The following is a 217,036-nucleotide window of genomic DNA, read 5'->3' on the forward strand; positions in this document are numbered from 1 at the left end:
TGAGGTGCTGCTCCACGGAGCGGTGGAAACGGTGACTCGCCATTACAGGGATGCAGGCATTCCCATGACGGCCAGCCGTCCTCTGAGCGATCTTCCCCGAAATGCAAACCTGGAAGGTCGCCTCATCCTCGCTCCCCCTTCCGCCCATCGATCCGCTTGGATGCGCCGCTTCAAAACCCCGCAGACAGCCTTCGCATCTGGTTGGATGGCGGTGCGCGGAGCACGCCGCCGCAGGGGCTATGAACGAGGCTTCGTCCTCAGTGACCACGCTGACTGGCCTGGTCTCGTTCAAACCGTGAAGGAAAGCGGTGCCCGTCGTGTCTATGTGACCCATGGACAAAGCGATGTGCTGGCGCGTTACCTACGAGACGTCGAGGGACTGGACGCTGAACCGATCGAAGCGCTGCCTGCAGGAAGGGTGAGTAGCGCCGACGAGGGCAACTGACCTAGCGTCGTCCGGTTGCAGACTCCTGCCATGTCGCGTCTCTTCGTGGTCTGTCTGGCCACCAGCCTCGCCATCGCTCCCGCCCTGGCGGCTGACATTGAGGAGATCTCGATCGAGCGCATCCAAACGGTGATCTTCCCTGCCGATGGAGCTGAGGCCGCCGCCGCGATTTGCAACGGCCTGGCCGATGGAGTGTTGACCCGTGACGGAATCGGCGTGGATCTCGCCCGCCTTCAGAACGCTCTCGCCACCAGCGGCAACCCGGATCAAGTGAACCGCTACGTCAACGGTTTCAACCAAACGGCGCAGGCACGCCAGGGCTGCAACATCAGAATCAGCGATCCGCAAAACACTGACCTCTATCAGTGGCAGTACTGATCGGTGCAGGCGTTCGCGGACCTCATCGATGACCTGGACGCCACCAATGGCTCAGGACAGAAGGTCCAACGCATCGCCGCTTATCTCCAGGAACAACCTCCTGAAGATTCCGCCTGGACACTGCTTCTTCTGATCGGTCAACGCCGCAGGCGTTTGATCACAGGCCGCCGACTGCGGGATGTGCTTCAGAAGGAGAGCGGCATGCCGTCCTGGCTCTTTGCTGCCTGCCACAGCCAAGTTGGCGATTCAGCTGAAACCATCAGCCTTCTCTGGCCACAACTTGCAACGGAGCTGCCACGGGACTCACGACCCCTGGGGGCAGAGCTGGAGCCACTCATCCTCCAGATGAAACACGAGCCCCACCTTCACTGGTGGATGGAGACTCTGCTCCCAACCATCGCAGCCCTTGACGAGACGCTTCAGGCGCAGGCTCTCATCAAGGTGTGGCACCAACTCGCGCCCGAGCGACACCTGCTGTTGAACAAACTGCTCACCGGCGGCTTCCGGATCGGCGTGGCCAGGGGATTGGTGGTCAAGGCGATCGCTCGGGGTTTTGACCTCGAGGAAACGGTGGTCCTCGAACGATTAATGGGTCCCATGGAAGCCACGGTGCCATGGTTTCAACAACTGACGGCTCCGGTGGTCGACGCTCCCAGCGATCGTGGTGCCGTCCCCTATCCGTTTTTCCTGGCCAGCCCTGCGAAGGTCGACACCCTGCAAAACACCCCTCCCCGGGACTGGTGGGTGGAACACAAGTGGGATGGCATCCGCGGACAGCTGATTCGGCGACCGTCTGGGGTCTACCTATGGAGCCGAGGGGAGGAACTGATCAACGATCAGTTCCCGGAGCTGGTGACCATGGCCGAATCCCTCCCAGCCGGAACGGTGCTGGATGGAGAAGTGATCTGCTGGCGAATGAAGGCCAACACACCGATGCCCTTTAGTGCCCTTCAACGCCGACTTGGACGCCAACAGGTCGGACGGACCCTGCAGGACGAATGTCCAGCCAGCTTTATCGCCTATGACTTGATCGAATCTCAGGGGGAAGACCTGCGGGCGCGGCCACTCCACGAACGACTGACCCAACTCTGGGCACTTCGTGGCCTGAGCGGGGAAGACGCATGGCGCCTGCGCTGGAGTGAAGGAGAAGCTTTGCGTGACTGGGAAGATCTCCATGATCTTCGCCAGAACGCCGTTGCAGCTGGGGCGGAAGGCGTAATGCTGAAGCATCGAGAATCGCCTTACCTCAGCGGGCGCAAACGGGGGCATTGGTGGAAATTCAAGCGTGACCCCATGACGCTCGATGCGGTGCTGATCTACGCCCAGGCGGGGAGCGGCAGGCGCGCCAATATCTTCACCGACTACACCTTTGCGCTTTGGCAACGCAATGCTGAGGGGGAGGAATCCCATCAACTCGTGACCTTCGCCAAGGCCTACTCAGGCTTGGATGATCAAGAGATCCTTGAATTGGACCGCTGGATCCGACGCCATACCCGCGAACGGTTTGGGCCCGCAAGAGCGGTTGAACCTGAACTGGTTTTTGAAATTGGCTTTGAAGGAATTCAACGATCCAAACGTCACAAATGCGGTCTTGCCGTTCGTTTCCCGCGCATCCTGCGTTGGCGAAAGGATCGCCCCGCAAACAGCGCCGACACGATCAACCGGGCCGAGGAGCTATTGGCTCTTCAACCGCAAGCTGAAGCACAAGCGTGAACGGGCGGTCGCACGATCGAGAGCTACTCGCCCCCGTTGAGGAGTGGTTTGAACGCCAGGGATGGACACCACTTCCTTTTCAACGCCAGACCTGGCAAGCCCATCTGAGGGGCCGCAGTGGGTTAATTCAGGTTCCCACTGGCTCTGGCAAGACCTATGCCGCCGTGATGGCACCCATTGCCAAGGCGCTTGCTCAATCTGTCCCGAGACGTGGGGTGCGTCTGCTCTACATCACACCTCTGAGGGCCCTGAGCCGAGACCTCGCCCAGGCGCTGCTGGAACCGATCGAGGCGATGGGATGGCCCTTGAGGGTTGGTATCCGCAATGGCGATACCCCCAGTGCCGAACGCAGTCGACAACTCAAGTCGCCACCAGACATTTTGATCACCACGCCGGAATCCCTGTGCGTTCTCATGGCTGGGCGTCATGCAACGGAGCTCTTCCAGCCACTTGAGACGGTGATCCTGGATGAATGGCATGAACTGATCGGAAGCAAACGGGGGACGCAGGCAGAGCTCGCCCTCAGCTGGCTCCGCCTGCAGAAGCCCCAACTGCAGACCTGGGCCATCAGCGCCACGATCGGCAATCTCGAGGAAGCGGCACGCCATGCCCTTGGTGAAGGATCCGATCCATGCCTGATCACTGGAGCCCCAGAGCGGCCCCTTGAGATCCGAAGCATCGTTCCCGACAGCCTGGATGGGTTTCCATGGGGCGGCCATCTTGGACTGCGCCGCTACGAGGACCTGGTGGCCACCTTGAGCCCGACCACCAGCACCCTGCTATTCACCAACACACGCAACCAGGCGGAGCGCTGGTTTCAGTGCCTGCGCTTCGCCTGCCCCGAGATGGAAGGACTGCTGGCCCTGCATCACAGCGCAGTGGACCGTCAGGAACGGGAGGCGATCGAGGCCGGTGTGAAAGCCGGATCGCTGCGCTGGGTGGTGTGCACAAGCTCGCTCGATCTGGGGGTGGATTTCCAGCCGGTGGAGCGGGTGGTGCAGATCGGTTCCCCGAAGAACCTGGCCCGTCTCCTGCAACGGGCTGGCCGCTCCGCCCATTGCCCCGGAGGCACGTCACAGATGTGGTTCATGCCCACCAATGCTTTGGAACTGCTGGAACTGAGCGCCGTGCGACGAGGCCTGACCCAGGGCCTCGTGGAAGAGCGCCATCCACCGAATGAAGCCCTGGATGTGCTTCTGCAACACCTCACCACGCTGGCCTGCGGACCAGGGTTCACACCTGAGGCAACCCTGGAGTCGATCCGCAGGACCTCTAGTTACCGCAACCTGAGCGATGCAACGTGGCAATGGTGCCTGCGCTTTCTCGAACTGGGTGGCGATTGCCTTGGTGCCTACCCCCGCTACAGGAAGCTGGAGCGCGCGGACGACGGCCGGTTCGTCATTCGCGACAACACCATCGCCCGACTCCACCGTCTCAACATCGGCACGATCACCTCAGCACCAGCAATCCGCGTGCGCTTTGTTCGAGGAGCGGTGCTGGGGCATGTGGAGGAGACCTTTATCAGCCAGCTGAGGCCAAAGGATGTGTTCTTTTTCGCGGGCCGTCAGCTGGAGTTTGTGCGGCTTCGTGAGATGACGGCTTACGTCAAAGCCAGCACACGCAAAAGCACAGCCGTACCCGCATGGGCCGGAGGGCAAATGGCCCTTTCCGATCTGTTGACCCATCATCTGCGCGAGGAGGTGGCTCGTGCGGGCCGCGGCGATCTCGATACCCCGGAACTGCAAGCCCTGGCCCCCGTGTTCGAGCGTCAGAAGGATCTCTCCACACTGCCGGCGAACAACCAGTTCTTGATCGAGACCTGCCGCACCAGAGAGGGGACCCATCTCTACGCGTACCCCTTTGAGGGTCGTTTCGTGCATGAGGGGCTCGGGTTTCTCTGGTCCACTCGACTGACACGTCTCCATCGCGGAACGATCACGGTGTCGGTGAACGACTACGGGTTTGAACTGCTGGCACCTCGCAGCTATCCAATGGCCGATCTGCTGGAGGAACACCTCGACGCGTTACTCGCCGATGATCACCTGGAGAAGGATCTTGAACAGGCGCTCAACCTGTCCGAACTATGCCGCCGCCGCTTCCGAAGCATTGCGCAGGTGGCAGGGCTGCTGGTGCAGGGATACCCGGGTCAAAGCAAAAGTGCCGGCCAACTGCAGATCAGCGGCTCGCTCCTCTGGGAGGTGTTCTCAAAACATGAACCAGGCAATCTTCTCCTGAAGCAGGCGCAACAGGAGGTTCTGCAGGAGCAGCTTGAATTACAACGTCTACGCAGCGCCCTGAAACGGCTCCAGGAGGGAGAGGTTCTCCTTAGCGCCACCGCAAGACCAGGTCCTCTCGCCTTTCCACTGCTAGTGGAGCGTTTGAACAATCGGATGACCAATGAGTCAGTGATGGAACGGGTGCAGCGCATGGTCGCCGAAGCACAGCGCCTTGAAGGCGATTAGCGTCCGAGCGACCGCAGAAGCCCAACAGCGATGTTGTCCGCCTGGAGAGTGTTTGCGGAATTCCTGCTTTTGGGCTGCACCTCCTTCGGCGGGCCCGTGGCCCATCTCGGTTATTTCAGAGAACGCTTTGTGATGCGGCGGCACTGGCTATCCGATGAGGCCTATGCCGAATTAGTTGCCATCTGTCAGTTTCTGCCAGGCCCTGCCAGCTCTCAGGTGGGCATTGGCCTTGGCCTGATGCGAGCAGGATGGCTCGGTGGCATCGCAGCGTGGATCGGATTCACGCTGCCCTCGGCGGTCATTTTGCTGATCGCTTCTGCAGTGCTCAGCATCAATCCCGCCTGGCTCAATGGTGGCTGGGTTCAGGGCTTGAAGGTTGCTGCCGTCGCAGTGGTGACCCAGGCGGTATTGGGGATGCAAAAGCGGCTGGCACCTGACCGCCCGCGCCTCACTCTGATGGCGGTCAGCGCCATTCTGGTGCTGGTGGTGCCGTTGGCCTCTGTGCAGGTTCTGGCCCTGCTACTCGGCGCCGTGGTGGGAGTGTTGTGCTTTCGAACTCCTGATCAGAACGCCCAAGTGCTCAATGGCCTCCAGGTTCCTGTGCGGCGATCGGTTGCCATCGGCCTGCTCGGCCTGTTAGCGCTCCTCCTGGCCTTTCTCCCATGGCTCTCTGCCAGCACCAGACCGGTGGCTGTTCAACAATTGAGCGCCATGCTTCAAGCCGGTTCCCTGGTCTTTGGTGGGGGCCATGTTGTGTTGCCACTCCTTGAGCAATCCCTGGTCCCCCCAGGCTGGATCAGCCTTGATCGGTTTCTTGCTGGCTATGGAGCCGCCCAGGCAGTCCCCGGACCAATGTTCAGCCTTGCAGCCTTTTTAGGCTTTGACCTCCGGGGAGGTCTGCAAGGAATCACAGGTTCGATCCTGGCCTTAATCGCCCTGTTTCTCCCTGCTTTTCTGTTGATCGGCGGAGTGCTGCCTTTCTGGTCTGATCTCGGTCAATGTCGAGCGATGCGCCGCGCCTTGATGGGGGTGAACGCAGCTGTGGTGGGCATCCTTCTCGCCGCTCTTTATCAGCCCGTCTGGAGAGTTGGCATCCGCAACAGTGCTGACTTCAGCCTGGCTCTCTTGGCTGTACTCCTCCTGATGGCTTGGCGTCAGCCGGCCTGGAGGGTGGTGTTGTTTTGCGGGTTGATCGGCGGACTGGTGTTGCCGTGATGAGCCCATCAGCCGTCAGCTTGTTTCTGGTGGTGCTAGGGGGACGCACCCCCAATTGCCACGTTGAACTCCACGATGTGCGCTGGGTGGTGGGCCCCAACATTGAAACCACAATCCCCGAGCTCAGACGGCAATGGTGGGGAAGCCTGAAGGGGCTACACATCGACAGTTACACCTCCATTGACTCTGTCGATGGCTATGCCGTTTCGCTCGAATCAAACGCGGCTCCTGCGCTCGAGGGCAACACCACAAACCAACGGCTCTGGTTTATCAATCTGGGTGGCTATCAGCGCCATTCCCTTCAGGAATGGCACCACTTCGGTCTTGTGGTGGCGACAACCGCCCAGGCAGCCAAGGCGCGAGCCAGGACTCGCTGGCTTCAAGACCATGTGCAGGTGCACAAGGATGACCTCCATAGCCTTGACACAGTCGGTGGCATCGATGACTGCCTGCCAATTGAAACGATTTCAGGTTGGCGACTTGTTCTGACTCCCGAGCCCCACCGGCAAAACCATGACCTGCGACCCGAGTGGTTTGGGTATTGGCGCATCGACGGTCGCCAGCCCCAACCGAGGCCTCCAGCTTCCTGAAGTCATCGGCAAGCGGCCGACCACCAGGACGTGATGCGATCAGGAGAGCCATACCAGGATGATCCAAACAAGCCACCATGGGCCGTGGCTTCTAACAACACTGGCCTTGCATTGAGCAACAGAGCCGATTGCACAGGCACAAGGCCATCACCCCGCACCTGAGGGTCACCGCTGATGCTCCGATAGCTGCCGCGGGCACTGCGACGACTGAAAGCCGAGGCCAACGGCCCATTCAGATCCAGCTCACCGGCAACGGCCACGTAGTCAACCTCAGGGGCATGGCAACCCGGGAAGCGTCGATCAACCATGGCTCTCAAGGGTGTAGCCCTCTCGGCCTGGTGGGGGCTGCCGAGGGTGATCAGGCGATTGCAACGCTCGGCACCGGCATAGACACGACCAGCAAAGGGCTCATGACTGAGATAAAGGCGAAGCATCACCCCTCCGGAGCTATGCCCCACGAGGGTGACCTTTCCAGAGGGTGAACGGCTCTGCAACTCCTTCACAAGACCATCCACCCGATCGAGCAAACGACGCCAACCAAGAGACCAGCTCGTGAGCAACCAGTCGAGTCGGCTAGCGGGAGTGATCGCCACGGCCAAACCTTGCTCGTTCATGAGCCAGTCGGCCATCGGTTGATAAGCCGTGTCACTGATGAGAAACCCACCGAGAATCACGACGGGTTGTCGGGGATCCACCACGCTCATCACCACGAGAAACAACGGGCCCAGCCATCATCAAAGGAGATCACCCCGAAGCCCATGGTTCAGGAACGGGTCGCGGACTACCCAAGACCACCACGGCTGGAACCAAGCAGTGATCTGGTGCTTGTGAAGGTGGCTGGTGAAGTGCTGTACGAGGGCACGGGGGCCTGGCGGGTTCTCGAAACCTTCCACCCGCCCACCTATTACCTGCCACCTGAGGGAATCAAGCAGTCGCTGTTGCACCCTGCTGTTGGGCGCAGCTTCTGTGAATGGAAAGGTGTGGCGGAGTACTTCGACATTGTTGCCGGAGGACGCAGGATCCATCGCGCCGTCTGGCGTTACCCAACGCCCACGGCGGACTTCAAGGCCATCCAAGGGTGGTTCGCGTTGTATCCAGCACTGATGGATGGCTGTTGGCTGAATGGGGAGCCTGTCATTCCCCAGCCAGGAGGTTTCTACGGCGGTTGGATCAGTTCTGCCGTGGTAGGCCCTTTCAAGGGGGATCCAGCCCATCCTGAATTGATCTGAGCCTGCGGTGCCAAGCTGATGCCCTCTTCCACTGATTCAGCCCGCGAGCGGCTCGTGGAGTTGTTGATGAATCAGCCGCAGGATCCGGTCATCAGCGAGCTTCTGGATCAGGTCGAAGCGAAAAGCACCGTGGATCTCTTCAAGGCAGCGCAACACAGCCGTGGCTGAAACAGGCCCCATGGCTGGAGAACCTGCAGGTGATCGATCCGAAGCGAGGGAGAGGGATGAATCTGCTGCGTCTCGGTGGCCCCATGGCTGATCTGGCCGCCGTTGCCGTCAAAGCTGACCTGACGATCGAAAACAAGACACGGGTCTCCGTTCGCTTCCGCAGGGGGGCTGGCTCGGCCCCTCCCTCATCAGCGGTTGGCGGCCAACACTGATGGCGGCAATCCAACAAAGCTTTCCGGCCTGGCTTGAGATCACCTGGCTCGACGAGCGATTGCGGGTCTGTCGCGGTAACGCAGGCACCCGCTTCGCCCTCCTGCGTCGTGACGACCTAAGCGTCGATGCACTGATGGGAGAACGGCCATGACCGTGGTGGCCCTGGCCATGCTCCAGCAGCAAGGTTCCTGGCTCTTGCAGCTCCGCGATGACATCAGCGGAATCGTGGCCCCCGGATGCTGGGGATTGTTCGGTGGTCACCTGGAGCCGGGGGAATCGCCCGAGCAGGGACTACGCAGGGAATTAATCGAGGAGATCGGCTGGTGTCCGCTAACCCTGAACCCTTGGTTTCAGCACCAGACACCCCAGCGCCTCCTGCATGCCTTCCATGGCGATCTGGATGTGCCTCTCTCGGAACTCACGCTCCTGGAAGGGCAGGATCTGACCTTGGCGCAACCAGAAGAGATCCACCAAGGCGCGGTTTGGAGCCCGCGACTCCGTGAATGCAGACCTTTAGCACCATCGCTTCAGCTGATCAGCCTCAGGCTGAAAGAACTCTCTGGCGAATGATTCAGACGCCATTGAGAAACAGAACCATCCCGATCACAACCAGGATCAAGACAAGCCACCACCCCCAACGCCTCACCCAACGGCTGGATGAGAAGCGTTCCTGACGAAAAGCTGCCCGTCCCTGACCGACAGGGCATCCACAGCGAGCGCAAACCAGGCGACCGGCCAGGGAACGGTCCGCACGGAAGGAACTGCACCCGCATTGCCTGCAGCGGCGGCTGATCCCCATCACGACACAGCAGAAACCTGGAGAATGGCGACATGGGCCCTCATTCGACAAGTCCCGACCACCATCCCTGGCTGTCTCTCAACTCCGTGGAGGCATGGATCCAAGACAAGCGCGTGTTCAAGGATCTGAGCCTGGATCTCTGGAGTGGTGAGCCCACGGTCGTTCTGGGCCCGAATGGTTCTGGAAAAAGTTCGCTGGTGAGGCTGATCAGTCGGGCGCTGTATCCGGTCGTCCGCCCGGGTTCTCATCTGAGGATCTTCGGGGAGGAGACGATCAAACTCTGGGAGCTTCGCCGCCAACTCGGGATCGTGAACAGCGATCTGGACAGTCGCATCCACCCTTCGACCCAGGGCAGGGAGCTGCTGTTATCGGCATTCTTCGGCGCAGTCAGACTCGGAAGGGAGCCGATCCCTACGCCCCTGCAGAACCAACGGGTTGAGCTGTTGCTGAAGGAGATGGATCTCGATGCACAGGGGCGACAGCCCTACGGCTCACTCTCTGATGGCCAGAAACGGCGGTTGCAGATCGCGCGAGCGCTCGTCCATGAGCCGGAGGTTCTGGTTCTCGATGAACCCATGAACACCCTCGACCTCAAAGCGCGACACAGCCTTCAGAAGACTCTGCGCAAGCTCTGCAGGCAGGGAATCACCCTGGTGATGGTCACCCACAGCATTGAAAGCATCATTCCCGAGATCGAGAGGGTGATCGGTCTTCGCGATGGTCAGGTGGTGATGGACGACACACCGAAACGTGCACTCACTGATCAGGCATTGTCTGAGCTATTCGACACACCGCTGCAGGTGGTTGAAGCCAATGGTTACCGACAAGTGTTACCAGGCTGAGCATGCTTGGCAGCAGTCGTGATCGTGCGGTGCTCGTTCAGATCATTCCGGCCCTGGCCTTGATCGGTGGCGGTGTTCTCGGAAGCCGCTTTCACCCCCAACAGCGGCTGCGCGGGATTATCGCTCACCTGGTGGGCGGACTGGTGCTAGGCACCGCTGCAGCCGATCTGATGCCCGCAGCAAGCCGCAGCGGCCATCTCCTCGCTCTCGCTGTTGGCTTTTGCCTTGGCTTTTCTCTGTTGCTGGTGATCAATGCGGTGCTCACCGAACCGAAAGCAGCTGAGGCAGCCCAGCAACTCAGGCCTCTATTGATCCTGCTGCTCCCCTTTCTGGTGGACAGCCTTATCGATGGATTGGTTGTGGGAATCAGCAGCGATGCCACAGATCACGGATGGATCATCCCGCTAGCGGTGGCCCTGGAGATGGGTTGCACGGCAGTGGGAGTTGGAACCCTGCTTGGACGCGGAGCTGGGCGTTGGCGCAGCACGCTCGGGGGGGCTCTGATGGCTGCGCTGTATCTGGTGGGGTTGGGAATTAGCGGATCACTTGCCAACTGGCTCAAGGGCCCAGCGCTCACGGGGCTCCTCGCCTTCGGAACCGCCGCCCTGATCTACCTGGTGATTGAGGAGGTGATGAAGGAAGCCCACGCCGATGGAGAGGACGATTCTGGGGTCGTCAACCTGGCCTTCTTCGTCGGTCTGCTGGTGGTCTGGCTGCTCGACGCTGCACAGCTGTCATAACCTCGCTGCGTGACGCAGCTCCCGCCATGAACAGCAACGCCAGGATTGATGCGCTGGAACTGATGCTCACTGATTTGCGCACCCGCAACGAACCGATCCGGCACAAAGCGGCCTTCCGAGGCTGTCAGCCGGAGTTCCAAGCCCTCGTGAGCCAGTTAATCGAGCAACTGGAAAACGAATTGCTCGAGCAGAAGCGTCGGGCACGGGGCGAGAAACTGGCCTAAGGGCTCTCAGCCCGCTTGTAGGCCGCAGGCACAAGCACCAGGAAGAGGAACCACCAGATGGTGATGCCCATCACGGCAAGGGCCGTCAGCCAGATGCGCTCGACGAGAAACCAGCTGGCGGCAATCACGACAACTCCCGTCAGCAAGATCGACCAGGGCTGACACCACCATGGCTTGGCAAGCCAAAGCGAAGGACTGGTGGACTCCGAGTGATCGGAATTGCTCACCGCAGCCCGTGGAGCTCAGATCGCTCATGCATGGCGGCAAGAGCGTCGTATCCGCCAACCAGTGCACCGTCCACAAAGACCTGAGGGAAGGTGTTCATGCCGCTGCGCCCATGCCAGTGGGCAAAAGCCTGATCATCGTCAACACGAAAGACCTGATGGGGAACGTCGGCACTGCTCAACAAGCGGAGCGCACGCGTGCACCAAGGACAGCCAGGTAACACCGCGATCTCGACACGAGCGTCATTGGCCTGCGGCGACATCGCAGGAATAGCCGGCTGGAGAGATGACGGCTCAAGGACGCCAAGAAGCAACTGGGCACCTTTAAGGATCAACGTGCCGTGCTCAAGATGCCCCCCCCAAACCTGGCAGGCCCCATCGGAAAGGCTCAGATGCAGGTGCACACCATCAGCCCCGAAGGTTCCGTTGAGCGTGATGATCTCCAGATCTCCCTCAAGCACGGTCGGGGAGGCCTGACCAGGGCATTGAAAGGCTGCTCTGGAGAGGTTGCCCACCACCCCGAGAACAAAACCTGAGAGATTCTGCGCTCGCGCTAACTCCTCGAGAGCTCCCCTGAGATCCTGACCAGGAGCTAACGACAGGGGCAGCGCGCGCATCACCTCAACCTGAAAACGGCCCCACAGTAACGCGGGCTGCATCGCAGGAAAAAACGGCAAGGATGAGGCATAATTGTTACGAGAACGTGTCAAAACCGTGTCAATCCTTCAATCCCTTCTGCATGAGCTGCAACACAAGCTGCAAACCGAGCAACCATCCATGAGTGCCGGTGACGTCGCTGACGCCGCGGAATCAGAACGACTGAACGTCACCCTTCCCGGAGGCGTGATGGCGCGCCTCAAGCAGCATGCTCTCAGCGAAGGACGCAGCTGCAGCAGCCTGGCCTCCTATCTGATCGAAGATGGCCTGCGGCGGCATCTCCCCCTGGACTGACAGGCCCAGCGGATGCCTCGTCCTCAGACTCAGGACTGAGGCGCAGGCTGGAGAATCCGATCTTCAATCGCCTTAATCCTGCCGCTGCGCACCATGTCGACAATCTCGACATCCAGCGGAACACGCAAGGCACTGTCATCAGGGAAGGCGAAGCCATAGGTCTGGGCCGCGAGGGCGAAGGGTGCCAATTTGAAATCGCTATGACCTTGCTTTTGCAGGAAATACTGCAAGGCCGGGCGATCGAACATCACAGCGTTGACCCGGCCCGCCTTCAACAGGCCGATTGCCGCATTCAGATCGCTAGTCGACGTTGCCTTGGCCCCGTAGATCTGAGCCCAAATCGAGCTGGTCGTTCCCCGAACGACTGCCACGGACTGACCGGTTAGATCATCGGGCTGCTGGATTCGTCCTGGCGACTGCTGGGACAGCGAGAGGGTGAAGGCTGAAGCCAGCCCCGCGGTCACAGACGAAAGAGCCAACAAAGACAGAAGCATCCAAACCCCAGCGACCGTGCGTCCCGTACGGCTCAAAGGGGCCCGATCGCCATAACCCACGGTTGTCAAAGTCACGAGAGCAAACCACATCCCATTACCAACGCCGTGAAGGTAATGACGAGGGAACTGCTCGTAGTTGCGACGCCGCTCCGCCAGCCAGATCAGATTCCCCACAAGAAACAGCAGAAGCATCAACACCCCGAGAGAGGACAGAGCTGCCCAGCCGAAGAAGGGCGCAAGCCTCTTGATCCAAGGTGCCGAACCCGTTGGCACCAGCAATCCGAGATGACCGTGGAAATAGGGCTGACTGAAATCAAGCCCCTCCCTCGCGAGGCGATCAGGAGTGATGCTGATCGGACCGATAGAGAGATCGACCTCCCGGCCGAGCAGCGCCTGCAGATTGGCGTCTGTATTAGGTAGTGGGACCAGCACATAGGGCTGGTTGAGACGGGTGGCCACCTCTTGCCACACCTCCACGCTGATCCCTGTCTGTACGGTTTGCCCGCCTATCACGAAGGGAGGGCTCCCACTCACACCAACCCGGATGGGCTTTTTCGCCTCCTCAACGGCGCCGACTGGCTCGAGCCAAAGGATTGATCCGACCAACGCCAGAACGATTGGCCGGATTGGGAACCATCGCTTCACCACAGCTGCTGCGCGCAACAGCCCATGGGTACCACGCCAACAACGGCCACGGCGACAATACACTTGCACTACTCGCGGGTGATAGTGAATGGAGCGCAGAGCAGAGCCGATCTTTCTGCGGATCCGCCCAGGCGACCATGTGGCCGTCAGGGGGTTGCACCCTTCAAGCCCCGCGTCGGACTGGTGGATCGGTGCCGTGCTGCATTGCGATGGCGGAGCCCGTGGACCACAACCGTCCCTTTGTCAGGTTGCCTGCATCGACACGGGCATCATTCACACCGTGAATGCTGATCAAATCGTCGATCGCCTCAGGCCTGGTCCAGGCGACGCACAATCCAGGCCATCGCCGCCAGGGAACCTGCGAGAGCAAGCAAAAGCGCGAGGGTCATGATCGATCAGAGCGGAGAAGGCAGGTTAAGAGTGGCAGGCTCACCCGCGCCTGCGTTCCCTAGGAAAAGCCAATCCGCCACTTCCATCCGCAGGGCATAGGCGCATTCAAAACGCTGTTGCTGTTCCAGAAGGTTGAGACGGTGCTCCAGAAAGCGCAGGATTTCAGGCTCTGGCTGGTGCAGACGATCTGGGAACGCCACAATGCAACCGCTCAGGTGGCGTCAGCCTGATGCATGGACACGACACTTGAATGCAGTCGAGATCACACCGACGGATGAGCCCTTGACCCGTGCTCCAGTAACCAACGGAGCAGGACAACCCTGGCATTGGGGATCCGAAGAACTGGTGCTGATGCCCCAGAGGGCCCTCTGGCGCCCCAAAAGCCGCCAGCTGATGGTGGCCGATCTTCACCTCGGCAAAGCCGAGGTGTTTCAGGCTCACGGGATTCCGATCCCGAGCGACGGAGATCGGTGCAACCTCGATAGGCTCAAACAGCTATGCCAAGTGCTGCAGCCCGAAGAACTGCTGATCCTCGGAGATCTCATCCACGGACGACAGGGGCTGACCGACAAGCTCATGAAGAGCCTGCAGTTACTACCCCGAGAGTGCAGCTGCAAACTGACGCTGATCGGTGGCAATCATGACCGTGACGCCCCCTGCCCTGGAGTTCCCAGGCAGCCCAGCCAAAGGGTCGGGCAGCTTTGGCTGAGCCATGAGCCCGAGTCGCCTCCGGAGCCACGCCACACGCCTCTTCTCAATGTCTGCGGCCACGTGCATCCAGTGGCATCGCTTCGCTCCGGCAATGATCGACTCCGCCTTCCCTGCTTTGCCTATGACCCTGTGAGCGAGCGATTGCTGATTCCTGCTTTCGGGGAGTTGACGGGAGGGCATGATTGCGGCCAGCGTTACCGCAAATGGCTGGTGGCTGAGAACGCCATCGTTCCTTGGCTCGATCCGTCTCCCCACCACCAAACCAGAAGACTGGCCCCGTGACACACGGATCCTCGGTCACCAAGAGGCCTGCCGGCGCCGCAAAACGGCAGCGTCGCTCGGCGCCGAAGCGACGATCGCGCCGCGGGCTGCGAAAACGCTGGATCGTGCTGGGACTGCCGATCTTGGGGTTCGCAGCGCTACTTTCTCTGGCACCTCCGAGTCCGGAGAGTGATCAACAGCAGTCCGGGACAAAGGAACGCCTGGGAGGAGCCGAGGCCGGCAGTTTTCGTTACCTGCCCGATGACGAGGTGTATGCCCTCGATTTTGATCCCAGAAAAGTGCGGGTCGGACTGCTTGAGGGGTGGGACCGGGAGCAAGATGCCTATCAAGACACTGCAGCACTCGCTTATGTGTCAGGTCCCATGTACGAACGACATGTGGACAACGGGGGGCAGGAGATCACTGTTCCCCTGGGAGACCTCAAGCTGGGTCAAAGGATCTGGAAGGGAAGGAACCGTACGGCGTCGCAGCAAAGAGCCTTCATCGGCATCGGTCATGACGGCAGTGTCGACTTCGGCTACGGCGAACTGACCAATGAACGGGAACGGCGCTACGACACCTTCGTCGGTGGTCTCCATAGTGTTTACAACGATCTGAAAGCCCCGCCCGCCAGCTACAAAGGGGCTTACAGCATCAGCATGGGGCAGCGCATCCGCTACTACCTGCCCAGGATCCGAATGGTCTTCGGACTTCGCGAAGACGGGCGGATGGAAATGCTGATGAGCAAGGACGGCCTCACCCTCGAACAAACGAGAGAGCTGGCCCGTCGGCGGGGCCTGGTGGCCGCCTACATGCCTGACCATGCCTCCAAAAGTCGCCTCATCATTCCAGGGGTCAAGGGTTTTACAGAGGAGGACGCCAACTGGATCAGCGGAGGGGCCACAAGCTTTGTGCATGTTCCCTATTTGCTCCGGTTGAGTGAACGACGCTTTGCCCTGGAAGGGAACTTGATGGCCAACCTCAGCAGCCGCGTGGGGATGGCCGCCCAATGCGACGGCCCCGTGGACTGCGCCCAGTGGATCGGAAACCGTCTGATCGATCGTGCATTGGCAGGCCTGAACCGGGTCATGGAACAGGGGGTGGAGCCAGTGGCCAGGATGATCTGGAGTCCAAAACAACCAACGAAACCAGGACGAAGCGGAGACTCCGGCAGTCAAACTGCAATCCGCGAGCGCTCACCGCTGCCGGAACCTCCGATTACTGCCGATCCGCTGGTGCTCCAAGAGCTTGATCCGGGCTCCAGATCCTCTGAACCGATTGATCCTGTCTTGCCAGGGCCCAATCAGGACGGACTCGACCGTCTGACCCTGCCACCGGATCTCCCCCCCCCGATCGTCGTGCAGGAAAAGTCTCAGCCGTCCAGTGCGATGCAAGAGAAGCAAAGTGGAGCCGTCAATCAGGATGCACTGGTCGGTGCACCGCCACCGCCGGTGTTGCCACCACCGCTGCCCTGAGTTAAGGCAGCAGCAAGGCCTGACTCAAATCTGGCTCGAGGCCAGGGCGCGGACCACATCACCGCGGGTGATCACACCGATGGGTTGTTGATCAACATCCACCACATAGAGCCGCTGGGTGCTGCGTTCATGCAGAAGCGATGCAGCCCGAGGCAACGCAAGCTCAGCGTTGCAGGAATGATGATCCCGCCGCATCAGATCTTTGACCGTTGTGCCAAGCACCTGATGGACCTGCTTATCCCAGTTGAGGGGGTTCCGAAGGTAGATGACGCTGTCAAGGAGCATCACGTAAGGACCGGCATCCACGCCGCTTTCACGCACCATCAGGTCCTGTTCGGTCAGTTCACCGATCAGCTGACCCTGGTCATTCACCACCGGCAGACCACTGATGTGGTGATCACTCAGCAAAGCCACGGCCTCTTGAAGAGGGGTCTCCGGAGTGACCTTCAGCACCGGCGTGGTCATCACATCACGAACCGACTGCTGGAGCACCATGGAACACATGCGAGTGAAGGCATTCTGAGCCTTGAAGAACCCATGGCGCACCTGGGCTGACCGCCTCACCCTGCTTCGGGCGATGGCAGGCCTGCCGCTGATCATGTCTCTGGCGGCCGGATGGTCGGCCGTGGCATGGATCCTGCTTCTTCTGGGAGGGCTCAGCGATGCACTGGATGGCTGGTTGGCTCGCCGAGGTGGAGGGGGAAACAGTTGGGGCGCCCGCCTGGACCCCTTAGCCGACAAGCTCCTGATTTGTGCCCCTTTGGTCTGGCTCGCCAGTGAGCAGCGCCTTCCCCTCTGGGCGCTGTGGCTTCTCTTATCCCGGGAGCTGCTGATCTCCGGATGGCGACGGGATGCCATGGACGGTGCTCCCGCCTCGAGTGCAGGGAAAGCCAAAACGATCTTGCAGTTCCTCAGCCTGCTGCTGCTGCTCTGGCCTAGATCCTGGGGATCGGACGCGGCTGTCGATGGGCTCCATCAACTGGGCTGGTGGCTCTTCTGGCCGTCGTTGTTCATGGCCCTGCAATCCGCCGCCAGCTACCTCAGGCCGCTCCAATCAACTGAAGGTCAGCGCTGAGATCTGGAGCATCCACCGGGTCGAGGCTGAACTCCCGGTTGAAACTGTCCTGAAAAGCCTTCAGGGCATCAAAACGAGGGCTCCAGGCGAGTTCACGCTCCACTCGGCTGATATCGGTCAGAAAATGGCCGATCCTGAGCGGAAAGGCCTTCCGCGCCTTGGGATCAAGTCCGCTCGGGTCGAAGCGACGCACATCAACGGACTGAGGATCACGTCCCGCTGCGATCGCAGCAGCTGCCACAAGCCCATTGAACGTGATGCCACGGCGGCAGGAGCAGTTGTAAATGCGGTTGGCGGAGGCATCCACCGCGAGCGAACGGGCCATGGCCTCAGCCAAGTCCTCCACATGACCCACCTGGGTAATCGTGGTGCCATCCCCCGGGATGGGGACGGGCAGGTCATGACAAATCCGGGCGAAAAACCAACGCTCAATCGGGTTGTAATTGCCAGGACCGACGATGTACGTGGGACGGAAACTCGTGAACGGAATTCCCTCCTTGAGCAGCCAAGCTTCGGTGTCAGCTTTACCGGCGTGGCGGCTTGCCGGATCCACTGGGCAGTCTTCATCAAGGGGCCACTGTTCGCTGGATGCATAAACACCAGCTGAACTCACATAAAGGAATCGGTGGCTCGGAGCACCCGTCACAGACAGGACAGAACGGCTGTCGTCCAGGGTGCGGCCGGAACTATCAATGATTACGTCGAAGCTTCGGCCCTGAAGTTGCTCTAAATCCTCCAGCTGGCTGCGATCCCCACGCACGTGCTCAATCCCAGCTGGCAGGGACTGCTTGCCTCGCGTAAACAGCGTGAGTTCATGCCCCTGAGCCTGGAGCGACGCCACCAGCGGTTTACCCACAAATCGGGTTCCACCCATGACAAGGATCTTCATCCGAACAGCTCAGTTGGCTGCCATTGAAGCGCGGTTGGGGGTCGCTGATCAGCCACGCTGCAGGATGGGGCTCTGCGATCCATCCCTCAACCCATGGAGATCATTCCCGCCATCGATCTGCTGGGTGGAGCTTGCGTACGCCTGCATCAAGGTGACTACGGACAGGTCACCCAGTTCAACGACGATCCGGTGGCCCAGGCACTGAGCTGGCAGACACAGGGGGCCAGCCGGCTGCACCTCGTCGATCTTGACGGCGCCAAAAGTGGGAAACCCGTCAATGACGAAAGCGTGCAGGCGATCACGCAGGCCCTCTCGATTCCCGTCCAACTCGGTGGAGGCGTTCGTTCGGTTGATCGGGCTGAACAGTTGCTGGCCTGCGGACTTGATCGCGTGATCCTTGGCACCGCAGCGCTCGAAAATCCTGGGCTGGTTACTGAGCTGGCATCGCGTCACCCTGGCCGGATCGTGGTCGGCATCGATGCGCGGGAAGGGAAGGTAGCCACTCGAGGCTGGATTGAAAACAGCAATGTTGAGGCCACGACCCTGGCCTCAGAACTCAGTGTTGAAGGCATTGCCGCGATCATCAGCACCGACATCGCGACGGACGGCACCCTTGAAGGGCCGAATCTTGACGCCTTACGTGCCATGGCCCAGGCCAGCCAGGTGCCGGTGATCGCGTCGGGAGGCGTCGGATGCATGGCCGACCTTCTGGCTCTACTGGCACTGGAACCCCTTGGAGTGCAGGGGGTGATTGTTGGACGCGCCCTCTACGACGGTCGCGTGGATTTGAGAGAAGCGATCGCTGCCCTGGGAGAGAACCGTCTTCAGGACCCTCCAAACCTCGACATCCTCAACGGCTGAGCCACCTCGGGTTGCCTGGGACCTTAAGGTGAAGTCATTCCCGATACGCCTGTGAGCGGAGTCAATCCCTCCACAGACCCAGTCCCCCAGACCGGGGTGCAGCAAGCCTTTGAACGCTGCCGTCAGCTCGGCATGCGTCTCAGCAGGCAGAGACGCATGGTGCTCGATCTGCTCTGGAGTGAAGCCAACCATCTCAGTGCAAGAGACATCTTCGAGAAGCTCAATGCCCGTGGTCGAAACATCGGCCACACCTCCGTTTACCAAAACCTCGAGGCCCTCCAAAGCGCGGGAGTGATCGAGTGCCTCGACAGGGCCAATGGGCGGCTCTACGGATATCGCAGTGATCCCCACAGTCACCTCACCTGTCTGGAGACGGGGCGAATTGAAGATCTCGACATCGAGCTGCCCGACGCACTACTCAGCGCGATCGAATCCAGCACTGGCTACAGGATCGAGTCGTACACCCTGCAACTCAACGGTCGTCCGACGGGCTCCGCATCCTGAACAATCCCCTCCCAGCCACTGGAGCCAAGGCTCCGCACTCGTTACCTTGACGGAACAGTGACGGTCCAGGTCCCCAGCCTTGAGCAGCAAGAACGTCGAAGTCCTCCTGCTCGCGCCGGATCTCCTCGGTGAGTCCCTGGCCCTACAGCTGTCGATGGAGGCCGACACCTGCACCGTTCGACTCCGGCCTGAGCAGCTCAATCAACACCCCTGCCTGGTGATCTGGTCGGTGGACGAACAGATCGGATTCGGGGCCCTGCGTCGGGAGCTTTTGCAGCTCAATGAACGCTGGCAACCAGCTCCTGTGCTGCTCTTGCTCCCCGCTCAACTGAACCTGAGCGAAGACGAGCTGCTTCAACTCGACTGCCCCGGATTACTGCAAGACCCGGATCTACCAAGCCTTCGCGAAGCCATCACCACCCTGCGCGAGGGGGGACGGGTGTTGCGTCTTCGCCAGAGTGCAGGCCCACAACCCAGTGCATCGACCCCTGCGGCAACGCTGGGCCTGGGGCAATGGCTCTTAGTCAGCGGTCTGCAGCAGATCAGCCATGACCTGCAGGTAATCGAAAGCCTGCTCAATCCCCCTCCAGAGCATCTTCTGCTGCGACTGCTGCTGGAAGGGCGCTGCCGCGAATTGCGCAGTGCCAGAAACCTGCTGCTCTGGCTGTGGGGGCCCCTGCAGGTCGGGCTAGTGGACGCCGTCCCCCTGGGTCAACAGAGCAGAACGATCCTCGAGGAAGGCGGGGACTCGCATCATCAGGCGAGCACAGCGATCACGCTGCGTGAACGCAATGCCACAGCGGTCTGGACAGCGATCCAGGAGCGGCTCCAGGGAGCGGTCAACGCAGGGTTGGGCAACGGCACCGGCAGCCTGTTGGCGATGGAGGGGCTGAACCCAGAACGTCGCCGCGATCTTCTCTTGGCACTCCTGCAGCAACTCGACCAGGTCATGGCACGGCTCCGGCGCGAGGAGATGGAGCCAGAGGATCTTCACGCAGCGGCACTGACCGACAGCTGGCACGCTCTCCAGCCTCAGCTGCGCAGACAGGCCCTGCAATCCATGACCGGTAGCTATGTGCGTCTACCGCAGGGCGACTCCCTCCAGCCCGTGACGGAGTCATTGCTGACGCAGGCGGATTTGCAGCAGGCCGATGAAGAACTACCCGATCCACGACGGATGCTGGATCCACTCGTTCTTGACCAGCCGGTGCTCGTGGATGGTCAACTCCTGCCAGCCCACCACCCCCGCGCCTTGCTCCAACTCGAGACTCTTGTCAGCAACTGGTTGGTGCGAACGGCTGAGTTGATCAGTGGAGAGTTGATAAGCGCCTGCGGTGACTGGCCTGAACTGCGGCGTTATCTCCTGAACCAGCATCTGATCTCCACCCGTGAACTGGAGCGACTCCGCAACCAGCTCAACCATCAGAACCGCTGGCAACTCTGGATTCAGCGGCCGATCCGCCTTTATGAGAGCCGTCGTCTGCTTTACCGACTACGGGCCGGTCGAATCGAACCGCTGATCCTTGTGGAACCCCGCGACAGCGAACTGAAACAGTTGGGCTGGTGGCAGCAACAGGTCGCACTGCTTCTCGAAGCAAGGGATGCCATTGCTCCTCAGATGCAGGCTTTGGTGCGCACCATTGGAGACCTCATGGTGGTGCTGCTCACCCAGGTGGTCGGTCGAGCCATCGGCTTGATCGGTCGAGGGATTGCTCAGGGGATGGGACGGAGCCTGAACCAGCGGCCTGCGGGCCGCGGCTGAGATCAACAGTCAGAATGCCCAGCTATCACGGCTGGGCGATGGCACGAGTACTCAAGGCAATGCTGGGACTGGTGCTGTCTCTGCTCCTGTTTGTTCCAACTGCATCCGCAGCGCGCGATGACGATGCCTACGACGGCAACATCTTCGCCCTCTACGCAGGCAATGGCTCCCTGGTCCCTCCCGCCAGCACCCTGGCCGAATCCCAGGCAGCCGGGCGAACCAGCGTCCTCATCTTCTACCTGGATGACAGCCGCACGAGCAAAGCCTTCGCTCCAGCCGTCTCAGAGCTGCAACGGCTCTGGGGGCGAAGCATCGACCTGATGCCTCTGACCACTGATGCCCTGCAAGACCGCATGGATCGGGGCGTCAGCGATCCTGCCCACTACTGGCACGGTCGCATCCCCCAAGTGGTGGTGATCAACGGCGAGGGACGTCTGCTGCTGGATGAAGAGGGTCAAGTGCCCCTCGAGGCCATCAATGTCGCGATCAGTGAGGCCACTGGTCTTCCCGCTCCAGAGGGGGTGAGCACCAGCCTCAGTTTCAATGAGCTCAACACTGAAGTGCTGACCCGCTGATCCGAGCGATGAAACCGCCTACGCTGCGCGGCTGATCGTCCGGTCGATGCACCGGTGATGGCATGGCCACCCTGCTCATCGTGCTGCTCGTCCTCGGTGTGGCCGTGGCCTGGCTTGAGGCGCGGCACCGCCTGAGACCAGCCTCGCCACTGCAACTGAGTGCCAATGACTGGCACGTGGAGCCTCAAGAGCAAGGTGGGCTGAAGGTGACGGGCTCCTTCTCGATTCACAACCCCCACCAACGCATGGAGGTGATGGTTCCCGAGTTCGACGTGAAGCCCGTGCTGATTGGACAGTGTGATCTCACCTCAATGAAGGTGAGCACCAGCATTCGGCCCGAGCATCCCGACGAAGAAGCCCGGGACGATGGCTACTGGGCCGCTTACATCGTGAAGGGAAGAAAAACCACCACGGTGAAGGTGGCGATCAGCGTCGCTGACGCTGAGGGGACTGCGGTGCTCGAGAGCGTCGACACCCTGTGGGCCGACGTGCACTGGATCAACTACGGACCGTTTGGTCGTCTTCAACGACGCCAGGGTGTGGTCTTTCCCTTGCGGCGTCCTGCTGTCCCGACCCGCGATCAGGCAAACATCAGGCCTGGCGACCAGTGCGGAGTGCTGCCGATCCGCACCCACCTGCTCGGGCCACTGGATGACACCGTTGACGTGCTTCGCACCTATGCCGGGCATCTCGTTCAGCCCGGTGATGTGCTCACCATCGGTGAAACGCCCGTGGCGGTGATGCAGGGCCGCTATCAACATCCCTCCATGGTGGATCCAAGCTGGCTGAGCAGACTCCTCTGCAGAGCGTTTCATCCCACCAGCAGCCTGGCTACAGCCTGTGGTCTCCAAACCCTCATTGATCAGGTCGGTCCGACCCGGGTCCTGCTGGCCTGGGTTCTTGGCCTTGCCATGAAATTAGTCGGCAGCCCAGGTGGCTTCTATCGACTGGCTGGAGAGCAGGCTCGGCTGATTGACGACATCACCGGCACCACTCCTCCCTATGACCAGACGATTGTCTTGGGTCCGCAGGAGCCCCAGGCCCTCTGTGAGGCAGCAGCCGCAGCTCTCGGCGTCGATGTGGCCATCGTTGATGTCAACGACCTCGGTCGCGTCAAGGTGCTCGCGAGCAGCCGTGGCTGCGACCACGCCCTGCTGCACCGGGCTCTGAAACCAAATCCAGCGGGAAATGCCAACGAGCGAACCCCTCTTGTGCTGGTCCGGCCAGCCTGAAGAACTCCCCGGGCTGCCCGACGGGCAGAGACGGGCGATACATTGAGCTCATCCCAGCTGAGCATCGTGGTGGGGGGAGCCGACTGCACCCTTCAGGTAGAGCCGCTCCATGCGGCCCACCTTCCCCGGCTTCAGGCCGGCGAATCGAGTGCTTTGCTTCCCAGACTTCAGACCCTTCTCCTTCAAGGGCTGATCGCCAGAGCGGAAAGCCTTTTTCCGGTGCTGCCGTGGATACGCCAGCCCAGGGCGCTTGTCGCTCTGGAGTCCGACCAACTGCGGGCTCTTGTGGAATTGCGTCCCCACAATCGCCAGGGAACCTGTTGGCGACTGGCCCTTGAAGACATCAGCACGCCATCGCAGCACAGTCGCGCTCAGGTGCTCAGCACCCTGCTCAAGGAATCCCTCCTCGGGGCGCACCCGCGATCCCGCAGTTGGGTGATTCGCTGCCCATCCCAGGATCGCGACCAGATTGAGGTCCTACGGGAACTCGGCTTTCAACCCCTGCGACGAACGCGACTTTGGAGCCGCGCATCAACGCCATCGCCGATGCCGACTGAGCTTGGAGACGGATGTATCTGGTCTCCCCTCAACCGTCGCAGTGCTCCGCTCCTCTGGCCCCTTGAGCAGGCTTCCGCATCAAGCCATCAACGACAGATCGTGGACCGACGCTGCAACGATCTACTCGACCAGTGCGGTGCCGGCAGTGGGGTGTTGCTGGGCAAAGGCGACAACGGTCCAATCGCCCTTGCCGGACTTCTGCGAATCGATCGAGGCCCCGATGGTGCCCGGTGTGAACTGGTCCGGGACCTGGCCTGGGATGAGCGACTCAATCGGGCATTGCCAGCGGTCTTGGATCGACTGCACCGGGAACAACCTGACCTGAAACTGCTTTGCAATGAGGAGGATCGTCCCTTAAACGCCTTGCTGGAAAGAGCGGGATGGAACTCCATTGGCGAGGAGCTACTGCTCGGCAGAAGTCTCTGGCGGCGACAAATCCAACCACGTCAACGTCCAAACAGCCTCCAACTGGAAAGCGTGCTGGGACGTCTCCAGCCCCAACGTCCACCGCTGCCGACCCCGAGCCTGGGGCGTCGCTGACCATCACGTGGCAAGCCTGAAGCCTCGCCCCCGTTCCGTGCTGAGCTTGGACGTCGGTCGACGCAGAATTGGTTTGGCCGGCTGCGACCCCCTCGGGATTGCGGTCAGACCGTTGCAGGCCCTGAGGCGTCAACGCTTTGGCGACGATCTCGAGCAGATCCGCAGGCTCTGCCACGAGCGCCGGGTGGAAGGTCTGGTGGTGGGCTTGCCGCTGGATGCAGAGGGAAGACTCACCGACCAAGCGGTCCATAGCCAGCGCTACGGAATCAGGCTGGCGAGAGCGCTCATGCTGCCCCTGGCCTGGGTGAACGAACACAGCAGCAGCTGGGCTGCCGGCGAGCGCTTCGGACTCCACGGCGACCGCAGCGGTCGCCTCGACAGTGCTGCCGCCGCCTTACTACTGGAGCAATGGCTGAACGATGGTCCCGAGCCAGAACCGGTCGCAGCGGCGGACCCGGCCTCTGGCAGTGTCAGCGGCGATGAAGGATCCTGTAAGAACACATCAGCGCAGTCATGAGCAGCAGCGGAGCCGGTAACGGCAGCGAAGTGCCCACCGTCCTTGTCAGGGACAAGGGGAGCAGGGATCTGCTCTGTTTCCTGGAACAACTGATTCCCCTCGATGGGGTCGACTACGCCCTGCTCACACCTGTCGATACCCCAGTGTGTCTGTTTCGCCTCAAGGACGGCGACGAACCTGAGCTGATCGACGCCATTAGTGACAGCGAACCGATCCTTTCTGTGGCTGACGTTGATCTACAGGAACACGACCTGACGCTTGTGCGATCCGCCGTGACACTCACAGTCAGCGGTGAGCTGGACGAACCCGACCCCGATGAACTGGAGGAAGACAGTGAAGAGGAAGACGATTCGGAAACCTATGAGCTGCTGGTTAGTTTCCTGGTCGAAGAACAGGAATATGGCCTTTACATCCCCCTGGATCCCTTCTTCGTTGTGGCCCGCATGAACGACGGTGCCGCAGAACTCGTCGAGGGCGAGGAGTTTGATCGCATCCAGCCGCGCATTGAAGCGGAACTTGAGGAGCGGGAGCTCAGCAACTGATGCCGATGAGCCATCACTGGCTTCAACCCGACTGGGACCCTGGCCTGACACTGGCCCAGCTCCCCCTGCAACCGCTCCTATCGCAGGGCATTACCGCCATGCTTATGGATGTGGATCGCACACTCCTGCCTGGCCACGAGGTCGTGCTTCCTCCCGCGGTCATCAGCTGGGTCGACCAGGCGCGGCAGCATCTCACCCTGCATTTGTTCAGCAACAATCCCTCCCGCCAACGGATCGGTGCGGTGGCCGCCCAGTTGGAGCTTGGCTTCACCAGCGGTGCCGCCAAACCCAGACGGGCCGCCCTTCGCCGGGTGCTGCAGGATCTGCAAGTGAGCCCGGAACAGCTTGCCATCGTGGGTGACCGCCTGTTCACCGATGTTCTGGCCGGCAATCGTCTTGGCCTGTTCACCGTGCTGGTACGACCGCTCCGAGCCGACGGAACCCCCTGCCGCCACGACAGGGTGCAACGGGTTGAACGGCAGCTCGCCCGCTGGATGGGGGCTGGGCGTCCATGACCCTGCGGGTGGTGAAGGTGGGCACCAGCCTGCTCAGAGGTCAGGAACAGGTTTCAACGGAGACGATGATCGGACGCCTCGCCGACGCCCTGGCGGAAAGCTTGGAGAAAGGCGATCGCGCCGTTCTGGTGAGCAGTGGTGCAGTCGGGCTCGGCTGCCGCCGTCTTGGCCTCAATTCGCGACCGGAGAGCGTGGTGGCTCTTCAAGCAGCGGCAGCCGTGGGCCAGGGCCATCTGATGGGGCTCTACGAAGCCGCCATGGCTCGCCACAGCAAAACCGTGGCCCAGGTGCTGCTGACCCGCTCAGATCTCGCGGATCGGCGCAGCTATCGCAATGCCTCGGCAACGCTCCATCAATTACTCGATTGGGGCGTGCTGCCGATCGTGAACGAAAACGACACCGTCTCGTCAGCGGAACTGCGCTTCGGCGACAACGACACACTGTCTGCACTTGTGGCTGCGGCTGTGGAAGCCGATGAGCTGATCCTGCTGACGGACGTGAACCACCTCTACTCAGCCGATCCGCGGATTGACGCCAGTGCCCATCCGATCACGGATGTGCATCACCCTTCCGAACTGGCTCAACTCGAAGAAGGTGCCGGTGACGGCGGCCGTTGGGGCACCGGTGGCATGACCACGAAATTGGCAGCGGCCAGAATCGCGACGGCCAGCGGAATCACAGTGCACCTGGCGGATGGGAGGGAAGCCAGCGTGCTGCAGGACGTGCTGCAGGGAGGCCGAGGCGGAACCGTGTTCCACCCCCATCCGGAGCCCCTCGGACAGCGCAAACGTTGGCTGGCCCATGCTCTTCAACCTCAGGGTTCACTCCACCTCGATCACGGCGCCTGTGAGGCGCTTCTGCATCGGGGTGCCTCCTTACTGCTGGTGGGAATCGCAGCGATTGACGGGCGCTTCGACAGCGGAGATGCCGTCCGCCTGCTTGGCCCGGACGGGACCGAGTTGGGTCGAGGTCTGAGCTCCCTAAGCAGTGAGGCCCTCCAGAAAGCCTTGGAGGTCGGAAGCAACGACCCGGTTGAGAGCGACAACCGGCTCGATGGTGGCTCGCCCCTGGTTGTTCACCGTGACGCCCTCGTGCTCAGCACGCCTACGATCCGGCCGGCGGAGCTCTAACGGATGCATTTCAGTCAGTTGGTTGCTGCGCTGCAGCAAGGCGAAGCCGGCCTGCTTCGCCACGGCCTCGGGAGCGATCCCCGGCTCAGTTCAGCGGCGTCGCTGGAGAAAGCCAAGGCAGACCAGATGAGCTTCCTCGAAAAGGGCAATGCGCTCGAGCAAGCCCTCGAAGCAAGCCAGGCTGGCGCCCTGCTGCTTCCCGATCAAGACGAGTTAGTGCAACGAGCCGAGGCAAGGGGCACCGCCTGGGCGGTGTTCAAAGATCCCCGACTGGCCTTTGCAGAGGCCCTGGAACTTTTGCATCCACGACCACGGCCCCTCGCGGGAGTGCATCCCACAGCGGTGATCGGTGAACGGGTCAGCCTTGGTGCTGGCGTCTCCATCGGGGCAAGGGTCTGCATCAGTGACGGAAGCAGGATCGGAAACCACAGCGTCATCCACCCGGGGGTGGTGATCTACGACGACGTGGAAGTGGGAGACCATTGCGAACTCCACGCCAACGCAGTGCTGCATCCAGGCTCAAGGCTTGGGGCCCGATGCGTGGTGCACTCCAATGCTGTGGTGGGTTCGGAGGGTTTCGGTTTCGTTCCGACTGCCAACGGTTGGCGCAAGATGCCGCAGACCGGTCAGGTGGTGCTCGAGGACGGCGTTGAAGTGGGGTGTGGCAGCACGATCGATCGCCCCTCGGTGGGGGAGACCCGCATTGGTGCTGGCACCAAAATCGACAACCTGGTGCAGATCGGCCACGGCGTCGAAACGGGCCGGGGCTGTGCCCTCGCCTCCCAGGTCGGCATCGCTGGCGGAGCCCGGCTTGGGAATGGGGTCATCCTTGCCGGCCAGGTCGGTGTGGCCAACAGGGCTGTCATCGGTGACCGTGCCATTGCCAGCTCCAAGAGCGGCATCCATGGCGAGGTGGCTGCCGGTGAGGTGGTGAGCGGCTATCCGGCGATTCCCAATCGCCTTTGGCTTCGGTGCTCCGCCGCCTTCGGCAAGCTGCCGGAGATGGCCAAACAACTCAGAGAGCTGAGGAAAGAACTGGATGCTCTGATCAAGTCGGAGCGTTCGCCTCAGTAACCTCGCTGGCTTCGGCCCTCATCCCTGAAGCCCATGCGCCAGCATCGCGTCGTTCTGCTGCCGGGTGACGGCATCGGACCCGAAATCACTGCTGTGGCCCGCACGCTGCTTGACGCCGTGGCCTCTCGTCACGACTTCACCATCAGCTTTGAGGAGCAGCCAATCGGCGGTGCAGCGATCGATGCCACCGGGGAGCCACTCCCGGAAAGCACGCTCACCGCGTGCCGAGGGGCAGATGCCGTGCTTCTGGCTGCAATCGGTAGCCCCCGCTTTGACAGCCTGCCGCGTCAACAACGACCGGAAAGCGGTCTGCTCGCGCTGCGGTCCGGCATGGAACTGTTTGCCAACCTGCGTCCGGTCAAAATCGTTCCGGCTTTGATCGATGCCAGCACTCTGCGGCCGGAGGTGATCGAAGGGGTCGACCTGATGGTGGTGCGAGAACTCACCGGAGGCATTTACTTCGGCCAGCCGAAGGGGCGAGTCAGCGCTGATGGGGAGGAGCGCGGTTTCAACACCATGACCTACTCGAGCGGCGAGGTGGACAGAATCGCCAAGGTGGCCTTTGAGCTCGCTGTTCAGCGCCGTGGTCAGCTTTGTTCTGTGGACAAGGCCAATGTGCTGGACGTGAGCCAGCTCTGGCGCGATCGCGTGGAGGCGATGGCATCGAGCTACCCAGCAGTGGAGGTGAGCCACATGTATGTGGACAACGCTGCGATGCAACTGGTGCGGGCCCCACGTCAATTTGATGTGGTGCTCACCGGCAATCTCTTCGGCGACATTTTGAGTGACGAAGCCGCCATGCTCACCGGTTCCATCGGCATGCTGCCCTCCGCATCCCTTGGCAGTGAAGGCCCTGGACTGTTCGAACCTGTGCATGGCTCCGCGCCGGATATCGCAGGTCAGGACAAAGCCAACCCAACGGCGATGGTGCTATCGGCGGCCATGATGCTGCGCATCGGCCTCGGGGAGGAGTCGGCCGCCAGTGCCCTGGAACAAGCCGTGGATGGCGTCTTGGCAGGGGGCTACCGGACCGGAGATCTGATGGCAGAGGGCTGCACCATGCTTGGCTGTCGAGCCATGGGCGAGCAATTGCTCAACCATCTCTCCACCTGAGGAGAACCATGGGGGCCATTGCCGGTCCCGGCACTGCGTCGACCGGGATCGGCACTTGACCTGCCAAACTCTTCGGGCCTGCTCTGCCTGCGTCGATGTCGAAGCGTCACCCCGTTGTCGCCGTTACGGGTTCCTCCGGTGCCGGAACCAGCACCGTGAAAAGGGCCTTCGAACACATCTTTGCCAGGGAGAACATCACCCCTGCCGTTGTGGAGGGTGACAGCTACCACCGCTTCGAGCGGATGGCGATGAAGGAGGCCATGGCAGAAGCACTGGCCAAGGGTGAGAACTTCTCCCACTTCGGTCCAGAGGCCAACCTCTTCGACAAGCTTGAGGAACTCTTCCGCGTTTACGGCGAAAGCGGTGGCGGCCAGAAGCGCTACTACCTGCACAGCCCTGAAGAGGCCGCTGAGCACAACGCCCGTTTAGGCACCGATCTTGGCCCCGGCCAGTTCACCCCCTGGGAAAACATCCCCAGCGGCACTGACCTGCTCTTCTACGAGGGTCTGCATGGTGGTGTGCAGGGCGATGGCTACGACGTGGCTGCCCTTGCCGACCTGCTGGTGGGCGTGGTGCCCATCACCAACCTCGAATGGATTCAGAAAATCCACCGTGACAACGCCGAGCGTGGCTATTCCGCCGAAGCGATCGTCGATACGATCCTGCGCCGGATGCCCGACTACATTAATCACATCTGTCCCCAGTTCAGCCGCACCGACATCAACTTCCAGCGGGTGCCGACCGTTGACACCTCCAACCCTTTCATCTGCCGCAATATCCCAACGCCGGATGAGAGCTTTGTGATCATTCACTTCCGTAAAGGAGCACGTGAAAAGTGGGGAATTGACTTCGCTTACCTGCTGAGCATGATCCACGATTCATTCATGTCCAGCCCTACCAGCATCGTTGTCAATGGCGGCAAGATGGGTTTTGCCATGGAGCTGATCCTCACCCCGATCATTCATCGCATGATTGAGGAGAAGCAGAAGCTCTCCTGATCTTTTTCCAACGGAAGATCTATCGTGGGCTCATCTGAGTAATCAGGTGGGCCCATTTCCGTTTCATCCCCATCGTTCGTGATCCATGGAGCCGGCAATGGTGCCGGTGTCTCACCGCGTTGGGATCGGGTCAACAGTCAGGAGCTCATCGCCCGGGCTCGTCGGATCTATTTCCGCTATCTCAGCGAGGCGACGCGTACGCAGGAACCCAGCGGCGTTGTGGTCTGTCAGAAGAGCGGCGAGGGTCGGGTGGTTTTTGAGATGCCCACACTGCTGCCAGAGGAAGAATTCCTCTCCACAGCGCTGCTTCGCAACCGGTCCCGTCGCTCCATGGCTCGCTGATGGCTGCTGTCGTGGTGGTGCCCCTGGCCCTACTGGGGGCCTGCATCGGCAGTTTTCTCAACGTGGTGGCATGGAGGCTCCCACGACACGAATCAGTGGTCCACCCGGGGAGCCATTGCCCGAGTTGTGGTCATTCCGTGCGTTGGCATGACAACCTGCCGGTGCTGGGGTGGCTTTGGCTCGCGGGTCGTTGCCGCGACTGTGGCTGGACAATTCCGACCCGTTATCCGCTGGTTGAAGCCCTGAGCAGTGGCCTCTGGGTCAGCGCCGCGTGGGCACGAGGCTTGCCCGTCGATCAATCCCGATTGGGAGCCGAAGCCGCGGCAGGGCTTTCCCTTGTGGCCGGAGTGGTGCTGGTGAGCCTCCTGCTGGTTCTGCTGCTGATCGATTGCGACCACCTCTGGTTGCCCGAACCCCTCTGCCGTGCCGGAGTCTTGCTGGGGCTGATTGTGATGCTGAGCGCTCCATCTCAGCTGCTGCCCCATCTGCTGGCCGCCGCCGCTGCCCTGCTGGGGATGGAAGCCCTCAGCGCCCTTGGAGAGAAAATCCTTGGCCAGCCAGCTCTCGGACTTGGCGATGCGAAACTCGCGGCCATGGGAGGTGCCTGGCTGGGACCAGCCGGGATCGCAGCTGCCATGGCCCTTGCCGTTTGCAGCGGAGCGATCATTGGTTTGATGGGCCGACTCAGCGGAAGACTGGGGCCACGACAGCCCTTCCCCTTCGGTCCGTTCATCGCCCTGGGCATCTGGTTGGTGTGGCTCACAGGCCCGATCTGGTGGTGGCAGAACTGGATCAGGCTGATTGGAGTGGCCTGATGGGCTTTAAATAGTCATCAGAAGGAAGAATTGCGTGTCGCTGTTCGACTGGTTTGCCGATCGCCGAAAAGGTCAGCCCGTGGTCAAGCTGACCCAGGAGCCTGAGGAGGGAGATGGTCTCTGGAGCAAGTGCCCGGAATGTTCCCAGGTGGTCTACCGCAAGGATCTACTCGCCAATGCGAGTGTCTGCAGCAACTGCGGGCATCACAACCGAATTGACAGTGCTGAGCGGATTGCAGTCATCGCTGATCCAGGCAGTTTCGTGCCCCTGGATGGGGACCTGGAGCCAACCGACCCGCTCGGCTTCAAAGATCGCCGTGCCTATGCCGACCGTCTACGAGAGATGCAGGCAAAAACCGGATTGCGGGATGCCGTGATCACCGGCCTGTGTCGTGTGGAGAATCATCCGCTAGCCCTGGCGGTGATGGATTTCCGCTTTATGGGGGGCTCCATGGGCTCCGTGGTCGGCGAAAAAATCACCCGACTGGTGGAGAGAGCCACGGAACAGCGACTACCTCTCCTGATTGTGTGTGCCTCCGGCGGCGCGCGCATGCAGGAAGGCATGCTCAGCCTGATGCAGATGGCGAAAATCTCCGGGGCTCTGGAGCGTCACCGTGAGCAGGGTCTCCTCTACATGCCGCTGCTCACGCACCCCACAACGGGTGGAGTCACAGCCAGCTTCGCCATGCTCGGCGACCTCATCCTTGCGGAACCGAAAGCGCTGATCGGTTTCGCCGGTCGCCGGGTGATCGAACAAACCCTGCGCGAAAAGCTCCCTGACAATTTCCAGACGGCTGAATATCTGCAGGAGCACGGATTCGTCGACACGATCGTTCCGCGCACCCAGCTGAAGAGCACGCTCGTGCGGCTGCTTCGACTCCACGGAAGCCATCCCGTCGAAGCGGTCGGGTAATGGGCCGTCGACTTGTCCGCGGACTGCTTCTCGGCATCCTGATCCTGCTGACAGGGCTGGCGCAGCCCTATGCGGCCATGGCCGGCCCCGTGGACTGGCGAGAGGTCCCTCCAACCGCCGAAGGCCGGCAATGGTGGGATGCCGGAAGCGTGCGCCGCACCCGCGAAGGAACCCTGTCTGTGCTCAGTCGATTTACGCCGGAAACCGACCCTGAAGCCCGCCCCCTGGGGAGCCTCTACGTGATGCAGATTGATTGCGATCAGAAGCTCTATCGAGACCAGCAGGTCAATGGACTTCCCCGCTGGGGGGCTCAGTGGGAAGCTGCCGGGCAGGATGCATTGATCAGCAGCGTGATCGATGCGGTTTGCAGCGCTGACCTCGCCTGAACAGTCCCCATGCAAAGCAGATCCAACCGTCCCATCGGTGTCGCCATCGCCGGTCTTGGTTTCGGTGAAATCGTCCACCTGAAAGCCCTTGAGGCCGTTCAGGAACTCAAGCCCGTTGCCCTCTGGCATCCTCGAGCGGATCGGCTCAACCAAGCGACTGCAACCACTGGACTGAAGGGTTATCAAGACTGGGATGGCCTGCTGGCCGATCCCGCCGTTGAGGCGATCGTGATTGCCACCCCGCCGGAACCGAGGGTTGATCTTGCCCGACGCGCCCTCGAGGCGGGCAAGCATCTTTTGCTGGAAAAACCGGTTGGGCTCTGCGCTGAGCAGGTGGCAGATCTGCAGCGACTCGCTATGGCCCAACGCCTGAGTGTGGCCGTCGATTTCGAATACAGAGCCGTCCCTTTGTTCATGCAGGCAGCTCGTCTGCTGGCCCAGGGCACGATCGGAACCCCCTGGCTGGTGAAGCTCGACTGGCTGATGAGCAGCAGGGCGAATCCAGAGCGGCCGTGGAGTTGGTATTCCAGCCGCCGCCAGGGGGGTGGGGTGATCGGAGCCCTCGGCACCCATGCCTTCGACATGCTGGCCTGGATGGTCGGGCCGATCGAAAACCTGCATGCTCTCCATCACACCGCCATTCGCGAACGCCCCAACACCGATGGCCAGATGACCCCTGTCGATGCAGAGGATGTGGCTCTCATCCAGGCCCAGCTGCAGCGGCACGATGGCTCAGGCCTTGTTCCAGCCCAGGTGAGCTTGGCCTCCGTGGCACGGAATGGCCGTGGTTGTTGGCTGGAAATCCATGGCTCACAAGGAAGCTTGAAGCTGGGCAGCGATAACCAGAAGGACTATGTGCATGGTTTCGGTCTCTGGATTGCGCAGGGCCATGAGGAACCCCGGAGTGTCCAGGCCGATGCCGACCTGCTCTTCCCTACTACCTGGAGCGATGGACGCATCGCTCCTGTGGCGCGATTGCAGCAATGGTGGGCCCAAAGCATTCTCAGCGGACAGCCGATGGTGCCTGGACTGACCGAAGGCCTCCTAAGTCAGCTGGCCTGCGACCGCTGCCAGGAATCCCATGAAGGATGGAGCTTGCCAACACGGAATCCTGAGGGGCAGATCCGGTAGATTCGCCCCCATTCGTCACTACGACGTTTCACCACCGAGGACTTCACCATGGCGCTCGTTCCGCTTCGGCTTCTTCTTGATCACGCCGCCGAAAACGGCTACGGCATCCCTGCCTTCAACGTGAACAATTTGGAGCAGGTCCAGTCGATCATGGAAGCGGCCCACGAGACCGATTCCCCGGTGATCCTGCAGGCCTCCCGCGGCGCTCGCACCTATGCCGGTGAGAACTTCCTGCGCCACCTGATCCTGGCCGCCGTTGAAACCTATCCGGACATTCCGGTGGTGATGCACCAGGACCACGGCAACAGCCCTGCCACCTGCTACGGAGCAGCCGCCAACGGCTTCACCTCCGTGATGATGGATGGTTCCCTGGAAGCCGATGCCAAGACTCCTGCCAGCTACGACTACAACGTGGCTGTGACCAAGGAAGTGGTGGACGTGGCCCACGCCATCGGCGTGAGCGTTGAAGGTGAGCTGGGTTGCCTCGGTTCCCTGGAAACCGGCAAGGGTGAAGCCGAGGACGGCCATGGTTTCGAGGGTGAACTCTCCAAGGATCAGCTCCTCACCGATCCCGCAGAAGCCGCTGACTTTGTGGCCAAGACGAAGGTTGATGCCCTGGCGATTGCCATCGGCACTAGCCACGGCGCCTACAAGTTCACCCGCAAGCCCACCGGTGAAGTGCTGGCCATCAGCCGCATTGCTGAAATCCACAAAGCCATCCCCAACACCCACCTGGTGATGCATGGCTCCTCCTCCGTTCCCCAGGAATGGCTGGAGATGATTAACAAGTACGGCGGTCAGATCCCTGAGACCTACGGCGTTCCCGTCGAGGAGATCCAGGAAGGTATCCGCAATGGTGTGCGCAAGGTCAACATCGACACCGATAACCGCCTTGCCTTCACCGCCGCTGTTCGCGAAGCAGCTGCCGCGGATCCCGCCAACTTCGACCCCCGTCACTTCAACAAGCCGGCTCGCAAGTACATGAAGCAGGTCTGCCTTGACCGCTATCAGCAGTTCTGGGCTGCCGGTAACGCCAGCAAGATCAAGCAGCGCGACATCAACTACTACGCCGGCCTGTATGCCAAGGGCGAACTGGACCCCAAGACTGCAGTTGCAGCCTGATCATCACGATCGAAAGATCAATGAAGGGGGGGGCGAAAGGCCCCCCTTTTTTTGTGGCGTGGTTGACGTTCCTTGTTGAACCTGGCTTGCTTAGGGAATCGTGACCGTCAGATCCATCCGATTGTTCTGGCGTCGGCTCTGGGGTTCGATGACCAGCTCCTGGGGGTCGGCGACCACCGCGATCGAGTGCTGCCCGGGGGGGAGCGGCCAGGGCAGGCTGTAGCTCTCGCTGGCTCCGGCATCCATCCAGGGAATCTGGAGATAGCGGTGATCACTGAAGCGGTCGTTGACGACCACAGCCACCCCCACATCGCTCACATCAAGGGCACCCGCATTGGTGACGCTGAAGTGGATCTGGCCCTCTGCATAACTGAGTTGGTTGATGGCGAGATCACTGCAGAGCGATTCAATCGTCTGCAGCGGGTAAAGCACCAGCTGTTCGATGCTCCCGAGGCGGGTGTTGGGGTGATCGTGTAGAACATGCCCCCCATAGGCCAGATCGGTGCTGCAGCCGTGCAGATGCAGATGATCGCCGGCTTTGGGCACGGTGACGCGCCCCCGTTCCGGCTCACGATCGAAGAACCCACAGCAATCCCATTGCATCGACTTGCCGAGATAACGGATGGGACCGTCGGGTTGCTCAGGTGGGAGCGGCGCCAGACGGTAGTGCTGGAGCATGTCGTAGAGGCTCATTTCAGCTTGGCTGCCGTCGTCTGATTCACTCGAGAACCCTTGGTTGCGTCGTTGTTGCCCCATGCAGAGTTTCGAAGCGACGGTGATCACCAGCTCGTCCCAGTGGGCCAGCAGTCGGATGCCGTAAATGGGTGCCTCTTCCAGGGCCCCGCGCTGGCGTTCCTGTTCGATCGCGGTGCTGATCACCTCTTGGATCGGCCGATGCTTCATCTGTTGAAGCGGACCCAGCTCCACAGGGCGACGCAGGGCCGTCACATCTCCCGTGAAGCAGACGTAAGGGAAATGTCCGCTGCCGTCGCCCGGTTGCAGCCGGATGAGGCTCCCGTTGTGAGCGAGGCAGCGCCAGATGTCCGAGTTCCCGGAGGCGTTGCGAAGAAAGGTGAGTTCTCCGTTCTCCAGGCTGGAGGTGGTCCCCAGACCCAGCACGTCGCCCTGAAGGGGAATCCGTTCCAGGGGAAGATGCTCCCGAACATCGCCCTGGATCAGATCAGACACCGTGTTCGCGATGGTGAGGTCGGCCACGACTTAGAGCTGCTGTCACCATCGCTAGCGGCAAAGCCCGCGAAGCACCAGCGTTGCCTTCGCAGATCAGGGAATCAGGCTGAGACGGCCGCGCTGGCCATCCAGCTGTGCCTGAGCTCCCAGAGGCAAGGCTTGGTTGGGGCGACCATGGCCCAGCGGCAGATTCAGCACCAAGGGAATGCCCAGATCGCCCAGGCGTTCCTCAAGGATCTCCTCAATCGTGAAATCACCGGGAAGGATGTCGTTTTCAGCCCAGCTGAAGCGACCGCAGGCCACCCCTGCCAAGTGCTGCAGTAGGCCTGCGCTGCGCCACTGGGTCAGCATTCGGTCCACTCGGTAGGGCGCTTCGCCGACGTCTTCCAGCACCAAGATGGCCCCCTTCAGGGAAGGAAGCCAGGGAGTGCCAATCAGGTGGGTCGCCACTGTGAGATTGGTCACCACAAGCGGACCCTGCGCCAAACCGGAACGAACGGCCCGCCCAGACAAGGGAGCCACAGGACGACCACTGAGCAGTGAAACAGTGCGCTGCCACTGGTCATCAGGGCCACCGGAGGAGCCATGGATCGCCCCCAACGATCCCGACGCCCACTGCGCGAGCAACAGAGAGCTGGTATCGGAAAAACCAAGGGTCCAGAGGGACCGACGGGGAAAACGGAAACCAGCCTCAAGCACCCGGGCAGCCCCCCAGCCCCCCCCCACCACAATCAGCCCATCGAGGGTCGGGTCTGCCCAGGCCTCTTCCAATTCACCGACGCGCTGACCATCAGTCCCGGAGAACCACTGCCACTGTCGCCAGATCGTGTCGGGAATCTCCAAGATCCAGCCCTCCGCAGCACAACGTTGGCGAAGCTGCGTGAAATCCGTATCAGGGGAAATCCAGGTGCCTGGATTCACCGCCCGCAACCGAGAGCCGCGCCGCAAAGGGGGTGGGAGAGACAGGGCTGTGCCTTGAGCCCTGGGGGACGCCGCCTGGGAGACGCCAGGCAGCAGAGCCCCCAGCAAACTGAGGAGACCGCTGGTTAGAACACGGCGACGCCCAATCCCCATCACGATTCAGGCGAAGCCCATCACCCGATCAAGGCCTTCAGCAACGCGCGCCCGTCAACACCGCCAGTGACGGGATCGCAGGCCCGCTCGGGATGGGGCATCAGACCCAAAACATTGCCCTTGGCATTGGTGATACCAGCAATATTGTCCACAGACCCGTTGGGATTGGCGACGTAGCGCAGAGCGATCGCATCGTCATCCTGGAGCTGCTTCAAGGTCTCGTCGCTGCATTGATAGCGACCCTCTCCATGGGCGATCGGGAGCGTGATCTGACCACCAGCCACCTGATCAGACAACCAAGGAGTGCGGGAACTGGCCACCTGAAGAGCGGCGTCCTCGCAGATGAAGTGCAAGTTCCGATTACGAGTCAACGCACCAGGCAACAAACCGAGTTCGGTGAGGACCTGAAAGCCATTGCAAATGCCCAACACACGACCGCCGCCGGCTGCAAAATCCACCAGGGACTGCAGCACCGGAGCAAAGCGAGCAATCGCCCCGCATCGCAGGTAGTCGCCGTAGCTGAATCCACCTGGAAGCACCACAGCGTCCAGTCCGCTCAAGTCCCGTTCCTCATGCCAGAGGAAGCGTGTGGGCAAGCCTAAGCATCCCTCCGTCGCCCAGCGCACGTCCCGGTCGCAATTGGAACCGGGAAAAATCACCACACCAATGCTCATGACTCCTGCAGCTCCAGGCTCCAGTTCTCGATCACAGGGTTGGCCAGGAGGCGATCACTGAGGAGCTCCAGACGTCGACGCGCTTCCGCTTCATCAGGAGCCTCAAGCTCAAGCTCCACCGCCTTCCCAATCCTGAGACGGGTCACACCGTCGACCCCGAGACGAGCCGCGGCGGCTCGCGTGGCCTCTCCGGCCGGATCGAGGACCGAAGGTCGCAGATTCACCAAAACGCGGGCTTGATAACGCGGCACGAGCTCCGGGCGGGGATTGTTAAATCTTGACAGGCCGAGGCACCCATCCCGGAAGGCTCTGGGCACGTTGAAGAAAGGGTCGATGCCATGGTGTGCCACAGCTGCTCTCAGCCAAACGGCCCGTTGCATTGGGCCGACAGGGATTCCTGGTCGCTGGGCTGATGGCCCTGGTCACGGTCGCTGGCATTCCCAGGGGGGCCAGGGCCGCCAACCCTGCACCGCTGCGGATCGACTTGGAATGCAACCGCAATGGCGGAGGCTGGCAGACCTGTCAGATGCGGGTGGTCCGGATCGGCGAAGAATGGTGGCTAGACCTTCCCGATCGCCAGCTGCATTTTCGACATGACGGCAGCGGTCGGATGCGCCTGAGGGATTCCAGCAAGGCAGGCTGGCAGCCCGTCGAAGCCCGTTGGGTGGCAGAGCGAACCCTTTGTTGGGATGGGATCTGTGCCCGTGGGAATCTGCCCCTCGATTGATCGGAGAGCCAGCCATGGCCCAAAAGGAGCGAAACTTGAAAGGGGCTTGGAAGGGCTGGAACCTCAGCTGGGAAAGCCTGTTGAAGAACAGCCAGGGGGAATGGTGGCTCATGGCACAGCTCCTGCTGATCCTGGCCCTGCTGCTGCTTCCAAGCTGGCCTCACCAGGCTGCATGGGAGAGCAGCACGGGGGCGTGGTCTCGGGCCGTCTTGGGAGGCGGAATGCTGATGAGCGGACTGGTGATGGCGCTTCAGTCGTTGCTGAGCCTTGGAGCCAGCCTGTCGCCACTACCGGAACCGAAGCAAGGGGCAACTCTGATCACAACAGGGGCCTACCAGCGCTGTCGCCATCCGCTCTATCAAGCACTCCTCCTGAGTGCCGCGGGAGTGGTGATCTTGCGATGGAGTCCCCTACACCTGTTCCTGCTTGTGCTGCTGGCGGCTGTTCTGGCGGGGAAGGCGCGACGGGAGGAGCGGAGTCTGATCGCCCTGCATCCTGACTACGGGACCTATCGCAGACATACGGCAGCGATTCTCAACGGACTACCAGGACTCGACTGGCGAGACCCCTAAGACCCAGGGTCGGACAAGGAACTGGCTTTTCCTCTCTGGAGCGTTAAAAACAATCCGTAGTTTCGGCATCCCCTGCTGCCTCGGCGATGCTGCTGCAACGGATCCAAGCTCCGCTGATCCTGCTCATGGGCTGCGCGCTCGTCGCACCGCAAGTCAACGCTGCCGAAATGGACAGCCTTCAGGACAACCAGGTCCTGGGCATGGGACGTCTGAACAAAGAAGATCCAAGCCGACCGGACTGGACAACGAAGTCAACGACTGCTCCCAGCAGCCCAGACCAATGGCTGGCCTTCCTCCAGGAGCGAAAAGAGTCCGTCCTGGTTTTAGAGCGCACCGACCGCTCGATTCGGTCCACCGGTGACCCGATCTGGGACCTGCGTCTGGAAATCCCAGGACAACGTCCACACCACTATCCAGCCGTCAGCGGCCGTGCCAATCGCCAACAGGCGAATCGCGATCAAATGGGCAGTCGGGCTCCGCTACCGCGTGGCCACTACACCCTCGGAGCCGTGGAACCACTAGCCGCCGGGGCCTATCCGGAACTCGGACCCATCTGGATCAGCATCGAACCCAGCTTCAGCACCGGGCGAAGGGTACTGGGAATCCATCAGGATCCGAGCGCTGGCCGAAATTCCCAGAGCGGAACCCTCGGATGCATTGGCCTGATCCATCGCAAGGACATCCTTGAACTCTCCGAGCTGATTCGACGCACGGGTACCCGACAGCTGGTGGTCCGAGACTGATCGAAAGCGCCCGGTGCCCCGTGGCCATCACACCTGAAGCTCAGCACTGAGCAGCTCAGCTGCCTCGGGCTCGAAACCGATCAAGACCAGATCCACCCCGGCACCGGAGGGCGGTCTCCAAGCCTGTGAGGGGGCAGCTTCAAACCAGCTGTCGATCCTTGGGCCGACCATCTGGACCTGAAGGGGGAGGTTCTTACCCGGCAACCAGATCCTTCCCTTGAGGCGAACAACCCGATGGTTGCGAACAAAGGACGGTAACCGCTGTTCTAGATCGTCCCTCGAGACCTGACCCTCGAATCGAACCGTGCCACTGACCACCTCCACGTGGCTGTGATCGTGATGGTCGTGCTCATGCTCATGCTCATGCTCATGCTCATGCTCATGGTCATGACCGTGGGTCTGACTGTGGGCCTGACTATGGGAATCGTGCCCAAGGACATCCGAGCCCTCCAGACGTGCTCCGAGCACGAGGGCCGGGTCAACCTCCCCGCGCTGCATCGCCATCAGAGCCGTACCCGGACGTACCCGCTGGCCGAGTTCGGTTTGGAGCTCGTCAAGTCGGGAGGCCTCAAGGCGATCGGCTCGACTGATCAGCACCTGATCAGCCGCCTGGAGCTGATCGTTGAACAACTCCTCGATCGAACTCAAGTGGTCGAGGCTGGGATCCTCCTCGCGCTGACGTTCCAGAGCCTCGGGATCCCCAACGGGACTACCAGCCGCAAGAGCCTCGCCGTCGACCACCGTGACCACACCGTTCACGACCACGCGGGAACGGACTTCTGGCCAAGCCAGCGCCTGTAGCAGAGGTCTTGGCAAGGCAAGACCACTGGTTTCCACGACGATCCCATCCAGGCTCTCGGCTCGGGCCAGCAAGAGCTCCATCGTCGGCAAGAAATCGTCTTGCACCGTGCAGCACAGACAACCGTTATTGAGCTCGACCAAACGACCTGCCAGCTCATCCTCCGGACAGAAACCGCAGCTGCGAATGAGATCGCCATCGAGGCCGACGGTGCCGAACTCGTTCACCATCACCGCGAGCCGCTGACCACTGTGGGAGAGCAGATGACGCAAAAGAGTGGTCTTTCCCGCACCGAGAAAGCCTGTGATCACTGTGACCGGTAAGCGCGCCATCAGCGGCAACCCAAGCTGTCACGGGTGCTCACACCCGTGCGTTCATTCACACCGCTCGCCCTAGAGCAGAGGGCCTTGAGCTGGGGAAGGTCAATCACAGCATCTGTGAAATCGGCACCTTCAATCCGAGCATCCGTGAAGCGGCTCTGCATGAGCATGGCGTTCGTCAAGACCGCATTGGAGAGATCAGCGGCATCGAAACGGCTTGCAAAAGCGACCACATCGGACAAATCAGCCCCCTGAAGATCGGCCCCCTGAAGCAGGGAGGTGTTGATCACAGCGCCCCTGAGATCACTGTCAGAAAGATTGACTCCCTGCAGATCAGCCTTGAGGAATTCCTTCTCCTTGAGATCCAGGCCATGCATATCAGGCACGATTTCCTGGACGGCCCGCTGACCGCGGAGCTCCGGAGCCGTGATCGCCTGAACAGGACGAACCGGTACGAGCAAGAGCACTCCGAACAGCAAAACAACGAATGACAGCGCAAAGCGCTTCAGGCCCAGGCAACAGGGGCGAGCTGGAGCAGACATCGCAGAGAAGGAATCACCGACGTGGTCGCGAAGGACCTGCCGTAGTTTGAGTGGTCACGTTATGGCAGTCGTCCGCTAAACCACGCGTCATGGCCAAGACATTGCGGGTGGTGGTCCCCCCCCATCCATTGATCGCCCACTGGTTGACGGTGCTCCGTCATGCGGGCACACCGGCGGCCCTCTATGGAACCGGAATGGAGGAGCTGGGGCGATGGCTCACCTATGAAGCGGTCCGCGACTGGCTCCCCCATCGGCGTGAAACCGTGACGACCCCAGTGGCAACAACAGACGGTCACGTGATCGAAGCCGCGGTTCCCCTGTTGGCCGTCCCTGTGCTTCCTGGTGGGCTCTCGCTCTGGCAGGGGGCCAGACAGGTGCTGCCTAATGCAGAGCTGTGCCTTTCCAGTGTTCCAGATCAGATCGAAGGCCAGGCTGGTGTGGTGTTGTTCATCGACCAAATCAGCAGTGGAAGGATCCTGCTCGATCTGCTTGAACAGCTGGCCGAACGAGGCGTCAACGATGGACGCAGGTTGCGGGTGGTCACAGCCGTGGCCGCCAGCCCAGGGTTGAAGAGCATCGGTGAGCGCATGCCCGACCTCACCATTCACACCGCCTGCATCGATGAGGGACTGGAGCCAGACGGGCGCGTGAACCCAGGCATTGGAGAACCAGTGCAACGGCTTCAGATCAGAACGACTGGCAGCACCTAGTCTTTGGACACTGAGAAACAGTCATGGCCCATCAGCGGGAGACCGCCAGCGGCAGCCTGGCCACACTGATCAGCGGAGCAGTCCTCGGGGCAGCCGGACTCGCCTGGTGGCTCTTATCGGAAGCGGATCGTCGCCAGCGGCTTCAGCGGCAACGCTCGATGCTCTACGCACCCCGTCTTCAAGACGGAAGTGAAGACAGCGACCAAGACAGCCTGCAGAGCGCCGATCATCAACTCGAAAGGAAGGTGGAACAGCTCAACACCGCGATTGCAGATGTGCGACGCCAGCTTGAGGATCTCGGGGCCAGGGGCTGACCGGGCACTCGGTAGGTTGGCCAAGAACCATCACCGCCCTCCGGCTGCCATCGATGCTCCGCTCCGACGCCATCACGCAGGGGATTCAGCGTTCACCCAATCGGGCCATGCTCAGGGCCGTTGGCTTCGGGGATTCTGATTTCGGCAAACCGATCATTGGGATCGCCAACGGCTACAGCACGATCACCCCGTGCAATGTCGGTCTGAATGACCTGGCCCGAAGGGCCGAAGAGGCCGCCCGTCTCGCTGGAGGGATGCCGCAGACCTTCGGCACGATCACGGTGAGTGATGGCATTTCGATGGGCACCGAGGGGATGAAATATTCCCTTGTGAGCCGTGAGGTGATCGCGGATGCGATCGAGACCGCCTGCAATGGCCAGAGCATGGACGGCGTGCTCGCCGTCGGAGGCTGCGACAAGAACATGCCTGGCGCAATGCTGGCCATGGCCCGAATGAACATCCCCTCGATTTTTGTATACGGGGGAACGATCAAACCCGGCAAGCTGGGGGGCTGCGACCTGACCGTTGTCAGTGCGTTTGAGGCGGTGGGCCAGATCACCAGCGGCAAGATCGACGAAGAACAACTGACCGCGATTGAAAAGAACGCCTGCCCTGGAGCAGGCAGTTGCGGAGGGATGTTCACCGCCAACACCATGAGCGCGGCAATCGAAACCATGGGGTTGAGCCTTCCTTACAGCTCAACGATGGCGGCTGAAGACGAGGAAAAGGCCGAGAGCGCTGCTCGCTCCGCCGAAGTGCTTGTGGAGGCGATCAAGGCGAACATCCGCCCCCTCGATCTGATGACCCGGGAGGCCTTCGAGAACGCCATCAGCGTGATCATGGCGGTGGGCGGCTCCACCAACTCGGTCCTCCACCTGCTGGCGATTGCACGCACCGCCGGGGTGGAACTCAGCATTGATGACTTCGAGCGCATCCGTGAACGCGTTCCAGTGATCTGCGACCTCAAGCCCAGTGGCCGTTTTGTCACCGTGGACCTACACCAGGCCGGCGGTATCCCCCAGGTGATGAAACTGCTGCTCGATGCAGGATTGCTGCACGGCGACTGTCGGACCATCGAGGGAACGACGCTGAAGGAGCTGCTCGCCGATGTGCCTTCGGTACCTCCAGCGGATCAAGAGGTGATACGCCCTCTCTCCAACCCCCTCTACGCCAAAGGGCATCTGGCAATCCTCAAGGGCAACCTTGCCGAAGAGGGTGCGGTCGCCAAGATCAGCGGCGTGAAGAACCCTGTGATCACCGGACCAGCACGCGTTTTCGAAAGCGAGGAGACCTGCTTAGAAGCAATTCTCGACAAGCGGATTCAAGCCGGGGACGTGGTGGTGGTGCGCAACGAGGGCCCCGTAGGAGGACCTGGTATGCGCGAAATGCTCAGCCCCACCTCGGCAATCGTGGGCCAGGGTCTCCTCGACAAAGTGGCCCTGATCACCGATGGACGCTTCTCGGGTGGCTCCTATGGGCTTGTGATTGGCCATGTGGCCCCGGAAGCCGCTGTGGGCGGCACGATCGGGCTGATCGAAGAAGGAGACAGCATCACGGTGGATGCCAACAAGCTGCTCATCCAACTCAACGTAGACGACACGGAATTGGCACGTCGACGTAACGCCTGGGTGCCGCCTACTCCGAAATATCGGACGGGGATTCTGGGCAAATACGCGCGACTGGTCAGCTCCAGCAGTTTGGGAGCCGTCACTGATCAGCCGCCCTCCTGAGCCAGAGATCCCACCAGCAGAGCACGCAAGCGCCTCGCTAGTGCTTCGATCGGGGCACCGTCGGAGGGAGGAGTACAGCGCTGACCACTGCTCCCGTCCATCCACACTGGATGCTGTCCCTGCCAGAGCAGCGGTCGATCGGGTTGCTCCCACCAACCCAGCATCAGGTTGAGATCGGCACCACTGCGATAGATCTCCAGCTCAAGATCGTGGAGCTGCTGACGGGCCCCATCGGGATCCCTCGCTTCGAGGCGAAGCCGCAGGTCATCGAGGTGGATGGTCTGCGGCTCGGCGTCATCAGCACCCACTGGCACAACACCGTGGCGCAGGGGTTTACGGCAGACATCTGCGGCAGCTGCAATCAAAGCCAGCAAATCCATCAGCGGTAGGCCTCGATCGAGCGAACGAGCAGTTGAATCGAACCAGCCCGATACCCAGAGTTCTCACTCCCGTCGTCAGCGAACCGTGAGTGGAGAAGCTGAAGACGGGTCAAAGCAGAAGCCTGAAACTTCACAGGCAAGGTCACGGGCTGCGCTCGAACCACCGGCTTGAGGATGCTGAAAGGGATTTCAAGCGTGGTGGTGCCTTCGGCAAGGGTTGGCAACGGAGCCACCCATCGCAAACCTCCGGGAATCAGTTCCGTCAACCCCATCACTCCATCGGCACAGGCAACAGCGAGCTTCAGGGTTCGCCCGCCGCCATCCACACGCAGGCGCAATCCGCGATAGCGACTGAGATCAAGCGGCGGACGATAGACAGGAGACCGACAACTGACAAAACCTCCGCCTTCACTCACCACCTCTCCTTCGAGAACAAGCCCCTCTGAAGTGAGGCGACAGCCGGCACGACTGGAGCCGCCCATGATCGTGTCATTCAAACTGGCCCATTCCGAGAAGCTTGATCCGGCAGCGATGACGCGCACGTCAGCGGCAGGCTCGGGTGGGGTGAGGGTCACAGTGAGGCTGGATGGAATCCTCAATCCTGAATGATTCAGAGCCGGAGCTGCGCAAGGGGATCAGTGATCCCCACAGGCACCCTGATCCGCGACCACGATGATCTCCGAACCAGGTTGCACCAACTTCGCGGGGGTGCGCTCAGCAGATTCACTGGGGTCGAGAAGGCGAGATAGAGCTTGCTGCTTGCCTTCACCACTCACCAGAAACAGCACCTGCCTGGCAGCACTCAGCACCGGTGCCGTGAGGGTGATTCGGTCCAACCCCTTTCCCCGGCCAATCGTGGTCCAGCGATCGCGAACGGAAGGAGCCTCGGTACCGGGAAACAACGAGGCGGTATGACCGTCATCACCAAGGCCAAGAGACATCAGGTCAAACACGGGCGGCTCACCAGCGCAGATGCCTGAAACCAGCTGAGCAAAGGCATCGGCACTGGCCTCCGGAGATGGCAATGCAACCGTGGGCACAGGATGAAAACAGGCGCGCGATCCCGGCTGCCCCTCCTTGAGCAGGGTGCTGCGCAGCATGCGGGCATTGCTTGAGGCATCATCGGCAGCCACCCAGCGCTCATCACCAAGAAACACATCCACCCGATCCCAAGGGAGATGTTCTCGGCCTAGGAGCTCATAGGCGGCGGCCGGAGTCGAGCCCCCGGAGAGGGCAATCTGAGCCCGATCCCGCTGATCCAGGGCCAGATCAATGGCGGTGGCGATGTGCTCAGCAGCGCGACGGGCCAGATCCTGGGGATCCTTGGCCCGTTCGATGCGATAGGCGTTCATGAGCGCACCTCAGCTGAGCCACTCGGTGTGGAAGGTTCCGGGCTTGTCCATACGCTCGTAGGTATGAGAACCAAAGCAGTCGCGCATGGCCTGCACGAGATTCTGGGGCAGGCGGGCGGTGCGATAGCTGTTGATGTAATCGAGAGTGCTGCTCAGGCATGGCACAGGAATACCGGCCTCGGCGGCACCTGCCACCACCTGAGCCAGACCGGGCAGACGACGGTTCACCTGCTCAGCGAACCAGGGGTCGATCAGAAGGTTGGCAAGCTGGGGATCGGCATTGAAGGCATCCTGGATCCGCTTGAGCAAACGGGCGCGGATGATGCAGCCACCCTTCCAGATCTGCGCGATCGAAGGCATGTGCAAGTTGTAGTTGTGCTCTGCAGAAGCGATGCGCAACAACTCCATGCCCTGGGCATAACTCGCCATACTCGCCAGCACCATGGCGTCCATCAATGGCGCCATGCCATCCGCCGGAGTCCCCATCGCGAAGGGCTTGATTGCAGGTCCCTTGAGAATTGGCTCCGCCTTGATGCGCTGATCCTTCATCGAGCTCATCACCCGACCGTTCAGTGAGGCATAAATCGTTGGCACCGAAGCGCCCATCTGAAGGGCGCTGACCACGGTCCAGAGCCCCGTTCCCTTCTGGCCGGCCTTGTCTTGAATTTTTTCGACCAGGTCACTGCCGTCGTCGGGGTCCTTGGTCCGCAGGCACACCTCAGTGATCTCAACGAGATAGGAGGAGAGTTCCTCAGTGCTGTTCCAGTAAGCGAACACATCCGCCATCTGGCTGCCGCTCATGCCGCCGACCCGCTTCATGAGGTCGTACCCCTCAGCCAGGATCTGCTCAATTCCGTACTCAATACCGTTGTGGACGGTCTTGACGAAATGGCCGGAACCACCAGGACCGATGTAGGTGACGCAGGGCCCGTCCTCCACCTGGGCGGCCATCTTGCAAACCAGGCTTTCAATCGCGTCATAGGACGCCTTGGTGCCGCCGGGCATCATGCTCGGACCTTCCAGGGCACCCTTCGCTCCACCGGACACGCCCATGCCGATAAAACCAAAGCTTTTGCTCTCCAGCTCGGCCACCCGACGCTCGGTGTCGTGGTATTCGGAATTACCACCATCAATCAGAAGATCCCCTTCCTCTAGATAGGGGGAGATCTGTTGGATAACGGCATCAACAGGACCACCGGCCTTCACCATCATCAGGATCCGGCGAGGACGCTCCAGCTTGTTCACGAAGTCCTGAAGGTCCGTCGCACCCTGGATGTTCTTCCCTGCACCTCGACCAGCCAGAAATTCCTGAGTCTTGGCGTAGGTGCGGTTGTAGACGACGCTGGAGAAGCCGTTGCGCTCGGCATTGAGGACGAGGTTCTCGCCCATCACACCGAGACCGATCAGACCGAAGTGCGCCTTGGACATGGATCCGTGAAGTCTTTCACTGGCGTCAGTGTGACCACGGGATGAAGGTTCGGCTGCAACCTGGGCGACGTCTGTTAGGGAGGCGTCACCCAACCAGGGGTTAAATCACCGTCCCATCGGGGATGGAGGCATTTTTGACAACCACAACAATTCCGTTACGGATGTAGAAACCCAGCTCGGGGCGATCGGCTTCATCCACATGGTCTTTATTGACGATGGTGACATTGCTACCAATCCGAGCATTTTTATCAAGGATGGCGCGCTTCACCGTGGTCCCTTGACCCACACCCAGAGGAATGCCTCCACGCTCTCGCAAGACGGCCCGCTCGGAAGAGGATTCAAAGAAGTCGGATCCCATCAGCAGGGAATCCTGGAGCACCACATCATCCTCAACGCGGCTGCGGACGCCCAAAACACAGTGGTGGATGCTGCAGGATTTGAGAATTGTGCCCTCGCCAATGATCGATTCGGTGATCTGGGCGTCAACCAGCTTGCTTGGTGGCAGATAGCGGGGACGGGTGTAAATCGGAAAGTCTTCGTCGTAGAAGCTGAAGGGGGGGGTGGGCTGCTGAGTCAGGGCCAGGTTGGCTTCGTAGAAGGCACCGATGGTTCCAATGTCTTCCCAATAGTCATCAAAGACATAGCTCTTCAAGGTCATGCCACTGGCCAGTGCCTCTGGGATGACTTCCTTGCCGAAATCCTTGTGCTCGGGATTGTTGTTGAGCAGATCAAACAGGGCCTTTCTGCTGAACACATAGATACCCATAGAAGCCAGATAGGGCTTCTGCTCTGCCGACTCGGCTGACAGACCGAAGCGGGAGGTATCCACAGCCATCTCTTTCAGTGCATCACCCTTGGGCTTCTCACGGAACTCCTGGATCGTGCCGTGGGCATCGGTGCGCATGAGGCCAAAGGCCTCAGCCTGTTTTGCATCCACCGGAAGCGCTGCAACAGTGAGGTCGGCACCAGATTGACGATGGTGCTCGACGAACTGGCTGTAGTCCATCCGGTAGAGCTGATCACCGGAGAGGATCAGGTATTCATCAACATCCCATTCCTGAAACAGCCACTGATATTTGCGAACGGCATCAGCGGTGCCTTCGAACCAGGAGGGGCTTTCAGGCGTCTGCTGGGCGGCGAGCACTTCAACGAATCCCTGGCCAAACCCCGCGCTGAGGTCGTAGGTCTGAGAGAGGTGCCGATTCAGTGAGGCGCTGTTGAACTGCGTCAACACATACATCTTGGTGATGCTGGAGTTGATGCAGTTACTAATTGGAATATCAATCAGGCGGTACTTACCAGCCAGGGGAACAGCCGGCTTGGCCCGCATCTTGGTGAGCGGATACAGACGGGTTCCAGCTCCCCCGCCCAGAATGATGGCCAGAACGCGCTTCATGCCGCCCCCTCAGATCGGCTTTGCGCGTGCAAACCTACCGGACATTTCGCTTCTAGAACCGCCTCGCGGGCAAGATCCGTCGAGATTGCTGGGATTCAGCCCTGGACTGGCGGCGTGAGGTCGAAAATGCGCTCCACCACCCGGAGGGCCTGCTGTCGTTCCAACCGCGTCTGAGGGCTACGCAACTCCGTTACCGGGGTGTGCAGGATCTTGTTAATGATGCCCTTGGTGAGGGCTTCCACCACCTTGCGCTCACGCGCAGAAAAATCAGGTCCCATACGACTGAGGGCTTTCTGGAGCTCTTCAGTGCGGATCTCCTCAAGGGAAGCCCGTAAACGGTTGATGGTGGGAACGGCCTCGAGACTGTCCCACCATTCAAGGAACAGGCGACCCTCCTCATCAAGCAAACCCTGGGCTTCGCGAGCCACCTGTTGACGGGCCTCCTGGTTGCGGGCGACCACCTCTTGGAGATCATCCACATCATGGGCTTCCACTCCGGGAAGACCGGTGACATCGGAGGCGATATTGCGAGGCACGCCAATATCGATCAAACGCAGGGAACTGCGGCGATTAAGGCCCTGAAGACGGGCTGCGTCGATGATCGGTTCATCCGCCGCGGTGCTGGTGAACACCAGTGAACAGGTGCTCAGGCAATGGTCGAGATCCTCGAGGGAGCGACACTGCACCGGCAGGGACGGAAAATCGGCCGCCAGGGTGAGGGCTCGTTCCCGGGTGCGGTTCAGCAGCACAACGCCGGAACAGCCTTTGGCCTGCAGATGCTGAAGCAGCAGGCGACTCATGCGGCCTGCGCCGACCACAGCCACCTGCTCGGACTCAAGGCTGACAAGCTGATCGAGACCGCGGGATTGTCCAAGCTTCAGCTGAGCCAGCTCGACAGCGGCCGAACTGATCGACACCGCACCCGTCCCGAGATTGGTTTCGCTCCGCACCCGCTTTCCGGTGCTCACGGCCTGAGTCAGCAGTCGATTGAGAATCGGGCCGATCGATTTGTGCTCCTGGCCCAGGCGCATCATCTTCTTCACCTGGGAGAGGATCTGCCCCTCTCCGAGCACAAGACTGTCGAGGCCTGCAGAAACCCTGAGCAGATGGGCGACGGCTTCCTGGTGATGGAAGGTGAAGAGATGAGGGGTGAGGTCATCGGTCGGAAGACCAGAGTGACCACTCAAAAACTCCCTGACCGCTGAAATCCCCTGCTCGGGATGCTGCACCAGTGTGTAGATCTCGAGCCGATTGCAGGTGCTGAGGATGGATGCCTCTAGCACCTGCTCGTGGCCACGAAGGCTCTGGAGCGAGGACTCCATGGTGTGTTCCGGGATGCTGAGCTTCTCCCGGACTTCGACAGGTGCCGTTCGATGACTGAGGCCGACGACGGCAATATGCATGGAGTTAGGTCCTCGAATCCAGACGATGCGACGTTCAGCTCAGAGCGATGCTCTGGGCTCCGTCCTTGATGTGCACCGTGTTGGTGAAGCGGCAGGTGTTGTCGAGATTGCTGATCACCAGGCTGCTCGTGCGGGTGCAGTCCTTCTCGAACTTAACGCCGTGGAAGAGGAGACCATCGGTGATTCCGCTGCCTGCAAAAACGACGTGCTCGCCGGAAGCCAGCTCCTCGGCCTCGTAGATCTTGTCGGGATCGCTGATGCCCATCTCAGCCAGGCGCGCCAGGTTGCCTTCCTTGGTGAGGTCAGCCCACTCTTTGGTCTGAGCAACCGCGGGGTCGTAGACGAGCTGTCCCTGGAAGTGACCGCCGAGTGCGCGCATGGCTGCCGCAGAGATCACACCTTCGGGAGCCGCACCAATGCCCATCAGGCAGTGGGTGCCGGTGCCAGCAAAACCACAGGCGATCGCAGCCTGCACATCACCATCGGAGATGGGCTGCACACGAGCACCGGTGGCACGGATCTCAGCGATCAGATCCTTGTGACGGGCACGATCCATCACAACGATGGTGAGCTCGTTCACGGCAAGGCCAAGGCACTCGCTGAGGATCTTGATGTTTTCGGTGGCCGACTTACGGATGTCCACCTTGCCCTTGGCAGCCGGGGGAGCAGCCAGCTTCTTCATGTAGAAGTCGGGGGCATTGAAGAGACCGCCGCGGTCGGAAGCAGCGAGGACGGCCATGGAGCCGCGTTGGTTGTTGGCACAGAGGTTGGTGCCTTCGCAGGGGTCCACAGCGAAGTCAACACCTGGGCCGGTGCCGCTGCCCACTTCCTCACCGATGTAAAGCATGGGGGCTTCGTCCCGCTCACCTTCACCGATCACGATCCGGCCCTGCATCTGGATCTGACCCATGCGCTGGCGCATGGCCTCGACAGCAGCGGCATCGGCTTCGTCCTTTTGGCCGAGACCAGTGAGGCGTGCAGAGGCGATAGCCGCCTGCTCGACGACCTCGAGAATTTCCTGGATAAGAGTGCGATCCACGGGTGTGCGGCGTTGGGAACGGGTGCAGCGAACGGAGAGCGGAACGGACGAACCGGCATGGGAGCGAACCGACGGAATCGGCTGGCCTGGGCCACGGACCCGATGCCGCAGGGCTTTCCAGCTCTTGAGCGCGGCTCACTGTATCAGCGGCATCCGCGCTTCCTACAATCGCCGCGCATTCCTGCGGACGCCTTCATGAGCACCAAGCCCCTGGTGATCTCCCCATCGATCCTTTCGGCCGATTTCGCTCGCCTCGGGGAGGAGGTGAAAGCAGTCGATCAGGCCGGCGCCGATTGGATTCATGTGGATGTGATGGATGGACGCTTCGTCCCCAACATCACGATCGGCCCCCTGATCGTTGACGCACTCCGTCCAGTGACAACAAAGCCCCTGGATGTGCACCTGATGATCGTGGAGCCGGAAAAGTACGTTCCCGATTTCGCGAAAGCCGGCGCAGACATCATTTCTGTGCAAGTGGAAGCCTGCCCGCACCTGCATCGCAACCTGGCTCAGATCAAGGATCTCGGCAAGAAAGCCGGTGCAGTGCTGAACCCCAGCACCCCAATCGACACGCTTGAGTATTGCCTTGAGCTCTGCGATCTGGTGTTGATCATGAGTGTGAACCCAGGCTTCGGCGGCCAAAGCTTCATTGAGAGCCAGGTTCAGAAGATCCGTGATCTGCGCCGCATGTGTGATGAGAAGGGTCTTGACCCCTGGATCGAGGTCGACGGCGGCATCAAAGGAGCCAATGCCTGGAAGGTGATTGAGGCGGGAGCCAACGCGATCGTGAGTGGTTCCGGCGTGTTCAACCAGCCTGATTACGCCGCAGCGATTCAGGGCATTCGCGATAGCAAGCGACCCGAAGGCGTGCTCGTCTGAGCCCCTTTCACTGGAGAAATCTCACAAAGCCCCGCCAAGGCGGGGCTTTGTTTATCAACCAACGCGTCGGGCCTCAGCTGCCGAAGAACCAGCCATAGCTGTGCAGTCCGATTCCCAGGAGATTCACGCCGATGTAACAAACCACGATCACAACAAGACCGACCGCTGCGACAAGCGCAGGTCGACGGCCCTGCCAACCACGACTGAGACGGGTGTGAAGGTAGGCGGCATACACAAGCCAGCAGATCAGAGCCCAGGTCTCCTTCGGGTCCCAGCTCCACCAACTTCCCCAGGCTTCGTTCGCCCACACCGCTCCACTGATGATGCCGACCGTGAGCAACAAGAAGCCAACCGTGATCGTTCGATAACTGAGGCTGTCGAGCTGTTCAATCCGTGAAAAGGCAACCGAGGAGAGTTGAAGGTCGCCAACCGCAAGTGCCGCTCCATCGGGTCCCTGCAGGGCAGCCCGGCGAAAACCTCCGCTGCCAATCGAGCTGCTGCGGAGTTCGAGCGCATCGCCGCGATCCACGAACAACACGGCCAGTGACAGCAGCGAGCCGACCAACAGGGCCGCGTAGCTGACCATGATCACGCTGACATGCATCACGAGCCAGCTCGAGCGGAGCGCAGGCACCAGAGGGGATGCTTCCTGAAGCCGATCTGGCAGAGCAAAACTGGCGAATGCAACGCAGCCGAGCCCCATTGGTGTGGCCGCTGCAGCCACCAGGGGAGAAGCCCAAGCGCGCTCCACGAGCAACTGCGTAAGGGTGCAAGCCCAGGCCAGGAAACAGAGAGATTCGTAAAGGTTGCTGATCGGAAAGTGCCCTGACTGCCACCAACGCAGAACCAGTTGGGCTGTGAAGGCGAGATTGGCAAGAGCCACCAGAGTTCGCACAGCTCCTGAGCTACGCCCGGAAGACAGAGCCCAAAACGCCCAGGGAAGAGCAATGAGCAACAGAGCGAAGGCGATGAGCCCCAGCAGCAACACGGGCTCATGCAAGGCGGCATCCAGGATGGGCATCAGTGGATCAAGAACGCAATGGAATAACCGATCAGACGATTCTGACCGCCGAAATCAACGACTGGCCTGACGCAGCAACACTCCGCCTCCGGCCAGACAAATCAAAACGGGTGACCAGGCGGCGATGAGTGGCGGCAATGTGCCCTTCACACCGAGAGAACTGAAACTGAAACTGAGCACGTAATACACAAGGATGAGCACAACGCTGATGCCAAACCCCTGACTGCGACTGGTGCGGCTGTTCGGCTTGGCTCCGAGGCTGCTGCCAATCAGGCCGAAGACAAGACAGGCCATCGGCAAGGTGAATTTCTCCTGAATTCGCACCCGCAGGCGCCGCGCCTCCTTGCGATCGCCCGCGTCCAGAAGCAAGCGTTCCGCCTCAACGGCCTCGGCGACGGTCATGTTGTTGGCGTCCTTCGGCAACTGGGCGACCCGAATCGGTGCCGCACTGAGTGGATAGAGATACCGATCAAAGTCGGCGGCCGTGGTGCTACCCGATGGGTTGAGGGTCAGGATCTGGCCATCCAGAAATTCCCATTTGCTCTCGCGATCGTTCCAGTTGGCACGTTTGGCCACAAGCATCTGAGTGAAACCAACCCGAGAAAAATCAAGCACCGTGACGTCGCTCATCGTGCCGTCACGGAACTCACGGGCATAGAACAGCTGAGCCAAGCCCTTGTCGGACTGCCCATCGGCACCAGCGAGGCGGCCGAAACGGGAGTACACAATGTTGTCTCCCTTTTCTGTAGCGATCGCCTTACCAAGAGCTCGCTGCAGAGTGATTTCTGCCGAGCGGTTGGTCCGAGGAACGATCACATCGTTGAACACGAAGGTGAGTCCGGTCATCAGCAACGCCAGCACCAGCGCAGGCGCGATCATGCGACTGGCACTGACACCAACACTGCGCAGGGCCGTGAGCTCACTATTCGCCGATAGACGGCTATAGGCGAGCAGCGTGGCCATCAAGGTGGCCATCGGAAAGGAGATCACCAGAAAGCTGGGCAACCGCAGCATCAGAACCCGTACGGCGATCAACACCGGCAAGCCTGATTCGACAATTTTGCGCACGAGCTCGAACATCACCCCTACCGAAAGGGAGACCACCGTGAAGGCAGCGATGGCGAACAAAAGGGGGCCAATCAGCTCCCCCAACAGCCAGCGATCCAGGAGCGGAATGCGGCGGGCCTGACTGGTCACGCGAGAGCGCAGGGACTCGATCACAGCTGAAAGCCCTCCCCGAGATAATGACGGCGCACGAGGGGATCATGGGCCACGTCCTGGGAGGGACCCGAAGCGAGAATGGAACCGTCCGTAAGGATGTAGGCACGGTCAGTGATCGCAAGGGTTTCGCGGACGTTGTGATCGGTGATCAGGATGCCCATACCCCGATCACGAAGCACCTGGATGAGTTGCTGAAGGTCGGCCACGGCCAAGGGATCGACCCCGGCAAACGGTTCATCCAGCAGGAGATATCGAGGTCCCTCAAGACCGACGGCAAGGGCACGGGCGACTTCACAACGACGGCGTTCCCCACCCGAGAGCTGATAACCACGGCGGTCCAGGAAAGGACCGAGGTGAAAGTCATCAACCAGCTGATGCAAGCGCTCGCGACATTGCGGGCGGGGGAGACAGCTTTGTGCCAGAACCAATTCCAAGTTCTCCCGCACCGTGAGCTGACGGAAAACACTCGGTTCCTGAGGCAAATAACCAATACCGAGTCTCGCCCGCTGAGGCATCGCCAAACCGGCGATCGGGTGACCATCGAGAAGGACCTGACCACGGTCAGGACGCAGGAGTCCGATCACCAGATTGAAGGTGGTGGTCTTGCCAGCGCCATTCGGTCCAAGCAGGCCGATCACCTCGCCAGGATCAAGGGAGATGGAGAGGTCACGAACCAACGGCCTGCCACCAAGGGTGAGGGCCACCCGTTCCAGGGAGAGACTCATGGGGTGAATGGGGTTTGAGCTGGGCCTACCCCGGGGGGTTTCTTGGTTTCAGTAGCGGGTTGACGAATCACCATCTGACTAAACACCTGCGCTCCCTTGGCTGGTTCAGCGACGGCGCGCTCGTCATCGAGCAGATAGACCACACGCTCCGCCCTCAAGGTGTTGCCGCCCTCCTGAATCACGTCAACATCACCGCTGAGCACCAGGCGACCCTCTTTGCTGAAGTACTGAGCCTGTCGTGATGTGGCCACCATCTTGCGGGCTGGATAAACGATCCGCACATTGCCAAGGGCGGTCACCACACCGGTGATGTTGTCCGCGCTCTGGGTGTCCGATTCAATCGTGATCAAACCTTTGGGACCGTCTGAAGCCTGAACAGCTGGGGCAGGTCCGGCCGAAACTTGGGCTGGCTGCGGTTCGGCCTTGACACCGCCAATGAGCAGCATCTGAACCAAAAGTGGTGCCAGTGCTGTCAGCCGGGAGACGAAAGCTGGCAAAGGGGGCCATCAGCGAATCGCCAATGTACTGACAACCCGATCAGCGTGGATACAGGGTTGGGGCCTCCAGAACATCCGGGTCCTCCCCGTGCTGCAACGCCTTTAAACGTGCTGTCACCTGGTGCTGCAGCGTCAGAAGGTCGAGACCAAGATCGGGGGCTGAAGGGGAAGCGAACCGACCAAGCCCCTCGCCGAGCAGGATCGTCGCCCCTCGCTGATTGCCATTCTGAAGATGCACGTGGGCCACTGCCACCTGAATCAGGCCCTGTAAAACGCGGCGCTCAGGCCCTGATGTCTCGTGCCAGAGCTCTTCGAGAACATCGTGGGCTGCGTACCACTCCTTCCTGTTGAAGAGCGCGATGCCCTCACAGAAACGGGGATCCGACTGAATGGTCAGCGAATCCCCTGAACTCTGCTCACGATTGGAGGGCGACGAACTCAACGCTTCGCCATCTTCTTGGCTGGAAGCTTGCGAAGACGAATCGATTCCGGAGTCACCTCCAGCATTTCGTCAGGTCCGATGTATTCAAGGGCCCTTTCCAGGGTCATCTGAATGGGCGCCTGCAGGGTATCGAGTTCATCAGCACCGGCCGAGCGCATGTTGGTGAGCTGCTTGGCCTTGCAGATATTGATCTCCAAATCCTGGGGGCGGTTGTTCTCGCCGATGATCATTCCCTTGTAGACCTTCGTACCAGGTGAGATGAAGAATTGACCGCGATCTTCAGCATTCTTCAGGGCATAGAAGGTGGCAGTTCCCTCCTCGAAGGCAATCAGGACGCCGTTCCTGCGGGTATCGAAGTCACCAAGCATCGGCCTGTATTCGAAGAAGGAGTGGCTCATGATCCCTTCGCCCCTGGTGGCACGAATGAACTCACCTCGGAACCCGATCAGACCACGGGAGGGAACGATGAACTCCAGCTGGGTGCGTCCGTCCTGTCCGGTCTCCATGTTCTGCATCTCGCCTTTACGGGTTCCGAGCTTCTCGATGCAGGCCCCGACGGATTCCTCGGGGACATCCATCACCAGAGTTTCCACAGGCTCACAGGGGGTGCCATCGATCGTGCGGAAGATCACCTGAGGCTGCGACACCTGGAACTCATACCCCTCGCGACGCATGGTCTCAATAAGGATGCCGAGGTGGAGTTCACCGCGTCCGCTCACAGCAAAGCGGTCGGGGGAGTCGGTGTCTTCCACCCGCAGAGCCACGTTGGTGAGCAGCTCCCTCTGCAGACGGTCGCGAACCTGACGGCTGGTGACGAACTTTCCTTCCTTTCCGGCGAAAGGGGAATCGTTGACCACAAAGGTCATCTGCAAGGTGGGTTCATCCACCTTGATCAGAGGCAGAGCTTTCGGTTCGTCCGGGCAGGCGATGGTCTCGCCGATGTTCACATCGTCGAAACCTGCCACGGCAACGAGGTCTCCGGCGGAAGCCTCCTCAATCTCAACCCGCTGCAAACCTTCGAATCCGAGCAGTTTGCTGATCCGGCCACGCTTGACGCTGCCGTCGTCCTTAATCAGAGAGGCGCTCTGACCCTGCCGAATCACACCGTTATGGACGCGTCCGATAATGATGCGACCTAGGAAATCGGAGTAGTCAAGAGTCGTGATCTGAAGCTGAAGGGGCTTCTCAGGATCACCGACCGGCGGCGGAACATGACGCAGGATCGCGTCGAACAGCGGCCGCATGTTGTCGCTTTCGGTCTTCATATCGGGCTTGGCGAAGCCGCCAAGACCACTGCCGAACAAATAAGGGAAATCACACTGATCGTCATCGGCACCAAGCTCAATGAACAGATCGAGCACCTTGTCGACCGCCGTTTCGGGATCAACCCGAGCGCGATCGATTTTGTTCACGAACACGATCGGGCGAAGGCCCTGCTCCAGGGCCTTTTTGAGCACGAAGCGGGTCTGGGGCATGGGCCCCTCGTTGGCATCCACGATCAGCAGGCATCCATCCACCATGCCCAGCACACGCTCCACTTCACCACCAAAATCGGCGTGACCAGGGGTGTCAACGATGTTGATACGCGTGTCGTTGTAGGTGACCGCTGTGTTCTTCGACAGGATCGTGATACCGCGCTCACGCTCCAGGTCGTTGGAGTCCATCACGCAGGTCGGCACCGCCTCGTTGTCACGGAAAATCCCGGACTGACTGAGCAGGGCGTCGACCAGGGTCGTCTTGCCGTGGTCAACGTGGGCGATGATCGCGATGTTGCGAATCGCCTTGTTCGGGGCGCTCATTGGGGTCCGTGACGGTCTGAAAAGAAGGCTGGGAGTCGCCCGCAGGCGCAGCCGGCCCAGGCTATCTCAACGTGAGATCGGTCAGGATCCAAGCTGACTGGTGCGCTCCGGCCGCTCCGCCCGCAGACTGCCCCGGGTCACCCCAAGCCGGTGGTCGATGCGCTCACGTCGCCAGACAGCCTGGGAGGGAATCTCACCAGTCAGGGCCTGGGCGTAGAGCCGAACACGACGGAGCGTCGACGGCCCGTCTTCATCCAAAAGCTCCAGGCGGAGGTGACGCACACCAGCGGCGAGCAGATCAGGAAGGGCTTCCACCCCACTTTGGGCCCGACCGTTGAACAAGGTGTTGCGGCAGCCGAGATCGGCCTGGAGCGGATGCTCAACACCGCTGCGGTCACGCAGATGCACCACGTGGTGTTCGCAAGGCCTTCCGCAATCGGTGTGATCGTGCCCTTCAGAGAGGAAGGCGCAGAAGAGGCAGTGCTCCATATGAAACAGCGGCATGTGCTGATGGAGGGTCACCTCAAGCGCGCCTGGGTCCACCCCGGTGATGAGATCCAACAACTGATCAAGATTGAGGTCATAGCTCGCGGTCAGGCGCTGGAGCCCCCACTGATCGCTGTACCAGCGATGGGTGAGTGGATTCGCCGTGTTCAAGGAAAAATCGCCGATGCAGGGAGCGAGGGGAGTGAGGGTCTCCAGCTGATCGGCATTGCGCACCAGATAGCCCTCCGGATTGGCACGGATCAGTGGCTCAAGGCTCCAACGTTCATCCGGTCGAGTGATCCGTGGCCCGGCGAGACGCAAACCGTCAGGCCAAAGACCACGCCCGATGGAAACCGCCGTTTTCAGATCGGCCGGTGCTTCGAGATCGGCGACCACTCCGGCCAGCGGGAGTCCATCAGATTCAGAAGCGAGCGCGCGCAACTGCTCAAGACTGCGCACCAGCACATGCAGAGACGGGGGCCGACTCCTCGAGTCAGTCGAAACAGAATCGGTGCTGTGGCGCGGCAGACAATGCTCCAGCGCCTGGGCGATGACGCGCTGATCGGACTCTGGACTCGCTGGCGAAGAGTTTGTGAACGAAGGGGCATTGCAGGAAGCAAGACCCATATCCAACTGATCCAACAGCTCCCGACGCAAGCGGTTGAGCTCTGCGAGGGGAAGAAACAGTGCGTCAGGCAGATCGATCTCCAGGTGATCCAAGCGCCAACCACTTCCTCCCAGCCGGCCGATCTGACGTTCAAGCCGCTGGCGATCCAGGCCCTGATCTCTAGCCGCTTGGAGGGGCATGCTGCTGCGCACGCTGAGGCGAGCCCCAGAGGATGGAACAGGCTCGAGCAACTCCAGCGTCAACGGATGGCCATCCGTTCCGGTGACGCGGAGCCTGAGAGCCCGCTCTTGAATGGGCGTCTCCCTGCCAACCTGCCGCAGCCAGTAGCTCTGCCATTGGGGATCTCCCGTAAGCCAGATCGGCGCACCCGGGAGAAGTCCGCGCAAATCGAGACGCCCCGGACCGAGACGCAACCGCAAGAAAGCCGCGCCACAGGGCTCCACGCGCATAATCCGGCCACCCACCTCAAGAGGCGGCCGCAATGCTTCACCAGCACCAGCTTGCACTTCCATGACCAGCCCCTGACCGCATGTCAAGGGTTCGTCCGTCCGGACCACAAGCCAGCCCTGCGCTTCCACGCGCTCAAGCTGACCCACCACGGGGCCACGTTTCTTGCTCCAGCGGCCGTGCACCAAACGACGGTGATTGACCCCTGCCAACCAACCACTGGATAGACCACGAGAGAAGCCGAGCTCAAGCTGGCGCTGAACGGCGATGGGGTCAGGCTCCAGACCATCCAGCTGCTGGCGATAGGCCTGGGTCACCGAGGCCACGTAGGTGGGGTCTTTAAGGCGGCCTTCAATTTTGAAACTGGCGATCCCCAGATCCACGAGCTCCGGAAGCAGGGTCCAGGCCGATAAATCCTGCGGGGACAGGAGGTAGCGCTGATCCCCGAGGTCACGGGCCTCACCATCGACAATCAGCTCATAAGGAAGACGGCAGGCCTGAGCGCACTCGCCCCGATTGGCACTCCGCTGCCCAAGGGATTCACTGGTGAGGCACTGTCCCGAGTAAGCCACACACAGGGCACCGTGGACGAACACCTCCAGGGGCATGGACAGATCGCGATCCTGCAGCTGGTTCTGAAGTCGGCGAAGGTCCTTGAGCGCTAGTTCACGGGCCAACACCACCCGTTGGCAACCAGCTGCTGCCGCCTGGGCCACCCCCGCTGCACTGGTGATCGACATCTGAGTCGACGCATGCAGCGCCATGGAAGGCACAAGCTGCTGGGCTAACAAACAAAGCCCCAGGTCCTGAACGATCAAGGCATCGACACCGGCCCGGTGCGCAGCCAACAGAAGGGACGCGGCTGCCTCCAACTCATCGCTGAACACCAGCACGTTGAAGGTGAGGAAGCCCTTGACACCTCTGGCGTGCAACCACTCCATGATCTCTGGCAGGTCCGCAAGTCGGAAGTTCTCAGCACGGAGCCGGGCGTTGAAGGCCTCCACGCCGAAATAGACCGCATCAGCACCCTGGGCCACGGCAGCCTTCAGAGACGACCAATCACCGGCGGGGGCCAGCAGCTCAGGGAGCAGCGAAGCTCTCAAGATCCCTGCGCGAGACGACGGGCGGGCTCAAATTCGCGGAGCGCCTCCGACGAGCCCTCGAAACGCCAATGCCAGGGTTCGTAGCTCACACCCTGCGCATTACCGTCCGGAAAGGAAAGGGTGAAGTGATAACTGGCGGCGTGATCCTGAAGCCAGCGGAAGGCCCGAGTGCTTTCAAAAGACTGGGAGAGATTGGTGCCCGGATCATCACCATCTCCCACATCAACGGCGAAGCCGGTGCTGTGCTCCGAATAACCCGGAGGAGCACTGACCTTGGCGCGCTCGCTTGCGGTCTGATTACGAGCGGATTTCACATCGAAGAAAATCCCCTTCTGAAGCGCATGGGAGCGATAGCCGCTCAGCAAGCGCAAATCCACACCATCGGCAGCCGCCGCTTGCTGTAGAGCCCGGAAGGCCTCGGCGGCATCTTTATGCAGTTCGATGCCCGCCTCAACACCGACACGATCCACCACAGGCACCTCGGGATAAGGGAAGTGACCGAGAAGGCGTCCATCTCCTGAAGGCTGTTCGACGATGCCTTCGACAACGGAAGACGGTGCAGAAAGACGAGCCAGCAGAGAAGGTCCAAACAGGACCGCTGCCAAGGCACCACTAAAGACCAATCCACAGGACAGCACGAGGGCTGCACCTCCACCGCCACCCGCACCTGCTCCGCTGCGGCGACCAGCGCGCGTGCGTCGTGCGACGGGAATGTCGTCCCGGCTGGTGCGACGGGGCGCAACGGCGCGAGCCACAGCTTTGATGCAGTCTTGTGACGATCGTAAGGGGGGGCGCCAGACCCGTTCCACAGCGAAGGTTCCGGCGGTGGTAGCTTCGCCACAACAATCCAGCGGAGTCAGGCTGAGATGCTTCGAGTTGCCGTCGTCGGCGGTGGTCCTTCTGGGTCCTGCGCCGCTGAAGTACTCGCCAAAGCCGGTATTCAGACTTGGCTGTTCGAGCGAAAACTCGACAATGCCAAGCCTTGTGGAGGTGCGATCCCCCTCTGCATGGTGGATGAGTTCGACATCCCAGACGAGATCATTGACCGCAAGGTCCGCAACATGAAGATGATCTCCCCCTCCAACCGTGAGGTGGATATCAAGCTTGATCCTCTCGGCTACGACCGCAACGCCTACATCGGCATGTGTCGCCGCGAAGTGTTTGATGCCTTCCTGCGCAATCGCGCTGCAGATCTCGGCACCACCCTGATCAATGGACTTGTCCAGAAGATCGACACCGGCAACAACCGACAGGGTCCCTACACACTTCATTACGCGGACTACAGCTCTGGCGGCCCCACAGGCGAGCTCAAAACCCTCGAGGTCGACCTGATCATCGGAGCCGACGGAGCGAACTCCCGGGTGGCCAAAGCGATGGATGCCGGCGATTACAACGTCGCCATCGCCTTCCAGGAACGGATCAAGCTTCCTGCGGAGGAGATGGCCTATTACGAAGATCTCGCCGAGATGTATGTGGGTACCGACGTGTCCCCCGACTTCTACGCCTGGGTGTTCCCCAAATTTGACCATGTGGCTGTCGGCACCGGCACCATGCAGCAGAACCAGTCGCTGATCAAGGGTCTTCAGAAGGGCATTCGCGAACGCGCTAGCAAGCGACTGTTCAAAGGTGAAGTGATCAAGGTCGAAGCCCACCCCATTCCTGAACATCCACGGCCCCGTCGTGTGGTGGGGCGCATGGCGCTGGTGGGTGATGCAGCTGGCTACGTGACCAAGAGTTCCGGCGAGGGTATCTACTTCGCCGCCAAGAGCGGTCGCATGTGCGCCGAGGCCATCGTCGAAATCTCCAATAAGGGCTCTCGCATTCCCACAGAAAAGGAGATCAAGTCGACCTATCTGAAGCGCTGGGACCGCAAATACGGTGCCACCTACGCCGTGCTCGACATTCTGCAACGCATCTTCTATCGCAACGACGCGGCACGCGAGGCCTTCGTCGAAATGTGTGATGACCGTGATGTACAGAAGTTGACCTTCGACAGCTATTTGTACAAGCGAGTGGTGCTGATGAATCCATGGCAGCAAATCAAGCTGACGCTTCGCACACTCGGAAGCCTGCTCCGTGGTGAAGCTCTAGCGCCTTCTGATTACGGTCCCGTTCCTTCTGCTGTCGGTCGCTCCGATGGTGACTTCCTTGCAGAAGAAGCTGCGCAAGCGATCAAGGCACAGGCAAAAGAGAAAGAAACCGCGGAAGTCAGCTGAAGCTTTTCGCTTCAGCAATGAGCCCCTCATGAAAAAATCAAGCTGGAGTCACTTCAATGACTCCAGCTTTTTTGTCAGGACTGAATCAGTTCGAAACGGGCCAGTTGCGAGGCCTGGTTACGCAGTACAGCGAGAAGATTGAGGCGGTTATCGCGAAGCTGGGGGTCATCGGCCATCACCATCACGCTCTGATCACCATCAAAGAACGCCTCGAGGGCAGGCGTAGCCTCGTCTAGGGCACTGGCAAGCGCCTGGTAATCCCTCGACAACGCCAGGGGAAGCAAGCGAGTCACGACATCAAACATCGCCTGTTCACTGGGCGACTCGAACCGTGCCGGATCGACCACGCCACTGGCATCAAGCACGGAGCTCGCCAAGTCTCCTTTTTCCGCCAGACGAGCGGCACGCTGAACCACAGCCTGCACACCCCCAAGTCGCCCCTGCTGGCGCAGGCTTGCCAGCAAACGAATGCGATCAAGCACATCCATCGGATCCGACAAGAGACGTCCATCGGTCACGCCCTCGCCGGCAACCGCCTGGACGAGATCGACGCCGTGGCCATCCTCCTCCAATTGCGACTGGATCCGCTGACGCAGAAGCAGCACTAGATCTGCGACTAAACCACTGGTATTCACTTGAAACGCCGGGAACAGTGCGCTCCAGTGATCGGCTGCGGCCTGCAGAAGTTGGAGTAAATCCAGCCGCCAACCCTGATTCCAGAGGATCTGAAGGACACCATTTCCGGCACGACGCAGTGCGTAGGGATCAGACGAGCCACTGGGGCGTTCCCCCTTGGCAAAGATGCTGAGCAACAGCTCCAGCCGTTCGGCCAGGGCCACAACGGCGCCAGCATCACTGCTGGGGAGGTGATCACCAGCCCCTCGCGGCAGGTAATGCTCCACAACCGCCAGGGCCACAGAACGCGGCTCCCCCTCCTCCAGCAGATACTTACCACCCATCAACCCTTGTAACTCAGGGAATTCACCAACCATCTGGCTGACCAGATCGTGCTTGCAGAGGTGCGCGGCACGGATTGCAGCAGATTGCGCCGCGGCATCAAGACTGAGCTGATCCAGCAACTGGGCTGTGAGCCATTCGATTCGATCAACGCGATCACGCAGACTTCCCAGCCCCTCGGCAAACGTGACCCGGTCGAGGGCGTCACGGCGCTCGGCACTGGGCTGACGGCGATCAACGGTGAGGAAAAACTCGGCATCGGCCAGCCGGGCACTGAGAACACGCTCATTACCGCGGCAAATGCGCTCTGCAGCAGCATCCAATCCATTACTGACCAGCAGGAAATCAGCACAGAGCACCTCTCGGGCTGTGAGCCGCAACGGATCAGTGGCCACATCCGGACGTCGAAGAGGGACGTAGCGCTGATGGGACTGCATCACGGTGACGATCACCTCAGGTGGAAGATCGAGGAAGCGATCAGCAATCGCCCCTGCAAGCACCGTCGGTGACTCCACAAGATCGACGAGCTCCTCAAAAAGCGAGTCCGGGCAGTCGGGTTCACCCTGCAAAGCCTGAGCCTTGGCACCCAAGGCTTCCCGAATCACCTGAGCACGCTGGTCGCGATTCACCAGGACACCCGCTGCAGCCATCGCGGATGCATAGGTCCCGGCGTTGGAGAGCTCGACAACCTCAGAGCTAAGGCGGTGGGGGCGACTGCAACGTCCGCTGTTCACCACTGGATCGCTCCCCTGCAGAGCCACAGGAATGATCTGGTCGCCCTGGAGGGCCACTAACCAACGCACGGGCCGACTGAAACGCTGGTCACCTGAGCCCCAACGCATGAAGCGCCTGCCCTGGAGAGCATCGATCCAAGTCGGAATGGCGTTCTGGAGCAGCTCACGGGTCGTTTGCCCCTTCACGAGGACGGAAGCGAAGACACAATCACCCTTCGGAGTGGGGCGGACCTCCAGAGCTGAAGGGTCCACACCACAACGACGAGCAAAACCAATGGCGGCCGGTCCCGGCTCGCCGTTCACGAAGGCCTGGGCCACAGGGGGGCCCTTGCGCTCCTCCTGGAGATCATCCTGCCCATCGGCCAAGTTCTCGACCAGCACGGCCAGGCGCCTCGGGGTGCTGGTGACCTGGATGTCACCGTGATCCAGCCTCCACTCCTTCAGATCACGCTGCAGGCGCTCCCGTAGCTGGGGTAAGGCCAGACGCGCAAAATCGGCAGGCAGTTCCTCGGTACCGATCTCGAGCAGAAAGGTTGCAGCCACGCCGTTGAGCTCATCCAGTGGCTGACTGTATTGGAAGCCGTTTCGCTACCTTCAATAGGGATTGATCCGAGTGCCAGTGAGCCAGAGCGACGTCGATGCTTCAAAGGGTCTCGAAGACCAGGGCAGCGGCGCGGTCTCCCAGGCTCTGCCGAAGGCCGAACAGCGCAAGCTCGACAGCGATTATCTGCGAGAGCCCCTGCTGACGGAGCTGAAAAACGAGCTGCCGCAGTTCAGTGAAGACGCCCTGCAGATCCTTAAATTCCACGGCAGTTATCAGCAAGATGATCGCGACCGCCGCGAAAAGGGTCGTGACAAGCACTGGCAGATGATGCTGCGGCTGCGCAGCCCAGGTGGCCGCATCCCCGCTGATCTGTTCCTGGCACTGGATGATCTTTCGGATCGCCTCGGTGATGGCAGCCTTCGGGCCACGACGCGCCAGGCATTCCAGATGCATGGGGTGGCCAAATCTGACCTCAAAGAGGTCATCGGAACGATCATCCGTCAAATGGGCTCAACGCTTGCGGCCTGTGGAGACATCAACCGCAACGTGATGGCTCCGGCGGCCCCATTTGAAAAAGATGGCTACCCAGCGGCACGACAACTGGCCGACGAGATTGCTGACCTGCTCAGTCCTGAAGCTGCTGAAGGCTCCTATCTAGACCTTTGGGTGGATGGAGACCTCAGCTATCGCATCAAACCCAGTCGTGGCGTGAAAGCGGCCAGACAAAGGCAAAAGGAAGGTGGTGTGAACTCAGGGAGTGAGCAAGAGCCCCTCTACGGCGACACTTATCTGCCACGCAAATTCAAAGTGGCCGTCACCGTGCCCGGTGACAATTCCGTCGACCTGCTGACCCAGGACATTGGTCTTGTCGCCTTTGCCGATGCCACAGGAGCCCTGAAGGGTTGCAACGTGTACGTGGGCGGAGGCATGGGTCGAACCCATAACAAGGAGGAGACCTTTGCCCGCGTCGCTGACCCCCTTGGTTACGTAGCAGCCGATCAGGTGTTTGACCTGGTTCAGTCGATTCTTGCCCTCCAGAGGGACCACGGAGATCGCCGGCTGCGTCGCCATGCCCGAATGAAGTATCTGCTTCACGACCGGGGGGTGCAGTGGTTCAAGCAAGAGCTCAAGACACGCTATTTCCAAGGAGAGCTCAAATCACTCCGCAATGAGCCCAAGGCCAAGCTCGTGGATTATCTGGGCTGGCACCGCCATCGTGCCGGGATGTGGTTCGTTGGGATTCCCCTCCTTTGCGGGCGCTTGCAGGGCGAACTCAAAGCCGGCCTGCGTCGGATCGTGGAGACGTATCAGCTCGAGATTCGCCTGACCCCCAATCAAGACCTTCTCCTCTGCAATATCGGCACACCGCAACGGGCCGGAGTGCGTCAGGCCCTTGCGGCCCTTGGCATCGAGACACCTGAATCCCCTGAGGCCCTGGCACGCCACGCCATTGCCTGCCCGGCACTGCCGACCTGCGGCCTGGCGATCACTGAATCAGAGCGAATTCTTCCGGAGGTCCTCAACCGGCTCAACACCCAACTGGAACGCCTGGCGATCAGTAAACCGATCCTGGTGCGGATGACGGGATGCCCGAACGGTTGTGCACGCCCCTACATGGCGGAACTCGGACTCGTCGGCAGCGGGGTCAATCAGTATCAACTCTGGTTGGGTGGAAGCGCCAATCTGCAGCGCCTGGCTCGTCCCTTCCTGGACAAGATGCCGTTGGAATCGCTGGAAACCACCCTTGAGCCTCTGCTGATCAGTTGGCGCGAAGCCGGAGGTCGGCGCACCCTTGGTGATCACATCAGCAAGCTGGGCGATGCAGCGGTGAGCGAGCTGCTCGCCAGCACCTAATCCGAGCGTCCGTAGACCGCCTCAGCAGCCGCTGTACGCCAAGCCCACAGTTGATCTCCGTAACTGAAGTGCCACCACTCATTCGGGTGACGCACGAATCCCGCCACGCTCAGACATGACGCGAGAAGCTCACGGCGTTCATGCCAGACCGCTTCGGCTGAGTCGGGATTCCGATGCGCGAGCTCCGAGTAGAAGTGCGGCTCTGAGACAGCACCGATCGCATCAATCTCCCCCCCCATATCGAGAGGCATGCCCGCCTCGGAGACGAGCGTGAGATCCACAGCAGCTCCGGTGCTGTGGGGAGGGGGCGTTGTCGGGTCTGAAGAAGGGGGAGCCCAGAAGCGCTCAACAAGCTGTCTCACCTCCTCATGCCTCGAGGCCTGGCTTGGTTGACTGGCATCCAACTGTCGGCGCCTGCATTCCTCTAGGAACGCATGCTCCACCATGAAGGACTGAACAACCACTGGCCTCCAGGCATCGAAAATGCCGAGCCGCAGGGACGGCTGAAGCCGCTGAAGCTCATCCTGGGCCAGGAGCAATCGCTGCCGAACCCCCTGCCGCAACCGGAAGGGATCGGAGCCGGGACCGTAGGGAGCCCCCAGAGACGCATAGGGATGCGGCCGCAAACAAAGGAGAGCGGGCTCCAAGGGCAGCAGAGGCTCACCGCAGTCCCTGATTGGACAATCACGCCAGGGCCTGACCATCAGGACAAGGGTCGTTGCGGCCAGATTGCCAGACCTCAATGCATCGCCCTCAACAAGAATGCAAAAGCCGCATCATTTCCACAGAAGGACAGGCGTTTTCCCCAGATTGAGTCTCACGCGGCTCAAGCCCAGGCCAGTCGTCAACCAGACAACAGGCGGGGATCTTCCAAAAATCTTGACAAGTCCGAAGAAATTCTTTCATCTCAAAAACAACGAGAGGCCCTGCCCTGAAAACGAAGGCCAACACTGAAATCCCTTCGTTTCAACAAAACCAATGCGCGGAATCGACAATGGGCAAACATCGCTGCAACAGGCCCCAAAACGGTGTTGCAAAACACAGAAATCAGAGGGCAACAGTGGCGCAAGTCTCAGAAGAGACTCAAGCCTGTGGAGAACGCTGTCAGCTGAGCGTGGCCAGTGAGCGGTGTCAGCTGAGCGGTCTCAGTTCAGCTGGCCTGCTGCGGTCAGACGACGTTGCTGTTCCTCAAGCAATTGACGCAGAGTCGGGTACTGCTCCAAAGCGGGATCCTGGCGAATGAGGCTTGAAGCCTCCTCCCGCGCTTCCTCGAGCACACTGCCATCATCCGCAAGACTGGCCAGGGCGAGATCAGGCAGGCCCGACTGGCGTGTTCCAAGCACCTGTCCTGGTCCGCGCAAGCGCAGATCCATCTCAGCGATCTCGAAGCCGTCATGGGAGCGCACCAACACCTCAAGTCGCTGACGAGCCAGCAGATTGCGGCTGTCATTCACCAGGAGACAGTGGGACGCTGCAGCACCGCGCCCGACACGTCCGCGCAGTTGATGCAATTGGGCCAGACCGAAACGATCGGCATGATCAATCATCATCACGCTGGCTTCCGGCACATCAACACCCACCTCCACCACGGTCGTAGACACGAGCACATCACAACGCCCTTCTGCAAACGCTCGGATCACAGACTGCTTGTCAGCACTGTTCAATCGGCCATGCAATAAGCCCACGGATCGATCTGGAAAGATCTCCTCACTCAACTGGCGATGCACATCCACCGCTGATCGCAGATCAAGTTTTTCCGATTCCTCCACCAGCGGCAGAACCACGTAGGCCCGTTGTCCCTTGGCGATCTCACTGGCGATGAGGTCATAGGCCTCCTGGCGAGATGTTGACGCCAGTAGCTGCGTCTGGATCGGGGTGCGTCCTGGTGGTAGTTCGTCGATCTGACTGACATCGAGATCACCGTGGAGGGAGAGCGCCAACGTGCGGGGGATCGGAGTCGCCGTCATCGTGAGCAGGTGGGGTTGCAACCCTTTGGCAAGCAATCGGTTGCGCTGCTTCACCCCGAACCGATGTTGCTCATCCACCACGACCAGCCCAAGGCGAGAAAAATCCACAGGATCTTCAATCAACGCGTGGGTTCCAACCAGAATCTGCAGAGTTCCGTTCGCCAGATCAGTCAGCATTCGCCGCCGAGCGGGCCTTGGCGTTGAGCCTGTCAACAGTTCCACCGTGACATTGAGTGGGATCAACCAACGACAAAGACCGCGATAGTGCTGCTCTGCAAGGACCTCGGTCGGTGCCATCAGAGCCCCTTGCCAACCTGACTCAACCGCCTTGAGAAGGGCCGCGATGGCCACCACGGTTTTGCCACTGCCCACATCCCCCTGGACCAATCGCGCCATCGGTTCCGCGCGAGCCAGATCCTGCTCAATCTCCGCCAACACACGCTGCTGTGCAGCCGTGAATTGAAAGGGCAGCTGCTCGAGAAACCGACCAACCAAGCCATCCCGCTGGCCAGCAATCGACAACACCGGAGCCTGTCGCTGGCGCCAACGAGACCGACGCTGCATCAGACCGAGCTGTAGCAACAGGAATTCGTCGAACACAAGACGGCGGCGGGCTTGTTGCAGTTGCTCCCGGTCGCTGGGTTGGTGGATCACACGCAGGGCGTCCGGTCTAGGCATGAGCTGCCGGCGGCGTTGCGTCTCAATTGGCAGCGGGTCCGACCATTGGGATGAAGCCGGCAGGACCGTCTCCACGAGACTGCGCATGCGATCAGCACTCAGTCCCTCTGTGAGTGCATAAACCGGGATTAATCGACCGATCTGGCGGGAACGCAAGGGAGAACTGGCGCTCTCCATGACTTCAATCAGCGGATCCTGAAAACTCACGCCATAGGGGCCAGTTTTCACCAAACCACTGACGGCCACCGTGGCACCCGGTGGATAAAGACGCGCCTGAGCATGAAGGGCAGCAGGTGAACTGAAGCGACGACCGGCTAAGAAGCGTGTGACTTTCAAGCGGCCGGTGGGATCTTGCAGCTGCAGTTCGAGGATCGAAAGGTTGGGATTACGCGGACTCGTGAAGCCATGGCAACGACGCACTGTGGCCACAATCGTCGCCGTCTCCCCTGGCTCAAGGGCTTCGATCCGTCGCAATGCTGAGTAATCGACGTAGTCGCGGGGGAAATACAGCAAAAGGTCCCGCACCACAAGCAAACCAAGAGCGGCCAATCGTTCAGCAAGCTTTGGTCCAATCCCGCGAACCTTGGAGAGGGCTGCGTCCAAGGCCAGCGACTCACGGCCGTTCCCTGTTGAAGACGACACTGGGGCCGCCTGAACACGGAGACGCGGCGGGGCCATGGGAGTGGAGGGCTCCAAGCGTTGGCGAAGGCCGTGGAGCCACTGACGCGTGGTGGTCACCAATCGCCGTCGAGACGGTTCCTCCAGCTCCGGATAGCCGGCGAACTCCTGGGCCAACGTCGCCAAACGGTGAAGGCTGTCCTGCGGCAGGGGACAGGGGGGAGGAGCAGCGCACTGTCGACTCAGGAACGCATGAAAACGCTCCTGACGCCCTTGCAGATTGGAGAAACCCCGATCCGCTTCGAGGCCGAGGGCGGTCTGCAAAGGCTGCAGCCATGCCTTCAGAACATCCATCTCCCGCGCCGAGAGCGCAGGCTTCAGGCTCTCGTCTGGGGGTCGCTCGGAGGGCTGGGCCACCACTGCTCTTGCACCTGCCGGATCGTGGAACGCCGCTGCCAGTGGCGTTGCTTTTGCACCATTGTGAGCAGTTCCCGCCGCCGATGACGCAGACGCATGCGACAACGACGCAGCTCAGCGTGATCAAATTCCAGCTCTGAGGGACGAAGCAGCAGGCAGCTGAGTTCGACCCACTGATCCACAGAGGCTTCAGGGAGTGGAACACGAAGCCTCAGAAGGTTGGATGCGGCCGGGAGACTCTCGACCTGACCACTCAGCGCTGCATCGAGCAGGCTGATGGGCAACAGGCTGGAGGCCAATCCTGAGCGCATCAGCTCAACATTCAACGCGTGGGACAAATTGCGCAGACGCCTCAACAAAGCACGATCAAGACCGTCCAACCAACGCACAAGCTCCCTGGGCATGGCTGGCAACAGACCAGACCCCGCCTCAGTTGAGGGGAGGGAACGGGGCCATGAATCCTGCTCTGAACCCCCTGAAGACTCGGCAGCAACCATCGCCTGGCCTGCCATCACGAACAACGAGCGCAACATCGCCAAATCAGATGTGGCTCCCTGCCCAGACCACTCACTCTGCAGCGAGTCGTCGTCCTCAATCTCGTCCTCCTCTGGAAGGCTCTGCTCCGTGGGGATCTCCTCGTGGTCTGCCTGCTCGAGCTCAGCCAAATCCATCTCGCTGTCCTCCTGCCCACCGTTAGGCAGGAGACCCTGAAGCAGCGAGGGCTGCTGGATCGGAGGATCCAGGCTCAGTTGGATCGACTGCGTCGCCCTAGGGCCTGAATCAGTCGGTGACAGCTCAGGGTGAACCGCGTCAGTCGGCCGATCCTCCAGCAACGCTTTCTGGGCTTGCTGGACTCTGACCACCTGTTCGCGCGAGATCTGACGGGAGAGATCCATCAGCTGCTCAATGGTGAGAAGAGAACAGCAGCGCTGAACCAGCGCATCAATCCTTCCCTGAATCTCGGCCCGTCGCGCCACGTCGATTGCCGCCAGACGCTGACCGTCATCAGCAGTCAATAGCGTGGCCAGAGACGCACGGACAGCTGGTGGGAGCAGATCTCGAAGGATCTGCAGATAAAGCGCCTGCTCGCGATAAAGACGTGGGGCCATGGACTGCCCCCACGTCTCAAGACGGGCAAGTTGTTCGCTGGGATCGGGCAACGGGGAAGAAATGCCGTATCTCGGCAGGCTGATCAGCCAGCCGTCATGGAGGCGACTTCAGTGGCGAAGTCCACCTGCTCAATCTCGATACCCTCGCCAAGGGTGTAACGGGTGAAGCGACGCACCTTGACGTTTTCACCAATCTTGCCGGCGGCCTGCTTAACCAGCTCAGCAACAGTGATCGAGCTGTCCTTGATGAAGGGCTGCTCCATCAGAGCAAGCTCCTTGAGGCGCTTGCCGATACGGCCCTCAACGATCTTCTCCTTCATCGCTTCAGGCTTGCCATCCAGGTCGTCACGACCCATCTCAATCGCCTTTTCGCGGTCGCGAATCTCGTCAGGGATCTCGTCAGTGGTGACGTATTCGACGTTGGGGCATGCGGCCACCTGCATGGCCACATCGCGGAGCAGCTCCTGGAACATGTCGCCACGTGCCACAAAGTCGGTCTCGCAGTTCACCTCAACCAGAACACCCACGCGGGCGCCGGTGTGGATGTAGCTGCCGATCGAGCCCTCAGCGGCGGTACGGCCGGACTTCTTCTCAGCGCTGGCAATGCCCTTCTGCCGCAACCACTCAATGGCCTTATCGCAATCACCATCGGTCGCTGCAAGGGCTTTCTTGCAATCCATCATTCCCGCGCCGGTCTTATCGCGCAGGTCCTTGACAAGCTTGGCGGAAACGGCAGCCATCGTGAAGAGGTGGTGGTGGGAACTGGAAATGGAGAACCGCCGACCCGCTCAAGCGGAACGGCGGCGTGAACTTAGCGGTTCGAGGACCTCAGCCTTCGGCGTCGTCGGCACCGCGCTGATCATTGGCACCGTGACGGCCCTCATTGATCGCATCGGCAAGGCGGCTGAGCACGAGCTGAACGGAGCGGACAGCGTCGTCATTGCAAGGAATCGGCACCTCGCACAGATCAGGGTCGCAATTGGTGTCCAGCATCGACACCAGAGGAATATCAAGCTTGCGTGCCTCGAGCACAGCATTGGTCTCGCGTCGCTGATCGACAAGAACCACAACATCCGGGAGGCGGCGCATGTTCTTCAGACCACCCAGATATTTCTGGAGTCGATCGAGCTCACGACGGAGAACAGCGGCCTCTTTCTTGGGGCGCATGGCGATGGCTCCGCTGGATTCCATGCGCTCAAGATCCTTGAGGCGATCAATCCGGGCCTTCATGGTGGTCCAGTTGGTGAGCATGCCGCCCAGCCAGCGCTGGTTCACATAGGACGCTCCGCAACGGGCGGCTTCGAGAGCCACCACTTCGGACGCCTGCTTTTTAGTGCCGACAAACAGAAACCGCTTGCCGCTGCGTGCAGCGGAGCGAACCCACTTGTAGGCGTTGTTCATGCAGACAGCGGTCTGCACGAGGTCAATAATGTGCACCCCGTTGCGCGCGCAATAGATGTAGCGCGACATCTTGGGGTTCCAGCGACGGGTCTGGTGCCCAAAGTGGGCGCCAGCTTCCATCATCTCAGCGAGAGTGACAACAGCCATGGGAGTTGAGGTTTCGGGTTCGCCTCCACCTGTCAGGGATGGTCATGGGACCAGCACCCGAAACAGACAGGTGTGCGGTTTGAAAGGACCAGATGAACCTACCAAAGCAAGGTTCAAGCCATCCCTTGCTGGCGAGCTTCAAGCGCCATAGCCCGCACCCCGATCCGATTGAGGGGTAGCCGGAGCAATTCCATCGCCAGATCGGGCCGCCCGCGGCGAATGAGCCAGGCAAGCAGCGGCCTCAGGGAGCGTTCGTTCAGCAGACCGCCAAGGGTGAGCAGCTCCCAAAGCAAGCGATGCAACCAGGTGAACTGAATGATGAATCGCACCCGGCGGCTGGGGTGCTTGCGATAAAAAACCAGCCCCATCTTGGCTCGCTCACGCTCCACCCTGATCAAATCGGGGATCTGCTCAAGACGGAATGCCGGATGCCAGTGATACCCCACCGCCTGAGGGCACTTGACGAGAACAACACCCATCTGGCGGAGTCGCTCACCGAGTTCAAGATCCTCCCAGCCGTAAAGGCGGAAACCGGTGTCGAAGAGTCCAGACCGTTCCAGGACCTGTCGATCGATCGCCACATTGCCAGTGGCGAAATAGGCCCAGGACAAATCGCGGAGTTTGTGTCGTTCAGCGGTGGGGCTCTCAAAATTGGCGGTGTTGATCACAGCGCCATAGGTGAAACAAAGCCGATCACCGCGCTGACTCCAGGACTGTTTCAAGGCCGCCGCGTGGGAGGCCAGAAATGTGGGAGTGACCACAAGATCGCTATCGATGAAAACAATCACGTCACCACGAGCGTGATCGACACCCCGGTTCCGCCCCTCCGCGGGCCCGCCATGGGCCTGCTCCACCAGACGCACATGCGGAAAGCGACCAGCGTCCCGACGCAGCCAGTCAGGCGTGCCATCACTGGAGCCGTCATCGACCACCACCACCTCATAGGCCTCGAGGTCGGTAGTCAGGCGCTGATCCTCCAAGGCCAGCAGACACTTCTCCAGGATCGGCCGCCGGTTGTAGGTGGGGATGACGACGCTGGCAAACATCCGCACAGGACCGGCAAGGACCCACAGCCTAAAGACATGAAAAAAGGGGGCCAAGGCCCCCCTGAAACGAAAGCAAGAACGGAATTCAGTCGGCTGCGCCACCGTTGTTGGCCGTACCGGTCACACCATTGCCGGCACCTTCTCCACGGCCGTCGTTGCGGAGCTTGCGCTTCTTGAACTTACGGGCGTAAGCGCGGTTGCGCTCTTGCTTTTCCTTCTTGAGATTTCTGCGCTTGGCCATGCGAAAGGGGCTGGACGACGACTGGGACTCCTACCAACCTACTCTTCCGCCTTGAACAGGCGACCGTCCTCCATCCGCACCAACCGATCAGCTAGATCGAGAATGCGAGGGTCATGGGTCACCATCAGCACCGAGCAGGACTGTTCACGGGCCAAGCGACGCAGCAATTCCACCACCTCGCGGCCCGTGGTGCTGTCCAGCGCGGCTGTCGGTTCATCAGCGAGCAGCAGCTGTGGCCTGGCCGCCAGCGCCCGGGCGATCGCGACGCGTTGCTTCTGCCCACCGGAGAGATCGTGGGGCCGCTTGGCCATGTGGTCATCCAGACCGACCGCCCGAAGCCATTCCCGTGCCTGATCACGACGGGCGCGGTAGGAGAGCCCCTCAAGAAGATCAGAGCCCATCTGCACGTTCTGTTCCGCCGAGAGGCAGCGCAGCAGGTTATGGCCCTGAAAAATCATGCCGATCCGACGGCGCAATCTCTGCCTCTGGCCGCGGCCAGCCCCCCGGAGCTGCTGTCCGAACACCCAAAGATCCCCTTGCTGCACCTGGCGCAGGGCTCCGATCAGGGTGAGCAAGGTGGTCTTCCCGCAGCCCGAAGGTCCCGTCAGGAGGACCACCTCTCCGGGTTCAATCCTCAGATCCACAGCCTGAAGAACCTGCCGGCGGGTGGAGCCGCGGCCATACCAGTGGCTCAGCCCCTGGATCTCAACCGTGAACGACGCGGTTGGCTTGGCTGGCTCGGGCTGCCGAGAACGAATCAGCTGATCGGACGGGCTGGACATGGGTCAGAAGATCTCAGCTGGGTCTGCATCGACCAATCGGCGCATGGCCAGGCAGGCGGACACCATGCACATGACAAGGATCATCGTGAAGACCGTCAGAGCACGGCTGAGGTCCATACCGACAGGTAAACGCGTGGCCTCACGGACAAACCAATACAGACCCTGGCCGGCCAGGTAGGCGGGCACGTAGCCGAACATGGCCAGCAGCAACCCTTCGCGAACAACAACCCCGAGCAACGTGGGGAGGCGGTAGCCCATGGCCATCAAGGTGGCGTATTCCGGCAGGTGGTCGCTCACGTCTGTGTAGAGCACCTGATACACAATCACGCACCCCACCACGAATCCCATGGCGGCACCGAGGGTGAAGATGAATCCGATGGACGTACTGCTTCGCCAGTAGTTCTGTTCGAAATCAATGAACCCCTGCTTGGTCAGCACACGCACATCCTCAGGCAGCAAAGCCTGGAGCCTCTGACGCACCTGTTCAGGGTCGGCGCCAGGAAGCAGACGAATCAGACCGAGTTCGATGCTGCCCGAGGGGGTGTTGGGCATGAGATCCAAGAAGGTTTCCGAACTCGTCAGCAGATTGCCGTCTGCGCCGAAACTGGTGCCGAGGGCAACCAGACCGGCCACTCTCACTCGATTACCGCCGATTTCACTCTCAACGGTGCGACCCTCCCGAAACCAAGCAGCAACTGGGCCGAATTCCGGACGGGAACGCTCATCGAACAAGACCCGGCCCTTCTGAGACAGCAATCTCGCCTTGGCGGGTAAATCTGGATCGGTAAAAAAAGGATCGTCTGGGTCAAATCCGAGCGCCAGGATCGAACGGGTGTGACGGGTCTCAGGATTGCGCCAGAGCATGAGGCTCCAGTGCACTGGAGTGATGCCCTCAACAGCAGGATCGGCCATGGTTTGAATCAAACGCCGCCTGGGAAAGCCAGCCATCCGCACCGAACTGGTGGAGCGGGGGCTGATCAGGACCAGATCCGCATCAAACCGTCGATGCACCGTGACGCTGGCATCGAAGAGGCCATCGCGGAATCCCAGCTGCATGAACATCAGGATCCCAGCGAAACTGATCCCGGCGAGGGCCACGACCAACCGCACCGGCTGGCGGATCAGCATCAGGGAGGCCAGGGGAATTCGCCGCCACCACCAGAAAGGACGCATCACAGCAACCAGCTCAGGGGTTCTGGAAGCGAGCGATGACCTTCATACCGGCCAAACGGGTCACCCGAGCTGCGGATTCAGCGTTCAAGCGAACCCTGACCTCCACGATCCGAGCATCAGCATCACCCGTGGGATCAGTGGAGAGCACCCGCCGCTGTCGCACCTGGGGACTGATCCGCATCACCTCGCCCTCAAGACGTCCGCTAAAGCCGCCGTTCTCACTCACCAGAGTGACCGCCTGACCGAGGCGAATGCGATTGACATCCGATTCGTAAACCTCAATCAGAGCTTCCATCTCCTGGCTAGCCCCAACCTCAAGCACCCCATCGGTACCGGAACGCTCCCCCACCCTGGTGATCACTTTCAGCACCACACCATCAATCGGAGAGCGCAACTCACTGTCCTTGAGATCAGCCTGCAATTTGCGCTCACGGGCCAGGGTTTCCCGACGCTCCCCTTCCAGACGCACCAGTTCATCCTGTTTGTCTTCGAGGAGAACAAGGGCGGCCGCACCTTCACGAGCGGCCGCGGCGTAGCGGGAGACCTCACGCTTCTGCATCCGGATCTCAATGTCCAACGTGCGCAATGTCTCTTGCACACCAGAAAGATCCGCCAGAATTTGGGGGCGGCTGTCGAAGCTGGCCAGCACGTCGCCGCGACGAACTCTGTCCCCCTCCCTCACCAACAGTTGGGCGACTCGAGGGGTGCCGCCAAAACCACTGACCGGCGCCGCAAGGCGGCGGACATCACCGGCGGGTTCAAGCTGACCTAAGGCTGCGACAGCTTCGGGTGGCCGAACAGTCACCGGGTTTGCCGGTGCCGGCTGTGAGGGAACGGATGGCCGCCGTAGCACCGCAAACAGGCCCAGCAACACGAGCAGTCCCAGGCCACCAGCAAGCCAGGGGAGTCGCCCAGACATGGTCAAGGCTCGGGGGGATTGTCGAAGAGAAGCTCCTCGATGTAACGATCCGCCCACTCCGGACTGAAGGCCTTCTCGAGAACCCGCCGGGTCTTGTCGTTGCGCTTCTGTTGCAGGCAATAGGAGAGCTGACCCTGGTGACGTTGAACTGTAGGAAGCGCATCAGCGGCGTCGGGCTCGCCCTGCCTGATCGCTGTGGCCAGGATCTCGAGATAGCGACCCACCAGATCCACAAACCACCCTTCCTCCTCGGCATCGACGGGGCGAATGAAGCGAACGAATGGGGAGAAGATCGACCCCCAGGCCGGCAGCTCGCGCACCTGCTGGAAGGGCGGCAACACCAGGTCTTCCAGCGGACTGCGCACCGAGTCCGGCAGATGGGCTGTCACCGGCGAGAGATCGACGATCGCTGCGGAGATCCCCGCAGGACTGGCGACGATATCGGCACCGAAGACGGGCAGGTCGTAGCGAGGATCAGGAAAAAACACGCAGTGCAGGATCTGGAGGCCAAGCCCAAGGCGAGCGGTCTCGAGATGCAACTTGCGCAGCCCTCGGCACTGATGCAGTTCGTTGCGGATGAACAGAGCCTCGCCGTCAAGCGTGGCGGTGATCGCCTCCAAATCGGGGTCGACCGCAAGGGGGGCAAGATCGGGCAGATCCTGACGACAGATCCGGATCCGATCGGCCAGGGCATCCACCAGGGGATGCATGGAGAGATCCGAATCGCTGATGGTCGTCGGCACAGGTGCGATGCAGCACAGAATGGGACTTTGACACGGGATCCTGAGCCACTCCACCCCCGGCCCTGAACTGCTGCATCAGACCCTGGCGAACGGCAGCCGCTGCGTGATCGCCCCCATGCCGGAGAGCACACTCACCTGTCTTGATTTCTGGTGTAAAGCCGGAAGTGCCAGCGAAGCAACCGGTGAGGAAGGGATCGCCCATTTCCTGGAACACATGGTGTTCAAGGGCAGCCAACGGCTTGGGCCAGGGCAATTCGATCGACGCATCGAAGCGCTGGGTGGCAGCAGCAATGCCGCCACTGGGTTCGACGATGTGCATTTCCATGCCCTCGTACCTCCAGAAGCCGCTGCGGAGGGGCTCGACCTCCTACTCGACTTGGTGCTGGAGCCGGCCCTTGAGGCAGACGCCTATGCGATGGAACGGGACGTGGTGCTGGAGGAGATCGCTCAATACCGGGACCAACCCGATGACCAGGTGATCCAGCAGCTGCTGACACGCTGCTGCCCAGATCAGGCCTACGGACGGCCGATTCTTGGCTGGGAAACCAGCCTTCTATCCAGCACTCCAGCACTGATGCGGCGCTTCCACGAACGGCGCTACCAAGGCAGCCATTGCTGTCTGGCGGTGGCCGGTGCGCTTCCGGCAGGGCTTGAGAGCCGACTGACGGGCAGTGCCATGGCTGCACTGCCAAACAAAGAGGTCGAAGGCGGAGGAGTCCAAAGAACCACGCCCCTGCGTTTCAAGGCTGGGCACGCTGCCATCCAGGTGCCCAGGCTGGAGGCCGCAAGGGTGCTCATGGCCTGGCCGGCCGCCCCGGCTGAGGACCAGCTGGCCGTGATGGGAATGGACCTCGCCACAACGGTGCTGGCCGAGGGACGGCGCAGCCGCCTCGTGCAGCACCTGCGCGAGGAGCTGCAAATCGTGGAATCCATCGACATGGACCTGACCGTTTTGGAACAGGGCAGCCTGGTCATGCTCGAGGCCTGCTGCCCGCCCGACTTGGTGGAGCAAGTGGAGCAGGAGGTGCAGATCGTGCTCGCTGCGGTAGCCGCAGAACCAATTCATGCGAACGAGCTGGAACGGGCGAGACAGCTCGTGGGGAACGGTCTGCGCTTCAGCCTGGAGGCACCTGGTGCTGTGGCCGGGATTGCCGGAGCGCAAACGCTTTGGGGACATTCAAAGTCGCTGCTTGAGCCGTTGATCCATCTGGATCACTGGGAGCCTGAGACCCTGAGAACTTCGGTGTTCTCCCAGTTACAAACCGAACAGGCCTTCACGCTCGTGGCCCTGCCTGGTGATGAGGACTGATGCCCCTACCTGATCTGATTCTCGACCCCGTCAACACGCCCGGGGTGATGGCCGCCAAACTTTGGATCCGTCGCGGTAGCGGTGCGGATCCCGACGGCGAACGTGGAGCGCATCAACTGCTGGGCTCCAGCCTCACCCGAGGCTGTGGACCGCTTGATCACCTGGCATTGGCGGATCTGGTGGAGGGCTGCGGCGCAGGCCTGCGCTGCGATACCCATGAAGACGGCATGCTCATCAGCCTCAAGTGCCGTGACACCGACGCTGCGGAACTTCTGCCTGTGCTGGGCTGGATGCTCAGCGCCCCCCAACTCCGTCCCGAGCAGGTGATTCTGGAGCGGGACTTAAGCCTTCAAGCCCTACAGCGTCAGCGGGAGGACCCCTTTCACCTCGCCTACGACGGCTGGCGTCAGCTGGCCTATGGCACAGGTCCCTATGGACACGATCCCCTCGGGGTCAGCGACGAGTTGCAGGTCCTCGATGCACAAAGTCTGCGCCCCCTCGCCGAGCAGTTGACGTGCCATGGAAGCGTTCTCGCCCTCTCGGGAACGATTCCGACGGAACTGCTCAGCGGACTGGAGGATAGGCCTGCTTTTCAGTCGCTCCAGACAGGCCAGGGGCTGAACCAGGCGGGGCCCGACCTGGACGATCAGTGTGCGACTGAAACGTTCACACCTCAACCACAAGGAGCGATCAGCCTTCACCCTCTGGCCACCGAACAGGTGGTGATGATGCTGGGGCGGCCCACTTGCCCCCATGGTCATCCCGACGATCTAGCCCTGCAATTACTCCAGGTCCATCTAGGGGTTGGCATGTCAAGCCTGCTGTTCCGGCGCCTGCGGGAGGACCACGGCGTCGCTTACGACGTGGGAGTCCACCACCCCGCCCGTGCAGCCGCCGCCCCGTTTGTCCTGCACGCCTCCAGCAGTGTGGAACGGGCTCGGTTGAGCCTGCGGCTGCTTTATCAAAGCTGGCAGGAACTGACTGAACGATTACTAAACGAGGAGGATCTCGAGCTAGCCCGCGCGAAATTCCGCGGACAGCTCGCCCACGCCACCCAGACCACTGGGCAGAGAGCAGAGCGACGCGCCCAGCTGCGGGCCCTCGGTCTTGACGATGCGCACGATCAGAGAAGCCTGGAGCAACTCAAAAAGCTTGATGCCGAGGTGCTGCGGACAACCGCCGCCCGTTGTCTCCAGACGCCTTTGCTCAGCCTCTGCGGCCCCAAGGAGTCGCTCCACACCCTCGCGGAGGACTGGCGCAAACTGATCTGAAACGACGCAGCTCAGTCGGATGTTGCATCAAGCACCCGCAGATACTCGAGCGGGATCAGAAAGGTGCCTCTCCGAAAACGAACGGCAGCCATCTGCATTGGACGCAGGCCCACGACATCCCCCAATTCCTCCGTTGTGACGAGGTCAGGTGGGCGAAGCATCGGCATGGGATCGGCCGTCTTCAGGTACGGCAGTGGTCGTACCAGCTGAACGCGGTCACCAATCGCGGCGGTCATGATCCCTGGGCAATGCTCCTCTCCTACTGCAGGATGGGTCGAGCTGACTTCTGCCCGTGCGGGCTTTGGCCACCTGGAGCGGCGCGACTGCCGGTCTGATGCTGATTCTCGTCGGCAGTTTGATGCCGGCGGCCCTTGTGCTGCCGCTCGTCCCCCCCCCTGTGGTGTCTTTACCCAGCACCTGGCAGGTGCCAGCCCTGTTAGCTGTTGCCCTGATCTGCGGACCCAGGGCTGGAGTCATGGCCGCCGTCGCCTATCTGACCATCGGATTGTTCGACATGCCGGTGTTTCACGACGGTGGCGGGTTGGCCTATCTGCTGAATCCAGGTTTTGGGTATCTGGCTGGCTTCGTTCCCGCTGCCTGGCTCAGTGGTCGACTCGCCCAACAGCGAGGCATGAACAACCTGGGCCGCCTGACCCTTGCAGCGATTGCCGGATTGCTCACGATTCAGATCTGCGGACTGCTCAATCTGTTGCTTGGCAGCTTGGTCGGGCGTTGGAGTGAGCCGCTTCCCCAGCTCCTGTTCAGCTATTCCCTGGGCCCCCTTGGGGCGCAGATCCTGCTTTGCATCGCTGCGGCCCTGGTCGCTCGACTGATGCGCAAGCTTCTGGTCATCGAATGAATGGAGTTCCGATGATTCACGCGGGTGGCCAGCGACGCTTGAGACGGGTCTATTTGCTCCTGGCATTGCTGGTCGTGCTCGCTGATCAATTCAGCAAAGCCTGGGTCCGCGATCAGCTGTTGCCTGGCGTGGCCACGCCCTGGATCCCAGGGTTGCTGCAACTGCGCTGGGTTCGCAACAGCGGCGCCGCGTTCAGCCTGTTGACCGATGCGACGGTCCTGCTCGGGCTGCTCAGCCTGGTGGTGGCGATCGTCTTGCTCATCTGGATTTGGAAAGCGCCACGACTGGGAGCTTGGCAAGGCTTAGCCCTAGCCCTGTTGCTCGGCGGGACCGTGGGCAACGGACTCGATCGCTGGCGGCTTGGTCATGTCACCGACTTCCTGGAACTGGTGCCGATCTCGTTTCCCATCTTCAATGGGGCCGATATCGCCATCAATCTTGCGGTCGCCTGCTTCGCCATCGACGCCCTCAGCCGACGCCATGATTCGGGACGAGCCTGAACGCACAAGGTTGGCGATGCTGACCTTGCGACAGCCCAACCAGCCGGATCGCCAGCTGGTGCTCCATGGAGAGGCCTATCGGCTCGGCCGTGATGAGGGACTGGAGATCGCCGTAGAGCACCCGGCAGTCAGTCGTCAGCATGCTCTTCTGCGCCGCCAAGGCCGCCATTGGATGCTGATCGACCTGGACTCCACCAATGGACTGTGGTGGAGAGGCCGACGGATCCGCGAGTTGGAACTACGGGACGGGGATCGTGTCAGCCTCGCGCCCGCCACGGAAGCCGGTGCCCCCACCCTTCACTTCCACAACCCTGCTGAACGAGGACTCCGGCGCCTCGAACAGTGGATCGCCCGAGGGCTGCTTCTCGCCCTCGGGGGTGGTGGCCTGGTTCTCAGTCTCGCGGCCCTGCAGGTTCCCGTCCGGGGGCGACTCGCGAGCGTGCAGGGACCAATCGCGATTTATGACCGCAACAACAAACCCCTGGATTCGGTTGATTCCAGCCGACACCGTGAGTTGCAGTCGATCGGATCCTTCTCCCCTGATCTGGTTCATGCGCTGCTGAGCAGCGAGGACAACCGCTTCTGGTGGCACCCGGGTGTTGACCCAGTGGGCACGCTCAGAGCCTTCGCCACCAATCTGACGGGGGGGCGCCTCATGGAAGGGGGCAGCAGCCTGACCCAGCAGCTGGCCCGCAGCCTCTACCCCGATCAGGTGGGGCAGGGAGACACCCTGGGGCGCAAATGGAGGGAGCTGTTGGTGGCCCTGCAGCTGGAGAGCCGATTCAGCAAAGGGGATTTGCTGCTCAGTTACCTCAACCGGGTCTACTTGGGGGTGGGCTGGGGCTTCGAGGACGCAGCCAGAACCTATTTCGGGAAGTCCGCCTCGCAACTCAGCCTGGAGGAATCGGCACTGTTGGTGGGGCTGCTTCCTTCACCGAATGGGCATGACCCCTGCCAGTACCCCCAGCGGGCGCTGGAAGCGAGAAACCGCGTGCTCAACAAGATGGCCGACGCTGGACGCTTGTCCCTCGACCAGGCTCGCCAAGCACGCCGCCGGCCGATTCAGCTGTCGAAATCTGCCTGCAGCCAACAATCCACGCGCCGCTCAGCACCCTTCTATACCGATCAGGTGCGTCGAGATCTCAGCGCCCTCGTTGGCCCTGAAGTCGCAGCCGAAGGAAATTTCCTGGTGGAAACACACCTCGACCCGCTGCTACAGGCGGTCTTGGAGCGACAACTGCAACGGCTGCTCAACGAAGCCCAGGGGCTCGGGGTCCGAGAGGGGGCTGCCGTGGTGATCGATCAGCGCAACGGGGGCGTGCTTGCCATCACGGGCGGCAAGGACTACCGCTTCAGTCAGTTCAACAGGGCGACCATGGCCCTGCGTCAGCCGGGGAGCACCTTCAAGCTGATGACCTACCTGGCGGCATTGCAACGGGGAATCAAAGCTGGAGATGCTGTTGACTGTGGCCCTCTGGACTGGGGCGGCCAACGCTTTGAGAGCACCTGTGGTGGTCAGCTCAGCCTCACAAGTGCCTTCGCCTCCAGCAGCAATACAGCCGCCCTGAGGCTGGCTCGGCGCGTGGGACTTGAACAGGTGGTGCGACAGGCCAGAGCCCTCGGAATCAACACCCCACTGGACCCAGTGCCCGGGCTGGCTCTCGGGCAGAGCGAAGTGCGACTGATCGATCTGACAGCCGCCTATGCAGCCGTGGCCAACGATGGGCTCTGGAACCCACCGACAACGATCCGCAGACTGCTGGATGCAGAAAGCTGTGCGGCCGAAAAGGTCAAGCGCTGCGGCAGCCTCACCGGCACCGACAACACTCGGGTGACCAGCGCCCGGCGCGCCCTGCGCAAGGACGTGGCCAAAAGCATGCAGGCCATGTTGCGGAGCGTTGTCCGGGCAGGCACTGGAACGGCGGCCTCCCTTGGAGGCCAGGAAGGGGGCAAGACCGGCACCACGAATGACGGCCGGGACCTGCTGTTCATCGGCTATGAACCTAGCCGCCACTGGGTGCTGGGGATCTGGCTCGGAAACGATGACAACAGCCCCACGGCCAGCTCCAGTGCCCTGGCAGCCTCCCTCTGGGGAGACATCATGCGTGCAGCGGGACGTGGCAGCAAGGAGACGCCTTGAAGCTTCGACAGTCGTGGATCCTGTGGGCCGTTGGTGGCCTGATCGCGCTCGTGGTGGTGGGGATGGTTCTGCAGGCCATCCGGAGCCTGCTTTGGGATCTCAGCTACCTGCTTCCAGCCTGGCTGATCGGACCCGTGCTGCTCATCGGCACGCTGCTGGTGGTGGCGGTGATCCTGCAGGTGGGATGGCCCTGGTGGCGCGCCTGGCGCCAACGACAAGTTGGTTCAGGGCAGAATCGTGGACATGCGGGCTCCACCCCAGCACCACCCGACAGCCGCCGGCAAGCAGCTGAACAAAGCCTCGAAAGCATTGATCGACTGCTCGAGAAGCTTGAAGACGCCGTGGCACGGGAAGGACTTCGCCAGGAACGTGAACGGGTCGAGCAGGAGCTCCAACGCGGCGACCTGACCGTGGTGGTCTTCGGCACAGGCTCCAGTGGAAAGACCTCCCTGATCCGAGCGCTGCTGCAAGAGATGGTCGGAGAGGTGGGAGCAGCGATGGGGAGCACGAGCGAAACCCATCGCTACCGACTCCGCCTCAAGGGTTTAAAGCGGGGCCTGCAACTGGTGGACACACCAGGAATCCTCGAGAGTGGGCGGGATGGACGGGAGCGGGAGATCGAGGCACGCCGTCAGGCCAGTCGTGCCGACCTGATGCTTGTGGTTGTGGATGGGGATCTGAGGGCGGCTGAGCTGGAGGTCACCCGCCATCTGGCAGGGCTAGGGAAGCGCCTCCTGCTGGTGCTCAACAAATGCGATCTTCGTGGCGAGGAGGAGGAGCGACGCCTGCTGATGCTGCTCAGGCAGCGCTGCGGTGATCTACTTGGCGCCGACGACGTTGTGCCTGCGAGCGCTTCACCGCAATCAGTCCCCCGACCGGGACAGCAGCCTTGGCAACCTCCGGCGGAGGTGGAGCGCCTGCTGCGACGGTTGGCCAGCGTGCTCCATCAGGACGGTGAAGAACTGCTGGCCGACAACATCCTTCTGCAATGCAGGCATCTGGGGGAATCCGGACGACGCCTTCTCGATCAGCAGCGGATGCAGGAAGCACGACGTTGCGTGGATCGCTACAGCTGGATCAGTGGAGGCGTCGTGGCCGCCACGCCTCTTCCAGGCATTGATCTGCTCGGCACGGCGGCGGTGAATGCCCAGATGGTGATGGAAATCGCTGGTGTCTACGGCGTTCAGCTCACTCGCAGCCGCGCCCAGGAACTGGCGGTATCCGTGGGGCGGACCCTCGCCGGCCTCGGGATTGTTAAAGGAGGAATGTCTTTGATTGGCACGGCCCTGAGCCTCAACCTGCCGACCCTGTTACTGGGTCGAGCCATCCAGGGCGTTGCCGCCGCATGGCTGACGCGCATCGCTGGGGCCAGCTTCATGACCTACTTCCAACAGGATCAGGACTGGGGCGATGGTGGCGTGCAGGACGTGGTCCAACACCATTACGACCTCAACCGCCGGGAGACATCCCTGCAGCATTTTCTTGCCCAAGCGCTTCAGCGGGTCGTGGAGCCGCTGCAGCGTCGGGAGGCGAAACAACTACCGCCGAGACCAGGGCCTCGGGCGGGGGAGGGCGCATGGGACCGCGAGAATCGAGAACGGTGATCAACAACAGATAGATCACCCCGATTGCCACAGAGAGCGCACCGGTGACGATGGCGACCCAGCGACCACGAGCCGGAGCCGGTGTTGACATCAAGGCACCTCCTGCACAGACCCGTTGAGCATGGCGGCCAGCTGCTCGAGGTGGGGGGCCTGGGTATGGGGATTACCCAGCACCGCCTTGAGGTGATGACAGCCCGCATACAGGGGTCTGGAGAGCATGAACTGGTGGTCAAGCAACAGGGCCCTGGTGGAGGCCGACCAGGCATCCACCGCGTCATGGTCAGCGTGCATTGGCCGGCAGGCCAACAGATGGAGAGGCCCACTCAGCAGCTGAAGCCGCTCTGCATCGAGGTGATCGAGAAGGAATTGCTTGCGCTGCAGGGCTCCCTCCAACAGCTGCTCAATGCCCTGATCGCCCAGTTGGCGCAGCCCAAGCCAGAGCTTGAGGATTTCCGCTGGGCGAGATCCCTGCAAGCCCTGTTCGCCGCCATGGGCTTCACCCCAGGGAGATTCCATGTAGGGGAGGCCGGTGGCAAAGGTGCGGCTGAGCAACCCTCGATCAGCCACCAACAGCAACGAGGAGGTCTTGGTGATGCCCAGCAGTTTCTGAGGGTTGATCGTGATCGAATCCGCACGCTCCACTCCACTGAGCAAAGCCGCAGTGGTCGGAGAAAGGCCATAGGCACCACCAATGGCTGCATCGACGTGAAGCCAAAGGTGATGTCGCGCGCAGAGATCCGCGAGGGCTTGCAGGGGATCCACCGCACCGCGCACGGTGGTGCCAGCGGTGGCGACAACCGCGAGGCAGGAACGTCCTTGCTGACGAAGCTTCAACAGCAGAGCCTCAAGGGCCTCCACCTGCAAGGCACCGCTGCCATCAACAGGAACGGTTTGAAGCGCATCGGCTCGGAGACCCATCACCCGCACGGCCTTGGCCAAAGACACGTGGGCATCCGCACTGGCAAGCACGACCGCATCGGCATCGGAGCCAAGACCGGCCTGCTGACGAGCCACCACAAGCGCCATCAGGTTGCTGAGGCTGCCGCCGCTAGCAGGAACGCCACCGGCCGACTCGGGCATGCCGAGACGATGGGCAACCCAGGTACAAAGCTGACGCTCGAGATTGCTGAGGCTGGGGGCTAGCTCTTCGGCCAGGAGATTGTTGTTGAGGCCGGCACAGACAAGATCCGCGGCGATCGAGGCAGTGAGCGGAGGTGGGTCCAGGTGGGCGAGAGCACCGGGATGGGAAGGGCGATAGGCGCCGTCCATCACCAGCTGCAGGTCATCCAGCAATTGCGTGAACGACCGGGGGCCCCCCTCAGGCTCAATGGAAGGAAGTACCGCAAGCGTGGGCAATGGGCCTCGTGCCTGAGCCTCCCCCAGCCAGCGACAGAGCTTGGCGGAGGTCAGATCAAGAAAGTCCTGCAGCTGCGGATCGAGCCCATCCGGTGAGGCGAATGGGGCAAGCGGCAGCGACGAATGAATCGCAGGGTTGCCAACCAAGGGCATCGCCAGATCAGGTGTCATTCTCCCTTGCGGTGGCACATTGAAGGTGGACGTGGCCTTGATGGCGCGTTGGGGAGGCAGCCGTGAGCGCACCACTGACATTGACTGAGCATCAGTGCCGACTGTGGATGGGACGCCTGCTGCGGCGAGCCAACCGGGTCGGCGACAGCGGTGAAGTGCCTGTGGCAGCACTCGTTCTGGATCGCCACGGCCGCTGCATTGGCTATGGCGTCAACCGGCGCGAACGTGATCAGGACCCCCTGGGCCATGCCGAGCTGGTGGCCCTGCAACAGGCCACCAGCATCAGGGGGGACTGGCGTTGCAACAGCTGCACCCTGCTTGTGACGCTTGAGCCGTGCCCAATGTGTGCTGGAGCCCTGGTTCAGGCCCGCATGGGGCAAGTGATCTTCGCCGCCAGGGATCCGAAGCGTGGGGCTATGGGGGGCACAATCGATCTCAGCAGCCATGAGAGCGCCCACCACCACATGCGAGTGATCGGGGGCGTTCTCGAGCGTGAAGCCAGCCAGATGCTGGAGTGCTGGTTCAGGCAGCGACGGCGGCGGTCTGTTTGAAACGGGGCAATTCCGTTTCAAACAGATTGAGCAGTCGATCGACGTTTTCGGGAGTGGAGTTGTATCCCATCAGGCCAATTCGCCAGATCTTGCCGGCCAGCACGCCTAATCCGCCACCCACCTCGATGCCGTGATTGTTCAGGAGGTGCTGACTGAAAGCCTTGCCATCGACACCTTCTGGAATGCGCACGGTGGTGAGGGTGGGCAGGCGCAGCTCCAGGGGTGCATGCATGACCAAGCCGAGACCTTCAAGACCGGACCAGAGGGCCTCGGCATTGCGGCGATGGCGGGCCCAGGCCTGCTCAAGCCCCTCTTCGGCAAGAAGCCGAAGTGCCTCGCGCATCCCAAAGTTCATGTTCACGGGCGCCGTGTGGTGATACACCCTGTCGCTTCCCCAGTACTGATTCAGCAGGGACACGTCGAGGTACCAATTGGGCACCTTGGTGGTGCGGGCCGAAAGCTTCTGTTCGGCCCTCGGTCCCATCGTGAAAGGACCAAGTCCGGGAGGACAACTCAGACCTTTCTGACTGCAGCTGTACGCGAGGTCGACTTTCCAGGCATCGAGATGCAACGGAACTCCACCCAAGGAGGTGACCGTGTCGAGGAGCAGGAGGCAATTGTGCTTCCGACAAAGATCCCCGACACCCTCCATGGGTTGGCAGATCCCTGTGGACGTTTCTGCATGAACCATCGCCAGAATCGCCGGGCGATGCTCGATCAGAGCGGCTTCGAGCTCATCGAGAGAGAACGCTTCCCCCCAAGGCTTCTCGATCACCCGGACATCGGCCTGATAGCGGCCGGCCATGTCAACAAGACGAAGGCCGAAATAACCCTTGACGGCCACCAGCACCCGATCACCAGGCTCAACGGTGTTGGCCAGGGTGGCTTCCATGGCGGCACTACCAGTGCCACTCATCGGAAGGGTGAGTCGGTTGTCGGTTTGCCAGGCGTAGCGAAGCAATTCCTGTACTTCACCCATCAGCTCCACATAAAGCGGATCGAGATGACCGATCGGTGTGCGGGACAGGGCCTCCAGCACGGTCGGATGGGCATTGGAAGGGCCAGGACCAAGCAAGAGCCGATCTGGCGTTGCGATCGGAGCCAGATCTCGGCGATGGCTCGAATCAATCTGGAGATGGGAGGGCGCTATCGCCAAGGACTGACGGGAAAATCGTTGGCGAAAAGCCTACGCAGTCATCCCTCCATCAGGGGAGGAGATGAGGGAATGCAACGGCCTAACGCTGGCGGACGTCGGTGGCCGCCAGACCGGAGGCCATGTGCTCGAAGGGCTGACGCACCACTGGGCAGCGATCAAACTCCACCCCCTCAGCCACCAGTCGCTCGCAAAGCACATCGCCCAAGAGAACAATGCTGCGAACCGTGGGTCCCGTCGGCACTCCGAGACTCTTGTACGTGTCGTCAAGACCGTTGAGCACCCGTTCATTCAGGATGGTGCTGTCTCCGGCCACCAGGGCGTAGCTGGCGTAGCGCAGGAAGTAATCCATGTCTCGCAGGCATGCTGCGAGACGCCGGGTGGTGTAAGCGTTGCCCCCAGGAAGCAGCAGCTCAGGGTCGTCAAGGAAGAGACGCTGACTGGCCTCTCGGACGATTTCAGCCGCCTGACGGTTGATCAGTTCGACAGCCTTGAGCCTGAGGGCTGCTTCAGAGAGATAGCCATCGATGCTGTCCATGGCGGAGCGATCGAGATAACGACCGAGCTGGTCGTATCGACCGATCAACCCGGTGATGGCATCACGCATGGCTCAGGCTTGAACAGTGTCAAACTGGAAAGTAACACCAGCTTTCCCAGCAGAACGCTCTCTGCAGCTGCGTTATGGGCAAGTTGACAGAAACGGTTACTAACGGGCAGGAGTGGAACAGCCTCCACGACCTTCATCAACGGGTTGATGCCGCGATGCGGTGAGCATTCAGAAAGCGCAGAGGGGGCAAAAAAGGAAGCCGTCCCAATGGATCAAGAGGGTCCAAGACGATCGAGGCGGCATCGGCGCGAAGCAGAAAATGTACCCATTGATACAAAACGAGTCCCAAGGGCTGACTACGGTCCGCCCTGACTATTGGCCCCCTGCCATCTATTGCACCCATGGGCAAGACCGCACAGGACGTTCTCCGTCAGATCAAGGACGAAGGGATTGAGCTGATCGACCTCAAATTCACTGATCTTCACGGGAAGTGGCAACACCTGACCGTCTGCGCCGACATGGTGGACGAGGCAGCCTTCAGCGAAGGACTGGCCTTTGACGGATCCTCAATTCGCGGCTGGAAGGCGATCAATGCCTCCGATATGGCGATGGTTCCCGATCCCGCCACCGCCTGGATCGATCCCTTTTATCGCCACAAAACCCTGAGCCTGATCTGCTCGATTCAGGATCCGCGCACGGGGCAGGCCTATGACCGCTGCCCGCGCGCACTCGCTCAGAAAGCACTTGCCTATCTGGCTGGCACTGGTCTTGCTGACACGGCTTTCTTCGGACCGGAGCCTGAGTTCTTCCTGTTCGACGACGTTCGCTACAACTCCAGCGAGGGTGGCTGCTTCTACAGCGTCGACACCATCGAGGCCGGTTGGAACACAGGCCGCCTGGAGGAAGGCGGAAATCTGGCTTACAAAATCCAAACCAAAGAGGGCTATTTCCCTGTTGCCCCCAACGACACCGCCCAGGACATTCGTTCCGAGATGCTGCTGCTGATGGGGCAGCTGGGTGTTCCGATCGAAAAGCACCACCACGAAGTAGCCGGCGCCGGTCAGCACGAGCTCGGCATCAAATTCGCCGAACTCATCCAGGCCGCCGACAACGTCATGACGTACAAGTACGTCGTGAGAAATGTCGCCAAGAAATACGGCAAGACAGCCACGTTCATGCCCAAGCCAGTGTTTAACGACAACGGCAGCGGCATGCACGTCCACCAGAGCCTCTGGAAGGGTGGTCAGCCCCTTTTCTTCGGAGAAGGCACCTACGCCAACCTCTCCCAGACCGCCCGCTGGTACATCGGCGGCATCCTCAAGCACGCCCCCTCCTTCCTGGCCTTCACCAACCCGACCACCAACAGCTACAAGCGCCTGGTTCCCGGATTTGAAGCGCCCGTCAATCTGGTGTATTCGGAAGGCAACCGCTCAGCGGCGGTGCGCATCCCGCTCACCGGCCCAAGCCCCAAGGCCAAGCGCCTGGAATTCCGCTCCGGTGATGCCCTTGCCAATCCCTATCTCGCCTTCAGCGCGATGATGATGGCTGGCATTGACGGCATCAAAAACCAGATCGACCCTGGCGAAGGGGTGGACGTTGACCTGTTCGAACTTCCGGCCGATCAGCTCGCCAATATCGCCACGGTGCCGGCATCCCTCAACGGCGCCCTTGAAGCCCTCAACGCTGATAAGCACTACCTCATGGAAGGAGGTGTCTTCAGCGAAGACTTCATCAACAACTGGATCGATCTCAAATATGAGGAGGTGCAGCAATTGCGCCAGCGCCCTCATCCCCATGAGTTTGTGATGTACTACGACGCCTGATCAAAGGGAGTTGGTCAAAGGCAACAGGACGAATGGGGGGCAAAGCCCCCCATTTTTTGGTTCAACGATGTCTCAACTGGGCCAAAGCGCTGTCATGGAGATGCCGACAATGATCCTGGCGTCGAGACCATGCCCTCTGCTGCGCGATCGCATTGCGCTGATCAAGGGCATCGGGATGGGTCTCGATCTGGGCGAGCCCTGCCTCACGCCGACGACGCTCATGGGCATGGTGATCTGACCAGGAGACAAATTCGACGGCCGCACGACGGCGCCGATCGAGAACGTTGACTGGATGAACATCAGACATGGCGCATCTCCTCTTTCACTGAAGTCAGTCTGTAGCAACCGCTACAGAATCTCGCGTTACTACACGAATCTTTCCAGCCAATGGATCAGCCAGGCACGAAAGCCACAGAGAGGGCGGTCGGTGAGCTGGAATAGACAACCTTTGGTCCGCAGGCACCCTCGATGGCGACGCCCAGCATCACCGAGATCGCCTACCGCACCCTTCAACAGAGCCGCAGCATCGCCGGACTGGCTCACAAGCAATTCAGCACCAGGCTGATGGAATGGGTCGCGCCGGACGCCGTACCAAGCACGGAAACCGTGCCGGAGGCCATGTTCATGGAGCTGCGTCGCTCCCTCGCCTCCCTGGAGGACACTGACTGGCAGGAGGCCGAATCCGGGCTTTATCCCAAACGTCAGCTGTTCGATCAGCCCTGGATCGACTGGGCGGCCCGCTACCCCCGTCTCTGGCTGGACCTTCCCTCCACCTGGATGCGTCGCCAAAAGAGAAATGTCCGTGACCTCCCGGATGAGGCAAGCGAAACGCTCTACCCCGACTACTACCTACAGAACTTCCACCATCAGACCGACGGTTACCTGAGTGATCACTCCGCGGAGCTCTATGACCTCCAAGTGGACATCCTGTTCAATGGCGCAGCAGATGCAATGCGCAGGCGTGTCCTGGCACCTCTCCTCCGCGGTCTGCGTCGCTTTGAGGACCGACCTGCAGCCAGCCTCAGGGTCCTCGATGTGGCCACGGGAACGGGCAGAACCCTGCATCAGATCCGTGCAGCCCTGCCTGAAGCGACGCTGACTGGCATCGACCTCTCTGAGGCGTATCTGAGGCAGGCCAACCGATGGCTCAACCAGGGGCGCCAAGGTCTGGTGCAACTCCTGAAGGGGAATGGCGAACACCTTCCCTTCGCGGATGGAAGCATGCAAGCCGTCACCTGCGTGTTTCTGCTCCACGAGCTACCAGCTCAAGCCAGACAGGCCGTGTTGGAGGAGTGCTATCGCGTCCTGGAACCCGGTGGTGTTCTGGTGCTGGCCGATTCGATTCAGTTGGCCGACTCACCGCAGTTCAGCGTGGCGATGGAAAACTTCCGCCGCGCTTTCCACGAGCCTTATTACGCCGATTACATCCGTGATGACATCGAAGCGCGTCTCAGCCAAGCCGGCTTCCGTGGCATCACCGGCGAGTCTCACTTCATGGCAAGGGTCTGGTCGGCCAGTAAAGGGGCATAGGCATTCCCTGACATGTGCGCTTGCGCACGGAGTCGCGCCCCATAGGGTGCCCCTATCCCTCGTGGGGTCCATGTCCAATCCTTTCCGTCTGCGCTGGCTTCAGGGCTGGACCTTCCAGCTCGTTCTGATGGAAGGGAAGGTTCAGGTGGAAGCCCATGGCTTTGGCATCTGTCTCAGGACAGCCCTGTTTCCGGGTGAAAGCCCCCAGGCAGCTGCCGACAGGCTCGTGCTTGCCGAGGACAAGCGCAGGCGTGCCCTGCATCAAGCTTGGATCCGCGGTCAGGACCTCACGCGCAGTGCCACGGACGAGGCCCCAGCTCTAGAAGAAGCGCGTCAGGAGGGACCCGGGTCCCTGGTGGTGGTCCACCCCCAACCCCTGGCAGCCTGACTGCCTGGCAGCTTGAGAGGAGCGACTTAAAGGCGAGCCAGTAGCCATCCCAGCAGCAGTCCTGGACCACCCCAGCGCATCGCTCTCCAGAACCACCATCCCGACGGTGCTGGCCTGAAGACCTCTTGACTCGGCTGACCCTCAAGAACCTGACGCATCAGGGCAGAGCGCTGACGCCAGCGCAAACGGTGATGACGTCCCAGACGTTTTGAAGGGCGCATCATCAGCTGACGTTCCAGCGTCAACCAGAAGGCCAGACGCTTCAGGGCACCGGTGGGCGTCCGAAGACAGTTCCTCAGTGCGTGACGGTTTCGACGGGGGCAGAGGCCTCGGGCGGATGTCATGCCTTCGCACGCACGCTGCTAGCGCCAGGATAGAAACAGCTTTGCCCACCGCCATGGCCACCCGCAGTCCAGCCCCCTGGCCTGATGAAGCAGCGCCTCTCGCCCAGGAACTGCACGGCCAATTGCGACTGGATGATCGCGACTGGCACCGATTGAAAAGCAACGCCGATCGTCGTGCTGCTGAACTGCTCTCAGGAGCACTGGTGCAACTTCTTCAGGGCGGGGAGAGGGCCGATGTGGAGGCTCTCATCAACCAGGGACTGCTCTGGCTCAGGCGGGAACTGAAGGACCCAGGCTGTCCCCAGCACCGCTGACCACGGGAGCAGGCGTTTGATAGCGCCTGCAGGCCAGCTGAAGGCGATTGCCGCGCCGGCTCCAGCGCACGTCATCGAAACACTGATGAATCAGAAACAGGCCCCGCCCCTGATTGGCGTCCAGACGATCGGGAAGGGAAGCGGATCGAGCCTGAGGCGGTAGCCCAATCCCTTCATCCTGGATCTGCCAGATCAACCAGTTGGGCGTGAGGATGCGGCGAACACGCAAACATTTGGATGGATCGCCTGCGTTGCCGTGGCGCACAGCATTAACGAGAGCCTCCTGAAGACCCAGTTGAAGGCGACAGCAGGTATCAGGACAGGAGACAGGCTCTAACAAGATCTCCAGCAGTGGGCTGAGCTGGAGTGTCGAGGGAAGGATGAAGTCGGCCCAGCGGAACACAGGAGCGGCACCGATGGACTGCAACAACAACTGCAGCGGATCGACGGACTTATGCCCGGATGCCATCGGAAACGCTGCACTCTTTTTCGACCATACCGGGATGCGGGAGGGTTGCCACTACCGGCTTGCAGTGGAGCGACGGGCCTGCAGAGATGGGTGGTCAAGCAGGGCGTCCATCAGACGCACGCCGCGGAGCTGATTAATCAGGGGCATGTGACCTTCTGGGGCATCCATGGCCCACTGAAAGGCGCCCGGATAACGGGTCCAAACTCCCTCATGCTTCCAGCCAATCCGTGGCCAGAGCCGTTCGTAGCGACCATCAAGACCAGCGAGCAACCTGGCCTGAACACTGAAGCCGAAACGCCCCTGGGAATAGGCCATCCAAAGCCGGTCAAGGGTGGCGAGATCCAGCCCCTCCATCGCCGGGACTTCACTGAAATAAACGTAACCACGCCGTTCAGCCTGGGGGCCGGCAAGGCTGCGAAGCGCCGCACTGGTGAAGCGATCCGCTTCTTCGAACCGTTCAGCGAGCAAATCCCGCTGCAGAGGGCCGTAGTCGATGCCCGCTGCTGAAGACGCCTCAAACCAACCATCCCTGCTTCCGATGAGTGCCGGGAGCGCCTGAGGTTGATGACGCTGGAACACCTGCAGTAACCAGCCAGCCTCCCAGGCATCCCCCTTGGGATCGAACGGAGCGAGGGCCGCGGAACCCAGAGCCGCCAACTCAGCAGCCCTCGATTCAATCGTTGGAATCAAAGCGCGCCGCTGACGGGTCGACCCTGTGGAGAAACGCTCCAGCAGTTGGTCTACGGGCAGGCTTGTGGTGGAAGGAGAACCGGAAAGCATGGATCAGGGCCGGCTCTGACAGGCTCGGCGTTGGCCCACTATGTCAGGCATGGGCCTGATCGATGCAGTCGTTGGTGATGGTGGTGGGTGATGGCGTGGCTGGTGAAGGCGTGGACCTGAGGCACTTCCGTGCAGCAGCAGGGCCGATCGTGGACGTGCGCAGCCCCTCGGAATTCGCGCAAGGCCATTGGCCGGGGTCGGTCAACATTCCGCTTTTCAACGACGACCAGCGTGCTGAGGTGGGACTGACCTACAAAGAGGGAGGGCGACTGGCGGCCACCCAGCTCGGGCTGGCCGCGATAGGGCCTCAGTTGGCGGATCTTGCCGATGCCCTGCGCTGCGCCGCAGGAGCCGATGGTCAACTGCGGCTCTACTGCTGGCGGGGGGGACTGCGCTCCAACAGTGTGGCCTGGTTGGCACGACTGGTTGATCTGAATCCCACTCGTCTGGACGGTGGCTACAAAAGCTACCGACGCTGGGTGCTGGCCAGTTTTGAGGAGCCCTGGCCGCTGCGCCTGCTGGGAGGACGCACGGGCACAGGAAAGACTGATTTGCTGCTCGCCCTCGCCCAGCGGGAGGTGGCGGTGGTGGATCTGGAAGGTCTCGCCCATCACCGGGGCAGCAGTTTCGGTGGCCTGGGCCTTCCGGAGCAGCCCAGCACGGAGCATTACGAGAATCGACTCGCCGAAGCCCTGGATCTTGCGCGCCATCAAGGAGCTGATCAGATCTGGCTCGAGGCCGAAAGTGCGCAAGTGGGCCGTTGCCGCATTCCCAATGCACTGTTTCGCCAGATGCAATCCGCACCGGTCCTGGAGATCCGGCGCAATCTTGAAGAGCGTGTCGCGCAGCTGGTCACGGTCTACGGATCCCAGGGACGCGAACCCCTGCTTGCCGCAACGGAACGCATCAGCCGCAGACTCGGGCCCCAGCGCACCAGGGAGGCGATCGATGCCATCCAGGAGCAGGACTGGGCGAGGGCCTGCAGGGCCATGCTCGACTATTACGACCGTTGCTATGAGCACGAGTTAGCCCGTTCCCCAGCTCGGCAAAGCGTTGATCTGGACGGCCTGAGTGCTGATCAAGCCGCCGATGCTCTGCTGCATCGACAGCTGATCGAGCCTCGCCAACGCTGAGCACAACCTGGAAGAGCTGGCTCTAAAGTCACCCTTTGGTCAGCTGGGGACAAACGACATGGCAGAGGCGGCAAGCACCGGTGGCCAGGCGACAGCGGCGATTCAGTTTTTCCGTGGGGTCGATGAGCCGGTGGTGCCGGATATCCGCCTCACCCGCAGCCGCGATGGACGCACCGGCCAGGCCCTGTTCGTGTTTGAGCAGCCCGATGCCCTGGCCCCCGAGAGCATGGGCGACATCACCGGCATGTTCCTGGTGGATGAGGAAGGCACCCTGGTCACCCGTGAGGTGAAGGCCCGTTTCGTGAATGGCAAGGCCAGTGCCCTGGAGGCCACTTACACCTGGAAGAGTGAGGTGGACTTCGAACGCTTCATGCGCTTTGCCCAGCGCTACGCCGACAGCCACGACCTGGGCTATTCCCAGAATTCCGGCGACAATGCCGAGGACAACGACAGCGACGGGTGAAATTTCCCCAGTGGATTGGGCTCGCCGCCCTTGGCGCTGCAGTGGTCCTGCTCTGGACGCTCAAGGACGTTCTCATCCACCTGTTTGCAGCAGTGGTGCTGGCCATGGCGCTCTGCACGCTGGTGGGAACACTCCGGGCCCGTTGGCCGATTCCCAGACCTGTCGCCCTGCTGATCTGTCTGGTTGGCCTGCTGGTGGTCATCGGCCTCGGAGCAGCCGTCGTCGTCCCCCCATTCACCAGCCAGTTTCATCAGCTGCTGCTTCAACTCCCGGCTGCTGCAGGTGAGCTGAAGACCCTGGCGATCAATGCCATCAATGTCATCTCCGGCTGGGTCTACGGAAGCGGAGCCAGCGGCAGCTGGAGTGATCGACTGTTTGCCAACGGCGTCACATCACTCCCAGACAGCTCCACCTTGGCGAGCGGTCTCGGGGGGGGGCTCCAGAGCCTCCTCGGTCTCGCCGGAAACCTTGGCAGCGGACTGGTGCAGCTCTTGTTTGTACTCGCCGTCAGCCTGATGGTTGCTGTGCAGCCCAACGCCTACCGCAACGTGGCGATTCTTCTGGTGCCGTCGTTTTATCGACGCCGTGCCCAGGGAATCCTTGATCAGTGCGGAAACGCGCTGAGCAGCTGGATGGTGGGGGTGCTGATCAGCTCCCTCTGTGTTGCGTTGCTGGCTGGCATCGGTCTCTCGCTCCTCGGCGTGAAGCTGGTGATGGCCAATGCTCTGCTGGCCGGTCTGCTCAACGTGATTCCCAACGTTGGCCCAACGATGAGCACGATTTTTCCGATGGCAGTCGCTCTGCTGGATTCCCCCTGGAAAGCGCTGGCGGTGCTTGGGCTCTACGTGATCGTGCAGAACCTGGAAAGCTATGTGATCACACCATCGGTGATGCACCATCAGGTCAAACTGCTGCCGGGACTGACCCTGACGGCACAGTTTGTCTTCACGGTGGTGTTCGGTCCCCTTGGGCTGCTGCTGGCCCTTCCACTCGCTGTGGTGCTTCAGGTGCTGATCCGTGAAATCGTGATTCACGACCTGTTCGATCGCTGGAAGTCGGAAGGACGCCTCCGTCTCTCCAGGCAAAGCACACCATGAGTGCCCGGAACCTGCTGGCCGCCCTCACCCTTGTGGTGCTCTGCCTGTTGGTGTGGGAGCTGCGCTGGGTGTTGCTGGTGCTGTTCGGCGCCGTGGTGCTGGCCGTGGCCTTAGACGTGCCGATCCGCAAACTCATGCAATTAGGGCTACCGAGGCACCTGTCGCTGCTCGTGGTGCTGGCCCTGCTGATTCTGGGCGGTGCACTGGTGATTCAGCTGCTCGTACCGGAACTGCTCACCCAGCTCCAACAGCTGACCTCCCTGCTCCCGAGTTTGGTTGAAAAACTTCGCTCCATCATCGCGAGCCAGCCGAGGCTGTCCGAGCTGGAGCAATCGATTCCGGAGCAGTTCAGCTGGGAGCGAATCCAACCCGTTGGCTTCCAGCTGCTTGGGGTCGCTGGCGGTGCAGCGAACGGGCTGATCCAGCTCCTGCTGATGAGCCTCTTGGCGGTGCTCATGGCCCTCGACCCTGGCTCCCATCGCCGCATGGTGATCGCTGCAACCCCCAGGCCAGCTCGACCGATGATGAAACGGGTTCTCGATCAATGTCGAGCGGCCCTGGGCGGCTGGCTTGCGGGCATGACCCTGTCTGCAACGGCCGTGTTTCTTCTCACTTGGCTGGGTCTGGTGCTGTTAAAAGCGCCGCTTGCTCTGCTCAGCGCGCTGATCTGCGGCCTGCTGACCTTCGTGCCAACCATCGGTCCAACAGCGGCCACCCTGCTGCCGCTTGGCCTGGCACTGCTGATCTCGCCGACACTGACCCTTCAGGTGCTGATCCTGCGGCTGGTGCTGCAAAACCTGGAGGCTTTCCTGCTCACGCCGCTTCTGTTACGGCGTACGGTGAACCTGCTGCCGACCGTGGCACTGATGGCTCAGTTAAGCCTGGGCGCCCTGCTCGGCCTGCCTGGAGTTCTGCTGGCCCTCCCTCTCGTGGTGGTTCTGCAGGTGGGAATGGAACTGGTCGTGGTGCGTCAGATCATGGATCGCTGGAGCTGATCCACCCCCTTGTCTTAGGGGCGCGACGGTCCCGTCTTCACCTGACGGATGGTATTGCGAGGGCTGGTGCGCACCGGATTCAGGCTGGACGGTCGCACTTTCGCCGGTTGAGCTCTGGGGCGATGGGGCTGGAACTGGGACTGGGTTCTGGCGATGAGCACCACGCCGACGAGGCCCACGAGAAGCAACACAGCCCAGTAACGCTTCAGCGCCATGGCACAACCTCCAGCGCAACCTCCAGCCACGACTCAATCTCCTGAGCGAGGCCCGTACCGACGCCAGAGCGAAGGAATGGCACAGAGCACAGCAATCGCGAGGGCATGATGCCGGATCGCGTAAGACACGGCTGTGACTGTGACGTGGTCACGGAGCAGAAGCAGTTCAGTGCGTAGATCCAGCAGCGCCAAAATCAGGAGCAACGCTGGAAACCATCGATCGCTGCTGCGACGGGGAGAACCCACGGATCAACTCGCGCGACTGGGGGCGACGGCGCGTCTGGACCAGAGCGTGAGAAGCGACGGAGCCAGGGCGATGCTCGACCAGCTACCGACGATGACGCCGGCTGCAAGAGCCACTGCAAACCACACCAGGGTGCTTCCCCCGAAGAGGATCAGGGCGAACAGGGGCATCAAGGTGGTGCCACTGGTGTAAAGCGTGCGCGTGAGGGTCGCAGTGACCGCATTGTCGACTTGCTCACCAATCGGACGATCGCCTTCCAGGCGCTGCCGTTCACGAATGCGGTCAAACACGACCACGGTGTCGTTGACCGAATAACCGGCAATTGTGAGCAGAGCCACTGCAAAAAGACTGTCGACCTCCAGGGCGATCAGCAGGCCCAGCCAGGCGAACAGGCCACAGACGATCACCACATCATGGGCAAGGGCCAGAAGCGCGAGCACGGCGTAGCGCCTGTCGTAGCGAATGCTGATGTAGAGCGCGATTCCCGCGAAGGCGACCAGCAGGGAGATGAGACTGCTGCGCAACAACTGACTACCGAGGGTGGGACCGATCGTGTCAACCGCCTGTCCACCGGGCAGAAACGGTCCGGCCACAGGCGTGAGCGCAGCGATCACGGCCTGGCCCTGGGCCGCACTGAGGGTGGGCATGCGCAGCACCAGAGACTTGCCGCGATCGAGAAGCTGAACGCGTGCGGACGCAAGATTTGGTGCTGGCGCATCGGCATCGTCTGGCAATGGAGCCGCCGCAAGGACGTTCTGAAGCTCAGAGACCTTCAGTGCGCCACAGCTGGTCCCACAACGGCGCTCCAACTGGATCTGAGTACCGCCGGTGAAATCAAGGCCGGGGCGAAGGGGAGCATGAATCTGAGGGTTGGTCCAGCTGAGGAGGATGCCGATGACGCTGACCGCAATCATCAGAAACGACACCCACCAGACACGACGACGAAGACGACTGACGTTGAAGACGACCATGGCTCAGACAGGAGACGTGGGGAGCTGTCGCTCTGGAATGAAATTGCTGATACGCCTCAGGCCCTGATAACTCATCAGGAAGCGCAAGAGCGTACGGGTGCAGGTGAGGGCGGTAAACAGGCTGAGCAAGACGCCGATTCCCAGGGTGGCGGCAAAGCCTTTCACGAGACCGGTGCCGAGGAAGAACAGAGCCGCACAACTGATCAAGGTGGTGAGGTGACCATCGACGATGGAGGAGAAGGCTTCGGAAAAGCCCGTCTCGATGGAACGGATCAGGGTGTTGCCCCGCCGCAACTCATCCTTGATGCGCTCAAAAATCAGCACATTGGCATCGACCGCCATGCCAACGCTGAGGATGAATCCAGCAATGCCTGGCAGGGTCAATGTGACGGGTAGAAGGGCGTAGATCGCGAGGTTGAACAACGCATAAAGGCTGAGAGCGAGCACGGCAACGAAGCCCGCCAACCGGTAAACCACCACCATGAAGACGGCCACGAGCGCCAGCCCAGAAAGGGCAGCAATCAAGCTGCGCCTGACGTTCTCGGCCCCAAGGCTGGGACCGATCGTGCGCACCTCAAGGATCTTCACGGGAAGAGGCAGCGATCCCCCCCGCAGCTGCACCTCAAGATCCCTCGCCTCTTCGGCGCTGAAATTGCCCGTGATCGAGGCTGCCCCCCCGGTGATGCCAGCCGCTTTGAACTGTTCACCGACGCTCGCCTCACTGATCGGCTGACCATCGAGGACAATGCCAAGCAAACGCCCTGTCCCGGCGATGGAGCGGGTGAGTTCAGCAAAGGCATCTCCCCCCTCACGATTAAAGGAAAGGGTCACTTCCCAGCCGGGGGTATTGGGCTGCTGCTGACGACCTGCCGTCACAAGATCCTTGCCGGTGAGTGCTGCAGGCTCAAAACGGGCCACGATCTCCTGGTTGACCTTCTCCAGCAGCTGCTCGAGTTGCTGCTGCTCACTTCCGGCACTGCCACTGAGACCAAGAGCCTTCTGGGCCTTCGCGAGCTGTTCGAGATCGAGATCCTCGTTTTGCTGGGGGGGTTGTGCCGATTCGGCTCGAGCCTGACGCGCCGCAAGGATGGCCTTGGTCTGAGCGCGAAGCTCGCGCAGACCCCGCATGTCCTCTTCTGTGCCGGGCTTCTGGGCACGGAATTCAAGTAGGGCCGTGCTGCCGAGCACCTTGGCGGCCCGGGAGGGGTCGGTCTTCTCCCCAGGCAGCTGCAGAACCAGTTGATCGTCACCAATGGTCTGAAGAGTCGACTCGGAGACTCCCAATCCATTGACCCGGCGGTCGAGGACCGCCTTCACCGCCTCCAGTTGCTCGGGCTTGACGGTTTTGATCTCACCGCCGGGCTGCACCTCGAGGGTGAGCTGACTGCCGCCGCGTAAATCAAGACCAAGCTGCAAAGGGAAGCTGGCAAGCACCGATGCCGCCGCAATCGCTAGGGCGAGGATGAGGGCAAACCAGCCCTGCTGACGCGCCATTGATCAGATCCCCACGCGAACGATCTGCTGAGCCGCCTCAACGATCTGATGGGGCTGAATGATCGTGAGGTTCTCGAGATTTCCGTTGTAGGGGGTAGGGATGTCCTGGCTGGAGAGACGCACAGGGCGAGCATCGAGATCATCGAAGCACTGCTCGGTGATCAGGGCGATCAGTTCGGCACCGATGCCGCCGGTCTTCATGCACTCCTCCACCACGATCACCCGATGGGTTTTACGGATCGAGCGGGCGATCGTTTCCATATCAAAGGGTTTGAGGCTGATCAAATCGATCAACTCCACGCTGATGCCATCGGCTTCCAGCTGTTCCACAGCCTTGAGGCAGTGGTGACGCATGCGTGAGTAAGTGAGGATCGTGACGTCAGTCCCCTCTTGCACCAGGTCGGCCTGATCGAGTGCACAGGTGTACTCACCCTCTGGCAACTCTTCACTCAGGTTGTAGAGGAGCACATGCTCGAAGAAGAGCACAGGGTTGTTATCGCGGATCGCCGCCTTCATCAACCCCTTGGCATTGGTGGGCGTACTGCAGGCCACGATCTTGATGCCGGGCACGGCATGGAAGTAGGCCTCAAGTCGCTGGCTGTGCTCGGCACCGAGCTGGCGGCCTACACCACCGGGGCCACGCACGACCGTAGGAATCGTGAAGTTGCCGCCGCTGGTGTAGCGGAGCATGCCCATGTTGTTTGAGATCTGATTGAAGGCGAGCAACAGAAAGCCCATATTCATGCCTTCCACGATGGGGCGAAGGCCCGTCATCGCTGCTCCGACGGCCATGCCGGTGAAGCTGTTTTCAGCAATCGGGGTGTCGAGCACCCTCAGCTCGCCGTACTTCTCGTAGAGATCCTTGGTGACCTTGTAGGAACCGCCGTACTGACCGACGTCCTCTCCCATCACGCAGACATGGGGATCTCGAGCCATCTCCTCGTCGATGGCTTCACGGAGTGCGTTGAAAAGAAGCGTCCCTGCCACGGCGTTGCTGTCGGTCCGGCCTTGCCGGCATCAGCGGCCAAGCTATCTCAGTCCGGGCGCCTTCACCCTCCGGCGGCGAAGGTTGTGAGCAGCAGCACCGAGAGGAGCAGGCCCGGAGACAGAAGCAAAACCAGCTGACCGAGATCGTGGGGCGTCATGGAAGAACGTCGCCCTAGAAGCGATGAGGGCACGGTCAGACGCTAGGCAGCATCGGGCTCCTGGCCTGTGAAGAGACTGCGAAGAAACACCAGAAACAAGCCCAAGCCGATGAAGGCAAAGCTGAAGGTGGCCAGGAAACACATGCCGATCAACAGGGTTTTGAGCGCCGTGGCAATGCTTTGGGCAATCGGTGAGCTGTAGTTCGGAGGATGGGCTGCGAAATAGAGCACCATGCGCTTGCTGAGGCCGAGGCTCAACCAGGCGAGCAACAGGCTTGTGAGGGAACCCGAGACGAAGCTGAGGGGACCCTTGCGCCTCTCCTCATTCGGTTGACCGCTGTTCTTGCTGTTCATGCCGCCAGCTTGGCCCCATGGCCCAGAAAGGAACAACTCCAGGCTTCCAGCCCTGCGTCATGGAACTGGTCCCGATGCTGTTCAAGGGCAAGATCCGCAGCGCTGCGATCGGGGAACAGAGCGAAACAGCTCGGGCCGGAACCACTCATGGCCACCCGCAGCTGTCCAGGGAGGTCCGCGAGCAGCTGCAGAGCGATTGGCACCGCAGGGGTCTGGGGGGCGACGACCTCCTGCAGGTCGTTGCGCAATGGAGGAGTCCGCAGGTCGTCATGGGGCTGCAGCCAGGGCGCCTGACGCAAAGCCTGACGGCGATCCTCAAAGGCCGACTCGTCGTCGAGGTAGGTGGCCCCGCGCAGGCGTCGACATTCGCCGTAAGCCCAAGGGGTCGAGACGCTGACCAGGGGATCCTTGACGAGCACGACCCCAAAACGATGGCAACCAGCCACCAGAGGCTCCAGGGTTTCACCGCGGCCGAAGCAAAGCTGGCTGCCTCCGGCAATGCAGAAGGGCATATCGGAACCCAGGTCTGCCGCCATGCACTCGAGCTCGGCCTGGCTGTGGCCCAAGCCCCAAAGGGTGTTGAGCGCCACCAGGGCGGCTGCACCGTCACTGGAGCCGCCGGCCAGACCTGCCCCGATCGGGATTCGCTTGCTGAGATGAAGCCTGGCGCCCAGTTCACCAAAGCCAGAGCGCTGGCGGAGCAATTCCGCAGCCCTCACGATCAGATTGTCGCGCCCGCAGCTCAGATCGTCGCAATCACAGGTGAGATGCAAGCTGCCGTCTGCGGTGTTGATGCAGGAGAGCTCATCGGCCAGATCGATGCTCTGCATCACCATCGCCAGCTCATGAAAGCCATCGGCTCGGAGGCCAAGCACCTCCAGGTGCAGATTGATTTTGGCTGGGGCGCTGACGCGAACCGTGGCCGTCATGACGTCGTTGAGGCGATGACGGCCTGATTCAAACCCCTAGCGAAGCGGACCCAGGCCTCGGGTGCGATCTCCTGAGGGCGCTGCTGCAGCTGAATTCCCGCTGATGCAGTCAGATCCTGAAGCTGTTCAGGTGCACAGAGGCCAGCCAGAGTGTTGCGCAGCATCTTGCGTCGAGCGAGAAACGCCATACGCAATAAGCGCTCAACCGTGCGGGCCAGCTCCGGCTCCAGGCGCTGGTTGATCGGCAGAGGATCGAGGCGGATCACCTCCGACTGCACCTTCGGCGGCGGCTGAAAACAGCGGGGAGGCACCGCACAAACGGACTGGCAGCTGGCCAGCAGCTGCATCCGCACGCTCAGGGCGCTGAAGCTGCTGGCACCGGGGCGGGCGCGAACCCGTTCGGCCACCTCCTTCTGCACGAGCAGCACCAACGATTGATAGGGAGGATCAACAGGCCGATCGAGGCGTCCGATCAGGCGCTCCAGCAAAGGGCCAGTGATGTTGTAAGGGATGTTGGCCACCACCTTGGTGGCTGGTGCATCGTCGGGAAGGGTGAGTGGCCCTTCCAGCACATCTCCCTGCCTCAGAGAGAAACGGGAATCACCTGCGAAGCGTTCCTGCAGGCCCGCCACAAGATCACGGTCGAGCTCAATGGCATGAACTCGGGCCGCTGGCGATGCCAGCAGTCGCTCGGTGAGGGCGCCCCGACCGGGCCCAACCTCCAGCACACGATCCTCGGGCTGGAGATCAGCAGCGCTGAGAATCTGATCCAACACGCGCTCATCGGTGAGCCAGTGCTGTCCGAAGCGCTTGCGGGTGGTGTGGCCGGAGAAGCTCATGATTCCTGGGACCATCCTTCACTGTGCAGGAACGCAGCCACCCGGATCCATCGCACCGGTTTGATACTGGGGGGCAAGGGCACCAAGGCCAGCACCACCTCTAGACCCGTGCTGGACCAAAGGGGATTTTCGACCTGCCAGCAGGCCAGCGCCCTGCCCAAGCAACTGCGCTTGCGATAACCGAAAGCATGCAGGCCCCATCCATCCAAACCGGCTGAGCTCCGACCCTTGACCTCCACCGCCAGTAACCGCCCCTGCGGTGGCGCTCCCTTGGCCATCACAAGATCGATCTCACCCCAGCGGCAACGCCAGCGCTGCGCCAAACAGCGCCAGCCCTGCTGGCGTAGTAGGCGCAGCGCCCTGCGTTCGGCCCACTGGCCCTGATCCGGAGGCTGCACCGCTCTTGAGCCCATGACCGACACCCCTGGATCAGCACTGCCGAGACAAAGCATTCCCCCCAACCATTGCCGAGGCTGCATGACACGTTTTCGCGTTAATAACGTTACGAATTCGCGCTATTCAAGAGCACTTCAGCGCCACCTCAACGCCACCTCAACGCCACCTCAACGCCACTGCGCACTCGCCAACCGATCCAGCCCTTCAGAATGGCGATATCTCCGGAATCGCAGCGGTCCATGCGTTCACGCCTGCTTGTGCTTCTGATCGGCCTGCTGCTGCCCCTCTCCCTCGTGCTGCAGCCGGCACCAGCCCTGGCGGCCATGGACTACGCCAAGCAGGTGCTGATCGGCGCAGACTTCTCAGGACGGGAGATGCAGGGCGTCACCTTCAACCTCACCAACCTGCGCGAAGCCGATTTATCAGGCAGTGATCTACAGGGAGCCAGCTTGTTCGGCGCCAAGCTGCAGGATGCCGATCTCAGCAACACCAATCTTCGCGACGCCACCCTCGATTCCGCCGTGCTGGATGGCACCAACCTCAGCAATGCGGTCTTGGAGGACGCCTTCGCCTTCAACACTCGCTTCATCAACGTGACGATCAGTGGCGCTGACTTCACGAACGTGCCCCTGCGTGGCGATGTGCTCAAAACCCTCTGCGCAGCCGCTGAAGGCACCAATCCGGTGACCGGCCGCAACACCCGCGACACCCTCGGCTGCTGATGAGCTTCGATCCCCGCAGCCTGGAACGCCTGAAGGAGTTGGGCCGGAGCCTTCCCCAGGCCCTGCCCGCGCCCGAGGCGAAACCAGCACCATCGCCGAAGGCCAGTGAGCGACGCCACAAGGTGGAAACGGAGCAGAACCCGGAGCAGCTGTTTCGCGAACTGATGCACGTGAGCCCCGATGGCACGGTGCCCGAGCACCTGATGCAGCGCCTGAAGGAAGCGGAAGAGCGCACCAAGCTCGAACGTCGCCCTCCCCCGGCAACCACCAGCTCCCCCTTACCGCCGACGACCAGTCAACGGCCGAACAAAGGCAAAACCACCCGCGCCCAGCGCCCCCCCGTCACGCCGGGCAGCGAAGAGGAAAGCCTCTATGTGGCCTTCGGGCAGTTGCTACTGGAAGACGAGGAAGAGGATTGAATCCCTCCCGCTGCCGGATCATCGCCGTCGGCAAGGTGCGCAAGGGCTGGGTGCAGGAAGGGGTGGAGCTCTACCTCAAGCGACTCCCTGGGCTCACCGTGGTGGAACTCAAGGACAGCAGCAGAGAGAAGGAGGCGGAGGCGATCCGTGCCGCCCTGCGATCCGATGAACTCCCGGTGATGCTGATGGAGCAGGGTGACACCCTCGCCTCGGTGCCCTTCGCCACGCGACTCGACCAGTTCGGCAACGAACGCCTGGCCTTTGTGATTGGCGGCGCCGATGGGCTGACCGATGAGCTCAAAGCTGCCGCCCGCTGGCAACTGAGCCTCTCACCCATGACCTTCCCCCATGAATTGGCCCGGCTCCTGCTGCTCGAGCAGCTTTACCGAGCCCAGGCGATCCTGCAGGGGAGCCCCTATCACCGGGCTTGACCCCTGATCCAGGCATCCAGGCGCATGGCCATCTCAGGCGCCCACTCTCTGGGCAAAAGCACCTTGGTGAACGACTGGGTGCAAGCCCACCCTGAGTCCATCAGAGAAGAGGAACCATTTCGCGCCCTCGCCCTCGTCACCAAGCCGTAAGGGTCAGCGGCTGGAACTTGGCGACGCTCAGAGTCCAGCCGCGGCCGGCCATCGCCCGAAGGCCGGCCTGGAACGCTGGGGTATCCCCCGTGTTCAGCCAGGCGGCCTTGAGAGCCGGCAAGTCTTCCGGCAACCGCTCCATCGGCAACTCCACCAGCAGCAGACTGTCCAGACCACAGACACGGCGAATCGGCCCCTCGTCACTCCGTTGCCACACACGCAGCAACAGCTCCAGCGCCAGGGCATGGGCCACCTCCACGGGCTGCTCAGCAGCGGCGGCCTCGGCCGTGAGCGAACGACCGGCGAGGGGCAAGGCCCGCCGCCCCTCCTGCTCGATCAGAGCTAGAGCGACGAGATAAGGAGCCTCAGCCATCGGGAACAGAGCAATGGGCGCATCCTCACCGATCCCAAGAGCCACAAAGCCAGAACATCTGTACTATTCCATGGAGTCGGATGGTCTCCATTGCCGGTCGATCGCTCCTCTCTTCAAGCAGCACAGCCCCTGCGCCTCCAGCGCCATCCGCTCCACCTGCCCCTGGCTAGCGAACGGGTGGCCGCCGGCTTTCCCTCTCCCGCGGACGATTACGTGGAGGTGGGGATCGACCTGAATGAACAACTGATCCGCCATCCCACCAGCACCTTCTTTCTAAGAGTGAGCGGCGACTCCATGACCGGCGCCGGCATTCATGACGGCGATCTGCTTGTGGTGGACCGCAGCCTCGATCCCAGGCCGGGTCGGGTGGTGGTGGCGGTGCTTGATGGCGGTTTCACCCTCAAGCGACTGGCACGCCATCGCGGCCAGCTGCGCCTGGAGGCCGCTAATCCCGACTATCCGCCCCTCGACCTGCATCGCTGCGGCGATGTGCAGATCTGGGGAGTGGCGATCCATGTCATTCACCCGCTCTGAACCCTCAGGGGCAAGTCCCATGCCTGCTGTCACGGCCCTCATTGATGCCAACAATTTCTATGCCTCTTGCGAGCAGAGCCTTGATCCAGCCCTGATCGGCAGACCGGTGGTGGTGCTCTCCAACAACGACGGCTGCATCGTGGCCCGCAGCGCCGAAGCCCGAGCCCTAGGCATTGCCATGGGCACCCCCTATTTCCAAGCCAAGCGCGACCTGGAACGCCATGACGTGGTGGTGCGCAGCTCCAACTACGCCCTCTACGCCGATATGAGCCAGCGGCTGATGAGCCTGCTGGAAGGGGAGGTGGAGGAGCTGGAGATCTATTCAATCGACGAGGCCTTCGCCCGGCTCAGCCGACCGGCCGACGGCGATCTCCTGCCCTGGGGGAGACGCCTGCGCGCCCTGGCCCGACGCAACCTGGGCTTACCAATCGCCATTGGACTTGGCTCCAGCAAAGGGCAGGCCAAACTCGCCAACCGCTTGGCCAAGGTGGAACCGGCCCATGCCGGCCTGTTTGATCTAGTGCGCTGCTGTGATGTCGACCGATGGCTGGAAACAATCGCCATCGAAGACGTGTGGGGAATCGGCCGCAAGCTGGCCCACTGGTGCCGGCTGCGGGGCGTGAGCAATGCCCGCCAGCTGCGCGATATGCCCAGCGGTGAACTGCGGGCCAAAGCCGGCGTGGTGGGTGTGCGGCTGCAACGGGAACTGCAGGGCTACAGCTGCCTACCCCTTGATCTGGCCCCCTCCGCCAAGCAGGAGACCTGCGTAAGCCGCAGCTTCAGCCGACCCATCACCAGCCTGGAGGAACTGTGCGAAGCAGTGGCCACCTACGTGGTGCGCGCCGCCGAGAAACTACGCAAGCAACAGCAACGGGCAGCCGCCCTCACGGTGTTCACACGCACCAGTCCCTTCGTCCCTGGCTTCTACAGCCAGGCCGCCAGCACTCGCCTAGACCTACCCAGCAACGACACCCAAACACTGCTCAACGCCGCTTTGCCTCTGGTGGAGCGAATCTTCCAGCCGCACCGCCAGCTCGCCAAAGCCGGGGTACTGATGCAGCACCTGCAGAGCAGCGAGCAGCTGCAGCATCACCTGCTGGTGCCCTGCAGCGAAGCCGAGCAGCAACGGCGCGACAACTTGATGAACACAATCGACCGACTGAACCAGCGCTACGGCCGTGGCACCGTGCAATGGGCTGCCTGCGGACTGGATCCCAGTTGGGCCATGCGCCGGGAGCGACTGGGACGAGCCGCCACCACTCGGCTCAGTGATGTGCCGGTCGTGCGGGCCTAAACAGTCAAAGTGATGCCTCTGAATCAACCGCTGAACGTGACGGTTCTGAAGCCCTCCTGAGCCCTGATCAACGAAGGATCAGACCTGTTGAAGCAACTGCACAGCCTTCTCACGGCGGCTGCATAGCAACACCATCCGCTCCCCATGGGCGTTAAGACCGGTCTGCTCCCGGAGCAAATCAGTGCTGGCCAAAGCCAAGCCGCAGGTTTCACAAAACAGCACCGGCAGGGTACCTCCATGGCCTGACATCCCCTGGAGGTCCAGCGCCTGACGCACCGCCCGTTGGGCCTTGTCGGTGCCGAGCCGCTCGACCATGGCAGGCCAGAGGTGATTCACCGGTTGGGTGTCGGAGAAATCAATCGATGGGGAGGGCATCAGAGAGGCAGCTGCTCCAGCGCAACCACGATCATCTGTGGGGTCACAGGGATCGTCTCCAGGGCTTCGGCGTTGTCGAGATAGGCCTCGAAGGAGGCAAAACGCTCGATCCTGGGATCCGCACCCTCGGCCGCACAGGCAGCAATCCAATCATTGTCGTCGGGCTTGACGGCCACATAGGCCTGCAGGGCCTCGTCTAGATCGGCACCGTCACCGATGCCATCGCCATGCCAGATGGTCTCGAAGAATTCAGACATCTCAGGCGGGAAAGAGACGGCGGTTGCGATTGGCGATGGCCACCAGCGACAGCATCACGGGAACCTCCACCAACACGCCCACCACCGTGGCCAGGGCAGCGCCCGATTGCAACCCGAACAGGCTGATCGCCACAGCGACGGCCAATTCAAAGAAATTGGAGGCGCCGATCATCGCCCCCGGCGCGGCAATGGCACGGGGCTGGCCCCAGAGGCGCATCCACTGGGCGCTGATCCAGAAGATCAGATAGGTCTGCAGGATCAGAGGAACAGCAATCAACAGGATCGCCAGCGGCTCAGCAAGGATCGAGCGGGCCTGCACCATGAACAGCAGCAGCACCGTACCGATCAAGCAAACAATGGAGAGTGGCTTGAGGCGCTGTTCGAGACGCTCAATCCGGCCAGGGGAGCGGAGCAACAGCCGAGTGAGGCAGCCGGCCGCCAAGGGCACCACGACAAACAGCCCGACAGCAGCGAACAGCGTGTCCCAGGGCACCAAGACCTCACTGACCCCCAGCAGAAGGGCAGCGATCGGTGCAAAGGCGAACACCATGATCAGATCGTTGACCGCCACCTGCACCAGGGTGTAATTGGGATCGCCGTCGCTGAGACGGCTCCAGACGAAGACCATGGCCGTGCAGGGGGCCACGCCAAGCAGGATCATGCCGGCCACGTATTGATCCCCCAGCTCCACGGGAATCCAACTGGAGAAGAGTCCGCGGATGAACACCCAGGCGAGGGCCGTCATCGTGAGTGGCTTGATCAGCCAGTTCACCACCACGGTGATGAGCAAACCGCGCGGCTGACGGCTGAGACCTCCGATCGCGGAGAAATCCACCGCCAGCATCATCGGATAAATCATTCCCCAGATCAGCAGAGCGATCGGCAGGTTGATTCCGGCCAACTCGAGGCTCGACAAGGTATCGGGCAGGGAGGGCACCAGGGCGCCGATGGCGACCCCAGCCACGATCGCCAAAGCAATCCAAAGGGAAAGAAACCGCTCAAAAAGCCCCATCAGGCCGCTGGTGGCAACGCATCAGTCTGCGGGATCGCGCTCACGGTGTAGCCGGCGCAACGCTGCTGGTCGAGATGGGCCAGGTGTTTGCGTTCGCTGTAATACAGATCCTGGAAGCGCAATGCATCCGCGTTCAGCTCCTCAAACATGGTCTGGATGCGCGCCTCCATGTCGATGGCAACGTCGGACTCGGGCTGCACCTGACTGATCAGAGAGGCGATGCAGCGCTCAAGAGTCTCCAGCCGTTGACCACCCCAGGCTTCCAAGAGATGGCGGCAACGTTTGATGCTCTTCTGCCGCTCGAGCATGGCGGCGGTGCCGCGCAGCTGCTGGATCGGATTCGCCAACGCCAGCATCTGCAACTCACCCGGCTCCAACAGGGGGGTCAGACGCGACACCAGCGCGCTGTTCTCAAGAATGAGCTGATCGGTGAGCAACCGGGGCAGATCCAGATCCGCAAGTGCATGCCCGGGATCCTCCCCCCTGCTGATGGCCTCCAGCTGGCCAGCATCCAGGTTGGTTTCCTCCAGCTCACTGATGGCAGACCAGAGCAAGCGGTGATGTTGAAGTCCAAAGTCCTCCAATTCCCTCTGCCGCAACTCCCTGCGGATCACACCGCGATGCGATGGGCAATGCAGGTAAAGGCGCAGGAGCTCCGCTTCACAGCGCTCACGCTGACTGGATTCCCCCGGTTGCTCGAACCGGGCTGAGCGCCCATGCCAGCGCTGCCCCTTGACCTGCTGGCGTAGATCGTCCTCGAGCTGAAGCGCCACACGCCCCTGGCCGCCGCTGAGCCGTTCAGCGACCTGCTGCAGGTAATGGGTACGGATGGCTGACTGGGGCAACTTGCCCAGGAGTTGCACCAGGGCGGCAACAGCTTGCTGAAACTGATCGGCTTTTGCCAGATCACGTCCCTCGAGCACTTGCTCGATCTGCCAATCAAGCCAGAGAGGAGCCTGATCGAGCAGGGCGCGATAGTCGCCGGCGCCGTGCTCCTTGAGGTACTCATCAGGATCCTTGCCCGAGGGCAGATGCAGCACCCTCAGCTCGAGCTGCCCCTGCAAGGCCAGCTGCTCCACCTCACCGATGGCCCGGTTGGCGGCCCGCACCCCGGCACCGTCTGCATCGAAATTGAGCACGATGCGTTTGCCGTCACTGCAGCGACAGAGTTGGGTGATCTGCTGACTGCTGAGGGCCGTCCCCAGGGAGGCGACTGCATTGGTAATTCCGGCCGCATGGAGTGCGATCACATCGAAATAGCCCTCCACCACAACGGCGCGGTCGTCCTTACGGATCGGATTGGCAGCCCGATCCAGGCCAAAAAGATGCTTGCCCTTCTCAAACACCTCCGTTTCAGGGGAGTTGAGGTATTTCGGTTCCGAACCATCCAGGCTGCGGCCACCGAACCCGATCACGCGACCCTGCCGGTCGCGGATCGGCACCATCACCCGGTGGCGGAAACGGTCATAGAAGCCGTTGCCGCCCTTACGGGGCACGACGAGACCGGCCGCTTCCAGCAATTCGGGAGGCATCCCCTCCACCTGCTGCAGATGGCTCAGCAGACCATCCCAGTGATCGGGGGCATAGCCAAGTTCAAAACTCTCGAGGGTGGCCTCACTCAACCCTCTGGACTCACGCAGATAGGCCAGCGCCTCAGCGCCGACAGGCTGCTTGAGCTGACTTCGGAACCATCCCGCCGCCAGGGCTAAGGCGCGGTGAAGACGATCACGGCGCGAGAGCTGCTGCCTCAGACGCTCCTGTTGGGGCCCCTCGACCGTTTCGACCGGCAACTGATATTTCCGAGCGAGATCCAGGACCACATCGCCGAAACTCTGACGCTGCAACTCCATCAAAAACTTGATGGAGTTCCCTCCGGCCCCGCAGGAAAAGCAGTAATAGAACTGCTTGGCGGGCGACACCGTCATCGACGGCTTGCTGTCGTCGTGAAACGGGCAAATGCCGACGAACTCACGCCCCTTCTTCTTGAGCACAACGTGCTCACCAACCACATCAACGATGTCGGCACGCTCCTTGACGGCTTCAATCGTGCGGGGGTGGAGCCGGGGCATCGCCATCGGTCCATTCTGCGGGACCTGACACCGGGTGGCATGGTTGAGCGGTGATCGCCGGCAATCCATGGGAGCCCTGCTCAACGCGATCCGAGCGCGTCAGTCAGCGACGCAATGGAGAGCCTGCGGACTCCTGATCGCCTGCTCGCTGGCTTTCAGCCTGATGACCGTTTGCGTCAAGCATCTCGGGGGCCAACTGCCCGTCGCGGAAATCGTGCTCGTGCGCTCCTTCATCAGCATCGCCATCACGCTGAGCATGCTGCGCCAGGCGCAGGTCTCGCCCTGGGGCCAACGGCGGGGACTCCTCCTGCTGCGTGGTGCGCTCGGCACCACGGCTCTGCTGTTCTTCTTCGAAGCCCTCGCTCGCCTACCCCTGGCGGCGGCGACCCTGATCCAATACACCTATCCCACGCTCACAGCTCTGTCCGCCTGGCTGATGTTGGGAGAACCCTTGCGTAAGCGAATCAGCATCGCCGTGCTGCTGGGCTGGCTAGGGGTGACCCTGGTGGTACAGCCCCAATGGATCGCCAACGCTGGAGCTGACCTGACGGCAGTGCAAAACCTGTCGATGGTGGCCGTGCTGATCGGCCTCGGTGGGGCTTTGCTCACGGCGCTGGCTTACGTGAGCGTGCGTCAGCTCTCCAGGAGCGAACACCCCCTTGTGATCGTCTTCTACTTTCCGCTTGTCTCCGTGCCCGCCACCCTTCCCTTTCTGTGGCATTCGGCAGTGTGGCCCTCCGCGACCCAGTGGCTCTGGCTGGTCGGCGTTGGTCTCTTCACCCAACTGGGCCAGGTCTGGCTGACGGAGGGCCTGGCCGCACTGCCGGCGGCACGCGCCACCTCCATCAACTACGTCCAGGTGGTCTTTGCCACGATCTGGGGGGTGCTGTTCTTCGCAGAGCCGGTCACCAGCACGGTGGTACTCGGTGCAACCTGCGTCCTTGGGGCGACCCTGATCAGCTTGAGCGCCCGCCAACCTCCCCCTGATCAGGTGGGGTCGATCGGCAGCGGATAAGTGACCCACTCCTGGGAGCTTCCATCACTGGAGCCCACGGGTTGAGCCAGTCGCCAGCTCTCACCGCGTTCCCCCCGCTCCAGAAACAGCTCAAACGGGCTGTCGACCCTGACCCGATCGCCCGGGAGCTGCCAGTCAAAGCGTCCGGTGAGATGAAGGCCGCGGTGGTCACCAAGGCGGATCGAGTCCTGATCCTCGACGCGCACCCGACTCACCTCCGGATCCCCGGCTGCGTCTAAATCGAGTGAGCGCGCAATCGCCGACTGCGTCAGGGTGATCTGAAGCCCAAGCGCGCGAAGAAGCACGGCACGGGGTGGCTGTGAACTGGCAGTGCAGGCTGAGAGCGTCAGGGCCAGAACGGCGCTGAACACCAACGCAAACCACCGCCTGAAAGCGAAGACCCCCTGGGGGAACGGCGTCGGGTCGGGCAGCATGGGCGCAGAGAGGAACGTCCCCATGATCGGCTGGCTGCAAGGGGAGCGCATCGACAGCTGGGAACAGGGCAGCCGCAAGGGGCTTCTGATCAACTGCTCAGGGGTCGGCTACGAAGTGCAGCTGGCAGAACGGCATCTGCACCGACTGAGCGATGGCAGCCACTGCACCCTCTGGATTCACCAGGTGCAAAAAGACGACGGTTGCAGCCTGTTCGGCTTTCCCGAGCGGCACGAACGGGACCTCTTCCGGATTCTGATCGCCGTCAACGGAGTGGGACCTCAGATGGGACTTTCGCTGCTGGAGTGCTGCAATCCGGAGGAACTGGTCAACGCGATTCTTGAGGGAGACCTACGGCGTCTCAGCCAGGCCCAAGGGGTAGGCAAACGGACGGCTGAACGGTTGGCGGTGGAACTGCGCGAGCGGCTGGCGAGCTGGAGTCAGCGCAGTGAAGCGCCCCTCTCCCTGGTGGACCGTAGTGACGTGAAGGCCCTACCAATCCAGGCGGAAGCCCTGCAGGAGCTTGAGGTCACCCTGATGGCGCTGGGCTACGAAGACCTGGAGATCCGCCGGGCCCTCAGGGCGGTGGCAGCGGAAGAGTCAAAACCAGAGGCCTCGGATGGGGATGCCTGGCTGAGGGAAAGCCTGCGGCGTCTCAGCCTTGAAGCCGGCTGAGGCGCGACTGACCTTGCAGGGGCCCATGAGGAGGTAAATTGGTTGTTTGCACTGTCAGGGCCAGACGCCGCGCATGTCGCTCGATACCACCGAAAAGCAGCAACTGATCAACACCCATCAGACTCACGCCACCGACACCGGATCGGCTGAGGTCCAGGTGGCGATGCTGAGCGAGCGCATCTCCAAGCTCAGCAGCCACCTCCAGCAGAACATCCACGACTTCTCCTCTCGCCAGGGCCTGCTCAAGATGATCGGCCGCCGGAAGCGCCTGCTCAGCTACGTGCGTGGCAAGAGCGAGGAGCGCTACAGCAGCCTGATCGCCAAACTGGGGATCCGCGGCTGAAGAGCTGCGGTCCGCCCAAGCTCTTGACGTCATGGCCGACCCCCGAAATCCTCTGCCCTTCGAGCCTCGCAAGGGAGGACCATCGGGAGGTCGGCCTAAGGCAACAGAAGCCATTCCGAAGCATGTCGCCAACCGGATGGCACGGCGGGTCGTGATCGCCACGGGTATTCCCTCTGTGATGGGAATGGCTGTCTTTGTGGTCAGCTACCTGCTGGTCAGTCGCGGAATCATGGACATTCCCCCCGGACTCACCTTGGTGAGCTCTGGGGCTTTTTTCTTGCTGGGTCTTGGCGGACTCAGCTACGGCGTGCTCTCCGCCAGCTGGGAACCCACCCCTGGCACTCTGTTGGGCTTTGAAAATCTTCGGCCGAACCTCCAACGGATGCGAGCGTCGATCAAGGCCCAGAAGCAGGGATGAGTCAGCGCTAGGCCGGGAACTCAGCGCAGCAGCGGTTCACTGCATCGGGCCGCAAACGATTGCTGTTCCAGAGCAGTAGCGGCCAGCTGAGCATCCCGAACGCAGAACTGGGACCCCAGGCGCACATAGCGCACATCAGCCCCCTGACGCACTGCTGCCACCACAGGCACCCTCACCCCCAGTTCGTCCTGCTGGGGGCGATGCACCTGCAGGCATTCGCGCAGTTTGTGCTGAATCGCCACATCACTGGCCTGCTCGGGGTTGAGCTCCACCAGCAACAACCGCAGATCATCAATCGCCCTGCAGTCGTCAACAATCAGCTGCACGCGCTCGTCGCGACGGTCGACAGAGGCCCAAACGAGCAGCCGTGCCTCGGCAAGCAGATGATCGGAGAGACGCGCATAGCTCTTAGGGAAGACCACCGCCTCACAGCTACCGGTGAGATCCTCCAGCTGGAGAACCGCCATCCGATCTCCCTTGCGCGTCGTCACCTGACGGAGCTCGCTGATCATCGCGATTGCACTGACTTTGGCCTTATCGGCCTGCTCCTGAAGGCTGCCCAAACCGATTGGGGCGAGCAGCCGTGCTGGAGGAGTCAGCTGCTTCAGGGGATGATCAGAGAGATAGAAGCCCACGAGTTCCTTCTCAAGCCGAAGCTTCACGGAGGGGTGGTAGTCAGGCACCGGTGACGCCTTGGGAGCCAGGCTGAGATCAGCTCCGCCCTGGCCGTCATCATCAGAGGAGGCCGCCATGAGATCAAACAGATTCCCCTGACCGCGTTCCCGATCCTTGGCTCGGGATGAGGCCCAATCAAGCAGCAGATCAAGGTCGGCCATCAGCTGGGCACGATTCGCCTGCGGCTCAAGGGCATCCATCGCTCCGCAGTGAATCAACGATTCCAAGCTGCGGCGATTCAGCACTGACGAGGGCAGGCGATCACAGAGATCGGCAAGCGACTGGAACGGTCCATCAGCCTCACGGCTGGCGATGAGCTGGCGGATGGCGCCATCGCCCAAATTACGCACAGCGGAAAGGCCAAACAGGATGCGCTCACCTGTAGGGGTGAAGTCTGTGCCAGAGGCATTCACATCCGGCGGCATCACCTCAATGCCCATGGCATTGCAATTGGAGATGTAGCGCTGCACCTTGTCGCTGGCACCAGCATTAACGGTGAGCAGCGCCGCCATGTAAGCGACCGGATAGTGCGCCTTGAGATAAGCGGTCTGATATGTCACCGCGCCATAGGCGGTGGAATGACTTTTGTTGAAGCAATATTCGGCGAAGAGAACCATCTGGTCAAAGAGCTCATCGGCGACTTTTTCGTCAACCCCACGCTCACAGGCACCCTTCACGAAAATGCCACGATGCTTTTGCATTTCCGACACTTTTTTCTTGCCCATCGCCCGTCGAAGCAGATCAGCTTCCCCCAGGGAATAGCCGGCCAGATCCTGCGCAATTCGCATGATCTGCTCCTGATACACCATGATCCCGTAGGTTTCTTGAAGAATCGGCTCCAGAGACTGATGGGCAAAGTCGATCGCTTCGCGACCGTGCTTACGGTTGATGAATTTTGGAATCAGACCTGCGTCCAAAGGCCCCGGACGATAAAGCGCGAGAATGGATGAAATATCTTCTAACGATGATGGCTTGAGATCACGGACGATCTGGCGCATGCCAGTGGATTCAAGCTGAAAAATACCTTCCAGATCTCCCCGTGCCAACAAAGCAAAAGTTGCATCATCCTGCGGCGGTAATTGATCGGGATCAATTCGTTGCCCCAGGCTGGACTCCACCAGCTCGAGGGTCTTATCAATCATGGTGAGATTCTTGAGGCCAAGGAAATCCATCTTCAGGAGCCCCATCGACTCCACATCCTCCATGAAATATTGGGTGATCACCTGGCCATCGTTGTTGCGCTGCAACGGCACAAGCTCATCAAGGGGATCAGCGGCAATCACTACACCTGCAGCGTGCACCCCGAAGGTTTTGTTCGTACCCTCGATCCGCATGGCCATATCAACCCAGCGCTTCACGACTGGGTCACTTTCATATTTCTGACGGAATTCAGGATTGGGAGATTCGTCGCCAATCATTGCGGCTAGCTTGGCTGGCTTACCCCGCACCACAGGGATTAATTTCGCCAGCCGATCAGCATCGCCATAGGGAATATCCAACACGCGCGCCACATCCTTCAGGACGGCCTTTGATGTCATCCGGTTGAACGTAATGATCTGAGCCACCTTGTCGTCGCCATAGCGCTGGGTGACGTAATCAATCACCTCACTACGACGCTCGATGCAGAAATCCGTATCGATATCAGGCATCGACTTACGTTCCGGATTGAGGAATCGCTCAAACAGCAAGCCATTACTCACCGGGTCGATATTGGTGATCCCTAGGGCATAGGCCACGAGGGACCCTGCCGCAGAACCACGGCCCGGGCCAACAGGAATGCCCTGTTCTCGAGCAAAGCGGATGTAATCCCAGACCACCAAGAAGTAGGTGGGGAACCCCATCTGCTCCATGATCCCAAGCTCATAGGTGAGCCTCTTGCCATAGAGAGGATCAATGGCAGCGGAATCATCGAGACCAAGACGATGCCGGAGCCCCTGCTCAGACACCTGCTGGAGATAACTCACGGGGGTATGCCCATCCGGTATCGGGAAGCGGGGCATCTGATAACGGCCGAGGATGTCATAGTCCTCGACCTTTTCGGCCACCCGTGCTGTGGTGGCAATCGCCTCCTGCACGACATCGGGCTCGAGGTGGTCAGCGAACAGGCGCCCCATCTCCTCCTCGCTACGGATGTACTCGGTGCCGGTGTATCGCAGTCGCTTCTCGTCGCTGATCAGCTTGCCTGTGAGCACACAGAGAAGCGCGTCATGGGCCTCCACATCGTTGCGGGTGAGGTAGTGAGCATCGTTGGTGGCAATCAGGCCGATGCCCAATTCGCGAGCGATCCGCACAATCTCCACATTGACGATCCGATCCTCGAGCGATCCATGGTCTTGAATCTCGAGGTAAAAGTCTTCGCCGAAGACCTCTTGGTACCAGCGAGCTACATCCCGCGCCACCTCAGGACGCCCCCGCAGAATCGCCTGGGGAATCTCCCCGCCGAGACAGGCCGTGGCCACGATCAGGCCTTCGCTGTGCTCCTTCAGCAACTGCTTATCGATGCAGGCACGCGAAAAGATTCCTTTGCCCCGCATCCCCCGTAGATGGCTGATGCTGGTGAGCTTGACCAGATTGCGATAACCAGTGGCGTTCTTGGCAAGCACCACCAGGTGATAACGACGCTCCTTCTTCTGCTGCGGATCTTCAATCGAGCCGTTGATCACATACATCTCGTTGCCGATGATCGGCTTGATCCCAGCGGCCTTGCATAACTTCAGGAGCTCGATCGCCCCATACATCACACCGTGATCAGTGAGTGCGAGCGCAGGCATCCCCAGCTCCTTGACCCGCTCCACCATCTGGGGAAGCTGGGAGGCGCCATCGAGAAGGCTGTAATCGCTGTGGTTATGGAGAGGGACGAATGCCATGCACCCAGCCTAGGCGGCTGCGCAAGATAGAGGGTGGACTCACCTCAGCAACCACCACCTGTGGGGTCAACGATCGGCCTTGGTGCTGATCAGGATGGGATCAGCACACCCTCGGGGCGTCGCTGCATGACAGCCGCCGACTGCTCGTACTGATGGGCCACCTGGAGCAGGCGCTGCTCCTGAAGCACGTTGCCGATCAACTGAACACCGATCGGCAGGCCGGCTGTGTCGAAACCGCAGGGAACGCTGATGGCCGGCAGACCCGCCAGGTTGGCCGGAATCGTGAGCAGATCGGCGAGATACATCGCCAGAGGATCATCCGCATGGGCTCCCTTCCGGAATGAGGTGGTCGGCGCCGTGGGGGTGAGGAGCACATCCACGGAGCGGTAAGCAGCGTCAAAGTCCTGACGGATCAAGGTGCGCACCTGCTGAGCCTTGCGGTAATAGGCATCGACGTAACCAGCGGAGAGCGCGTAGGTGCCGATGAGAATCCTGCGCTGCACTTCAGGCCCGAACCCTTCGGCCCTTGAGCGTGCCGTCATGCTGATCAGGCTGTCAGCAGCCTCTGCCCGGAAGCCGTATTTGACGCCGTCATAACGGGCGAGATTGGCGGAAGCCTCCGATGGGGCGATGACGTAATACGTGGCGATGCCGTCGTTGAATCGCGGGCAGCTCACATCAACCAATTCAGCCCCGAGGTTCTGAAGTTGGTCAGCGGCAGCGAGCACTGCAGCCTTCACCTGGGGGTCGAGACCCTCCTGTTCAAAACACTCCCGCACCAGGCCCACCCGCAATCCATCGATCGGATCGGACAGGGTGGCGCTGTAATCGGGCACAGGCACCTTCAGGCAGGTGGAGTCACGGGGATCCTCACCAGCCATGACCTGGAGCAGAGCAGCGGCATCAGCAACCGTGCTGGTGAAGGGACCCACCTGGTCTAAAGAGCTGGCGAAAGCCACCAAGCCATAACGACTGATGCGGCCATAGGTGGGCTTCAGACCGACCACACCACAAAAGGAAGCGGGCTGACGAATCGACCCGCCGGTATCCGAACCGAGGGCCGCCATGCATTCCCCGGCGGCGAGAGCAGCGGCGCTGCCACCCGAGCTACCGCCTGGAACATGATCGAGGTTCCAGGGATTGCCTGTGGGACCGAAGGCTGAAGTTTCCGTCGATCCGCCCATGGCGAATTCATCGAGATTGGTCTTCCCGAGCAGCACGGCACCAGCCTTCCAAAGGCGATCGGTGACGGTGGATTCGTAGGGCGGAACGAATTGTTCCAGCATCCTGCTGGCGCAGGTCGTGCGGACTCCGCGCGTGCAGAGGTTGTCCTTGATGGCCAGCGGCACACCAGCGAGCGGTGGGAGGGTCTCACCGGCCTGCCTAGCGGCATCAATGCGATCGGCATCGGCCCTGGCGCGATCGGCAGTCACCTCCAGGTAAGCGTGGAGGCTCGGATCAACGGCGGCGATGCGGGCCAGATGGTGGTCCGTGAGCTCACGGGCCGAAACCTCACCCCGTTCAAGTTGCTGACGCCACTCGGCGATCGCCATCGGCTTGAGCTGCTATTCAGCTGCGACGCTATCAGCCGTCGCTTGCCGGGATGGTGAAGGGCTCGCCACGGCGGCAGCGCAGGCAGCTGTGGTCGATCGAGACCGGCGCCTCAGATGCCACATCCTCAAGAAACGAGGGCAGTTCCCGCTCGAGGCTTCCACGCGTCACAAAAGGGCCGAACCAATAGGTCACATCGGGGCCATGGGTCTGAACCCTTGCCCACCAGGCCAGTCCAAGACCGTTGGCGAAGCTGCGCAGCGGCCGGATCAGGGGGCCCATGTCGAGGGAGGCATGTCTCCGACATTGTGCCCTGATTCCGGCTGTTTGGCGGATCTCAATCGAGCGAAAACAGCAGATTGGATCCGAATCAGAGCTCGACGCTGCTCTGGAAATCGCTGTTGTCCGACTCCGGGTCGCAGCCCGTGGGGCGTTCGAGATCGAGCTGCAACCCAGGCGCCTCCGTTGCGGCAGCCACCAAGGCAGGCTCTTCAGGTCGCTCTTCAGCTCCCTGTTCATCGAGCTGTTCGGGTTGAGCCTGCTCATGATTCAGGCGAGGCCTGGTGATCGGTGGGGAGGGTGCCTGGCCTCTCAGATCCTTCATCCACCCCCGTCGCGCCACCTCGTAGAGGCACATCGCTGTGGCCACGGAAGCATTCAGGCTTGGGGTCACCCCGCGAAGTGGAATCCGGATCAGTTGATCGCAATGACGGCGGGTCAACAGAGACAGTCCATCCCCTTCCGAACCGGTGACCACCACCAGAGGGCCATCCAGATCGGCCTCCGCCAACGTCACCCCGCCCTCCTCAGCCAGGCCGATCACCCGATAGCCGGCATCCTTCAGGGTTTCAAGGGAGCGGTTGAGGTTGACCACCCGCGCGACGGGCAGATGCTCCAGAGCACCAGCGGCAACCTTGGCCACGGATCCGGTCAGACCGGCGCTGCGGCGCTGCGGCAAGACAACGCCGTGGGCACCCAGAGCCTCAGCGGAGCGCACGATCGCGCCGAGGTTATGGGGGTCGGTGAGGCCATCGAGGGCGAGCAGTAGGGGTGCCTCGCCAAGGGTTGCGCAGCCCTCGATCAATGAAGGCAGATCAAACGTTTCCGCTGACGCGGTTTGTAGAGCAATGCCCTGATGCACGGCACCACCGGTGAGTTGGCCAAGGCGGGCCCAGGTGACCTCCTCCACGAGCACACCCGAGGCCTTGGCCTCGCGCAGCAGCTGCAAGAAGCGGGGCGCACTCCTCAGCTCCGATGTGCACCAAATGCGATGGATCGGACGCCCAGCCTCCAGCACCGCTTGGGTGGCATGGCGTCCCCAGAGCAGATCGTCGGCGGGCGCCTCTGGGGCATGACTGCTGGCCTCCCCCTCGGGAAGAGGGGGCCGCTCATCCTTCAACCAGGCGCGCTGGGGAGCCCTGCGCTGATCAGGACGACTGCGCTCAGGCCGAGAGGAAAAGCGCTTCATCCCATCACGGCTGCCCCTGTTGGCGGCGAACCTGTCGGAGCCCCCCCTCCACGGGCGCTCGCGATCCTGATCAGGACGCGAGCGCTCGCTGACATCCCGACCGCCATCGAAGCGATCAACACTCTTGCGATCCCCATCCCGACGGCCAAAGGGCTGACGGTCAGCAGCAAAACGATTAGGGCGGTCAGACCGAAAGCGATCATCCCGGCGACGATCGCCGTAGGGACGAGCCCCCGTTGGACGGCCACCCGTTGGACGGCTGCCTGGGAAACGGCCCGAGCTCGGCCGATCTTCCCCCTGACCGCCGCGGAAGGGACGGCGCCCTTGGAAGCCCCCCTCGCCTGAGGCTGAACCTTCGTCTCGTGAAAAACGATCATCCCTGGGAAAACGGCCTTCCCTGGGGAAACGGCCTTCTCTCGGGAAACGGCCTTCTCTCGGGAAACGGCCTTCTCTCGGGAAACGGCCTTCGCGGGAGGGGCGTGCTCCTCCCGAGGGGCGTCCCCCGGAGGAAGGGCGCCCGCCACCGGAGCGGCCACCCCCGGAGGAACGGCGATCAGATCGGAAGCTCATGGGCAGAAACTGGGGCTATGACGGGTCGTTTTCGGTCTCCTCGAGTCGATCCAAAAGCTCGGCAAGCCGCGCCGGATTCTGCAAAAAGAGCCAGCCCACCATTGTCTCAAATCCCGTGGCCCGCCCATAGACGGATGCCTCCCCCCGCCGGGGTCCCCGACCGGCCCGATTGCGTCCGCGACGCACCAGATCCAGCTCCTGCTCAGTGAGGTGTCGCTCCAGGCGATCGAGAACAGCGGCCTGGGCAGCGGCCTTGACCTCCGAGACCACGGCACGATGCAGATCGTCAGAGCGACCTGGGCTGCCGCAATGCCGCAGCCGCTGGTGGAGCTCCCAAACGGCATCTCCCAGCCAGGCGAGCTGAAGGGGACCAAGGGTCTCGACCGGGACGCTGCTGGCCTCCAGGTCTCGGATCCAGTTCCTCAAGCCGCCAGCTGACTCATGGCACTGTCCAGATCAGGCACGAGATGAAGAAACTCTTCGAGGCGAACCAGCTTCACGGTCTGCATCACCCTCGCGTTACCCACCACCAGGAAACTGCGCTTGGCGTCGTTGCATTGCTTGGCGAGCTGAACCATCGCGCCGAGCCCAGAGGAATCGATGAAATCGATCTTGCTGAGATCGATCACCGCTGAGGACTTGTTGGCCTGAAGCACATCGCCCACATAGGCGAGGAACTGCTTCTCGGAGTAGGCATCCAGCTGACCAGTGAAGTGGAACACCAGACACTGATCCCTTTGCTCGAAGCCGCCGCGCAGAGAAACGGTCAATCGCTGCAGTTCAGTGATGGGACCAACCCCCCGAAGTGATGTGCCGAAGTGTAGGGAGAGTCACCGCAGTTCACCACGGTTCAACGCCGTTCCGCCATGAGTGCAACGAAACGGGCGAAGTGGTGATCGGCATCATGGGGGCCAGGACTGGCTTCTGGGTGGTACTGCACTCCAAAGACGGGCTGGTGACGATGGGCCATCGCCGCCACCGTTCGGTCGTTGAGATTGAGGTGAGTGACCACAATCTGCTCGCCGTCTAGGGAGGCTGCGTCTAGCGCGAAGCCATGGTTTTGGCTCGTGATCTCAACCTGGCCACTGGTGCCGCAGGGGTGGTTGAGCCCCCGATGGCCGTAGGCCAGCTTGAACGTGGAACCACCCAGCGCGAGACCAAGAATCTGATGTCCGAGACAGATCCCGAACAGAGGGAGGTTGGGCTGCTCAAGGAGCTGCCGGGCGAGGGCGATTCCACCGCTGACAGCGGCCGGGTCTCCAGGTCCATTGGAGAGAAACACCCCTTCAGGGTGATGGGCCATCACCGAGGCCAGATCGGTGGAGGCAGGCAGAACCGTCACATCACAGCCGTGGCCGACGAGGCGGTCGAGGATCGCCCGTTTGATTCCGAAGTCGATCGCCACCACCCGGTAACGGCGGTCTGGAGCTGACTGCAGCCGTTGGTCGAATCCCGCGGAACAGGGCGTGGTCCAGGTGTAAGGCTCGGAGGTGGAGACCTGGTCCGCCAAGTTCAGCCCCTCCATGGAAGGGGCCGCCTGCACGGCTTTCAGCAGATCCTGAGGCGTGCGGCCGTCGGAGCTGATCACACCGTTCATGGCGCCGGTCTCGCGCAAATGACGGACCAAGGCCCTGGTGTCGATGCCCTCGATGCCCACCACACCGTGCTGATCCAACCAAGCGGGAAGGGTCTGGCGGGAACGCCAACTGCTGGGTAGCGGCGCAAGCTGACGGGCGATCAGTCCCCGGGCATGGGGAACCTCCGCCTCCTGATCATCAGGATTCACGCCCGTGTTGCCAAGCTCCGGGTAGGTGAACGTCACCAACTGCCCGGAATAGCTCGGATCCGTGAGGACCTCCTGGTAGCCGGTCATTCCCGTGTTGAAGACCACCTCCCCGATGACACTGCCGCGGGCGCCGCAGGCCACCCCCTCAAACACCGTGCCATCAGCCAAGACCAGTAGAGCCGACTCCCGGGAAGCAGCAGCAGTCATCAACAGAGGGACCCCATCAGCAACAGTCGTGCTCTCATTCTTCCTCGGCGTGGGTCAGGGACTGTCGCAGTCGCTCCAACCGAGCCCATGGCTGGCCCTGGGCCAGGGCATTCAGAGCTCGCTGAGCCCCCAGTTTCAGGTCAGGCTCCACCCCGGCAACCCAGAGAACGAGTGCGGTATTGAAGGCAACCACATGCCCCTGAGCCTCGCTGCCGCGGCCCTGCAGCAGATCGCGAAGAATCGTCTGATTGAGCTGAAGATCGCCGCCCTTGATGGCCGATAGAGGTGCTTCGCAAAGACCGAGATCCGCTGGGGCGATCGCTTCAGAGCGAATCACACCATTGTCCAGAATGCGCAGCGTGTTGGTTCCCGCGAGGGAGGCTTCATCGAGACCGCCCGCTCCATGCACCACCACAGCCCGCTGCTGGCCGAGACGCTGCAGGGCCTCCGCCATCGGATCGAGCAGATCTGCACGAGCCACGCCAAGCACCTGACCATTGGGCAGGAGCGGATTCACCAACGGGCCCAGAAGATTGAACACGGTGCGCACCCCCAGACTGCGGCGTAAGGGCGCCAGGTTGATCAGAGCTGGATGCCAGGCGGGAGCGAACAGAAACGTCACGCCTGCATCAGGCAAGGCACCCACCACGTGGCGGAGGGGCGCCTGAAGCTGCACACCCAGCCCCTCGAGCACATCAGCAGATCCCACCTTTCCACTGGCACTGCGATTGCCATGTTTTGCCACCACGGCTCCACAGGCAGCGGCAGTGAAAGCCACCGCCGTGGAGATATTGAAGGTATCCGCCCCATCCCCCCCGGTACCGCAGGTATCCACCAAAAGCAGATCAGGACGCGCACATGGCAGGGGGCAGGCCCGACGCAACACATCGGCCATGGCCGCCAGACCGGGGCCATCAGCGCCACACGCGCGCAGTGCGGCCAGAAAGGCACCCGTCTGCACGGGAGTGAGCTCCTCGGCGAGCCAGGCCTGCATCAATGCCGCCGCATCCGATGCCTGCAGCGCATCCCCTTCCAACAATTGCTCCAGCAGTTGAGGCCAGGGGGCAGATGCAGATGCCATGAGCAGACAGAAAAAAACCCGGGTGCTGAGCACGCCGGGCCGGGTGATGGGGACTTTTCCAATATCCCTTAAAAAGCGACTTCTGGCCAGAACGTCTGGTCAGGTTCTCGAAATCAGTCGATCAGTTGGCCTCGGACTGATCCGTATCAAAGCCAGATCCAACCGCCACCTCACGGTCTTGGCCGGGCCGGAAACCGGAGCTCCAGAGCTCACGGGCCCGGCTGTTCAGAGATTCTCTGTTCAGCCCCCAAAGCCCCATGGCCCTCGTGAGGTCATCGCGCAGGCCATCGGCCCCAGGGAACTCCTCGTAGCGGAGCAGCAAACGCGCCAGATCAACGATGTCCTGATCCGCTGGCTGCTCCCGGGAGAGAAGGCGATCCACCACGTCCCGATCAATCGCCTCGAGAGGATGGGTTTGTCCCCCGTTGGATGCATTGGACTCGGCCATGGCCTGAACTCCCGGAAGTGCCCTGGAGATGAAAAAGGTATGGGGTGAGGATGACGCAAGCGAGGAGTCAGCCCAGCACCAGCACACCACTTCCTAAGTTGATTCCTGCACCGGCGAGTGAATGGCAGCCTTTCGTCTTGATCTGATCGGTCGCTACCTTCGCCCCCACCGCCGCACAGTGCTGCTGGGTGCCGTGGCTTTGGTGATCGTCAACGTCCTCAGCGTCACGATCCCTCTGGAAGTGCGCCGGATCATCGATGAACTGCAGGACGGCTTCGCTGTGGGTGACGTGCTGCGTCAGGCCGGCTGGATTGTGCTGCTGGCCAGCGTGATGGGGGCGGTGCGTCTGATCTCGCGCCAGCTGGTGTTCGGGGTTGGCCGGCAGGTGGAGGTCGAACTGCGCCAAAAACTGTTTGATCAGATGCTGCTTCAGGAGCCGGGCTGGGTGCAGACCACCGGCAGCGGCGAGGTGATCAGCCGGGCCACCAGTGATGTTGAAAACGTGCGCCGACTGCTTGGTTTTGCAGTCCTCAGCCTCACCAACACCGCCCTGGCCTATGCCTTCACCCTTCCGGCCATGCTGACGATCGACCCCGGCCTCACGGTGGCGGCGATCGCCCTTTATCCCCTGATGCTGGGGTCAGTTCGCCTCTTCGGCGGACGCATGATGCGCCAACAACGCCGCCAGCAAGAAGAGCTCGCCGGCCTGAGCGATCTGATTCAGGAAGATCTCTCAGGAATCGCAGCCATCAAGATCTACGGCCAGGAGCCCCAGGAGCAGGCTGCTTTCCAGGAGCGCAACCGTCACTATCGCGATGCAGCGATTCGGCTTGCCCGCACCCGCAGCACCCTGTTCCCCCTGCTGGAGGGGATCTCTTCCATCTCTCTCCTGCTTCTGCTGGCACTCGGTAGCGGTCAGCTCGAGAAAGGAACGCTCTCAATCGGTGGTCTGGTGGCCCTGATTCTCTACGTGGAGCGGCTGGTGTTCCCCACGGCGCTCCTGGGTTTCACCCTCAACACCTTCCAGACCGGTCAGGTGAGCCTCGAGCGAGTGGAGGAACTCCTGACGCGTCGTCCGCGGATTCAAAACCCTGCTGATCCCCAGACACCAACCCAACCAGGCCAAGGCCGAATCGAGGCCCGCAATCTGCACATCCGCTACGACGGCAGTGAGCGCGACACGCTCTGCGGTCTCTCCTTTGTGATTGAACCCGGGGAGCTGGTCGCGGTCGTGGGTCCTGTTGGCTGCGGCAAAACCACGCTGGCACGAGCTCTGGGCCGGATGGTGGAGGTGGGCTCTGGTGCGTTGTATCTCGATCGCTGCGATGTCACGGCCATGCGCCTCGACGACCTACGCCGACGGATAGCCCTGGTGCCCCAGGAGGGCTATCTGTTCACGAGCTCCCTGGCTGACAACTTGCGATACGGCGAACCAGATGCCTCGATCGAAGCCGTCGAAGCTGCCGCAGAACAGGCGCGCTTGCTGGACGACGTGAAAGGTTTCCCCGACGGTTTCGAGACCCTGGTGGGCGAGCGGGGCATCACCCTGAGTGGTGGCCAGCGTCAGCGCACTGCGCTGGGACGCGCCCTCTTGATGACCGCGCCAGTGCTGGTGCTAGACGATGCCCTCGCCAGCGTTGACAACAACACCGCTGCAGCGATCCTGGCCTCAATCCGTCAGCAACGGCAGCGCACGATCCTGATGATCAGTCATCAGCTCTCCGCCGCCGCTGCCTGCGATCGGATCCTGGTCATCGAAGAGGGACGCCTGGTCCAGCAGGGTCACCACAGCGAACTGGTGGAACGGGAGGGAACCTATCGACGGCTTTGGGAGAGGGAACAAGCTGCGGAACGTCTCGAAGCGGTGGCCTGAAGCGCGAACCGCGGCTTAGCTGGAGATGCTCCCCTGGCCTGCAGCCCATGACCACCGGCACCCCCTTTGCGGTGCGCTGCACCCTCACGTTTGGTGATATCTACCTCCAGGTGCTGGCCTGGATGGCCGTGATCTTCGTCAGCCTGGCGGCAGGCCTCGGACTGATGGGGGCTAGCCGTCCACTGTTTGCGCTCGTCGGCGTTGGCCTGATCCTGGTGTTGAGCCTGCCGTTCCTTCTGTTCGCCTTCGTGACAACCCTGCTCAACCACATTCAGCTGGACCCCCTGCAAGGTTCCTAGGGTTCAGCCAAGACGTTTCAGCCTGATGCTTCCCTCTTGGTTGACCGGTGCCTCCGCGAACGACGCGGCAGCTGCGCCTGAGCGCCATGCCGTGCTCGGCACCCCGCTGCACGCCCCCCTGATGGATGACCAGGAGGAAGCGATGTTCGGCTGCGGCTGCTTCTGGGGAGCGGAGAAAGGCTTCTGGCGCCTTCCAGGTGTGGTGACGACCAGTGTTGGCTATGCCGGTGGGCGCACTCCCTCCCCGACTTATCAGCAGGTTTGCAGCGGTCGCACGGGCCATGCCGAAATCGTCCGCGTGGTCTGGAGCACCCCAGCGATTGCATTCAGTGATCTGTTGAAGCTGTTCTGGGAGTGCCATGACCCGACCCAAGGGGACCGTCAGGGCAATGACCAGGGCAGCCAGTACCGATCAGCGATCTACACCACCACCCCAGAGCAGCTGCAGCTGGCTGAAACCAGTCGTGACGCGTACCAACAAGGGCTCATCAGCAGAGGCATGGGACCGATCACCACCGAGATCAGTGCGAATCAGACCTATTTCCCAGCCGAGACATACCACCAGCAGTATCTGGCCAAACCCGGAAGCCGTCCGTACTGCTCCGCCATGCCGACAGGAGTCCCCCTGGAGGCGTTTCCAGGCGCCGACTACAAGCTGCCTGCCAACGTTTGGAGTCACTACGACTGGAGCATCAGTCACTGCGTCCTGCGCGGTGATAACGCTCCCATCACCCTTGAACGATGAAACCCTCGTGGCCTGACTGGGGTGTGTTGCTGGCGCTGGCCTGCACGCTGCTGCTGGTTTTTGCTCTCGTGTTCTCTCAGCGCCCACAGTCAGGCGGAAGCGAACCTCCGCTGCTCTGGCGAACCGCTCCAGATCAAAAGCCGGCAGGATCCCTTCAGATCTGACCACCCCAGTGCCCAGCACGGCCGAATCCTGGCAAGGTGATGGTCGGCAGTGCATCGATCGCTGGTCGTGACGTCTCCCTCCGATCCCCATCAGCGACGTCAGCTCCACCCGTTGCCACGGGGATTGGTGGAGCTTTATGGGTTGATCGCCGTGCTCGTGGTGCTGATCCCGGAATGGCTGGCCGATGGCACCATCACCCTGGGGGGACGCCCTGGTGGCGCCCCGCTTCCCATGCGCTCCCGAGCGTGGCGCGCCGTGCCTGAGCTGCACCTGGCGTCGATGAATCTGGCGGAACTGCGTCAGCTGGCCAGAGATCTGCGTCTGCGGGGCTACAGCGAAGACACCCGTCAGGCACTCACAAACCGACTCCTGAAGCGAATCCGACGACGCTCAGGGGCGGGCAATGCCTTGTGATAACTTGCATCTGCCGGGGCGTAGCGCAGCTTGGTAGCGCACCACTTTGGGGTAGTGGGGGTCGTGGGTTCAAATCCCGCCGCTCCGATTCTTCTTTGTTCCGTCACCCCATGAAAAAGCCCCTCATCGAGGGGCTTTTTTTGTCTCGTTCTTTGTGAGCTCAACGCTTGGGCAGGTGCGTGATCACCAAGTGACGCTGCTCATCGATCTTCAGCCATCCTTCGTCGCGAAGCAGACCGATCACCCGTGTCACCGTCACGCGAGTGGTGCTGAGCGCACTGGCCATTTCCTGATGGGTGAGGCGCAGATTGAGGCGCAGCCCATCCTCACAGGCCTGTCCATAATCCTGGGCCAGCAGCTCCAGGAAGCCCCTGACCCGCTCCTCCACACGGCGAAGGCCAAGGAGGGAAAGAAGATATTCAGCCTGGCGGTAGCGCATGGAGACGGCCTCGAGCATGGCCACCGCAAGCTGCGGTGATTGCTCCACCTCGGCCATGGTCAGACAAAGAAGATCACAGTCACTCAGGGTGACGGCTTCATAGGCCTCAACCGTGCTCAGGGGCTCACCAAAGGGTTCATTGGGGCCAGCCAGACCCAGCAGCAACTCATCGCCATGCACAGACACGGCACCGAGCTTCACCATGCCACGCACTACCAACCAAAGGTTGTTCTTGAGTAGTGGAACAACGCTGCCTGCACTGAGATGCACCAGGTTGCGTTTCTGATAATTCGCCTCCAAAAGATCGCGAAATCCTTCGCGACGAGGTGCACGATCGCGGGAGGGAACAGCAACCATTGGAATGCGTGTCTGGGATACACCCGACTGTATGGAGCGCGACAGACCTCTCAGGCAAAGACTCGGTAGGCGAAGCGTTAAGACTCACCTAAAAGTTTCCTAAAACACAATGCAACCAAAAAAGGGGGCCATACGGCCCCCCTTGAGTCGGCAATGAGCGGTCACTCAATGAGCGATCACTTACCGATCTTGTTCACAGCAGCGCGGGCCTTGCTGAGGATGCCGCCCTTGAGAGGAACAAAACCCATATTATCGGCCTGATCCTGAGCCTTGTCGCTCAGCATGAAGTTGAAGGTCTTCTTGATGGTATCGGTGTTTTTGCCGTTGCCAGTCTTGTAAGCCAGCACCCAGGTGAGGGTGGCGATGGGATAGGCACCCTTGGCGGTGGGGTTGGGGTTAGAACCGGCCAGATCAGCATCGAGGGTGATGCCGTTCAGGGCCTTGGCACCGGAAGTGAAGCTAGGCAGCACATACTCACCAGACTTGTTCTGGAGGGCGGCAGCCTTGACGTTGCCCTTGATGTAGGACTGGTTCACATAGCCGATGGCGCCGACTTTGCTCTGGATCACGCCGGCAACGCCGGAGTTGCCCTTAGCACCGACAGCATTGGCTCCAGGCCACTTGACGGACTTACCAGCACCCAGGGTCCACTCGGGGGAGAAGGCAGCCAGGGAAGCGGTGAAGGCCTTGGTGGTACCGGAACCATCAGAACGGTGCACCCAGGTGATGTTGCCGGGGGCGCAGCCAAGCTCTTGCCACTTGGTGATTTTGCCCATGGCGATCTTGACAGCCTGAGCCTGAGTCAGCTTCAGGTTGCAGCCGGGCTTGTTGTAACCGAAGGCGATGGTGCCTCCCACCATGGGGATCTGCACAACACCACGCTTCACCTTGTCCATGTCCTTCTTCTTCATCGGGTCATCAGACGCACCGAAGTTGACGGTCTGATCGATGAAAGCCTTACGGCCGGAACCGGAACCAACGGCCTGGTAGTTGACCTGAGGGCCGCCGGATTTGGCGAGCTCAGCGAACCAGCGCTGGTAAATCTTGGCGGGGAAAGTAGCACCGGCACCGTTGAGACGATCGGCGGCGGAAGCAGACACACCGGCTCCGAGAGCGAGCACGGAGGAGAAAAGAAGAGCCTTCTTAGCGAAGCTCATGGCAAGCCTTAGGGAAATCGGCGCCCTAGGAGTAGCCAAGAAACAGCGATTCAGTCGTTAGCGCAAGGTTAAGAATCCGAGCAAAAGTCTCTACAGGGCTGATTTTTGTCTGTTTTAGTGAGCAGAGCCGGGGCGATCGGTTCGCTTCGCTACCGAATCGTGATCCTGCAACCGAGTGGCGACGGCATAACGTCGCAACCAGCGATTGACCCGCTGGCGCTGCGCCGGTGGCACCTCCTCAAGCAACTGAGACAGTTCCAATGCACCAAGCCGTTTCAGCTCGCGCACATCCACATGCCAAAGGGCTTCTGCCTCCCGGATGAGACGAGCCCAGGTGCGCACCTGCTGCCAGTGGCGCAAACGCAGCCTTAATGGATCCCAGGAGGCTGCCTGGGAACGAAGCAGCCGTCGCCGATAGCGATCCTTGCGGGGGAATGCAGCCATGACTCCAGGCTGATGCCGGTGCCTGCAAGCGAGGCAAACCGTCCGGGTCCTTTCGGACTGCTGAAGCAAATCCTTGGTCGATGCGCACCCCGATCACGAGGCGAGCGGTTCGTCCCGATCAAGAGCGATGACAGGGAACTCGAGATCCTGAGCCTCACGGGCACTGAGGCGACGGGTCCAGGCGCCTTGCACGGGATCATTCCAACGGAAACCCGCTGAGCGAGCGAGATGGCGCTCGTCGTAAGAGACCTGAGCGCGCATCAACACCCGCGGTTCCATCCCCCACTCAAGCAACTGCTCGAGATCCTCCCGTCGTCGGAACACCTCCGCGATGTATACGCAATCAGCAAGAGCCCGATGCACCGCCCACACCGGAACCCCATGGGCCAAGGCCAGATCTCGAACAGAGGGTCTTGAGCGCAGTTGCAGTTCAGCTGGCCAACGAATGTCTTCCATGGTGCACAACCAGGGAGCTCGTGCCTCTGGCAGGCGCCCCTGCCCAAACCATTGCCGATCGAAAGCCGCATGGTGGGCCACCAGCAGATCCGCCGCATCCATCAAGGCCTGCAGATAACGAAGCCCCTCCTTCCAGGGCTGGTGCCGGCGGGTGGCACTGGCAGGAATGTGGTTGATCGCTTCTGCAGAGTTGCTCTCCACGGGCAGCAGAAACGACTGCTGCACCAGCACCTCACGCTCCGGGACAGAAAACAGAATCGCTCCCACCTCAAGGCACTGATGCTCCTGAGGATCCAGCCCCGAGGTCTCCGTGTCGAGAATCAGCAGGGTCTCCGGTGCACTGGTCTTGGTGGTGACAATCGAAGGCTCCACAGGTGTGGAGAGCAGGTTCAACTGAGCTGATGAGGCCTCATCTGCCATGGATTCCGTCGAGCTACCGCCATTCTCCAGCGACTGAGCCAGTGCCACTAGGGTGCAGCTCGCCTCGATGTGGGATTCATGGCCCTGGCTGTCGGTGATCAAGCCCCAGAGATCCGCCTGGACGATCAGAACGGCGTCTCGCGCAGCAACAGCGAGCTTGGCGGCCGCATCCTGGTGCTCTTTTTTTATCCCAAGGACGACACACCGGGCTGCACAGCCGAGGCCTGCGGATTTCGTGACAGCTTCGAAGAATTGCAAGCTCTCGGCGCCGAGATCTGGGGCGTGAGTGGCGATGACGCCGTCAGTCACCGACGCTTCAGTGAACGCCATGGGCTTCCGTTTCCCCTGCTGAGCGACAGCGATCAGCGGCTACGACGGGCCTTCGGGGTTCCCAAAACCCTTGGGCTGCTACCCGCCCGCGTGACCTATGTGATCGATGCGTCCGGAACGATCCGCCACATCTTCAACAACCTGCTGGATGGTCCTGCCCACGTGCGCGAGGCCAGCCGCATCGTGAAGGAGCTGCAGAACGCTGCATGAGCCGCTGGCGAAGGCTGGGCGACAGCTGGTGTCTCTGGCCAGCGCAACCGAAGGCCCTGGTTGAGTTCATCGGCGGGAGCTACCTAGCTGCCACTCCCCAACTGAGCTATCGACGCCTCCTTGAAGGGTTGGCAGCTCAGGGGTTGGCAGTGCACGCCTGGAGTTATGTGCCCGGATTCGACCATCAGCTTCAGGCCAGGCAGGCCTGGGATGGATTCCGCAGCAGCCGTGCCTTATTGCGTCAGCGGATTGAAGACCTTCCGCCCAGCCTGCGCCTTGGACACAGTCTCGGTAGCAAGTTGCACCTTCTGGCTCCGGACGGAGGGCGCAATAGCGCGGGCCTGATCTCCCTGAGCTTCAACAACTTTTCAGCCGACCGCTCGATTCCCCTGCTCTCCACCCTGGCCCCCAGTCTTGGGGTGACCACGGAATTCAGTCCAGGCCCCGAGGAAACGCTGCGACTCGTGGAGCGCTATTACCACTGCCCCAGGAACCTGGTGGTGCGCTTTGGCGAGGACAGCCTCGATCAAAGCCACGCGCTCTTCGACAGCCTGTGCAGCCGCAGCGGCGACCAAAGCGAATGGCTGCAGCTGGCCGGAGATCACCTCACGCCAGCTAGCGCCGGACTGCGCCAGGGACTGCTGGGTGACTGGGCTGATGACCCTGGCCGCAGCCGCCGGATCCAGACCTTGATCGACGCGATCATTCGATGGCAAAGCGGGCTGGGCTGATCCCAGCCCGCTTTGCCATTAGGCCCGCAAGCGATCGAGAACCGAGCGATCCTCCAGGGTGCTGGTGTCACCACTGACCTCCTGACCGGCAGCCAGGGCCCGCAGGATTCGCCGCATGATCTTGCCACTGCGGGTCTTGGGAAGCGCATCGCTGCAACGGATCTCATCCGGGCGCGCAATCGGGCCAATCTCCTGACCTACGTGGGCGCCCAATTCCGCTACCAGGGCCTCGGTGGCCTCCCGGCCAGCCTCCAGGGTCACGAAGGCCACGATGCCCTCACCTTTGAGGTCATCGGGGCGGCCAACAACAGCAGCCTCAGCAACCGCAGGGTGGCTCACAAGGGCGGATTCGATCTCCATCGTTCCGAGCCGATGACCGGACACATTGATCACGTCATCCACGCGACCCATCACCCAGAAGTAGCCATCGGCGTCCCTCCGGGCGCCATCCCCTGCGAAGTAGATGTAATGGCCATCGGCGGGACGGATGTGCTCCCAGTAGCTCTCTCGGAAACGCTGTGGATTGCCATGCACCGTGCGCATCATTCCTGGCCAGGGGCGACGGACCACCAAATAGCCCCCTTCATCGGCCGCCACACTGTTGCCGTCCCCATCCACCACATCCGCCTGAATGCCCGGCAGCGGCAAGGTGGCAGAACCTGGCTTGGTCGGTGTGGCACCGGGCAGGGGGCTGATCATGACCCCACCTGTCTCGGTCTGCCACCAGGTGTCGACGATCGGGCAACGGTTACCGCCGATCACATCGCGATACCACATCCAGGCCTCGGGGTTGATCGGTTCACCAACGGTTCCCAGCAGGCGCAGGCTGCTCATGTCGTATTGATCAGGCACATCACGACCGCTCTTCATAAAGGCACGGATCGCTGTGGGGGCGGTGTAGAAGATGGTGACCCCATGCTTCTGGATCACCTCCCAGAAGGCACCGGGTTTGCTCGGGCGCGGTGCACCCTCGTACATGACGGTGGTGGCGCCGTTGGAGAGCGGGCCGTAAACGATGTAGCTGTGACCAGTGATCCAGCCCACGTCAGCGGTGCACCAATAGACGTCGTTCTCTTGGATGTCAAAGATCCACTGAAAGGTGAGATGGGCCCAGAGGTTGTAGCCGGCTGTGGTGTGCACCACACCTTTGGGTTTCCCGGTCGAGCCTGAGGTGTAAAGAACAAACAGGCGATCCTCACTCGCCATTGGCGCAGCGGGGCAGTCGGTCGACTGGGCATCCACCAGATCGTGCCACCACTGATCACGGCCCTCGACCATCTCCACGGGCTGCTTGGTGCGTTGCACCACCAGAACACCGGTCACAGAGGGGCACGCCCCATCCGCAAGGGCGGCATCCACTGCAGGCTTCAACGACACCGGCTTGTCCTTGCGGAACCCGCCATCGGCGGTGATCACCGCCTTGGCCTCGCCATCGATCAACCGGTCACGCAGGGCCTCAGCGGAAAAACCGCCAAACACCACTGAGTGGGGAGCACCGATGCGGGCACAGGCGAGCATGGCGATCGCCGCCTCAGGAACCATCGGCATATAGAGAGCCACCAGATCTCCCTTGCCGATGCCCATGGCCTTGAGGGCATTGGCCGCTTGACACACCTCGGCATGGAGCTCGCGGTAGCTGAAGCGCCGCACATCGCCTGGCTCCCCCTCCCAGATCAGGGCCGTCTTCTCGGCACGAGGGCCATCGAGATGGCGGTCCAGACAGTTGAAGGACAGATTGGTGGTGCCCCCTTCAAACCAGCGGGCGAACGGTGCATCACTCCAATCGAGGACGCTGCGGAACGGTTCGAACCAGTGCAACTCCCGACGGGCGGCATCGCCCCAGAAGCCGTCGGGATCGGCCGCAGCCGCCTCAGCCATCGCCCGGTAGGCCTCCAGGCTGCCGATGCGGGCCTGGGCTGCAACGGTCGCAGGCGGTTCAAAAACGCGCTGCTCCTGGAGCACCGATTCGATCGTGGTGGAGGGATCGGAAACCATCAGTGAAGGTGGACCAGTCAATGGCCGCATTCAAGCCAGTCACGGCCACCCGTCAGGGCAGGGTGACACGCTTGTTCAAACGCCTACGCCCTCACCGGCCATGTCCGCTCCTGCAGCCTGCCTGTTTGACCTGGATGGACTGCTCCTTGACACCGAGCCTTTGCATGGGAAGGCCTGGGCCGCCGCGGCCAAGCATTTCGGCTCAGAGCTGAGTGAAACACAGCTCAAGCAGCTCCGGGGCCGTCGGCGCCAGGACTGTGCCGAACAGGTGATCCGCTGGTTGGAGAGATCGATCACTCCTGAGGACCTCCTGGCAGTGCAACAACCGTTCGCCCGTCGATTGCTGGCCGGAGCGCCAGCCATGCCTGGGGCAGAAGCGTTGCTACGCACCTGCTGGCGCCTGGACATTGCCATGGCTCTCGTCACCAGCAGCGCCGAGGAAGCTGTGCGGCGCAAATGCGAACCCCATCCCTGGCTCACCCTGATCGAAACCAGGGTGCTGGGCGATGACCCAGATCTTCGTCAGGGAAAACCGGCTGCAGATCCCTTTCTGCTGGCAGCCGACAGGTTGGGAGTGGACGTCCGTGCCTGCTGGGCCCTGGAGGACTCCTTGGCGGGATCAAGGGCTGCGCTAGCAGCCGGGTGCCGACTCTGGCTACTGGATGCCGATAACAGCGGTATTGATTCGGCTCAGCTACCCCAAGGAACCTGGCAAACAATCCTCCACCTCAACGAGGTTGAGCACGCTCTCATCGGCGCGACCTGACGCGTCAATACAAACGGCCGAGCACAAACTCAGGGAGTTCAATCAGAGCCCGCCTGGATGGAGACTCGGGCAGCCAGGCCAGGGCTTCCCTCGCCTCGCGGGCAAAGGTTTCAGCGAGTTCACGGCTGCGGGGAATCGCCCGGGAAGCGCGCACAAGCTCGAGAGCCTGAGCGAGATCCCCATCACCGCTGAATTCCCGTTCAATGAGTCCAGCCAGCTTCGGTTGCTCCTCAAGGGCATAGAGCGCTGGAGCGGTGAGGTACCCACTGGCGAGATCACTGGCAGCTGGCTTACCCAGTTGTTGGTCGCTACCCGTGAAATCAAGGATGTCGTCGACCACTTGGAAGGCGAGTCCGAGCTGGCGCCCGTAGTGATAAAGAGAATCCAGATGCTCACTGCTTTCGTTACTGAGCACCCCAGCGGCCTTGGCGCTGTTGGCAATCAGGGACGCGGTCTTGCAGTAGCTCTTCTCGAGATACGTTGCAAAGGTCTGACCGGTGTCGTAACGGAACAGGCCCTGCTTCACCTCACCATCCGCGAGATCCATGATCACGCGGCTCAGCAGCTTCACCACCTCCAGATCATCGAGGTTGGCCAAGTGCCAACTGGCTTGGGCAAAAAGGAAATCACCGGCGAGCACAGCCACCCGATGGTTGAAACGGCTATGGACTGTGGCCACTCCGCGACGGGTCGAAGCCTCATCCACGACATCGTCGTGGACAAGCGAGGCCGTATGGATCATTTCAGTGATCTCTGCCAGCCTGCGGTGTCGCGCCGTTAATTCACCGTTGGCAGAGAGTGCCCTTGAGATCAGGAGCACGATCCCCGGGCGTAAACGTTTTCCACCAGCGCTGAACAGATGTTCGGCTGCTGCCTGAAGGATCGGATGGCCAGCCCCGATCAGGCTGCGCAGATCGCTCAGGAGTGTCTCCAAATCCTGTTCAACCGGCTGCAGCAGCTCTGTGACGGTGGCCATGGATCCCCTCGGTGCGGCGATCCTAGGGGGAGCAGGCCTGGGGTCGCAGGTCCACCAGTTCCACCAGCGGGCGTTCTCCCAACCAGGGGGTGGCGCGGGTTGCAAAACCCTCCGGATCCGCCGTCACACACAGACGGGTGGTGGCGAGCGAGAGCGGAGGGGCATGGCCGTCCTCCACGGGGCTACCCAACAGTGCATCGAGCTGACGGGCCACCCCTTCAGCGGGATCAATCAGGCGGATCCCATCAGGCAGCAGGCTGCGCAGCAATGGTTCAAGGAGTGGGTAATGGGTGCAGCCCAGGATCACCGATTCAACCGATGCCTCCAGCAAAGGACTGAGATAACCCATCGCCAGCTCACGCAGCTCCGGACTACTGAGATCACCCGCCTCGATCCTCGGCACGAAATCGGGGCAGGCCTGCTGCACAACCAGGGAACCTGGATGGAGCGCTTCGATGCTCTCGCGATAGGCGCCTGAAGCCACCGTCGCCGGGGTTGCGAGCACTCCAACCCGACTTTCCCGAACGAGGGCGGCAGCAGCACCGATCAAGCCCACCACCGGGACCCCGGCCTGGCCCTCAGTAACGTCGCGGGCTAGGGCATTGGTGGTGTTACAGGCCATCACCACCGTGGAGACGTCCTGATCCTTCAGCCAGGCGACCACCTCGGCCGCAATGGCCCTGATCTCAGAGGGGGCACGACTGCCGTAGGGCACCCGGGCCGTATCTCCGAGATACACAACGGGCACCGAACCATGACGGCGCAGCACGCTCCGAAGCACGGTGAGCCCACCGACGCCGCTGTCAAACAGGCCAAGGCAGATGCTCACCGGGCCTCCTGGAGATACTCGAGGATGCCGGTGGCAATGGCGAGGGCAAGGCGGCGGCGATGATCTGCCATCGCCAAGCGGGGGGCATCGAGCCTGCCGGTGACAAACCCGGTCTCCACCAGCACCGAGGGCATGGTGGTGCGTCGGATCACAAAGAAGCGCCCCTGCCGCACTCCCCGATCGGGACTGCCGGGGGAGACGTTGAGCACCTGACGTTGAATGCGCGCTGCCAGCCGGGCTGAACGGGGATCCGAAAAGTAAAAGGTCTCGATGCCATTGACCTCCGGGCGAGACATGCTGATCGCATTGGCATGGATGCTGACGAACGCCGTGGCACCGACGCGGTTGGCGCGTGCCACCCGGGGGGGGAGGTCCACGTCAACGTCCGCCGTGCGCGTCATGGTCACCTGCACACCTTTGGCCTCCAGCAGCTGGGCGACCTGGAACGAGATGTCGAGCACCACATCGGTCTCGCGCAAACCAGCAATGCCGACCGCTCCTGGATCAGGCCCGCCATGCCCGGGATCAATCACCACGTGGTAACGACCACGGGGAACATCCGGCAGACCCGCGGCATTGATCGGTGTCCGGGTCGGTGTGATCTGCACCCCCGACGACCAACCACCGGAACGAGCCGTGAGGTCGCCCTCACCGATGGCACGCAAGCCCCTGGTCGGCATCCCCTCAAAGACAAGCTTCCAGCGGTCGGCGGCCGTGCCCACCAGCTTGAGGCGAGCAGGGTCAAGCTCTACACCAGGCTGAAACTCCAGCACCAAGCGCGTGCTGCCGGGCGTGGGCTTGCCGAGGCGGATCTCCCGAAGCGCCCCACTGCCACGAACGCTCCTTGAACGGCTCAGCTCCCCAGGAAAATCAATCCAGACCCGCGGTCCCTGACGACGGTCACCAGCCTCAAAGAAGGCTTCAAGCCTTGCACCGGTGGCCGTGCGCAGCTCAAGCACTCCATTGTCAGTGAACGACCAGGCCGCCAGGGCGCTGGCAGCTCTGGCCGGCAACGAGGCCAAAGCGGCAGGGAGCTGCAGCAGCGCCAGCGCCAGCAGGGCCAGGGGACGGGAACGGGCCGGGCGCATGGAATCAGAACAGGGCGGGCCGGCGATGCCGAAGGCTCGGCATTTGACCGCGAATGCGCTTCAGATGATCGGGATCGATGGGCGCGACCGCGGCACCGGGGAGCACACCCGCGTCAGCCAGCACCGTGCCCCAAGGATCAATCACCATGGCGTGGCCATGGGTCTGACGACGGCCTCCGTGCTGTCCGGTCTGGGCAGGTGCCAGCACGTAGGCGGTGTTCTCGATCGCCCGGGCCTGCAGCAGCACCTGCCAGTGATCCTTGCCGGTGAAGGCGGTGAAGGCAGCAGGGATCATCAACACCTCGGCTCCGTCGCCGACGAGATGGCGGTAGAGCTCAGGGAACCGCACGTCGTAGCAAATGGACACCCCCACCCGGCAGAGGCCGGGAATGCTGACCACTGGTGGATGGGTGCTTCCGGGACTGAAACTCGCCGATTCCCGATAGGTGCTGCCGTCAGGCAGATCCACATCAAACAAGTGGATCTTGTCGTAACTCGACAGCAGCTGACCGTCACGGCCCACTAACTGAGCGCGCTGGTAGGTGTGCTGGCCATCGCCCACCGGCACGGGGAATCCACCCCCGAGGATCGCAACCTGGTAACGGCAGGCCATCGTGACCAGAAAGCGTTGGCATTGCTCAGCCAAGGCCGGCGCCAACTCGAGCCGACGGGCGTCGTCCCCCATGTAGGCGAAATTTTCAGGCAGGCCCACCAGCTCCGCCCCACGGCGGGCCGCCAGTTCGATCTGCTCCTCGGCGGCACTGAAGTTGCTCTCCGGATCAGAGCCGCTGGTCAGTTGCACAGCCGCCGCCAGAAAGTCGCTCACAGCAATCCCTGAAAGGGTCCGACTGTAAAGGGATCTGCCGCATCAGCAAGCCCGCAGAGAGTGCCGCTCAGACAGCTCGCAACAGCCCTGGCTCCACCTGGGTCGGCACCACTCGGAGCTCATCGAGCCCTGCACAGCAGCGGAAATCGGCGTCATGGTTCCCCAGACCGATCAGACGCTGGCCATGGGTGGCCTTGCGAAGACAGGCCTCGGGATCCTGCTGCCATTGGTTCCAGAGAGCGAGCGCCGCCGCCATCTCATCGTTGGCGCTGGATCCACCTTGAGCAATCAGCAGGGACGCCAGCGCACCAGCGGCGAGGGAATCCTCCAGGGAATAAGACCCCTCCCAGCCGCTACCGACAATCCACACGGTCTCCAGGGGTTCCGCCAGCAGGCGATCCGCCACCGCTTGACGATTGGGAAGCGCTGCAGTGAACACGCGAGCGACTTCGCGGACCCGCTGCAGGGAGCGGGTCCCATTCGTGGTGCTCATAAAAAGACGCTTGCCCTGCACCAGCTCGGGCACCACGGCTACCGGGGAGTTACCGAGATCAAAGCCCTCCAGTTTCTGGCCGCCCCGCTCACCCACCAGCAGACGTTCTCCCGCGGGCCAGGCTGCCGCTGCCGTGCGCAGCTCATCGAGATCGCTGAAGGTCTGCACCGCTTCAGCCCCGTTATGGAGCGCCCAGGCGATGGTGGTGGTGGCACGCAGCACATCGATCACGACAGCGGCATCAACCCTCGAGCTGTCCGGCCCCTCCGGCACATCGGCCGCAACGTGGAAGTAAGCGATCTGCATGGCCACGGAGATGGAGCGGGTGCGTCACAGTACCGGGATCGCCCGTTCCGTCACTGTCAGTTCCATGGCCCTGTTTCGCTCCGGACCGGCGACCCGTGATCTCAGGGGCTTTCTCGAGCTGCTGGAAAGCAAAGGACAACTGCGCCGGATCACGGCACCGGTGGATCCGGATCTGGAGCTCGCAGCGGTCGCCGATCGGGTGCTGGCCGCAGGGGGCCCCGCCCTGCTGTTCGAGAACGTGATCGGCAGCTCGATGCCGGTCGCGGTGAACCTGCTCGGAACCGTCGAGCGCGTGGTCTGGAGCATGGGTCTGGAACGGGCCGAACAGCTGGAAGACCTCGGGAGTCGCCTGGCTTTGCTCCAACAACCCCGCCCGCCCAAGGGACTGACGGAAACGAAGGCTTTTGCTCGGGTGTTTTGGGATCTGCTGAAGGCGGTGCCGGATCGAGACCTGACGCCGCCCTGCCATCAACAGGTCTTCGAAGGGGAGGCGATGACACTCGATGCGCTTCCCCTGATCCGGCCATGGCCCAGTGATGCCGGAGGGGTGATCACCCTGGGGCTGGTGATCACGAAGGATCCCGAGACCGGTGTTCCCAATGTCGGGGTCTACCGCCTTCAGAAGCAGTCCTTCAACACCATGACGGTGCACTGGCTGAGCGTGCGTGGGGGAGCCAGACACCTGCGCAAAGCAGCGGCCATGGGCAAGAAGCTTGAAGTCGCGGTGGCGATCGGCGTTCACCCCCTGCTGGTGATGGCAGCCGCAACTCCGATCCCGGTGCAGTTGAGCGAATGGTTGTTCGCCGGGCTCTATGCCGGCGAGGGGGTGCGTCTAACCCGCTGCAAAACCCTCGACCTCAACGTACCCAGCCACAGCGAAATCGTTCTCGAGGGCACGATCACGCCTGGGGAAGTACTCCCCGATGGTCCCTTCGGAGATCATATGGGCTTCTACGGCGGAGTGGAGGATTCGCCGCTCGTGCGCTTCCACTGCATGACGCAACGGCGGAAGCCGATCATGCTGACCACCTTCAGCGGTAGGCCTCCGAAGGAAGAAGCGATGCTCGCGATCGCCCTCAATCGGATCTACACACCGATCCTCCGTCAGCAGATTCCGGAGATCAAAGACTTCTTCCTTCCGATGGAGGCCCTCAGCTACAAGCTGGCTGTGATCTCCATCGACAAGGCCTATCCGGGTCAAGCCAAGCGCGCGGCCATGGCCTTCTGGAGCGCCTTGCCCCAGTTCACTTACACCAAATTCGTGGTGGTGGTGGACAGCCACATCAATGTGCGCGATCCCCGCCAGGTGGTCTGGGCGATTGCAGCCCAGGTGGATCCGCAGCGGGACCTGTTCGTTCTCGAGAACACTCCGTTCGACAGCCTCGATTTCGCCAGTGAGCAGCTAGGGCTTGGGGGACGACTGGCCATCGACGCCACCACCAAGATCGGTCCGGAGAAGAACCATCCCTGGGGCGAACCCCTCAGCCGGCCCGCCGACCTAGAGGCACGGGTGAGCAGCCGCATGGAGGAGCTGGGCTTGGGGGATCTCGACGATCAGAGCCCCGATCCGGCACTGTTCGGCTACGTCCTGGATGCATTGCTGCAGAACCGACCCATAGGATCGGCTGCATCCAAAGGCAGCTGACCGAACGTGTCCGGAACGACTGGCTCTCCCCGTGACCTGAAGGCGGGCGGACGTCTGAGCGGACGGGTCACTGTGCCTGGAGACAAGTCGATTTCCCATCGGGCGTTGCTGTTCGGCGCCATCGCGGAGGGCACGACCACCATTGAGGGGTTGCTGCCGGCAGAAGATCCGATCAGCACGGCCGCCTGCCTGCGGGCAATGGGTGCGGAGATCAGCCCGATTGAGTCTGGGGCGGTGATCCAAGTGAAGGGCGTGGGCCTCGATGGGCTGGAGGAGCCCTCTGAAGTGCTCGACTGCGGCAACTCCGGCACCACCATGCGTCTCATGCTCGGCCTTCTGGCCGGACGCGAAGGGCGTCATTTCGTGCTGAGTGGAGATGCCTCTCTGAGACGACGGCCGATGCAACGGGTCGGACAGCCCCTCGCCCTGATGGGCGCCGAAGTGCGCGGACGGGACGGCGGCAACTATGCACCACTGGCGGTGCAGGGCCGCAAGCTCCACGGAGCAGTGGTGGGCACACCTGTGGCCAGCGCCCAAGTGAAGTCGGCACTGCTGCTGGCGGCCCTCACCGCTTCAGGGCCAAGCACTGTGATCGAGCCAGCCCATTCCCGAGACCACAGTGAACGGATGCTGCGGGCTTTTGGGGCCGACCTTGCAGTGGGTGGCGAGATGGGACGGCACATCAGCGTCAGGCCCGGCGCCACTCTCACCGGTCAGCACGTTGTCGTGCCCGGTGACATCAGCTCAGCGGCGTTCTGGCTGGTGGCCGGAGCACTGATCCCAGGAGCTGAGATCACCATCGAAAACGTGGGTCTGAACCCCACCCGCACCGGTGTGCTCGACATTCTCGAGCAGATGGAGGCACGAATCGAAGTGCTGAACCAGCGGGATGTGGCCGGCGAGCCGGTGGGCGATCTGCGCGTGCATCACGGCCCCCTCAAAGCCTTCCAGTTCGGGGAAGAGATCATGCCCAGATTGGTGGATGAGGTGCCGATCCTTGCCGTGGCCGCCTGCTTCTGCGATGGCATCAGTCGCATCAGCGGCGCCTCCGAACTCCGCGTCAAAGAAACCGACCGACTGGCGGTGATGGCCCGTCAGCTCAAGGCGATGGGCGCCTCGATCGAAGAGCAGCCCGATGGCCTGATCATCCACGGAGGCCAGTCGCTGCGGGGGGCTGCCCTCGACAGCGAAACCGACCACAGGGTGGCCATGAGCCTGGCGGTGGCAGCGATGCTGGCGGATGGAGATTCCACGCTCGAACGGAGCGATGCAGCTGCCGTGAGCTATCCCACGTTCTGGAGCGATCTTGAGCGACTGCGCTGCTGAGGACTGCCCCCTCGGCCATCTGACAGCCCTGGAAACAGCGGATGGAAGCCTGAGTCTCCACAGTGATCATTTCCAGGAGGCCTTCCACAGCTCTGTGGGAGCTCTCGAGGAGGCGCGGGCAAAATTTGCCCAACCAGCTGAACTACAGCGCTTCCTTGCAGGATCGACGCTGCGGGTGCTGGATGTCTGCGTTGGCCTCGGCTACAACAGCGCCGCCCTGATGTCGGAGCTGGAAGAGCGACAAGGGCCCATGGCGCCGGAAGAAGCACCTCGATTGGATTGGTGGGGGCTGGAGCTGGATCGTCGCCCCCTCGCCATGGCGTTGGCCCACGCACCATTCCTCAAGCTCTGGCCAGAACCTGTACGCCATCGTCTTGAGGCCCTGCAGAGGAACGGTGGCTGGCAAGACCGCACCAGTGCCGGAACAGTCCTCTGGGGCGATGCGCGCCAGACCCTCAAGCAGTTGCCGTCGGGATCCGGCTTTGATCTGATCCTGCACGATGCCTTCTCCCCCAGCCGCTGCCCCGAGCTCTGGAGTGAGGAATTTCTCCGGGGTCTGGCGGAGCGCTTAGCTCCCGGAGGACGCCTGCTCACCTATTCGAGAGCAGCGGCTGTGCGAGGGAGCCTGGGCAGGGCAGGACTGGAGTTGCGCTCGCTGCTGCCGGCTCCAGGCCAACGCAAGGAGTGGAGCTCGGGCACCCTGGCCAGCCGCCCCAACCCCAGAGATCCGTTGCCGGACTACGGGCCCGGCTGGCAACCCCTCACCACCATGGAGCAAGAGCATCTACAAACCCGTGCGGCCATCCCCTATCGGGACCCATGGGGGGCGGATAGGGCCGCATCGATTCAGCAACGTCGACAGGATGAGCAGGGCCGCTGCACGCTGGAGAGCACGAGCCGTTGGCAGCGACGCTGGATCCATCGTGTTGCATCCATGGGCTGATCGGCCCTCGAGTCCCAAGCGACGGAGATCCCGGTAGATTCCGCCCGACTCGACCGCTGCGCATGCTCGCCGTTGCCGTTCTGGCCGCTGGAAAAGGCACCCGCATGAAAAGTGCCCTGCCCAAGGTGCTGCAGCCCCTGGCTGGGGCCACCCTGGTGGAGCGGGTCTTGGCCAGCGCTGGCAACCTGCAGCCGGAGCGCCGTCTGCTGATCGTTGGCCACCAAGCCGAGCGGGTCGAGCAGCAGCTCAGTCATCTCCATGGTCTGGAGTTTGTGCTGCAGCAACCCCAGAACGGCACAGGCCATGCCGTGCAGCAGCTGATGCCGGCCCTGGATGGATTCAGCGGAGAGCTGCTCGTGCTGAATGGAGATGTGCCTCTGCTGCGAGCGGAGACGATCGACCAGCTGGTGAGCCAGCACCGCCGCAGCGGCGCCGATGTCACGCTCCTCACGGCCCGGCTTGCCGATCCCACCGGCTATGGAAGGGTGTTTGCCGATCCAGAAGGCCGAGTGAGCGAAATCATTGAGCATCGCGACTGCAGCGAGGAACAGCGACAGAACGACTTAACCAACGCAGGCATCTACTGCTTCAACTGGAAGGCGTTGATGACGGTGCTGCCGCAGCTGAGCACCGACAACGACCAGGGGGAGCTCTATCTGACCGACACCGTGGCGATGCTCGATACAGCCATGCACCTCGAGGTGTCAGACCCCGACGAGGTGAACGGCATCAACAACCGCCAACAGCTGGCGCAATGTGAAGCGTTGCTGCAACAGCGCCTCCGCGACCATTGGATGGCGGAAGGGGTGACCTTCATCGATCCGGCCAGCTGCACCCTGAGCGAAGCCTGCAGCTTCGGCCAGGATGTGGTGATCGAACCCCAGACTCACCTGCGCGGCCGCTGCCAGATCGGGGACAACTGTCGGATCGGTCCCGGAAGCCTGCTCGAGGATGCCGAACTGGGCTGCGATGTGACCGTGCTCCAGTCCGTGGTTCGAGAGGCCAAGGTCGGCAATGGCGTCGCCATTGGCCCCTTCGCGCACCTACGACCATCTGCGGTCATCGGTGATCAGTGCAGGATCGGCAACTTTGTGGAGGTCAAGAAAAGCGAGCTGGGCTACGGCACCAAGGTGAATCACCTCAGCTACATCGGCGATTCCCAGCTAGGAACCAACGTCAATGTGGGCGCCGGCACCATCACCGCCAACTACGACGGTGTGAATAAACACCGCACCATCATTGGTGACGAAAGCAAGACAGGGGCCAATTCGGTGCTGGTGGCACCGGTCTCAATCGGCGCCAAGGTCACCATCGGTGCCGGCTCAACGATCACCAAGGATGTTCCCGATGGCGCCCTGGCCCTGGGGCGGGCCAAACAGCTCGTGAAGGAGAACTGGGCTGGTTAAACAGCAGAAACTCTTCAGCACTGACCCGATGGCGAAAAAGCCGTGACGTGTGAGCGTAAGGGCGCCCCGCGCTGCGGCAATGCCTCCCCAACAGCGATACACCGTGCGGTATCGGGACCGCAATAGCGCGTCAATCGAACGTTGCTACTACGCCCGTGATGTGCATGAAGCCAGGGTGTTGGCCATGGAGTCGATTCCTTACATCCGCAACCACCCAATGGCGATCGATCTGATTCGCCGAGAGACCAGCCATCCCTTCAATCGCGCGGCTTGAATCGACCTAGCCAGTCGGCAGCGTATCGAGGAGAGGCAGCAGTCGCTCCAAAGCCACCCCGCGGCTGGCCTTGAGCAGCAGCGTGTCACCGGGACGGAGCCAGTCCCGTAGGGGATTCATGGCGTCTTCCGGTGTGCTGACCCGAGCAAAGGCTGGCAAGGACAGTGCGATGGGTTCCATCGCCTCCGCTTCCACCCCATCGACCACCAGCACAAGACCATCAAGACCGAGTGCCACGGCTCGTTCAGCCACCTGACGGTGAAGCTCCACACTGCGCTCACCCAGCTCGAGCATGGTGCCGAGCACCGCGAAGCGACGCCCGTTACTGCTCGCGAGTAGGTCGAGAGCAGCGAGAACGGCCTCAGGGGAGGCGTTATAGGTCTCATCAAGCACGGTGATGCCACCCAGATGCAGACGACGATTGCGTCCACCAGGCATGTCCACCTCCAAACGCTCCAGCTGCTGCAGATCCACCCCAAGCTCCTCAGCCACTGCCAGGGCGAGCAGAAGGTTACGGGCGTTGTGGCGACCCTCGAGTGGCAGCTGAACCCTGCGTCCGTTGCAAACCAGCAGACCGGCCGCCTCGTCGATTCGCCCCAGGCAATCGGGAGGATGGGCCTTCAGGTCCGGATCCCCCTCGAGTGCGACACGACGAACCCGGCCGCTCCAGCGGCTGGAAAGCGTCTGTTCCAGCAGCGGATCCCCGGCCGGGATCACCACCAGTCCATCGGCGACCAGGGCCTCGGTGATCTCACATTTGGCCGCCGCAATCGCCTCCCGACTGCCCAAACGACCGATATGGGCGGTGCCGATGTTGGTGATCACCGCGACCTGCGGCTCCGCGCAGCGGGAGAGCCGGGCGATTTCCCCAGGGCCACGCATGCCCATTTCAATCACTGCAGCACGGTGCTCCGGCCCAAGCCCCAAGAGCGTGAGGGGAACGCCGATGTCGTTGTTGTTGTTGCCAATACTGGCCTGGACAGCTCCCAGCGGTGCGAGCGCAGCACGAATCAGTTCGCGCGTGGTGGTTTTACCCGCAGAGCCCGTCACCGCCACCACAGGACAGGCCAGCTGGCGACGATGGAGGCACGCCAGCTGCTGATAGGCATCCTGGGTATCGGCAACGGTCCAGTGGAGTAAGCCCTCCGGTATGGGGTGACGGGTGTCTTGGTTGACCACAGCCGCCTGGGCAGGGCAAACAGCTGCCTGAGAGAGGAAGCTGTGGCCATCAAAACGATCGCCGACCAGGGGCACGAAGAAGGCACCGGCCTGGAGCAGGCGACTGTCGGAGCACACAGGCCCCAGGGGTTGCGCCAACTGCGCCGGGTCGACCAGACCTTGGGGAGCCCCCCAGATCTCCATCAATTGCCTGAGCTGCAGCACGGTCAGCGTCCCGATGACTCGAACAGGATCATGCCGCTGCCAACACGAGCTGTCCTGGCCAGAAGCCGCTGATCGGCCGCTTCGATGCGCAGCTCACTGAACCCCTCTGCTTCCAGTCGCTCCCACCAGTGATCAACGCACTGCTGACGTCTGTCTTCTGGGAGCACAGCCCACCCTTCAGACACCACCAACAGCACGCCATTGATCGAGGGCTGGGGGGTGGCGGCGGTGATCCATTCATCGTCATCACTCAGAAAGCGCAGCAGTGGGTCGATCGGAGGCGCAGAGGTCTGGAAAGGGGAAGCCTGATCCACGGCCTGTTGCTCTGCCTGATCCACGAAGGGCTCGGGTGATGGCTCCGAAGATGCCCCCGGGAATGGCGGCACGACTAAATCGCCCAGGGCCGATGCGTCAGAGGCAGGTTCCGAGATCGCCGGACCGGTTCTTCCATCAGCGGACAGCGGGCTGGTGGTGAGATGCATCACCTCCTGGGAGGGTTCTGGTGACGGATCCCGCCTGAACTGCAGCACGATGCCACCGATCAGCAAGAGAAACAGCAGCAGACAGAGGGGCCAAAACAGGGGAGCAAGATCACGGGGCCAGAACCCTGGGGTGGAGAGAGTCCCTTCACCGTTACGACGCCACAGCTCCTGAAGCCGCAGCCGCAGGTCGGCCACAACGGCTCGCAGATTCTCCAGCAATGTCGACCAGGGATTGGCATAGGGCGCCGGCAGCGGCCCGGTCGAGGGCTGATCGCGACTGGAGGGATCCACCATCAACCGTCAGGAACGCTTCCTCCCAAGCAGTCTGGACAGGGGATTGCGGCGAGGACCATCGAGCGGAACCCGACCGACTCCTGGGGCGGGAACGAACGAGTCTTGATCGGCATGGCTGCGGTTGGGATCGGCTTCCTGGCCAAGGGAGAAGCTCTCGACGGCCGCCGCATCCGGGCTGGGCTCCTTGAGACCGCAAACGTCGCGATACATCTGGTCGTAAGCGAGGGCGGAGCGATCCCAGCTGTAATCCTGGCGCATGCCGCGCAGCTGCAGCTCCCGCCAGCTGTCCCGATGGCGATAAGCCTCCCAGGCCCTCACCAGGGCGGTGTAGAAGTCAACCGGCTCGAAACGGTCGAAGCAGAAGCCAGTGCCGCTGTGATTGGCGGGATCGTGGGGCGGCACCGTGTCCACGAGACCACCAACCTTGCGCACCACTGGGACGCATCCGTAGCGCATGGCCATCAGCTGACTGATGCCACAGGGCTCAAAGCGACTTGGCATCAGGAAGGCATCGCTGCCTGCATAGATGAGACGGGAGAGGGCGTCGTCGTAGGTGAGGAACACGGCAACCCGTCCGGGATGGCGTGAGGCAAGCTGCCAGAGACCGGACTCCAGGCCGCGATCACCGGTGCCCAGAACCACGATTTGAGTGTCGGTGTATGCCAACAGACGATCGGCCACCTGAAGCAGCAGATCAACCCCCTTCTGATCGACCAAGCGGCTCACCATTCCGAGGAGGAAGGTGTCGGGATTCACAGTGAGTCCCATGCGCTCCTGCAGCACCCGCTTGTTCACGGGACGACCGGACAGGTCGTCGGCGCTGAAGTGGGAGGGAAGCGCAGGATCCGTGGCGGGGTCCCAGGCCTCTAGATCGAGCCCATTCAGAATGCCGCGAAGCTTTCCGGAGATGTAATTGAGCAATCCGTCGAGCTTTTCGCCGTATTCGGCCGTACGGATTTCACAGGCGTAGGTGGGAGAGACGGCATTGACACGATCGGCATACAGCAGGGCTGCAGCCATGGTGTGGTCTCCCTGCATGTACCAGGGGCACCAGGTCATGCGATCGAGCTTCCAGCGCCAGGGGCCCTGGTACTTGAGGTTGTGGATGGTGAAGACCGTGCTGATCTCGGGGTCTTGATGCATCCAGACCGGAATCATGCCGGTATGCCAGTCATGGCAATGCAGCACCTGAGGCTTCCAGACGTTCCAAGCGAACTCTGAGGCGGCACTGGCAAAGAACGTGAAGCGCCAGTCTTCATCCTCTCCGCCATAGATCCGCTCAGGATCGAACACGGGATGGCCGACCAGGTAGATCGTCATCCCATTGCTGGGGTGTCGCGTCTCGTAGACCGCAAATTCTGTGCCCATGGTCTGGGCGCGCCAGATGGGCTCATCGCTTATGGCCAAGCGGCTCCAGAGCTTGCTGTAGCCAGGCATGATCAGGCGCACATCGTGGCCGAGCTTGGCCAGGGCAGGTGGCAGAGAGCCGACCACGTCGCCCATGCCACCCACCTTCACCATCGGGGCGCACTCGGCAGCGGCAAAAAGAATGCGCATGGTCGGTGAAACCCCAGGAAGGCGCCGCGACTTTAAGGGGAATCACGCCGGAGAAACCGCACGTGGCCAGAGTTTCAGGGAATCACGGTGACTGGCGTTCCCAGACGAACCAGCTTGAAGAGCTCCTGCACATTCTCCTCGTAAAGGCGAACACAACCGTGAGAGACGGCTCGGCCCACCGTCCAGCGGTAGGGGGTGCCATGGAAACCGGCCACCGTGCAGCCATCGATGTCGAGATACTGCTCACCATCCCAGCCCGAACGCCCTTTGCAATCGCGATAGAAACCGATCCAGCGGGATCCGAGGGGATTGCGTTTCCCCTGGCCGATGTTCTCGCCGGTGACCGGATGGGTCCAGACCGGCTCATGGATCTTCTGCAAGACCCGATGGCGACCGGCCGGTGTCTCCCAGCCTTCGGTGCCCACGGCGGCTGGGAAGCGATGGGTGAGCACTCCATCGCGCAGCACCATCAGTTGACGGTGGGTGCGATCCAGCACCAACTGGAGTCCCTTCGCATCGAGAAGATCAGGGGGGATGCGCTGCAGGGAAGCTTGCTCGGAGATCGGCTCGGCAAGCGGCGGAATCGGGTCAGCCGGACGTGCTGTCTCTCCTCCCTGGACCTGGGCACGGGCCAAGCAGGGAATGGTGCTGACCAAGGTCAGCGTCAGCGTGGCGTTGAGCAGCAGACGCGGGCGAAGACGCAACATGGTCGGAGCAAAACGGTGGCAGCGAAAACGGTGGCAGCGCTGACCTTGTTTAGCTAAGGGAGCCAGGGGGAGGCAGAAAAGTCGGGGGATCGCTTGTCCAGGAAGGCATTACGGCCCTCCTGGCCCTCAGCCGTTCGATAGAAGAGATGGGTGGCCTGACCCGCCAGCTCCTGAATCCCAGCCATGCCGTCCGTCTCGGCATTGAAGGCCGCCTTGAGGCAACGGATGGCCGTCGGGCTGTGCTGCATCACCTCCTGGGCCCAGCGCAGGCCCTCGGCCTCCAGTTGCTCCAGCGGCACCACAGCGTTCACCAGACCCATCGCCAGAGCCTGCTCAGCCCCGTACTGGCGGCACAGGAACCAGATCTCACGCGCCTTGCGCTGCCCCACCACCCGGGCCAGGAAGCCGGCACCGAAGCCGCCGTCAAAGCTGCCAACCCTTGGGCCTGTCTGGCCAAACACAGCATTATCAGCGGCCAAACTGAGGTCGCAGAGCAGGTGAAGCACCTGACCACCGCCGATGGCATAGCCAGCCACCAGGGCAATCACCACCTTGGGCAGGCTGCGGATGATGCGCTGCAGGTCGAGCACGTTGAGGCGAGGCAGCCCCTCCTCATCCAGATAACCGCCATCCCCGCGAACGCTCTGATCTCCTCCGGCGCAGAAGGCATAGCCACCGTCTTCAGCGGGGCCAACTCCCGTGAACAACACCACGCCGATGTCACTGGCATCGCGGATCCGCGTGAAGGCATCACAGAGCTCCACCACCGTGCGGGGCCGGAAGGCGTTACGCCGACGTGGACGATTGATCGCCACCCGGGCGATACCACCGGGACAGCGATCCAAAAGAATGTCTTGGTAGTCCCCCCAGGGCTCCCAGACCACGGTGGACTCCCCGGGGAGCACGCGGCGGTGTTGGTGATCGGTCATGGCCTCGCCCCATCGGCAGCGCCATTGTGATCACCCACCCGGATCTTCCGTCTGAAGAGTTCTGCGCAACTCCTGCCGCAGGCGCGCATCCCCGTCCCTGTCGGTACAGACCCGCAACAGGGCAGGACGGGCCTGGGCCCAGCCCCAAGCCAATGCCTCGGGGAGATCCTCCAGGCAAGCCAGCTGCCGCACCGGATGGCCATGGGCGGCGGCAAGGGCCAGCGGATCAACGGCCTGGGGCATGGCGAAGAGCTGCTCCAAGGCCTCCTGGGGGGCCGTCGGCACAGGCAGTTGCTGAAAGATGCCACCACCGCCGTTATCGATCAGCAGCACCAGCAAGGGAGGCCCATCGGCATCGGCTAGTAACCAGCCATTGCTGTCGTGTAACAGGGCGATGTCGCCGGTCAGCAAGAGGGTGCGCCCGCGGGCCCGGGCCAGGCCGAGCGCTAACGAGAGGGTGCCGTCAATCCCTGAGGCACCACGAAAACTGAAGCAGCGGATGCCGGGGCCGGCCGCGGGGGCGAAAGCCTGCCAGTCGCGCACGGGGCTGCTGGCGGCGAGCATCACCGTGCAGGGAGTCGGCAGCAACGGGGGGAGCGCTTGCATCAAAGCGGGCTCCGTGATCGCTCCCTGCTGCGGCAACAGGCGCTCCAGGGAGCGGCGAGCCTGCTGATCGCGTTGCTGCCACAGGCGACACAGACCGAGGCCGGCCGGTTCCGCGCCCGCAGGGACGGATGCGCACTGATCCTGTTGCTGCTTCCACCAGGTGGCCAGACCTGTCGACCACTGGGAGGCCTTGCGGAGGGGATCCAAACCGCGCTGATCGCCTTCACTGACGAGCACCTGAGCACCATTGCGTGCCTGCAACCAACGCTCAAGCCGGCGGCTGGCCGGCATCGGCCCCAGACGCAGCACCTGCAGATCGGCCGCGGAGAGCTCCTCTGGCCAAGGCAGACCGTCGGGGAGCAAGACATCCCAGGCACGAATCTGCCCGGGCAGCTCGGGGGGAACGGCGGCTAGGGGGTCCACCAGCACCGGCCAGCCACTGCGCTCCTGCCAGGCGAGTAAGGCCTGTTCATGGGCAGCCCGCAGAAGCGGACGACCTCGCCAGGGGCCGGCGATCACCAGGCCAGGACGGTCGGGATCGAGGGCGAAACGCGCCTCCCAGGGGGCTGCCTCCATGGGCTCCTGCAGGCAGCCTGCCTCGCCATCGCTCGTCGGGGCAGACCATCCGCTCCAGAAGTGCTCCTGCTCTTCCACAGAGGGATGGAGGGGTTCCTCAAAGGGGAGATTGAGGTGCACCGGGCCAGGCCAGTGGTGGGCCTCACGCCAGGCCTGAGCAGCTAGATCATGGATGGCGACTGGGAGCATGCGATCAAGACCGGCCAGATCAGCACTGCCACTCCAGCGACACACTGGAACCAGAAACGCCTCTTGATTCACCGTCTGGTTGGCACCGCAGTGCTTGAGACGCAGGGGCCGATCGGCGCTGAGCAGCAGCAGAGGCAGGCAGGAGCGATCAGCCTCCACGGCCGCCGGCAGCAGGTTGGCCACGGCGGTACCCGAGGTGGTGATCACGGCGCTGGCCCGGCCACTCGAGGCCGCGAGTCCGAGCGCATGAAAGGCGGCGGAGCGCTCATCGATCGCGGTGATGAGTCGGAGCAGACCTGCCCGCTGGAGCCCCCCAGCGGCATGGGCCAGCGGGCCACTGCGACTCCCGGGGCAGAGCACCACATCGGAGAGCCCATGGCCGATCAGGCCCTCGAGAAGCGCCACAGCGGCCTGCAGGTTGGCGAGTGGGCGCGTCAAAGGGAACCCCAGGGCTGATGCGATCCTCGTTGAATACGGATCCGGCCGGCCATGGACAGCCCACAAACAACGAGCCGTTCCGGCGGCAGCTGGCGCAGCCTCCTGGTTTGGGTGCTGGTGGCTCTGCTGCTGCGTTGGCTCGTGCTCGAGCCCCGCTGGATCCCGTCGGGCTCGATGCTGCCCACCCTGCAACTGCAGGACCGGATCCTGGTGGAGAAGCTGCGCCCCAGGCTGGCGGCAAGCCGGCATCAACCCCTGCCCCTGGGCAGCGTGGTGGTGTTTGCGGCACCGCCCCAACTGGTGATGGCGGGATACGACGCGAATGCGGCCTTGATCAAGCGGGTGGTGGGACGTCCTGGAGATGTCCTCGAAGTGCGCGATGGCGTGTTGCTGCGGAACGGACAACCGGTGAGCGAAGCCTGGCTGGAGGAGCCGATTGACTACACCCAGGGCGCGATCACAGTTCCACCGGATCAGCTCTGGGTGTTAGGCGACAACCGCAATGCCAGCCTCGATTCCCACCTCTGGGGCCCTCTACCCCAGGAACGAGTAATCGGCACAGCGGTCTGGCGCTACTGGCCGCTGAGCCGGTTCGGTCCGATACGGTTCCCCCACCCAACCGCTGCGGGCGTGATTCAGGCAGCTGCGGTAGGGTCAACGTCGTGACGGAGAGCACACGGGATGTTCAACCCGGAGTTCCTGACCACCGACAGCCAAGACGGCCAACCCGTCAACGGTCTGATTCAGTACCTGCAGGACCAGTCGCCTGACGTGCTGCAACGGGTGGCCAAATCCGCCAGCACCGATATTCAGGACATCATTCGCCACAACGTGCAGGGTCTGCTGGGCATGCTCCCCGGCGAGCACTTCGACGTGAAGGTGACCGCCAGCCGCGACAACCTCGCCAATCTGCTTGCCTCGGCCATGATGACTGGCTATTTCCTGCGCCAGATGGAACAGCGCAAGGAGCTGGAGGAAACGCTGTTCGGAGACGACGCCATGGCGGTCAATCCCGACGACGATCTCAAGCTCTGAATCTCAGCCAATGCTGGGATCTTCCGGCACCAGGCCGAGCTGAAGCAGCTGACGGTCAAGGTCTCCGAGAAACTGCCAGTTGCCATCGCTGGGGGCCCAGGGCCGTTTCAGAAGTTCGGCCCTGAGCTGCCCGACCTGGGCAAGGCCAAACGGGAGCGGAGCGCTGTAGTGAGCTGGCACCAGCCAGCGCAGTTCTGGCAGCCGCTCGAGTTGCTCCAACCACTGGATCAGAGCGGTGCGAGCCCTGGGCAAAACCAGCCGCTCGAGGACAGGTGCCACCTGCAGCCTTGGGCTCTGCTGCCCCATCAGAGCGGAAGCGGCCTGCTGCCAGCCCTCCTGCCAGGCAAAGGGATAAACCCCGAAATGGGCGCGGGCCGAACGAAGGCCAGGCTGAAAGGCATGGCGCAGCAAGACCCGAAAGCCTGGAATCTCCAGCCGCTCCGGCCTGAGATAAGAGGCAAACAACACCAGGCGTGCCCAACCGCGTCGACGGTTGACCAGGCTGTCTTCGAGGGGTTCGTCGCCACGATCTCGGGCGTGGAACAACAACGGGGTGGGATCGGTTTCGAACACCGCAGGAGGGTCAGCCCCAATCCCGACCAAGGCATCCGTCACGAGCAAGGCTCCGGACGGGCGATGCAGACAGCTGATCTCCTGGAAACGTCCAACGCCCAAATCCAGGGGGCCAAGGGAGATCCACTGGCACACATCACCATGGGGAACCCCGTCATCGAGCAAAACCTTGGTGCGATGGGCCGGCACCCCTAACAAGCTGAGGGGCAACGGCAAGGGGAAACTCCACTGGCCAGGGCACACCCACAAAGTGGCGTCAGGGAAAGCACGAGCCAGGGGAGCGAGAGGAAGTTTGTGCTCCAAGCCCGAGGCGGTGGGCAACACAATGGTGAGCACGGGGCCATGGTGCGCCTCCAAAGCCCGGATCCCGGCGCAAAGCTCGGCGGTGGGCGGAAGCGGGTTGATCAGCATCAGTCCCCCCGGCACCTTCACAACGGTGAGGCGAATCGGAACGGCCACGTAATAGATGCCCTGGAGCTGCTCAAAACTCCAGACCTGACCGGGGATCAGCTCCTCGACATAGGTGGCGCGCCGGCCGTAGGGATACAGAGGCAGCAGCGGCCAGAACCCCCAGTACTGGTCGGCACGACTATTCATTGCCAAGCCTCTCGCGCACCCTGGATTCGATAGCTCCAGACCCATGATCACAGGTCTTGATCACCGATCGAGCACCCGCAGCGCCAGCTCAGTTTCAGACGAGCCCAGAACCAAGAATCAAGGTGCAAACCAGGATCGAAATTTCTAGAGTCACCAAACTGATTCTTCCCAAGAGTGCGACGTCTTGCCCTAGCCCTGACTGCGATCTCGGCACTGACCCCTCAAGTCGCATTGGCCCAAATGGACCATCACCATGGACATCACGGCCATGGGATGCATCACGCAGAACCTGCAAACACGAAAGAGGCAGCACCCACCCATTCCGGCAACCATCAGCACCATGCCCATGGCATGGGACCAGCAGGCAGCACCTACGACCTGCGCTTTATCGATGGCATGGTCGAGCATCACACCGGGGCGTTGCGGATGAGTGAGTACGTCTTCAACATCGGCGCCCCTGGGGTGGGGGCGTTGGCAAACAGCATCTGGAACGAGCAGGCCCGTGAGATCAAGGCGATGCGCCAATGGCGCAAAGCCTGGTATCCGGATGCACCGGTTTATCCCGTGGCATTGCGCCCTAACGGGGACCCCAACTCCATGGCAGATCTGGTGCGCATGAGTCCTGATGTGATTGCCGCGATGCGCATGTCGGGAACGAAGCCAACGCGCGACAACAGGGTGCAGTGGTTCTTAGAGGGAATGATTGAGCACCATGGAGGCGCACTTCAGATGGCCCATGAGGCTCGGCAAAACTCCACCAACCCCACCGTCCTTCGCCTGGCGCGCGAGATCATCGTCGCCCAGCGCAAAGAGATCATCGAACTCCGCAAGATGCTGCAAAGCGGAGGACTGAATAAGCCGGACTACTACAAATTTGATGGCCTTTTCGCGCTGTGAAAGCAATCACTTTTAATGCCTTCACCACAACGATGATGGGATGGATCTCCATCTCATTCGCCCTCGTCGCTGCTTTCGTTGTCCATCCCATGGCCAGCCATGCTCACAGCAAAGGCATCTACCAATCCAAAGCTGACGCGCAACAACGTGCCAGTGAGATTGGTTGCAATACGCTGCATCAGAACAACGGAAAGTGGATGCCCTGCGCAGATGAGCGTAAACTCCACCGCCAACTTCGCAAGCAATGAACCAACGACCGCTTTCACGGCGAGCACGCAAAGTTCACCGTTGGCTGGTTCCAATCGCCGCTGTTCCGTTGCTGATCACCGCAGGCACGGGATCTCTCTACAGCTTGCTCTTGGAGCAAGACATTGATGCCTTCTGGCTGCTGAAGATCCACACCGGGAATTTCGGTGTTCTGAATCTTCAGCCCGTCTACCCAATGCTCTTGGGTGGGCTCACCGTCATCGTCACAGTTTCGGGTGCAGCGATGCTGTTAAAACCATCGCGATGACCCCCGTTCCCCGAAGCGGTCTCCCTGAAACCGCTTAATAACGCGCGAAGACGGAGGTTGTTCCGTCATGGGCAATGGCAAGCACCTCGAAACGTTCAGCCTCGACGCCAGCCACCTCCATCCCGGGAGAACCCATTGGCATCCCTGGAACTGCCAGACCTCGGATATTGGGCCGTTCTGTCAAAAGACGCTGAATCGCAGAAGCGGGCACATGCCCTTCGATCACATACCCCTCCACAACCGCGGTATGGCAAGAAGCTTGTTGTGGGCTGATGCCACGCGCTTTCTTCACGGCATCCATGTCCTCGGTGACATGGTCCTCAATGCGGTATCCCGCTGAAACGATGTGGGATCCCCATGACGTACAGCAACCGCAACTCGCCGATCGATACACCGTCATCTGAGGCCCGGTCGCCCCACTGTTGACGGGCATCGCAGCATCCCCTTTCACATCACCATGCGCCTCAAGCGGTTGACTCGCTGAAAGCAGCGAGACGACTACAAAGGCTCCAACCAAGCTCTGTCGCACGGCAGCTGAACACAGATGCGCAAAACGCGAAGCGTTCATGGATTCCTCAATGCAGCGAATTGAATCGACTCTCCGCATTATCGCGAGTTGCTCATAAACACACCCAGTTGCACAAAATTCCAGGGACAACTCGGGGACCAGCCCTTCAGACCTGTTCCAACAACTGGAAGCCAAGTGGCAGCAGCGGCCACCAGGGCCAGCGTTGATCGGCGCTAGTGACGGAACCAGATGGACTCACGGAAACGCCTACGGCCCTAACCACTCTTGCTTCGAGGCACAAATTACCTGGCGCGACTGGCCCACGGTGACCACGTCAAAGCCAAAGGGGCACCAGCCACCGCGGCCCAGTAGAGCGGCACGATTTCGTAACGCTATTAACACGAAAACGTGTTAGAAAGGCAGCGCTTGGGCAAGCGCCGCCGGCAGTGCCGTATCGACGCTGAGCGTTCGAACCCCGAGATGGACGCGCCTGGCGATCACCGTTTCCGCCAGATCTAGCTCGAAGGGCACAAACCCGCCTTCCGGACCAATCATCACCACCGCAGGGTCAGAAGCCACCTGCGCCAGGGACTGAGGGGCCTCCTGATGGGCAATCCAGCAGGGCCTACCAGCGCAGAGATCCGCCAGTTGATCCTCCACGAAGGGGCGAAAGCGTTGATGCAAATGCACCGTTGGCGCCAGCGTGTCTTGGGATCGTTCCAGCCCCGCCTCGAGGGCCTCCTGGAGCTTGCCTGGATGCAGAAGCGGGGTCTGCCAGTAGCTCTTCTCCACCCTGGCGCTATTGATCAGGTGCAGGTTCGACACACCGAACTCCGCCACCGTGCGCAGGATGCGACGCAACATCTTCGGGCGCGGCAATGCCAACACGACGTCGAAGCGATGGCGCGGTGGCGGTGGATCCGTCAGAGAGACATTCAGGCAGACCGACTGCCCATCCATCGACGTGATCCGGGCCTTCCCGCGCCATCCACCCAGCAAACCCACACGCACCTGATCGCCAACAGCGCCTTTGAGTTGCACCGACAGATGGTGAGCCCGGCGCCCCTCCAACCGCACCGTGGAAGGATCGATCCAGGGGTCGGAGGATCGCAGCAGGATGATGTTCACAGCGACATCGCCCGTTCTCGCCCTTGCCGTGAACGACTGGGATCTCAATAGCATGGTGAAGTGCCATGCAGCCTTGGAAGGGCCCCGTGGAGCTCAGCGATGCACCAGGCCCAAGCCCATGCCTTATCGAGCGAGGCGCTGATTCGCTCCTTAGGCAGTGATCAAGACTGTGGACTCTCGGAACTCGAAGCACGAGCCCGGCTGCTCTCCCACGGGGCCAACACCCTGCAGGTCCAATCAAGAACGCCAGCCTGGCGCCATTTCCTGCAGCAGTTCAACAGTCCACTGCTGATCACACTGCTGGCGGTGGCCCTCATGAAAATGCTCCTGGGGGAGGCAACCGATGCCCTGGTGATCAGCAGCGTCACCCTGATCAATGCCGTGATCGGCTTTGTGCAGGAAAGGAGGGCGGAGTCGGCGATCGCAGCCCTCGCGCAGGTGCTCCGCTCCGATGTGGAGGTCGTCCGCGACGGGTCCCTGCAGAACCTGCCGTCCGATCAGCTGGTGCCCGGTGATGTGATTCAGCTGGAGGCTGGACAACGGGTTCCTGCCGATCTGCGCTTGCTCACGCAGCGCAATCTCGAGGTGGATGAATCGATGCTCACCGGTGAATCGCTTCCGGTGCGTAAAGGCACCGCAGCGGTGGCACCGGACACTCCCCTGGCCGAGCGTCGTCCAATCGCCTACGCAGGAACGCACGTGACGGCAGGGGAAGCCTGTGCCCTTGTGATTGCGACCGGTAATGACACGGAAGTGGGTCAGATCTCGAGCTCCCTGCAACAGCGCAGCCAGCTCACCACGCCGCTGACGCGGCAGTTCGTTCGCTTCAGCCACACCCTGCTGAAGGCCGTGCTGGTGCTTGCCGCACTCACATTGATGGTGGGCCTTGGCCGGGGCAAGGGACTTGAAGAGATGGTCGACGGTGCCATCGCCCTGGCGGTGGGGGCGATCCCTGAGGAACTCCCCGCAATCGTAACGATCACCTTGGCGATTGGCGTGAAACGGATGGCGCGGCGACGGGCGATCATCCGCAAACTGCCGGCGGTGGAAACCCTGGGCAGCACCACCGTGATCTGCTCAGACAAAACAGGAACGCTCACCCAAAACCGCATGACGGTGAAGCACCTCTACGCCGGCGGAACACTGGTGGCACTCGAGGATCTCTGGCCCGGCAACGAACGCGGGAGCGCGGACCTGCACAACATGGCCCTGGAGGAGACGCTTGTGGCTGGATTGCTGTGCAGCAATGCTCGGGTGGATGACGGCAACACCCTGGTCGGCGATCCCACAGAAACGGCTCTGCTGGCAGCCGCCCATTCCCTCGGCATGGATCAGGGCGCAGCAAGGACTCGCTATCCCCGCCGCGATGCAATCCCGTTTGAATCGGAACAACAATTCATGGCCACACTCCATGGCCGGGAGCGCATCCTTCTCAAAGGGTCGGTGGAGGCTGTGCTCGCCCGCTGCAGCCGACAGCTCAATACGGAAGGGCAGCCAGAAGCGCTGAATAGGGCCGCCATCGATCGGGCTGTGTCAACGATGGCGATGGCTGGTGAACGGGTGCTCGCCTTCGCCATCGGCAAAGCCGATCGATCGCAGCGGCAGCTCCGGCATCAGGACGTGATGGCCAACCTCGACTTCATTGGACTGCAGGGGATGCAAGATCCCCCACGCCCCGAGGCAATTCAGGCAGTGGCCACCTGCCGGGCGGCCGGCATCCGCGTGAAGCTGATCACCGGCGACCACCGCGAAACCGCCGCCGCCATCGCCAGACAGATCGGCATCGGAAGCGGCGGTGACACCATCGACGGCAGGCAGTTAGCCGCCATGGACGAGGCGACCATCGCGCGGGTGGTGCAGCGCGTCGATGTGTTCGCCCGGATCGCTCCAGCCCAGAAGCTGGCCCTGGTGGAAGCGCTGCAGAGCCATGGGGAGGTGGTGGCGATGACCGGTGATGGTGTGAACGATGCGCCAGCGCTCCGCCAGGCCGACATTGGAATCGCCATGGGAGCCGGAGGCACTGAAGTGGCCCGGGATGCCGCCGACATGCTGCTGACGGACGACAACTTCGCCACGATCGAGGCTGCCGTTGAGGAAGGTCGCACAGTCGCGCTGAATCTGCACAAGACCCTGGCCTTCGTGCTGCCGGTCAGTGGAGGGGCCTCGATGACCATCCTGTTGGGCGCGGCCCTTGGGACGGCGCTGCCCGTCACAGCGCTGCAGGTGCTCTGGTTGAACATGGTCTGCTCTCTGACCATGTCGATCGCCCTGGCCTTTGAACCCAGCTGTGCGGCGCTCATGAAGCAGCCCCCGCGTCCCCCAGGTCAGCCGTTACTGAGCCAAGGGCTGATCCAACGGGTGTTGGTGGTCTCAGCGTTCAACTGGACGGTGGTGTTCGGACTGTTTCTGTGGAGCGAGCAACACCTCGGGGATCTAGCGCTGGCGCGCACGATGGCGGTGCAGGGTCTGGTGCTCGCCCACCTGGTGTATCTGGTCTGCATTAGCCACTGGCGAGGCAGCCTTGGCCAGTGGCGAGGAAGCCTTGGCCGCTGGCGCCAGATCGCGATGGCGCCAGCGGTGCCCCTCGGGATCCTGGCCACCGTGGCCGTGCAAACCCTCTTCAGCCAGAGCTCCTGGATGAATCGATTCCTCGGCACCAGCCCGTTGTCGTTTGGGTCACTGATGATCTGCGCTCTACCGATGGTGCTGATGGTGCCGGTGGCATCACTGGCAGAACGTCTCGATCCCAGCGACGGCACGGCGTTTTGAGTCGCCTCACCGTCGGATCTGCCGCAAGCCTGCACACCCCCTGAATCAAGCCGAACGGATCCCTAGGTTCCGCCTGACCCATGCCGCAGGTTGACCGCATGTTCCGATCAGTGATCAGCACCTTGACGCTCAGCTTGAGCTTGGGCCTGAGCCTGCCTCTGGCCGCAGACGCCGGCGGATTTCGCACCGGCACCTATCAGACCAAGGATCACTCCAGCAGCAACCGCAGCATCACCTCCGGCATGGAGGAGATTCGCAGTGAGCGCAGCTACAGCAACAGCCTCAGCGGCAGCAGCCAAGTGGAGCATCTGGGAATGACCATCGCGGGGGATGGCTTCCAGTTGAGCCGACAGGGACAACAGTTGATCGAAAGCAGCGGAAGCAATGAACTGAGCCAGGGACTTTCGGCGGCTGGCCTCAGCCAGTCGGAGCTGATGAACTGGAGCAGCTCGGCTACCGCCTCCAGCAGCAGCAGCGTTGACCATGACCTGAAGCTGAAACTTCCCGGCATCGGCCTGCAGAGCCTGATCAGTGATCAGGGTCTACAGGCCATCGACAGCACAGCGGCTGGGCGCCAAAGCCTCTCTGGTGACGCGATCAGCCTGCAGTCCTCCGATATCGGATCAAGCTCATCGCTGGAGAGCCTGAACGATGGCCTGCAACTCAACCTCAACGGCAGCCTCGACATTCGAATGGAACGGGGCGGCCAAAACGGCGCTTACACCATGGAGGAATCGGGCCGGCAGCACTTGCATTCGCTGGAGCGCTTCACCGGTAGCAGCGTGTTCAGCTCGGAGCGCACGGGCCGCGGTGACCTCTTCGCATTCGACTGATGCAGTGGAGTCGAGACAACAGCGGATGGAGCCAACCAAAGGGTCTCATCGCGGCAGGTGCCTTAATCGCAGGGCTGCTGGGAGGGCTGGGAATCCAGCCTGGCCGGGTCCTCGCCCAACAGAGCGCCATGGACGCCGAGCAAAGCAACAACAACCAGGCGATCGCTACCCCGAACAACAACCAAACCAACCAATCGAGCAGCTTCAGCACGGGTGGTGATCTCATTCAGCAAAACATCAACCCAGCCATCGGCAAGCTGGGGGTGATGACCGTGGGCAAAGGAGGGATCAGTTGCGAATCATCGAGCGTGTATCTGCAGCTGGGCATCTACCCTTACGACAATCAGTACTACGCCGTCTTTGACGACAACGTGCGCGACAAGGACTGGATGCCCCAGGGGGCCTTCGGTGTCTCGATTCCCTTTGGTCCCCAGGTCTCCAGCTGCGTGGAGGCGATCCGCCACCAAACCCGCCAGGTGACGGTCGCCACCGAAGCGGGGGTGCTGCGCCATTGCCTCAGCCTGAGGCCTGCAGTGCAGGAACTGCAGCTCGCGAAGCAACGGATTGCCCGAGCCTTTCCGATCCTGGCCGATGGCTGCCGTGAGATCTGGGGCCTTCCTCCCGATCCGTGGGAGTCTGAGGATCAAGCATCGGCTGTAAGTGGGTCCTGAGCTTGCGCAGGGCGAGCCGCTCCAGGCGCTGCACCTGATAGCGACTCAGGCCCATCCCATCAGCAACCTGACTAAGGCTAACCATGTCGCCATCCCCATAACGCAGCGCCAGGATCTGCTGCTCCCGGGCACTCAAACGCCCAATCACCTGGTACAGCCACCCATAGTCATCATCCGGCTCCTGAAGCCGGCCATCCCAGACCGTCTCAAGCAGCGAACTACTGGGCTCAGTGGCATCGAGCCGTTGATCCAGCGAAGCGAGGCGCGAGAGTTGGAGTGCACGCAACACGAAGCGGAGCCGTTCCGGCTTTTCCTCTAATTCCGCTGCGATCGCCTCGATTGAGCCAGAGCGATCGGGGCCGGAGAGCAACGTATTCACCTTGAAGGCGAGCTGAAGCACGTTGGCGGGAATATGAATGGAGCTGTGCTGCTCATGGAGAAAGCGATTCAACGCCTCCTTCACCCACCAGAAGGCATAGGTGGAAAAGCGATAGCCACGGGCGGGGTCAAATTTCTGAGCAGCGCGGATCAGCCCAAGATTGCCCGCCTGAACGGCATCCATCGGATCGATGCCCAACTGTTGAAGTCGGGAATGGGAACGCTTCACCACCGCCACCACAAGCCGCAGGTTGGCTGTGACCACCCGGGAGAGAGCCCGCTGCCCACTGCGAATGCGTCGAGCATCAGGGGCAGCGTCACGGCGCCAGGACTGGATCAATGTGCCCAGATGAATCTCCTCCGCAGTCGTCAGCAAGGGGGAGCCGGCGATCTGGCGCAGGTAATCCGTGAATGCATCGGCCATCAGAGCCACCAGCAGGGACTGCAACAGGTTCTGATTGCGGGAGCGAGACGTCCATGCACTTTCGCGACACCGGAGCGGTGATGCCTCAGATCACCAGCAGGCGGGGATTCCAACCAGGCCAGCAACACAGGATCAGGCGAGTGAACCAAGCCAGCCATGAGAGAGCCTTCCAGCGGCCCTGATGTGCACACCAGCAGCCCAGGCCATCGCATCCGCCAGTCAGGCATGGGGCAGCGAGGGCGGCTGGACCCCTTTGTGGAGACCCGCAAACCCAAAGAACACAGCTGCTGCCCCCACTGCGGAGCCACCGTCCACCAGGGACGCTGGAGCTGGCATCAGGCCTTGGAGCGTGCAGCCGCCCTGACCTGTCCAGCCTGCCGACGCATTGCCGAACGCCTACCGGCCGGGGAACTCAAGCTCAGCGGCCCCTTCCTCGCCGAACACCATGACGAGGTGATGCAGCTGCTGCTGCACAACGAGCAGCGCTATCGCTCGGAACACCCTCTCGAACGCCTGATGTGGATCGAGAGCAATGACCTCAGCGGAGCCACCGTGATTGCCTTCAGCGGCCACCACATCACCCGGGGTCTGGCTCAGCGGCTTCAGGATGCCTACGGCGGTTGCCTTAGCGGCGACAACGTCCCTCCCGGCAGCATGCTGCAGCTTCACTGGCACCGTTGAGCAGGGCGCAGTGGCCTGCATGGCAGCGCGGCAAAGGCTGGGCAGATCCGTAGAACTGGCTGGAATCAGCAGAAGCTTTGGCTTGGCTGAGCGAGTGAATGCATCCCGCCATGACCCACCCGCACTGCCAGACCTGCAGCTTCTGGGACCAGGCCCACGGGCTGGAGCGAACCAGCCTCGGCGCCATCGCCCCATGCACCCGTCACGCCCCCAGACACTTCCACCTGGAGACGATTGCGCTGACGGGCTCACCTCCCGACCTTCAGGCCTTTCTCAATCACGACAACAGCATCGATGACCTGCAGATTCCGATGGCGATCTGGCCCTACACCAGTCGCAACCAGATGTGCGGTGACTACAAGCCCTGCGACCTGGAAGAAGGGGTGAGGCGACACCGCATGCAATCCGCCCCGCTGCTCTAAAACAAGCGTGCAACACGACACAAGACACGACTGGGCCGCGGAGGTGAACCGCCGCCCACCAGTGCTAGATCTCGAACCAGGCCTCTTTACCTGGAAGCAGCCGGAGCGGATCGCCGCCTCGCTACTGCGCTCGGCCCAACAAAGTCGCGCGCGGAAGCGCAGTGTGTATGGCAGTGCCATGGCCATGCTCTGCCTCTACATCAACCGAGCGGGCCGCAAGCTCCCGTCCGGTCAACGCCTGGTGCTCAACCAGGCGAAGCACTGCCTAAGGGAGCAGTCCGGTCGCCTGGCGCACCTTGACTTCGTAGAAGGTTGAGAACGTCACGATCGCTGAGCTGTTCAAAGCGCTCATACCAGAGGCCGACTGCAGACAGGTGATCCACCAGACGCAAGACCTCCAGACGGTCGACATGCAGACGCATGGTCTCCTCTAAGGAGCGATCCATCACCGGAACGGCCAGGGTGAGCAGCGATGGCCGGGCCAGGCGCAAGGACTGAAGCGCCGCTAGCACCGTCATGCCGGTGGCAATCCCGTCATCAACCACGATCAGATGGTGATTGAACAGGCGACCGAGGTCGGGGCCATCGAACAAACAATGGCGACGCTCCAGCTCCTCCTGGGCGTTGAGTAGCCAATCCTGGGCCTGGGGAAGCATGGACCAGGCTGGATCACCGGGCTCATGGCGCCAGAGCACCACGCCCTCTCCAGCCACAGCACCAAGGGCAAGTTCTGGCCTGGAGGGCTCGACAATTTTGCGCACCGACCAGGTGAGCAGTGGCAGATCTAAGCGCTGCGCCATTGCAGCCGCCACAGCGACACCACCACGGGGAAGGGCTACCAAACAGGTATCAGCACGGGCTCCAGCACAGTCCTGCAGGCATTCGGCAAGCGCCAGACCAGCCTGATGGCGATCGACCCAAACGGGAGCTTGATGATCCATGACGACAAACAATTGAGAGGTCTGGATCTGACCTAGGTCTGGCAGGAAGACAGCAGGAGAGGCGGCCCGGGAATGCTGCGGATCAGGTGGAGGCCAGCAGCCGCAGCTTGCGCAACAACAGCCCCATCACCGTGCCCCTCCGAATCACGAGATCGGCATCAAGCTCCATCCCGGGGCGCAGAACACAGCGACGCTGCCCGCGCACCAAATGATCCGCGACAGGGCTGATCGTGACGGCATAGCGACCGTCAACGGCATCAGCAGCGATGGCCTGGATGCGCCCGTCCAGCACCCCAAAATCCGTGTGTGGGCAACTGCCCACGCGCAAATAAGCCCGCTGGCCAGACTTGAGCGGCGCCACATCTCGAGAGGGAAGCTGAACCTTGATGGCCAGGGGCTGGCCCTTTGGAGCCAGGGTGGCCACCACCTCCCCGGGTTGGAGCACCTGGCCCGGGTAACGCAGCTTGGTCTCCACAACCGTGCCATCCACTGGCGCTAGAAGGCGGGACTGCTGTCGAGCCAGGGCGGTCTCTCGGAGCCGACCATCCACAGCCGCCAGTTGACGCTCCAACTCAGCACGGGCACTGATCGTGGCACTGAGGGACTGGCGCAAACGCGCCTGCTCGGCCTGCAGTCGGGCCCGCTGCTCACCGACCCCAAGGCGTGCTTGATCGAGTTGGCTTTTAGCGACTGCGACGCCGGCCTCCTTCTCCTCAAGAAGCAGCTGGGGGATGGCCCCCTCCGCGGCCAAGCCGCGGAGTCGCTGAAGCTCCCGATCCTGGAAACGGGAACCAGCAAGCGCCTGGGCGACCCCACCGCGGGCCGTCGCGATCTGAGTTGTCATCAACCGATGGATGGATCGGGATTGGGCCTGCAGATCGGTGAACTGTTGAGCAGCCTGGTGAAGCTGCTCCTGTAGCTGCGCGCGCTCACGCTGCAGTTGGCGCTGTTGAGAGTTAATCGCCTCGAGATCCAACTGGGCGAGCAGTTGACCGGCCCGCACCTGTTGATTGGGGGACACGAGCACCCGCTGAAGGCGACCACCACCAAGGGCCTGCACGGGAGAGTTTTCGCCCCGCGGCCGCACACTGCCAGGAGCTCTGACCGACTCATCAAAGGGCCAGACGCAAGCCAGCAACAGCAGCGCCGCTCCAGCGGCGGCTGTTCGCACACCCAACTGGTGAGCCCAAGCACCTGGAGGTGGCAAAAACTCATCGGCTGCAGCAGGGGGCAGCTGATGGGGCACGTGATGGAGCGGGGTTGTCATCAAGCCACCTGCAGGAAGGGAGACACAGGGGCGTGATCACGCAGCAGTCGAGGTGTGTTCTGCGCCAGCACCTTTCCCTGCTCCAGATAGATGATCCAGTCGGCCCGAATGATCACCGAAGGGCGATGACTAATGAGCACGGTGGTGCGCCCCTTGCGCTGCTCCAGCAACGTCTCCATCAAACGGCTCTCGAGCACAGGGTCGAGGGCGGAGGTGGCTTCATCGAGGATCAACACAGGCGGATTGCTAATCAGAGCCCGGGCAATCGCCAAGCGCTGACGCTGACCGCCGGAGAGATTGGCACCGAACTCGCCAAGCACAGTGCGATAACCATCGGGCAACTGGCGAATGAAATCATCAGCAAGGGACAGCTGACAGGCCTCCACCACTCGCTCAAAACTGACCCCAGGATGGGCAAAGGTGAAATTGTCGAAAATTGAACGATTGAAGATGATCGACTCCTGGGGAACCAATACAACCTGGGCACGAAGACAATCCAGCGAAAGATCCTGACTGTTGAAAGGCCCGTAATGAAGGGTTCCATGATCTGGGGGATAGATCCCAGCAAGAATCTTGCTAAGGGTGCTCTTGCCACACCCGGATTCGCCCACGAGGGCCGAGGTCAAGCCACCGGGAATCATCAGGGAAAGATCCTGCAAGAGCGGGCGACGACCAGGGTGGTTGTAGGTGATGGCTTCACAACGAATGGATGCATCAGCCGGAATGGCAACATCACAACCGGAGCCACTGCCAAAAGCCTCAGCTTTACGCTCAAGCACATCACTCATGCGCCGGATCACCACATCGGCGAGTAATAACTCCTGAGTGATGCCACTGAGGGAAGCCAGAAGCCCGAGCACATTGGCACCGAAGCCATTGAACGCCAGCAACTGACCAATCGAGAGCTCCCGCGCAATCACGAAGGAACTGCCATACCAGAGCAACGCCACAGTGATCACGCTGCCTAAAGCACCGGTCAGCGTGGATTCAGTCAGTTGTAAACGCAATTCACGCCAGGCGAGGTGAGACATGCGTCCAAAATTGCTCTGGTATTCCTGCCAGGCCTGAGCGAAGGCATCACTGGTTTTAAGCACACTCGCACCACGAAACAGTTCCACCAAAAAGCCTTGGTTATCAGCAGAGCGAACAAGCAGTTCCTGGGAAGCGGCCTTCAAAGCAGGAAGAAAAACCAGACTGCAGGCAATCACCACTGAATAGCCGACCAAAGCCGCCAGGGTCAGTTGCGGGGAATAGGCCCACATGAACAGGAGCGAAATCAATGCGATACAGAACTGACTGGGTAGCCCCAGCACAACGGAACCGATCAGACTGTTCACGTGCTCGATATCTCCGATTCGGCTCACCGCCTCACCGCTACGGTGCGTTTCGAAATAGCGGAGCGGAAGCAGCAACAACTGACGGCCGTAATGCATCACCATCTGGAGCTGCAGCTTCTGGCCGAAATAGCCCACCAAGTGCCCCTGGAGTTGCCCGATCAAGGAACGAAAACCGAAGAGCAGCATCAAGCCAAGGCAAAGACTCACGAGCATGCGCTGATCACCCCGAACCAAGACGTCATCGGTGAGCAATTGCATCAGCAGTGGCAACCCCAGAGACATCAAGCCCACCACGACATTGAGCAGAAGGGCCTGAAACAACAAGCGCCGAAAGGGAACGACGTAGCGCAGCAGGACGGCAAGGGCATGGCTCGGAGCCTCAGAAGTGTCCGGTCGGCGTGCAGGATCGGGCTCCAGAAGCAACACCACGCCATCATTCCAATGCTGAAGGAAACGCTCGCGACTTAGACGGCGCAGGCCAACAGCAGGGTCGGCGATCAAGACTTCGTCATCCACAAGGCGATGGAGGACAACCCAGTGCTGACCATCCCAATGACAAATCAAAGGGAGAGGCACCTCCTGTAGTGCATCAAGAAATCGTTCAGGGGCCCTAGCGGCACGGGCCGTGAAACCAAGCTGCTCCGCACCCCGTCGTAGCCCAAGCAACGTTGTGCCGTTACTGGTCGTACCAACGGCATCGCGAATCAATCCCTGAGAAAGCGTGATCCCATGGGCTTTGGCCACCGTCGCCAGGCAGGCGGCACCGCAGTCCTCCTCATCGAATTGACGAACACAGGGATAGTTGTTCCAGTGATTGACAAACCACCGAAGCAAGAGTTTTGGGCTCCGCACGATTCAGATCATCAGCAAAATAGAAAACCCAGCTGCGGAAAAATCCACAGCTGAGCAAGGTTCAGGAAAAACTACGAATCGAGGCACGATTACGCATGAGTCCGTTAAACGAAGTCGCCGATGAACCCAATGCAGCAAATGCGATCGAGTTGGCAAAATTCGCCTGATTATTGAGAGCAACAGTGTTGTCTAGATCAATAGCAGGAGCAACGGTGGTAGCGATCCTGGGCGAGATGGTAGTCGTCGTACGAGGCGAAATATTGGTTGTGATGCGCGGCGAGATGGTAATCAACGAGCCGCCACCACCAATCACTTCGGCCTGGCAATCAGTGAGAGTTTCCATGTTTAAAAGAATAAAAGGGCGGCACGAGGCCGCCCAGTTGAACCAGAAATCAGGCGTCCTGACCGAGAAGAATCAGGCCAATGTTGCCCTGGGAGTTACCACCGGACATAGCCGAAGAACGGTTACGTGCAACAGCGCGGTCAGAACTGTAGTTCTTGCCATAGTTGACAGCAAATGCAGCCTGACGGGTGGACCGAGAAGCACCACCCCAGCGACGATCGCGACCATTGCCACCACGTTCACCACCCTGGAGGGTCTCAGCGTGGAGATCAGAAATCAGTTCAAAAGTCATTGAGAACGATCCAAAAAGGAACAAAGAAGAGGCGCGCGCCCCACACAGTCATAGGTAAAACAACCACAAGCAACTCACCCATCAACAGAAACGCAGCTAAACATCAGCAGATCAACGTCACACCAAACTGAAGATCAGATCAGCAGCCGAAACGCTGCATCGTCGCAGCGACTTAAAACCACAATTGCAAATAAGATTCAGTTGTCGAGCAAACAGCTTCAACGTTCCATGAACAACCGTATTCGCGTGCTGCAAAGACAACCAAAGAGGATCTCGATCACGCTCAGCCACAACGTTCATGATGCCCTGCTCACCCGTTCAGAAGAAGAGGGACGATCCGTTTCAAACCTCTGCGCATTTCTACTCGAAGAAGCGCTACGCGATCCGTTACGCAATGGCCAGGCCAACATGAGCTATGGCCAGGGCAATGGCCACCAACAAACCCTCGCCGGCAAACATCCACCCGGCAACAAACCCCGTTATTTCTAAACAGGGAAAAGCCCCGACTCCATCTGTCGGGGCTTTTTTGTGGCCGCACGTGACAACTTAGACCGTTGGACGCAGAACAAGCTGCCAGAGCTGACCATGACGGGAGCGAAAAAAACCAGCACATGCCAGCAGATAGTATCGCCACATCCTGAAGAAATCCTCACTCAGCCATCCTCTAAGGTGCGGCCATTGTTCCTCAAAATTCATCCACCAAGCCAACAGTGTTTGCTCATAATGCGGACCATAGTTCTCCCAACTTTGAAGATCAAACATACCTTCAAGACCCCTGGCAAGCTGCGAAGGGGAAGGGAGTCGTCCCCCAGGGAAAATATAACGGTCAATCCAGGGGTCCGCTTGATTAGAAAAAACAAAGTGTCCGATGGTCTGAAGCATAAGCAAGCCTTCTGGGTCGAGCATCTGCTTAAGAACTCGATGAAAATTACTGTGGTTAGATGGCCCCACATGCTCAAACATTCCAACCGATACAATCCGGTCGAAGCGATCAAGGCCGAGCGACGGAAGAGCTCGGTAATCAGCGAGAATCACCTCAATCGGAAGATCGGAATAATGATCACGGACATGGCAATACTGCCGCGATGAAATGGTGATTCCAGTTCCGATGACGCCGTAATGCTCGCAGGCAAACGCCAATAATCCACCCCATCCACAGCCCACATCTAACAAGCGCTGTCCCGGTTGAAGCTGCAACTTGCGGCAGATCAGATCAAGCTTGCGCTCCTGGGCCTGATCGAGATTGTCACCCTCTTGCCAGATTGCACAACTATAAATCCTGCGACGATCGAGCATTGCCGTGTAAACACGGGGATCGATATCGTAGTGAATCTGGCCAACGCGAAAGGCGCGATGAATCGCCTGGGGGTTCAATAACCATTCCTGAAAACGGATCCAGGCCTCACGTACCCCCATCAACGGACTAGCTTCCAATTGCCGTCGAGCACGCAACAACCTGGAAATCAGCTCGGGCAGATCATCACAATCCCAATCACCGGATACATAGCGTTCCCCAAGTGCAAGCCCACCACGCTGAATCAGATCCGATAAAAAAGCCTGATCATGCACATGGATGTCATGGGATCTTGCACCATCAAAGCGAACATCTGCAAGCGAAGACACCTGCTGAAGAAGAACTGGAAGTGTCATGCAGAGGACTGAAGAGCTTCATAAGAAAACCATATTTGAAAGCATTCATTCAGCCCTTGCATCGCTTTCGCAGCAGACCACCAGCAACGCTGAATCCCCATCAATTCATGGCGACTATTCAATGGGAATCCTGACCGCATCGGTCTCGATGGCCCCCGCCTTTCTTGGAATCGTGATCGTGAGCTCACCATTCACACAATGGGCCTTGACTGCTTGCAGGTCGGCATCATCCGGCAGCGTAAAGCTACGACTAAAGCTCCCGTACTGACGCTCTACCCGATGAAAGCGGGGGTGTTTCTCCTCCTTCTCTTTCTTCCTCTCACCCTGAAGTGTGAGGCGGTCTCCGGAGACCATGACCGACACATCATCACGACGCAGTCCGGGAAGATCAACCTTGAATTGATAGTTTCCATTGGCCTCATAAATGTCCACGCGTGGCCCCCATTCATTCCATGGCATGGTGGCCGTATAGGGAAACGACGGCATGGCAAGGGCTTTGTCCATGATCGCTTCGATGTCATTAAGCGGTTCCCACTTGATCAAGCTCATGACGTCACCTCAAAGAGGATGCAGTAGACCTTTTCAAGTTATGGGTACACACGAGGTCTGGAGAACGCCGTCACCGATCTGCAGTAGCAGCACAGCATGGAATCAGTCACGACAGATCCATTCCTGAGCCTCAAGCATTCGTCCCCCCGTGAAAAGATGCACCTTGGGTTCGGCGAACCCAGCGACGAGACGCTGCACCAGTTGCTGCCAAGCCTCAGCAGTGACCACGGCAAGTCGGCTTGGTTGCTGCCGGTAAGAATGAATCAGCCGTAGGTGATCGCGCAGACCACTCAAGGCCAGCCAACCATCAAACTGCCGCAGATCCACCAGCACACGCGGTCGTTCACCAGCACTGAAGAGGCGAGAGAGATCATCCTCGATCCGAAGGTATGAGCCCCGGTCGAGTGAGCCAATCAAAGTAACCGTAATCACATCACCGGCACGCTCGAGATGAATCGTTCCAAGCGATTCACTCAACCAGCGACGTGCCTCCTCAAGAGCATGGAGGGGGAATACACGCACCGGACAGGGGAGGATGAGGCCCATGGCGTGCATGGCATGACGCAGCAAGGGAAGATCCGTAACAACAGCGAGACGCTCAAAGCCATCCCAATGCCGCAAGCCGAGAGTCGCGTCATCAAAGGCCGCAGCCGCACTGAAGCGCTGGAAATCTGAATCAAACACGATCAACGCTCGCACCCGATCGTTCTCCAACAGATTCGATTCGATCGTGGGCACAACGACCGCTTGCATCTCGCTTTCACTCACCTGTCCGCTGCAACGAAAGCCCACGGTTGCTGAGGGCAGATCCTCGATCAGCTCAATCATGGAATGGTGATGACGACCGCCGAACCGTATCGGTCAATCCTGTGAGCGAACTGGCCTGCACCACACGAGAGGCAGCAATGGAGTGAGGCGTCTGCGGATCTGCTGCAAGGCTTAGAAGCGAGCCACCCCGTTTGCAGAGTGCTTGTGCATTGACCCGACAGCGCATGGCAAACAGCAACGGTAAGTTTCATCTCGATTCACCGGCCTTTCACAATGGCGATCTCATCCCCGCCATCCACGCTGCCGACAGTCTCAATCTCTCTCCCCCCCTGCGCTGGGCAGGCGCTCCCACGGGGACGAGTAGTTTCTCCTTGATCGTTGATGACCCGGATGTTCCTGCTGGGCCTTGGGTGCACTGGGTTCTCTTCAACATTCCTGCCGATCAACGCTCGCTGACGGCCGCTCAGCCCCAATCGCTGCAACTGTCCAATGGCGCACGCCATGGCAGCTGCTGGGGAATCAACCGCTATCAGCGCATTGGTTATCAAGGTCCGTTCCCGCCCAATGGGGAGCTGCACCGTTATGTCTTTCAGATCGCTGCCCTCGATTCCCATCTGCCCTTGCCAGCAGGCAGCACGGTGTCGGCCCTGCGGACAGCCATGCAGCCCCATGTGCTCGCGGAAGCCAGCCTGACCGGTCTCTACGGCCGCAGCACCTAAAGGACACCCCTTCTTTTCAGGAAGGCTGAAGCCGAGCCGCAGGAGGCGTTGATTGGATCATCACGGTCAAACAATCGTCATGACAGCCAGTGTTCTCGACATCCAACCATGACCCCGCTGCAGCCAACGTGGGCTGGTTTCTGCTCGGATTGCTCCTACTCCAATCGTTCAGTGCGTCGTCGTCATCAAAGGGGCTGAATCGCAGGCAGACGCGACGACGACGCGGTTGCGACGCGAAGCAGTAGCGCCCCCATCCATCGGCCCATGCAGAGACCAGCCTTCCCTGAGAAACCAAGGGATTCATGCGCGTGTTGTTGCTCTATCCGCAGTTCCCGATCACTTTCTGGAGCCTGCATGGAGCGCTGGAATTACTGGGGAGGAAGGTGCTTCTGCCACCTCTAGGTCTGATCACCGTGGCGGCATTACTGCCAGAGCGCTGGGAGTTGCGACTGGTGGACACCAACATCCGTCCGGTGAGCCTCCAGGACTGGGCCTGGGCGGATCTGGTGATCGCCTCCGCCATGCTCGTGCAACGCCATCACCTGGCGCAGCTCATTCGCAGCGCCAAGGAACACCAGCTACCGGTGGCCGTGGGTGGTCCCTTTGCCACGTCGACGCCGGATGCAGCGGAGTTAAGAGAGGCGGATTATCTGATCCTCGATGAAGGGGAAATCACGATCCCGCTGTTCTTGAAGGCCCTCGAACGAGGTCAGAAACAAGGACTATTTAAAGCGAGCGGTGAACGACCGGATGTGCAGACATCACCGATCCCACGTTTCGATCTACTCGACCAGCAGCACTACAGCCTGATGGCTGTGCAGTTCTCGAGGGGCTGCCCGTATCAATGCGAATTCTGCGACATTATTGTTCTCTACGGTCGCAAGCCTCGCACCAAGGAACCATCGCAGCTCTTGGCTGAATTCGACTGTTTATACCGCTTGGGATGGCGTGGCGAAATCTTCCTTGTTGATGACAATTTCATCGGCAACAAACGCAATGTGAAGCGGCTGCTGCCAGTGCTTCAGCACTGGCAGCGCATCCACAACTGGCCCTTCAGCTTCACCACCGAAGCCTCCCTGGATCTCGCACAAGATGAGGAGCTAATGATCGCCATGGCGATGGCAGGCTTCAAGCGTGTATTTCTCGGGATTGAAACTCCCGATCAAAACAGTCTCAAACTCACACACAAAGATCAGAACACACGCCACCCCCTAGACCAGGCTGTCGTTGCCATCACCGCCTATGGCCTGGAGGTGATGGCCGGATTCATCCTGGGCTTTGATGGCGAAACAAGCGGAGCCGGAGATCGCATCGTGCAGTTCATTGAACGCACCGGGATCCCCCTCGCCATGGTGGGCATCCTCATTGCGCTCCCGAACACCGCCCTGTGGGATCGACTGCAAAAGGAAGGACGGCTGCTGGAGAGCAGCGATGGATTTGATCAGGGGGTGCAGACCCACCTGCTCAACTTCCGCACGCAGCGGCCGATGCCGGAGATTGCTGGGGAGTTTCTTGAGGCCTTCTCCGCTCTCTATGACCCTCACGCCTATCTCGAGCGGGTGTATCGCTACTGTTGCGCCCTTGATGCGGGCCGACGACGCATCAGCAGCGATCAGCGTCAAGGCCGGAATTGGAATCAAGGCTCGGTGCTACTGCGTGGGCTGACCATTCTCTGCTGGCGCCAAGGGCTCCGACGCAAGACGCGCTGGCTGTTCTGGAAACGCTTGATTCAAATCAGCACACAGCATTCTCTGGTGCTGGGGGAATATCTCTGGCTCTTGATGCTCAATGAACATTTCATCTCCTATCAAGCAAGCATGAAAGATCAGGTGCAACAGCAGCTCAAACTACTTGCCACCTGACTACAGGCATCTCTGCACACAAAAAGAAGATGCCAAGGGGTGCACAGCGAATGTCCTGTCATGAAGCAACGATGAGGCAGTATCGCTTCACATGAATTTCTGAAAACAAATTACGCCGATTATCACGAGGCTCAGCCAATTCACCCATGGCCCAACAGCATCACGACGATGAGCTCAGCAAGCTGATCGCCTGGTTTGATGACCGAGACCCGGAAGCGGAAGCCTGGCTGAAAGACATGGCCGATCGCATCTTCATCCGTGCCTCCTTGGATCGGCTTTGCCAGACCCTGGAACAGCCTTCTTACCAATGGCCTGCGGAGTGAGCCGCGGCCATTGAAGGAATGCCATCGCGCAATTCAACGATCGCTCCATTGCCTTGAAGCCGCGCCAGTTCCAGCGCTTGTTCCGAGCGATGCACCAGAGCATCAAACCCCTCATCATCAACATGATTCAGGGCGAGGCCAGCAACCGGCAACATGCGATAGCCGGGGGGCGCAACTCCGAGGTCCAGGGTCGCCAACATCTGTTGAAACGTTCGAGCCAGCTCGAGACCTTCATCCGCATTGGCCAGTGGCAACAAAAGCGCAAAGCGATCGGCTTGAACGTGGGCGACAAAATCCTCGGGTCGGCAATGGCTGGCGATGGCACCGGCAACCTCCTGCAAAAAGCGATCTCCCTGTTCGTGGCCACAACATCGATTGATGGCGCGGAAGTTGTTGAGGTCGAGGAGTAACAGGGCAAGAGGACGCTCTGCGTTGAGCGCGCTCTGCCACTCCTTGCGTCCCACGCGAAGCAGCTGACCCAGGGTGGGAAGACCGGTCACCGGGCAGAGCAGGTGCTGTTCATGCCGCTCCAAAGCCAGGCTGACCAGGTCAGCAAGCCAGCGCAACTGTTGCAGCTGACGATCACTGGGCTGATGGGGTGCACGATGATCTAAGACACAGAGAGTGCCGAGACGTCCTCCGGAAGGCCCCTGAAGCACTGCTGCGGCATAGAAACGCACCCCCAGGGGATGACTCACCAGCGGGTTATCCCGAAAGCGGGGATCAATCGCGGCATCGGGCACCACGAAAAGATCCGCATCAGCCTCAATCGCCATGGAACAAAAGGACAACTCGCGAGGAATGGCCTCCAAATCACAGCCGTGACCCAGCAGAGGTTTCTGCTGATCGGCCTCCACCATCGACACCATCGCAATCGGAGTCGCCATACAGCTACTGGCGAGTTTGACCAACAACGCCAAGGCTGGATCATGCTCCAAGCCCGCACGATCGAGCCGTCGCAGCTCTCGCAAACGGCGAGTTTCCCGCCCTGTTCGTACAACTGATGCACAAGCCATGTCGCACCTCCCAATCGCCCCAAATCAAAACTAGGAGCAGAGTTTCGACCGCCGAAACGGGAGAGCCCCATGCGGGGACAAGCTTCACTGAGGCTTTGCTGAGTGAACGATGCCGGCGGGCCGAGACCTAAGCCGATCGGGACTGATCAAGGGACGATTCCAGCAAATACGCGGCAAGATTGCTCAGGGATCGACCTTCAAGTTGACTGCGCTCGATGAGGGCATTGAGGATTGAAAAGGGCAACGTCACCGTGAGCCGTTGACTCGAGCGAAAGGCAGCACGATCGGTCATCCGTCGATCGTCAAGGGAAGTGGCCATACAGAGCCTCATGCAGTTGATGGCCTGAGCTTGTAACTCCGAATAACCCGATCACAATCTCCCAAAACAGGGCATCCCATTAGTTGGATCGGTATAAACACTTAGGGGATCAAAAATCCCCGATCTAACAAATTCATGTTTTGCATCGTAGCAGCAGGGTCGGCCCATCCATGGGCCATTGCTTTCAATGCCCCCAGTGACTAGACCGAAGAGATCGAAGGATCTGCCCATGAAGGCACTTGTCCTTGATGACCACCGCATGGTGGGGCAAGCTCTTGCCGCTCTACTCAGGGAAGTGGCAGGGGTGCAGGTTCTCGGTGCCTGCAGCAGCGTGCAGGAATGCAGCTCGCTGATTGCTAAGCACAAACCCAACCTTCTGGTGGTGGATGTGAAGCTGAAAGGAGAAAATTATCGGGATGCTGTCGACCTGCTGCACCAACACCAACCGAAGGCGCAGCTTTTGTTCGTAACAGCTCTCGGCAACAAGTTTCGCCCCCCGGTCGAACTCCAACCGTTCACCGTTGCCGTGGTTGACAAAGCCTGCGCCTGGACGTCGTTATTGGATGCGGTCGAACAATGGCGCCGCCTTCATCAGCAACCCATCGATCAACCAACGATCAAGCAAATGCGTTTAATTGAAACACTGGCCCCGCGCGAAAGAAAACTTGTTCTGAAGCTCGGTCGCGGCATGCTCAACAAAGAAATAGCCAAGGATTTACAACTTAAAGAAGATACGATCAAAACCTATCGAAAGCAGGTTGCCTTGAAGCTAGGGGTTAGCGGTCCTCAATTGATTCGCCTGGCAACTCTCTATCGAAGCTGGTGCCTGAATGCAGGCTAAAACAAGGTAAATCGAGCAGAATTTCAGCTCCCCCGATGGTTGAAGAACAACCGAGAGCGACTCGGCCACCATTGGCTCGCGTAAAAGCCTGCACGGTTAACAAACCGAGTCCCATCCCATCGGGCTTCGAACTCATCAAAACCAGATCCTGAAGGTTTCGGGTCTTTAGTCCAGGACCGCTATCGGCAACGCTCAGGTGCACCCTTCCCTGTCTCGAGCACAAGCGCACTTCCAAATAACGATGACCAGGATCACTCTTCAACAGTGCTTCGCGAGCATTGGTTAGAAGATTACGCAAAACCATGACCATTTGAGATCGGTCCAAGTTCACCAGCAGAGGCGAAGACGGCAGATCTACACTCAAACCAATGGACTCCGAGTCTCGGATCGTCTTCATCGCAGCCAAGCAATCGCGAACGCAAGCAATCAGATCCCAAGGAGCAGGGCTGATCGAGCGTCGATGCGACAAGCGCACCATCGCCTGCACCGCCGTCTCGATCTCAACCCCAGCCTGAAACATGATCTGCAACCCAGAGCGCAGGGCATCCGGATCACTTTCGAGTGCCTCGGATTCCAGCTTGTGGAGCAGCAGACGAACTTGCAACTGCAACTGAGCGAGCGGCTGGCGCAGCTCATGGCTGAGCAGGCTCATCTGCAAACTCTGATTTAACTTGCTCTGAAGTTGATTCCGTTGAGCCTGGAGCTGGTTTTTCTGCCGCATGGTTCGTTTGCGCAGCTCCGCAATCCATACCAATCCAGTCAGCGCAAGCGGGCGCATCAGCAGATCAAAGCCGGGATACAGAACAAGCACCCCAGCATCGAGAAGAATCGCTAGCCCCGAATAAACGTAGAAACTCAACCCCACAAGCAACACTTGCAAGGGGCCGAGCAGCATGGCCCCAAGCACGACGGGCAAAAAACACCAGTCGAGCCAGGTGTGTTCATGGGTTCCCCCGGACCAATAGGTGATGAAGATGATCAAAGCCGTTGAGAGGCTCAGGGCCAGTGTCATGGCCCAGTCAGCCAGCCCATGCCCAGGACGCCAGCGGGCCATCCATATCTGAGACATCAGCCCACTCGAGGTTGCGCCACCTTGAGCACTAAACCATCAGAGTGCAATCCCAGCTTGATGGTTGAACACTTTCAGGATGAGCGCGTCCGCTGCAACCCATTGCTGGGGCAGCGTGATGCTGCCTGCTTCAAGCCAACCCCAGGGCCGCTTCAATCGTCGCCACCTTGAGTCGCATCCGCAGCACGGCGTCGGGATTCAGGCTGAGGGAATCAATGCCCTCCCCGACGAGGAACTCGGCGATCGAAGGGTGATCACTCGGCGCCTGCCCGCAGAGACCCACCGGCTTGCCATTGCGCTTGGCCGCACGGATCAGAAGCTGCATCATCGCCAGCACCGACGGGTCGCGCTCATCAAAACAAGCGGCCATCTGTTCTGAATCACGATCGAGGCCGAGCGTCAGCTGGGTGAGATCGTTGGAGCCAATCGAAAAGCCATCGAAGCGTTGCGCTAACGCATCCGCACACATCGCATTGCTTGGCAACTCGCACATCACATAGATCTGCAACCCCTCCTGCCCACGCACCAAGCCATGGCTGGCCATCTCCGCCAGGACCTGATCAGCCTCCGTCAAGCTGCGGCAGAACGGCACCATCGGGATGACATTGGTGAGACCGAGCTGAGCACGCACCCGCAGCAGCGCCTGACATTCCAGGGCAAAGGCCTCCCGAAACCCCTCGGAGCTGTAGCGCATGGCACCCCGCCACCCCAACATTGGATTCGCCTCGACGGGCTCGAAAGGACTGCCGCCAATCAGATGGCCGTATTCATTGCTCTTGAAATCCGAGAAGCGCAGCAGCACTGGTCTGGGGTAAAAGGCCGCAGCGATGCGCGCCATCCCCTCCGCCAGCTGATCCACGTAGTACGCCACCGGACTTGAGGCATCTCCGACAATCTCCGCAATTCGCTGTCGTTCCAGGGGGTCGCCAATCCGTTCCGGATGCAGCAAAGCCATCGGATGCACCCGAATGTGGTTAGCGATCACGAATTCGAGCCTTGCCAGCCCAACCCCGTCACAGGGAATCGAAGCCAGTTTGAACGCCTCCTCCGGATCGCTCACAGTCATCAGAATCTTGGTTCGAGTGACGGGGAGATTGCCCAGATCCCGTTCCTCCACGTGAAAGGGCACCTCCCCGCGATACACGCGCCCCTCCTCGCCCTCACAACAGCTGGCGGTGATCGCCTCCCCTGATTCAATCCTTGCGGTGCCATCACCCGTCCCGACAATGGCGGTGAGCCCCAACTCACGGGCCAGGATGGCCGCATGGCAGGTGCGTCCCCCACGATCCGTGATCACACCAGAGGCTCGTTTGAGGATCGGTTCCCAATCGGGGTCTGTGCGGGTGGTGATCAGCAACTCGCCGTCTTGAAAGCTCTGGATCTCCCTCGGGGAGCGAAGCACCCGGGCCTTTCCGGTGCTCACCCCAGAACCGATGGCTCGCCCGCGGCAGATCGGCTCACCACTGTCGCCATCCAAGACCCAACGGCGCAGTACTGATCCGTAATGCCTGGAGTGCACGGTTTCGGGGCGGGCCTGCAGGATGAAGAGTTCACCGCTCTCGCCATCCTTCGCCCACTCGAGGTCCATGGGAGTGGCGTGGCCAGACACCTGGCTGTAGTGGGCTTCGATCCGGCAGGCCCAGTGGCCAAGCTGAAGCACCTCCCCCTGGGATAGCGCAAAGCGATGCTGATCCTCGGGACGCACGGATTCAGATCGCACGCTGCCTTCCGGAGTGAGCACACAGCGCCGCGCTTTTGAACCGCAACGACGACTGAGGATCGCCGGGTATCCCAGCTCAAGCGTTGGCTTGAACAGCCAATACTCATCGGGATTCACATCCCCCTGCACCACCGATTCACCTAGGCCATAGGCGGCATTGAGCAACACCACATCTGGGAAGCCCGATTCGGTGTCGAGTGTGAACATCACACCCGAGCAGCCCAGGTCGGATCGGACCATGCGTTGAATGCCAATGGCTAGGGCCACACCGAGTGAGTCGAAGCCATGCATCTGCCGATAGGCAATTGCCCGATCGCTGAACAGTGAGCTGTAGCAGCGCCGGCATGCCGCCAGCAGTGCTGCCTCCCCCTGCACATTCAGAATCGTGTCCTGAAGCCCGGCGAAGGAGGCCTCGGGCAGATCCTCGGCGGTAGCGCTGGAGCGCACCGCCACCGGCGGTGAACCCATGCTGCGGTAGGCGTCACGAATGGCCCCGACCAGGGCCGCCGGAAGCGTGGTCTGCAGCACCAGGGCCCGCGCCGCTGTGCCAGCCGCCTGCAGCGCCTTGAGATCGCTGACGTCCAAGCCAGCAAGCAAGCGCCTCAGCGGATCACGCAACCGGCCCTCATCCAGAAGGAGGCGAAAGGCCTCGGTCGTGGTGGTGAAGCCACCGGGAACCCGAATCCCCTCGCTGGTCAAGGCTTGAAGCATCTCGCCAAGCGAGGCGCACTTTCCGCCCACGGCGGCAACACAGCGCAGATCGACCGACTCCAGCGGCAGCAGCAGATCCGATCTCACCACCCACCGCACCCCCAGGAGTCATCGCCAGGTCGCTGGTGCCGGTGAGATGCAGCGAGACGAGCCATACGACGCGGTTGATCGCGATGCCATCAGTGTGGGAAGGCCGAGCCGACAGTTCTGAAAACGAGACAACAACTGCTCCAGATCCGCAGCAGTCCGAACAGATCGAGGGAATCCCCCTAAGACCTGCGCATCCGACAAAAGCCGACCGATGCGCGACGGTGCCGTGACGATGATTCTCAATAGTGCTGGTCGCCAACCGATCCCGACACGGGCTGAGCAGCTGCATCTCGCCCGGCTGATCCAGCAGGGTGAAGCAGCAGATGCCACCCCGAAGCAACGCAAGGCCGGACAACGCGCACGCCAGCGGTTGGTGATCGGCAACATGCGTCTGGCCGTGGCGGTCGCCCGTCGATTGATGCCACGACTCAAAAGTGGTGCCAGCCTGGAATTCGCCGATCTGATCCAAGAGGCAATCATCGGCCTGAATACAGCAGCGCTCCGCTTCGATCCCGAGCGGGGTTGCAGTTTCAGCACCTACGCCGTCTGGTGGTGCCGACAATCGGTGCAGCGACTGATTCAAGTGCAAGCGTCAACGATTCGAATTCCAGCCCATGTGCAGGACATGGAGCGGCGCTGGAACTTCCGACCACCAACACAGAACCTGGAGCAGTTCTGCCAGGAATGGCAAACCAATCCGGCGAGCATGGAAATGATCCTGATGGTGGTGAATCAGGCACGCACTCGCAGTTTCGATGGTCCACACCATCCCCAAGACGCGGAGAGTGGCCTGAATCTCTCCGAACAGATTGGTGGTACGAGTGACGATCCCCTCGAGCAGATCGATCGCCGCCTGATGCTGGATCGCCTGCAAGCGGCGATGCCGGAGGAACTAGCCCTCCTGGAGCGCCACGTGGTGAAACGAGACAGCACGAAAGAGCTGGCCAAAGAACGCTCCATCAGTGCCACCGCCATGGGCCGTCAACTCCAACGGGCACGTCAACGCTTGCGCACGGTGTTGGAACGGGACACGGGCCATTGCTAGGAAAGAGCAAGCGAGCGAAAGCGGCATGGCATCCGAGCAAACCTGGAACCGTGAAGGGTTACCGGCCTGGAGTTACCGCAGCGATCGGATCATGGCGCTTGAAAAAGAACGGGTGTTTCTGAACCACTGGCATGTGGTCGGGCATATCAATGACCTCAAGGAGAAAGGCGACTGGCTGAGTTTCGATTTGCTTGGAGAACGAGCTCTTGTAATCCGGGGTGGGGATGGGTCAATCAGAGCGTTTCACAACACGTGCCGACACCGAGGTTCCCGGCTCGTTGAAGGTGATCAAGGTCATTGCCGTGGGGCGTTGATGTGCCCTTTTCATGCCTGGGTTTACACCCTTGAAGGAGATCTCAAAACCCCATCTCAACCAGACAAGTTTCCTGCACTTGACAGCAAAGAATGGGGACTAAAGCGATTGGAGCTGGAGATCTGGCGAGGCTTCCTCTTTCTGCGTTTTGAACCTGGCCCGCAGGGCTCGATCGCTGAAATGATGGGGCGACACGAGGACGAACTCAGTGTTTACCCGCTCGAATCACTCCAACCAACGGATGGCCTCTACACCAGCCCGATCACTCCGGTGAACTGGAAAGCGATGGTCGATGTCGACAACGAGTGCTACCACTGTCCCACCGCCCATCCGGGCCTCACCGATCTCTACGGACGCTGCTACGAGGAAGGTCCATGGATTGATGGAACCCATCGAATCCGAGGCCCCTTCAACGAGAACCCATCACGGCGAGAGTTGAATCAGCGCTATCGAGAGCTGGTGGAGCAACATCCGGAACCCTTCCGCTCCATTCCACAAGCGTGGCTTTACATCGGCCTATTTCCAGTCTCAGTCCTCGTCTTCTATCCCGAATCGGCAGGCTTCTACCGCTCTATTCCGCTCAACGCGCAGACCTCGGTGATGACGGGTGCGACATACAAGTACGACGGAGAAAGCGAGAGCATGACACTGGCCAGAGAAACATCCACAGCCATCGACGCGGAGGTGATGCTGGAGGACAAACATATCTGCGAACTGCACTATCAAGCCACTTCGTCAAAATATTGGGATCATGGGCTACTCGGGGACTCTGAAAAAGCGTTACGAGAACACCACGACACCCTCCGCGAACTCATCCCTGAACTGAACAGCTCCAAATCACCTGGCGACTCCTGGCACTGACTCCACTAAGCCCGGATAGTTCGAGATCATGACTCCCAAGAAGATGAGAAGCAAGCCAAGAGCAACTTTCCATCCAAACTTCTCTTTGTAAACGAGAATTCCCGTCAGAGTCACAACAGACATGCCGAGGCCAGACCAGATGGAATAGGCAATGGCAAGGGGCAGCCTTGCCAAGGCCTGACCCATAAAAGCGAACGAAAGGATGTATCCGAAGACCGCAACAGAACCCAGGACTGGCCTCTTGAAACCATTGGAACCCTTCAATGCGGTCGTGCCAATATTCTCAAAAAGAATGGCGACAATCAGAACGGCGTAACCAAGCCACATCAGGCCACCTCCTGCTGGGCTGAATTCAAAACCAGAATCCCTACAAACACGAACAACAACCCAACAATCACCGCCGGAGTCATCAACTCCGAAAAAATCACAATGCCGATCACACTGGCCACCACCATACCGATACCAACCCATAGGGCATAAGCAAATCCCATAGGGAGTACGCGCATGCTGCGCCCGAACCAGAGCATCGACAAGGAATAACCAGCGATCGCCAAAAGTGTTGGCAGCAGCTGAGAAAAACCATTGGACGCCTTCATCGCTGAGGTTCCCACCTGTTCAGCAGCGATCGCCAAGAACAATTCCACAAGTGCAAGCCAGCGTCGACGGTGTGTTGTCGTGGGCCCAGGAGCAGCTTCCATCTCAAGTCATTGAAAATCCTCTCTCTGTTATGGCAAAGATCTTGATCGACAACCAAATTCAGCGCAGTCCAACGGTCGGGCCCTCACTTGGCTGAAGACCTGGGGTAGCCAAACCTTCACGGAGAGCCTTCACCACACGGCTGGCGATCTGCTCAAGGGTGGGCTGCCGGCGAGACGGATCCCGCAGGCTTGCTTCCAGCACGCCTTCAAGTTGGCCGATCTCGAGCATCGAGATCCCCCGGCGGGGTGCACCGAGGATGCCGCGATAGTGGTAGGGATAGGCCCCAAATTCCTTCGCCAGCGCCTCATCCAGCACGGAAAAGCCAAAGGCCACAGCTGGAATCACTCCAGGCCCCACCCCATGGGGCGCGTAAGCGTCGTAGTGAATCTCCAAGACGTAGCCACCACGCGATGCATGGTCGTAGCCGACAGCCCAATTGGTGCGGGGATCCTGCTCGTTGCGAATCGTGCGCACGCCGGGGTCATAGAAGCGGATGTTGAGGCCCTGCCGCTGGCCTTCTGCCACCACCGCCTTGGCCGTGAGCAGGTTCCAATACAGCTCATCGGTGATCCCCGCTTGCATCGGCGCCGCTCCACCAAGATCCACCGCCCGCCCGGGAGTTCCCGAGCCATGCATCCGCTGGGAGTCGGCATGGCCGGCCATGACCAGGATCGGCATTTGCTTACTGGGAACCACCGTGCCGACCCAGTTTTTGCCACGCCCGGCAGCTGCGGGCATCGGCGGCAGTCGGGGCACCAGGCGCTGAGACTCCGGGTCTGGAGCATTCATGCTCTCAAGAATGTCCATCAGACCGGCCTGAACAGGGCTGATGGCGCCGAGAGCGCCAGCCAACAGCAGGGCGATGGGACGCATGGGAATCAGCATGAGTGCCCCATCGTGCCGTGACGCCGTTCTTTCGTCACCTCTTCAAGTGCGTTCTCCGCGCATGCCCGGCACGCAGAGCAGCAGGAGACAGGCCACACCGATCAGAGGACCGGGCGGAAGATTGAGGGGAATGGCAAGCAGAAAGCCCCCGGCACTGAGAGCCAAACCCACCAGGGAGGCCGCACAAATGGCCGCCCTCAAACTGGAGGCACGACGAAGACCCGGCAGCACCGGGGCACACAGCAGCCCAATCACGAGAATCACCCCCACAGCGGCCATCGCGCTGACAATCACCAAGGCCGTGACCAGCGCCATCGCCAGGCGCAGCACCCGCACCGGCAAACCGGAAGCCGCTGCACCCTCTGAATCGACCCCCAGATACACCAGCTGGGAGTAACGCCCCATCACCAGCGCACCCAGAGCAGAGGCTGCGACCAGCACCCTGGCCAGATCCCACCAGGTCACGGTCAGCAGATCTCCGAACAGCAACGCGTCGAGATCAAGACGCAGATTCAGAAGCGGAATCAGCAGCACCCCCAGACCCAAAAAGCCAGCGAGCACGGTGTTCACCACCGCATCGTGATTGGCAATCCTTCCCCGTTGCAGGCGCTCCGCCAGCAGCGAACCAAGCAGGCCACTGATCACCCCCCCGATCGCTGGATCAATCCCAAAAGCCACCGCCACAGCAAGCCCTGGAAGCACGGCATGGGAGATCAGGTTGGCCTGCAACTCCCGCCGTTGTGTGACCAGCAGGGTTCCTGCCGCAGGGCAGAGAACACCGATCAACAGTGTCATCAACAGGGGCAAGAACCAAATCTCCATCTCAGCCGCAGCAGTGATTACCGGGATCCACAAGCCCGCTGAGGGAGCGACGCACCGCGGCAGGGGAACCATCGGCGAGAACCCTGCCCTGCAGCACGATCACCCGGTCATAGAGGTCGAGCGCTTCCCCCCAGTCATGGCTGCTCACCAAAAGAGTGTGACCGACGGATACGAGCTGGCGCATCAAACGAAGCAACTGATCCCTTGAGGGTGGATCGATCGCAGAACAGGGTTCATCGAGCAGCAACACCGTGGAGGGCTGAACCAAAGCACGGGCCAGGAGGGCACGTTGCTGTTGACCGCCGGACAGGGCATCCAGACGCCGTGAGGCCAGTGCCGACAATCCAACCCGCTGCAGGGCGGCCTCACGCTCACAACAGGCCCGAGCTGGTGAGCGCAGGGCGCCGAGAGCGACAAATTCGCGCACCGTGATCGGGAAGGACCAATCGATGCGGCTGCGCTGAGGCATGAGGACAACCCGCTCGCGGCAGTCCTCAATCGGAACGTCCTCGCAATGCACGGATCCGGACCGAGCGGCGAGCTGTCCCTGCAGCACCTGCAAGAGGGTGGACTTACCGGCGCCATTGGCACCAACCAAAGCAGTCAGGGTTCCCGCCTGAAGCGTGAGGGACACGTCCTGAAGGACAACCTGCGATCCGTAGCTGACAACAAGGTCCTTTGCGACCAGTACTGCTTCAGACACGCCGGAATGCAACCGACTTCAATGGTATGAGAGCCCAGCGGAACAACCACAGGGCTCTCGAGAGTGGTCAGCTCCAGCCGTTGCCAGCCTGTTGCTCGACGTAGGCCGCCACATCGGCGATATCTGTCTCACTGAGCTTGCCACCAAAAGCAGGCATGGCGTTCTTGCCGTTGGTCACCTGATAGGCAATGGCGCTCTCATGGCCACTACCGTAGTTAGCGAGATAGGCATCCAGATCAGCCTGTTGAAGAGTGCGCTGACCGTTCACCACGTTGCCACCACCGATGTGGCAGGCGGCGCAATTGGCGGAGAAGATCTGAGCACCGTGGGCAGCATCAGCAGCGAAGGTCGCAATCGGAGAAAGCAGACCAATCAAGAGTGCGAAAACAGCACCAACAAGAATGCGCATGGTCAATCAAAAATCGACCTAATACTGCGGCCTTAAGGCCCACCCTGCGCAGGGAGCCAGGATGGTGTGATCAATCGTCATTCTCACGATGCCCCTCGACGCCGACGCCAAGAAAACCCTGCTGCGCAAGATCCCCCACGGACTGTTCATCTGCGGCGTCGCCGAAGGCGACACGATCAATGGCTTCACGGCCAGCTGGGTCACCCAGGGCTCATTCGAGCCGCCGCTCGTTGTGATGGCGGTGCGAGCCGACAGCACCAGCAACGGCATGATTCAACGCACGGGACGGTTCTCCCTCAACGTGCTCGCGGCCAACCAAAAAGACCTGGCGGCTGTGTTTTTCAAGCCTCAGCAAGGGGTGGGTGGACGCTTCGAAGCCGCGGCGTTAAGCCTCGGCGAGCTGGGTCTGCCGATCCTCAGTGATGCCCTTGGCGCGGTGGAGTGCGAGCTGGTGGGTCAAGTGGCCCATGGCGACCACACCGTCTTCGTCGGCGAGGTCAAAACAGCCGTGCTTCACCGCGATGGCGAGGCCCTGGAACTCAGCAGCACCGGCTGGAACTACGGCGGCTGAGCGGGATCAAGGCTCGCCGGTCGCCCGCACCAAGCCCATCCATTGCCTCGTAAAGTGAGAACGATTATCATTTCGCAGACCAACAGTCTGACTTGCTGTGGTTCTTTCTGTTCTCTCGGGCCTCCTGCTTGCCTCGGCGCCAACCACCCCAATCGTGGTGGCAGCCGACGGGGTGCTGTGCGACATCACCCGCACCCTGGCCGGCAAGTCCGCGAAGGTGGAGTGCTTAATCCCCCCAGGCGCTGACCCTCACACCCTGGCCCTTCGCCCAACGGATCGGCGAGCTCTCCAACAGGCCCGCCTGGTCCTGATCAACGGATACAACCTCACACCAGCACTGAAGCGGATCGCAACCAGCGCTCCTGTTGTTGCCGTTGCCGAACGGGCCGTTCCGAAGGCCAGCACCGCTGATCCTCACGTGTGGCACGACCCCAACCAGACCAGCGCCATGGTTGCCACTGCCGCCCAAGCCTTGACCCCGATCGTTAGCCCCCAGGAGCGCGCAGCCATCAACCGCCGACGCGTGGCAATGACCAACGTGCTCCAGGCACTTCAGCAATGGACGGGTCGTCAGATCGAAAGCGTTCCCAAACCCCAGCGGGTGCTGGTGACGGAGCACCGTGCCTTCTCCGCCTTTGGCCGCCGCTATGGGGTCAGAGAACTTCCCGTGATCGACTCATATGCCACAGGCGGCATTCTTCGACCCGCCAGCCTGCGAGCGATCACGGATGCGATTCGGCAATCAGGCAGCAAAGCCATCTTTGCCGAAGCACTTCCGCCTTCTAAAACACTGCGTCGCATCAGCCGAAGCAGCGGTCTACCGATCGCCAAACAAGCACTGTTTGCCGATGGACAGGCCCCTGGCAAAAGTCTCATCCAGACGGCAACAAGCAACGTCTGCACGTTTGTGCTCGCCCAGGGCGGTCGCTGTAATCAGCAGGCTGCAGCAGAACTGCAAACACGCTGGGCTGCCATTCGCTGAGCATTCTCCACATCTCAATCACCAGTTTTATGACCATGAGATCCATACAACAATGCAGCCTAAAAGCAGCCTCCGCCCTCGTAGCACTGCTTGGAGGGACTGGCTTGTGTCATCCAGTCATGGCCCACGGTGGAGCAGGAGGCGACGAGCCACTGGCCGCTGGCGAATTCCGATCAATTCCAACAATTACAATCGAAGGACACGGTGGTTTTGAAAACAATTTAGAAGGACATCCGCAGCACTATGCGATTGACGGCATGTTCGGCGTTGTTCTTGAGTGGGGACTAGCAAACAACGGCAGTTTTGCTATTGAGGCACAACTTGGACCGGCCTTTGTTTGGGGAGAAGCTGAACATTTTTACGGACGAGTGCATGTTGAATCCGAAAGCCATGCTCACGAAGAACACGCGTCAGAACACCAACATGACGACCACGAAGAACACGCGTCAGAACACCAACATGACGACCATGGCAATCACGCTCATGCCCATGGATCAGGCGCCCCTTTTCGTCGAACTGATATCAAGGGATTTGTCCAGGCGCGTTATCAGCCCAATGATCGCCTGGCGTTGTCGGTGGCCTGGGAGCCTTATTACGTCACGGGTGCTGAAGGAGAAGATTTTGGCATTGGCCTGAAGAATGAACTTGGCGCTGAAGTGGTCTATGCCTTCGGCGATGGTGATGTGAACTTTGCCCTAGGCGATGGCCTCGAGTCTGTCATTGACGGTGTATTTGTTTCAGTCGAAAATAGAAGCGGCTGGGAATCTGATGGCACCTTTATTGGCAATTACACCGATCCATGGCTTGGCTTTGGTTTTAACATTGATCTGCTAAATATCACCTTTTCTGGTGGTCCGCGCTTTTACACGCCGGGAAGTTATTCCGGCTTGTCACAGCGTACCGACTGGGGTGGAGAGATCGAGTTGGACTATCCCATTGCAGACAATGTGGTGCTGTTTGCCCACTGGGAACCCGTCTACACCACGGAAGCCGGCCAGGGCTGGGGCGTTGGCTGGCAGCACCATGTCGGAACAGGGCTCAGCTTGTTGTTCTAAGAACAGCCTGATTTGCGCCGCTGTGCCATTGATTGCCCGGCCCTGTCACTTTCTGGCTGGGCCCAGCCGAATGATCACGCCAGGGTGGTGCAAGTTAGCCATCCCGCCCCCATGCTTCGCCTCCACGGGACCCGCGACAGCCTGCTGGCTGCACTGACAGCCCACTGGGCCGATCAGCAGCTGCAGCTGCCGTCAGGCATCAAGCCCACTGCCGCTCGACCAACTGCTTCTTGCTAACGCTGCCGAGATCCATCCCGGCGCCAAGTTCAACGGCAGCACCGGGATAGGAGAACTCTTCAAAACTGCCGAGCGATCCGCTGTTGGTGCGCATCGTGGGCCAGTTCATCCCCACCGCACCGGTGACATACCAAGGTGAAGCAGCCGGTTCGGCTCGCGCGGGTCGGGCCTGAAGGCTGAAGGCCATCACCCCTCCCAAGCCAAGGCATGACCACCAGAGTCGTCTTGACGCCATCCCCATCACCGTGATCAGCAACACCAATCGGCCGGCCAGACTAAAGCGAGGTCGTCGCCTGCTCACCTCCCCTAACGTCATCCAGCACACGGGTTTCAGCAGGGCTGAACGTTGATGGCTGCGATCCGGCTCCTGGAACTATTGATCTTGCTCACGGCCCTGATCGGCTTCTGCGGGCTGCTGCTGCGCAAAAACCTGATCCAGAAAGTGCTGGCGATGGATGTGCTCGGCAGCGCCGTGGTCGCCCTGTTTGTGCTGCTGGCCGCCCGCACCGGGCTGCGCAGTCCGATCCTGCCCACGGGCGACCAACCCCTCACCCAGGCCCTGCTGCAGAACGCCGATCCGATTCCCCAGGCGGTGATCCTCACGGCGATCGTGATCGGCCTCTCGATTCAGGCCCTGCTGCTGGTGGTGATCAGCCGCCTCTCGGCGGTGGATCCCTGCCTAGAACCGGAGAGCTTTGAAGAATGAGCCCACTCGCTCTCCCCATCACCGCCCTGCTGGGCCCCTACCTGGCCGCCTTTCTCAATGCCCTGCTGCCCTCCCTCGGGCGGCCTTTGTTGCTCGCCTGCAGCCTGAGCAGTGCCGGGCTTGGCCTGAAGGCGATCCTCAGCAGCAGCCCGCAGCTGCTGGCCTGGCTCGGCCCCCTCGGCGTGCAGCTGGCCATCGACCCTCTGGCGGGTTGGTTTCTGCTTCTCGATGGCCTGGTGTTTGGCGCCGTGTTGCTCGATGGCTGGAGCCGACCGCAACGACCCAGCCAACTCACTCTGATGCTCGTGCTGCTGGGTGGCCTGGGCGGGGCCGCTGTGGTGACTGATCTGATCAGCCTTTACGTGACCCTGGAGGTGATCAGCATCGCCGCCTTTCTGCTGATCCTCTCTGAGACCGACACCAACCTCTGGATCGGCCTGCGCTATCTGCTGATCGGCAACACCGCCATGAGCCTGTATCTGGTGGGTGCTGCCTTGCTCTATGCCCAGACGGAAAGCTTCGGCCTCAGCGAGGCCTCAGCGCTGCCCCTCTGCGCGGGCCATGTGTTCCTGCTGATCGGCCTCTTCACCAAAGGCGGCCTCTTCCTGAATGGGTTCTGGCTGCCCGCCACCCATGCGGCAGCCGCAGCACCCATCTCGGCCCTGCTCTCAGGCTCGGTCGTGACCGCCGGGGTGATCCCCCTGGTGCGCTTCAGCCTCCTCAATGAAGCGCTGGCCCTGCGCATCGGCGCGGTGGGGCTGGCCAGCGCGCTGCTGGGCGTGATCGCAGGCCTGATCTGCACCGATGTGAAGCGATTGCTGGCCTGGAGCACCCTGTCGCAGATGGGATTGCTGGTGTTGATGCCCGCCAGCGCCGGCCTCTTCGGCCTGGCCCATGGGCTGGCCAAGGCCGTGCTCTTTCTCAGTTGCCGTCAGCTGCCCACCCGGGCGCTGGCCCACTGGAACCTCGCGCACTGCCGCCCGGATCAGCGCCTCGCCTTCTGGCTGGCCCCCCTCTCCCTCGCCGGCCTGCCGCCCCTGATCGGTGCCCTGGCCAAAACCGGAACCCCCTCCCTCACCGGCCCCTGGCTCGCGCCCCTGCTCAGCCTGATCGCGATCCTGGCGATCGCGGTGTACGCCCGTCTCTGGAGCCGGGGCGAAACAACGCATGCACCTGGAGATCTGACCCAAGCGACCGCCGCAGGCGCCCGGGGGTGGTCGGCGGGAGTGGTGCTGCTGCTGGCGCTGTTATGGCTGCCCCTGCTCCGGCCCGCCTCCCTCACCTCCCTGCTGTTGCCCTCCAAGTGGCTCTGGCTCGGCGCGAACCTGGCGGCAGGCCTGCTGCTCCATCAACTGCTGCAGCCAAAACGCCAGGGTCCAACCGACGCTCCCAGCACCGCCCCTCCTTTTGCGCTTGAACGCCTGGAACACCTGATCGGGGGGCTGGGCTTGATGGGCAGCGGCCTGCTCCTGAGCCTGCCGGGAGGTTGGCCGCGATGACCTGGTTGCTCAGCTGCCTCTTCCGCCTGCTGCTCTGGTTCCTGCTCACCGGCGATCGCTCCGGCCTGAACCTGCTCATCGGCGCGATCGTGGCCGTGTTGTTGCCCCAACGGCGCGGCCGCAGCGATCTGTTGTCGTTGCTGCGGGCGCTGGTTCAGGCGATCGCCGCCATCCCCCATGCCTATGCCGAAGCCTTTCGGCTGATGCTGGCGCCGGCGGAAACGGAACAGTGGCTGGAGCGGCCCTCAAGCGGCACCCGCACCGCAGCAGCGATCTTCCTTGAGGTGTTCGCCATCACGCTCACGCCCTTCACCCTGGTGCTCGGGGTCAGCGCCGGGCCCGATGGCCCCACCTACCGCATCCATCAGCTGCAGCCGAGCAGCGGCCTCGAGGAGCGGGAACCATGACGCTGCTGCTCTGGGGCATGGTGCTGGCCCTGCTGGTGCCGATCACGGTGATGGTGCGACCGATTCCCGCCTGGGATCGCCTGGCGGCCTTCGCCAGCGTGTCGACCAAGGTGGCAATGATCATCCTGGTGGTGGCGGTGATCCGCAATGAGCGGATGCTCGCCCTGGTGGGTGCGATCGCCCTGAGCGCCGGCAACGCCGGCATGATGCTGCTCGCCCATCTGCTGCGGGAGGTGGAAACCTGATGCACGCCTGGCTCCATCCCCTCAGCCAGATCCTGCTCAGCATCGGCCTGCTGATGTGGTTCTGGGGCACCTGGCCCCTGCTGCAGCAGCGCAGCCTGCTGGTGAAGCTGCATCGCCTCTCGGTGGCCGACACACTCGGCTCGGCCCTGATGCTCGCGGGGCTCTGGCTGCGCCGCGCTGATCTCTGGCCTCTGCTGCTGCTGGCGCTGATCGGCCTGATGCTCTGGAACACGATCTTCGGCTACGTGCTCGCCAGTTCCTCCCAGACCCCCCGAAGCCGATGAATGCCTTGCTCAGCCTGCAGGGACAGCTGGATGTGCTGCTGCCGATCACGGCCCTGCTTCCCCTCTGCGCCCTGCTGTTGGTGAGTCAGTCGAGCCCCTGGCAGAGCCTGATGCTGCGCGGCATCCTCGGCTCCCTCTCCACCCTGCTTTACGCCCTGCTCGGCGCCGTGGATGTGGCGCTCACCGAAGCCCTGGTGGGCACCTTGCTCTCCACCACCCTCTACGCGGTGGCGATGCGCTCCTCCATGACCCTGCGCCTCGATGACCGGCGCCAGGAAGCCGGCAGCGAAGACGAGGAGTTGCTGCAGTGGATCAGCCCCCTGAATCTCCGGCTTCGGCTGATGACCAGCGCCGACATCATCAGCGGCCAGACCAGGGTGCGCCATGGCTGGCTCGAGGAGGGCCGCACCCTGGTGCTCACCCGGGCCGCCCTGGCACGACGCCTGCGGAACGCACCGGGATTCGAACGCTGGCAGGCCCTTGGCGGCAGCCTCCGCCTCCAGGAGGACGCAACGGCATGAACTGGATCTGGATCTATCTGCTGGCAGCGATCGCCCTGTTCGCGGCCCCCTTGCAGAGCGCATTGCCATCCGTGGATGGCATCACCACCAGCATCGAAACGATCCGGCAACAGACCGGGGTGCCCAATCTCGTGTCGGGGGTGATCCTGCAGACCCGCCTGTTCGACACGGTGGCGGAGGTGGTGGTGTTCACCCTGGCCGCCAGCGGCGTGCGCCAGGTGCTGAGCGGTGAACCCCAGCGCCTGAGGGTGCGCGGCATGGTGGATGCGCCTTCCCGGGTGCTCTGCGAGGTGGGATCCACCGTGGCGGCCCTGATCGCCGTGGAACTGGCCCTGCGTGGTCACCTCAGCCCCGGCGGCGGTTTCGCTTCGGGGGTGGCGGGCGGCACCGCGATCGGCCTGCTGTTGATCAGCGGCGGCGCCGAGCGCTACGAAGGCTTGTATCGCCGTTGGCGGGCCGATTGGCTCGAAAAAGTTGCCGTGGTGATGTTCATCCTGATCGCCGCGGCCTCCCTGGCCGGGCTCGAGCTGCCCCAGGGGCGTTTCGGTGCCCTGTTCAGCGGCGGCTGGATCCCGCTGCTCAACGCCCTGGTGGCCATCAAGGTGACCCTCGGCTCCTGGGCGATGATTCAACGACTGGTGCGGCACCGCGGCTTGCTTTAAGGCAGCCAGCGGGCCAGCGCCACCGGAGAATCGAGCACGGTGAGCTGGAGCCCCGCCAGCGTCATCAGGGCCGGTTGGGCCGCTCTCTGCGGGCCCTTGCGCAGGGTGAGCAACAGCTGTTGCCCCACCGGATCAAAACCGAGGGATGTTCCGCTCTCCAGCGACCACGGCGCCAGGGAACGCCGGCCCGTCACTTGTCCCTGCTGATCGAGCTGCAGCAAGGTATCCGTACTCTTCACGCCCCCTTCTCGCAGCACCATCCAGATGCGTGTGCCCATCGCATCACAACTGGCCGCCATCACCGCCTGCTCCCCCAACCAGAGCTGGCGGGGAGCCTGAGACGGAATCACCAACTCCAGGGAGCGCCGGTAGTCGGGCCAGTGACGCACTAACACCGCCCGGCCGGCGCCACTGCAGAAGGCGCGCAGATCCCTGCTGCCTGGCAGGAGCTGCTGCCGCCGCTCCGTGCCACCATCCGCCGACAGCAACGCCTCCAAGGAAGCCAGGGCAAGACCGTTGTCGGTCGGGAGGACCACGGCCCCACCACTCGGCAGGAGCTGCATCGTGCCCGACGGTGTGACATCGAGCAATCGACGACGACCCTTCCGTTCCAACAGAGTGATCTGATCACTGCCAGGCTCTTGACCACCGGTCTGAATGAGTAGATCTCCCTGACGGTCGGCGCTCAGGTGCACAAACATCTGGGCAGGGGCTGTGAGCGGAAATGCCTGCTCCCGCTCCGGAAACGACGGACGCTTCAGGGCCGGCACCAATGCGCGGGACTTCAACCGTTGCAACCAACCTCGCTGATAGCCCTGAGCATCAGCACTGACATAGGCCACGCCAGCGCCTTGGCCAATGGGCTCAACCTGCAGGATGCGCGGATGCAGGCCGCTGAGGGGCATCCAGGTGCCGTCATGGCGACGCAACCGCAGTTGTTCCCCCTGGGGCGTGCGGGCCACCACCAGCAGATGGGGGCGTGGATCCCACCACCACGTCGTTTTGCGCAGGGGAAGACCGCGGTTGTCTTCACCGCCCAACTCGAGCAGCAAGGGTTGACGCAGCGGCTGCTTCAGATCAAGCAGCAACCGGAACAACCGTTGCTCTCCCTGAAAGCGATGGGGGCGATCGGGCTGCATCCGACTGCGCTGCACAACAGACGTCATGCGCATCGGACGACTGAACCGCAGGTCGAGCGCAGCGGCAGCGGAATGCACCGGCGCCGGTGCGATGCTCTCGAGATGAGGCGGTTGACGCAGCAGGATCTGCTGCTGGACGATCGCCAACCCGCCGGAAGCGATCAGCAGCAGGAACAGCGCCTGCCTCATGGCTCGAGGGGCCGGTCCGGTCGCGGGATCGGCTTGATCCTCTCCGGCACCACCACCGGTCTCTGTCGACCTTCCACGTTCTTCACCGTCATGGTGCCTTCAATTTCCAGCCACTGATTCACCGCTGGCGCCACCCCACCGGGCCAGGCCACATCCAAGCCGGCTGGTGTGGCATCAGCAAGACAACAGCGCACCAGCAAACGCGCCAGCTGGGGCGGCTCCCCGGCACGCTCCAGAACGAATCCACTGATCCGCACCGGTGACCCATCATGCAGAGCGGGATCAGGCTGACTGCGCAGCAAGCGCACCCACTCGGTGAGGCTGCGTTGCTCAGGGGGCAGGTGGAACATCAGGGACGGGCCCTCGGGCAGCGCCGTAGGCCGGGTGGCCGCCAGGTCACTGAAGGAGGGTGCCGGTGGAAAGACCAGCACCGCAGCTGCCGCCCCAGCGCTCAACAACCAGTGCCAGGGCACAACTCCACTCGCTCGCGAGCGCAGGGCCTGAGGTCGGCGCCGCCGCCCGATGGGCAGCCACCAGAGAACGGCAAGGGCGAGCAACAGAGCGCCGGCAAGGTTGACCAGAGGGTGAAACGCCTCCCTGAGGAGTAGAGACAGACGACCGGACCAACCGCTCCAAAGCAACAGCCACCCCCAGAGCGCCAAAAGCAGTGAAGGAGCCATCGCTGCCACCCCCCTCACAACAGCAGCAGATTGACCCATTGCCCCATCAAAAGCACGACCATCGCAGCCGCCAATGCCGTCATTGCAATCGCCCGGGGCTTGAGCACCACCGTGAACAATCCAGCGAGCTTGAGATCCACCACCGGACCGAGAAGCAGAAAGGCGAGCAGGGCCCCAGGCGTGACCTGGGCCGCGAATCCCAAGGCCAGAAAAGCATCGACACTGGAGCACACCGAAATCACGACCGCCATCACCATCAGGGCGAAGATCGAGAGCGTCGGCGCTTCCCCAACCGCCAGCAGCCAGCTTCTGGGCAGGAAGGTCTGCACGCTGGCAGCGATCGCGCAACCCACAATCAACAAGGTGAGCAGATCAAGGAACTCACGGCTGCTGTGAGCTAACAACTCGCCAGGATCCAGCTGAGTCGGTGCCGGCGATGGCAGCGGCGCTTCGCGGACGTGAACACCAACCAAGCCACTGCGGCGCTCTAGCAGGCCGACCTGCGCAAGAGGCTGCGTCATCCGCCTCTCCTCAAGCAGGGCCTCGGCAAGCAGATCGTGCTCGGGCACCGGCCGCAACACGAAGGTGAGCGCCATCGCGATCAGGAAGGCACCACAGGGCCTGGCGAGCAGGAGCCATGGTTGGTCTGGAAACGCCGCCCAGGTGCTGGCGATCACGATCGGATTCAGCACCGGGGCAGCAAACAAAAAACCGAAGCCGGTGCCCAAGGGTGCACCGCTAGCGATCAACCGCCTGGCGACAGGAACATTGCCGCATTCACACGCCGGCAGAGCAAACCCCATCAGGGCTCCCACCACTGGCGCCAGCAGGGGGTTGCGGGGCAGCAAGCGGATCCAACCGGTCTGAGGCAACAACCAGCGGGCTAGAGCAGAAATAGCGACGCCTAACAATAAAAACGGCAAAGCTTCCAGCAACAAGCCCTGAAAGATCGCCCAGGCGGTTGACAGAGCGACCATCAGGCCGCCTCATCGAACTCAGCTCCAGCCGTTGCTCGCCTGCTCCTCCACATAGGCCGCGACATCGGAGATCTGATTCTCTGTGAGCGTATCGATGAAGGCGGGCATCGCGTTGCGGCCGTAGGTCACCTGGGCAACGATGGCGCTCTCATGACCATTGGAGTATTGGGCCAGGTAGCTCTGGAGATCCGCCTGTTTCAAGGTGCGCTCGCCGTTGACAATGTTGCCGCCGCCGGCATGACAGGCGGCACAGTTGGCGGAAAACACCTTGGCCCCCAGGGCGGAATCCGCCGCTGAGGCGCTCAGGGGAGCAAACAAACCGATGCAGAGAGCAAGGGCAAAGGAGAGAAGGAGACGCATGAGCAGCCCAGTGACGATGTCGACAATGTTGGCTCTGTTGCCGAGCCGCTCCAAGCAAAAGTCGAACGATGGCATCGATTTGTCACCAAGCCGACATCACACCCTGCAGACAGAGCGGTTGGCTCTCCTTAAGGTCCAGAGATGAACTGCCATGCGAACCGATCCATGGGTCGACGCTGCCTGCACCTGCTGATCGGGATGGTTTGCACGCTGATGCTCTGGCTGCAGCCGGCCGCAGCCAACGCCTGCGTGCCGGGCCTCGATTGGGGAATGGAACGCTCCCACCTGGAAGAGCGACTGGGAGTTGCGCTCACAGAGGCGAGTGATCGCACGCTTGAGGCCCATGGTTTGACCATCGGAGCGATTCCCGTCAAGCGCCTGCGTCTCCAGCTAGGTGATCAAGGGCTCAAGCAGCTCGCCTATGAGCTGGAGCCGGATGCGATGACGGAAGTGCTGGCTGGCCTGCGCTCCCGCTATGGAGCCCCGGTCAGCACCACCGTGGACACGGAAGGGAAGGCACTACAACAGGTGTGGGTCTGGAACACTGGCACCGACTGCATCACGGCGGTGCGAGCAGGAGACGATGCCTTCCTGCTCAGCTACCGGCCGAGTCGACTCAATCCAGCCCTGCTCTGACCTTGCTCTTCAACGCGATCAGGCGCTGATCACCACCGGCAACAGCAGCAAGCCACCGCCGAGAACCACAAACATCGCACCGGCGCGACGCAGAAGGGGAGCGGGAACGCGTTGCATCAACACGGTGGTGACACCCACCACCAGGGCTGATGCGAGCAGGGCACCCGCCCACCAGAGCAGGCTGCCCTGATCACGGGGGGCTTCCAAGCCATGGAGCATGGCGTGGATCGCGATGCCACCAGAAACCAACGGACCCGCCACGTCCGCAAGACGGGCGGGCGCCAAAAGCACCAGCCCCACCGCAGCGATCGCCAGGGAGGCGAGGATTTCAGCGGCAGGAACCGCTAAACCACCAAACCCGACCACGGCACCCAGCAGGGCACCAACCAGGGCCCAGAGCACAAGGCGCGTGGAGAGAGCAGCAGCAACGGTGCCGACCGCCACCAGCATGACCAGGTGATCGAGTCCCAGCAGCGGGTGAGCGACACCGGCGATCAGACCACCGGAGGCTTCGCCGTGGGCCTGGGCAGAGGGAGACGCAACCAGGGAGACCAGGGCGGCGGTCAGTCCGACCGGCAGGAGCAGGCGGCGCTTATTGAGAAGAACCATGGGAGAAGCAGACGAAAACAACGCGGTCACGTCAGGCCACGAGGGCCGTCCAGGCAAAAGCGGCACCGATGCCAATCCAGATGCCGGCAGCCAGACGTCGACCGTTCTCTCCGATGGCGGCGATCCAGCGCCTCGAGCCGAGGCAAACGGCGAGCAGCAACGCACCCTGCCCCAGAAACAGGCCGAGGAAATAGGCGAACAGCGGTGTGGCCTCAGCACCCACGACCATGCCCCCGAGCAGATAACCGTGACAACCCATCACGGGCAGGAGCAAAGCGCTGGGCAGGCAGCCAAGGGCGATCAGTCCTTCGAGGGCAAGGCTGAGTGCCACCAGTGCTTCCGCCATCGGCTGCAGATTGCTGGCGAGAGGCAGGGCCAGAGAAAGCGAAGCCCCCAAGAGACCCATGGCCAGCAGAGGCAGCACCCAGGCCACAGGACGCCGCAGACCGATGAAGCCGATCGCCAGCAGGAAGAGCAGATGGTCGGGACCCAGCAAGGGGTGACCGATACCGCTCATCAGTCCCTGCCAGGCATTGAGATCGGACCCCTCAGGCATGCCAAAGGGATGATGGGCGAGAGCAGGGGCAGCCAAGCTCAATAGCAACAGGGCACTGCCCCCGATCAGACCGATACCGCGGGAGGCACCGGAGAAGCGGGAAAGGTTCAAGTCGATCCTCGTCGATGGAAACCCCGGCGGGCGTTCTGACTGCCATCAGGGCCGGAGCTCCGATGGTTCACAGCTGCGGGACAGCGATGGATTGACACCATCTTTCCCCGTTACCTCCGGTGGCTGATCCCCACCGGAACCGAGACACCCTGTTCTAGCTCAAGGCTCAATGGGCGGAATGGGCAGCACCGCCATGATTGTGTCCACTGCAGGGCATCCACTTGCTCCCCATGGCGTGAGCCCCCTTGCAGTTGAACAGAGGAGCGGCGGCCTCTGCTTCTGCCTTGGTGTCGTAAAGGGCCTTAAGCGGCTGCTTAGGGGTGGTGGATGGCTTCGCCGCTGGAGCTTCACCAGCGCTGATCATGGTGCCGGTGTGGTCATCGCCAGGCACGTGATGGGCGCGGACCGCAAGGGAACTGAGCAGGAGACCACCACCGAGCAGCAAGGTCAGAGATGAACGACGCAGAACAGAGACCATGGGAACGCGCAGACAAAGCTGATGGAACTCATTCTGAAGGCCGGTGGCGCCTATGGACTATTGCCGGACACCCCAGCACGCTGACGAAGGATTCCATGGGCCGGGGCAAACAGGAAGGCGACAAGAAACAGGCCGGTCTGAACCAGAACAATGCATCCAGCCGTTGAACTGTCGCTCCAATAGCTCAGAAACACACCCGCCAAACTCGAGAGCACACTGCTGCCCACCGCCAACCAGGTCATGCGGTCGAAGCGATCCGTGAGTAGATAAGCCGTCGCTCCAGGGGTCACGAGCATGGCCACCACAAGGATGATGCCAACGGTCTGTAAGCCGGCCACAGCTGCCAACGACAGGATCGAGAGCAGCAGGTAGTGCAGCAAGCCCGTGTTGATCCCGATCGAGCGGGCATGGGTGGGATCGAAACAGAACAGCAGCAGATCCCGTCGCAAGAGCAGCAGGACCGCGCAGACCACGGACGAGATGAGCAGGGTCTGCTGAATGTCAGCGGCAGAGATGCCGAGCACGTTGCCGAAAAGAATGTGGGTGAGGTCGATGTTGCTGCGGGTCTTGGACACGAGCACCAGCCCAAGAGCAAAGAAACCGGTGAAGACAAGACCGATCACCGTGTCTTCCTTGATGCGTGACTTCTGTTTCACGAACCCGATCGCGGCCACGGAGCCCACGCCAAACACGAACGCCCCTAGGGAGAAGGGCAGTCCGAGCGCGTAGGCGAGCACCACCCCAGGCAGCACCGCATGGGAGACGGCATCACCCATCAGTGCCCAACCCTTCAGGGTCATGTAACAGGAGAGCAAACCGCAGACGGCACCGACGAGGGCACTCACCAGCAGAGCCCGCACCATGAAGTCATGACGCAGGGGTTCCAGCAACCAATCCATCAATCAGAAGATCCCGAGCGTCTTCTTCTTGCAATAACCGGCTCCGATGTTCATCCAACCGGATGGGCAAGCTTGGCCGTTGGTCGGCGTGACCTCGTAGTAGACCGGTGACACGCAGGTGCTGCCAAGGGTGTTGACATAACCAAGGGGGCACTGGTCATGGCCAGGCGCTTTGGGGATTTCTTTTTGAGCCAGAGCGGGCCCCGCCGGGATCAAGGTCAGTGCTACGCCAATGGGCAGGCCAAGTTGAGGAAGGCGCATGACGGGAGCTCTCTGTTCGATGAGATCGCAAGAACCCTAAACCGATCCGACCGCTGCAAAAAACAGCACGCATGCCGGTGATCAGTCGTCAGGAAGCGTCTCCGAACTGTTCCCTGTCAGCAGATCTGGGGGGAGCCCGCCGAAGGCAAGAGACAGGTTCTCCGGAGTGAACACCTCCGAGGTCTCGCCGTAGGCCAGCACGGTCTTGTTGATCAACACCACCCCAGGCAGCACCGCATGGGAGACGGCATCCCCCATCAGGCCCCACCCCTTCAGGGTCACGTAGCAGAAGAGCAGGCCGAAGACGGCACCGACGAGGGCACTCACCAGCAGAGCCCGCGCCATGAAGTCATGACGCAGGGGTTCTAGCAACCCTTCCATCGGCAGATCAGGCGACCGTTCGATCTTCGCTGGCCGGATTGGCGCTGGCCCGATGGGGGATCGTGCGGTTGAGCAGGGTGCGATCGAGGGAGGGGCGCTGCAGCAGTTCCTGACGCCATTGCTGGGCCCAGCGCATCTGACTGCGCTCGTAGATCCGCTCCAGTTCCACAACAGCATCGTCGTGGAAATCCACCCGCAGATCCAGCAAGGGAAACGCCGCTTCGCCGCTCACCTGCAGCGCCGCCGATGTCGAGCACTCCGCGCGCCGATCCCCTCCGGCATCTTCCCCGGCGCGCAACGCCTGGAGCAGCCGTCGCCCCAGCTTCCAGCTGGGATCGGACGCCAGAAACGCGGCCTCCATCGCCAGCAGCACCTCCTCCCCCACCAGCAGATTGCCGGCCACGGCCACGTTCTCGCGGCAGCGATGCCCGGCCCAGGCGCCGCAACCGTCTCCGGTCCAGCCGGCGGTGTGGCCCGACCCATCGATCAACTGCACCTGGCGCAGCTCTGCCTGGGGGTCATCGGCGAGCAATCCAGTGAGCACCACGGGGGCACTTTGGTGCTGCTCCAGCCGCTCCAGTCCGCAGATGCCGAGATATGGGTTGGTATGCGCCTGAGTGGCCACCGCTCCAACACCGGCACGGATGTGGGGCACGGTGGAACCCACGGCCAGATGGCAGGTGGCCACAGCCACGCCAAAGCGACCGTTGTGGGGATCCCGGGCCAGGATCGAAAAGGTCATGACGCCGGATCCAGGCTGCGGTCGAGCTGAAGCAGGCTCTCCAGCAAAACGGCCGTGCCAGCTTGGCACTGATCCAGGCTGGTGAATTCAGCCGCTGAATGGCTCAGGCCCCGATGGCTGGGCACAAAGATCATCCCCATCGGCCAGCGGCGACCGATCTCCTGGGCATCATGACTGGCCCGGCTGGGCAGATGGCTGCTGGGCAGGCCAAACTGCTCGGAGGCCTGGTGGATCGCTGCCATCAAGGTGGAGTCGGCCGGGGTTGGGGCCACCGCGAACTGGGGTTCCATCGCCAGGCGGCAGCCGGAGCGAGCACGGATCTGCTCCAAAGCGTGTTCCAGACCAGCCTCGAGCGCATCGAGCACCGTCGCATCGAGATCGCGCATGTCGACCGTGAGCGTCACCGCACCCGACACCACATTGGCCGCATTGGGCCACACATCAAGCCGACCAACGGTGGCCACGGGGTCGCCGGGATGGTCCGCAGCCAGACGCTCCACCGCCAGCACCACCTGGGCGGCTGCCACCAGGGCATCCTGACGCCGATCCATCGGGGTAGTGCCGGCATGGTTGGCCTGGCCCTCCACCCGGATTGTGAAGCGGCGCTGTCCGACGACCCCCTCCACCACACCGATCAGGTCACCGCGATCCTCAAGCACGCCACCCTGTTCCACGTGCAACTCCAGGAAGGCGGCGATCGCCTGATCCTCGCGGCGGGCCTGGGGCAGGGCATGCCAATCGCCACCGATGCTGGCGAGATTGCGCTCGATCGATTCGCCATTGCTGGTGGCGTAGGCGTCAGGGTCGGCAGGGGCAACGCCGGCCATTCCCTTGCAGCCCACCATCGTGGACTCCTCATCGGCGAACGCCACCACTTCCAGCGGATGGCGCAGGCGAAGGCCCCGCTCCCCCAGGCAGCGCACCACCTCCAGACCGGCCAACACCCCCAGGGCGCCGTCGTAGCGGCCACCCGTGGGCACCGTGTCGAGATGGGAGCCGGTCATCAGGGCGGGCAAGCCGGGCTCCGTGCCCTCAAGGCGACCGATCAGGTTGCCGGCCGCATCGACCCGCACGGTCAAGCCGGCTTCCAGCAACCAGGAGCTGAACAGTTCACGCCCCTGACGATCCGCAGGGGTGAAACCGCGACGGCAGACGGAACCATCCTCCTGACCGCCCACTTCCGCCATCGATTCCAGGCTGGCGAGCAAGCGCAAGCTGTTCGGTTCGATGCGACCCTGCCCGGCCTGACCATGGAGTTCAGCAGTTGGGAGCGTTTGCAGCAGGGTCAAGCAGAAATCTCAGTGAGAAGAGATTAACGATCTCGGCAATGCTGAGGCGGTGATGTAGCGAGCGCCACCATTCACCATCCGCTCACACGTGCCAGCCGAGGGCATCGGCTTTCTGGCGCGCCTGGGCGGGCACATCGGTGGCAATGAACATCCGATGCAGCATCTGCACCCCGAGCAGATGGTTGATCAGGGCGTCCATCTGCACCCGATCCGCATCGGTGGTGGCGGGATCCTCATGGCGGGCGAACAGGTCGCGCACCCCCTCGGCGCTGAGCAGGCCGGCCTCGGCGATCGCCGCATCACTGAGGTAGTCGTCGGCCAGCTGGCGCATCTGATTCCACTTGTCGGGCTCGGTGTGGGCCGGAGGAGCCATGAAGGCGAATTTCTCGCGCTTGTAAAGCACCTCCGGCAACAGCCCAGCCATCGCTTCACGCAACACGTATTTCTCCGTTTTGCCCTTGATTCGCAGCTCCGGAGGCACCTGCACCGCCGCCGCGGCCAGATGGTGATCCAGGAACGCGGGCCTCGCTTCCATCGAATTGGCCATATCCACCCGATCGCCACCCCAGGTGAGGATTTGACCCTCAAGCATGGTCTTGATCCACACGTATTGGGCCTTGTCGAGGGCGTGGCGCCCCTCGAGCTGATCGGCATCGAGGGTGGCGGCAATCGCTTTGCCAGGGGCATAGCCCTCCAGCGCCTGGCGATGGGGCTCCGCCAGCAGGTCGGGCACCAGGGGAGCGCAGGCCAGCCAGGGCTGCAGGCAGCTGGGGGTGAAGCCCACCACCGCATCGAGATCGGGATCATCCACCTGATCCGCCGCCAACATCGCGCCCTGCACCAGGGCATTCGACTGCTGCAGCAGCTCTTCCCAGCTGCGTCGCTCCGCTTCCGGCAGGTCGTTTAAACCATGCAGAAACATGTCGCGGCGGAAGGCGGGATAGCCCCCGAAGAGCTCATCGGAGCCCTCACCGGTCATCACCACCTTGTAATCCACGGCATTCACATGGCGGCTCATCAGAAATTTCGCCACTGCCAGGGTGTTGTAGATCGTGCGTTCGGTGTGCCAGAGGGTGCGCTCCATCCAGCCATAGAGCTCCTTACCCGATAAGCGCATCAGGTCTTGTTCGGCGCCGGTCGCCTCCGCCATCTCCCTGGCGATCGGCGATTCGTCGTAACGGGCGTCATCGAAGCCGATCGTGAACGCCTTCACCGGGTTTTGACTCACCGCCGCCGCCAGCCCGAGGATCGAGCAGCTGTCGATACCGCCGGAGAGGTAGCAGCCCACCGGCACGTCGGCCACCATGCGCAGCTCCACCGCTTCCAGCAGGGCGGCCCGGATCGTGTCGATGTGCTCCTGCTCGGTGATGGCGGCGTCGCGCTCCCCCTGCCTGGGGAAATCAAGATCCCAGTATTTCCAGTGCTCCACCGTGAGCTGGCCCTCGCGGCGACGCACGGTGATGCCATGACCGGGTGGCACCTGGTGCACACCGACGAAGGCGGTGGTGCCCGGCACCATCGTCTGCATGAGCTGGTGGAAGAGTCCCTCCGAGGTGAAGCGCCGCTCCACGGCAGGATGGGCAAACAGCACCTTGAGCTCGGAGCCGAACACCAAGCCCGCCGGCGTCAGCGCCCAATACTGGGGCTTGATGCCGAAGCGATCCCGCACCAGATGCAGGGCATCGTCGGCTTCGTCGTAGATCGCGAAGGCGAATTCGCCGCGCAGCTGCGGCAGGGTGGCTTCAAGCCCCTGCTGTTGATAGAGGCGCAGCAGAATTTCTGAATCGCTCTTGCTGTCGAAACGCACACCGCGGGCGGTGAGATCGGCGCGGATGCGCTGGAAGTCGTAGAACTCACCGTTATGGGCCATCAGCAGCCGCGCCCCGGGGCCGGCGGCCTCGCTGAGGAAGGGCTGACGGGCCCGCGTCTCGTTGAGGTCGATGATCGAGAGGCGGGCATGGCAGAAGCCCACGCCGGCATCGTCAAGGCTGCGGTAGCCGAAGCCATCCGGACCACGATGCTCCTGGATCGCGGCCATGTTCACCAGCAGCTGGGGATCGACGCGCTGATGGGCCTGGGCGCTGAACACCCCTCCGATTCCACACATAACGGTTCCTCAGATCACATCCATGACGCGGTCGATGCGCTCCACCATGCAGGTGAGCAACGCCATGCGCAAAAACACCGCACCGCGAGCCTGCGAGAAATACCAGTTGTGGGGCGTGGCGTCCATGCAGGTGCTCAACTCCGCGCCACGGGCGAGCGGATGCAACACGATGGCGTTGGGCTTGAACGGCAGATCATGGGTAATTCGAAAGGAATCACCGTGGGTCTCGTAGCTGTCGCCCACCCAGGCGATCGCATTGATGTAGAGCACATCCAGTTCGGGCAATTCGCTCCGCAGGCTGGAGGTCCAGCGCACCGTCAGCCCCGCCTCCCGCAACTCCTCCAACTGGCCTGGATCAAACAGATCCCCACTGGCATTGGTGGCGGGATCATGAAAGATCACCAGCTCCGACACCATGTAGGGGAATTTGGCCAGAATGCGCAGCAATGAGCGCACCGTGCGCATCCGGCTGGGGATTCCGATCACACCGATACGGATGCGTTCCGCCTCAGGCAGAGAGGGATTGGCCAGCTCAGGCCGCCATTTGAGGATCGTGTAGAGATCGGCCATGGCCTGGGTGGGATGTTCATCGATGCCGTTGCCCGCGTTGATGATCGGGATCCGCAATCCCTCCACCATCTGATACACGGCATCCGCCTGGTTGTCGCGCAACACCACACAATCGCCGTAGTTGTTGAACATGTGGGCGACATCCAGAAGCGATTCCCCCTTGGCGATCCCGGTGGAGCCGCGATCGGTGATGTTGATCGAATCGCCGCCGAGCCGGTGCCAGGCGCTATCGAAGGAGAGGCGGGTGCGGGTGCTCGGTTCATAAAAGGCGTTGATCAACACCTTGCCGCGCAGGGGATGGTTGTGGGCGATGTAGCGGTTGGGATTGCTCTCAAACTTGGCCGCCAAACGAAACAGCTGCAGCAGAGAATCGGCGCGAAAAGGCCGGATCGAGATCACATGCTGATCGGCGAGATCTAATAGGGCATCACCGTTCTCCTGCACCGCATTCAGCAGCGACTGGGGATGACTGGATCCGTACACATCCGGGCCAAGACGCTCAAAACGCAGGGGATCGCAGCGGTGGTCGCGCTCAATCACAGGACAACTGGACATAACAACAACAGCGACAACACAGAAGGCCGTGATGTGGAGCGGATGGGCATCCGGTATGTCTTTGAACACCCTTAAACCAGCCTGCGCAGGCGGGGCGATCCCTTACACAGTTTTCTTTACGGCATTAACGAGATTTTGTAGCCAATCAAACATTTAACCAGGGAAAAGGTACGTACAGCTACCAAATACGCCCCCGTCGCCATTCGATCCACCAGATCAGCAGCAGGGCGAGCACGGCGAGGATCAACCCCACCAGGCTGCCCACCACCACCAGTTCAAACAGGGTCGGTCCGGCGATCCAGGTCATGGCCAACTTCGCTCAACCCTCCTTCAGAATGTGCCAGGAGAAACGCTCCGGCCACAGCTGGGTGCCCACCGCCATCACCAGGGCCGACACCGCCGCGGAAATCAACGCAGCGCAATAGGGCGCGATCAGGGTGTAAGCCAGGAGGCCGCACGCACTTCCCGCCACCATGGCGGCGATGGCGGCAACGCGATTGGCACTGCGCCAGTAGAGGCCATAGGCCACCGGCCAGATCGTGGAGGCCACCAGAGCCCCGGTGAAGAACAGCACCGAGGCGAGCGAATCGAGCCGCGGCCAGGAGAGCGCCAGGGTGACGACCCCGAGGCCGATCACTACCAGCCGGGTCGCGCGTTTGAGCTCGGCATCGCTGAGCTGGGGGTTGAGCAGTTTGAACACCACATCCTCAGCCACCAGATCGGCCGTGGAGGCGAGTAGGGAATCCAGCGTGGAGGTGAGCGAGGCGAACACAACCACAAACACCATCGCCGCGCCGCCGGCGCCCAGCAGCTGGGAGGCCAGCACGGGGAACACCATGTTCACCTGGGGCAGCTCAATCGCCTGGGCCAGCGCCACCAGCCCGATCGAACCGGTCACCACGGGAACGGTCATCCAGGCGAGGCCACCGAACACAAACGAGCGAAACACCACCGAGGCGCGGCTGGCGAACACCCGCGACCACCAGATGTTGTTGTGAAACACCTCACCCATCGAGAAGAGGGCCGAATTCCAGGCGATCAACAGACCGGCGGGCAGCAGCAGGTTGAGGCGGCCGGGATGGCTGGCCACCAAGGCGCGATGCACCTCCGGCACGGGGAACTGGCGAAAGGCGAGCACGGCCACCACCACCAGGAGCACCATAATTAGCAACGACTGAATGAAATCGGTGCCCACCACAGCGCGCATGCCGCCATAGAGGGTGTAGATCGTGGACACGCCGATTACCACCACCATGCCGAGGCGGTAATCGAACCCCGATAAGGCCTCCAGCAGGATCCCCGCCCCCATCGCCTGGGTCATCAGGAAGCCGAGCGTGTAGATCGCCGTGATCACCATGAACACCCACCAGGCCGCCCGGCCGTAGCGAAGCCGGAAGAAATCGCCGCTGGTGCGACCGGCGGGCATCAGCTGCTTGATGCGCAGGGCCAGCGGGGCGAACAGGATCAGGCCCAAGCCGGCTAGGGCATAGCTGAACATGCCCCAGAGCCCGTTGCGGTAGCCGAATTCTGGCGCCAGCAGGGTGGTGTTGCCGGTCACCCAGGAGGCCATCAGGGTGGCGGTGCTCAAGGCCAGGCCGATGTTCCGCCCCGCCAGCATGTAGTCGTCGGCGTCGCCCTTGCCCTTCCGCCCCCAGGACACGCCGAGGGCGATCCAGAGCACGGAGAAGATCACCACCAGAGCCCAGGCGATCCCTGGCGCCAGAAACGGTTGGGCCATCAATCCGCTTCCTCGAAAGGATCGCGGCCCTGCCAGTGCCGATACCCCTGCCAGATCATCAGCGTGGTGGCCAGTGTGACCACGGCACCGAGCCCAAAAATCAGCAGGGCCTGTGGCAAATCATCCATGGGATTGCTTGCTGCCCTGGGGGGAACCTACCCGTGCTTCCAAGGCTTGCCCATGCCGCAAGGGAGAGGAAAACTTTCTGAATCCGTAACAACACCCACATTCAGCCGTCACCGCGCTCCTGTTCTGTGTGATCAGATGAGTGGATCACACACCCTGCCATCAGCTGCGCGCCTTCAGGCTTAGCAGCAGATTCAGCAACGCCAAGTGGTTGCCGTGGAGGCCTCCCAGCCCCTGGCCACCACCTGGGCCGACGATGTGTTCACCCTCGAGCGGATGAAGGGTGCCCTGCCCAAGGCGGTGTTCAAGTCGATCCAGCGCTATCTGCGCCTGAAGAACGGCGAGGATCTGCCGCCCCGCACCGTGATCTTCGGGGGGAAGGCGGCGCCGGGCTACGCCATGGCCAAACTGATCATCCGCCTGATCGTTGGCATCGCCGACACGGTGGCGATGGATCCGGATGTGCGCGGCCGACTGCGGGTGGTGTTTTTGCCCAACTTCTGCGTCAGCCTCGGCCAGCTGGTCTATCCAGCCGTGGATCTCTCCGAGCAGATCTCCACCGCGGGCAAGGAGGCCTCAGGCACGGGCAACATGAAGATGGCCCTGAACGGAGCCCTGACCATCGGTACCCTCGATGGGGCCAATGTGGAGATCCGCGAGCGCGTGGGTGCCGAACACTTTGTCCTGTTCGGGCATACGGCGGAGCAGGTGCGACATCTGCGCCAGAACGGCTATCAGCCCGGCGACTGGCTGGGCCGCAACCCTGGGCTCCAGGAGGCCCTGGACCTGATCGGCAGCGGCCATTTCAGCGAAGGCGACCGCCAGTTGTTCCATCCCCTGCTCGACAACCTGCGCCATCACGATCCCTTCCAGGTGATCGCCGATGCGGCGGACTACAGCCGTGGGCAGCAGGAGGTGGATCGAGTCTGGCAACACCCCGACCAGTGGACCCGGTCCTCAGTGATCAACACGATGCGCTGTGGCTTCTTCAGCAGCGACCGAGCGATTCGCGAGTATGCCGAACGCATCTGGAACCTTCCCACCCAGAGCCTCTCTCAGGCGGGGGGCTCATCGGAACTGTTCCCTGTCAGCAGATCCGGGGGGAGCCCGCCGAAGGCAAGGGACAGGTTCTCCGGAGTGAACACCTCCGAGGTCTCGCCATAGGCCAGCACGGTCTTGTTGATCAGCACCACCAGATCACAGAAGTCGCGCACATGGCTGAGGTCATGGGTGGAGATCAGGATGGTGCGCCCCTCGCGGCGGAACTGAAGAAACAGCTCCGCCATCAGCTTCTCGGTGCGGACATCCACCCCGTTGAAGGGCTCATCAAGTAACAGCACCGAGGCCCCCTGGGCGATGGCCCGGGCCAAAAACGCACGCTTGCGCTGACCACCAGAGAGGGCACCGATCGGCCGGTGGCGCAGATCGAGCAAGTCAACCCGGCTCAGGGCCTCACGCACCGCCACCCGATCGGCCTGGCTGGGAATGCGCAGCAGGTTCATGGCGCCATAACGGCCCATCATCACCACATCCCACACCGACACGGGGAAGGCACAGTCGACCCCCTCGCTCTGGGGCACGTAGGCCACCGCCTGCTCCCGCTGGGCTTCGCTCACCCTCAGGCCATTGATCCGGATCCGCCCCCGACTCGGCCGCAGAAAACCCGTCAGCGCCTTGAACAGGGTGGATTTACCCGCACCATTCATGCCCACGAGGCCGCAAATGCAGCCAGGGGGCAAATGCAGCGATGCGTCAAAGAGAGCAACGTTGCCGTTGTAGTCCACGCAGAGCTGGTCGGCGTCGATGCGATTGGAACCCACCGGTAGGCCCCCTACCTCTCAAGGGTCCATCTTGGCAGGATTCAGTCCTTCGATTAGCAGTCTCACGTTGTGGCGTTGCAGATCGATCAGGCTGCCGGCAGGGCCATCGGGCTCGGAGAGTGAATCCACATAAAAGCTGCCACCAAAACGGGCTCCGCTGGCCCGGGCCACCTCCCGTTGAGCCTTGTCGCTCACGGTGGTTTCACAGAACACTGCCGGCACCTGCCGCGCACGCACGGTCTCGATCAACTGCACCATGCGACGGGGGGTGATCTGACTCTCGGCATTGACGGGCCATAGGTAGGCCTCTTCGAGGCCATAGTCGCGGGCGAGGTAGCTGAACGCACCCTCACAGGTGACCAAAACCCGTTGATGGGCGGGAATCCCGGCCAGGGCCTGACCGAGCTCTTGATCCAGGGCTTGCAGGCGTTGCTTGTAGGCCGCTCCGTTCTGCTGAAACGTGGAGCGTCCAGCGGGATCGAGGTTGCTGAAAGCCTCCACCAGGCGATCCACATACACCTGGGCTCGCTTCGGTGACATCCAGGCATGGGGGTTGGGCTTGCCCGCGTAGGCATCCGCCTCGATGGGGATCGGCTCCATCCCTTTGGACAGCGTCACGGTGGGCACATCTCCCGCCGCAGCGATGTAGCGCTGGGCCCAGCGCTCGAGGCCGAGTCCGTTCTCCACGATCAGATCGGCCCTGGAGGCCCGCTCGATGTCGCTGGGAGTGGGCTCATAGCCATGGATCTCGGCGCCGATCCGAGTAATGGACTGCACATCGAGTCGATCCCCTGCAACCTGTCGAGCCAGATCGGCCAGCACGGTGAAGGTGGTGAGCACCCGGGGGCGACGTACAAGGCCATCCGGTTGCCGCCTCAGGTCCGCCCTGCGATCAGGAGAGCACGCCGACAACAAAGCAACACCGAGGAGACCAACCGCCAAGCAAGAGGCAAAACGGCACGTTGTTAACGCAAATTTGTAACGCGAGCGTGTCACCGAAGCCTCCGCCGCCTCCATTTTGGGCGCATCCATTGAATCAACGCTACAGAAGGTGCGACCGGCGAATCGTTCCTTACTTGCTTGCAACGATGAACAGCGAATCCCAGATTTGGCCGGTGGTGATGGTGTCAGCCTCCATCGTGCTTCTGCTGATGATCCTGTCCCTCACCAGCACCGGCACCGGAGAGGTGGTGGGCGTGGGCTGAAGCTCCATCGCCCTATCCGTCAGGAGCGCTCCATCTCCCGAGCAATCTCCTCTTCGCTGAACTCCCGATCTGGATGACTGGCACTCCATCCCTGGATCAACAGCGAGATCCCCCAAAAAGCAATGGGATCAATCGGCCAGAAGGATCCACGACCGCTGCCCAGCCAAACGAGCACAAGGATGGCGTTGACGATCACATAGAGACGCAGCTGGTGTTTGAGACTGCGCTTTCGTCGCAGCGCCTGAAGAGCGCGCTGACGAGCCGCTTCATCAACCATCGAGTTCCATGAGGACCCATCGATCGTGATAGCCATACAAATCGAAATCGAGCATCGAGCCAAAAAAAAGCTCCACCAACGGCAGAGCTCCAGGAGACGCATTCACCAGCAGGAGCATCGCTGAGCTTCGCCATCAGAGACGTAGCAATGGCTGCCAATCACAACAGCTTCATCAGGTGCAGAATTGGCCCACAGGTGAGCTCAACGATGGCAGCCAGACATGAGCACGTCTGAACACGGCACGTCCTTGTTGTCAGCCATTGGGTTGCAGTGCTCCCATCAAGCTCGCCCGCTGTGGAGCCACCTCGACCTCAACCTCAAGCCCGGCGATCGCCTTGGCTTGGTTGCCCCCTCCGGCGCCGGCAAGACGTTGTTGTTGCGCGCACTGGCCCAGCTCGATCCCCTTCAAACGGGTGAACTGCGCTGCCAAGGCCGCAGAGCAGAGGAGATCAGCATGCCGCGGTGGCGCTCGACGGTGATGCTGGTGCCCCAGCGCTGTGCCGTGATGCCCGGATCGGTCGAGCAAAACCTGCGATCACCGCTCCAATGGCAAGAACATCGACAACGACACCCATGGGATCGAAACAGGGTGCTGGACTGGCTAGAGCAGCTCGGCCGACCTGCCGAGTTTCTCGACTGGGATGCAGAACAGCTTTCAGGCGGCGAACTGCAAGTGCTGAATCTGATCCGAGCCCTGCAACTGGAGCCTGCGATCCTGCTGCTCGATGAATGCAGCGCATCCCTCGACCATGCCACGACGCTCGCCCTGGAGGCTTTGCTCGAGCAGTGGCTTCAAGCGGCAAGCAGAGCCTGCGTCCTCACAAGTCACGATTCAGGGCAAATCCAACGCTTTTGCAATCGGGTGCTGGAGCTGCCATGAGCCCTGGAGCCCTGCCGATCAGCAACCTGCAGCTCGCAGGAGCCGCCGCCCTGATCCTGATCAACATCGGCCTGTCATCGGTGTTGAAGCTTGGCCTGGGCCGGCCGCTCCTCCTGGCATCGCTCCGGATGGTGGTGCAACTGCTCCTGATCGGCCAAGTACTGCAGTGGCTGTTTCAGCAACAGAACCCCGGCCTGATCCTGGCGCTGTCACTGCTGATGGCCCTGATCGCCAGCCTCTCTGCCGTGCAGCGCACTCGCCATCGTTTCTCCGGCGTCTACTGGCAGAGCTTTCTGAGCACGACCGCAGCCGCCGCGCTGGTTACCGGCGTGGCAATGAACGGCATCATCCAAGTGAGGCCCTGGAGCACCGCTCAATACTGGATTCCACTGCTGGGCATGGTGCTCGGCAACATCCTCAACGCGATTTCACTAGGCCTCGACACCCTGATGGAACGCATGCTCAGTCAACGAAACAGCCTGGAATGCTGGCTCGCCTTGGGGGCAACCCGATGGGAGGCCTGCCGTCCGATCGTGCGTGAGGCCATTCGCGTCGCAATGATTCCCACCATCAATTCCATGATGGTGATGGGCCTAGTGAGCCTGCCAGGAATGATGACCGGCCAGATCCTGGAGGGTGCATCCCCGGCCAATGCAGTGCGCTACCAGATCGTGATTCTGTTCATGATCGCCTCAGCGACAGCCCTTGGTGTAACCAGCATTGCTGCACTTGCCTATCGACAACTCACCAGCCAACAACATCAACTCAGACTGGACAGATTGATCCGCACCTCAACAACAAGTCGCCCTTAGTCTAGTGAAGCGGATGATTCATACGATAGCCAGCCATCGTCATTCCAATCATCAGCAAAACAAGAGAAAGTGAACCCAACCAGTCGACATGATTCATGCAAGCCTCCGCACCCCTTCCCCTCATTAGAGGCCAGTCAGGCAAGCGGCACAAGGGCGAACAGGGTATTCAGGATGAATCTTTACAAACTTCTGTAAGAACACATTCCTTCCAAGGCTCGCTGTCAACGAAATAGAAAAATTTGCACCCACATAACATCACAAAATCAGCCGACACCCAAACCGTCCACAGCCAACTGGCACAGTGCCAGCCAGGGCGTCACAGTCGGTCCGTGAGGAGTGCTTAACCGCACCGGAGTCGAAACAAGGTCAGACGTCCGGAACGGAAGCGCATTGGAGCCCTGCCTTTGGCGCGGCTTTTTATGAAATGGGCGCATCCGCTACGCCCGCTCAACGCAGAGCTCGATTCCATGCAACTAGTCATGGCGCGAGCATGCGTGCCCTCTCCATTCAACTCCTGATCCTCGTCCGCCTCGCGTGCAACGACGGCCTTTTTCTGGAACAACGCCGCATGCCCCAACGCACTCGCGCCCGGGAAGTGCACGCCGCCATCCAGCGAACCTGGCGCCGAGGCGGCCGCCCAGCTCAGCCAGTGGCGCAACCGTCCACGCCAGATCTGGGGGCAAGGGCAGCCCTCGCCTGAGCGGGTCCAAAAACACCGACGCGGTCGCTGCTCACAAGGCGCTCATCACACCAGATCTGGTACTTGCGCGAGGCCACACACCAGGTCTATTGGTAGATCAGGTGGATGGCAAGACGCGACATTCGCTCTAGCGTCCACTTCAGGGTCGGGTGATGGGGCACATCACCGACTGAGGTCACCCCCGGCTGAAACCGGGGGATTTTTATGCACCGCAGGGTTGCCCTGCCTGATGACCGTGGCTCGGCTGCACGGCACCCCTTCAACTCGAGCCCTCAGGGCGATTGAGGGCATCCGCGATCACCTGCTGATGACCAGCAACATGGAATTGAGCGCGCTCCCCAGCCTGGAGCCGGAGGCCATGGCGGCGATGTTCGACGGAGAAGCAAGCCGCGAGGCCCTCGAGCTGCTGGAACGCACAGCCAAAGCCTTCCGGGTTGATGCCGCTCCAGTGATCAGCTACCGGCATGTGATGCACGACCGGCAAGCCTTGGTGCGCCTGGACCTGGTACGCCGAAGCTTCGTGCGCGATGCCGCACGGGCCACATTGCGCGATGGAGGCCTGCCGATGCTCGCGGCAACCTTGAAGGTGCTGAGCGGCCATCGCGACGACTCGACCCTTCAGCGATTCCAGAGCCTGAACGACTACCCCTCCGGAAGCTTTGGCAAGGCCTATGCCGACTTCATCCGTATCAACCAGTTCAGCTTCCCCGGGGATGTGGGCGGACCGCCGGTGCCCGTGTTCCGTCACGATTGCTGTCATGTGCTGGGCGGATACGGCAGTCATGTCAACACCGATCTGATCCGTGACATCGACCCCTGGGATCATTTCGCCGATCCTCTCGAGACGGTTCGAGAACGCTTCGCCATCCCAGCTCGAGGCCGTGATCCTGAGTATCCGCAGACCTGTGGTGCCTCTAGCCAGGATTGAGCTCTTAACTGTTCTTGGCCTGACGATTGCGATCGCGGCGGCACCGCTCTGAGCAGTAGCGCACTTCATCCCAAACATCCTTCCACTTGCGCCGCCACTGAAAGGGTCGCCCGCAAACGGCACAGATCTTGGTGGGACGCTCGGCACGGTGCGACACAGGCGAAAGGAATCGTCGTAGCTAAGAGATCATCAGCGACCAACACGCATCAATGAATGGAGCCCAGGCCCTCGTCAAATTGCTCGAGAACCACGGTGTTACCCATGTCTTCGGCATCCCAGGAGCCAAGGTCGACAGCATGTTCATCGCCCTGCTCGATTCACCGATCGAGCTGGTGCTCTGCCGTCATGAACAGAATGCCGCGTTCATGGCCCAGGCCTTCGGTCGGCTTACTGGAACAATCGGTGTGTGCCTGGTGACCTCTGGCCCC

Annotated in this window: 249 protein-coding genes, 1 tRNA gene, 3 pseudogenes and 1 riboswitch (2 of these 254 only partly in view); of the genes and pseudogenes, 120 read left to right on the top strand and 133 right to left on the bottom strand. The window is 61.5% G+C overall.

The window, feature by feature from the left end:
- The 6 genes in view from H0O21_RS10550 to H0O21_RS10575 are tightly spaced (at most 30 nt apart) and all read left to right on the top strand, a layout consistent with a single transcriptional unit that may run on beyond the window.
- Positions 1 to 445: the 3' end of a ligase-associated DNA damage response exonuclease gene (locus H0O21_RS10550; RefSeq protein ID WP_185190997.1), read on the top strand. It extends 560 nt beyond the left edge of the window; only the last 445 of its 1,005 coding nucleotides appear in the window; its start codon lies off the left edge, out of view; the stop codon is at positions 443 to 445.
- 30 nt (positions 446 to 475) lie between these two features.
- Positions 476 to 823, top strand: coding sequence for a DNA ligase (locus H0O21_RS10555; RefSeq protein WP_185189645.1), 348 nt, complete (start codon positions 476 to 478; stop codon positions 821 to 823).
- Between the two features lie 3 nt (positions 824 to 826).
- Positions 827 to 2,536, top strand: a complete 1,710-nt coding sequence (locus tag H0O21_RS10560; RefSeq protein ID WP_185189646.1) for an ATP-dependent DNA ligase — start codon at positions 827 to 829, stop codon at positions 2,534 to 2,536.
- Positions 2,533 to 4,998 carry a ligase-associated DNA damage response DEXH box helicase gene (locus tag H0O21_RS10565; RefSeq protein WP_185189647.1) on the top strand — a complete coding sequence of 822 codons (2,466 nt, stop codon included), beginning with the start codon at positions 2,533 to 2,535 and terminating at the stop codon, positions 4,996 to 4,998. Before H0O21_RS10560 ends, H0O21_RS10565 begins: the two co-directional genes overlap by 4 nt.
- A 30-nt stretch (positions 4,999 to 5,028) precedes the next feature.
- Positions 5,029 to 6,213 carry a chromate efflux transporter gene (chrA, locus tag H0O21_RS10570; RefSeq protein ID WP_185189648.1) on the top strand — a complete coding sequence of 395 codons (1,185 nt, stop codon included), beginning with the start codon at positions 5,029 to 5,031 and terminating at the stop codon, positions 6,211 to 6,213.
- Entirely contained in the window at positions 6,213 to 6,803 is a 591-nt protein-coding gene (locus H0O21_RS10575; protein ID WP_185189649.1) for a DUF1543 domain-containing protein, read from the top strand. Before chrA ends, H0O21_RS10575 begins: the two co-directional genes overlap by 1 nt.
- Before the next feature lie 2 nt (positions 6,804 to 6,805).
- Here H0O21_RS10575 and H0O21_RS10580 read toward each other — a convergent pair whose 3' ends face one another.
- Positions 6,806 to 7,507: an alpha/beta hydrolase gene (locus tag H0O21_RS10580; protein WP_185190998.1), complete on the bottom strand. Its 702-nt coding sequence runs from the start codon at positions 7,505 to 7,507 to the stop codon at positions 6,806 to 6,808.
- Positions 7,508 to 7,561: 54 nt separating this feature from the next.
- Between H0O21_RS10580 and H0O21_RS10585 the strand changes: the two genes are divergently transcribed.
- The 8 genes from H0O21_RS10585 (at position 7,562) to H0O21_RS10610 (ending at position 11,018) form a co-directional block, all read left to right on the top strand.
- Positions 7,562 to 8,032, top strand: coding sequence for a DUF427 domain-containing protein (locus H0O21_RS10585; protein WP_185189650.1), 471 nt, complete (start codon positions 7,562 to 7,564; stop codon positions 8,030 to 8,032).
- 18 nt (positions 8,033 to 8,050) lie between these two features.
- Positions 8,051 to 8,200, top strand: a complete 150-nt coding sequence (locus H0O21_RS13465) for a hypothetical protein (RefSeq protein WP_255440993.1) — start codon at positions 8,051 to 8,053, stop codon at positions 8,198 to 8,200.
- A gap of 56 nt (positions 8,201 to 8,256) precedes the next feature.
- Positions 8,257 to 8,412, top strand: a complete 156-nt coding sequence (locus tag H0O21_RS13470) for a hypothetical protein (protein ID WP_255440994.1) — start codon at positions 8,257 to 8,259, stop codon at positions 8,410 to 8,412.
- A complete protein-coding gene (locus H0O21_RS13475; protein WP_255440995.1) occupies positions 8,412 to 8,564 on the top strand; it encodes a PAP/fibrillin family protein in 153 nt (50 codons plus the stop codon). The genes H0O21_RS13470 and H0O21_RS13475 overlap by 1 nt, the downstream gene beginning before the upstream one ends.
- On the top strand, positions 8,561 to 8,983 hold the full coding sequence (locus H0O21_RS10595) for an NUDIX hydrolase (protein ID WP_185189651.1): 423 nt from the start codon (positions 8,561 to 8,563) through the stop codon (positions 8,981 to 8,983). Before H0O21_RS13475 ends, H0O21_RS10595 begins: the two co-directional genes overlap by 4 nt.
- A 261-nt stretch (positions 8,984 to 9,244) precedes the next feature.
- On the top strand, positions 9,245 to 10,054 hold the full coding sequence (locus tag H0O21_RS10600; RefSeq protein WP_185189652.1) for an ABC transporter ATP-binding protein: 810 nt from the start codon (positions 9,245 to 9,247) through the stop codon (positions 10,052 to 10,054).
- 2 nt (positions 10,055 to 10,056) lie between these two features.
- Positions 10,057 to 10,794: a hypothetical protein gene (locus H0O21_RS10605; protein WP_255440996.1), complete on the top strand. Its 738-nt coding sequence runs from the start codon at positions 10,057 to 10,059 to the stop codon at positions 10,792 to 10,794.
- Between the two features lie 26 nt (positions 10,795 to 10,820).
- Positions 10,821 to 11,018: a hypothetical protein gene (locus H0O21_RS10610; protein WP_131455354.1), complete on the top strand. Its 198-nt coding sequence runs from the start codon at positions 10,821 to 10,823 to the stop codon at positions 11,016 to 11,018.
- Here the strand turns inward: H0O21_RS10610 and H0O21_RS10615 are convergent.
- Both H0O21_RS10615 and H0O21_RS10620 read right to left on the bottom strand, forming a co-directional pair.
- Positions 11,015 to 11,245: a DUF6737 family protein gene (locus H0O21_RS10615; RefSeq protein WP_185189653.1), complete on the bottom strand. Its 231-nt coding sequence runs from the start codon at positions 11,243 to 11,245 to the stop codon at positions 11,015 to 11,017. The two genes, H0O21_RS10610 and H0O21_RS10615, sit on opposite strands and share 4 nt — an antisense overlap.
- Positions 11,242 to 11,859, bottom strand: coding sequence for a PCC domain-containing protein (locus tag H0O21_RS10620; RefSeq protein WP_131455356.1), 618 nt, complete (start codon positions 11,857 to 11,859; stop codon positions 11,242 to 11,244). The genes H0O21_RS10615 and H0O21_RS10620 overlap by 4 nt, the downstream gene beginning before the upstream one ends.
- Positions 11,860 to 12,019: 160 nt before the next feature.
- On the opposite strand from H0O21_RS10620, the gene H0O21_RS10625 reads away from it, so the two are divergent.
- Positions 12,020 to 12,193 carry a CopG family transcriptional regulator gene (locus tag H0O21_RS10625; protein ID WP_370523038.1) on the top strand — a complete coding sequence of 58 codons (174 nt, stop codon included), beginning with the start codon at positions 12,020 to 12,022 and terminating at the stop codon, positions 12,191 to 12,193.
- 29 nt (positions 12,194 to 12,222) lie between these two features.
- Here the strand turns inward: H0O21_RS10625 and H0O21_RS10630 are convergent, their stop codons facing one another.
- Positions 12,223 to 13,335 (bottom strand): transporter substrate-binding domain-containing protein, encoded by a 1,113-nt coding sequence (locus H0O21_RS10630; RefSeq protein WP_370523114.1) that lies wholly within the window; start codon positions 13,333 to 13,335, stop codon positions 12,223 to 12,225.
- 85 nt (positions 13,336 to 13,420) lie between these two features.
- Here H0O21_RS10630 and H0O21_RS10635 point away from each other — a divergent pair, with 85 nt between their 5' ends.
- Entirely contained in the window at positions 13,421 to 13,723 is a 303-nt protein-coding gene (locus H0O21_RS10635; protein ID WP_185189654.1) for a DUF3104 domain-containing protein, read from the top strand.
- A 4-nt stretch (positions 13,724 to 13,727) separates the two neighbouring features.
- Here the strand turns inward: H0O21_RS10635 and H0O21_RS10640 are convergent, their stop codons facing one another.
- Positions 13,728 to 13,922, bottom strand: a complete 195-nt coding sequence (locus tag H0O21_RS10640) for a hypothetical protein (RefSeq protein WP_131455359.1) — start codon at positions 13,920 to 13,922, stop codon at positions 13,728 to 13,730.
- 46 nt (positions 13,923 to 13,968) lie between these two features.
- Here H0O21_RS10640 and pdeM point away from each other — a divergent pair, with 46 nt between their 5' ends.
- Complete coding sequence (pdeM, locus tag H0O21_RS10645; RefSeq protein ID WP_370523039.1) at positions 13,969 to 14,715, top strand: ligase-associated DNA damage response endonuclease PdeM; 747 nt, start codon at positions 13,969 to 13,971, stop codon at positions 14,713 to 14,715.
- The gene (locus H0O21_RS10650) at positions 14,712 to 16,169 is read left to right on the top strand and encodes a hypothetical protein (RefSeq protein WP_255440997.1); all 1,458 of its coding nucleotides are present in this window, start codon (positions 14,712 to 14,714) and stop codon (positions 16,167 to 16,169) included. The genes pdeM and H0O21_RS10650 overlap by 4 nt, the downstream gene beginning before the upstream one ends.
- 24 nt (positions 16,170 to 16,193) lie before the next feature.
- On the opposite strand, the gene H0O21_RS10655 is transcribed toward H0O21_RS10650, so the two are convergent.
- Positions 16,194 to 16,664, bottom strand: a complete 471-nt coding sequence (locus H0O21_RS10655; protein ID WP_185189656.1) for a CBS domain-containing protein — start codon at positions 16,662 to 16,664, stop codon at positions 16,194 to 16,196.
- A gap of 82 nt (positions 16,665 to 16,746) precedes the next feature.
- On the opposite strand from H0O21_RS10655, the gene H0O21_RS10660 reads away from it, so the two are divergent.
- Positions 16,747 to 17,244, top strand: coding sequence for a CDP-alcohol phosphatidyltransferase family protein (locus H0O21_RS10660; RefSeq protein WP_255440998.1), 498 nt, complete (start codon positions 16,747 to 16,749; stop codon positions 17,242 to 17,244).
- Here the strand turns inward: H0O21_RS10660 and H0O21_RS10665 are convergent.
- Positions 17,210 to 18,133: an NAD-dependent epimerase/dehydratase family protein gene (locus H0O21_RS10665; protein ID WP_185189658.1), complete on the bottom strand. Its 924-nt coding sequence runs from the start codon at positions 18,131 to 18,133 to the stop codon at positions 17,210 to 17,212. The two genes, H0O21_RS10660 and H0O21_RS10665, sit on opposite strands and share 35 nt — an antisense overlap.
- A gap of 93 nt (positions 18,134 to 18,226) precedes the next feature.
- Here H0O21_RS10665 and hisA point away from each other — a divergent pair, with 93 nt between their 5' ends.
- The 19 genes from hisA (at position 18,227) to fba (ending at position 34,763) form a co-directional block, all read left to right on the top strand.
- Entirely contained in the window at positions 18,227 to 18,994 is a 768-nt protein-coding gene (hisA, locus tag H0O21_RS10670) for a 1-(5-phosphoribosyl)-5-[(5-phosphoribosylamino)methylideneamino]imidazole-4-carboxamide isomerase (RefSeq protein WP_131455364.1), read from the top strand.
- Between the two features lie 132 nt (positions 18,995 to 19,126).
- Positions 19,127 to 19,498, top strand: a complete 372-nt coding sequence (locus tag H0O21_RS10675) for a Fur family transcriptional regulator (RefSeq protein ID WP_240789288.1) — start codon at positions 19,127 to 19,129, stop codon at positions 19,496 to 19,498.
- Between the two features lie 79 nt (positions 19,499 to 19,577).
- Positions 19,578 to 21,260 (top strand): DUF3685 domain-containing protein, encoded by a 1,683-nt coding sequence (locus tag H0O21_RS10680; RefSeq protein ID WP_255440999.1) that lies wholly within the window; start codon positions 19,578 to 19,580, stop codon positions 21,258 to 21,260.
- A 14-nt stretch (positions 21,261 to 21,274) separates the two neighbouring features.
- Positions 21,275 to 21,835 (top strand): thylakoid membrane photosystem I accumulation factor, encoded by a 561-nt coding sequence (locus H0O21_RS10685; RefSeq protein ID WP_255441000.1) that lies wholly within the window; start codon positions 21,275 to 21,277, stop codon positions 21,833 to 21,835.
- 62 nt (positions 21,836 to 21,897) lie between these two features.
- Positions 21,898 to 23,067: a F420-0:Gamma-glutamyl ligase gene (locus H0O21_RS10690; protein ID WP_185189659.1), complete on the top strand. Its 1,170-nt coding sequence runs from the start codon at positions 21,898 to 21,900 to the stop codon at positions 23,065 to 23,067.
- 42 nt (positions 23,068 to 23,109) lie between these two features.
- Positions 23,110 to 24,165: a hypothetical protein gene (locus tag H0O21_RS10695; RefSeq protein ID WP_185189660.1), complete on the top strand. Its 1,056-nt coding sequence runs from the start codon at positions 23,110 to 23,112 to the stop codon at positions 24,163 to 24,165.
- Between the two features lie 37 nt (positions 24,166 to 24,202).
- A complete protein-coding gene (gene ruvX, locus H0O21_RS10700) occupies positions 24,203 to 24,682 on the top strand; it encodes a Holliday junction resolvase RuvX (RefSeq protein ID WP_255441002.1) in 480 nt (159 codons plus the stop codon).
- On the top strand, positions 24,679 to 25,224 hold the full coding sequence (locus tag H0O21_RS10705; protein WP_185189661.1) for a DUF3727 domain-containing protein: 546 nt from the start codon (positions 24,679 to 24,681) through the stop codon (positions 25,222 to 25,224). Before ruvX ends, H0O21_RS10705 begins: the two co-directional genes overlap by 4 nt.
- Positions 25,225 to 25,229: 5 nt before the next feature.
- Positions 25,230 to 25,739, top strand: coding sequence for a YqeG family HAD IIIA-type phosphatase (locus tag H0O21_RS10710; protein WP_185189662.1), 510 nt, complete (start codon positions 25,230 to 25,232; stop codon positions 25,737 to 25,739).
- A complete protein-coding gene (proB, locus tag H0O21_RS10715) occupies positions 25,736 to 26,869 on the top strand; it encodes a glutamate 5-kinase (protein ID WP_131455370.1) in 1,134 nt (377 codons plus the stop codon). The genes H0O21_RS10710 and proB overlap by 4 nt, the downstream gene beginning before the upstream one ends.
- Positions 26,870 to 26,872: 3 nt before the next feature.
- Positions 26,873 to 27,943: a UDP-3-O-(3-hydroxymyristoyl)glucosamine N-acyltransferase gene (lpxD, locus tag H0O21_RS10720; protein ID WP_185189663.1), complete on the top strand. Its 1,071-nt coding sequence runs from the start codon at positions 26,873 to 26,875 to the stop codon at positions 27,941 to 27,943.
- Between the two features lie 33 nt (positions 27,944 to 27,976).
- On the top strand, positions 27,977 to 29,056 hold the full coding sequence (leuB, locus tag H0O21_RS10725; RefSeq protein ID WP_185189664.1) for a 3-isopropylmalate dehydrogenase: 1,080 nt from the start codon (positions 27,977 to 27,979) through the stop codon (positions 29,054 to 29,056).
- Positions 29,057 to 29,151: 95 nt separating this feature from the next.
- A complete protein-coding gene (locus H0O21_RS10730) occupies positions 29,152 to 30,054 on the top strand; it encodes a phosphoribulokinase (RefSeq protein ID WP_131455373.1) in 903 nt (300 codons plus the stop codon).
- A gap of 78 nt (positions 30,055 to 30,132) precedes the next feature.
- Positions 30,133 to 30,396 (top strand): hypothetical protein, encoded by a 264-nt coding sequence (locus H0O21_RS10735; RefSeq protein WP_255441003.1) that lies wholly within the window; start codon positions 30,133 to 30,135, stop codon positions 30,394 to 30,396.
- Complete coding sequence (locus tag H0O21_RS10740; RefSeq protein WP_185189665.1) at positions 30,396 to 31,211, top strand: A24 family peptidase; 816 nt, start codon at positions 30,396 to 30,398, stop codon at positions 31,209 to 31,211. The genes H0O21_RS10735 and H0O21_RS10740 overlap by 1 nt, the downstream gene beginning before the upstream one ends.
- A gap of 34 nt (positions 31,212 to 31,245) precedes the next feature.
- The gene (gene accD / locus H0O21_RS10745; protein WP_131455376.1) at positions 31,246 to 32,124 is read left to right on the top strand and encodes an acetyl-CoA carboxylase, carboxyltransferase subunit beta; all 879 of its coding nucleotides are present in this window, start codon (positions 31,246 to 31,248) and stop codon (positions 32,122 to 32,124) included.
- The gene (locus H0O21_RS10750) at positions 32,124 to 32,510 is read left to right on the top strand and encodes a hypothetical protein (protein WP_255441004.1); all 387 of its coding nucleotides are present in this window, start codon (positions 32,124 to 32,126) and stop codon (positions 32,508 to 32,510) included. Before accD ends, H0O21_RS10750 begins: the two co-directional genes overlap by 1 nt.
- A 9-nt stretch (positions 32,511 to 32,519) precedes the next feature.
- A complete protein-coding gene (locus tag H0O21_RS10755; protein WP_185189666.1) occupies positions 32,520 to 33,641 on the top strand; it encodes a Gfo/Idh/MocA family protein in 1,122 nt (373 codons plus the stop codon).
- A 48-nt stretch (positions 33,642 to 33,689) separates the two neighbouring features.
- Positions 33,690 to 34,763 (top strand): class II fructose-bisphosphate aldolase, encoded by a 1,074-nt coding sequence (fba, locus tag H0O21_RS10760; protein WP_131455378.1) that lies wholly within the window; start codon positions 33,690 to 33,692, stop codon positions 34,761 to 34,763.
- Between the two features lie 90 nt (positions 34,764 to 34,853).
- Here fba and H0O21_RS10765 read toward each other — a convergent pair whose 3' ends face one another.
- The 4 genes from H0O21_RS10765 to purS all read right to left on the bottom strand — a co-directional run bounded on the left by H0O21_RS10765 (position 34,854) and on the right by purS (position 37,950).
- Complete coding sequence (locus H0O21_RS10765) at positions 34,854 to 35,978, bottom strand: CARDB domain-containing protein (protein WP_185189667.1); 1,125 nt, start codon at positions 35,976 to 35,978, stop codon at positions 34,854 to 34,856.
- Between the two features lie 66 nt (positions 35,979 to 36,044).
- The gene (locus H0O21_RS10770; protein ID WP_185189668.1) at positions 36,045 to 37,025 is read right to left on the bottom strand and encodes an LD-carboxypeptidase; all 981 of its coding nucleotides are present in this window, start codon (positions 37,023 to 37,025) and stop codon (positions 36,045 to 36,047) included.
- 20 nt (positions 37,026 to 37,045) lie between these two features.
- Positions 37,046 to 37,699, bottom strand: a complete 654-nt coding sequence (gene purQ, locus H0O21_RS10775; RefSeq protein ID WP_185189669.1) for a phosphoribosylformylglycinamidine synthase subunit PurQ — start codon at positions 37,697 to 37,699, stop codon at positions 37,046 to 37,048.
- Positions 37,696 to 37,950 carry a phosphoribosylformylglycinamidine synthase subunit PurS gene (gene purS / locus H0O21_RS10780; RefSeq protein ID WP_131455382.1) on the bottom strand — a complete coding sequence of 85 codons (255 nt, stop codon included), beginning with the start codon at positions 37,948 to 37,950 and terminating at the stop codon, positions 37,696 to 37,698. The genes purQ and purS overlap by 4 nt, the downstream gene beginning before the upstream one ends.
- Before the next feature lie 92 nt (positions 37,951 to 38,042).
- Between purS and H0O21_RS10785 the strand changes: the two genes are divergently transcribed.
- The 3 genes from H0O21_RS10785 (at position 38,043) to H0O21_RS10795 (ending at position 39,741) form a co-directional block, all read left to right on the top strand.
- Entirely contained in the window at positions 38,043 to 38,426 is a 384-nt protein-coding gene (locus H0O21_RS10785; RefSeq protein WP_255441005.1) for a hypothetical protein, read from the top strand.
- Positions 38,427 to 38,536: 110 nt separating this feature from the next.
- Complete coding sequence (locus H0O21_RS10790; protein WP_370523043.1) at positions 38,537 to 38,998, top strand: isoprenylcysteine carboxylmethyltransferase family protein; 462 nt, start codon at positions 38,537 to 38,539, stop codon at positions 38,996 to 38,998.
- A gap of 86 nt (positions 38,999 to 39,084) precedes the next feature.
- Positions 39,085 to 39,741: a L,D-transpeptidase gene (locus tag H0O21_RS10795; protein WP_370523045.1), complete on the top strand. Its 657-nt coding sequence runs from the start codon at positions 39,085 to 39,087 to the stop codon at positions 39,739 to 39,741.
- Between the two features lie 27 nt (positions 39,742 to 39,768).
- Here H0O21_RS10795 and cobW read toward each other — a convergent pair whose 3' ends face one another.
- Together cobW and H0O21_RS10805 are read right to left on the bottom strand one after the other, a co-directional pair.
- A complete protein-coding gene (cobW, locus tag H0O21_RS10800; RefSeq protein WP_185191005.1) occupies positions 39,769 to 40,875 on the bottom strand; it encodes a cobalamin biosynthesis protein CobW in 1,107 nt (368 codons plus the stop codon).
- Positions 40,872 to 41,402, bottom strand: a complete 531-nt coding sequence (locus tag H0O21_RS10805; RefSeq protein WP_131455385.1) for a pentapeptide repeat-containing protein — start codon at positions 41,400 to 41,402, stop codon at positions 40,872 to 40,874. The genes cobW and H0O21_RS10805 overlap by 4 nt, the downstream gene beginning before the upstream one ends.
- Before the next feature lie 89 nt (positions 41,403 to 41,491).
- Between H0O21_RS10805 and H0O21_RS10810 the strand changes: the two genes are divergently transcribed.
- The 3 genes from H0O21_RS10810 to ilvD are packed head-to-tail and all read left to right on the top strand — an operon-like array spanning position 41,492 to position 44,156.
- Positions 41,492 to 42,112 (top strand): uracil phosphoribosyltransferase, encoded by a 621-nt coding sequence (locus tag H0O21_RS10810; protein WP_185189671.1) that lies wholly within the window; start codon positions 41,492 to 41,494, stop codon positions 42,110 to 42,112.
- A gap of 23 nt (positions 42,113 to 42,135) precedes the next feature.
- Complete coding sequence (locus H0O21_RS10815; RefSeq protein ID WP_131455387.1) at positions 42,136 to 42,426, top strand: hypothetical protein; 291 nt, start codon at positions 42,136 to 42,138, stop codon at positions 42,424 to 42,426.
- Between the two features lie 53 nt (positions 42,427 to 42,479).
- The gene (gene ilvD, locus H0O21_RS10820; RefSeq protein ID WP_131455388.1) at positions 42,480 to 44,156 is read left to right on the top strand and encodes a dihydroxy-acid dehydratase; all 1,677 of its coding nucleotides are present in this window, start codon (positions 42,480 to 42,482) and stop codon (positions 44,154 to 44,156) included.
- Here ilvD and H0O21_RS10825 read toward each other — a convergent pair.
- The 7 genes from H0O21_RS10825 to glpX form a co-directional block, all read right to left on the bottom strand.
- Positions 44,141 to 44,536: a hypothetical protein gene (locus H0O21_RS10825; protein ID WP_185189672.1), complete on the bottom strand. Its 396-nt coding sequence runs from the start codon at positions 44,534 to 44,536 to the stop codon at positions 44,141 to 44,143. The two genes, ilvD and H0O21_RS10825, sit on opposite strands and share 16 nt — an antisense overlap.
- Complete coding sequence (locus tag H0O21_RS10830; RefSeq protein ID WP_131455592.1) at positions 44,536 to 45,111, bottom strand: CIA30 family protein; 576 nt, start codon at positions 45,109 to 45,111, stop codon at positions 44,536 to 44,538. Before H0O21_RS10830 ends, H0O21_RS10825 begins: the two co-directional genes overlap by 1 nt.
- Before the next feature lie 60 nt (positions 45,112 to 45,171).
- Positions 45,172 to 45,888 carry a 6-phosphogluconolactonase gene (pgl, locus tag H0O21_RS10835; RefSeq protein ID WP_185189673.1) on the bottom strand — a complete coding sequence of 239 codons (717 nt, stop codon included), beginning with the start codon at positions 45,886 to 45,888 and terminating at the stop codon, positions 45,172 to 45,174.
- Positions 45,889 to 45,897: 9 nt separating this feature from the next.
- Positions 45,898 to 47,316 carry an NADP-dependent phosphogluconate dehydrogenase gene (gene gndA, locus H0O21_RS10840; RefSeq protein WP_185189674.1) on the bottom strand — a complete coding sequence of 473 codons (1,419 nt, stop codon included), beginning with the start codon at positions 47,314 to 47,316 and terminating at the stop codon, positions 45,898 to 45,900.
- A 100-nt stretch (positions 47,317 to 47,416) separates the two neighbouring features.
- Positions 47,417 to 48,712: a glucose-1-phosphate adenylyltransferase gene (locus tag H0O21_RS10845; protein ID WP_131455392.1), complete on the bottom strand. Its 1,296-nt coding sequence runs from the start codon at positions 48,710 to 48,712 to the stop codon at positions 47,417 to 47,419.
- Positions 48,713 to 48,807: 95 nt separating this feature from the next.
- A complete protein-coding gene (locus H0O21_RS10850; protein WP_131455393.1) occupies positions 48,808 to 50,115 on the bottom strand; it encodes a glutamyl-tRNA reductase in 1,308 nt (435 codons plus the stop codon).
- A gap of 34 nt (positions 50,116 to 50,149) precedes the next feature.
- A complete protein-coding gene (glpX, locus tag H0O21_RS10855; RefSeq protein WP_131455394.1) occupies positions 50,150 to 51,154 on the bottom strand; it encodes a class II fructose-bisphosphatase in 1,005 nt (334 codons plus the stop codon).
- A 195-nt stretch (positions 51,155 to 51,349) separates the two neighbouring features.
- Here glpX and rpe point away from each other — a divergent pair, with 195 nt between their 5' ends.
- A complete protein-coding gene (gene rpe / locus H0O21_RS10860) occupies positions 51,350 to 52,033 on the top strand; it encodes a ribulose-phosphate 3-epimerase (RefSeq protein WP_131455395.1) in 684 nt (227 codons plus the stop codon).
- Positions 52,034 to 52,106: 73 nt separating this feature from the next.
- Here rpe and ccsB read toward each other — a convergent pair whose 3' ends face one another.
- From ccsB to H0O21_RS10900, 8 genes are all read right to left on the bottom strand, one after another.
- On the bottom strand, positions 52,107 to 53,054 hold the full coding sequence (ccsB, locus tag H0O21_RS10865) for a c-type cytochrome biogenesis protein CcsB (RefSeq protein WP_131455396.1): 948 nt from the start codon (positions 53,052 to 53,054) through the stop codon (positions 52,107 to 52,109).
- 54 nt (positions 53,055 to 53,108) lie between these two features.
- Positions 53,109 to 54,275: an LptF/LptG family permease gene (locus tag H0O21_RS10870; protein WP_185189675.1), complete on the bottom strand. Its 1,167-nt coding sequence runs from the start codon at positions 54,273 to 54,275 to the stop codon at positions 53,109 to 53,111.
- Positions 54,272 to 55,000: an LPS export ABC transporter ATP-binding protein gene (lptB, locus tag H0O21_RS10875; RefSeq protein ID WP_131455398.1), complete on the bottom strand. Its 729-nt coding sequence runs from the start codon at positions 54,998 to 55,000 to the stop codon at positions 54,272 to 54,274. Before lptB ends, H0O21_RS10870 begins: the two co-directional genes overlap by 4 nt.
- Positions 54,997 to 55,446: an LptA/OstA family protein gene (locus tag H0O21_RS10880; RefSeq protein WP_255441006.1), complete on the bottom strand. Its 450-nt coding sequence runs from the start codon at positions 55,444 to 55,446 to the stop codon at positions 54,997 to 54,999. The genes lptB and H0O21_RS10880 overlap by 4 nt, the downstream gene beginning before the upstream one ends.
- A gap of 91 nt (positions 55,447 to 55,537) precedes the next feature.
- Entirely contained in the window at positions 55,538 to 55,939 is a 402-nt protein-coding gene (locus H0O21_RS10885; RefSeq protein ID WP_255441007.1) for a DUF309 domain-containing protein, read from the bottom strand.
- The gene (gene typA / locus H0O21_RS10890; protein ID WP_185189676.1) at positions 55,936 to 57,738 is read right to left on the bottom strand and encodes a translational GTPase TypA; all 1,803 of its coding nucleotides are present in this window, start codon (positions 57,736 to 57,738) and stop codon (positions 55,936 to 55,938) included. Before typA ends, H0O21_RS10885 begins: the two co-directional genes overlap by 4 nt.
- Before the next feature lie 81 nt (positions 57,739 to 57,819).
- A complete protein-coding gene (locus H0O21_RS10895) occupies positions 57,820 to 60,402 on the bottom strand; it encodes a U32 family peptidase (protein WP_185189677.1) in 2,583 nt (860 codons plus the stop codon).
- Entirely contained in the window at positions 60,399 to 61,157 is a 759-nt protein-coding gene (locus tag H0O21_RS10900; protein WP_185189678.1) for a M15 family metallopeptidase, read from the bottom strand. Before H0O21_RS10900 ends, H0O21_RS10895 begins: the two co-directional genes overlap by 4 nt.
- Before the next feature lie 111 nt (positions 61,158 to 61,268).
- On the opposite strand from H0O21_RS10900, the gene chlP reads away from it, so the two are divergent.
- A complete protein-coding gene (gene chlP / locus H0O21_RS10905; protein ID WP_185189679.1) occupies positions 61,269 to 62,618 on the top strand; it encodes a geranylgeranyl reductase in 1,350 nt (449 codons plus the stop codon).
- 74 nt (positions 62,619 to 62,692) lie between these two features.
- Here chlP and glyS read toward each other — a convergent pair whose 3' ends face one another.
- Positions 62,693 to 64,852, bottom strand: a complete 2,160-nt coding sequence (gene glyS, locus H0O21_RS10910; protein ID WP_185189680.1) for a glycine--tRNA ligase subunit beta — start codon at positions 64,850 to 64,852, stop codon at positions 62,693 to 62,695.
- Between the two features lie 76 nt (positions 64,853 to 64,928).
- Between glyS and H0O21_RS10915 the strand changes: the two genes are divergently transcribed.
- Positions 64,929 to 66,707, top strand: a complete 1,779-nt coding sequence (locus H0O21_RS10915; RefSeq protein WP_185189681.1) for an NADPH-dependent assimilatory sulfite reductase hemoprotein subunit — start codon at positions 64,929 to 64,931, stop codon at positions 66,705 to 66,707.
- On the opposite strand, the gene H0O21_RS10920 is transcribed toward H0O21_RS10915, so the two are convergent.
- The 11 genes from H0O21_RS10920 to H0O21_RS10970 form a co-directional block, all read right to left on the bottom strand.
- Positions 66,704 to 67,354 (bottom strand): M15 family metallopeptidase, encoded by a 651-nt coding sequence (locus H0O21_RS10920; RefSeq protein ID WP_370523046.1) that lies wholly within the window; start codon positions 67,352 to 67,354, stop codon positions 66,704 to 66,706. The genes H0O21_RS10915 and H0O21_RS10920 overlap by 4 nt on opposite strands.
- A 498-nt stretch (positions 67,355 to 67,852) precedes the next feature.
- A complete protein-coding gene (gene recG, locus H0O21_RS10925) occupies positions 67,853 to 70,390 on the bottom strand; it encodes an ATP-dependent DNA helicase RecG (RefSeq protein ID WP_185189683.1) in 2,538 nt (845 codons plus the stop codon).
- Positions 70,348 to 71,496 carry a hypothetical protein gene (locus H0O21_RS10930; protein WP_255441008.1) on the bottom strand — a complete coding sequence of 383 codons (1,149 nt, stop codon included), beginning with the start codon at positions 71,494 to 71,496 and terminating at the stop codon, positions 70,348 to 70,350. The genes recG and H0O21_RS10930 overlap by 43 nt, the downstream gene beginning before the upstream one ends.
- 83 nt (positions 71,497 to 71,579) lie before the next feature.
- On the bottom strand, positions 71,580 to 72,236 hold the full coding sequence (gene tsf, locus H0O21_RS10935) for a translation elongation factor Ts (RefSeq protein WP_185189684.1): 657 nt from the start codon (positions 72,234 to 72,236) through the stop codon (positions 71,580 to 71,582).
- A gap of 88 nt (positions 72,237 to 72,324) precedes the next feature.
- The gene (gene rpsB, locus H0O21_RS10940) at positions 72,325 to 73,044 is read right to left on the bottom strand and encodes a 30S ribosomal protein S2 (RefSeq protein ID WP_131455409.1); all 720 of its coding nucleotides are present in this window, start codon (positions 73,042 to 73,044) and stop codon (positions 72,325 to 72,327) included.
- Between the two features lie 113 nt (positions 73,045 to 73,157).
- On the bottom strand, positions 73,158 to 74,090 hold the full coding sequence (locus H0O21_RS10945) for a glycosyltransferase family 2 protein (RefSeq protein ID WP_131455410.1): 933 nt from the start codon (positions 74,088 to 74,090) through the stop codon (positions 73,158 to 73,160).
- 85 nt (positions 74,091 to 74,175) lie between these two features.
- Positions 74,176 to 74,331 carry a hypothetical protein gene (locus H0O21_RS10950; RefSeq protein ID WP_006171625.1) on the bottom strand — a complete coding sequence of 52 codons (156 nt, stop codon included), beginning with the start codon at positions 74,329 to 74,331 and terminating at the stop codon, positions 74,176 to 74,178.
- A gap of 38 nt (positions 74,332 to 74,369) precedes the next feature.
- Positions 74,370 to 75,113 carry a DevA family ABC transporter ATP-binding protein gene (locus H0O21_RS10955; RefSeq protein WP_185189685.1) on the bottom strand — a complete coding sequence of 248 codons (744 nt, stop codon included), beginning with the start codon at positions 75,111 to 75,113 and terminating at the stop codon, positions 74,370 to 74,372.
- A 3-nt stretch (positions 75,114 to 75,116) separates the two neighbouring features.
- A complete protein-coding gene (gene devC, locus H0O21_RS10960; RefSeq protein WP_131593438.1) occupies positions 75,117 to 76,286 on the bottom strand; it encodes an ABC transporter permease DevC in 1,170 nt (389 codons plus the stop codon).
- 13 nt (positions 76,287 to 76,299) lie between these two features.
- Positions 76,300 to 77,205 (bottom strand): HlyD family efflux transporter periplasmic adaptor subunit, encoded by a 906-nt coding sequence (locus tag H0O21_RS10965; protein ID WP_185189686.1) that lies wholly within the window; start codon positions 77,203 to 77,205, stop codon positions 76,300 to 76,302.
- Between the two features lie 2 nt (positions 77,206 to 77,207).
- On the bottom strand, positions 77,208 to 78,002 hold the full coding sequence (locus H0O21_RS10970) for a phycocyanobilin:ferredoxin oxidoreductase (protein WP_185189687.1): 795 nt from the start codon (positions 78,000 to 78,002) through the stop codon (positions 77,208 to 77,210).
- Positions 78,003 to 78,063: 61 nt separating this feature from the next.
- Between H0O21_RS10970 and H0O21_RS10975 the strand changes: the two genes are divergently transcribed.
- Both H0O21_RS10975 and H0O21_RS10980 read left to right on the top strand, forming a co-directional pair.
- Positions 78,064 to 79,257, top strand: coding sequence for a pitrilysin family protein (locus tag H0O21_RS10975; protein ID WP_185189688.1), 1,194 nt, complete (start codon positions 78,064 to 78,066; stop codon positions 79,255 to 79,257).
- Entirely contained in the window at positions 79,257 to 80,528 is a 1,272-nt protein-coding gene (locus H0O21_RS10980) for a pitrilysin family protein (RefSeq protein WP_185189689.1), read from the top strand. Before H0O21_RS10975 ends, H0O21_RS10980 begins: the two co-directional genes overlap by 1 nt.
- 11 nt (positions 80,529 to 80,539) lie before the next feature.
- Here H0O21_RS10980 and H0O21_RS10985 read toward each other — a convergent pair whose 3' ends face one another.
- Positions 80,540 to 80,764 carry an NAD(P)H dehydrogenase assembly family protein gene (locus tag H0O21_RS10985; protein ID WP_131455417.1) on the bottom strand — a complete coding sequence of 75 codons (225 nt, stop codon included), beginning with the start codon at positions 80,762 to 80,764 and terminating at the stop codon, positions 80,540 to 80,542.
- Positions 80,765 to 80,820: 56 nt separating this feature from the next.
- On the opposite strand from H0O21_RS10985, the gene H0O21_RS10990 reads away from it, so the two are divergent.
- From H0O21_RS10990 to H0O21_RS11005, 4 genes are all read left to right on the top strand, one after another.
- On the top strand, positions 80,821 to 81,387 hold the full coding sequence (locus H0O21_RS10990; RefSeq protein ID WP_185189690.1) for a biotin transporter BioY: 567 nt from the start codon (positions 80,821 to 80,823) through the stop codon (positions 81,385 to 81,387).
- Positions 81,384 to 81,887, top strand: coding sequence for a signal peptidase II (lspA, locus tag H0O21_RS10995; RefSeq protein ID WP_255441009.1), 504 nt, complete (start codon positions 81,384 to 81,386; stop codon positions 81,885 to 81,887). Before H0O21_RS10990 ends, lspA begins: the two co-directional genes overlap by 4 nt.
- Positions 81,888 to 81,903: 16 nt before the next feature.
- Positions 81,904 to 84,027 carry a transglycosylase domain-containing protein gene (locus tag H0O21_RS11000; protein ID WP_255441010.1) on the top strand — a complete coding sequence of 708 codons (2,124 nt, stop codon included), beginning with the start codon at positions 81,904 to 81,906 and terminating at the stop codon, positions 84,025 to 84,027.
- 62 nt (positions 84,028 to 84,089) lie between these two features.
- Complete coding sequence (locus H0O21_RS11005; protein ID WP_185191008.1) at positions 84,090 to 85,631, top strand: YcjF family protein; 1,542 nt, start codon at positions 84,090 to 84,092, stop codon at positions 85,629 to 85,631.
- Positions 85,632 to 85,721: 90 nt separating this feature from the next.
- Here H0O21_RS11005 and H0O21_RS11010 read toward each other — a convergent pair whose 3' ends face one another.
- Positions 85,722 to 87,158: an aminotransferase class V-fold PLP-dependent enzyme gene (locus tag H0O21_RS11010; protein WP_185191009.1), complete on the bottom strand. Its 1,437-nt coding sequence runs from the start codon at positions 87,156 to 87,158 to the stop codon at positions 85,722 to 85,724.
- A 107-nt stretch (positions 87,159 to 87,265) separates the two neighbouring features.
- On the opposite strand from H0O21_RS11010, the gene H0O21_RS11015 reads away from it, so the two are divergent.
- On the top strand, positions 87,266 to 87,709 hold the full coding sequence (locus H0O21_RS11015) for a nucleoside deaminase (RefSeq protein WP_131593421.1): 444 nt from the start codon (positions 87,266 to 87,268) through the stop codon (positions 87,707 to 87,709).
- On the opposite strand, the gene H0O21_RS11020 is transcribed toward H0O21_RS11015, so the two are convergent.
- A complete protein-coding gene (locus H0O21_RS11020) occupies positions 87,681 to 88,814 on the bottom strand; it encodes an alanine--glyoxylate aminotransferase family protein (RefSeq protein WP_255441202.1) in 1,134 nt (377 codons plus the stop codon). The two genes, H0O21_RS11015 and H0O21_RS11020, sit on opposite strands and share 29 nt — an antisense overlap.
- 130 nt (positions 88,815 to 88,944) lie before the next feature.
- Positions 88,945 to 89,469: an allophycocyanin subunit beta gene (locus tag H0O21_RS11025; RefSeq protein WP_185189693.1), complete on the bottom strand. Its 525-nt coding sequence runs from the start codon at positions 89,467 to 89,469 to the stop codon at positions 88,945 to 88,947.
- Positions 89,470 to 89,810: 341 nt separating this feature from the next.
- Here H0O21_RS11025 and glnA point away from each other — a divergent pair, with 341 nt between their 5' ends.
- From glnA to H0O21_RS11045, 4 genes are all read left to right on the top strand, one after another.
- Complete coding sequence (glnA, locus tag H0O21_RS11030) at positions 89,811 to 91,232, top strand: type I glutamate--ammonia ligase (RefSeq protein WP_131455423.1); 1,422 nt, start codon at positions 89,811 to 89,813, stop codon at positions 91,230 to 91,232.
- A gap of 100 nt (positions 91,233 to 91,332) precedes the next feature.
- On the top strand, positions 91,333 to 91,470 hold the full coding sequence (locus H0O21_RS11035; protein ID WP_185189694.1) for a hypothetical protein: 138 nt from the start codon (positions 91,333 to 91,335) through the stop codon (positions 91,468 to 91,470).
- A 230-nt stretch (positions 91,471 to 91,700) separates the two neighbouring features.
- Positions 91,701 to 92,762, top strand: coding sequence for a class I SAM-dependent methyltransferase (locus H0O21_RS11040; RefSeq protein WP_185189695.1), 1,062 nt, complete (start codon positions 91,701 to 91,703; stop codon positions 92,760 to 92,762).
- Between the two features lie 70 nt (positions 92,763 to 92,832).
- Positions 92,833 to 93,150 carry a copper-binding protein gene (locus H0O21_RS11045; RefSeq protein ID WP_131455426.1) on the top strand — a complete coding sequence of 106 codons (318 nt, stop codon included), beginning with the start codon at positions 92,833 to 92,835 and terminating at the stop codon, positions 93,148 to 93,150.
- A 26-nt stretch (positions 93,151 to 93,176) separates the two neighbouring features.
- On the opposite strand, the gene H0O21_RS11050 is transcribed toward H0O21_RS11045, so the two are convergent.
- Positions 93,177 to 93,494: a hypothetical protein gene (locus H0O21_RS11050; RefSeq protein WP_185189696.1), complete on the bottom strand. Its 318-nt coding sequence runs from the start codon at positions 93,492 to 93,494 to the stop codon at positions 93,177 to 93,179.
- A 53-nt stretch (positions 93,495 to 93,547) separates the two neighbouring features.
- Between H0O21_RS11050 and H0O21_RS11055 the strand changes: the two genes are divergently transcribed.
- The gene (locus tag H0O21_RS11055; RefSeq protein WP_185189697.1) at positions 93,548 to 93,808 is read left to right on the top strand and encodes a DUF6439 family protein; all 261 of its coding nucleotides are present in this window, start codon (positions 93,548 to 93,550) and stop codon (positions 93,806 to 93,808) included.
- Here H0O21_RS11055 and H0O21_RS11060 read toward each other — a convergent pair.
- Both H0O21_RS11060 and H0O21_RS11065 read right to left on the bottom strand, forming a co-directional pair.
- Positions 93,765 to 94,277, bottom strand: coding sequence for an ATP-binding protein (locus tag H0O21_RS11060; protein WP_185189698.1), 513 nt, complete (start codon positions 94,275 to 94,277; stop codon positions 93,765 to 93,767). The genes H0O21_RS11055 and H0O21_RS11060 overlap by 44 nt on opposite strands.
- Before the next feature lie 51 nt (positions 94,278 to 94,328).
- Positions 94,329 to 95,057: a GUN4 domain-containing protein gene (locus H0O21_RS11065; protein ID WP_131455430.1), complete on the bottom strand. Its 729-nt coding sequence runs from the start codon at positions 95,055 to 95,057 to the stop codon at positions 94,329 to 94,331.
- Positions 95,058 to 95,119: 62 nt separating this feature from the next.
- Here H0O21_RS11065 and mnmH point away from each other — a divergent pair, with 62 nt between their 5' ends.
- The 4 genes from mnmH to H0O21_RS11085 are packed head-to-tail and all read left to right on the top strand — an operon-like array spanning position 95,120 to position 98,745.
- Positions 95,120 to 96,190, top strand: coding sequence for a tRNA 2-selenouridine(34) synthase MnmH (gene mnmH, locus H0O21_RS11070; RefSeq protein ID WP_370523047.1), 1,071 nt, complete (start codon positions 95,120 to 95,122; stop codon positions 96,188 to 96,190).
- Between the two features lie 58 nt (positions 96,191 to 96,248).
- Positions 96,249 to 96,653: a photosystem II reaction center protein Psb28 gene (psb28, locus tag H0O21_RS11075; RefSeq protein ID WP_131455431.1), complete on the top strand. Its 405-nt coding sequence runs from the start codon at positions 96,249 to 96,251 to the stop codon at positions 96,651 to 96,653.
- Entirely contained in the window at positions 96,650 to 97,750 is a 1,101-nt protein-coding gene (locus tag H0O21_RS11080) for an AI-2E family transporter (protein WP_131593405.1), read from the top strand. Before psb28 ends, H0O21_RS11080 begins: the two co-directional genes overlap by 4 nt.
- On the top strand, positions 97,747 to 98,745 hold the full coding sequence (locus H0O21_RS11085) for an AI-2E family transporter (RefSeq protein WP_131455433.1): 999 nt from the start codon (positions 97,747 to 97,749) through the stop codon (positions 98,743 to 98,745). Before H0O21_RS11080 ends, H0O21_RS11085 begins: the two co-directional genes overlap by 4 nt.
- A 14-nt stretch (positions 98,746 to 98,759) precedes the next feature.
- On the opposite strand, the gene H0O21_RS11090 is transcribed toward H0O21_RS11085, so the two are convergent.
- From H0O21_RS11090 to H0O21_RS11130, 9 genes are all read right to left on the bottom strand, one after another.
- Positions 98,760 to 98,960 carry a hypothetical protein gene (locus tag H0O21_RS11090; RefSeq protein ID WP_185189699.1) on the bottom strand — a complete coding sequence of 67 codons (201 nt, stop codon included), beginning with the start codon at positions 98,958 to 98,960 and terminating at the stop codon, positions 98,760 to 98,762.
- 33 nt (positions 98,961 to 98,993) lie between these two features.
- The gene (locus tag H0O21_RS11095) at positions 98,994 to 99,206 is read right to left on the bottom strand and encodes a hypothetical protein (RefSeq protein WP_185189700.1); all 213 of its coding nucleotides are present in this window, start codon (positions 99,204 to 99,206) and stop codon (positions 98,994 to 98,996) included.
- 3 nt (positions 99,207 to 99,209) lie between these two features.
- A complete protein-coding gene (gene secF, locus H0O21_RS11100) occupies positions 99,210 to 100,175 on the bottom strand; it encodes a protein translocase subunit SecF (protein WP_185189701.1) in 966 nt (321 codons plus the stop codon).
- Between the two features lie 3 nt (positions 100,176 to 100,178).
- Positions 100,179 to 101,669, bottom strand: a complete 1,491-nt coding sequence (gene secD / locus H0O21_RS11105) for a protein translocase subunit SecD (protein WP_185189702.1) — start codon at positions 101,667 to 101,669, stop codon at positions 100,179 to 100,181.
- A 3-nt stretch (positions 101,670 to 101,672) separates the two neighbouring features.
- On the bottom strand, positions 101,673 to 102,656 hold the full coding sequence (locus H0O21_RS11110; RefSeq protein WP_131455438.1) for a pyruvate dehydrogenase complex E1 component subunit beta: 984 nt from the start codon (positions 102,654 to 102,656) through the stop codon (positions 101,673 to 101,675).
- 200 nt (positions 102,657 to 102,856) lie between these two features.
- Positions 102,857 to 103,168 (bottom strand): DUF3082 domain-containing protein, encoded by a 312-nt coding sequence (locus tag H0O21_RS11115; RefSeq protein WP_131455439.1) that lies wholly within the window; start codon positions 103,166 to 103,168, stop codon positions 102,857 to 102,859.
- Positions 103,165 to 104,097, bottom strand: coding sequence for a 4-(cytidine 5'-diphospho)-2-C-methyl-D-erythritol kinase (ispE, locus tag H0O21_RS11120; RefSeq protein ID WP_185189703.1), 933 nt, complete (start codon positions 104,095 to 104,097; stop codon positions 103,165 to 103,167). Before ispE ends, H0O21_RS11115 begins: the two co-directional genes overlap by 4 nt.
- Entirely contained in the window at positions 104,094 to 104,936 is an 843-nt protein-coding gene (gene rsmA / locus H0O21_RS11125) for a 16S rRNA (adenine(1518)-N(6)/adenine(1519)-N(6))-dimethyltransferase RsmA (RefSeq protein ID WP_131455441.1), read from the bottom strand. The genes ispE and rsmA overlap by 4 nt, the downstream gene beginning before the upstream one ends.
- Positions 104,933 to 105,415 (bottom strand): YraN family protein, encoded by a 483-nt coding sequence (locus tag H0O21_RS11130; protein ID WP_370523048.1) that lies wholly within the window; start codon positions 105,413 to 105,415, stop codon positions 104,933 to 104,935. The genes rsmA and H0O21_RS11130 overlap by 4 nt, the downstream gene beginning before the upstream one ends.
- A gap of 156 nt (positions 105,416 to 105,571) precedes the next feature.
- Here H0O21_RS11130 and H0O21_RS11135 point away from each other — a divergent pair, with 156 nt between their 5' ends.
- From H0O21_RS11135 to H0O21_RS13480, 4 genes are read left to right on the top strand one after another with little or no spacing between them, the layout of a single operon-like run.
- A complete protein-coding gene (locus H0O21_RS11135) occupies positions 105,572 to 106,054 on the top strand; it encodes a pentapeptide repeat-containing protein (RefSeq protein ID WP_131455443.1) in 483 nt (160 codons plus the stop codon).
- The gene (locus tag H0O21_RS11140) at positions 106,054 to 106,473 is read left to right on the top strand and encodes a hypothetical protein (protein ID WP_131455444.1); all 420 of its coding nucleotides are present in this window, start codon (positions 106,054 to 106,056) and stop codon (positions 106,471 to 106,473) included. The genes H0O21_RS11135 and H0O21_RS11140 overlap by 1 nt, the downstream gene beginning before the upstream one ends.
- Positions 106,470 to 106,904: a 23S rRNA (pseudouridine(1915)-N(3))-methyltransferase RlmH gene (locus tag H0O21_RS11145; protein ID WP_131455445.1), complete on the top strand. Its 435-nt coding sequence runs from the start codon at positions 106,470 to 106,472 to the stop codon at positions 106,902 to 106,904. Before H0O21_RS11140 ends, H0O21_RS11145 begins: the two co-directional genes overlap by 4 nt.
- 24 nt (positions 106,905 to 106,928) lie before the next feature.
- Complete coding sequence (locus H0O21_RS13480; protein WP_255441012.1) at positions 106,929 to 107,054, top strand: hypothetical protein; 126 nt, start codon at positions 106,929 to 106,931, stop codon at positions 107,052 to 107,054.
- On the opposite strand, the gene H0O21_RS11150 is transcribed toward H0O21_RS13480, so the two are convergent.
- Positions 107,041 to 107,427, bottom strand: a complete 387-nt coding sequence (locus H0O21_RS11150) for a hypothetical protein (protein WP_185191012.1) — start codon at positions 107,425 to 107,427, stop codon at positions 107,041 to 107,043. The genes H0O21_RS13480 and H0O21_RS11150 overlap by 14 nt on opposite strands.
- A 90-nt stretch (positions 107,428 to 107,517) precedes the next feature.
- Between H0O21_RS11150 and H0O21_RS11155 the strand changes: the two genes are divergently transcribed.
- Both H0O21_RS11155 and H0O21_RS11160 read left to right on the top strand, forming a co-directional pair.
- Entirely contained in the window at positions 107,518 to 107,961 is a 444-nt protein-coding gene (locus H0O21_RS11155; RefSeq protein WP_131455448.1) for a LexA family transcriptional regulator, read from the top strand.
- A 19-nt stretch (positions 107,962 to 107,980) separates the two neighbouring features.
- A complete protein-coding gene (locus H0O21_RS11160) occupies positions 107,981 to 109,255 on the top strand; it encodes a Y-family DNA polymerase (protein WP_185189704.1) in 1,275 nt (424 codons plus the stop codon).
- 78 nt (positions 109,256 to 109,333) lie between these two features.
- Here H0O21_RS11160 and H0O21_RS11165 read toward each other — a convergent pair whose 3' ends face one another.
- From H0O21_RS11165 to dnaG, 4 genes are read right to left on the bottom strand one after another with little or no spacing between them, the layout of a single operon-like run.
- Positions 109,334 to 109,630: a hypothetical protein gene (locus tag H0O21_RS11165; protein WP_131455451.1), complete on the bottom strand. Its 297-nt coding sequence runs from the start codon at positions 109,628 to 109,630 to the stop codon at positions 109,334 to 109,336.
- On the bottom strand, positions 109,630 to 109,887 hold the full coding sequence (locus tag H0O21_RS11170; protein ID WP_131455452.1) for a hypothetical protein: 258 nt from the start codon (positions 109,885 to 109,887) through the stop codon (positions 109,630 to 109,632). The genes H0O21_RS11165 and H0O21_RS11170 overlap by 1 nt, the downstream gene beginning before the upstream one ends.
- 1 nt (position 109,888) lies before the next feature.
- Positions 109,889 to 110,899 (bottom strand): ACR3 family arsenite efflux transporter, encoded by a 1,011-nt coding sequence (arsB, locus tag H0O21_RS11175; protein WP_185189705.1) that lies wholly within the window; start codon positions 110,897 to 110,899, stop codon positions 109,889 to 109,891.
- The gene (dnaG, locus tag H0O21_RS11180) at positions 110,899 to 112,974 is read right to left on the bottom strand and encodes a DNA primase (RefSeq protein ID WP_185189706.1); all 2,076 of its coding nucleotides are present in this window, start codon (positions 112,972 to 112,974) and stop codon (positions 110,899 to 110,901) included. The genes arsB and dnaG overlap by 1 nt, the downstream gene beginning before the upstream one ends.
- 61 nt (positions 112,975 to 113,035) lie before the next feature.
- On the opposite strand from dnaG, the gene H0O21_RS11185 reads away from it, so the two are divergent.
- Positions 113,036 to 113,983, top strand: coding sequence for a DMT family transporter (locus H0O21_RS11185; protein ID WP_185189707.1), 948 nt, complete (start codon positions 113,036 to 113,038; stop codon positions 113,981 to 113,983).
- Here the strand turns inward: H0O21_RS11185 and H0O21_RS11190 are convergent.
- Positions 113,956 to 114,417: a hypothetical protein gene (locus H0O21_RS11190; RefSeq protein WP_131455598.1), complete on the bottom strand. Its 462-nt coding sequence runs from the start codon at positions 114,415 to 114,417 to the stop codon at positions 113,956 to 113,958. The two genes, H0O21_RS11185 and H0O21_RS11190, sit on opposite strands and share 28 nt — an antisense overlap.
- A gap of 22 nt (positions 114,418 to 114,439) precedes the next feature.
- Between H0O21_RS11190 and ruvA the strand changes: the two genes are divergently transcribed.
- The 3 genes from ruvA (at position 114,440) to H0O21_RS11205 (ending at position 115,851) form a co-directional block, all read left to right on the top strand.
- Positions 114,440 to 115,090 (top strand): Holliday junction branch migration protein RuvA, encoded by a 651-nt coding sequence (gene ruvA, locus H0O21_RS11195; protein ID WP_131455456.1) that lies wholly within the window; start codon positions 114,440 to 114,442, stop codon positions 115,088 to 115,090.
- A gap of 73 nt (positions 115,091 to 115,163) precedes the next feature.
- Positions 115,164 to 115,433: a 30S ribosomal protein S15 gene (gene rpsO / locus H0O21_RS11200; protein WP_131455457.1), complete on the top strand. Its 270-nt coding sequence runs from the start codon at positions 115,164 to 115,166 to the stop codon at positions 115,431 to 115,433.
- A gap of 31 nt (positions 115,434 to 115,464) precedes the next feature.
- On the top strand, positions 115,465 to 115,851 hold the full coding sequence (locus H0O21_RS11205) for a PAM68 family protein (RefSeq protein WP_185189708.1): 387 nt from the start codon (positions 115,465 to 115,467) through the stop codon (positions 115,849 to 115,851).
- Between the two features lie 20 nt (positions 115,852 to 115,871).
- Here H0O21_RS11205 and H0O21_RS11210 read toward each other — a convergent pair whose 3' ends face one another.
- The 9 genes from H0O21_RS11210 to H0O21_RS11250 form a co-directional block, all read right to left on the bottom strand.
- A complete protein-coding gene (locus H0O21_RS11210; protein WP_185189709.1) occupies positions 115,872 to 119,393 on the bottom strand; it encodes a DNA polymerase III subunit alpha in 3,522 nt (1,173 codons plus the stop codon).
- An 89-nt stretch (positions 119,394 to 119,482) separates the two neighbouring features.
- A complete protein-coding gene (gene gatA, locus H0O21_RS11215) occupies positions 119,483 to 120,946 on the bottom strand; it encodes an Asp-tRNA(Asn)/Glu-tRNA(Gln) amidotransferase subunit GatA (protein WP_185189710.1) in 1,464 nt (487 codons plus the stop codon).
- A 31-nt stretch (positions 120,947 to 120,977) separates the two neighbouring features.
- Entirely contained in the window at positions 120,978 to 121,226 is a 249-nt protein-coding gene (locus tag H0O21_RS11220; protein ID WP_131455461.1) for a DUF1816 domain-containing protein, read from the bottom strand.
- Between the two features lie 88 nt (positions 121,227 to 121,314).
- On the bottom strand, positions 121,315 to 122,982 hold the full coding sequence (gene rlmB, locus H0O21_RS11225) for a 23S rRNA (guanosine(2251)-2'-O)-methyltransferase RlmB (RefSeq protein WP_255441013.1): 1,668 nt from the start codon (positions 122,980 to 122,982) through the stop codon (positions 121,315 to 121,317).
- A gap of 15 nt (positions 122,983 to 122,997) precedes the next feature.
- Positions 122,998 to 123,408 carry a ribonuclease III domain-containing protein gene (locus tag H0O21_RS11230; protein ID WP_185189711.1) on the bottom strand — a complete coding sequence of 137 codons (411 nt, stop codon included), beginning with the start codon at positions 123,406 to 123,408 and terminating at the stop codon, positions 122,998 to 123,000.
- A complete protein-coding gene (locus tag H0O21_RS11235; protein ID WP_185189712.1) occupies positions 123,405 to 123,752 on the bottom strand; it encodes an STAS domain-containing protein in 348 nt (115 codons plus the stop codon). The genes H0O21_RS11230 and H0O21_RS11235 overlap by 4 nt, the downstream gene beginning before the upstream one ends.
- An 80-nt stretch (positions 123,753 to 123,832) precedes the next feature.
- A complete protein-coding gene (gene carA / locus H0O21_RS11240; RefSeq protein WP_185189713.1) occupies positions 123,833 to 124,975 on the bottom strand; it encodes a glutamine-hydrolyzing carbamoyl-phosphate synthase small subunit in 1,143 nt (380 codons plus the stop codon).
- Positions 124,976 to 125,009: 34 nt separating this feature from the next.
- A complete protein-coding gene (gene trpD / locus H0O21_RS11245) occupies positions 125,010 to 126,056 on the bottom strand; it encodes an anthranilate phosphoribosyltransferase (RefSeq protein WP_185189714.1) in 1,047 nt (348 codons plus the stop codon).
- Positions 126,057 to 126,177: 121 nt separating this feature from the next.
- Complete coding sequence (locus H0O21_RS11250) at positions 126,178 to 126,504, bottom strand: DUF3288 family protein (RefSeq protein WP_131593352.1); 327 nt, start codon at positions 126,502 to 126,504, stop codon at positions 126,178 to 126,180.
- Positions 126,505 to 126,625: 121 nt separating this feature from the next.
- Between H0O21_RS11250 and H0O21_RS11255 the strand changes: the two genes are divergently transcribed.
- The 5 genes from H0O21_RS11255 to H0O21_RS11275 all read left to right on the top strand — a co-directional run bounded on the left by H0O21_RS11255 (position 126,626) and on the right by H0O21_RS11275 (position 130,088).
- On the top strand, positions 126,626 to 128,377 hold the full coding sequence (locus H0O21_RS11255) for an ABC transporter ATP-binding protein (protein WP_185189715.1): 1,752 nt from the start codon (positions 126,626 to 126,628) through the stop codon (positions 128,375 to 128,377).
- A 47-nt stretch (positions 128,378 to 128,424) separates the two neighbouring features.
- On the top strand, positions 128,425 to 128,676 hold the full coding sequence (locus H0O21_RS11260; RefSeq protein WP_131455468.1) for a hypothetical protein: 252 nt from the start codon (positions 128,425 to 128,427) through the stop codon (positions 128,674 to 128,676).
- 25 nt (positions 128,677 to 128,701) lie between these two features.
- Positions 128,702 to 129,421, top strand: coding sequence for a peptide-methionine (S)-S-oxide reductase MsrA (gene msrA / locus H0O21_RS11265; protein ID WP_185189716.1), 720 nt, complete (start codon positions 128,702 to 128,704; stop codon positions 129,419 to 129,421).
- 231 nt (positions 129,422 to 129,652) lie between these two features.
- Positions 129,653 to 130,000 (top strand): hypothetical protein, encoded by a 348-nt coding sequence (locus H0O21_RS11270; protein WP_185189717.1) that lies wholly within the window; start codon positions 129,653 to 129,655, stop codon positions 129,998 to 130,000.
- Positions 130,001 to 130,014: 14 nt separating this feature from the next.
- A tRNA-Pro gene (locus tag H0O21_RS11275) sits at positions 130,015 to 130,088 on the top strand.
- 72 nt (positions 130,089 to 130,160) lie between these two features.
- Here H0O21_RS11275 and H0O21_RS11280 read toward each other — a convergent pair.
- The 4 genes from H0O21_RS11280 to H0O21_RS11295 all read right to left on the bottom strand — a co-directional run bounded on the left by H0O21_RS11280 (position 130,161) and on the right by H0O21_RS11295 (position 133,273).
- Positions 130,161 to 130,796, bottom strand: a complete 636-nt coding sequence (locus H0O21_RS11280; protein ID WP_131455471.1) for a Crp/Fnr family transcriptional regulator — start codon at positions 130,794 to 130,796, stop codon at positions 130,161 to 130,163.
- Between the two features lie 176 nt (positions 130,797 to 130,972).
- Positions 130,973 to 131,953 carry a phosphate ABC transporter substrate-binding protein PstS gene (gene pstS / locus H0O21_RS11285; RefSeq protein WP_185189718.1) on the bottom strand — a complete coding sequence of 327 codons (981 nt, stop codon included), beginning with the start codon at positions 131,951 to 131,953 and terminating at the stop codon, positions 130,973 to 130,975.
- A 114-nt stretch (positions 131,954 to 132,067) separates the two neighbouring features.
- Entirely contained in the window at positions 132,068 to 132,397 is a 330-nt protein-coding gene (locus tag H0O21_RS11290; protein WP_240789273.1) for a hypothetical protein, read from the bottom strand.
- Between the two features lie 93 nt (positions 132,398 to 132,490).
- Positions 132,491 to 133,273, bottom strand: a complete 783-nt coding sequence (locus H0O21_RS11295; RefSeq protein ID WP_185189719.1) for a 3'-5' exonuclease — start codon at positions 133,271 to 133,273, stop codon at positions 132,491 to 132,493.
- A 78-nt stretch (positions 133,274 to 133,351) separates the two neighbouring features.
- On the opposite strand from H0O21_RS11295, the gene H0O21_RS11300 reads away from it, so the two are divergent.
- Both H0O21_RS11300 and H0O21_RS11305 read left to right on the top strand, forming a co-directional pair.
- Positions 133,352 to 133,813, top strand: a complete 462-nt coding sequence (locus H0O21_RS11300; protein ID WP_131593340.1) for a peroxiredoxin — start codon at positions 133,352 to 133,354, stop codon at positions 133,811 to 133,813.
- Positions 133,810 to 134,544, top strand: coding sequence for a DUF1350 family protein (locus tag H0O21_RS11305; protein ID WP_185189720.1), 735 nt, complete (start codon positions 133,810 to 133,812; stop codon positions 134,542 to 134,544). The genes H0O21_RS11300 and H0O21_RS11305 overlap by 4 nt, the downstream gene beginning before the upstream one ends.
- Before the next feature lie 18 nt (positions 134,545 to 134,562).
- Here the strand turns inward: H0O21_RS11305 and acs are convergent, their stop codons facing one another.
- On the bottom strand, positions 134,563 to 136,539 hold the full coding sequence (gene acs, locus H0O21_RS11310) for an acetate--CoA ligase (protein ID WP_185189721.1): 1,977 nt from the start codon (positions 136,537 to 136,539) through the stop codon (positions 134,563 to 134,565).
- A 100-nt stretch (positions 136,540 to 136,639) separates the two neighbouring features.
- On the opposite strand from acs, the gene H0O21_RS11315 reads away from it, so the two are divergent.
- Complete coding sequence (locus tag H0O21_RS11315; RefSeq protein WP_185189722.1) at positions 136,640 to 137,305, top strand: HAD family phosphatase; 666 nt, start codon at positions 136,640 to 136,642, stop codon at positions 137,303 to 137,305.
- 4 nt (positions 137,306 to 137,309) lie between these two features.
- On the opposite strand, the gene sds is transcribed toward H0O21_RS11315, so the two are convergent.
- The 5 genes from sds to H0O21_RS11340 form a co-directional block, all read right to left on the bottom strand.
- The gene (sds, locus tag H0O21_RS11320; RefSeq protein ID WP_185189723.1) at positions 137,310 to 138,281 is read right to left on the bottom strand and encodes a solanesyl diphosphate synthase; all 972 of its coding nucleotides are present in this window, start codon (positions 138,279 to 138,281) and stop codon (positions 137,310 to 137,312) included.
- A gap of 22 nt (positions 138,282 to 138,303) precedes the next feature.
- A complete protein-coding gene (gene murI, locus H0O21_RS11325) occupies positions 138,304 to 139,110 on the bottom strand; it encodes a glutamate racemase (protein ID WP_185189724.1) in 807 nt (268 codons plus the stop codon).
- Positions 139,107 to 140,198, bottom strand: coding sequence for an N-acetylmuramoyl-L-alanine amidase (locus tag H0O21_RS11330; protein WP_131455479.1), 1,092 nt, complete (start codon positions 140,196 to 140,198; stop codon positions 139,107 to 139,109). The genes murI and H0O21_RS11330 overlap by 4 nt, the downstream gene beginning before the upstream one ends.
- Positions 140,199 to 140,202: 4 nt before the next feature.
- Entirely contained in the window at positions 140,203 to 141,024 is an 822-nt protein-coding gene (locus H0O21_RS11335; protein WP_131455480.1) for a carbon-nitrogen hydrolase family protein, read from the bottom strand.
- Positions 141,025 to 141,091: 67 nt separating this feature from the next.
- Entirely contained in the window at positions 141,092 to 141,823 is a 732-nt protein-coding gene (locus tag H0O21_RS11340; RefSeq protein ID WP_185191014.1) for a 2-phosphosulfolactate phosphatase family protein, read from the bottom strand.
- Between the two features lie 64 nt (positions 141,824 to 141,887).
- On the opposite strand from H0O21_RS11340, the gene H0O21_RS11345 reads away from it, so the two are divergent.
- From H0O21_RS11345 to H0O21_RS11365, 5 genes are all read left to right on the top strand, one after another.
- On the top strand, positions 141,888 to 143,468 hold the full coding sequence (locus H0O21_RS11345) for a UbiD family decarboxylase (RefSeq protein WP_185191015.1): 1,581 nt from the start codon (positions 141,888 to 141,890) through the stop codon (positions 143,466 to 143,468).
- A gap of 6 nt (positions 143,469 to 143,474) precedes the next feature.
- Positions 143,475 to 144,794 (top strand): 3-phosphoshikimate 1-carboxyvinyltransferase, encoded by a 1,320-nt coding sequence (gene aroA, locus H0O21_RS11350; RefSeq protein ID WP_185189725.1) that lies wholly within the window; start codon positions 143,475 to 143,477, stop codon positions 144,792 to 144,794.
- Positions 144,775 to 145,737, top strand: a complete 963-nt coding sequence (locus H0O21_RS11355; RefSeq protein ID WP_185189726.1) for a tRNA (5-methylaminomethyl-2-thiouridine)(34)-methyltransferase MnmD — start codon at positions 144,775 to 144,777, stop codon at positions 145,735 to 145,737. The genes aroA and H0O21_RS11355 overlap by 20 nt, the downstream gene beginning before the upstream one ends.
- Before the next feature lie 62 nt (positions 145,738 to 145,799).
- Positions 145,800 to 147,143, top strand: coding sequence for a bifunctional UDP-N-acetylglucosamine diphosphorylase/glucosamine-1-phosphate N-acetyltransferase GlmU (glmU, locus tag H0O21_RS11360; RefSeq protein ID WP_185189727.1), 1,344 nt, complete (start codon positions 145,800 to 145,802; stop codon positions 147,141 to 147,143).
- A 79-nt stretch (positions 147,144 to 147,222) separates the two neighbouring features.
- Positions 147,223 to 147,417: a hypothetical protein gene (locus H0O21_RS11365; RefSeq protein WP_131455484.1), complete on the top strand. Its 195-nt coding sequence runs from the start codon at positions 147,223 to 147,225 to the stop codon at positions 147,415 to 147,417.
- A gap of 6 nt (positions 147,418 to 147,423) precedes the next feature.
- Here H0O21_RS11365 and murF read toward each other — a convergent pair whose 3' ends face one another.
- The 6 genes from murF to menD form a co-directional block, all read right to left on the bottom strand.
- Positions 147,424 to 148,779, bottom strand: coding sequence for a UDP-N-acetylmuramoyl-tripeptide--D-alanyl-D-alanine ligase (murF, locus tag H0O21_RS11370; RefSeq protein WP_185191016.1), 1,356 nt, complete (start codon positions 148,777 to 148,779; stop codon positions 147,424 to 147,426).
- A gap of 23 nt (positions 148,780 to 148,802) precedes the next feature.
- Positions 148,803 to 149,576 (bottom strand): hypothetical protein, encoded by a 774-nt coding sequence (locus tag H0O21_RS11375; RefSeq protein ID WP_185189728.1) that lies wholly within the window; start codon positions 149,574 to 149,576, stop codon positions 148,803 to 148,805.
- Between the two features lie 6 nt (positions 149,577 to 149,582).
- Positions 149,583 to 151,133: a glycogen synthase GlgA gene (gene glgA, locus H0O21_RS11380; protein WP_185189729.1), complete on the bottom strand. Its 1,551-nt coding sequence runs from the start codon at positions 151,131 to 151,133 to the stop codon at positions 149,583 to 149,585.
- Positions 151,134 to 151,207: 74 nt separating this feature from the next.
- The gene (locus H0O21_RS11385; RefSeq protein ID WP_185189730.1) at positions 151,208 to 151,840 is read right to left on the bottom strand and encodes a L,D-transpeptidase; all 633 of its coding nucleotides are present in this window, start codon (positions 151,838 to 151,840) and stop codon (positions 151,208 to 151,210) included.
- Between the two features lie 53 nt (positions 151,841 to 151,893).
- Positions 151,894 to 152,769 (bottom strand): 1,4-dihydroxy-2-naphthoyl-CoA synthase, encoded by an 876-nt coding sequence (menB, locus tag H0O21_RS11390; protein WP_185189731.1) that lies wholly within the window; start codon positions 152,767 to 152,769, stop codon positions 151,894 to 151,896.
- A gap of 30 nt (positions 152,770 to 152,799) precedes the next feature.
- On the bottom strand, positions 152,800 to 154,578 hold the full coding sequence (gene menD / locus H0O21_RS11395; protein WP_370523049.1) for a 2-succinyl-5-enolpyruvyl-6-hydroxy-3-cyclohexene-1-carboxylic-acid synthase: 1,779 nt from the start codon (positions 154,576 to 154,578) through the stop codon (positions 152,800 to 152,802).
- A gap of 51 nt (positions 154,579 to 154,629) precedes the next feature.
- Here menD and lepB point away from each other — a divergent pair, with 51 nt between their 5' ends.
- Both lepB and H0O21_RS11405 read left to right on the top strand, forming a co-directional pair.
- The gene (gene lepB / locus H0O21_RS11400; protein WP_185189732.1) at positions 154,630 to 155,244 is read left to right on the top strand and encodes a signal peptidase I; all 615 of its coding nucleotides are present in this window, start codon (positions 154,630 to 154,632) and stop codon (positions 155,242 to 155,244) included.
- A gap of 15 nt (positions 155,245 to 155,259) precedes the next feature.
- Entirely contained in the window at positions 155,260 to 155,613 is a 354-nt protein-coding gene (locus H0O21_RS11405; RefSeq protein ID WP_131455489.1) for a DUF760 domain-containing protein, read from the top strand.
- Between the two features lie 3 nt (positions 155,614 to 155,616).
- Here the strand turns inward: H0O21_RS11405 and H0O21_RS11410 are convergent, their stop codons facing one another.
- Positions 155,617 to 156,783, bottom strand: coding sequence for a DUF4336 domain-containing protein (locus H0O21_RS11410; protein WP_185189733.1), 1,167 nt, complete (start codon positions 156,781 to 156,783; stop codon positions 155,617 to 155,619).
- 174 nt (positions 156,784 to 156,957) lie between these two features.
- Here H0O21_RS11410 and H0O21_RS11415 point away from each other — a divergent pair, with 174 nt between their 5' ends.
- The 3 genes from H0O21_RS11415 (at position 156,958) to H0O21_RS11425 (ending at position 158,194) form a co-directional block, all read left to right on the top strand.
- Entirely contained in the window at positions 156,958 to 157,680 is a 723-nt protein-coding gene (locus tag H0O21_RS11415; RefSeq protein WP_185189734.1) for a DUF305 domain-containing protein, read from the top strand.
- 89 nt (positions 157,681 to 157,769) lie between these two features.
- Entirely contained in the window at positions 157,770 to 157,928 is a 159-nt protein-coding gene (locus H0O21_RS11420) for a DUF3721 domain-containing protein (protein ID WP_236629541.1), read from the top strand.
- On the top strand, positions 157,925 to 158,194 hold the full coding sequence (locus H0O21_RS11425; RefSeq protein WP_131455619.1) for a hypothetical protein: 270 nt from the start codon (positions 157,925 to 157,927) through the stop codon (positions 158,192 to 158,194). The genes H0O21_RS11420 and H0O21_RS11425 overlap by 4 nt, the downstream gene beginning before the upstream one ends.
- 34 nt (positions 158,195 to 158,228) lie before the next feature.
- On the opposite strand, the gene H0O21_RS11430 is transcribed toward H0O21_RS11425, so the two are convergent.
- Positions 158,229 to 158,762: a DUF411 domain-containing protein gene (locus tag H0O21_RS11430; RefSeq protein ID WP_185189735.1), complete on the bottom strand. Its 534-nt coding sequence runs from the start codon at positions 158,760 to 158,762 to the stop codon at positions 158,229 to 158,231.
- A gap of 351 nt (positions 158,763 to 159,113) precedes the next feature.
- Entirely contained in the window at positions 159,114 to 159,830 is a 717-nt protein-coding gene (locus H0O21_RS11435; RefSeq protein WP_185191018.1) for a 16S rRNA (uracil(1498)-N(3))-methyltransferase, read from the bottom strand.
- A 99-nt stretch (positions 159,831 to 159,929) separates the two neighbouring features.
- Here H0O21_RS11435 and H0O21_RS11440 point away from each other — a divergent pair, with 99 nt between their 5' ends.
- Both H0O21_RS11440 and H0O21_RS11445 read left to right on the top strand, forming a co-directional pair.
- Entirely contained in the window at positions 159,930 to 162,599 is a 2,670-nt protein-coding gene (locus H0O21_RS11440) for an HAD-IC family P-type ATPase (protein WP_185189736.1), read from the top strand.
- An 80-nt stretch (positions 162,600 to 162,679) separates the two neighbouring features.
- Positions 162,680 to 163,432, top strand: a complete 753-nt coding sequence (locus H0O21_RS11445; protein WP_185189737.1) for a hypothetical protein — start codon at positions 162,680 to 162,682, stop codon at positions 163,430 to 163,432.
- Between the two features lie 516 nt (positions 163,433 to 163,948).
- Here the strand turns inward: H0O21_RS11445 and H0O21_RS11450 are convergent.
- The gene (locus H0O21_RS11450) at positions 163,949 to 164,929 is read right to left on the bottom strand and encodes an RNA polymerase sigma factor RpoD/SigA (protein WP_131455492.1); all 981 of its coding nucleotides are present in this window, start codon (positions 164,927 to 164,929) and stop codon (positions 163,949 to 163,951) included.
- Between the two features lie 132 nt (positions 164,930 to 165,061).
- Here H0O21_RS11450 and H0O21_RS11455 point away from each other — a divergent pair, with 132 nt between their 5' ends.
- The 3 genes from H0O21_RS11455 (at position 165,062) to H0O21_RS13690 (ending at position 166,324) form a co-directional block, all read left to right on the top strand.
- Positions 165,062 to 165,586, top strand: a complete 525-nt coding sequence (locus H0O21_RS11455) for a BCAM0308 family protein (protein ID WP_131455493.1) — start codon at positions 165,062 to 165,064, stop codon at positions 165,584 to 165,586.
- A gap of 110 nt (positions 165,587 to 165,696) precedes the next feature.
- The gene (locus H0O21_RS11460) at positions 165,697 to 166,008 is read left to right on the top strand and encodes a hypothetical protein (RefSeq protein ID WP_131455494.1); all 312 of its coding nucleotides are present in this window, start codon (positions 165,697 to 165,699) and stop codon (positions 166,006 to 166,008) included.
- Positions 166,009 to 166,069: 61 nt separating this feature from the next.
- Entirely contained in the window at positions 166,070 to 166,324 is a 255-nt protein-coding gene (locus H0O21_RS13690; RefSeq protein ID WP_370318283.1) for a DUF3175 domain-containing protein, read from the top strand.
- Here H0O21_RS13690 and H0O21_RS11470 read toward each other — a convergent pair.
- The 5 genes from H0O21_RS11470 to H0O21_RS11490 form a co-directional block, all read right to left on the bottom strand.
- Positions 166,254 to 166,949 carry a phosphoribosyltransferase gene (locus H0O21_RS11470; RefSeq protein WP_131455495.1) on the bottom strand — a complete coding sequence of 232 codons (696 nt, stop codon included), beginning with the start codon at positions 166,947 to 166,949 and terminating at the stop codon, positions 166,254 to 166,256. The two genes, H0O21_RS13690 and H0O21_RS11470, sit on opposite strands and share 71 nt — an antisense overlap.
- A gap of 82 nt (positions 166,950 to 167,031) precedes the next feature.
- Positions 167,032 to 168,216, bottom strand: coding sequence for an HlyD family secretion protein (locus tag H0O21_RS11475; RefSeq protein WP_131455496.1), 1,185 nt, complete (start codon positions 168,214 to 168,216; stop codon positions 167,032 to 167,034).
- The gene (locus H0O21_RS11480) at positions 168,216 to 170,387 is read right to left on the bottom strand and encodes a peptidase domain-containing ABC transporter (RefSeq protein WP_131455610.1); all 2,172 of its coding nucleotides are present in this window, start codon (positions 170,385 to 170,387) and stop codon (positions 168,216 to 168,218) included. Before H0O21_RS11480 ends, H0O21_RS11475 begins: the two co-directional genes overlap by 1 nt.
- A gap of 79 nt (positions 170,388 to 170,466) precedes the next feature.
- Complete coding sequence (locus H0O21_RS11485; RefSeq protein ID WP_131455497.1) at positions 170,467 to 170,748, bottom strand: hypothetical protein; 282 nt, start codon at positions 170,746 to 170,748, stop codon at positions 170,467 to 170,469.
- Between the two features lie 49 nt (positions 170,749 to 170,797).
- The gene (locus tag H0O21_RS11490) at positions 170,798 to 171,040 is read right to left on the bottom strand and encodes a hypothetical protein (protein ID WP_131455498.1); all 243 of its coding nucleotides are present in this window, start codon (positions 171,038 to 171,040) and stop codon (positions 170,798 to 170,800) included.
- A gap of 228 nt (positions 171,041 to 171,268) precedes the next feature.
- Here H0O21_RS11490 and H0O21_RS11495 point away from each other — a divergent pair, with 228 nt between their 5' ends.
- Positions 171,269 to 171,529 carry a hypothetical protein gene (locus H0O21_RS11495; protein WP_131455499.1) on the top strand — a complete coding sequence of 87 codons (261 nt, stop codon included), beginning with the start codon at positions 171,269 to 171,271 and terminating at the stop codon, positions 171,527 to 171,529.
- Positions 171,530 to 171,586: 57 nt separating this feature from the next.
- Here the strand turns inward: H0O21_RS11495 and cfa are convergent, their stop codons facing one another.
- The 3 genes from cfa to H0O21_RS11510 all read right to left on the bottom strand — a co-directional run bounded on the left by cfa (position 171,587) and on the right by H0O21_RS11510 (position 174,067).
- A complete protein-coding gene (cfa, locus tag H0O21_RS11500) occupies positions 171,587 to 172,690 on the bottom strand; it encodes a cyclopropane fatty acyl phospholipid synthase (RefSeq protein WP_131455500.1) in 1,104 nt (367 codons plus the stop codon).
- Between the two features lie 114 nt (positions 172,691 to 172,804).
- On the bottom strand, positions 172,805 to 173,239 hold the full coding sequence (locus H0O21_RS11505; protein ID WP_131455501.1) for an Hsp20/alpha crystallin family protein: 435 nt from the start codon (positions 173,237 to 173,239) through the stop codon (positions 172,805 to 172,807).
- Positions 173,240 to 173,341: 102 nt separating this feature from the next.
- Positions 173,342 to 174,067, bottom strand: coding sequence for an STAS/SEC14 domain-containing protein (locus H0O21_RS11510; RefSeq protein ID WP_131455502.1), 726 nt, complete (start codon positions 174,065 to 174,067; stop codon positions 173,342 to 173,344).
- A 164-nt stretch (positions 174,068 to 174,231) separates the two neighbouring features.
- Between H0O21_RS11510 and H0O21_RS11515 the strand changes: the two genes are divergently transcribed.
- From H0O21_RS11515 to H0O21_RS11525, 3 genes are all read left to right on the top strand, one after another.
- Positions 174,232 to 174,726, top strand: a complete 495-nt coding sequence (locus H0O21_RS11515) for a YbhB/YbcL family Raf kinase inhibitor-like protein (protein WP_185189738.1) — start codon at positions 174,232 to 174,234, stop codon at positions 174,724 to 174,726.
- Between the two features lie 302 nt (positions 174,727 to 175,028).
- Entirely contained in the window at positions 175,029 to 176,588 is a 1,560-nt protein-coding gene (locus tag H0O21_RS11520; protein ID WP_185189739.1) for a B12-binding domain-containing radical SAM protein, read from the top strand.
- 146 nt (positions 176,589 to 176,734) lie between these two features.
- Positions 176,735 to 176,911: a hypothetical protein gene (locus H0O21_RS11525; protein ID WP_161971414.1), complete on the top strand. Its 177-nt coding sequence runs from the start codon at positions 176,735 to 176,737 to the stop codon at positions 176,909 to 176,911.
- Here the strand turns inward: H0O21_RS11525 and H0O21_RS11530 are convergent.
- Complete coding sequence (locus tag H0O21_RS11530) at positions 176,890 to 177,927, bottom strand: sensor domain-containing diguanylate cyclase (RefSeq protein ID WP_370523050.1); 1,038 nt, start codon at positions 177,925 to 177,927, stop codon at positions 176,890 to 176,892. The genes H0O21_RS11525 and H0O21_RS11530 overlap by 22 nt on opposite strands.
- Positions 177,928 to 178,054: 127 nt before the next feature.
- Complete coding sequence (locus H0O21_RS11535; protein WP_240789278.1) at positions 178,055 to 178,246, bottom strand: hypothetical protein; 192 nt, start codon at positions 178,244 to 178,246, stop codon at positions 178,055 to 178,057.
- 229 nt (positions 178,247 to 178,475) lie between these two features.
- Here H0O21_RS11535 and H0O21_RS11540 point away from each other — a divergent pair, with 229 nt between their 5' ends.
- A complete protein-coding gene (locus H0O21_RS11540) occupies positions 178,476 to 179,087 on the top strand; it encodes a response regulator transcription factor (RefSeq protein WP_185189741.1) in 612 nt (203 codons plus the stop codon).
- On the opposite strand, the gene H0O21_RS11545 is transcribed toward H0O21_RS11540, so the two are convergent.
- Together H0O21_RS11545 and ppsA are read right to left on the bottom strand one after the other, a co-directional pair.
- Positions 179,023 to 180,156 carry a sensor histidine kinase gene (locus tag H0O21_RS11545; RefSeq protein ID WP_185189742.1) on the bottom strand — a complete coding sequence of 378 codons (1,134 nt, stop codon included), beginning with the start codon at positions 180,154 to 180,156 and terminating at the stop codon, positions 179,023 to 179,025. The two genes, H0O21_RS11540 and H0O21_RS11545, sit on opposite strands and share 65 nt — an antisense overlap.
- A 130-nt stretch (positions 180,157 to 180,286) precedes the next feature.
- Positions 180,287 to 182,677 carry a phosphoenolpyruvate synthase gene (ppsA, locus tag H0O21_RS11550; RefSeq protein WP_185189743.1) on the bottom strand — a complete coding sequence of 797 codons (2,391 nt, stop codon included), beginning with the start codon at positions 182,675 to 182,677 and terminating at the stop codon, positions 180,287 to 180,289.
- Between the two features lie 211 nt (positions 182,678 to 182,888).
- On the opposite strand from ppsA, the gene H0O21_RS11555 reads away from it, so the two are divergent.
- Both H0O21_RS11555 and H0O21_RS11560 read left to right on the top strand, forming a co-directional pair.
- Complete coding sequence (locus H0O21_RS11555) at positions 182,889 to 183,722, top strand: sigma-70 family RNA polymerase sigma factor (RefSeq protein ID WP_185189744.1); 834 nt, start codon at positions 182,889 to 182,891, stop codon at positions 183,720 to 183,722.
- Between the two features lie 25 nt (positions 183,723 to 183,747).
- Positions 183,748 to 184,896, top strand: a complete 1,149-nt coding sequence (locus H0O21_RS11560; protein WP_185189745.1) for an SRPBCC family protein — start codon at positions 183,748 to 183,750, stop codon at positions 184,894 to 184,896.
- Here the strand turns inward: H0O21_RS11560 and H0O21_RS11565 are convergent.
- The 6 genes from H0O21_RS11565 to H0O21_RS11590 form a co-directional block, all read right to left on the bottom strand.
- On the bottom strand, positions 184,873 to 185,223 hold the full coding sequence (locus tag H0O21_RS11565; protein ID WP_185189746.1) for a multidrug efflux SMR transporter: 351 nt from the start codon (positions 185,221 to 185,223) through the stop codon (positions 184,873 to 184,875). The genes H0O21_RS11560 and H0O21_RS11565 overlap by 24 nt on opposite strands.
- Entirely contained in the window at positions 185,223 to 185,528 is a 306-nt protein-coding gene (locus tag H0O21_RS11570) for a multidrug efflux SMR transporter (protein ID WP_255441014.1), read from the bottom strand. The genes H0O21_RS11565 and H0O21_RS11570 overlap by 1 nt, the downstream gene beginning before the upstream one ends.
- A gap of 124 nt (positions 185,529 to 185,652) precedes the next feature.
- Positions 185,653 to 186,468 (bottom strand): dehydrogenase, encoded by an 816-nt coding sequence (locus H0O21_RS11575; RefSeq protein WP_185189748.1) that lies wholly within the window; start codon positions 186,466 to 186,468, stop codon positions 185,653 to 185,655.
- Between the two features lie 54 nt (positions 186,469 to 186,522).
- Positions 186,523 to 187,302 carry a metal ABC transporter permease gene (locus tag H0O21_RS11580; protein ID WP_255441015.1) on the bottom strand — a complete coding sequence of 260 codons (780 nt, stop codon included), beginning with the start codon at positions 187,300 to 187,302 and terminating at the stop codon, positions 186,523 to 186,525.
- A gap of 1 nt (position 187,303) precedes the next feature.
- Positions 187,304 to 188,005 carry a metal ABC transporter ATP-binding protein gene (locus H0O21_RS11585; RefSeq protein ID WP_185189749.1) on the bottom strand — a complete coding sequence of 234 codons (702 nt, stop codon included), beginning with the start codon at positions 188,003 to 188,005 and terminating at the stop codon, positions 187,304 to 187,306.
- Between the two features lie 67 nt (positions 188,006 to 188,072).
- Positions 188,073 to 188,414, bottom strand: a complete 342-nt coding sequence (locus H0O21_RS11590; protein WP_185189750.1) for a c-type cytochrome — start codon at positions 188,412 to 188,414, stop codon at positions 188,073 to 188,075.
- An 88-nt stretch (positions 188,415 to 188,502) separates the two neighbouring features.
- Between H0O21_RS11590 and H0O21_RS11595 the strand changes: the two genes are divergently transcribed.
- The 3 genes from H0O21_RS11595 to H0O21_RS11605 all read left to right on the top strand — a co-directional run bounded on the left by H0O21_RS11595 (position 188,503) and on the right by H0O21_RS11605 (position 191,022).
- A complete protein-coding gene (locus tag H0O21_RS11595; RefSeq protein ID WP_185189751.1) occupies positions 188,503 to 188,985 on the top strand; it encodes a flavin reductase family protein in 483 nt (160 codons plus the stop codon).
- 97 nt (positions 188,986 to 189,082) lie between these two features.
- Entirely contained in the window at positions 189,083 to 189,967 is an 885-nt protein-coding gene (locus H0O21_RS11600; protein ID WP_185189752.1) for a metal ABC transporter substrate-binding protein, read from the top strand.
- A gap of 119 nt (positions 189,968 to 190,086) precedes the next feature.
- A complete protein-coding gene (locus H0O21_RS11605) occupies positions 190,087 to 191,022 on the top strand; it encodes a hypothetical protein (protein ID WP_185189753.1) in 936 nt (311 codons plus the stop codon).
- Between the two features lie 199 nt (positions 191,023 to 191,221).
- Here the strand turns inward: H0O21_RS11605 and H0O21_RS11610 are convergent, their stop codons facing one another.
- Positions 191,222 to 191,560, bottom strand: a complete 339-nt coding sequence (locus H0O21_RS11610; protein WP_185189754.1) for a hypothetical protein — start codon at positions 191,558 to 191,560, stop codon at positions 191,222 to 191,224.
- Positions 191,561 to 191,608: 48 nt separating this feature from the next.
- Between H0O21_RS11610 and H0O21_RS11615 the strand changes: the two genes are divergently transcribed.
- The 7 genes from H0O21_RS11615 to H0O21_RS11645 are packed head-to-tail and all read left to right on the top strand — an operon-like array spanning position 191,609 to position 195,583.
- Positions 191,609 to 191,965, top strand: coding sequence for a cation:proton antiporter subunit C (locus tag H0O21_RS11615; protein ID WP_185189755.1), 357 nt, complete (start codon positions 191,609 to 191,611; stop codon positions 191,963 to 191,965).
- Positions 191,962 to 193,464 carry a proton-conducting transporter membrane subunit gene (locus tag H0O21_RS11620; protein ID WP_185189756.1) on the top strand — a complete coding sequence of 501 codons (1,503 nt, stop codon included), beginning with the start codon at positions 191,962 to 191,964 and terminating at the stop codon, positions 193,462 to 193,464. The genes H0O21_RS11615 and H0O21_RS11620 overlap by 4 nt, the downstream gene beginning before the upstream one ends.
- Positions 193,461 to 193,871: a Na+/H+ antiporter subunit E gene (locus H0O21_RS11625; RefSeq protein ID WP_185189757.1), complete on the top strand. Its 411-nt coding sequence runs from the start codon at positions 193,461 to 193,463 to the stop codon at positions 193,869 to 193,871. Before H0O21_RS11620 ends, H0O21_RS11625 begins: the two co-directional genes overlap by 4 nt.
- On the top strand, positions 193,868 to 194,116 hold the full coding sequence (locus tag H0O21_RS11630) for a hypothetical protein (RefSeq protein ID WP_185189758.1): 249 nt from the start codon (positions 193,868 to 193,870) through the stop codon (positions 194,114 to 194,116). Before H0O21_RS11625 ends, H0O21_RS11630 begins: the two co-directional genes overlap by 4 nt.
- Positions 194,116 to 194,400 carry a monovalent cation/H(+) antiporter subunit G gene (locus tag H0O21_RS11635; protein ID WP_185189759.1) on the top strand — a complete coding sequence of 95 codons (285 nt, stop codon included), beginning with the start codon at positions 194,116 to 194,118 and terminating at the stop codon, positions 194,398 to 194,400. The genes H0O21_RS11630 and H0O21_RS11635 overlap by 1 nt, the downstream gene beginning before the upstream one ends.
- The gene (locus H0O21_RS11640; RefSeq protein ID WP_185189760.1) at positions 194,397 to 194,921 is read left to right on the top strand and encodes a hydrogenase subunit MbhD domain-containing protein; all 525 of its coding nucleotides are present in this window, start codon (positions 194,397 to 194,399) and stop codon (positions 194,919 to 194,921) included. Before H0O21_RS11635 ends, H0O21_RS11640 begins: the two co-directional genes overlap by 4 nt.
- Positions 194,918 to 195,583 carry a Na(+)/H(+) antiporter subunit B gene (locus tag H0O21_RS11645; protein ID WP_185189761.1) on the top strand — a complete coding sequence of 222 codons (666 nt, stop codon included), beginning with the start codon at positions 194,918 to 194,920 and terminating at the stop codon, positions 195,581 to 195,583. Before H0O21_RS11640 ends, H0O21_RS11645 begins: the two co-directional genes overlap by 4 nt.
- Here H0O21_RS11645 and H0O21_RS11650 read toward each other — a convergent pair.
- The 4 genes from H0O21_RS11650 to H0O21_RS11665 are packed head-to-tail and all read right to left on the bottom strand — an operon-like array spanning position 195,580 to position 198,928.
- Positions 195,580 to 196,911 (bottom strand): hypothetical protein, encoded by a 1,332-nt coding sequence (locus H0O21_RS11650; protein ID WP_185189762.1) that lies wholly within the window; start codon positions 196,909 to 196,911, stop codon positions 195,580 to 195,582. The genes H0O21_RS11645 and H0O21_RS11650 overlap by 4 nt on opposite strands.
- Positions 196,908 to 197,591 carry a TIGR03943 family protein gene (locus H0O21_RS11655; protein WP_255441016.1) on the bottom strand — a complete coding sequence of 228 codons (684 nt, stop codon included), beginning with the start codon at positions 197,589 to 197,591 and terminating at the stop codon, positions 196,908 to 196,910. The genes H0O21_RS11650 and H0O21_RS11655 overlap by 4 nt, the downstream gene beginning before the upstream one ends.
- A 14-nt stretch (positions 197,592 to 197,605) precedes the next feature.
- Positions 197,606 to 198,568 (bottom strand): permease, encoded by a 963-nt coding sequence (locus H0O21_RS11660; RefSeq protein ID WP_185189764.1) that lies wholly within the window; start codon positions 198,566 to 198,568, stop codon positions 197,606 to 197,608.
- Between the two features lie 18 nt (positions 198,569 to 198,586).
- Positions 198,587 to 198,928, bottom strand: a complete 342-nt coding sequence (locus tag H0O21_RS11665; RefSeq protein ID WP_185191020.1) for a c-type cytochrome — start codon at positions 198,926 to 198,928, stop codon at positions 198,587 to 198,589.
- A 165-nt stretch (positions 198,929 to 199,093) separates the two neighbouring features.
- Between H0O21_RS11665 and H0O21_RS11670 the strand changes: the two genes are divergently transcribed.
- Positions 199,094 to 199,564 carry a hypothetical protein gene (locus H0O21_RS11670; RefSeq protein ID WP_185189765.1) on the top strand — a complete coding sequence of 157 codons (471 nt, stop codon included), beginning with the start codon at positions 199,094 to 199,096 and terminating at the stop codon, positions 199,562 to 199,564.
- Positions 199,565 to 199,582: 18 nt separating this feature from the next.
- On the opposite strand, the gene H0O21_RS11675 is transcribed toward H0O21_RS11670, so the two are convergent.
- The 14 genes and pseudogenes from H0O21_RS11675 to H0O21_RS13490 form a co-directional block, all read right to left on the bottom strand.
- Positions 199,583 to 200,173 carry a HupE/UreJ family protein gene (locus H0O21_RS11675; protein WP_185189766.1) on the bottom strand — a complete coding sequence of 197 codons (591 nt, stop codon included), beginning with the start codon at positions 200,171 to 200,173 and terminating at the stop codon, positions 199,583 to 199,585.
- Between the two features lie 31 nt (positions 200,174 to 200,204).
- Positions 200,205 to 200,846 carry a HupE/UreJ family protein gene (locus H0O21_RS11680; protein WP_185191021.1) on the bottom strand — a complete coding sequence of 214 codons (642 nt, stop codon included), beginning with the start codon at positions 200,844 to 200,846 and terminating at the stop codon, positions 200,205 to 200,207.
- A gap of 1 nt (position 200,847) precedes the next feature.
- Positions 200,848 to 200,999, bottom strand: a riboswitch (cobalamin riboswitch).
- A gap of 7 nt (positions 201,000 to 201,006) precedes the next feature.
- On the bottom strand, positions 201,007 to 201,318 hold the full coding sequence (locus H0O21_RS11685) for a DUF3721 domain-containing protein (protein WP_131455522.1): 312 nt from the start codon (positions 201,316 to 201,318) through the stop codon (positions 201,007 to 201,009).
- Between the two features lie 50 nt (positions 201,319 to 201,368).
- On the bottom strand, positions 201,369 to 202,217 hold the full coding sequence (locus H0O21_RS11690; protein WP_131455523.1) for a metal ABC transporter permease: 849 nt from the start codon (positions 202,215 to 202,217) through the stop codon (positions 201,369 to 201,371).
- Between the two features lie 3 nt (positions 202,218 to 202,220).
- A complete protein-coding gene (locus H0O21_RS11695; protein ID WP_131455524.1) occupies positions 202,221 to 202,478 on the bottom strand; it encodes a hypothetical protein in 258 nt (85 codons plus the stop codon).
- A gap of 81 nt (positions 202,479 to 202,559) precedes the next feature.
- Positions 202,560 to 202,700 (bottom strand): annotated as a pseudogene (locus H0O21_RS11700) (manganese transporter); the annotation flags it as partial.
- Positions 202,691 to 202,859: pseudogene (locus H0O21_RS11705) on the bottom strand (metal ABC transporter permease); the annotation flags it as partial. The pseudogenes H0O21_RS11700 and H0O21_RS11705, both read right to left, overlap by 10 nt.
- 7 nt (positions 202,860 to 202,866) lie before the next feature.
- On the bottom strand, positions 202,867 to 203,601 hold the full coding sequence (locus tag H0O21_RS11710; protein ID WP_185189767.1) for a DUF1028 domain-containing protein: 735 nt from the start codon (positions 203,599 to 203,601) through the stop codon (positions 202,867 to 202,869).
- Entirely contained in the window at positions 203,598 to 204,890 is a 1,293-nt protein-coding gene (locus tag H0O21_RS11715) for a Zn-dependent hydrolase (RefSeq protein ID WP_185189768.1), read from the bottom strand. Before H0O21_RS11715 ends, H0O21_RS11710 begins: the two co-directional genes overlap by 4 nt.
- A gap of 82 nt (positions 204,891 to 204,972) precedes the next feature.
- The gene (asnB, locus tag H0O21_RS11720; RefSeq protein WP_185189769.1) at positions 204,973 to 206,997 is read right to left on the bottom strand and encodes an asparagine synthase (glutamine-hydrolyzing); all 2,025 of its coding nucleotides are present in this window, start codon (positions 206,995 to 206,997) and stop codon (positions 204,973 to 204,975) included.
- A gap of 9 nt (positions 206,998 to 207,006) precedes the next feature.
- Positions 207,007 to 208,122: an aspartate carbamoyltransferase gene (locus H0O21_RS11725; RefSeq protein ID WP_185191022.1), complete on the bottom strand. Its 1,116-nt coding sequence runs from the start codon at positions 208,120 to 208,122 to the stop codon at positions 207,007 to 207,009.
- A gap of 178 nt (positions 208,123 to 208,300) precedes the next feature.
- Complete coding sequence (locus H0O21_RS13485) at positions 208,301 to 208,429, bottom strand: hypothetical protein (protein WP_255441017.1); 129 nt, start codon at positions 208,427 to 208,429, stop codon at positions 208,301 to 208,303.
- Positions 208,430 to 208,441: 12 nt separating this feature from the next.
- Positions 208,442 to 209,860 (bottom strand): urea transporter, encoded by a 1,419-nt coding sequence (locus H0O21_RS11730; protein WP_185189770.1) that lies wholly within the window; start codon positions 209,858 to 209,860, stop codon positions 208,442 to 208,444.
- Positions 209,860 to 209,988 (bottom strand): hypothetical protein, encoded by a 129-nt coding sequence (locus H0O21_RS13490; protein ID WP_255441018.1) that lies wholly within the window; start codon positions 209,986 to 209,988, stop codon positions 209,860 to 209,862. The genes H0O21_RS11730 and H0O21_RS13490 overlap by 1 nt, the downstream gene beginning before the upstream one ends.
- 310 nt (positions 209,989 to 210,298) lie before the next feature.
- Between H0O21_RS13490 and H0O21_RS11735 the strand changes: the two are divergent.
- A pseudogene (locus H0O21_RS11735) lies at positions 210,299 to 211,024 on the top strand (glycogen/starch/alpha-glucan phosphorylase); the annotation flags it as partial.
- A 17-nt stretch (positions 211,025 to 211,041) separates the two neighbouring features.
- Here H0O21_RS11735 and H0O21_RS11740 read toward each other — a convergent pair.
- The 4 genes from H0O21_RS11740 to H0O21_RS13495 all read right to left on the bottom strand — a co-directional run bounded on the left by H0O21_RS11740 (position 211,042) and on the right by H0O21_RS13495 (position 213,406).
- Complete coding sequence (locus tag H0O21_RS11740; protein ID WP_185189771.1) at positions 211,042 to 211,806, bottom strand: metal ABC transporter ATP-binding protein; 765 nt, start codon at positions 211,804 to 211,806, stop codon at positions 211,042 to 211,044.
- Positions 211,807 to 211,824: 18 nt separating this feature from the next.
- The gene (locus tag H0O21_RS11745; protein ID WP_185191024.1) at positions 211,825 to 212,823 is read right to left on the bottom strand and encodes a metal ABC transporter substrate-binding protein; all 999 of its coding nucleotides are present in this window, start codon (positions 212,821 to 212,823) and stop codon (positions 211,825 to 211,827) included.
- Between the two features lie 207 nt (positions 212,824 to 213,030).
- Complete coding sequence (locus H0O21_RS11750) at positions 213,031 to 213,288, bottom strand: 2TM domain-containing protein (protein WP_185189772.1); 258 nt, start codon at positions 213,286 to 213,288, stop codon at positions 213,031 to 213,033.
- Positions 213,281 to 213,406 carry a hypothetical protein gene (locus H0O21_RS13495; protein ID WP_255441019.1) on the bottom strand — a complete coding sequence of 42 codons (126 nt, stop codon included), beginning with the start codon at positions 213,404 to 213,406 and terminating at the stop codon, positions 213,281 to 213,283. The genes H0O21_RS11750 and H0O21_RS13495 overlap by 8 nt, the downstream gene beginning before the upstream one ends.
- A 102-nt stretch (positions 213,407 to 213,508) precedes the next feature.
- Between H0O21_RS13495 and H0O21_RS11755 the strand changes: the two genes are divergently transcribed.
- From H0O21_RS11755 to H0O21_RS11770, 4 genes are all read left to right on the top strand, one after another.
- Positions 213,509 to 214,168: an ATP-binding cassette domain-containing protein gene (locus H0O21_RS11755; RefSeq protein WP_185189773.1), complete on the top strand. Its 660-nt coding sequence runs from the start codon at positions 213,509 to 213,511 to the stop codon at positions 214,166 to 214,168.
- Entirely contained in the window at positions 214,165 to 214,980 is an 816-nt protein-coding gene (gene fetB, locus H0O21_RS11760) for an iron export ABC transporter permease subunit FetB (protein WP_185189774.1), read from the top strand. The genes H0O21_RS11755 and fetB overlap by 4 nt, the downstream gene beginning before the upstream one ends.
- A 490-nt stretch (positions 214,981 to 215,470) precedes the next feature.
- The gene (locus H0O21_RS11765) at positions 215,471 to 215,680 is read left to right on the top strand and encodes a hypothetical protein (RefSeq protein ID WP_131455529.1); all 210 of its coding nucleotides are present in this window, start codon (positions 215,471 to 215,473) and stop codon (positions 215,678 to 215,680) included.
- Between the two features lie 229 nt (positions 215,681 to 215,909).
- Positions 215,910 to 216,608, top strand: coding sequence for a hypothetical protein (locus H0O21_RS11770; protein ID WP_255441020.1), 699 nt, complete (start codon positions 215,910 to 215,912; stop codon positions 216,606 to 216,608).
- 4 nt (positions 216,609 to 216,612) lie between these two features.
- Here the strand turns inward: H0O21_RS11770 and H0O21_RS11775 are convergent, their stop codons facing one another.
- Complete coding sequence (locus tag H0O21_RS11775; RefSeq protein WP_185189775.1) at positions 216,613 to 216,765, bottom strand: DUF2256 domain-containing protein; 153 nt, start codon at positions 216,763 to 216,765, stop codon at positions 216,613 to 216,615.
- Positions 216,766 to 216,817: 52 nt separating this feature from the next.
- Here H0O21_RS11775 and H0O21_RS11780 point away from each other — a divergent pair, with 52 nt between their 5' ends.
- On the top strand, positions 216,818 to 217,036 hold the 5' portion of the coding sequence (locus tag H0O21_RS11780) for a thiamine pyrophosphate-binding protein (protein ID WP_255441021.1). 105 nt of this gene lie beyond the right edge of the window; only the first 219 of its 324 coding nucleotides appear in the window; its start codon is at positions 216,818 to 216,820; its stop codon lies off the right edge, out of view.

The organism is Synechococcus sp. HK01-R, from assembly GCF_014217855.1.
Lineage (GTDB): Bacteria > Cyanobacteriota > Cyanobacteriia > PCC-6307 > Cyanobiaceae > Synechococcus_C.

What these genes read in the sequence shown, in the direction of transcription:
- H0O21_RS10555 (WP_185189645.1), top strand. Translation starts at nt 476, where the DNA reads ATGTCGCGTCTCTTCGTGGTCTGTCTGGCCACCAGCCTCGCCATCGCT.
- chrA (WP_185189648.1), top strand. Translation starts at nt 5,029, where the DNA reads ATGTTGTCCGCCTGGAGAGTGTTTGCGGAATTCCTGCTTTTGGGCTGC.
- H0O21_RS10575 (WP_185189649.1), top strand. Translation starts at nt 6,213, where the DNA reads ATGAGCCCATCAGCCGTCAGCTTGTTTCTGGTGGTGCTAGGGGGACGC.
- H0O21_RS10580 (WP_185190998.1), bottom strand. Translation starts at nt 7,507, where the DNA reads ATGAGCGTGGTGGATCCCCGACAACCCGTCGTGATTCTCGGTGGGTTT.
- H0O21_RS10585 (WP_185189650.1), top strand. Translation starts at nt 7,562, where the DNA reads ATGGTTCAGGAACGGGTCGCGGACTACCCAAGACCACCACGGCTGGAA.
- H0O21_RS13465 (WP_255440993.1), top strand. Translation starts at nt 8,051, where the DNA reads ATGCCCTCTTCCACTGATTCAGCCCGCGAGCGGCTCGTGGAGTTGTTG.
- H0O21_RS13470 (WP_255440994.1), top strand. Translation starts at nt 8,257, where the DNA reads ATGAATCTGCTGCGTCTCGGTGGCCCCATGGCTGATCTGGCCGCCGTT.
- H0O21_RS13475 (WP_255440995.1), top strand. Translation starts at nt 8,412, where the DNA reads ATGGCGGCAATCCAACAAAGCTTTCCGGCCTGGCTTGAGATCACCTGG.
- H0O21_RS10595 (WP_185189651.1), top strand. Translation starts at nt 8,561, where the DNA reads ATGACCGTGGTGGCCCTGGCCATGCTCCAGCAGCAAGGTTCCTGGCTC.
- H0O21_RS10600 (WP_185189652.1), top strand. Translation starts at nt 9,245, where the DNA reads ATGGGCCCTCATTCGACAAGTCCCGACCACCATCCCTGGCTGTCTCTC.
- H0O21_RS10605 (WP_255440996.1), top strand. Translation starts at nt 10,057, where the DNA reads ATGCTTGGCAGCAGTCGTGATCGTGCGGTGCTCGTTCAGATCATTCCG.
- H0O21_RS10610 (WP_131455354.1), top strand. Translation starts at nt 10,821, where the DNA reads ATGAACAGCAACGCCAGGATTGATGCGCTGGAACTGATGCTCACTGAT.
- H0O21_RS10620 (WP_131455356.1), bottom strand. Translation starts at nt 11,859, where the DNA reads ATGCGCGCGCTGCCCCTGTCGTTAGCTCCTGGTCAGGATCTCAGGGGA.
- H0O21_RS10625 (WP_370523038.1), top strand. Translation starts at nt 12,020, where the DNA reads ATGAGTGCCGGTGACGTCGCTGACGCCGCGGAATCAGAACGACTGAAC.
- H0O21_RS10635 (WP_185189654.1), top strand. Translation starts at nt 13,421, where the DNA reads ATGGAGCGCAGAGCAGAGCCGATCTTTCTGCGGATCCGCCCAGGCGAC.
- H0O21_RS10655 (WP_185189656.1), bottom strand. Translation starts at nt 16,664, where the DNA reads ATGGTGCTCCAGCAGTCGGTTCGTGATGTGATGACCACGCCGGTGCTG.
- H0O21_RS10660 (WP_255440998.1), top strand. Translation starts at nt 16,747, where the DNA reads ATGGCAGGCCTGCCGCTGATCATGTCTCTGGCGGCCGGATGGTCGGCC.
- H0O21_RS10665 (WP_185189658.1), bottom strand. Translation starts at nt 18,133, where the DNA reads ATGAAGATCCTTGTCATGGGTGGAACCCGATTTGTGGGTAAACCGCTG.
- hisA (WP_131455364.1), top strand. Translation starts at nt 18,227, where the DNA reads ATGGAGATCATTCCCGCCATCGATCTGCTGGGTGGAGCTTGCGTACGC.
- H0O21_RS10675 (WP_240789288.1), top strand. Translation starts at nt 19,127, where the DNA reads ATGCGTCTCAGCAGGCAGAGACGCATGGTGCTCGATCTGCTCTGGAGT.
- H0O21_RS10685 (WP_255441000.1), top strand. Translation starts at nt 21,275, where the DNA reads ATGCCCAGCTATCACGGCTGGGCGATGGCACGAGTACTCAAGGCAATG.
- H0O21_RS10690 (WP_185189659.1), top strand. Translation starts at nt 21,898, where the DNA reads ATGGCCACCCTGCTCATCGTGCTGCTCGTCCTCGGTGTGGCCGTGGCC.
- H0O21_RS10705 (WP_185189661.1), top strand. Translation starts at nt 24,679, where the DNA reads ATGAGCAGCAGCGGAGCCGGTAACGGCAGCGAAGTGCCCACCGTCCTT.
- H0O21_RS10710 (WP_185189662.1), top strand. Translation starts at nt 25,230, where the DNA reads ATGAGCCATCACTGGCTTCAACCCGACTGGGACCCTGGCCTGACACTG.
- proB (WP_131455370.1), top strand. Translation starts at nt 25,736, where the DNA reads ATGACCCTGCGGGTGGTGAAGGTGGGCACCAGCCTGCTCAGAGGTCAG.
- lpxD (WP_185189663.1), top strand. Translation starts at nt 26,873, where the DNA reads ATGCATTTCAGTCAGTTGGTTGCTGCGCTGCAGCAAGGCGAAGCCGGC.
- leuB (WP_185189664.1), top strand. Translation starts at nt 27,977, where the DNA reads ATGCGCCAGCATCGCGTCGTTCTGCTGCCGGGTGACGGCATCGGACCC.
- H0O21_RS10730 (WP_131455373.1), top strand. Translation starts at nt 29,152, where the DNA reads ATGTCGAAGCGTCACCCCGTTGTCGCCGTTACGGGTTCCTCCGGTGCC.
- H0O21_RS10740 (WP_185189665.1), top strand. Translation starts at nt 30,396, where the DNA reads ATGGCTGCTGTCGTGGTGGTGCCCCTGGCCCTACTGGGGGCCTGCATC.
- H0O21_RS10750 (WP_255441004.1), top strand. Translation starts at nt 32,124, where the DNA reads ATGGGCCGTCGACTTGTCCGCGGACTGCTTCTCGGCATCCTGATCCTG.
- H0O21_RS10755 (WP_185189666.1), top strand. Translation starts at nt 32,520, where the DNA reads ATGCAAAGCAGATCCAACCGTCCCATCGGTGTCGCCATCGCCGGTCTT.
- fba (WP_131455378.1), top strand. Translation starts at nt 33,690, where the DNA reads ATGGCGCTCGTTCCGCTTCGGCTTCTTCTTGATCACGCCGCCGAAAAC.
- H0O21_RS10770 (WP_185189668.1), bottom strand. Translation starts at nt 37,025, where the DNA reads ATGGGGATTGGGCGTCGCCGTGTTCTAACCAGCGGTCTCCTCAGTTTG.
- purQ (WP_185189669.1), bottom strand. Translation starts at nt 37,699, where the DNA reads ATGAGCATTGGTGTGGTGATTTTTCCCGGTTCCAATTGCGACCGGGAC.
- H0O21_RS10790 (WP_370523043.1), top strand. Translation starts at nt 38,537, where the DNA reads ATGGCACAGCTCCTGCTGATCCTGGCCCTGCTGCTGCTTCCAAGCTGG.
- H0O21_RS10795 (WP_370523045.1), top strand. Translation starts at nt 39,085, where the DNA reads ATGCTGCTGCAACGGATCCAAGCTCCGCTGATCCTGCTCATGGGCTGC.
- H0O21_RS10805 (WP_131455385.1), bottom strand. Translation starts at nt 41,402, where the DNA reads ATGTCTGCTCCAGCTCGCCCCTGTTGCCTGGGCCTGAAGCGCTTTGCG.
- H0O21_RS10810 (WP_185189671.1), top strand. Translation starts at nt 41,492, where the DNA reads ATGGCCAAGACATTGCGGGTGGTGGTCCCCCCCCATCCATTGATCGCC.
- H0O21_RS10815 (WP_131455387.1), top strand. Translation starts at nt 42,136, where the DNA reads ATGGCCCATCAGCGGGAGACCGCCAGCGGCAGCCTGGCCACACTGATC.
- ilvD (WP_131455388.1), top strand. Translation starts at nt 42,480, where the DNA reads ATGCTCCGCTCCGACGCCATCACGCAGGGGATTCAGCGTTCACCCAAT.
- H0O21_RS10825 (WP_185189672.1), bottom strand. Translation starts at nt 44,536, where the DNA reads ATGGATTTGCTGGCTTTGATTGCAGCTGCCGCAGATGTCTGCCGTAAA.
- pgl (WP_185189673.1), bottom strand. Translation starts at nt 45,888, where the DNA reads ATGAACGCCTATCGCATCGAACGGGCCAAGGATCCCCAGGATCTGGCC.
- gndA (WP_185189674.1), bottom strand. Translation starts at nt 47,316, where the DNA reads ATGTCCAAGGCGCACTTCGGTCTGATCGGTCTCGGTGTGATGGGCGAG.
- H0O21_RS10845 (WP_131455392.1), bottom strand. Translation starts at nt 48,712, where the DNA reads ATGAAGCGCGTTCTGGCCATCATTCTGGGCGGGGGAGCTGGAACCCGT.
- H0O21_RS10850 (WP_131455393.1), bottom strand. Translation starts at nt 50,115, where the DNA reads ATGCATATTGCCGTCGTCGGCCTCAGTCATCGAACGGCACCTGTCGAA.
- rpe (WP_131455395.1), top strand. Translation starts at nt 51,350, where the DNA reads ATGAGCACCAAGCCCCTGGTGATCTCCCCATCGATCCTTTCGGCCGAT.
- ccsB (WP_131455396.1), bottom strand. Translation starts at nt 53,054, where the DNA reads ATGCCCATCCTGGATGCCGCCTTGCATGAGCCCGTGTTGCTGCTGGGG.
- lptB (WP_131455398.1), bottom strand. Translation starts at nt 55,000, where the DNA reads ATGAGTCTCTCCCTGGAACGGGTGGCCCTCACCCTTGGTGGCAGGCCG.
- H0O21_RS10880 (WP_255441006.1), bottom strand. Translation starts at nt 55,446, where the DNA reads ATGCTGCTCATTGGCGGTGTCAAGGCCGAACCGCAGCCAGCCCAAGTT.
- typA (WP_185189676.1), bottom strand. Translation starts at nt 57,738, where the DNA reads ATGAGCGCCCCGAACAAGGCGATTCGCAACATCGCGATCATCGCCCAC.
- chlP (WP_185189679.1), top strand. Translation starts at nt 61,269, where the DNA reads ATGCTTCGAGTTGCCGTCGTCGGCGGTGGTCCTTCTGGGTCCTGCGCC.
- H0O21_RS10930 (WP_255441008.1), bottom strand. Translation starts at nt 71,496, where the DNA reads ATGGCCCCACGTCTTTATCGCGAGCAGGCGCTTTATCTGCAGATCCTT.
- tsf (WP_185189684.1), bottom strand. Translation starts at nt 72,236, where the DNA reads ATGGCTGCCGTTTCCGCCAAGCTTGTCAAGGACCTGCGCGATAAGACC.
- rpsB (WP_131455409.1), bottom strand. Translation starts at nt 73,044, where the DNA reads ATGGCTGTTGTCACTCTCGCTGAGATGATGGAAGCTGGCGCCCACTTT.
- H0O21_RS10945 (WP_131455410.1), bottom strand. Translation starts at nt 74,090, where the DNA reads ATGTTTGCCAGCGTCGTCATCCCCACCTACAACCGGCGGCCGATCCTG.
- H0O21_RS10950 (WP_006171625.1), bottom strand. Translation starts at nt 74,331, where the DNA reads ATGGCCAAGCGCAGAAATCTCAAGAAGGAAAAGCAAGAGCGCAACCGC.
- H0O21_RS10955 (WP_185189685.1), bottom strand. Translation starts at nt 75,113, where the DNA reads ATGTCCAGCCCGTCCGATCAGCTGATTCGTTCTCGGCAGCCCGAGCCA.
- devC (WP_131593438.1), bottom strand. Translation starts at nt 76,286, where the DNA reads ATGCGTCCTTTCTGGTGGTGGCGGCGAATTCCCCTGGCCTCCCTGATG.
- H0O21_RS10965 (WP_185189686.1), bottom strand. Translation starts at nt 77,205, where the DNA reads ATGTCTGGGCGACTCCCCTGGCTTGCTGGTGGCCTGGGACTGCTCGTG.
- H0O21_RS10975 (WP_185189688.1), top strand. Translation starts at nt 78,064, where the DNA reads ATGCCGGAGAGCACACTCACCTGTCTTGATTTCTGGTGTAAAGCCGGA.
- H0O21_RS10980 (WP_185189689.1), top strand. Translation starts at nt 79,257, where the DNA reads ATGCCCCTACCTGATCTGATTCTCGACCCCGTCAACACGCCCGGGGTG.
- H0O21_RS10985 (WP_131455417.1), bottom strand. Translation starts at nt 80,764, where the DNA reads ATGACCGCCGCGATTGGTGACCGCGTTCAGCTGGTACGACCACTGCCG.
- lspA (WP_255441009.1), top strand. Translation starts at nt 81,384, where the DNA reads ATGAATGGAGTTCCGATGATTCACGCGGGTGGCCAGCGACGCTTGAGA.
- H0O21_RS11000 (WP_255441010.1), top strand. Translation starts at nt 81,904, where the DNA reads ATGCTGACCTTGCGACAGCCCAACCAGCCGGATCGCCAGCTGGTGCTC.
- H0O21_RS11005 (WP_185191008.1), top strand. Translation starts at nt 84,090, where the DNA reads ATGGTTCTGCAGGCCATCCGGAGCCTGCTTTGGGATCTCAGCTACCTG.
- H0O21_RS11010 (WP_185191009.1), bottom strand. Translation starts at nt 87,158, where the DNA reads ATGACACCTGATCTGGCGATGCCCTTGGTTGGCAACCCTGCGATTCAT.
- H0O21_RS11015 (WP_131593421.1), top strand. Translation starts at nt 87,266, where the DNA reads ATGGGACGCCTGCTGCGGCGAGCCAACCGGGTCGGCGACAGCGGTGAA.
- H0O21_RS11025 (WP_185189693.1), bottom strand. Translation starts at nt 89,469, where the DNA reads ATGCGTGATGCCATCACCGGGTTGATCGGTCGATACGACCAGCTCGGT.
- glnA (WP_131455423.1), top strand. Translation starts at nt 89,811, where the DNA reads ATGGGCAAGACCGCACAGGACGTTCTCCGTCAGATCAAGGACGAAGGG.
- H0O21_RS11035 (WP_185189694.1), top strand. Translation starts at nt 91,333, where the DNA reads ATGCCGACAATGATCCTGGCGTCGAGACCATGCCCTCTGCTGCGCGAT.
- H0O21_RS11040 (WP_185189695.1), top strand. Translation starts at nt 91,701, where the DNA reads ATGGCGACGCCCAGCATCACCGAGATCGCCTACCGCACCCTTCAACAG.
- H0O21_RS11045 (WP_131455426.1), top strand. Translation starts at nt 92,833, where the DNA reads ATGTCCAATCCTTTCCGTCTGCGCTGGCTTCAGGGCTGGACCTTCCAG.
- H0O21_RS11050 (WP_185189696.1), bottom strand. Translation starts at nt 93,494, where the DNA reads ATGACATCCGCCCGAGGCCTCTGCCCCCGTCGAAACCGTCACGCACTG.
- H0O21_RS11055 (WP_185189697.1), top strand. Translation starts at nt 93,548, where the DNA reads ATGGCCACCCGCAGTCCAGCCCCCTGGCCTGATGAAGCAGCGCCTCTC.
- H0O21_RS11060 (WP_185189698.1), bottom strand. Translation starts at nt 94,277, where the DNA reads ATGGCATCCGGGCATAAGTCCGTCGATCCGCTGCAGTTGTTGTTGCAG.
- H0O21_RS11065 (WP_131455430.1), bottom strand. Translation starts at nt 95,057, where the DNA reads ATGCTTTCCGGTTCTCCTTCCACCACAAGCCTGCCCGTAGACCAACTG.
- mnmH (WP_370523047.1), top strand. Translation starts at nt 95,120, where the DNA reads ATGCAGTCGTTGGTGATGGTGGTGGGTGATGGCGTGGCTGGTGAAGGC.
- psb28 (WP_131455431.1), top strand. Translation starts at nt 96,249, where the DNA reads ATGGCAGAGGCGGCAAGCACCGGTGGCCAGGCGACAGCGGCGATTCAG.
- H0O21_RS11085 (WP_131455433.1), top strand. Translation starts at nt 97,747, where the DNA reads ATGAGTGCCCGGAACCTGCTGGCCGCCCTCACCCTTGTGGTGCTCTGC.
- H0O21_RS11090 (WP_185189699.1), bottom strand. Translation starts at nt 98,960, where the DNA reads ATGGCGCTGAAGCGTTACTGGGCTGTGTTGCTTCTCGTGGGCCTCGTC.
- secF (WP_185189701.1), bottom strand. Translation starts at nt 100,175, where the DNA reads ATGGTCGTCTTCAACGTCAGTCGTCTTCGTCGTCGTGTCTGGTGGGTG.
- secD (WP_185189702.1), bottom strand. Translation starts at nt 101,669, where the DNA reads ATGGCGCGTCAGCAGGGCTGGTTTGCCCTCATCCTCGCCCTAGCGATT.
- H0O21_RS11115 (WP_131455439.1), bottom strand. Translation starts at nt 103,168, where the DNA reads ATGAACAGCAAGAACAGCGGTCAACCGAATGAGGAGAGGCGCAAGGGT.
- ispE (WP_185189703.1), bottom strand. Translation starts at nt 104,097, where the DNA reads ATGACGGCCACGGTTCGCGTCAGCGCCCCAGCCAAAATCAATCTGCAC.
- rsmA (WP_131455441.1), bottom strand. Translation starts at nt 104,936, where the DNA reads ATGAGCTTCTCCGGCCACACCACCCGCAAGCGCTTCGGACAGCACTGG.
- H0O21_RS11130 (WP_370523048.1), bottom strand. Translation starts at nt 105,415, where the DNA reads ATGCAGCCTCGGCAATGGTTGGGGGGAATGCTTTGTCTCGGCAGTGCT.
- H0O21_RS11135 (WP_131455443.1), top strand. Translation starts at nt 105,572, where the DNA reads ATGCGTTCACGCCTGCTTGTGCTTCTGATCGGCCTGCTGCTGCCCCTC.
- H0O21_RS11140 (WP_131455444.1), top strand. Translation starts at nt 106,054, where the DNA reads ATGAGCTTCGATCCCCGCAGCCTGGAACGCCTGAAGGAGTTGGGCCGG.
- H0O21_RS13480 (WP_255441012.1), top strand. Translation starts at nt 106,929, where the DNA reads ATGGCCATCTCAGGCGCCCACTCTCTGGGCAAAAGCACCTTGGTGAAC.
- H0O21_RS11150 (WP_185191012.1), bottom strand. Translation starts at nt 107,427, where the DNA reads ATGGCTGAGGCTCCTTATCTCGTCGCTCTAGCTCTGATCGAGCAGGAG.
- H0O21_RS11160 (WP_185189704.1), top strand. Translation starts at nt 107,981, where the DNA reads ATGCCTGCTGTCACGGCCCTCATTGATGCCAACAATTTCTATGCCTCT.
- H0O21_RS11165 (WP_131455451.1), bottom strand. Translation starts at nt 109,630, where the DNA reads ATGCCCTCCCCATCGATTGATTTCTCCGACACCCAACCGGTGAATCAC.
- H0O21_RS11170 (WP_131455452.1), bottom strand. Translation starts at nt 109,887, where the DNA reads ATGTCTGAATTCTTCGAGACCATCTGGCATGGCGATGGCATCGGTGAC.
- arsB (WP_185189705.1), bottom strand. Translation starts at nt 110,899, where the DNA reads ATGGGGCTTTTTGAGCGGTTTCTTTCCCTTTGGATTGCTTTGGCGATC.
- dnaG (WP_185189706.1), bottom strand. Translation starts at nt 112,974, where the DNA reads ATGGCGATGCCCCGGCTCCACCCCCGCACGATTGAAGCCGTCAAGGAG.
- H0O21_RS11185 (WP_185189707.1), top strand. Translation starts at nt 113,036, where the DNA reads ATGGGAGCCCTGCTCAACGCGATCCGAGCGCGTCAGTCAGCGACGCAA.
- H0O21_RS11190 (WP_131455598.1), bottom strand. Translation starts at nt 114,417, where the DNA reads ATGCTGCCCGACCCGACGCCGTTCCCCCAGGGGGTCTTCGCTTTCAGG.
- ruvA (WP_131455456.1), top strand. Translation starts at nt 114,440, where the DNA reads ATGATCGGCTGGCTGCAAGGGGAGCGCATCGACAGCTGGGAACAGGGC.
- rpsO (WP_131455457.1), top strand. Translation starts at nt 115,164, where the DNA reads ATGTCGCTCGATACCACCGAAAAGCAGCAACTGATCAACACCCATCAG.
- H0O21_RS11205 (WP_185189708.1), top strand. Translation starts at nt 115,465, where the DNA reads ATGGCCGACCCCCGAAATCCTCTGCCCTTCGAGCCTCGCAAGGGAGGA.
- H0O21_RS11210 (WP_185189709.1), bottom strand. Translation starts at nt 119,393, where the DNA reads ATGGCATTCGTCCCTCTCCATAACCACAGCGATTACAGCCTTCTCGAT.
- gatA (WP_185189710.1), bottom strand. Translation starts at nt 120,946, where the DNA reads ATGGCGATCGCCGAGTGGCGTCAGCAACTTGAACGGGGTGAGGTTTCG.
- H0O21_RS11220 (WP_131455461.1), bottom strand. Translation starts at nt 121,226, where the DNA reads ATGGGCCCCCTGATCCGGCCGCTGCGCAGCTTCGCCAACGGTCTTGGA.
- rlmB (WP_255441013.1), bottom strand. Translation starts at nt 122,982, where the DNA reads ATGAGCTTCCGATCTGATCGCCGTTCCTCCGGGGGTGGCCGCTCCGGT.
- carA (WP_185189713.1), bottom strand. Translation starts at nt 124,975, where the DNA reads ATGACTGCTGCTGCTTCCCGGGAGTCGGCTCTACTGGTCTTGGCTGAT.
- trpD (WP_185189714.1), bottom strand. Translation starts at nt 126,056, where the DNA reads ATGGCATCTGCATCTGCCCCCTGGCCTCAACTGCTGGAGCAATTGTTG.
- H0O21_RS11250 (WP_131593352.1), bottom strand. Translation starts at nt 126,504, where the DNA reads ATGGCCGAGTCCAATGCATCCAACGGGGGACAAACCCATCCTCTCGAG.
- H0O21_RS11255 (WP_185189715.1), top strand. Translation starts at nt 126,626, where the DNA reads ATGGCAGCCTTTCGTCTTGATCTGATCGGTCGCTACCTTCGCCCCCAC.
- H0O21_RS11260 (WP_131455468.1), top strand. Translation starts at nt 128,425, where the DNA reads ATGACCACCGGCACCCCCTTTGCGGTGCGCTGCACCCTCACGTTTGGT.
- msrA (WP_185189716.1), top strand. Translation starts at nt 128,702, where the DNA reads ATGCTTCCCTCTTGGTTGACCGGTGCCTCCGCGAACGACGCGGCAGCT.
- H0O21_RS11280 (WP_131455471.1), bottom strand. Translation starts at nt 130,796, where the DNA reads ATGGTTGCTGTTCCCTCCCGCGATCGTGCACCTCGTCGCGAAGGATTT.
- pstS (WP_185189718.1), bottom strand. Translation starts at nt 131,953, where the DNA reads ATGAGCTTCGCTAAGAAGGCTCTTCTTTTCTCCTCCGTGCTCGCTCTC.
- H0O21_RS11290 (WP_240789273.1), bottom strand. Translation starts at nt 132,397, where the DNA reads ATGGCTGCATTCCCCCGCAAGGATCGCTATCGGCGACGGCTGCTTCGT.
- H0O21_RS11295 (WP_185189719.1), bottom strand. Translation starts at nt 133,273, where the DNA reads ATGGCAGATGAGGCCTCATCAGCTCAGTTGAACCTGCTCTCCACACCT.
- H0O21_RS11300 (WP_131593340.1), top strand. Translation starts at nt 133,352, where the DNA reads ATGGCCCTGGCTGTCGGTGATCAAGCCCCAGAGATCCGCCTGGACGAT.
- H0O21_RS11305 (WP_185189720.1), top strand. Translation starts at nt 133,810, where the DNA reads ATGAGCCGCTGGCGAAGGCTGGGCGACAGCTGGTGTCTCTGGCCAGCG.
- acs (WP_185189721.1), bottom strand. Translation starts at nt 136,539, where the DNA reads ATGGTTTCCGATCCCTCCACCACGATCGAATCGGTGCTCCAGGAGCAG.
- H0O21_RS11315 (WP_185189722.1), top strand. Translation starts at nt 136,640, where the DNA reads ATGTCCGCTCCTGCAGCCTGCCTGTTTGACCTGGATGGACTGCTCCTT.
- sds (WP_185189723.1), bottom strand. Translation starts at nt 138,281, where the DNA reads ATGGCCACCGTCACAGAGCTGCTGCAGCCGGTTGAACAGGATTTGGAG.
- H0O21_RS11330 (WP_131455479.1), bottom strand. Translation starts at nt 140,198, where the DNA reads ATGCGCCCGGCCCGTTCCCGTCCCCTGGCCCTGCTGGCGCTGGCGCTG.
- H0O21_RS11340 (WP_185191014.1), bottom strand. Translation starts at nt 141,823, where the DNA reads ATGCAGATCGCTTACTTCCACGTTGCGGCCGATGTGCCGGAGGGGCCG.
- H0O21_RS11345 (WP_185191015.1), top strand. Translation starts at nt 141,888, where the DNA reads ATGGCCCTGTTTCGCTCCGGACCGGCGACCCGTGATCTCAGGGGCTTT.
- glmU (WP_185189727.1), top strand. Translation starts at nt 145,800, where the DNA reads ATGCTCGCCGTTGCCGTTCTGGCCGCTGGAAAAGGCACCCGCATGAAA.
- H0O21_RS11365 (WP_131455484.1), top strand. Translation starts at nt 147,223, where the DNA reads ATGCCTCCCCAACAGCGATACACCGTGCGGTATCGGGACCGCAATAGC.
- murF (WP_185191016.1), bottom strand. Translation starts at nt 148,779, where the DNA reads ATGGAGATCTGGGGGGCTCCCCAAGGTCTGGTCGACCCGGCGCAGTTG.
- H0O21_RS11375 (WP_185189728.1), bottom strand. Translation starts at nt 149,576, where the DNA reads ATGGTGGATCCCTCCAGTCGCGATCAGCCCTCGACCGGGCCGCTGCCG.
- glgA (WP_185189729.1), bottom strand. Translation starts at nt 151,133, where the DNA reads ATGCGCATTCTTTTTGCCGCTGCCGAGTGCGCCCCGATGGTGAAGGTG.
- H0O21_RS11385 (WP_185189730.1), bottom strand. Translation starts at nt 151,840, where the DNA reads ATGTTGCGTCTTCGCCCGCGTCTGCTGCTCAACGCCACGCTGACGCTG.
- menB (WP_185189731.1), bottom strand. Translation starts at nt 152,769, where the DNA reads ATGACCGATCACCAACACCGCCGCGTGCTCCCCGGGGAGTCCACCGTG.
- lepB (WP_185189732.1), top strand. Translation starts at nt 154,630, where the DNA reads ATGGACAGCCCACAAACAACGAGCCGTTCCGGCGGCAGCTGGCGCAGC.
- H0O21_RS11405 (WP_131455489.1), top strand. Translation starts at nt 155,260, where the DNA reads ATGTTCAACCCGGAGTTCCTGACCACCGACAGCCAAGACGGCCAACCC.
- H0O21_RS11410 (WP_185189733.1), bottom strand. Translation starts at nt 156,783, where the DNA reads ATGAATAGTCGTGCCGACCAGTACTGGGGGTTCTGGCCGCTGCTGCCT.
- H0O21_RS11420 (WP_236629541.1), top strand. Translation starts at nt 157,770, where the DNA reads ATGGCCAGCCATGCTCACAGCAAAGGCATCTACCAATCCAAAGCTGAC.
- H0O21_RS11425 (WP_131455619.1), top strand. Translation starts at nt 157,925, where the DNA reads ATGAACCAACGACCGCTTTCACGGCGAGCACGCAAAGTTCACCGTTGG.
- H0O21_RS11430 (WP_185189735.1), bottom strand. Translation starts at nt 158,762, where the DNA reads ATGAACGCTTCGCGTTTTGCGCATCTGTGTTCAGCTGCCGTGCGACAG.
- H0O21_RS11440 (WP_185189736.1), top strand. Translation starts at nt 159,930, where the DNA reads ATGCACCAGGCCCAAGCCCATGCCTTATCGAGCGAGGCGCTGATTCGC.
- H0O21_RS11445 (WP_185189737.1), top strand. Translation starts at nt 162,680, where the DNA reads ATGCCGCAGGTTGACCGCATGTTCCGATCAGTGATCAGCACCTTGACG.
- H0O21_RS11455 (WP_131455493.1), top strand. Translation starts at nt 165,062, where the DNA reads ATGAGAGAGCCTTCCAGCGGCCCTGATGTGCACACCAGCAGCCCAGGC.
- H0O21_RS11460 (WP_131455494.1), top strand. Translation starts at nt 165,697, where the DNA reads ATGACCCACCCGCACTGCCAGACCTGCAGCTTCTGGGACCAGGCCCAC.
- H0O21_RS11470 (WP_131455495.1), bottom strand. Translation starts at nt 166,949, where the DNA reads ATGGATCATCAAGCTCCCGTTTGGGTCGATCGCCATCAGGCTGGTCTG.
- H0O21_RS11475 (WP_131455496.1), bottom strand. Translation starts at nt 168,216, where the DNA reads ATGACAACCCCGCTCCATCACGTGCCCCATCAGCTGCCCCCTGCTGCA.
- H0O21_RS11485 (WP_131455497.1), bottom strand. Translation starts at nt 170,748, where the DNA reads ATGGAAACTCTCACTGATTGCCAGGCCGAAGTGATTGGTGGTGGCGGC.
- H0O21_RS11490 (WP_131455498.1), bottom strand. Translation starts at nt 171,040, where the DNA reads ATGACTTTTGAACTGATTTCTGATCTCCACGCTGAGACCCTCCAGGGT.
- H0O21_RS11495 (WP_131455499.1), top strand. Translation starts at nt 171,269, where the DNA reads ATGAACAACCGTATTCGCGTGCTGCAAAGACAACCAAAGAGGATCTCG.
- cfa (WP_131455500.1), bottom strand. Translation starts at nt 172,690, where the DNA reads ATGACACTTCCAGTTCTTCTTCAGCAGGTGTCTTCGCTTGCAGATGTT.
- H0O21_RS11505 (WP_131455501.1), bottom strand. Translation starts at nt 173,239, where the DNA reads ATGAGCTTGATCAAGTGGGAACCGCTTAATGACATCGAAGCGATCATG.
- H0O21_RS11510 (WP_131455502.1), bottom strand. Translation starts at nt 174,067, where the DNA reads ATGATTGAGCTGATCGAGGATCTGCCCTCAGCAACCGTGGGCTTTCGT.
- H0O21_RS11515 (WP_185189738.1), top strand. Translation starts at nt 174,232, where the DNA reads ATGGCAAACAGCAACGGTAAGTTTCATCTCGATTCACCGGCCTTTCAC.
- H0O21_RS11520 (WP_185189739.1), top strand. Translation starts at nt 175,029, where the DNA reads ATGCGCGTGTTGTTGCTCTATCCGCAGTTCCCGATCACTTTCTGGAGC.
- H0O21_RS11525 (WP_161971414.1), top strand. Translation starts at nt 176,735, where the DNA reads ATGGCCCAACAGCATCACGACGATGAGCTCAGCAAGCTGATCGCCTGG.
- H0O21_RS11530 (WP_370523050.1), bottom strand. Translation starts at nt 177,927, where the DNA reads ATGGCTTGTGCATCAGTTGTACGAACAGGGCGGGAAACTCGCCGTTTG.
- H0O21_RS11535 (WP_240789278.1), bottom strand. Translation starts at nt 178,246, where the DNA reads ATGGCCACTTCCCTTGACGATCGACGGATGACCGATCGTGCTGCCTTT.
- H0O21_RS11540 (WP_185189741.1), top strand. Translation starts at nt 178,476, where the DNA reads ATGAAGGCACTTGTCCTTGATGACCACCGCATGGTGGGGCAAGCTCTT.
- H0O21_RS11545 (WP_185189742.1), bottom strand. Translation starts at nt 180,156, where the DNA reads ATGTCTCAGATATGGATGGCCCGCTGGCGTCCTGGGCATGGGCTGGCT.
- H0O21_RS11555 (WP_185189744.1), top strand. Translation starts at nt 182,889, where the DNA reads ATGCGCGACGGTGCCGTGACGATGATTCTCAATAGTGCTGGTCGCCAA.
- H0O21_RS11560 (WP_185189745.1), top strand. Translation starts at nt 183,748, where the DNA reads ATGGCATCCGAGCAAACCTGGAACCGTGAAGGGTTACCGGCCTGGAGT.
- H0O21_RS11565 (WP_185189746.1), bottom strand. Translation starts at nt 185,223, where the DNA reads ATGTGGCTTGGTTACGCCGTTCTGATTGTCGCCATTCTTTTTGAGAAT.
- H0O21_RS11575 (WP_185189748.1), bottom strand. Translation starts at nt 186,468, where the DNA reads ATGCGTCCCATCGCCCTGCTGTTGGCTGGCGCTCTCGGCGCCATCAGC.
- H0O21_RS11580 (WP_255441015.1), bottom strand. Translation starts at nt 187,302, where the DNA reads ATGGAGATTTGGTTCTTGCCCCTGTTGATGACACTGTTGATCGGTGTT.
- H0O21_RS11590 (WP_185189750.1), bottom strand. Translation starts at nt 188,414, where the DNA reads ATGCGCATTCTTGTTGGTGCTGTTTTCGCACTCTTGATTGGTCTGCTT.
- H0O21_RS11595 (WP_185189751.1), top strand. Translation starts at nt 188,503, where the DNA reads ATGCCCCTCGACGCCGACGCCAAGAAAACCCTGCTGCGCAAGATCCCC.
- H0O21_RS11605 (WP_185189753.1), top strand. Translation starts at nt 190,087, where the DNA reads ATGGCCCACGGTGGAGCAGGAGGCGACGAGCCACTGGCCGCTGGCGAA.
- H0O21_RS11615 (WP_185189755.1), top strand. Translation starts at nt 191,609, where the DNA reads ATGGCTGCGATCCGGCTCCTGGAACTATTGATCTTGCTCACGGCCCTG.
- H0O21_RS11620 (WP_185189756.1), top strand. Translation starts at nt 191,962, where the DNA reads ATGAGCCCACTCGCTCTCCCCATCACCGCCCTGCTGGGCCCCTACCTG.
- H0O21_RS11625 (WP_185189757.1), top strand. Translation starts at nt 193,461, where the DNA reads ATGACCTGGTTGCTCAGCTGCCTCTTCCGCCTGCTGCTCTGGTTCCTG.
- H0O21_RS11630 (WP_185189758.1), top strand. Translation starts at nt 193,868, where the DNA reads ATGACGCTGCTGCTCTGGGGCATGGTGCTGGCCCTGCTGGTGCCGATC.
- H0O21_RS11635 (WP_185189759.1), top strand. Translation starts at nt 194,116, where the DNA reads ATGCACGCCTGGCTCCATCCCCTCAGCCAGATCCTGCTCAGCATCGGC.
- H0O21_RS11640 (WP_185189760.1), top strand. Translation starts at nt 194,397, where the DNA reads ATGAATGCCTTGCTCAGCCTGCAGGGACAGCTGGATGTGCTGCTGCCG.
- H0O21_RS11645 (WP_185189761.1), top strand. Translation starts at nt 194,918, where the DNA reads ATGAACTGGATCTGGATCTATCTGCTGGCAGCGATCGCCCTGTTCGCG.
- H0O21_RS11650 (WP_185189762.1), bottom strand. Translation starts at nt 196,911, where the DNA reads ATGAGGCAGGCGCTGTTCCTGCTGCTGATCGCTTCCGGCGGGTTGGCG.
- H0O21_RS11655 (WP_255441016.1), bottom strand. Translation starts at nt 197,591, where the DNA reads ATGGCTCCTTCACTGCTTTTGGCGCTCTGGGGGTGGCTGTTGCTTTGG.
- H0O21_RS11660 (WP_185189764.1), bottom strand. Translation starts at nt 198,568, where the DNA reads ATGGTCGCTCTGTCAACCGCCTGGGCGATCTTTCAGGGCTTGTTGCTG.
- H0O21_RS11665 (WP_185191020.1), bottom strand. Translation starts at nt 198,928, where the DNA reads ATGCGTCTCCTTCTCTCCTTTGCCCTTGCTCTCTGCATCGGTTTGTTT.
- H0O21_RS11670 (WP_185189765.1), top strand. Translation starts at nt 199,094, where the DNA reads ATGGGTCGACGCTGCCTGCACCTGCTGATCGGGATGGTTTGCACGCTG.
- H0O21_RS11675 (WP_185189766.1), bottom strand. Translation starts at nt 200,173, where the DNA reads ATGGTTCTTCTCAATAAGCGCCGCCTGCTCCTGCCGGTCGGACTGACC.
- H0O21_RS11685 (WP_131455522.1), bottom strand. Translation starts at nt 201,318, where the DNA reads ATGGTCTCTGTTCTGCGTCGTTCATCTCTGACCTTGCTGCTCGGTGGT.
- H0O21_RS11690 (WP_131455523.1), bottom strand. Translation starts at nt 202,217, where the DNA reads ATGGATTGGTTGCTGGAACCCCTGCGTCATGACTTCATGGTGCGGGCT.
- H0O21_RS11695 (WP_131455524.1), bottom strand. Translation starts at nt 202,478, where the DNA reads ATGCGCCTTCCTCAACTTGGCCTGCCCATTGGCGTAGCACTGACCTTG.
- H0O21_RS11710 (WP_185189767.1), bottom strand. Translation starts at nt 203,601, where the DNA reads ATGACCTTTTCGATCCTGGCCCGGGATCCCCACAACGGTCGCTTTGGC.
- asnB (WP_185189769.1), bottom strand. Translation starts at nt 206,997, where the DNA reads ATGTGTGGAATCGGAGGGGTGTTCAGCGCCCAGGCCCATCAGCGCGTC.
- H0O21_RS11725 (WP_185191022.1), bottom strand. Translation starts at nt 208,122, where the DNA reads ATGTCCAGTTGTCCTGTGATTGAGCGCGACCACCGCTGCGATCCCCTG.
- H0O21_RS13485 (WP_255441017.1), bottom strand. Translation starts at nt 208,429, where the DNA reads ATGACCTGGATCGCCGGACCGACCCTGTTTGAACTGGTGGTGGTGGGC.
- H0O21_RS11730 (WP_185189770.1), bottom strand. Translation starts at nt 209,860, where the DNA reads ATGGCCCAACCGTTTCTGGCGCCAGGGATCGCCTGGGCTCTGGTGGTG.
- H0O21_RS13490 (WP_255441018.1), bottom strand. Translation starts at nt 209,988, where the DNA reads ATGGATGATTTGCCACAGGCCCTGCTGATTTTTGGGCTCGGTGCCGTG.
- H0O21_RS11745 (WP_185191024.1), bottom strand. Translation starts at nt 212,823, where the DNA reads ATGGAGGCGGCGGAGGCTTCGGTGACACGCTCGCGTTACAAATTTGCG.
- H0O21_RS11750 (WP_185189772.1), bottom strand. Translation starts at nt 213,288, where the DNA reads ATGGTTGATGAAGCGGCTCGTCAGCGCGCTCTTCAGGCGCTGCGACGA.
- H0O21_RS13495 (WP_255441019.1), bottom strand. Translation starts at nt 213,406, where the DNA reads ATGCTCCTGCTGGTGAATGCGTCTCCTGGAGCTCTGCCGTTGGTGGAG.
- H0O21_RS11755 (WP_185189773.1), top strand. Translation starts at nt 213,509, where the DNA reads ATGAGCACGTCTGAACACGGCACGTCCTTGTTGTCAGCCATTGGGTTG.
- fetB (WP_185189774.1), top strand. Translation starts at nt 214,165, where the DNA reads ATGAGCCCTGGAGCCCTGCCGATCAGCAACCTGCAGCTCGCAGGAGCC.
- H0O21_RS11765 (WP_131455529.1), top strand. Translation starts at nt 215,471, where the DNA reads ATGCGTGCCCTCTCCATTCAACTCCTGATCCTCGTCCGCCTCGCGTGC.
- H0O21_RS11770 (WP_255441020.1), top strand. Translation starts at nt 215,910, where the DNA reads ATGACCGTGGCTCGGCTGCACGGCACCCCTTCAACTCGAGCCCTCAGG.